A 230,686-nucleotide genomic window follows, 5' to 3' on the forward strand; every position below is an offset into this window, starting at 1 on the left:
AACATTTTACAGGAATCGAATTTACTAACGCACTATATTCTGTCGGTCTAGATTTTAAACCTGGTGAAAAAATGCAAGTTTCACCACTTAACTTTGTGGTGCTAGGAATTATTATTCGAACAGTAGACGGTTCCATTGATCGTGCTGTTCAAGATCGCATTTTATATCCACTAGCAATGACTAATACTGGTTTTAATTTAAACCGTCCTAAGGCTCGCTTTGTACCAACTAGAAAAGATGCTAAGCGAGGACAAATCCAAGGACAAGTTGAAGATCAATTGGGCTTGTTGTTGAATGGGGAAAGTGGTTACACTGGATTATTTTCAACCTTGAATGATTTAACAGTATTTGTTGAAATGATGTTAAACCGTGGTAATTATCAAGGAAAAGAAGTCCTTGATCCACAGCTATTTGATACGATGGAAAAATTCAACATTGATGGGCAATCACTTGGTTGGAGTCGTTTTAGCGCCAATGCTGACGTATTTTACGGCAGTAGTCCAACTGGGGTTATCGCATTTAATGTTAAGAAAAAACAAGGTATGGTTGTTCTTCATAACTTTGTGGAAAATAATCAAGTTCATGCCAAAATGTTAACAGGATTATTAAAGGTAATTCAGTAGAAAAGGTGGAAGAAAAAATGGATGATAATAAAATCTCATTGGCAACAACTCGTCGTTTACCATTATACTACCGTTGCTTGAGTGAACTAAATGAAAAAGGCGAAGATAAAGTCTCTTCAGCCGTTTTGGAACGGTTATTAAAAATCGACGCTGCAACCGTACGTCGTGATTTTTCTTATTTTGGTCAAATGGGGCGACGTGGATATGGATATGATGTGAAGATTTTATTGGAATTATTTAACGACGTTTTAAAACAAGATACAGCTGCTAATGTTGCCATTGTTGGTGTAGGTAATTTGGGGCATGCGTTAATTAACTTCAAGTTTCATAAGACGGGCAATGCTCGGATTAAAATGGCATTTGACGTTAATCCTGAGGTAGTAGGTACGATTCAAAGCGAAGTTCCGGTCTATGATATTAATGAAATCAAGCAACGTGTTAGAGATGAGAAGATTGAAGTAGCCATTTTAACAGTGCCTAATTCACAAGCACAACGGGTTACCGATTTACTTGTAGAAGCAGGCATCAAAGGAATTATGAATTTCACCACTGAAATTATTGATGTACCTTATAATGTAACTATCCATGATGTTGATTTATCTCTAGAATTACAAGCCTTGATTTACTCAATGGATCAAGATTAAAAAATACAAAAAGCTATGACTCAATTTCTAAACGACGGACAAGTCGCTTATTAAGTCATAGCTTTTTTATTTTAGTTTATAAAATATGAATTTGATTTTCTTCACATTGATCAATCATCGATTGAGGCCAGACACTAGCTTGAACTTCACCAACATGGGCTTTACCTAACAGCAACATGCAAAGACGTGATTGACCAATTCCACCGCCAATGGTGTAGGGCAGTTGATGATTCAACAACAGTTGATGATAAGGAAGATGGATTCGATCCTCTGCGTTAGCTATTTTTAGTTGTTTTAGCATCGACTCTTCACTAACTCTGATTCCCATGCTTGAAATTTCAAGGGCTTTTTGAAGAGGTTCATACCAAAATAAAATATCGCCGTTTAATTGCCAATCATCGTAATCTGGTGCGCGTCCATCATGACGCTCACCACTTTTTAGCGTCCCACCAATTTGCATTAAGAAAACGCAACCCAGTTCTTTACAGATGGCGTCCTCGCGTTCTTTAGGAGTTAATTTCGGAAAACGATCCTCTAATTCTTGGGTAGTGACAAAATGAATTTGATCAGGAAGATGATAGACGGCTTCAGGATATTTATACCAAACTTCGTGCTCCATGTGTTTGATTACTTTAAAAATTGTTTGAACTGTTGCTTTAAGGGTAGTTAGATTACGCTCACTTTGATCGATAACTTTTTCCCAGTCCCATTGATCAACATAGATGGAATGAATATTATCAAGATCTTCGTCTTTACGAATGGCATTCATATTAGTATAAAGTCCACTGTGCATCTCGAAACCAAAGCGTTTCAAAGCAACTCTTTTCCATTTAGCTAGAGAGTGGACGATTTCGATGCTGGTTTCAGGCATATCTTGCATAGAGAAGGAAACTGGGGTTTCAACTCCATTTAAATTATCGTTTAACCCAGTGGCACTAGGAACGAACATTGGTGCAGAGAGACGTGAGAGGTTGAGTTCTTTTCCAAATTCATCTTGAAAAGTTTCGCGGATGTAGCGAATGGCCTCTTGGGTTTGACGTACTGATAATTTTGGATCGTATGATGCAGGAATAATTAAATCCATAATTGATTCTCCTTTAATAAATTAGATTTTAAGGATAAAAGAAAAAGCCTTTCATCCATGACAAGGGACGAAAGACTTTCCGCGGTACCACCCAAGTTGCCTATATTTAATAAGCCACCTCAATAAGAGTACAAACATACTCCTCCGATTGGTAACGTACCGGTCACGTCTAAGCCTACTTTAGCCTATGCTATTTCAGTTAGAAACTAAGAAAGTGTTATTCAAAAGTATCAGGGTCTGATTGGGTTCCCACTTATCCCAACTCACTGACAGAATGATAAATTCTACTCGTCTCTCTTTTTGTCTTCATTGATTTTTAATTTGATTATCATATTATCATAAGAAACTGAAGTTGTAAAACATAAATTTGTTTTTTAAAACTATATTAATTTCCAAAAAGCTTTGATGTAGCTAAATACTGCATTAAGGCTTTTTTTATTAATTTCCGAGCTTTTAATTAACGTGTCGAACTGTTTATTTTTCAAAAACGAACTTTTTATTAAAAAATAAAATAAAAAGTTCGTAAAATATCTTGATAAAACTAATTTTACTTGTTACACTGAACTTGAAATTTGATACAGCATTTAAATATGGAAGGGAATTGTCATGAGAAAAGTCGCAGTAGTTATGGGTTCAATTTCTGATTGGTCAACCATGAAACTGGCCACAGACATACTTGATGAATTTGAAGTCGATTATGATCGTCATATTATTTCAGCACATCGGATGCCGAAAGTATTACAGAAGTTTGGTGAACAAGCACAAGAAAATGGATATGCCGTGCTGATTGCAGGAGCTGGCGGAGCAGCTCATTTACCGGGAATGTTAGCAGCCAACACAATTTCACCTGTAATTGGGGTTCCTATTGAAAGTCATGCATTACACGGAATGGATTCATTACTATCAATTGTCCAAATGCCTAGTGGAGTCCCCGTTGCGACTACGGCTATTGGGAGTGCAGGTGCTAAAAATGCCGCTTTATTAGCAGCTGAAATTTTAGCGTTAATCGATAAAAAAGTTGCTGAAAAATTAATTGAATTCCGTCAAAAACAGACTCAGGAGGCTATTGAGAGTGAAAAGCAATTCTGAAAAAGGGATTATTTTACCGCCGGCAACAATTGGGATTATTGGTGGTGGGCAGTTAGGTCAAATGATGGCGTTAGCGGCTAAAGCTATGGGATATAAGGTGGGGGTTCTAGATCCTACGCGAGATTGCCCAACCAGCCAAGTTTGTGATTTTCAGATTGTAGCCGAATATACTGACCATCACGCCTTAATGCAAATGGCGGGGCGGAGCGATGTTTTAACTTATGAATTTGAGAATGTTGATTTAGCTAGTTTGAAAGTAGCACAAGAATTGGTAACCATTCCGCAAGGAACCAACTTACTAGCTATTACTGGAGACCGAATCCGAGAAAAAAATTTTTTGAGCAGTCATGGAATTCCGGTTACCTCCTATCAAGTTGTTGAAAAGCCTACTGATTTAGAAGTAGCAATTGCTAAATTAGGTTATCCAAGCATTTTGAAAACTAGTGAAGGAGGTTACGACGGACATGGACAACAAGATATTAATTCCGAAGCGGATTTACTTGCTGGACAACGTTTAGTAGCCCAAGCTCCATGTATATTGGAACAACGTCAAAATTTTACTAAAGAATTATCTGTCATGGTAACGCGCAGCCGCGAAGGAATCGTCCAATGTTTTCCAGTAGCCGAGAATGAACATCAGCACCACATTCTACATCAAAGCATTGTACCAGCCCGGGTTTCTCAAAACGTACAAGACAATGCTCGAAAAATTGCTCAAAAAATTGCTCAGAAATTAGAACTAAGGGGCGTTTTAGGAATCGAATTTTTTATGCTAGAAAATGGCCAATTATTGGTTAATGAAATGGCACCAAGGCCACATAATTCGGGACATTATTCCATCGAAGCATGTAATATTTCACAGTTCGAAGCTCACATTCGGAGCATTTGTGGATTGGCTTTACCAAAAGTCACACAAACTACACCAGCGGTGATGGTAAATCTTCTCGGGCAGCACCTTGAAGCTGCTCGTCAGAAGTTAGTTCAAAGACCCGATTGGCATTTTCATGACTATGGGAAAGCCGAAAGTCGAGTGAATCGAAAAATGGGACACATCACAATATTAGGTGATATTCAAAAAAGCTTAGATTCAATTAAATCAGAAAATATTTGGGAGATAAAATAATGAAGAAGACCACGTTGATTAAAGAAGGCAAAGCAAAAAGACTTTACAATACAGATGAAAAGGATTTGGTGTGGGTTGAATATATGGATCAAGCAACTGCCCTAAATGGAAAACGTAAAGATCACATTGCTGGTAAAGGTGAATTGAATAACCAAATCGATTGTATTTTATTCGAGCAATTAGTTGCAAAAGGGATTCACACGGACTTTGTCCAAAAACTTTCAAACAACGAACAATTGAATCGTAAAGTAAAAATTATTCCACTAGAGGTAGTCGTGCGTAACGCGGCATCAGGCAGTTTCCAACGTAAGTTTGATGTTTCGTATCTACAAGCATTTGACCAGCCTGTTGTGGAATTTTTTTATAAATCTGATGAATTAGATGACCCATTTATTAATACTAATCAAGCAATTGCGTTGAAAATCATTGACTTAGAAGAGAGTCAACGATTGGAAAAGATGGCGTTAGAAATTAATCAAATTTTAAAAGAACGCTTTGCTAAAGCCCATTTGCAACTGGTTGATTTTAAGGTTGAATTTGGTAAAACCGCAGATGACGAAATTGTATTAGCAGATGAAATATCACCAGACTCATGTCGCTTGGTTGATTTAACAACTAAAGAATCACTTGATAAAGATGTTTTTCGTAAAAAAACTGGAGATTTAGTGACCGTCTATCAGGAAGTTTTAAATCGCTTGAATAATTCACAGGAGGAAGTTCATGTATAACGCCAAAATTTACGTTACTTACAAAGAATCGATCTTAGATCCCCAAGGAGAAGCAATTAAAACAGCGTTACATCGATTAAACTACGAAAATGTTAAAGCTGTAACTGTCGGAAAATATTTTGAAATAAAAATTGAAGATCATGGTCAAAATATTGAAGAGCAAGTTAGAAAAATGAGTGATGAGCTACTAGCAAACATTAACATGGAAACTTATCGATTTGAGATTAGCAGGATTGAGGAGGACTAGCAATGATTTACAGCATTATTCGTTTTCCAGGGTCTAATTGTGATTGGGATATGTACTATGTTTTGCGCGACGTTATGAACGTTGTGCCTCAATTTGTGGACTATCGCGAAAAATCCTTACCGCAAGATACAGTTGCAGTCTTAATTCCAGGCGGTTTTTCATATGGTGACTACTTACGAAGCGGCGCAATCGCACGTTTTTCTCCCATCATGGATGCTGTAAAAAAATTTGCCTATGCGGGAAACCCAGTAATTGGAATTTGTAACGGATTTCAAATTTTAACCGAAGCCGGGCTGCTTCCGGGGGCCTTGCGATCGAATGATAGTTTGAATTTTATTTGTAAACCACAAAAATTAGTGGTTGAAAATAATCAGACTATCTTTACCAAACGTTTTGATTTAAAACAGACCGTAATGTTTCCCATTGCCCATGGTGAAGGTAACTATTATTGTGATTCGGCTACTTTACAAGACTTAAAGGATCATCATCAAATTGTTTTACGTTATCAAAATAATCCCAACGGAAGTACAGACGATATTGCGGGAATTATCAATCAGAAAGGCAATGTGCTAGGGATGATGCCCCATCCTGAACGCGCTAGTGAAGCCGTCCTAGGTGGCGAAGATGGCAAAATGCTGTTCCAAAGTTTAATTGAAAGCATGACGCAAAATGTTTAATTAAAGGAGTTTTCGCAATGATGAAGAAATTAACACCTACCGAAATTCGAGATCAAAAATTGTATTTGCAATGGGGGATAAGCGAAGACGAATATCAGAAAATCAATGATGCTTTAGGGCGCCTACCTAATTTTACAGAAACGGGTTTGTTCGCTGCGATGTGGAGTGAGCATTGTGCATATAAAAATTCTAAACCCCTCTTAAAACAATTTCCAACAACGGGTTCACAGATTTTACAAGGGCCCGGGGAAGGAGCTGGAATTGTTGATATTGGTAACAATCAAGCGGTGGTCTTTAAAGCAGAAAGTCATAATCACCCTACGGCAGTGGAGCCTTATCAAGGAGCGGCTACTGGAGTTGGAGGAATTATTCGTGATATTTTTTCCATGGGAGCGCGTCCGATTGCATTAATGGACAGTTTACATTTCGGTGAATTGAATGATGCCCATACTAAGTATCTTGTTGACCAGACAATAGCTGGAATCGGCGATTACGGTAATTGTATGGGAATACCTACAGTAGGAGGGGAAACGACCTTCGATACAATTTATCAAAACAATCCAGTCATGAACGCAATGTGTGTGGGGTTATTGGATATCAACGACCAACAAAAAGGAGCGGCTGCTGGTGTAGGTAATGCCATTTACTACGTGGGGGCTAAAACGGGACGTGATGGAATTCAAGGAGCCATTTTTGCTTCAACCGAATTTAGTGACGAACAAGAAACGCAACGTTCAGCCGTCCAGGTTGGAGATCCTTTTGCTGAAAAACAACTAATGGAAGCGTGTCTAGAACTGATTCATAACCATTCCGAATATCTAGTGGGAATTCAAGATATGGGAGCAGCGGGGTTGATTTCATCATCTGCAGAAATGGCTGCTAAAGCTGGATATGGAATGCATTTGAATTTGGATTTAGTTCCACAACGTGAAGAAGAAATGATCCCTTATGAATTAATGCTATCTGAATCTCAGGAACGGATGCTGCTCTGTGTCAAACAAGGATTTGAACCCGCAGTTGAAGCACTATTTGCTAAATACGAGAGCGAAGCAGTAAAAATTGGTGAAGTTACTGCAGGTGACCGCTATCAATTAACCTTTAAGGGCGTTCAAGTTGCTGATGTACCAGTGCATGCTTTGGTGGATGAAGCCCCAGTTTACCATCAACCAAGTCAGAAACCTCAGCATATCAGTGAAACTAAAAAGCAACAGTATCAACCTAAAATTGAAAATTTAACTAAAACCTTCCAAGCGATGTTGCAACAACCCACAATTGCGCATAAAGGTGCTATTTTTGAACGGTATGACTCTCAAGTTCAAACTAATACAATTTCAACGACACAAAGTGATGCGGCAGTGGTTCGTATTCGAGGAACTCAGAAAACTTTGGCGATGACGACCGATGCTAATCCGCGTTATTTGTATTTAGATCCCTATTATGGTGGACAAATCGCGGTCAGTGAGGCCGCTCGAAACATAGTTGCTACAGGTGGAATACCATTGGCAATTACCGACTGTTTGAACTTTGGTAGCCCCGAAGACCCAGAAAGTTTCTATGAATTAGAACAGGCTACTAAAGGGATGACGGAGGCTTGTAAATTATTTGATACACCCGTCATTTCAGGTAATGTCTCACTTTATAATGAATCCAACCAACAACCCATTTATCCAACACCAATGGTTGGAATGGTTGGTTTAATTGAAAATCCAGCTTGGATAACAACCATAGATTTTAAAAAATCTGGTGATTTAATTTATATTTTGGGAGAAACAACAGCAGAACTTAATGGTAGTGAATTACAAAAAATGCAACTCGGACATGTTGAAGGTCCATTATTTAATTTCGATTTACGCTATGAACAGGAGCAACAAGAATTGTTGACTCAGTTAATTCACGCGGAACTTTTGAATAGTGCGCATGACTTAGCCGAAGGTGGCTTAGCCGTTGGTTTAGCTGAATGCGCGTTCGCTAGTGAGTTAGGATGTGACGTCAAGACTAATTTAACAGCTACAGAACTATTTGCCGAAAATCAGGCCCGCTTTATTGTGACGATTGCTCCAGATAAACAAAAGATTTTTGAAGCACAAGTGGCAAACAGAGCAACTTTAATCGGCCAAGTTGGCGGTAAGCGGATCAAAATTGCAACGATGGATGATGTAATTGATGTTGATTTGAAAAATACTAAGGAGAGTTGGAAGGGAGCCCTAGCATGGCAGCTGAATTAAAGGGTCTAAACGAAGAATGCGGTGTTTTTGGTATTTGGAATGATTCAGAAGCTGCCCAACGGACCTACTTCGGACTTCACAGCTTACAACATCGAGGCCAAGAAGGTGCTGGTATTGTCGTTCGTAATCAAGAAGGACAGTTGAAAATTCATAAAGGAAAGGGGCTTTTGGCAGATGTATTTAGATGTCCCGATGATTTGGCACAGCTGATTGGGCCGAGTGCGATTGGTCATGTGCGCTATGGAACAGCTGGAAACCGAGGAATTGAAAATATCCAACCGTTACTTTTCCACTACTTACAGGGAGATGTGGCGATGGCCCATAATGGTAATTTAACCAATGCAGTTAGTTTACGACGCGAATTAGAAAAAAGTGGTGCTACTTTTCAATCTAATTCTGATACGGAAGTACTAATGCATTTAATTCAGCATCAAAAAGGTCCAACTTTTATTGAAAAATTAAAAGCGAGTTTAAAACAAATTCAAGGTGGATTTGCTTACTTAATCCTTACCAAAGATGCACTGTACGCGGCCCTTGATCCGAATGGTTTTCGGCCCTTAGTAATTGGAAAATTAGCTAACGGTTCGTATGTTGTTGCTAGTGAAACCTGTGCTTTAGATGCGGTCGGAGCAACCTTGGTTCGAAATGTTGAACCGGGACAGTTAGTTCAAATTGATCACCATGGGCTTCAGATTAGTAATTTTACTACTAAAACCCAGTTATCAATTTGTTCGATGGAATACATTTATTTTGCGCGACCCGATTCAAATCTTTATGGCGTTAATGTTCATCTCGCTCGTCAACGGATGGGTCAACGATTGGCAAAAGAAAACCCCATTAAGGTCGATATGGTGGTGGGGGTGCCGAACTCTTCGTTATCAGCAGCATCTGGAGTGGCCGAACAACTAGGCGTTCCCAATGAAATGGGATTAATTAAAAATCAATATAGTAGTAGGACTTTTATTCAACCGACCCAAGCACTACGTGAACAGGGAGTGAAGATGAAATTATCTGCATTAAAAGCAGTAATTGCGGGGAAAGATGTGGCATTAGTTGACGATTCAATCGTGCGGGGTACCACCAGTCAGTATATTGTGAAAATGTTAAAAAATGCAGGAGCTAAGTCGGTGCATTTGATGATAAGTTCTCCACCACTTAAATATCCATGTTTTTATGGAATTGATATTGAACATACACGTGAATTGATGGCTGCTAATTATACGGTAAGTGAGATGTGTCAGAAAATTGGAGCAGATTCACTGCATTTTTTGAGCCTGCCAGGTTTAATTGAGGCGATTGGTTTACATCAAGATGCCCCTAATGATGGCTTATGTGTAGCGTATTTTGATGGTAAATATCCCACCCCCCTTTATGATTATGAAAAAGATTTTGAGATCCCTAAAACAGCTAACGACTTTACATTATCAGCAATGGCCCAAGTGGAGGAAAAATAATGGTAGAAAGTGCTTATGAAAAAGCAGGTGTGAATATTACAGCTGGTGAAGAACTTGTAGCTGATCTAAAGCAAAAATTAGGTGCTCCAGACCCTCATGTTCTAGGCGGACTTGGCAGTTTTGCTGGATGTTACCAGTTATCAAAAGATCAATTGGATCAGCCGGTTTTAGTAGCGGGAAGTGATGGAGTGGGAACCAAAGTGCTTTTAGCGGCCCAGTCAGGTCAAGTTGAAACGATTGGGCAAGATTTGGTTGCCATGTGTGTAAATGACTTATTGGCGCAAGGGGCGTTGCCATTATTCTTTTTAGATTATTTAGCACTATCACATTTAGAGAAAAATCAGGTTCAAAAGATTTTAAACGGAATTTTAAAAGCCTGCCAGGCTCAGTCAATCACCCTGTTAGGTGGAGAGACGGCTGAAATGCCTGGAATTTATCAGAAACACCATTTTGATTTAGCCGGTTTTGCTGTGGGACTAACTGCTAAACGTGATTTACTCCAAGCAAAAAATGTCCACAATGGAGATTATTTAATTGGTCTTCCCTCCAGTGGATTACATAGTAATGGTTATTCGTTAGTTCGTAAAATTTTATTTGAAGATCATGATTTCCAGTTCGATGATCAGTTGGCAGGATTAAATGATAGTTTGATTGAAGAATTGATGCAACCCACCCGTCTTTACGTCAACGTGATTCGGCCACTTTTAAAACAAAAATTGGTCAGCGGAATCGCCCATATTACCGGTGGAGGATTATTAGATAACGTTCCGCGAATGTTACAAGATCAGCAACAGGCTGAATTTAAGTTGGATAGTTGGGAAAAGCCGGCAATTTTTAAAATCCTAGCGGAACTTGGAAAGCTATCCCAGACAGATTGTTATGAAACTTTTAACATGGGGATTGGAATGGTACTAGCTGTTAGTCCCAACAATTATGCCAGAGTGGTAGCAGAACTTGAACAACAGAAAGAAACATATTTTAAGATTGGTAAAGTGAAAAAACGGGAGAAAGATGCACCAGTGGTTTATCTTTCGGGAGGGAGCAGATGATTAATATTGCGGTTTTTGCATCAGGAACAGGGACTAATTTTATGGCATTACACCAACATATTCGAGAAACAAAAGTTCCCATTAAAATTGCATGCTTAATTTGTGACCAACCCAATGCGCCGGTTGTTACTAAAGCTGATGAGTTAGGAATTCCAGTCTGGACCCATCATTTGAGAGAATTTGAAGATAAAGTGAGCTATGAAAAGGCGATTTTACGTGAGCTAAAAAAATATAATTTAGCATTAATCATTTTAGCTGGGTACATGAAGATTGTTACCAAAGTTTTGTTAGAGGCTTATCCACATGCCATTCTTAATATCCATCCAGCGCTGTTACCATCGTTTCCAGGGCGCCATGGAATTGAGGATGCGTTTGAATATGGAGTAAAAATTACGGGAGTAACGATTCACTGGATTGACGGAGGGATTGATACTGGCCCGATTATTGCTCAGCAACCTGTACCGATTTTACAAGGGGATGATGCGGAGCATTTAGCTCAACGTATTCATCAAGTTGAACATGATTTATATTTTAAAAGCATCTGCCAAGTATTAAAACAGAGAAAGTTGATTAACTAAGGAGAGATTAACCCATGAAAACTGCATTACTAAGTGTGTCAGATAAAACTGGAATCGTTGAATTTGCTAGAGGTTTAGTTAAGGCAGATTTTAGAATCGTATCAACGGGTGGAACTAAAAAAGTTTTGGAAGAGGCTGGATTATCTATTGTTAGTGTTGAAGCTATTACTAACTTTCCAGAAATGTTGGACGGACGAGTTAAGACGCTACATCCTGCCATTCACGGAGGATTGTTAGCGCGCCGTGACTTACCGGAACATTTGGCAGCCCTCAAAGAACATAATATTGATTTGATTGATCTAGTTTGTGTTAATCTTTATCCGTTTAAATCGACTATTATGCAAAATGGAGTGACGGAAGCAGAAGCAATTGAACAAATTGATATTGGCGGTCCTAGTATGTTACGCTCAGCGGCTAAAAATTTTGCATCAGTTTTACTCGTAGTTGATCCTAAAGATTATCAACCAGTTTTAGCTGCACTAGCCCATCAGACGGACGATGTTAAATTTCGGCGAGTGTTAGCTTTGAAGGTCTTTCAGCATACTGCTGCTTATGACACTTTGATTGCTCAATATCTTGGACAAAACGGTGAAATTTTCCCAGATGAACTTACCAAGACTTATACTAAAAAACAAGTAATGCGTTATGGCGAAAATAGTCATCAAAAAGCAGCCTTTTATGAAGATGCGCTACCTGTACCATTTTCGATTGCTCAAGCTCAACAATTGCACGGCAAAGCATTATCATACAATAACATCAAGGATGCTGATGCCGCTTTAAAAATGAGCGCCGAATTTAATCAACCAGCCGTGGTTGCGGTTAAGCATATGAATCCATGTGGAATTGGATTAGGTCAAAATATTGAAGAAGCTTGGGACCGCGCTTATGAAGCAGACTCGATGTCAATTTTTGGTGGGATTATCGTCTTAAATCGACCAGTAGATTTAGCGACAGCAGAAAAAATGCATAAACTTTTTCTTGAAATTATTATTGCACCTAGTTTTGAAAAAGAAGCTTTTACAGTTTTAGCTCAAAAAAAGAATTTACGGATTATGACGGTCGATTTTAATCAACATCAGGATGCTAAAGAACTTGAAACAGTTTCAGTAATGGGCGGGCTCTTGGTTCAAGAACAGGATGCGGTAGTTGAAACGGCGACTGACTTCAAAGTGGTTTCTAAACGTCAGCCAACGGAAAGTGAACTTAAGGCAATGGTATTTGGTCAAACCGTTGTTAAACACGTTAAAAGTAATGCAATTGTGATTACAACTGATCAACAAACCTTAGGGATTGGTGCAGGCCAAATGAATCGAATTGGTTCGGTTGAAATTGCGGTTAAACAGGCTGAAGGTTCAGCCAATTTTAAAAATGCGGTGATGGCTTCGGATGCATTTTTCCCTATGGAAGATTGTGTTGAATATGCTGCTAAACATGGAATTAAAGCTATCGTTGAACCTGGTGGAAGTATCAAAGATCAAGCTTCAATTGATAAGGCGGATGAGTTAGGAATTTCATTAATATTTAGTGGACGTCGTCACTTTAGACATTAAGCGGAGGTACCAGATGGCAAAAGTACTTGTGGTTGGAAATGGTGCAAGGGAGCACGTTCTTGGACGTCAGCTATTGAAAAGTAATCAAGTAGAAAAAGTTTACTGTGCACCCGGAAATCCAGGGATGTTGGAAAGTGGCATTGAAATTATTCCTATTGGCGTCACAGATTTTGGGAAATTAGTTGAGTTCGTCCAGAAACAGGGTATTGATTTGACGGTTGTCGGACCAGAACAACCTTTACAGCAAGGAATTGTAGATTATTTTAGTACTGCGGGGTTAACGATTTTTGGACCGACTCAAGCAGCCGCTAAACTAGAAAGTTCCAAAGAATTTGCTAAAAAGATTATGCAAGAAGCGGGGGTCCCCACGGCTAGTTATGTTAGTTATCAAAATGAAGTTGCCGCAATCAAAGGGCTAGCGAAAAATAGTTATCCACTGGTAATTAAATCGGATGGCTTAGCGGCTGGAAAAGGGGTCGTTATTGCTAAAAATCAGGAAGAAGCTACGACAACGATTCATAAAATGTTGGGTGAACATCAATTTGATAGTAAGTCCATTATTATCGAAGAATTTTTAACGGGACAGGAATTTTCCTTGATGGCTTTTATTCAAGATGAGCAAATTATTCCCATGCCTCTATCGCAAGACCACAAGGCAGCTTATGATGGTGACGAAGGTCCCAATACAGGGGGGATGGGAGCGTATAGTCCCTTGCAGCATTTTCCAAGTGATTTGGTTAATGAAGGTGTGGAAAAAATTATTCGTCCTATTATTCGAACACTTAAAAAGAAGAATATTGCTTTTTGTGGGATTCTATACGCTGGTCTAATAATGACAGACTCCGGTCCTAAAGTGATTGAATTTAATGTACGGTTGGGTGATCCTGAAACGGTGGTAGTATTACCGCAGCTACAAAGTGATTTATACGAAATGTTGCAGGGATTGCTCCACCACCAAGTGCCAGTGGTTAAATGGCAAAAAGACCAGGTTTACTTAGGAGTAGTAATTAGTTCGCAAACTTATCCGCAAGCTTCGGCAAGGGGAGTTGAACTAGCAGATTTTAATTACCTTCCATCCAATATTACAGTTAATTATGCGGGCGTTAGTTGCAATCGAGACGGTCAATTAATTAGTAATGGGGGACGAATCCTATGTTTGACCACTGGAGCGAGCAATATTACGAAAGCTCAAGCAATATTGTACGGATGGTTAAATCAGCATCCAATTCTGGGCTTACGTTATCGAAGTGATATTGGAGATAAAGCAAAATAAAAAATAACCATGGAAGAACGATGACGGCGACTTAAAATAATTCGATTCCATGGTTTTTTTAACTAAAAAATTAGTAACATTTAATACTATATAAAGTGTAAAACGTTTTAAGTAAGTGCTATAATTAATCGTAAGTGTGGTATAGATATAGTAAAGAAGTAACGAGATAATTTTTACTTGTCATTGAGTGATTTCCCAAACAAACTGAACAGGGTTTGAAGTCGTAAATATGGATATTATGCTAGTTGTACTTGATAAATTAAGAACGATCGGTATATCAGAAGATTGGATTCAGATGGTTTGGAAGATTAGGACGATGACAGAGTAAAGCAAGATTATTTGATGAACATTTTAAGTAATCGGTTTAGTCATGATTTTAATGAGCACTAACTTAAGAAATGTGGTTTGTATACTTCTTTTATGAAATTTAATCGATACATCATTTATTGGTTTAATGGAAATTTTGATAGTGAAATTACGACGGATGAGTTAATTAACTTGTCCGTTTTGTGAGTAGTATGTTATCTAAATATTTTTAATGTAAGATATCCAAAATAATGTATGAACTTAGAGTACCCAGTAATATTCAGCTTTTAAAAAAAGAAGAAATAAATTTAATGTTTTGGGAGAAGTTATAAAAATGGTTGTTCAACATGATGAAATCAAAAAATTATTAAAGGGTAATAACTTAGATAGCACTAACGAATGGATTGTCTATGGTACCAAAGGTGAAAGGGGATATTGGATTGCGTTGAGTGATCGGGGGGTTACCCTGTTGCCTGTTGCTCAGCAAGGAAATCTAACCGGGGAAATTATCCCCTTCGATAATCAAAAAATTAAAAGTATTGCCTTAAAAAAGAGCATTCTATCGAATAAGCTCATAATTGTGGATACTAAAAATAAAAAACATGTTCTAAAAGTAGCTACTCGCCATCTGGGAAATAAACATCATCATGAAGACTTTTTAAAAATTATTGAAAAATATAAAAAATAAAAAAAACGATTTTAAGTGTCGATGAGGACATTAACTGTTATCTTAGAATTTTTGTCTCAATTCGGAAGATATCATAGTTACTTAAAATCGTTTTTTTATTTTAATCATTTAAGTTATAGCGTAATTTCATGTGAGCTGATCCTAATGTTACCATGTCACCAAGTAATTTAGTTTGACGGGTAAAGGATTCTGTAGCTAGTTGTTCATTAGCTTGTTCAAGAAATTGAGTTGGGTTAGTTTGGTGCTTGATTGCCCGATCAGTTTCATTTTGAATTCGACGATAAATACCAGTGGTTTCAAGTTCGAAGGTGTTCCGAAGATCAACGTATAAGTCGTAATCTGTATCACCTAAAAGAGCGGTAGTACAGCTCAGCCAATACATGTTGTTCATATCAAATGTACCAGTTGCATTCTTATAGACAGCTGGTGTGTCGGTGACATGAGCGTAAAAAGGAACTACCGTGTTGAACGTGTTGGCTCCGTATGCAAGCCAGTGAATGCCGGCAATTTCTGCTGGAACATGGTTTCGGATTTGAAGGATGTGGACATTATGATTCCGATTGATACCGATTGGACGAAAGAGGGTCTTTTGGTCTTCAGTACCGTTACCATATGGATCAAATTCCGTATTTTCAAAGTGGGAGCTCAAAACAAACTTAACGTCTTCAATAGAGATCTTTTTGTTAGCATGACAGATAAAAGGTAAATCTTGCTCCATGGGATCATTTTCAATCTCAGGGTTGAAGTATTTCTGGCCATACCAAGTACGGGGATTATTGTAAACAGTATCTTTAATAGAAGCACTACCAAAGATATGACGGAAATTATAACCGTCAAAATCAGGATTTAAGTGATATTCATCAATTAAATCTTTTAAATCAGCTGAGCATAGCGTGTCATCAGATTCAAAATCAAATTGATCGATATTCATACGGTTAGGTGCCACAACGTAGGCGTCATCTGGTATACGAACGGCAGCCCAATGATGGCCACCAATCGTCTCCAACCACCAAACTTCTTCGTTATCAGAAAAAGCGATACCATTAGGTTCATATGTTCCAAACTTTTCTAAAAGAGCGCCTAAGCGTTTAACACCTTCACGTGCGCTGTGAATATATGGAAGGACGAGCGTAACAATGTCTTCTTCACCAATTCCATTCTCTACGAAGGGGTCCATACCTAAGACACGTGAATTAGTAGTGATTGTCTCGGTTGCAGACATGGCAATATTTTCACTATTAATCCCCGCTGCAGGCCAGATTCCGTTAGTTAAAATGGAATTTGGCATTGATGTGTAACTCAAAGGCTGATCAGGAAGCTTGATTTTAACACCACTGATAACGGCTTGGTAATCACGTGGTTGTTCCTCGGGGTTAACGACCACGAAACGTTGAGGATCAAGAGCTTCATGACCATCATCATTACGGGAAATAATCGTTGAACCATCAATAGAAGCATCTTTACCGACCAAAATGGTCGTGCAAGAACCTTTAATTTTCTTATTCATAGATTAAAAACCTCCTAAAAATTTGTTATTTTCTATTATAGCGCTTTTAAATTGTTTTTGGTAACGAACGATAAAACGTTTTAAAAATAATAACGTTCGTATTTTTGTTTTAATGAAAAGGTTAATGTGCTAAAATGTTCGTTGTAGCTATCTTAATAATTACGTGGAGTTGGAGGAAATATGGAAGATATACAAAAACAAGGTGCCAAAAATGTTGAACTATCAACACCAAAGACGATTTTATTAGCTTTTCAGCATTTACTGGCAATGTATGCCGGAGATATATTGGTTCCATTATTAATTGGGGCGGCGCTTAAGTTTAATGCGCAACAGATGACCTATTTAATCTCAGTAGATATTTTCATGTGTGGAGTTGCCACTTTTTTACAGGTTAAACGCACTCCACTAACTGGGATTGCTTTACCAGTTGTTTTAGGATCAGCAGTTGAATACTTGGCACCGATGGAGCACATTGGTAATACAATGGGCTGGGGGTATATGTATGGTGGAGTAATTGCAGCCGGAATTTTTGTGTTTTTAATTAGCGGATTATTTGCTAGTTTAAGAAAATTTTTTCCAATCGTTGTGACGGGCTCTTTGATTACTTTAATTGGGTTTACCTTAATCCCCGTTGCTTTCCAGAACATTGGTGGTGGAAACGTTGCTGATAAAAACTTTGGAAGTTCTTCTAACTTAATTTTAGGATTTTTAACAGCTTTAGTTATTATTTTAATTCAAGTTTTTGCGCACGGATTCATCAAACGCATTTCAGTTTTGATCGGAATTATCGTTGGCTCAGTGATAGCAGTGGTAATGGGACTAATCGATCCTACACCAATCAGCCAAGCTCACTGGATTCAAATTCCAATGCCTTTTTATTTTGCAACTCCCAAATTTGAATGGTCCTCAATTTTAACCATGCTCTTGGCAGCAGTAACTTGTATGATTGAATCAACGGGAGTTTACTTTGCTTTAGCAGATATTACCAAACGGAATCTGACAGCCGATGATTTAAAACGAGGATATCGTTCAGAAGGAATTGCAGCCATTTTAGGCGGGATATTCAATACCTTCCCATATTCAACTTTTTCACAGAATGTGGGAATTGTGCAATTATCTGGAATTAAGAAATTAAAACCAATTTATTTCTCTGCTGGAATGCTTTTGATTTTAGGATTGATTCCTAAGTTTAGCGCGATTGCTACATTAATCCCGACATCTGTATTAGGTGGAGCAATGTTAGTAATGTTTGGGATGGTGGGTGCCCAAGGAATTAAAATGCTAGCTAACGTTAAAATGACCGTTAATAATTTATTGGTAATTGCTGTATCGATTGGAATTGGTTTAGGTGTAACTACTCAACCAACGCTCTTCCACATTTTACCAACCTCAGTTCAAACAATTTTAGATAATGGGATGGTAGTAGGCTGTATCACAGCAATTATTATGAATATTCTATTGAACGGTAACCAAGCCGTTGATAGAGAATAGTTTAATTTAAAATATATAATTAAAAACAAGAGATGATACTATTTGGTATGGTCTCTTGTTTTATTTTCTGAGTATAATGGAAGAAAAACGATGGAGCGGGTCTCATGAAGTTAAATGTCGAGTTGAAGGAACATTGGACTAACATTATTTCAAAAGAAGATGCAATCGAAATTAAGATTTACGATGGAACTAAATCTCCAGTTGTTAACCATTCTGGTATTGGAATTTTACTATTTAAGGGAAAAGTTAAAAATATTTTTCAAGTAGAAAAAGAGTTAGAAGTGAAGGGGAATCGTTGGGACCGATTAATTTTAATTTCTATTCCTGCTAACTTGAAACTCCATCATGCGTTACAAGGGTTCATTCATGAGGCAATAAAAAATAAAGTGACTTTGCCAAAGCATTTAAAGAAAGAAAAACTTCCCCCAGCAGTTCAAGAGCTAGTAGATCGGTTTGTTCAACAACAGCTTTTTATCATTAATCGATTTGGCTCGGATCATGTTTTAATTCCAGAAAAGTCAAAACTAGGAAGGAAGCCTAGCCACCGTTGGAATAAAATGGTTAGTCAGATTCCATTTTATGTGGATACCAAAGAATGTCGGGCAGAAATTCAGTGGGTAAAGCGAAATGAAATGGTAATTAGGGCCGGAGCGGTAATGAAACGCGAGGTGCCGTTGAATAAAAATGGTTCAATTAGATTTGCTGCTAAAATGGGGCAGAAAATCCGAGAAGATCATCAACAATCTTTTAAGGATTTTAAAACCACAGAAGATATAATATTAAAAAGTGTCAACGAAGTGGGGTTGTTTCTGTATTTTGCGGGAACTAATAGCTGGTTAGTCCTGAAAGATGCTAAAGGGCAAACGATTGACGCATGGACACGGGTGAACTAAAAAAGAGCTGTAAACGAAGTATTCGTTTGCAGCTCTTTTTATAGTTTATTATTTAACTTTTGGTGTTTCAGCGATTGTTTCAGTCTTGCCTTTAGCAAATTGTTGGATAGCAACAACGCGTTCTTGACGGCGACGACGTTCGCGCTTACCAGAAACTTTACGTGCACGTGCAAATGAATTGTATGGTGACTTCATGGTGATCCTCCTCAGAAAAAAATAATCAATTACTATTCTATGATGAATGGTAGATAAAAGCAAATAAATTTATTAAATGGATTGGCGGTTCGCATTGAGTCGCTGGACCGTTCGCATTGCAATTTTACCAAAAATACGAATTAAAATTACTTGGATTGGCAATTGAATAATATTACTAATGATGCGAGCTGAGTTGTAATAAACGGCCGCTGCTGCACCAAAGTAAATGGATTGCCAAATGAAATTTAAGCCCATCGTGACAATTAGCATCACTAAGAGGCGTGCCACGATAATCCGCCACCAGTCGAATTTACCTGGGTATAGGAATATCGATTGGATTAAATTAGCAACCATAGCACTGATGGCCCAAATGGGTAAGTAAGGTCCCACCGGATTAGAAAAATACCCCACGGTATCACTAACTAATCCAAAGACAATTCCTGCCCAAGGTCCAAATAGCGCAGACACAACGGCTGCTGGTATATATTCGAAACTAACCAAAGTGAATTGAGGCGTCAAATGGATGGTGGTATAACGCGCTAACACAACATCCAATGCTGCCAACAAAGCCATAATGGTTAGGTTTCGCACAGAAAAAACATTTTTGATACTAAAAAAATTCTTCATGCAAATCCCTCCAGTCTTTAGTTGGCCGTTTTAACGAAAAGGAAATAGCATGAAAAACTTCCCAATTCAACGGCGAGATGCGGAATCGATATCGCTGACAAGCATTCGTCCAACAAGCAACTCTCCGTCTTGTTGGCACTTAACGCATCGATTCCTACTCCATTGATAGAGCTAAGTTCATTATAACCAACTTAAAATAAAAATAAAGAGAATGAATTCGTTAATTAATATGAAAAATCGTATATAATGGCTTTAATGATGTAATAATTATGCCAGATGAATGGGAGTACGTATGCGATACCAATTTAAAAATAACTTAGAAGAAATTATTAGTGCCAAAAAAGTATTACAAAGATCAGGGATGAGCCAGAGATTATTGCAAAGAATCCAAAATGAGGGTCGCCTGATTGATGAAAACGAAAACGATGTAGAATTTAGTGATAAATTAATGCCTTTTGAACCAATTTGGATTGAATTGCCTGATGAAGAACAAGATCAAAATGTTGCAATTAGTGATGGTCCATTAGACATTATTTTTGAAGATAAAAATTGGTTATTAGTTAATAAGCCTGCTGGACTAACCGCGGTCCCTGGTCCAAGTGATCGAGAAGATACATTGGTCAACCGGATTAAAGGTCATTGGCAGGCCATTGAATCTAAAAATATGATGCCTCATTTAGTTACCCGTTTAGATCGATTTACGAGTGGAATAACTTTAGTCGCCCGTCACCAAGTTTCTAACAGTTTATTAAGTGAACAAGTTGCGCATCATAAAATTAAAAAGATTTATTTAGCGATGGTTGATGGAGTAGTTCAAGCTGAAAAAGGAACATTTAATCAACCGTTAGGGTTAGCAGCCGATGGAATTCATCGAGAAGTACGGGACGATGGACAGCAAGCCACTACTAGTTTTAAAGTGCTCAAACGTTTTGAAAATCAAACGCTGGTTCAAGTTCACTTAAAAACAGGAAGAACCCATCAAATCCGAGTTCATTTTGCGAATGCAGGTCACCCTCTAGTTGGTGATCAGTTATACGATGGACCAATGGATAGAGGAATTAAACGGCAAGCTTTGCACGCTTCATCGATCCGATTTTTTGATCCATTTATTGATGAAAAGGTTAGTTTTACAGCAGAATTACCAGATGATTTAAAGCAAATCGGGATGGAAGAGTAGCATAATTGCAGTTTCAGATAGGAGAACAAAATGACACAAGAAAATGAATTTGAAGACGTAGAAATGACGTTAGGCGAACCAGAATTTAATGCGATGTTGATGCAAATGACGCATGAGGTAAACGCTAGCAATGCGTCAGAATATAACTTTATGGGTAATACAACCCAAGAAGTTGGGGAAAATGTATGGGCAGTTCCGGCTTATCTAAGTGACGAATATGCGCTATTCTTTCTATATACAGAAATTGATACCGGCGATTGGGTCCTAGCCTTTTCCGAAGCAGATTTAGGTGAAGGGCAGTTTAATCTAGGAACTCCAATGACAACGGGTGAAGGCTTAAACAAATTATTCGAACAAGATCCCGATCGTGCCAAAATGGTATTGAGTTTTGTTAATGATATGGAAAAAGCTGGCGAAGGTATGTGGCGCATGGTGGAACAATAAAATTTTACATTTAAAAAGAGTGGACTATGGGGAGCGAATTAACGTAAGTTTCTTCTAAGAAGCTCTTTTTTTGTACCAACTTTTTGAATATATTTTTATGATATAATTAACTTCGACTAAAAAGAAAGGGGCGACGCGATGGCAACGATTTTGATCGTCGTTTTGCTATTGGCTTCCATTGGAGTAGGGTATGGATTGCGAGCCAAAAAGCATAGTGAAACATTAGCGCAAGCCCGCAAAGCGGCAGAAAAAATTATTGAACATGAACGGCAAAAAACTAAAGCCGAAGTGGCTGAATATGAAAAAAATAGTGTTCAAGAAACTCAACAATATCAAGAGACCATTGACCAAGAACTCGCAGATGATCTACATGATAATCAACGTAAAGAGGCGTGGATTGAACAAAGAATGAACTTATTGAACCAAAAAAAGATTGTGTTAACTAATCGAGCAGATGCATTAGCTAAAAAAAGACAAAGTCTATTACAAGAACGTGACAACGTACGGACAACTTTAGGCGAAGCTAAACAACTAATTACTGATCGATGGAATAAACTTCAGGAAGTTGCTGATTTGGAAGAGCAAGCAGCTTCAAAGTTGGTTTTGAAAGAAACTAAACAAGATGCAATTCGTTCTAAAGATGAGTTTGTTAATAACGCTCAAACCGAATTAGAAAGCTCCTGCGAGCGTGAAGCTGAGGATTTGATAGCTTTAGCCATGGAACATAGTGATGTTCCAAGAGGTCAAGCCGAAAATCACCGCAGTTTTATTGCAGAAAATGCTGAATATCTTGGTAAACTGATTGGAAATTCAGGACAGAATGTACGAGCAATTGAAGCATTAACTGGTGTAGATATTGTGATTGACGACCAAGAAAAAGAGGTCATTCTTAACGGTTATGACCCAGTTCGTCGAGCAGTGGCCATGGAAACCATGGAAATGATTAAAACTGAGAAACGAGTTGTTCCAGATACAATCGAACGGTTGGTTAATAAGGCTAATAAAGTAATTGACCAACGTATTCGCCAGTATGGTGAAGACGCGGTTCGAGAATTGAAATTAAAATATGTTGCGCCGGATTTAATCAAATTTATTGGTCGAATGCATTACCGGACGAGTTATGGACAAAATATTTTAGAACATTCTATTGAAACTGCTAAGCTAGCAGGTATTTTTGCTGTTGAGTTAGGTGAAGACGCTACTTTAGCACGACGTGCAGGTTTACTACATGATATCGGTAAATCTATTGATCGCGATATTGAAGCGACTCATGTGGAATTGGGTGTGGAATTGACCACCCAATATCGAGAGAGTCCAGTGATAGTGAATACTATTGCTTCTCACCATGGGGATGTTGAAGCTCGATATGTAATTGCTAATTTGGTTGAGGCAGCGGATGCCATTTCTGGAGCTCGTCAAGGTGCTAGAAGTGAATCAGTGGCTGACTATATCCAAAGAATTAAGAGCTTAGAAGAGATTGCTAACAAACATCCAGAAGTCAAGGAAAGTTATGCTATCCAAGCTGGTCGTGAGCTTCGAGTAATTGTTCAACCTAAAGAGACAGATGATAAGACGATTCATAGTTTAGCTACTAACGTAAAGAATCAAATTGAAGAGGATGTTACTTATCCTGGTCAGGTGAAGGTAACGGTTGTTAGAAAGTTAGAGATTGTAGAATACGTGGAGAAAAAACAAGCATGAGTGAAGACAACACCGCACAGTTAGAAAAAATCGATAGTTTTGTTAAAGAGAAGCTTCAAGATGACTTAACCGGGCATGATTATGCTCATATTCAACGAGTGGTTAAGATGGCTAAACGCTTAATTGATGATCGCACTGAAAATGTAAATCAGTTTGTAGTTTTCGCTGCAGGGTATTTGCATGACGTGATTGATGAAAAATTAGTTGAGAATCAGGCCGTTGCTAAAAATGAAGTAGCTCGGTTTCTAAGAAGCCTTGGAGTTAGCGATTTTGATATTGCTCATATTTTCGATATTATCACGCATATGTCATTTTCTGATAATTTAGGACAGAAATATAAATTATCCTTGGAGGGACAGATTGTCCAAGATGCGGATCGTTTGGATGCCATCGGAGCAATTGGCATTGCCCGTACATTTTATTACGGGGGTGCACATGGACATATTTTATATGATCCCGAAATCCAACCTCGTGAAAAAATGACGCATGATGAATATCGTGACAATAAAACGGTAATCAATCATTTTTACGAAAAACTTTTTAAGCTTAAAGATGACATGAACACACCTTTAGCACAAAAAATTGCGGTAGAACGGACGGAGTATATGAAAAGCTTCGTAAATGAGTTTAAAAAAGAATGGTAACAGTGAATTTAGGGGGATTTAGGAATGTTAAAAGATACTGATAATATACCCAGAGGGTATGTGATTGTATCCGCAGTCGTTGTTGTTTTACTTGCACTAGGTGTTAAGCTACAAAACACATTTATGCAATTTTTTGACCAGTTATTTAGTAGTATCGTTCAAGGAACGGCTTTTTCTTTTCTTGAACCAATCATGCGCTTAATTACGATGATTGCAGATACCAAGCTTGGTTTAATTTATGCAATCATTATTGCAGTATATTTGTGGTTTAAAGAACAGCAACGAGTAGATGCTATCTGGGTCATTTGTACAATGTTTGGTGGCGCTGTAGTAGCGTTTATTCTAAAAGAATTGGTTAAGCGTCCGCGCCCAACTATTGATCAAATTATTCCAGAAACAGGTTTTAGTATGCCTAGTGGGCACACCTTTGAAGCATTTTTAGTGTTAGCTTTTATTTACCTTTATTTTGTCCGTCCAATTCAGTCTGATAGTAAGCGGCGTTGGGCTTTTCGAGGATTGATTCTATGGCAAGTCTTAGTAATGTGGTCACGAATTTATATGGGGGCTCATTACCTTACTGATACGGTTACGGCGGTAGCTTTAGGCATAGTGTGGCTATGGGTTGCTTTATGGCTTTACCAGATGCTATATGATTGGATTGCCAGCTTTGTTGCTCCTTCAGGGGGACGACATCAACGACAACATTAAAATATTTTACTTAAGGGCCTAATCTTTTAGGTTCTTTTTTTTGATTATTTCCTGATTGAACCGGTCCAAAACGACTTTTTTGGTAAAGCGGTTTCTAAAAAATAATTTGTTTTTTGGAAGAAAAACCTTTTAATTATTAATCTATCAATGTTTTAGCGACCTAAAACAAAATATTAAAGAAGGTATCTTTTTTTTTTTGAGCATGCTATAATGAGCTTGTGCTTTTGGTTAGGTGCTTTTGGTCAGATCGTTTCATTTTGAACTATCCCCATTACTACCGGCTCAAGCTACAAATTAAACAATGCCGTCTATTACTATATAGATTAGGTTTACAGGAGGATGTTCATAATGGAACAAGGTACAGTTAAATGGTTTAACGCTGATAAAGGTTTTGGTTTTATTACTCGCGAAGATGGTAGTGACGTATTCGTTCACTTCTCAGCTATCCAAGGTGACGGATTCAAGACTCTTGAAGAAGGCCAAGCAGTTTCTTTCGACGTTGAAGAAAGCGACCGTGGACCACAAGCAGTTAACGTAAACAAAAACTAATTTAAATTAAAATAGTTATGAGAGTAGGGAGCTTCGGCAACCTACTCTTTTTTTATGCAAAATATAAAGATTTAGTTAAATACTATTAATTAATTAGGTATAATGAATTAATTGAAGAGGAGGCCTTGAAGGATGATTGAAACTAACCAAATCGTTATTAATACTTGCTTACTTGCAGGTCGAATTATGATTGAAAATGGCTCTGAGATGTCACGAGCAGAAGATACAATGAAAAGAATTGCGATGAATTCAGGTGTTAATAATTTAAAAATTTTCGGGACGATTACTGGAATTATTGTTTCAATTCCAAATTCAATGGACTCTCAGGTGGAAGGGATTAATCGGCGAGCGATTGACCTAGAGAAAGTTTCTGCGGTTAATACTTTTTCAAGACGCTATGCGGCCAAAGATATTACGTTAGAAGAGTTTTACGAAAAACTAAATACTTTGGATGAGGCGACGCCATCCTTCCCATTTTGGCTTCAAGTGATTGGAGCAGCCCTAGTTAGTGGACCTTTAATGACAGCCTTTTCTGGAAATATGGTTGATTTAGGAATTACTACTTTGACTGGGGCGTTAGGCTACACGCTATTTTATTTTGTAAATCGGATTTTAAATATTAAATATATTAGCGAATTTTTTGCATCAATTATAATCGGAATTATAGCTGTATTCGCAGTGCGTTGGGGTTGGGGACATTCTATCGATGATATTATTATTGGATCAGTGATGCCGTTAGTACCGGGGGTGCCACTAACTAATGCTGTTCGCGATATTTTAAATGGTCACTTGGTTAGTGGTCCGGCTCGTGGAATTGAAGCTTTATTATCAGCATGTGCAATTGGTTTTGGGATTGCCTTCGTATTTCGTTTTTTGTAAACAAAGGAGTAAGAGATGCAATTACTACTAGAATTTTTTATGGCCGGCATTGCCACCATCGGCTTTGGAATTATTATTAATATACCTAAACGGGCTTTAATTGCTGCAGGTGCCATTGGTGGCGTGTCATGGACGATTTACTGGGCGATGCTCCAAGTGCGCTTAGGCTTAGCGTTAAGTGCTTTAACAGCGACCACTGTCATTGCTTTATTAAGCTTATACGCTGCTAGGCGAATGAAACTTCCGATGATTATTTTTAATATTCCTGGAATTGTACCGCTCGTTCCAGGAGGACAAGCATACCAGATGATTCGAAACTTTGCGCTTTCTAACAGTGATATGGCAACGCATTTTATGTTAGAAGTAGGAGAAATTGCAGGGTCAATTGGAATCGGTTTTTTAATGGCAGAATTTATCGATCGATTGCAACGTAAAATTATAATTACTTTGAAGGAACACAAACAACGTAGCAAAAGTAAAAGTGCTAATAATACTGAAAAAGAGTAGGATTAAAAAATGCCCAAATTAATTTTGGCATTTTTTTTATTTCTTTTTGAAAGCGAATACAAAAGTTGCTTGACTTTCATTTTATAGAGCGATTTACTAGTAGAAAGAGACATCTAAGTTAACGAAATTTTAGCCATGGTGACTTGAAAAATTTGAGTTATAGGAGTGAAAGTAAATGTTATTAGGTAGTATTGAAGCTGGTGGAACCAAGTTTGTGTGCGCAGTTGGGAACGAAGATTATCAGGTGAAAGATCAAATTCAAATTCCAACAACGACCCCGGAAGCGACATTGTCGGCCGTTGTAAAATATTTTAAACAATTTGATATAGCAGCTTTAAGTATTGCTTCATTTGGTCCGATTGAAATTCGAAAAACGTCGCCTAAGTATGGATTTATTACTACAACTCCTAAACCGGGATGGAAAGATACTGATTTTTTGGGTTACATGAAAAAAGAAATTAATGTTCCTATGGCTTGGACAACCGACGTTAATGGGTCGGCCTATGGGGAGTATACAATGTCAACGCTATTTAACGAAAAAATTAATTCATTAGTTTATTATACGATTGGAACAGGAGTTGGTGCAGGTGCGGTTATCGATGGACATTTGATTGGTGGGATTGGCCACCCAGAAATGGGACATGTCCCTTTGAAACGTCATCCCGAAGATCTTGATTTTAAGGGTGTTTGTCCTTATCATGGTGATTGCTTAGAGGGATTGGTTGCTGGACCAACTTTTGAAGCGCGATTAGGTAAAAAGGGTAAGGATGTGCCTTTGACGGATAAGACATGGGATATTTTAGCTTATTATATTGCTCAAGCAGCTGTACAAAGTACATTAATATTACGACCAAACAAGATTGTGTTTGGTGGTGGAGTTACTAATGCAACCCTCTTAGAGAAAGTGCGAAAAGAATTTGATAAATTACTTAATGGCTATGTGACTGTGCCAGATTTGGATCAATATATCACGATGCCTCAAGTTAAAAATAATGGGTCAGCGAATGTCGGTAATTTTGCATTGGCAGAGAAGCTATTAACGGAATAATTATAAAAAGGGCAATCCCGATTTAAAATCAGGATTGCCCTTTGTTCTTTAATTAAAGCTTTATTGTCCGTAGTAGTTGTAGTTACCAGTAGCATTTCCTTGCGGATCAGCTTGTGATGGAGTTGTAGGAGTGTTATCAGTTGTAGCTCCGTTGTTATCTGCACCGCCTGTTGTGTCACTAGCCGGTGTCTCCACCGAAGATGCGCTCGTGGTTCCGTAATCTTCAGTGGAGGAGCTAGTAGTGTCTGAACTGTTAGTATCTGAATTGGTAGTATCGGTATCATCTTCTTCGCCAGTATAGATACTGCTTAATCCAGTTGTCCCAGTTTCTTTAGCAGATAAATCAAGGGCTTTACGGATGAAATTAGTAACACGCTGACGTTCGCTCTTAGAAACTAATTCATAAGAACCACCATCGATGGTAGTACCATTACCTTGGAGGTGAGTAGACTTTAAATGATGGGTAGCAACTCGATAATTAGTCGAAAGTGCTAAAAGTTCGTTAAATGTTAAATCAGTTTTAGTTTGTTTTTGAAGAGAATTTAAGAAATTTTGGTTTAATAAAGCCGTAATTGAATCACTCTTACGTAAAATGGCCATTAAAACTTGGCGTTGACGAGTTTGACGACCATAGTCACCGTTTGGATCGGTATAACGCATCCGTGAATAATCCAGTGCTGCCTTACCATTTAGATGAATTTTTTTACCTTTAGTAACGTCGGCATGTCCATATTTGAAGGTTAATTTAGGAGTGATATCGATCCCACCAACCCCGTCAACAATCTTTTCTAAGCCACCCATGTTAATTAAGCCGTAATAATCAATGGGAATATTTAGTAGTTTTTCGACAGCTTTGATTGCTGTACCGGCTCCACCTAAATCATAAGCAGCGTTAATCTTGGAAGGAGAATAATTTGAGTAACCAGGAATCGACATAACCGTATCCCGAGGGATGCTAGTTAAAGTCATTTTTTTCTTTTTAGGATTCAAGGTTGCCACGATAATGGTATCTGTTCGGCCACGATAATTACGCCCGAGGGCCCCAGTATCAGTACCTAAAAGCAAAATTGAAATTGGTTTACTTTGCTTTAAGGTAGCTGAAACATCACGTGATTTCTGGATTTTAGCACTATCAAAAATCGAATCTACAGCATTTTTGGCATCGTACCATTTCTTAACCCCAAAGATAGCCAATATAACAGCAATAATGGAAACGACAATGATGGTTTTTTTTCTACGAGGTCGTTTCTTTCGTGGTTTTCGGCGCTGGTTTTGTTTATTTTGACCGTGGTCACCATTGTTATTATTGTCATCAGGTGTGTAATTGAACCGGTTTCTGCTGAATCGGCTTGAATTGGATCTGGGTGATTCAGAATTCATGCAACTTATCCTCCGAGTTATACTAAAAAATTCAATCATTAATATGATACCAAATTAATGGATTATCTATAACTTTGTTTAAGAAAGTTTAACAAATAGTACACAAAAAATTGGTATATCGACATTAATAACGAACTTATTTCAATTCATGCAACCAGGCTAGCGCCGTGGTTAACCAAGTAGCAATCCGATGATCGACGTGATGGTTATCATAGGCGGTAGTTTCATCGGCTAGAGCCATACCATGAGGGCCATGCTGGTAAAGATGCAGTTCTGTTGGAACCTGCAGAGTTTGAAGGGCTAAGAAGTAATCAACCGCATTTTGGGATGGAACTAACTGATCATCGGCCGTTGCCCAAATAAAGGTTGGGGCATTGTCTTTAGTGGCATTTTGATCAGCTGCTAATTGTTGAGGTTGAGTGGTCCATTTAGCTAAAGTTTTAGTGTCAGGAAAACCATCGTTAGGAGTAATTACAGGAAAACCTAAGATGGTTGCAAAAGGCTGCAATGTAGTTGACGCCAAATGGGTTTGTGAACTAAGCCAGTCCGCGTTCCAGTTATTATTAAAATTGCTGACGATATGACCGCCAACCGAGAAGCCCATTAAAATAATCTGATTGGCGTCAATCTGCCATTTTTCAGCGTTTTGATGCGTAATATTCATTGCTTCGGCTAATTCAATTAAGGGAGCTGGATAAAGCGGCTGGACTTCGTCAACCAAGGAGTACCTTAGAACAGAGACTTGATAACCAAATGATTCTAGACGTAAGGCAACTTTTTCAGCTTGAGCTAAATCGATGTGGGTGTAGGATCCACCGGGCACAAAGATTAAAGATGGACTTTTTTGATCAGTTAAATTGGGCGATATATATGAAATTAATTCGGCTTTTGATTTAGAATTAGTATGATTAAGTTTAGTTTTAACAATTTCCATAATGTTGACTCCTTTTTGAGAATTATATATTTGGTTACATTTTAATCTTTTTACTGTTATTCACCAAAGAAAAGGTAAGGAACTACGAAATGAAGTTTAAATTAAGATATTTTTTAGAAGATGATTTTAGTAATTATCAGGCGTTAGCTAATAATCGAAAGATTGCTAAATCAGCGGGGATGAAGATTCTGACAAACGCGTTTGAACAATGGATGGCATTTAAAGGGATGGTTGGACGTCAAGGCTTTTTAGCAATCGTCAACGAAACAGACCAAGTTGTGGGCGGAATTTTTATTTTTCAGCCAGCTGCAGAAGATATATATGAAATAGGATACTTATTGGGTGAAGAGTATTGGAACCAAGGTATTATGTCAAAAGCAGTACATTTTGCAATTAAAAACTTGAAAAATCGAAATAAACGAGATTTTAAAGTTTTTGCTAATGTTTGTATTGACAACTATGCCTCTCAGCAAGTACTAAAGCGCAATGGCTTTAAGCGTTTAGAAAAGATTACCACGGGAATCTCTGGTTATGATCAATCCTCACAAAAAGAGTATCGCTACGAATTAAATGTAAAATTACTTGAATAATTGAACAGATTTGTTATAATTTGAATCACATCGAAAGAAGAGGTTGCCTCAATTATTAGTAGATCCGGCTAGATGACTAAGCATCAATGACCCGAATTGAAAGGAAAAGAGGCCGAAATGACTACATGCTTATTCATGTACGATTTGGGCTCTGGTTGAATAAGCCAGAGACTGTCGCAATGAAAATTGCGGAGCGCTATCTACGATTTGACTAATGATTTTAAACAGTCTTTTTGTGCGTAGGAATGCTCACAAAAAGGCTTTTTATTTTGTTTTTTGAAAATCAACAGCGCCTCTTTTATTTTATAGGAGGTTTTCTTATGGCAGAACAAGGTGGTAGTCAGGTTAAGCGTGCCTTAAAGACGCGACATATTTCAATGATTTCACTGGGTGGAAGTATTGGTACAGGATTATTCGTAGCCAGTGGATCGGCAATCTCTACTGCAGGTCCCGGTGGTGCATTATTAGCTTACGTTGGGATGGGGGTCATGGTCTATTTCCTCATGACTAGTTTAGGAGAAATGGCGACTTATATGCCGGTTTCGGGTTCGTTTTCAACGTACGCAACTAAATACGTTGATCCAGCCTTTGGCTTTGCAATGGGATGGAATTACTGGTTTAACTGGGCTATTACGGTTGCAGTTGATATTAGTACCATTGCCTTGATTATGAAATTCTGGTTTCCGCACGCTCCGGGGTGGATCTGGAGCCTGTTGGCACTAGTGCTAGTTTTCTTGGTAAATGCTTTGACGGTTAAAGCTTTTGGTGAGACTGAATATTGGATTGCTTTAATTAAGTTAGTCACGGTTATTATATTTTTGGTCGTAGGAGTTTTAACCATTGTCGGAATTATGGGAGGTAAAGCCACATATTTAGAAAACTTTGTGTATCATAAAGCCCCATTTGTGGGTGGGATCCCTGCTATTCTTAGTGTTTTCGTTGTGGCTGGTTTCTCGTTTCAAGGTACAGAATTGATTGGAATTACAGCTGGCGAATCTGAAACACCTGAAACTAGTGTTCCGAAGGCCATTAGCCAAGTATTTTGGCGAATTTTACTATTTTACATCTTAGCAATTTTTGTAATTGCTTGTATCATCCCTTATACAAGCCCTAATTTATTAGGATCATCAGCCCGTGATGTTTCCATTAGTCCATTTACCCTTGTGTTCCGTCGGGCCGGACTAGCAGGAGCAGCTGGGGTAATGAATGCGGTTATTTTGACCTCAGTACTATCCTCAGCTAATTCGGGAATGTATGCCTCGACTAGGATGTTATATTCGCTTTCGAAACAAGGATTTGCTGCCAAAATTTTTGGTAAAACTTCGAAGCGAGGAATCCCATACCTGGCCTTACTTGGTACAACTATCGTAGGATTGCTAACCTTTATTTCCAGTATTATGGGACCTAAAATTTATATATGGTTAGTTGCTGCCAGTGGACTGACTGGCTTTGTGGCTTGGGTCGGTATTGCGATTGCTCATTGGCGGTTCCGTCGGGCTTTTATTAAACAAGGACATGACGTGTCAGAACTTAGATATCGTGCAAAATGGTTCCCATTTGGACCACTCTTTGCCTTTGTTCTCAGTATTATTGTGATTGCGGGACAAGATATTCATTCCATTGCTAATTTCGATTGGCAAGCAATTGGGATTACGTACATGGCAATTCCGCTATTCATTGTGTTGTATACCTATTATAAAATTAGATATAAAACGAAGTTAATACCGCTGGAAGAAATCGATTTATCGCGTCCAGATATCACGAAAGAATAATTTTTTCAAGATATTGTTTTGGGGTCGTTTGGTGGTACAATATGTAGTGCTAAAAAACGAAAAAAGAGGTATTTCTTATAATGATTGCTTTATCAGGCCCAATTGGCGCAGGAAAGACAACACTTACAGAATTATTAACAAGTCACTGGGAAAGTGATGCTTATTACGAATCAGTAGATGATAATAAAATTTTGCCACTTTTCTACAAAGATCCTAAACGCTATGCGTTCTTACTTCAAATTTACTTTTTGAATAAACGTATGGATAGTATCAAGCAAGCTAATAGCGATGCTCGTAGTGTTATGGACCGTTCGATTTATGAAGATTCACTTTTGTTCCATTTGAACGCTGATTTAGGACGAGCAACTAATACAGAAGTGGATATTTACGATTCGTTACTTAAAAATATGATGCAAGAGTTGCCACGTCTTTCATATAAGAAGAATCCCGATTTACTAGTTCATATTGATATTTCGTTTGATACAATGTTAAAACGGATCAAAAAGCGCGGTCGTTCATTCGAACAAATCGAAAATGATCCATCATTATACGAATACTATCACGAACTCAATAAGCGCTATGTTGCTTGGTTCGATAATTATGATCAAAGTGCTAAAATTAAAATTGACGGTGATAAATATGATTTTGTGGAAAATCCAGAAGCTCGTCAAAAAGTTATTCAACTAATTGATGAAAAGATTGCCACAATTTAATTGATATCTACCCGGCTTTTTTGTAGAATTAGTTTATAAATTAATAGAGAAATTAAAGGCGTTTAAAGTAGGTTTTCAGAGAGATCCGCATGGTGGAAAGGATTAGCCGAAACTCCGGCGCTAGTTAAAAGGTGGGTAATGCCACACGGTGATTCCGTTATCGTCGGATTGAGTGCACCGCTTATATAAGCAGGTGAACTTGGGTGGTACCGCGAAAAGAGTCTCTTCGTCCCAATGTGGATAGAGGCTCTTTTTCTATATTTAAGGAGGATGTAATTATGTTAGATTTGAAAATGATTCGTAATCATGTAGAAGACGTCAAAGCTAAATTAGCAACTCGGGGTGTAGAACCTGAAGCAATCGACGATTTATTGGCTAAGGATAATGAACGCCGTGAATTGATTGTAAAGAGTGAAAATTTGAAAAAGCTTCGTAATGAAGTGTCTGATCAAATTTCACAATTAAAACGTAATAAAGAAGACGCTAACGATAAAATTCAAGAAATGCGTAAAGTGAGCCAAGATATTAAAGGCTTAGACGAACAACTGGAAAATATTGCCGAAGAAGTTGAAAGCAAAGCTGCTCATCTGCCTAATCTACCACATGAAGATGTACCGGTTAGTTTAACTGAAGAGGGTAGTGTTGAACAACGTCGTAATGGAACACCACGGACTTTTGACTTTACGCCTAAGGCTCACTGGGAAATTGGAGAAGAATTAGGAATCTTAGACTTCGAACGAGCTGCTAAAGTTGCTGGTAGTCGTTTTGTATACTACGTTGGGGATGGAGCTCGTCTTGAACGAGCAGTTTACAATTTCTTTTTAGATCAAAATAATGCAGCTGGCTTTACAGAAGAAATCACACCTTACATGGTTAACGATGCATCAATGTTTGGAACTGGTCAATTTCCAAAGTTTAAAGAAACCCATGCCGGTTATGAAGTAAAAGATGAAGGACTAACTTTAATTCCTACAGCTGAAGTACCTTTGGTAAATTACTATCGTGATGAAATCATTGATGAAGAAAAGTTACCAATTAGCGTAACAGCATTATCACCAGCATTCCGTTCAGAAGCAGGAAGTGCCGGACGAGATACACGTGGTTTGATTCGTATGCATCAATTTAATAAGGTAGAAATGGTCAAGATTGCTAAGCCAGAACAATCATGGAATGAATTAGAAAAATTAACTACCCATGCTGAAACCCTTCTTCAAAAATTGGGATTGCCTTATCGAGTGATTACCCTAACCACTGGGGATATGAGTTTTACGGCAGCCAAGACTTACGATCTTGAAGTGTGGATTCCAGCTCAAGATAAATACCGCGAAATTTCAAGTTGTTCAAACTGTACTGATTTCCAAGCTCGTCGTGCACATATTCGTTTCCGCGATGAAAATGGTAAGTTGCAATACGTACACACCCTAAATGGATCTGGTTTGGCGGTCGGACGTACAGTAGCTGCAATTTTAGAAAACTATCAAAATGAAGATGGAACAGTCAACGTTCCGGAAGCTTTAGTACCTTATATGCAAGGGACAACTGTAATTGGTAAAAAGTAAATAGTTATCTAAAAATAAGAGACCCCACTGAGGCCTCTTATTTTTTTATGGAATCCATAAAGGATAAATCTCTGATTAGAAATATTTTTCAGTAAATATGGTAGAAAAAGGGTGATTTAAAGCTATTAAAAAAATTAATAAAGAAAAATTTAATTTTTTTTGCAAAAGTGATTGACATAACGGAGTTTTATCCGTATTATATATAAATGTGTTCACGAGAGATTTATGGAGGATTAGCTCAGTTGGGAGAGCATCTGCCTTACAAGCAGGAGGTCACAGGTTCGAGCCCTGTATCCTCCATTGAGAAGCGATTCTCAATGGTCTAATAAAATAGAATTATTTGCGGGCGTGGCGGAACTGGCAGACGCGCAAGATTTAGGTTCTTGTATCGCAAGGTGTGGGGGTTCGAATCCCTTCGCCCGCATATCGATTTTAAGCCGACTTAGCTCAGCTGGCAGAGCATCTGTCTTGTAAACAGGGGGTCGGAGGTTCGAATCCTCTAGTCGGCATTTTGCGGAAGTAGTTCAGTGGTAGAACATCACCTTGCCATGGTGGGGGTCGCGGGTTCGAATCCCGTCTTCCGCTTTGTACCAAATTTAATATTTTGCACCCATAGCGCAACTGGATAGAGTGTCTGACTACGAATCAGAAGGTTGCAGGTTCGACTCCTGCTGGGTGCATCGCTTAAAAAAGTATTAATCGGATATGATTAATGCTTTTTTTGTTTTCTAAATCACCGGTTTAAATTTGTGCTAGAATATAATGGTTGGCGGGAAGTAGCTCAGCTTGGTAGAGCACCACGTTCGGGGCGTGGGGGTCGCAAGTTCAAATCTTGTTTTCCCGATTGAGATAGGTCAAGAATAAACTTATTATTGATGTTTAATTGATGGTAAGTTTTTTTATTTTCTTAAGGTTTTGATAGCTTTAAGGCGGAATAATTAATATTTTTTGCAATTTTCTGTCAGTCTCGTATAATAATAGTCAACATTAGTCAGAGTATAGAAAGGTGGTCGTTATGCAAGGACAGAATATTTCAGATATAATTGAGCGGTATTTAAAGGAAATCTTGGCTAATTCAGAGGAGATTGAAATTCGCCGTTCTGAAATTGCCGATCAATTCGATGTCGTACCATCTCAGATTAATTATGTAATTAAGACTAGATTCACCATTCAAAATGGTTACGTGGTTGAAAGTAAGCGTGGTGGCGGTGGATACATTAGAATTGAAAAAGTTAAACTTCTTGACGATATTGATGTTTTGGATTCTTTAATACGGGTAATTGGAGATTCATTGAATGAACGTGATGCGATTTCAATTCTAGGCAGTTTATATGAAGACTCCGTACTAAGTAAACGAGAAGCGAGCTTATTAGCCTCGACCCTTTCCAAAAGTACTTTAAATATTGGCGATCGTAATTTAGAAGAACAAATTAGAGCAAAAGTGATGATTGGAATTTTGAATCATCTCAGATATGAATAGTAGAGATTAGAGAAAGACAGGTGGAAAATGGAAAATTTATTTACCCCTAGTGCAAGGAATGCCTTGGTTATTGCTCAAGAACAAGCAAAAAGATTTAAACACCCCGCGGTGGGTACTGAACACCTGTTGTTAGCATTGGCAATTGAGACTAATGGTGTAGCGCGAAGCATCTTAGGACAATTCAATGTTACAGAAGTGGACGTTGCTGAGGAAATTGAGCAATTTACCGGCTATGGTAACTTACGAACAGTAAAAGATGATTATTTACCATATTCACCAAAAGCTAGTGAAATTTTAGTCAACGCTCAAGAGCAGGCTAAGCAATTAAACGCTATTAAAATTGGAACCGAACATTTATTACTTGCTTTAGTGCAAAATGATAATATTTTGTCTTCAAGAATTTTATTGGCGTTGGATACAGATATTGCCGAGGTTCGCAAAGTTACTTTACGTAAATTAGGTGTAAATCCAGCTACTCAAAATCGACGTAGTAAGCAACGGGCTACAAGTGCTGAAGGAACCCCAACTTTAGATTCAGTTGCACGAGACTTGACGGCGATGGCTGCTGAAGGAAAAATTGATCCAGTGGTGGGGCGGACAAAAGAAGTTCGTCGCGTAATCCAAATTTTAAGCCGACGGACTAAGAACAATCCAGTATTGATTGGTGAACCAGGAGTTGGTAAGACGGCGATTGCCGAAGGATTAGCTCAAAAGATTATCGATCAAGATGTTCCAACTGATATGCAAAATAAACGATTAATGATGCTAGAGATGGGTTCTTTAGTGGCGGGAACTAAGTACCGTGGTGAATTTGAAGATCGTTTAAAAAAGGTGATTGAAGAAATTCGTAATGATGGTCAAGTGATTGTCTTTATTGATGAGTTACACACGTTAATTGGAGCTGGCGGGGCTGAGGGAGCCATTGACGCTTCTAATATCCTAAAACCAGCTTTAGCTCGTGGTGAGCTACAAACGATTGGTGCAACTACTTTAACAGAATACCAAAAGTATATCGAAGCTGATGCTGCTTTGGAACGACGTTTTGCTAAAGTGGAAGTTGATGAACCTACGGAAGCTGAAGCAGTTCAAATTTTAAGAGGAATTCGTCCTAAGTATGAAGAACATCACCAAGTTAAAATTTCAGATGATGCCATTCAACAAGCAGTTACTTTATCATCACGTTATATTGCAGACCGTTTTCTTCCCGATAAGGCCATCGATTTAATCGATGAAGCGGCTGCTAAAATTCGAATCGATGCCTCTGAGAAGCAAGTGAAAAAAGTTACGGATGAAGATCGATTAGAAAAATTACGAACAGCTAAAGAAGAAGCGATTGATAATCAAGATTTCGAAAAGGCTGCCGACATCCGTAAGAAAGAAATGAAGTTACACCGTAAGATTGAGCGTGCTGAAAATAACCCAGAAACCAATGAAGCTAAAAAAGATTATAAATTAATTGAAAATGGCGAAGATATTGCGCAAATCGTTTCAGATTGGACTGGTGTACCTTTAACGCAGATGAAACAATCTGAGTCAGATCGCTTGATTAATTTAGAGAAAACTTTGCACGAACGAGTAATTGGTCAAGAAGAAGCTGTTTCGTCAGTAGCTCGAGCTATTCGCCGTGCACGTTCAGGTTTGAAGAGCCCTAAGCGACCAATTGGTTCTTTTATGTTCCTTGGTCCTACAGGGGTTGGTAAAACAGAACTGGCTAAGTCTTTAGCAGATATTATGTTTGGTTCGGAAGATAATATGATCAGAATTGATATGTCTGAGTATATGGAACGTTACAGCACTAGTCGTCTAGTTGGATCAGCACCAGGTTATGTGGGTTACGACGAGGGTGGACAATTGACTGAACAGGTTCGTCGGAAACCATACTCAGTTGTTTTATTTGATGAAGTAGAAAAAGCTCATCCAGATGTCTTTAATTTGTTACTTCAAGTTTTTGATGATGGTTTTCTAACTGATTCTAAGGGCCGACGAGTTGATTTTAGAAATACTATTATCATTATGACGTCTAACTTGGGAGCTACAGCATTGAGGGATGAAAAATCAGTCGGCTTTGGTGCTCAAAATGCAGCTGAAGATTACCATGCTATGGCAGATAAAGTACGTGAAGTTTTGAAGCAGAGTTTCCGTCCCGAATTCCTCAATCGGATTGACGAAACCATTATTTTCCATTCATTAACGAAACCTGAACTCCATCAAATCGTTAAATTGATGGCTAAAGATGTCATTCAGCGGATGAGTGAGCAGGGAATTAATGCCAAGTTTACTCCTAGTGCAATTGATGTGGTGGCTGAAGCTGGATTTGATCCTGAATATGGGGCACGTCCATTGCGTCGAGCCTTACAAACTAAGGTTGAAGACCAATTAAGTGAATTAATGTTGTCCGGTGAAGCTAAGGTTGGTGACGATATTACGATCGGAGCGCGCAACGGAAAAATTAATTTAAAAGTTAAAAATAAAACATTAATAAAAAATAAATAATTTAACATTGCAAGTTGTTTGACAAAGCATATGGCAAGGAATAAAATGTAATATGTATGTTAAAGCAGGGTTAAATGAGACAGTGCGATCTATTGTCCGCAGTGTTCTAGATAAAAAAGCAAAAATAGTTTCTTATAGAGGACTATTTTTGGTTTTTTTTTGCTAAAAAACAGGTTTCAGTGCAAATTGTAATCAAACTGTAACATTTAACTCGTTTAGAAATTGGAGAGGTGAATAACTTGGCAGGACATTTAGTTAAGTATGGTAAACATCGTACGCGCCGGAGCTATGCACGAATTAAAGAAGTGCTTGATCTACCTAATTTGATCGAGATTCAATCTGATTCGTACCAATGGTTCTTAGACGAAGGTCTCCGTGAAATGTTCAATGACATTATGCCGATTGAAGATTTTGCAGGTAAATTATCACTTGAATTCGTCGATTATCAACTACTAGAACCAAAGTACACGGTTGACGAAGCTCGTGAACATGAAGCAAACTATTCTGCACCATTGCACGTAACTTTACGTTTAACAAACCACGAAACTGGCGAAATTAAATCACAAGACGTATTCTTTGGTGATTTCCCATTAATGACAGAACAAGGTACTTTCATTATTAATGGAGCAGAACGTGTTATTGTTTCACAATTAGTTCGTTCACCTGGTGTCTATTACAACTTAGATACAGATAAAAATAATCGTAAAATTTGGGGAACAACCGTTATTCCTAACCGTGGGGCTTGGTTAGAATATGAAACAGATGCTAAAGAAATTTCTTATGTACGGATTGATCGTACTCGTAAGATTCCAATGACCGAATTAGTTCGTGCCCTTGGATTTGGCTCTGATGAAGAAATCATCGATATTTTTGGTGGTTCTGATAGTTTAGATTTCACTCTTGATAAAGATGTTCATAAGAATCCCGAAGATTCACGGGTTGCTGAATCATTGAAGGATATTTACGAACGTTTGCGTCCTGGTGAACCTAAGACTGCAGATAGTTCAAGAAGTTTGCTAACTGCGCGCTTCTTTGATCCAAAACGTTACGACATGGCTCCAGTAGGTCGTTACAAAGTAAATAAAAAACTTAGCCTTAAGACTCGTCTTTTAGGTCAAACCCTAGCTGAAACATTAGCTGATCCTGATACAGGGGAAGTTATTGCTCAAAAGGGTGAAATGGTCAACAAAGACGTAATGAAGAAATTAGCAGTTTTCCTTGATCGTCCTGACTTCAAGATGGTTACATACCAACCATCTGAAGAAGCAGTCGTTACTGAACCAATGACTATCCAAGTTATCAAAGTTCAAGACCCTAACGACCCAGAACGTACATTGAATATGATTGGTAATGGTAATATCGATGCTAAATTGAAGCACATCACACCTGCTGATATTATCGCTTCAATGAATTACTTCTTCCTTCTTCAAGATGGAATTGGTAGTACAGATGATATTGATCATTTGGGTAACCGTCGAATCCGTTCAGTTGGTGAACTACTTCAAAACCAATTCCGCATTGGTTTATCACGTATGGAACGTGTAGTACGTGAACGTATGTCAATCCAAGATGCTGAAACAGTTACACCACAACAATTGATTAACATTCGTCCAGTAGTTGCTGCAACTAAAGAATTCTTTGGTTCTTCACAATTGTCACAATTCATGGATCAGACTAACCCGCTTGGTGAATTATCACATAAGCGTCGTCTATCAGCACTTGGACCTGGTGGTTTGACTCGTGATCGTGCCGGATATGAAGTTCGAGACGTTCACTATACGCATTATGGTCGTATGTGTCCGATTGAAACTCCCGAAGGTCCTAATATCGGTTTGATTAATAACTTGGCTTCATATGGTAAGATCAACCGTTATGGTTTTATCGAAACACCATATCGTCGTGTTTCATGGGAAGATCATAAAGTTACAGATCGTATTGATTACTTAACTGCTGACGAAGAAGATCAATTTGTTATTGCTCAGGCTAACTCTCCACTTAATGATGATGGTTCATTTGCTGACGACGTAGTTATGGCTCGTCATGAAAGTGATAACATCGAAACTAGCATTGAAAATGTCGATTACATGGACGTTTCTCCTAAGCAAGTAGTTGCTGTTGCTACAGCATGTATTCCTTTCTTGGAAAATGATGATTCTAACCGTGCCTTGATGGGTGCTAATATGCAACGTCAGGCTGTTCCATTGGTTGATCCACATTCTCCATTAATTGGTACTGGTATTGAATATAAAGCTGCGCATGATTCTGGGGTTGCTCTTTTATGTCAACACGCTGGTGTAGTTGAATATGTTGATGCACGTGAAGTACGTGTCCGTCGTGATGATGGCGCACTTGATACTTACAAGCTCATGAAGTTCCGCCGTTCAAATGGTGGTAAGAACTACAACCAACGCCCAATTGTTCGAGTTAATGATAAAGTTGACGCGGATGAAGTACTAGCTGATGGTCCATCAATGGAACAAGGTGAATTAGCCCTTGGACAAAACCCATTGATTGCCTTCATGACATGGCAAGGTTATAACTTCGAAGATGCGATTGCGATTAATGAACGTTTAGTTCGTGATGACGTATATACATCAATTCATATCGAAGAATATGAATCAGAAGCACGTGATACAAAACTTGGACCTGAAGAAATGACTCGTGAAATTCCTAATATTGGTGAAGATGCCCTTCGCAATCTTGATCAAGATGGTATTGTTCGAGTTGGTGCTGAAGTTGAAGATGGTGACATCTTGGTTGGTAAGGTTACTCCTAAGGGGGTTACAGAATTATCTGCTGAAGAGCGCTTGCTTCATGCTATTTTCGGTGAAAAAGCTCGTGAAGTTCGTGATACATCACTCCGTGTTCCACATGGTGGCGGCGGAATCGTTCAAGACGTTAAGATTTTCACCCGTGAAAATGGTGACGAATTATCACCTGGTGTAAACATGATGGTTCGTGTTTATATCGCTCAAAAGCGTAAACTCCAAGTTGGTGATAAGATGGCCGGACGTCATGGTAACAAAGGTACTGTTTCAGTGGTTATCCCACAAGAAGATATGCCTTACATGCCTGATGGAACTCCAATTGACATTATGCTTAGCCCAATGGGTGTGCCTTCTCGTATGAATATCGGACAAGTTCTTGAACTTCATTTGGGAATGGCTGCACGTAACTTAGGTATCCACATGACAACTCCTGTTTTTGATGGAGCCCAAGATAAAGATATTTGGGAAGCAGTTGCTGAAGCTGGTATGGATTCTGATGCTAAGTCTGTGCTTTATGATGGACGTACTGGTGAACCATTCGAACAACGTGTTGCTGTTGGTGTCATGCACTATATGAAACTTGCTCACATGGTTGATGATAAGATTCATGCTCGTTCAATTGGACCTTACTCACTTGTTACACAACAACCACTTGGTGGTAAAGCACAATTTGGTGGACAGCGTTTTGGTGAAATGGAAGTTTGGGCTCTTGAAGCTTACGGTGCTGCATATACTCTTCAAGAAATCCTTACTTACAAGTCTGATGACGTCGTTGGTCGAGTTAAGACATACGAAGCGATCGTTAAGGGTGAACCAATTCCACGCCCAGGTGTTCCAGAATCATTCCGAGTTCTTGTTAAAGAATTACAAGCTTTAGGACTTGATATGAAGGTTCTAGGTGGGGATGACCAAGAAGTTGAACTTCGTGATATGGACGAAGAAGATGACGATGTTGTGAATGTCGATGCTCTTAGCAAGTATGCTGAAAAGCAAAACGAAAAAACAAATGCTAGCGCTGAAGAAGCAAAGGCTCCATCAACGGAATCAGCTCCTGTTGAAACTAAAAACAATCAAAACTAATTACTTAAAAGAAAGAGGAGGTCAGTCCGTTGATCGATGTTAATAAATTCGAAAGTATGCAAATCGGTTTAGCTTCTCCTGATAAGATCCGTATGTGGTCATATGGTGAAGTTAAAAAACCTGAAACCATTAACTATCGAACTTTAAAACCAGAAAAAGATGGATTATTCGACGAACGAATCTTTGGACCAACCAAAGATTACGAATGTGCTTGTGGAAAGTACAAACGTATCCGTTATAAGGGAATCGTCTGTGATCGTTGTGGTGTTGAAGTTACAAAATCTAAGGTTCGTCGTGAACGTATGGGTCATATCGAACTTGCTGCACCAGTAACACACATCTGGTACTTCAAGGGAATCCCTAGTCGTATGGGACTAGTTCTTGATATGAGTCCTCGCTCATTGGAAGAAATCATCTACTTTGCTTCATACGTTGTTATCGATGCTGGTGAAACTCCACTAGAAAAGAAACAACTATTAACTGAACGCGAATATCGTAATAAGTTAAGTGAATATGGTGATAAATTTGTAGCTAAAATTGGTGGGGAAGCTATCCAAGCTTTACTTGAAACAGTAGATCTTGAAAAAGAAGCTAACCAATTGAAAGAAGAATTGAAGGAAGCTTCTGGTCAAAAGCGTACCCGTGCGGTTCGTCGTCTAGACATTATTGAAGCCTTCCTTAAATCTGGTAACCACCCAGAATGGATGGTACTCGATGCTATTCCAGTCATTCCACCTGATTTACGTCCGATGGTTCAATTGGATGGTGGTCGTTTTGCTACATCAGATTTGAATGATTTATATCGTCGTGTAATTAACCGTAACAACCGTTTGAAACGATTGTTAGATTTAAATGCACCTGGAATTATTGTTCAAAACGAAAAGCGGATGCTTCAAGAAGCGGTTGACGCTTTGATTGATAATGGTCGTCGTGGTCGTCCTGTTGCTGGACCTGGTAACCGTCCTTTGAAGTCATTGTCACACATGCTTAAAGGTAAGCAAGGACGTTTCCGTCAAAACTTGCTGGGTAAACGTGTTGATTATTCTGGACGTTCAGTTATTGATGTTGGTCCTTCATTGAAGATGAACCAAATGGGTCTTCCAGTTCCAATGGCAATGGAATTATTCAAGCCATTTATTATGAAGGAACTCGTTGGTCGTGGCTTAGCTTCTAACATCAAGAATGCTAAACGTAAAATTGATCGTAAAGATGATGATGTTTATGATGTTCTTGAAGATGTTATCAAAGAACATCCAGTTCTTTTGAACCGTGCCCCTACACTTCATAGACTTGGTATTCAAGCTTTTGAACCCGTTCTAGTAAGTGGTAAGGCCATGCGTTTACATCCATTAGCTTGTGAAGCTTACAATGCCGATTTTGATGGGGACCAAATGGCTATTCATTTACCTTTATCAAATGAAGCTCAAGCTGAAGCCCGCCTTTTGATGTTAGCTGCTCACCATATCCTTGCTCCTAAGGATGGTAAGCCAGTTGTTACTCCATCTCAAGATATGGTTATTGGTAACTATTGGTTAACAATGGAACGAGCTGAAAGTGTCGGTGAAGGCATGATCTTCAACGACCTTGATGAAGTTCGTTTAGCTCTTCAAAATGGTTATGTTTCAATTCATACAAGAATTGGTGTTCGTGCTAATTCAATGCCTGAAAAGCCATTTACTGATGCACAACGTAAACAAATCTTGATTACTACTGTTGGTAAAATGTTATTCAATGACATTCTTCCTAAGGGCTTTGTTTACTTGAATGCTCCAACTAATGAAAACTTGGTTAGTGGTACACCGGATGAATACTTCCTCGAAAGTGGCGAAGACATCCGTGAACAACTAAATCAACGACCATTAATTGCACCATTCAAATCTGGATTCTTGAGTGACGTTATCGCTGAAGTTTACAAGCAATATAAAGTTACTGAAACTTCATTATTACTTGATCGAATGAAAGACTTAGGATTCTATCGCTCAACCCTTTCAGGTTTAACTGTGGGTATTGCAGATATTACTAACTTGCCTGAAAAGCCAGAAATTATTGCTGCAGCTCATAAACAAGTTGCTACTGTTACAAAGCAATTCCGTCGTGGACTTATTACTGATGACGAACGTTATGAACGGGTAATTGGAATTTGGAACGATGCTAAAGATGACATCCAACAAAGACTGATGGAAACATTTGATCCACAAAACCCAATCTTCATGATGTCTGATTCCGGTGCGCGTGGTAATATTTCTAACTTTACTCAGCTTGCTGGTATGCGTGGTTTGATGGCCGCTCCTAATGGTAAAATCATGGAACTTCCAATTCTTTCTAACTTCCGTGAAGGACTTAGTGTTTTGGAAATGTTTATTTCTACTCATGGTGCTCGTAAAGGTATGACCGATACCGCCTTGAAGACCGCTAACTCTGGTTACTTGACTCGTCGTCTTGTTGATGTTGCTCAAGATGTTATCGTTCGTGAAAAAGATTGTGGAACTGATCGTGGATTATTGATTTCAGCAATTGCTGAAGGTAATGAAATGATTGAACCACTTTATGATCGAATCTTAGGTCGTTACACAATGAAATCTGTTTTCAATCCTGAAAATGGTGAAACCATCATTGGACCAAATGAGATGATTAACGAAGCTATAGCACAACAAATCATTGAAGCCGGCGTTCAAGAAGTAACTATTCGTTCAGCATTTACATGTAACACTGCGCATGGTGTTTGTGAGAAGTGTTATGGACGTAATATGGCTACTGGTGACCGTGTTGAAGTTGGTGAAGCAGTTGGTACTGTTGCTGCTCAATCAATTGGTGAACCTGGTACTCAGCTTACTATGCGTAACTTCCATACTGGTGGTGTGGCTGGTAATGCCGATATCACTCAAGGTCTTCCACGTATCCAAGAAATTGTTGAATCTCGTAATCCTAAAGGACCAGCCGAGATTTCAGAAGTTACTGGTACAGTCGAAGCTATTGAAGAAGATCCTGCTGAAGGTACAAAGGATATTACGATTAAGGGTGAAACCGATACTCGTACTTACACATTACCAATCACGGCTCGTATGAAGGTTGCAGAAGGTGACTACATCCACCGTGGTTCAGCATTGAACGAAGGTTCAATCGATCCTAAGGAATTAATCAAAGTTCGCGACGTTCTTTCTACTGAAAATTACTTGCTAAGTGAAATTCAAAAAGTTTACCGTATGCAAGGTATTGAAATCAGTGATAAGCACGTTGAAATCATGATTCGTCAAATGCTTCGTAAGGTTCGGGTAATGGATCCTGGTGATACTGACATTCTTCCAGGTACATTAATGGATATTAATGACTTTAAGAATGATAACTACAAGACCTTGATTGCTGGTGGTATTCCTGCCACATCACGTCCTGTAATTCTTGGTATTACTAAGGCTGCTCTTGAAACAAATAGTTTCTTGTCAGCTGCTTCATTCCAGGAAACAACTCGAGTTCTTACTGATGCTGCTATTCGTGGTAAGAATGATCCACTTGTTGGTTTGAAGGAAAATGTTATCATTGGTAAGATTATTCCTGCAGGTACTGGTATGACGGATTATCGTCAAATCAAGCCTGAAGTTGTGGGCGGAAACGTTGAACAACCCCAATCATTAAGTGACGTTGAAAAAGAAATGAATGAAACTGTTGAATAATAGTTTTTAGATAAAAAGCTCACCAAATTGTGGATAACACAGTTTGGTGAGCTTTTTTATTATGGTAATTTTAAGAAACGCGATGAATTAATAGTTGGTTTTAGCTGCTTGCGCTAGCTCATCGAATTTATCAAAGAAGAGAGCGGAATTTACTTGAGTAACGAAGGTTAAAGGACGTCCGTTATCAGTAACAAAAGTTTTTCCAGCCGAGGGACCATCGGTGATAACAGCAGCTTTAATTGGTTTACTATCAACTAATTCAGGATATTTACTTACAAGAGTAGTTAGAACATCCCATAAATAATAAGTTGAGTTAGCTTCAAAAGAGTGAACTAGAGAATAACCTTGACCAATTAAATCTAAAGCAGGGAATTGGCGCTGCTTAGCCCAACGAATACGTAAAGCTTTAGTCAAAGGAACTTGGTTAGTACTATCTAAACTAACAATGGTAATCTTTAGGTCCGTATCAAAGACGGTTTTGACAGCTTGAGGATCCCAGTATGCATTCCATTCAGCTGTACCATCATGTTCGGGTTCAGCAACATTACCAACCCCGTTCATTGATCCACCCATCCAGAATAGTTCATCGATATTGTCCACAATTGTAGGATCGATTTCGATGGCACGAGCCAGATCAGTTAATGGACCAGTCATAATCAAAGTCACCTTCTGCTGAGAAGCTTTAATCTTCTCTAACATATCTAAATGAGCCGGCTGAGATGCCAATTTAGTTTTAGGTTGATTATTGTTATCCAAGTGTTCGTTTAAAATGGGAAAATCATCAAATGAAAAAGCGCTGAGGCGCCATTCTTTTGGGAATTGATTTACTGGGCGTGAATTAGATTTAGCAACTTCTAGGGTAGTATCTTGACCAAAAAGATCAATGATTTTTCTAGATGCTGAAACGGCAGGTTCTACATAGGAATCTGCTCCAACTGCCCCCACTCCAATTAACTTTGTATCTGGAAATTCCAATAGTAGAAGTAAAGATACAAGATCGTCGACATTACCATCATGATTAAAATAAATATTTTGCAAAGTAGGACCTCCCAAATTTATTAAAGTAATGATAGCATAAAGTTCGTATGTTGTGTTTATAAAATGATTTTCGCGAAGTATATTAATGATTTTTACTGAAATACAAACATTAATAAATAATATGCAGTGAAAAGGTATGGAATAAAAGGAATTATGCTTTTTTTAGTAAAAAATAGTACGGTTGCTCCAAGGGTAGCAGCAATCAAAATAATGAGGGTAGTCAAATGGGCACCAACTAATAAAGTGAAAAATAATAAGATTTCTATATCGCCTTGTCCTATTTTTTGAAAGCAAGCTAGGTGTTCTAAATTATTGAATAATAAAAAGGTTAATATGAGTAAAATAGCGAAGTTTAACCAAGAAAAATTAAATTTGACCAATAAGTAGGCTGGAAAAATTAAAATATGCGTGCTAACTGATTGAACGGCTACATCCTCCACGGCTAGGTAACTGAGGATAAAAAAGCAAATAAAACTAAATGGTGTTGGCGAAGTGGTAGGCACGATCGTTAAAAAGAATAAGGCTGACAATATTTCAAGCATCACGGAGTAGGTAGGAATCGATACGTCGCAAAAAATGCATCGCCCTCGGCAACTCCAATAACTAACAATTGGAAATAAGCAATAATACGGCAGTGGAGTAGAACAGTTTGAACAGTGGGAGGGTGGAAAAATGATGGATTGACCGACTAAACGGCGTTCATAAAGCACTAGAAGAAATGATCCCCAACTGGCACCTAGAATTCCTATAAGTAAATAATAAAATAAGAGCATGTTATTTCTCCTTAACTTAATGATTGGTATTAGATAATATACGAAATAACGCTCCGTTTTTTTGCTTAATTTACTTGCATTCATAAAAATTGCGTGATATTCTATTTAAGGTGCTTTTTGTGGACAGGTTTTCTGCAAATGCAGACATGCTGACTGGAAACGTTAGCCCTGGTACAAGTCTCGGCCGTCTTTTTTTATATCAAAAAAAGAACCGCCTGGATATGTGTACTTAAAGAATACTTATTTATTTTCATATATTGGAAGGAGAAACATCGATGCCTACAATTAACCAATTGGTTCGTAAGGGTCGTCGTTCACAAAGCTCGAAGTCAAAAGCTCCAGCTTTGAACTACGGCTATAACAGCATGAAGAAGTCTCAAGTTAACAACCCAGCTCCTCAAAAACGTGGAGTTGCTACACGTGTTGGTACAATGACACCTAAGAAGCCTAACTCAGCTTTACGTAAGTACGCTCGTGTACGTTTGTCAAACTTGATTGAAGTTACAGCTTATATTCCTGGTATTGGTCACAACCTTCAAGAACATAGTGTTGTCTTGATCCGTGGTGGTCGTGTAAAGGATTTACCTGGTGTTCGTTACCATGTCATTCGTGGTGCGCTTGATACAGCAGGTGTTACTGATCGTAAACAAAGCCGTTCTAAATACGGTACAAAGAAACCTAAGAAGTAAGGAGGTTGTGTATAAATGCCAAGAAAAGGTCCAGCACCAAAACGCGAAGTATTACCAGATCCAATTTATAACTCAAAGCTTGTTACACGTTTAATCAACCGTTTAATGTTAGATGGTAAGCGTGGTAAAGCTTCAAAGATTTTATACAATGCTTTTGATATTATCGAAAAAGAAACTGGTTCAGAACCAACAGGAGTTTTCGAAGAAGCTATGAACAACATCATGCCTGTCCTTGAAGTTAAGGCTCGTCGTGTTGGTGGTTCTAACTACCAAGTTCCAATTGAAGTACGTCCAGATCGTCGTACAACACTTGGTTTACGTTGGTTAGTTAACTACGCTCGTCTCCGTGGTGAACACACAATGCCAGAACGTCTTGCTCGTGAAATTATGGATGCAGCTAACAATACTGGTGCATCTGTTAAGAAACGTGAAGACACACATAAGATGGCTGAAGCCAACCGTGCATTCGCACATTACCGTTGGTAAGATTCAGTCGTTGCAATTAATCATTGCAACCATGATGACTATTATATGGATGCATATAGTAGTCATTTTTTCTAAAAACAGCTATTACTTTGATTTCATTTGGAAGGAGAACCTTTTATATAATGGCTAACAAACGTGAGTTTCCTCTAGAAAGAACTCGTAATATCGGTATCATGGCTCATATTGATGCTGGTAAAACAACAACTACAGAACGTATCTTGTACTATACAGGTAAGATCCACAAGATTGGTGAAACACATGAAGGTGCTTCACAAATGGACTGGATGGCCCAAGAACAGGAACGTGGTATTACAATTACATCTGCTGCAACAACAGCAGCATGGAAGAACCACCGTATCAATATCATCGATACACCAGGACACGTTGATTTCACAATCGAAGTTGAACGTTCACTCCGTGTGCTTGATGGTGCCGTAGCGGTTCTTGATGCTCAAGCTGGTGTTGAACCTCAAACAGAAACTGTTTGGCGTCAAGCTTCAGATTATGATGTTCCACGGATCGTTTTTGCTAACAAGATGGATAAGCTTGGTGCTGATTTTGATTTCTCAGTTCAATCAATCCACGACCGTTTGCAAGCTAACGCTTTGCCAATTCAAATGCCAATCGGTGCTGAAGATGATTTCCAAGGAATTATTGACTTGGTTGAAATGAAGGCTGATTTGTATGACGTTGATGAATTAGGTACAGAATGGGAAACTGTTGATGTTCCTGATGAATACAAAGAAGAAGCTGAAAAGCGTCGTAACGAAATGATTGAACAATTGGCTGATATTGATGAAAACATCATGGAAAAATACCTTGGTGGAGAAGATATCTCAGTTGCTGAAATCAAAGCTGCTATTCGTAAAGGTACTTTAGCTCTTGAATTATTCCCAGTTCTTGCTGGTTCAGCATTTAAGAACAAGGGTGTTCAAATGATGCTTGATGCCGTTGTTGATTACTTACCATCACCATTGGATGTTAAGCCTTATAGTGCTACAGATCCTGAAACAGGCGACCAAGTTGAATTGATTGCTGGTGATGACAAGTCATTCGCTGCTTTAGCATTTAAAGTTGCTACTGACCCATTCGTTGGTCGTTTAACATTTATCCGTGTATACCAAGGTACATTGGAATCAGGATCATATGTTCTTAACGCCACAAAGGGCAAGCGTGAACGTGTTGGTCGTTTGCTACAAATGCATTCTAACCAACGTCAAGAAATCCCAGAAGTATTCTCTGGAGATATCGCTGCTGCTATCGGTCTTAAGAACACTACAACTGGTGATTCATTGACTGATCCAGCACATCCATTACAATTGGAATCAATGGTATTCCCAGATCCAGTTATCGAAGTTGCTGTTGAACCTAAGTCAAAAGCTGACCAAGATAAGATGGATATCGCTCTTCAAAAACTTGCTGAAGAAGATCCTTCATTCCGTGCAGAAACAAACCCTGAAACAGGTGAAACTGTTATTGCCGGAATGGGTGAACTTCACCTTGATATCATTGTTGACCGTATGAAACGTGAATTTAACGTTGAAGCTACAATTGGTGCTCCTCAAGTATCATACCGTGAAGCATTTACTAAGAAGACTTCCGCACAAGGTAAATTTGTACGTCAGTCTGGTGGTAAAGGTCAATATGGTGACGTTTGGGTTGAATTCGAACCAAACGAAGAAGGTAAAGGCTTTGAATTCGAAGATGCCATCGTTGGTGGTGTAGTTCCTCGTGAATACATTCCATCAGTTGAAGAAGGTTTGAGAGAAGCTATGAACAACGGTGTTCTTGCCGGATATCCATTGGTTGATGTTAAGGCTAAACTATATGATGGTAGTTATCATGATGTCGATTCTAGTGAAGCTGCATTTAAGGTGGCTGCATCACTTGCTTTACGTGCTGCTGCTAAGACTGCTGCTCCTGTTATCCTAGAACCAATTATGAAGGTAGAAATCCGTGTTCCTGAAGAATACATGGGTGATATCATGGGACAAGTTACTGCACGTCGTGGACGCGTTGATGGTATGGAAGCAATTGCTGGTGCTGAAGAAATCCATGCATTTGTTCCTCTATCAGAAATGTTCGGTTATGCTACAACACTTCGTTCAGCATCACAAGGTCGTGGTACATTTACTATGACATTTGATCATTACGAAGCTGTTCCAAAATCAATTCAAGAAGAAATTATCAAGAAAAATGGCGGACATGCTGAATAATCTTTAAAATTAAAGAAGTTTTCTTTTTTCAATTATTTAATTGAAGGAGAAAACTTCTTTTTATTTTAAATTTATTTCTCAAAACCCTTGTCATAACGCTGATTATCATGTATTATTATCAAGTACCGTTTTCAAACGAGGGAGCATTATGCTCTCTAAACGGTGGTGTATAAGCATAGCGTTGATGTGAAAGGTTGCGACACACCCGGCCGCTTTGCCACAGGGTGTGGCGGTAATTTTCACGGAGCAAGTCTTATTTTTAAAATAGACGAAGGAGGTAACACAATGGCAAAACAAAAAATTCGTATCCGCCTAAAGGCATACGAACACCGTATCTTAGATCAATCTGCTGACAAGATTGTTGAAACAGCAAAACGTACTGGTGCAACAATTTCGGGTCCAATCCCATTGCCAACAGAACGCACAGTATATACTGTTTTGAGTTCTCCACATAAGTTTAAGAAGGCTCGTGAACAGTTCGAAATGCGTACGCACAAACGATTGATCGATATCGTTAACCCAACACCAAAGACAGTGGATTCATTGATGAAGCTTGACTTGCCAAGTGGTGTAGATATCGAAATCAAACTATAATTTAAAGTATAAACGGAGGTGTACTAATGACCACAAAAGGAATCTTAGGTAAAAAGGTCGGAATGACACAGGTTTTTACTGAAGCTGGAGAATTAATTCCTGTTACAGTAATCGATACAACTCCTAACGTTGTATTACAACTCAAGACAGTTGAAAATGATGGTTATTCATCAGTTCAATTAGGTTTTGACGACAAACGTCAAGTTTTGAGCAACAAACCTGAACAAGGCCACGTAGCAAAAGCAAATACAAATCCTAAGCGCTTCATTCACGAAATCAGAAATGTTGAGCTTGGGGACGTCAAAGTTGGAGACACAATCGCAGCTGACATTTTTGAAGCAGGCGAAATCGTCGACGTAACTGGTACTACTAAGGGACATGGTTTCCAAGGTGTTATCAAAAAAGACGGTCAACGTCGTGGTCCGATGGCGCACGGTTCTCGTTATCACCGTCGTCCTGGTTCACTTGGGGCAGTTATTAACCGCGTATTCCCAGGAAAGAAATTACCAGGTCGCATGGGTAACAAAACAGTAACAATTCAACATCTTGAAATCGTTAAAGCAGATACAGAAAACAACGTATTACTAGTTAAGGGTAATGTACCTGGCGCTAAGAAGTCATACTTAGTTGTTAAAAGTACTGTAAAGAATACTAAATAAGAGAGGAGGACCATATAAATGGCTAACGTATCATTATTCAAACAAGACGGAACTAAAAATGGTGACGTTGAATTAAATGCCGATATTTTCGGTATCGAACCTAACAACGATGTAGTCTTTGAAGCAGTAGTTATGCAACGTGCATCTATGCGTCAAGGTACACACGCAGTAAAGAATCGTAGTGCTGTACGTGGTGGTGGTAGAAAACCATGGCGTCAAAAAGGTACTGGACGTGCTCGTCAAGGTTCAATTCGCTCACCACAATGGCGTGGTGGAGGAATTGTCTTTGGACCAACTCCTCGTTCATATGCATACAGCATTCCTAAGAAAATGCGTCGCTTGGCATTGAAGTCAGTACTTTCACAAAAGGTATTGGATGAAAGCCTTGTAGTCGTTGATGAATTCAAGTTCGAAACTCCAAAGACTAAGGACTTTGCTCAATCATTAGGTAACCTTAATGTTGATAAAAAAGCTCTATTAGTTCTTGAAGAAGATAACGAAAGTGCTGTATTGGCTGCTCGTAATTTATCTAATGTAAAAATCGTTGAACCTGAAGGTATCAATGTTTTAGATATTATGAATAGCGACAAACTTGTCATTACACAAAAGGCTCTTTCTCAAGTAGAGGAGGCTCTAGCATAATGGAATCACGTGATATTATTCTACGCCCTGTTGTTACAGAAGCATCAATGGCGTTAATCGATGACAAACGTTACACATTTGATGTAGATCCACGTGCTACAAAGACTCAAGTTAAAAAAGCTATCGAAGAGATCTTTGAAGTTACAGTTATTAAGATCAACATTATGAATGTTAAAGGTAAGTTGAAGCGCCAAGGCCGTTACGCTGGTTACACAAAGAAGCGTCGTAAGGCAATCGTGCAACTTTCTGCAGATTCAAAAGAAATCCAATTATTTGGTGAAGAATAAATAAATATAGGAGGAAAACAACGTGGGGATTAAGAAATTTAAACCAACTACAAATGCCCGTCGTGGCATGACACAATTGGACTACTCTGAAATCACAAAGAAGAGTCCAGAAAAGTCATTGTTGGAATCTCAAAGCCATACTGCTGGTCGTAATAACTACGGTCGTATGACTGTTCGCCATCGTGGTGGTGGTAACAAACGTCAATACCGTATCATCGACTTTAAGCGTATTAAAGATGATGTACCAGCTACAGTAAAAGCTATTGAATATGATCCAAACCGTACAGCTAACATTGCTTTGCTTGTTTATGCTGATGGTGTTAAGTCATATATCATTGCTCCTAAAGGTTTGAAGGTTGGCGACAAGGTTCAATCTGGATCAGAAGCTGATATCAAAGTAGGTAACGCATTACCACTTAAGGATATTCCTGTTGGTACTGTTATCCACAATATCGAATTAAAACCAGGTAAAGGTGGACAACTTGTTCGTTCAGCTGGTGCTTCAGCACAATTACTTGGTAAAGAAGGTAAGTATGTACTTATCCGTCTTGCTTCTTCTGAAGTTCGTATGGTTCTTGCAACAAACCGTGCAACAATCGGTGCTGTTGGTAATGAGGAACATGAACTAGTTAACGTTGGTAAAGCTGGTCGTACACGTTACGCTGGTCAACGTCCACATGTTCGTGGTTCTGTAATGAACCCTAACGATCATCCACATGGTGGTGGTGAAGGTAAGGCTCCTATCGGTCGTCCATCTCCTCTTTCTCCATGGGGTAAGAAAACAATCGGTAAGAAGACTCGTAACAAACATAACAAGTCAAACAAATTTATCGTTCGTGGTCGTAAGCGCGGTCGCTTAGGTAACATCTAGAACAGTTTTCGAAGGAGGTCAAATTAATGGGTCGTAGTTTAAAAAAGGGACCATTCGCTGATGAACATCTTCTAAAGAAGGTCGATGCACAAAAAGATCAAGACAAGAAGCCAGTAATCAAGACATGGTCACGTCGTTCAACAATTTTTCCAAGTTTCATCGGATGCACAATCGCTGTATACGATGGTAGAAAACATGTTCCAGTTTATATCCAAGATGATATGGTTGGTCATAAGCTTGGCGAATTTGTTCCAACTCGCACATTCCGTGGTCACGGTGGCGACGACAAAAAGACATCTGGAAAGTAAGGAGGATGAATCATGGCTGAACAAGTAACATCTGCACAGGCAACTGCAAAGACTGTTCGTATTGCCGCTCGTAAGATTCGTCTCGTAGTCGATCTTATCAGAGGTAAAAGTGTCGCTGAAGCTTTTGCAATTTTAAAATTTACACCACGTAGTGCTTCACCTGTTGTTGAAAAGGTTTTGAAGTCTGCAGTGGCGAATGCTGAAAACAACTTTGATTTGGATCGTGAAGATTTGGTAATTAGCAAAGTCTTTGTTAACGAAGGACCAACGTTAAAACGTTTCCGTCCACGTGCTAAGGGTTCTGCATCACCAATTAACAAACGTACAAGTCATATTACAGTTGTAGTATCAGAAAAACAGGAGGGATAACGCGTGGGTCAAAAAGTAAATCCTAATGGATTCCGTGTTGGTGTCATTCGTGATTGGCAAGCTAAATGGTATGCTGATAAAGACTTTTCAAAGTTCTTAGCCGAAGATATCAAGATTCGTGAATTTATCGCAAAGCAACTTACTGATGCTTCTGTATCTACTGTTGAAATTGAACGTGCAGCAAATCGTGTTAACATTTCAATTCACACTGCTAAACCAGGTATGGTTATCGGTAAAGGTGGATCAGAAGTTGAAAAGTTGCGTAATCAACTAAATCAATTAACTGGCAAACGTGTTCACATCAACATTGTCGAAATCAAGAAACCTGATCTCGAAGCAAAACTTGTTGGTGAAAACATCGCTGCTCAACTAGAAGGACGTGTTGCATTCCGTCGTGCTATGAAGCAAGCAATGCAACGCTCAATGCGCTCAGGTGCTAAAGGTATTAAAACACAAGTTGCAGGTCGTTTAAACGGTGCTGACATGTCTCGTGTAGAACGCTACTCAGAAGGAAAGGTTCCTCTTCACACACTTCGTGCTGACGTGGACTACGCTTGGGTTGAAGCTCGTACTACATACGGACAACTTGGTGTTAAGACATGGATCTACCGTGGCGAAATTTTACCTGAAGTAAAGGACGCTAAGAAAAACTCTAAAGAACAAGGAGGGAAATAAGCATGTTAGTACCTAAGAGAGTAAAGCATCGTCGCGAACATCGTGGTCGTATGCGTGGTGCTGCTAAAGGTGGCAAAACAGTTGCTTTTGGTGAATATGGTTTACAAGCATTAACTTCATCATGGATTACTAACCGCCAAATCGAAGCTGCTCGTGTGGCTATGACACGTTATATGAAACGTGGCGGTAAAGTTTGGATTAAGATTTTCCCTCATAAGTCATACACATCTAAAGGTGTGGGTGTTCGTATGGGTAATGGTAAAGGTACTCCAGAAGGCTGGGTTGCACCAGTAAAACGCGAAAAGGTTATGTTTGAAGTTGCAGGTGTTCCTGAAGAAGTTGCTCGCGAAGCTCTACGTTTGGCAGCAATGAAACTTCCTGTTAAGACAAAGATTATCGAACGCGAGGAAGTAGGTGGCGAATCAGATGAAGGCTAAAGAAATTAATGAATTAACCACTGACGAAATGATCAATAAGGAAAAAGAGTATAAGGACGAGTTATTCAACCTACGTTTCCAATTGGCTACAGGTCAACTTGAAAACACTGCTCGCCTTAAAGCTGTTCGTAAGAACATTGCTCGAATCAAAACTGCTCTACGTCAACAAGAATTAAACAAGTAAAAGAATACGAAGGGAGGACTTAATCAATGAGTGAAGAACGTAACGCACGAAAGGTTTACCAAGGACGCGTAGTTTCTGACAAGATGGATAAGACTATCACAGTCCAAATCGATACTTACAAGACACATCCTGTTTACGGTAAGCGTGTAAAGTACTCAAAGAAATATAAGGCACATGATGAAAACAACGCTGCTAAGATGGGCGATATCGTAACAATTATGGAAACAAGACCTTTGTCTGCTACAAAGAGATTCCGTTTGCTTGATATCGTTGAAAAAGCGGTTATTATCTAGCTCATGTTTCGTATTCTGATACAAAATTGAAGGGAGGACACTAACTGTGATCCAACAAGAGAGTCGTTTGAAAGTTGCTGACAATTCTGGAGCACGTGAACTGTTGGTTATTAAAGTATTGGGTGGTTCCCGTGTTAAATTTGGTTACATTGGTGACATTATCGTTGCTACTGTTAAACAAGCAACACCAGGTGGCGTTGTCAAAAAAGGTGACGTTGTAAAAGCTGTTGTTGTTCGTACAAAACAAGGTGCACACCGTGCTGATGGTTCATACATCAAATTTGACGAAAATGCTGCAGTATTAATTAAAGATGATAAGAGCCCTCAAGGAACTCGTATCTTTGGCCCAGTTGCACGTGAATTACGTGACAAGGACTACATGAAGATCGTTTCTTTGGCTCCTGAAGTATTGTAATCAACCATCATAACGAAGGAGGTGCGCCATTAATGTTCGTAAAAGTTGGCGACAAAGTTCGCGTAATTAGCGGAAAAGACAAAGGCAAGGAAGGTACTATTAAACAAACCCTTGCTAAAAAGAACCGTGTTGTTGTTGAAGGCCTTAACATGATTAAAAAACATCAAAAGCCTAACAATGCAAATCCTCAAGGTGGAATTCTTGATGTTGAAGCACCTATGGATGTTTCAAATGTAATGCTTATCGATCCATCTACAAATGAACCAACACGTGTTGGCTTCAAAACTGTTGATGGTAAGAAAGTACGAGTATCAAAAAAATCTGGCGAGAGTATCGACAAATAATCTAAGCGAAGGGAGGAAATAATATTCATGGCAAATCGTTTAAAAGAAAAATTCGTTAACGAAATCACACCTGATTTGGTTAAAAAGTTTGACTATACATCAGTTATGCAAGTACCAAAGATTGAAAAGATCGTTTTGAATATGGGTGTCGGTGATGCAGTTACTAACTCTAAGAACTTAGATGAAGCAGTTGCTGAATTGGAACTTATTTCAGGTCAAAAGCCACTTGTTACAAAGGCTAAAAAGTCAATCGCTGGATTCCGTCTTCGTGAAGGTATGTCAATTGGTGCTAAGGTTACATTACGTGGTGAAAGAATGTATGACTTCTTAGATAAGTTAGTTAACGTTTCATTACCTCGTGTTCGTGACTTCCGTGGTGTAAGTAGCAAGGCCTTTGATGGTCGTGGTAACTACACATTAGGTGTACGCGAACAATTGATTTTCCCAGAAATCGATTTTGATAATGTTAACCGTGTTCGTGGTTTAGATATTGTTATCGTTACAACTGCAAACACAGATGAAGAATCACGTGAACTATTGGCACAATTCGGAATGCCATTTGAAAAGTAAGCGAAGGGAGCAAACAAATTGGCTAAAAAATCATTAGTTGTAAAGAGTGAACGTCCTGCTAAGTTCTCGACACAAGCATACACACGTTGCGAACGTTGTGGCCGTCCACACTCTGTATACCGTAAATTCCATTTATGCCGTATTTGCCTTCGTGAATTAGCTCATGAAGGACAAATTCCTGGTATGAAGAAAGCTAGTTGGTAAAAAAAGAAATCAGAGTCAAAGGAGGGTAATACTGAATGTCTATGACAGATCCTATTGCAGACTTTCTTACTCGTATTCGTAACGCGAACATGGTTCGCCACGAATCTTTAGAAGTACCTGCATCAAAAATCAAAAAAGATATGGCCGAAATTCTTAAGAACGAAGGTTTTATCAAGGATGTTGAATATATTGAAGATGACAAGCAAGGCATCATTCGTGTATTCCTAAAATATGGAAAGAACAACGAACGAGTTATCTCTGGTTTGAAACGTATTTCAAAACCTGGATTGCGTTCATATGTTAAATCTGACGAAGTTCCTAAGGTGTTGAATGGTTTAGGTATCGCAATCATTTCAACTTCTGAAGGTGTCATCACAGATAAAGAAGCACGTGCTAAGAAAATCGGTGGAGAAGTATTAGCTTACATCTGGTAATTTTTAGATAAGGAGGTGCCGTTCAATGAGCCGTATCGGTAGAAAACCAGTTGAAATTCCAGCTGGTGTTGAAATTAAACAAGACGGAAACGTCGTAACTGTTAAAGGACCTAAGGGTGAATTAACACGTACAATGAGCTCAGATATTACAATGTCCGTTGACGGAAACGTTGTATCATTTGATCGTCCAAACGACAATAATAAAATGCGTGCATTACATGGTACTACACGCGCTAACTTCAACAACATGGTTGAAGGTGTTGTAAATGGTTTTGAAAAGAAACTTGAACTAATTGGTGTTGGTTACCGTGCACAACTTAAAGGTAAGACATTAATCTTAAACTTAGGTTATTCAAACCCAGTTGAAATGGAAACTCCTGAAGACCTTAAGGTTGAAGTTCCTGACAACACACACATTAATATCAGTGGTATCAGCAAACAACGTGTTGGTGATTTAGCTGCTGAAATCCGTGCCGTACGTTCACCAGAACCATATAAAGGTAAAGGTGTTCGTTACGTTGGTGAATATGTTCGCCGTAAAGAAGGTAAAACAGGTAAATAATCACGCAGCTTGATATAATTAGCTGAGATTCAAAAAATATGAGGTGAAAATTTTGATTTCTAAACCAGATAAGAACAAAAAACGTCAACGTCGTCATGCACGCGTTCGTTCAAAAATCTCTGGTACTGCAGAGTGCCCACGCTTAAATGTATACCGTTCTAACAAAAACATCTACGCTCAAGTAATTGATGACGTAGCGGGTGTAACGCTAGTTAGTGCCTCAACATTAGATAGCGAAATTTCAGGTGGCTCAAAGACTGAATTAGCATCACAAGTTGGTGCTTTAGTTGCTAAGAGAGCTGTTGAAAAGAAAATTGAAAATGTCGTTTTTGATCGTGGTGGATACATCTATCATGGTCGCGTTCAAGCTTTAGCTGAAGCTGCTCGCGAAAACGGACTTAAATTTTAAGGATAGGAGGGAAATACGTACATGTCTAAATTTATCGATCCAGAAAAATTGGAAATTGAAGATCGCGTAGTTGCCATCAACCGTGTTACAAAGGTTGTTAAAGGTGGACGTCGTCTTCGTTTTGCTGCTTTAGTCGTTGTTGGTGACAAGAACGGTCATGTAGGTTTTGGTACTGGTAAAGCTCAAGAAGTTCCAGAAGCTATCCGTAAAGCGGTTGAAACTGCACGTAAGAGTTTGATTGAAGTTCCTATTGTTGGAACAACTCTCCCTCACGAAGCCGTCGGTGTTTACGGTGGTGGACGAATTCTGATGAAGCCAGCTCTTGAAGGTTCTGGAGTAGCTGCTGGTGGTGCTGTTCGTGCCGTTATGGAATTAGCAGGTATCGATGATGTTACAAGTAAGCGTTTGGGTTCAAACACTGCTGTTAACGTTGTTCGTGCTACTTTCGAAGGTCTTAAGAGCATGCGTAATGCAGAAGAAGTTGCTGCCCTTCGTGGGGTTTCAGTCGATCATTTAGCTGAATAAGGAGGATATTCTGATGTCACAATTAAAAGTTACATTAATTAAAAGTGCTGCACATCGCCTCCCAAAACAAAGAACAATTGTTAAGGAATTAGGTCTTGGCCGAGTAAATAGCTCTGTAGTCCTACCTAACAATGAGGCAACTCGTGGAGCTATTTTCCACATTGCACATTTAATTGAAGTTGAAGAAGTAAAATAATTTTTGTAAGATTGGAGGTTTCCTTGCATGAAGTTGAATGAATTAATGCCTAGCGAAGGTTCACGCACTAACCGTAAACGTATTGGTCGTGGTACTTCTAGTGGTACAGGTAAGACTGCTGGTCGTGGTCAAAAGGGTCAAAAGGCACGTGGTAAAGTTCGTTTAGGTTTTGAAGGTGGACAAATGCCTCTTTACCGTCGAATTCCAAAACGTGGATTCACAAACATCAACCGTAAAGAATTTGCTATTGTAAACCTTGATGCTCTTAACGTTTTTGATGAAGGTGCTGAAGTAACACCAGAATCATTGCTTAAAGCTGGTATCATTAGTAAACAACTTAGCGGTGTTAAGGTTCTTGGTAATGGAGAAATTACTAAGAAGCTTACTGTTAAAGCTAACAAATTCTCTGAAAGTGCTGTAAAAGCAATCGAAGCTGCTGGTGGTAAAACCGAGGTGATTTAATGCTGACGACTGTCAAAAATGCTTTAAAAGTGAAGGATATTAGAAATAAGATTCTGTTCACACTCGGTATTTTGATTGTATTTCGTTTAGGATCATATATCACTGTTCCTGGTGTTAATGCGAAAGCATTGGAAAGCATGTCTTCATCAGGATTAGTTGGAATTTTGAATACGTTCAGTGGTGGTGGATTAACGAATTACTCCATTTTCGCAATGGGGGTTTCGCCATATATCACAGCACAAATTATTGTACAATTGCTACAAATGGATATCGTTCCTAAATTTGTGGAATGGAGTAAGCAAGGTGAGGTTGGTCGTCGAAAGCTTAATCAAGCTACGAGATGGTTAACAATCGTCCTTGCTTTTGCTCAATCAATCGGAATTACAGCTGGTTTTAATTATTTAAGTCAGATGAATTTGGTTGAATCACCAAGTGTCCAAACCTTTCTAACGATTGGTTTAATTCTTACGGCCGGAACTATGTTGACTACCTGGTTAGGTGACATGATTACGGAACGTGGGATTGGACAAGGAGTATCAATGATTATCTTTGCAGGTATCATTGCTCGTACACCAGTTGGGATTCAGCAAATTTACACTGAGCAGTTTGTTAATACTGCGAAAAGCGAATGGACGCAAAGTTTTATTATTGTTGGAGCAATTATCCTTGCAGTTTTAGCCATTGTAATTTTTGTTACATGGGTACAACAAGCAAGTCGTAAAATTCCAATTCAATATACAAGAAGAGCTTCTGGCGCTTCTGATAGTAGTTATTTACCTCTTAAGGTTAACGTAGCTGGTGTTATTCCAGTTATCTTTGCTAGTTCTTTTATTTCTACACCGCAAACCATTTTAATGGCTTTTGCATCATCACATTCTGATGATACTTGGTACACTGTTTTAAACGATGTATTCAATATGCAAACCACTAAAGGTGCCATCTTATATACTGTGTTAATTGTATTGTTTACGTTCTTCTATGCTTTTGTTCAGGTTAACCCTGAAAAACTAGCTGAAAATTTACAAAAACAAGGCAGTTATATTCCAGGGGTTTGGCCGGGAAAGAAAACCCAAGATTATATGTCAGGTCTTTTAATTAGACTTAGTGTAGTTGGGGCATTATTCCTTGGCTTGGTTGCCTTAATTCCATTGCTTGTTTCAAACATTTTTGGTTTGGACGAATCAATTGGTTTAGGTGGAACAAGTCTTTTGATTGTTGTTGGTGTAGCAATCGAGTTGGCAAATCAACTTGAAGGGTTAATGATGAAACGAGAATACGTTGGATTCATTCGAAAATAATTCGTTAGTTTAACAATGAAGGAGAATTTCAAATGAGTAAATTAAACCTCGTTTTGATGGGTCTTCCAGGTGCTGGTAAAGGTACACAGGCTCAGAGAATTATTGAGGATTTCAAAATTCCACATATTTCAACTGGTGACATTTTCCGTGAAGCTATGAAAAATGAAACCGAAATGGGTGTGGAAGCAAAGAAGTTCATTGATAAGGGTGAACTTGTTCCCGATAGTGTAACTAACGGGATCGTCGAAGATCGTCTTGCAATGGACGATGTCAACGATGGTTTTATGCTTGATGGTTTTCCTAGAAATATCGATCAAGCTAAGGCGCTAGATGAAATGACATCTCGTTTAAACAAACCACTTACAGCAGTGATTAACATTCATGTTGATCCTGAAGTTTTGGTTGAAAGACTATCTGGCAGATTTATTTGTAAAAATTGTGGAGCTACTTATCATAAGCTTTACAATCCACCAAAGGTTGAAGGAACTTGTGATGTTTGCGGACATCACGAATTCTTCCAACGTGAGGACGACAAGCCAGAAACTGTAAAAAATCGCATTGCTGTTAATACTAAACTTAACACTCCGTTGATTTCTTACTATGAAGAAAAGCATCTCCTTTACAACATTAATGGCGATCAGGATATCAACGATGTTTATTCTGAAGTCAAAAAAGTATTAGAGGCTCTCTAATTTCGTGCTTGTTGGTACTATAGATAACGTTCATTGTTTGCAAATAGTTTTTTCGTATGGTAAGCTAATTCAGGTTTAGCTTCGAAATACATATTTTGAGGCTTTTTGTTGGTTATTACTATTAGAAAAGTTAATGGGAGGCACAAATTTAGTGGCTAAAGATAATGTCATTGAAATTGAGGGCACAGTTAAAGAAACTATGCCTAATGCGATGTTCAAAGTAGAGCTTGAAAATGGTCATGAAATTCTTGCTCATGTTTCGGGAAAGATTCGCATGCACTATATCAAAATTCTACCTGGCGATAAGGTTACGGTTGAAATGTCACCGTACGACTTGTCCAAAGGTCGCATTACCTATCGTTTCAAATAAGTTTTATTCGTTTAGGAGGATTTATTCATGAAGGTACGTCCATCAGTTAAGACAATGTGTGAACATTGCAAAATCATTAGACGTAAAGGGCGCGTTATGGTAATTTGCTCAGCAAATCCTAAGCACAAACAGCGTCAAGGAAAATAATATTATACTTGGAGGTGAAATTTAATGGCCCGTATTGCAGGTGTTGATTTACCACGTGACAAGCGAATTGTCATTGGTTTGACATATATTTTCGGTATTGGTAACACTACCGCTCAAAAAATCTTAAAGGACGCAGAAGTATCAGAAGATATCCGCGTTCGTGATTTAACAGCCGATCAAGAAGACAAGATCCGTGCAGAAGTAGATAACTATCTAGTTGAAGGTGATCTTCGTCGTACAGTTAGTCTCAATATCAAGCGTCTCCAAGAAATCGGTTCATACCGTGGTATGCGTCATCGTCGTGGGTTGCCAGTTCGTGGACAACATACGAAGAATAACGCTCGGACACGTAAAGGTAAGAAAGTTTCTATCGCAGGTAGAAAAAAATAATTAAAGGAGGCTAACTTTTTATGGCAACGAAAAAGAATACTCGCAAACGTCGAGTAAAAAAGAATATTGAATCTGGAGTAGCACATATCCATTCAACATTCAACAATACTCTTGTTATGATTACAGATCCCCAAGGTAACGCAGTTGCTTGGTCATCTGCTGGTGCTCTTGGATTTAAGGGTAGTCGTAAGTCTACACCTTTTGCCGCACAAATGGCATCAGAAGCTGCTGCTAAAGCAGCTATGGAACATGGTATGAAGAATGTTGAAGTTGCTGTTAAGGGACCTGGTTCAGGTCGTGAAGCTGCTATTCGTGCACTACAAGCTACTGGGCTTGAAGTAAGTGCAATTCGTGATGTTACACCAGTTCCTCATAATGGATCTCGTCCTCCAAAGCGCCGTCGTGTATAGAGTTCGGTTCTGTTTGAGGGCAAACTTTATAATGCATTCAAAATCGAAATGCAGACTGCGTTTTGAAAGGGGTAAAAATTAGAATGATCGAATTTGAGAAGCCAAAAATTCATAAAATTGACGAAAATGACAATTATGGCCGATTTGTTATTGAACCCTTAGAACGGGGATATGGTACAACGCTTGGTAATTCACTTCGTCGTATCCTATTATCATCATTGCCAGGAGCAGCTATTACTAGCGTTCAAATTGATAGTGTCTTACATGAATTCTCAACCATTGAAGGTGTTGTAGAAGACGTAACACAAATTATTTTGAATCTTAAGAAGGTTTCGTTGAAGATTGAATCTGATGAAGATAAAACATTAGAAATCAATGTTGCGGGACCTGCTAATGTAACTGCTGGCGATATTATGGGAGACGGTGACGTAGTGATTCTTAATCCTGAGTTACCAATCTGTACTGTAGCTGAAGGTACTACATTCCATGCAGTACTCACTGCTGACACTGGCCGTGGATATACATCTGCGGACGAAAACAAGGCTCGAAAGGTTGATATGCCAATCGGTGTATTACCAATCGATTCTATTTATACCCCAATTGAACGTGTTAATTATCAAGTTGAAAATACTCGTGTTGGTCAACGAGACGACTATGATAAACTTACGCTCGATATTTGGACTGATGGTTCTATCACTCCTAGTGAGGCAACAAGTTTATCTGCTAAAATTTTAACAGAACACCTTGCAATCTTTGTTAACCTTAATGATCAGGCTAAAGAGACTGAAATTATGGTTGAAAAAGAAGAAACTCACAAGGAAAAAATGCTTGAAATGACAATTGAAGAATTAGATCTTTCGGTCCGTTCATACAATTGCTTAAAACGAGCAGGTATTAACAGTGTTCAAGAATTAACTGACCGCACTGATGCTCAAATGATGAAAGTTCGTAATCTTGGACGTAAGTCATTGGTTGAAATCCAAGAGAAACTTAGTTTATTGGGCTTAGGTTTCCGTTCAGAAGACTAATCATAAGGAGGGTTCCCATAGATGAGTTATCGTAAATTAGGTCGTACAAGCTCCCAACGTAAAGCGTTGCTTCGCGATCTCACAACAGAATTAATTGTTAACGAAAAGATCGTTACTACTGAAGCACGCGCTAAGGAAGTTCGTTCTACTACTGAAAAAATGATCACATTGGGTAAACGTGGCGACTTGCATGCACGTCGTCAAGCTGCAGCATTCGTTCGTAATGTTGTTGCTGATGTTACTGAAGATGGTGAGGACGTAAAAGTTTCTTCAGCACTTCAAAAATTGTTTGCTGATTTAGCTCCACGTTATGCTGATCGTAAAGGTGGATATACTCGTATCTACAAGACGATGCCACGCCGTGGAGACGGTGCCCCAATGGTTGTTTTAGAATTAGTTGATTAATTAATTTAAAACGATTTTAATAATAACAAAATCTATCACTTAAGATAATGGTAGGGTGTTACGATGTTGGAGAAATCCTAGTCTAGCCCACGGCGAGTTTTTAACTTGCTATCATTATCTTCAGTGATTTTTTTTGTATAGAATGATAGAATTAAGTCCATATTGTTTAGGGAGATAAGAGACTTTGAATAACATTATTGACGTAAAAAATCTTACATACAAATATGCAAATAGTGGTGACAAAAAAGCACTTGATAATGTTTCGCTCTCTATTGAAAAGGGCAGTTGGACTTCAATTGTTGGGCATAATGGGAGTGGGAAGAGTACCTTAGCACGTTCAATTGATGGATTGATGTCATATAACGAGGGTGTAATTAATGTAGATGGAATTATTTTATCCGATGATACAGTTTGGGACATTCGTAAGAAAATTGGTATGATTTTCCAAAATCCTGACAATCAATTTGTTGGAGCAACGGTCGAAGATGATGTCGCATTTGGCTTAGAAAATTTAGGCATTGAAACTGACAAGATGCATAAGATTGTCAATAATGTCTTAAAAAAAGTTCGAATGGAAGATTTTAAAGAGAGACAACCTGACCAATTATCTGGTGGACAAAAGCAACGAGTAGCTATCGCTGGGGTGTTAGCTTCAAAACCTGAAATCATTATCTTAGATGAAGCTACAAGCATGCTTGATCCTCAAGGACGCTATGAAATAATTAATTTAATTAATGAAATTCACCAGGAAAATGATATTACGGTCATTTCTATAACGCACGATGTAAGTGAGGCTATGCTATCAGATCATGTCATTGTCTTAAATGATGGTAAAATCGTCGAATCTGGTGCTCCTAAAAAAGTATTTAATGATGATGAAATGTTAAAGTTAACCGGTTTAGAAAAACCATTTAATGCACATTTATTTGATGCCTTAGTCGAACAAGGAATTCATCCTCCAGTAGAATTACGAATGGACGAAAATGATTTGGAGGAATGGCTATGTCAATTGCTTTTGAAAGCGTAGATTTTGTTTACCAAGCGCATACTCCGTTTGAAAATCTATCTTTAAGAAACATTAATTTAACGATTCCTGATGGATCATATACTGCTATTATTGGTCATACGGGAAGTGGCAAGTCGACGCTGATTCAACATGTTAATGGACTCTTACGACCAACCAAGGGCTTGGTCAATGTCGATGGACAAATAATTAATGCTAATACTAAAAATAAACAATTAGTTTCCTTACGCCAACATGTAGGGATTGTTTTTCAATTTCCTGAAAGCCAACTTTTTGCTGAAACGGTAGTTGATGATGTTAAGTTTGGGCCATTGAACTTTGGAGTATCAGATACAGAAGCTACGAATCGAGCCAAAGATGCATTACAAAAAGTTAAGCTACCAGAAGAATTTTGGCAGAAGTCACCGTTTGAACTTTCTGGTGGACAAATGCGAAGAGTAGCAATTGCAGGTGTGTTGGCAACTAATCCTAAAATCCTTATTTTAGATGAACCGACCGCTGGATTAGACCCTCAAGGAAGATTTGAAATGATGGAACTTTTTAATGAATTACATCATAAAGAGCAACTTACCATTCTATTAGTAACCCATCAAATGGATGATGTGGCAAATTATGCAGATAATGTCATTGTGATGGATGGAGGACAGATTGTTAAGAATGGTGCTCCGGTTGAAGTTTTTCGAGACACTAAGTGGCTAATAAAACATCAACTAGGATTACCTAAAGCAGCAAATTTTGCCATTAAGTTAGCTGATAGGGGAGTTAAATTTGATAAAATGCCACTTGATATTAGTGGTCTAGTACATCAGATTGTTAATGTCAAAGATAGGAGGCCAAGTCATGAATAAAATTCTATTTGGTCGTTATGTCCCCGGCACCTCATTTGTACATCGAATGGATCCGCGCGCTAAATTGATTTTGAGTTTGATCTATATTGTGGCTGTTTTTATGGCTAATTCATGGTCAGCATATGTGGTTAGTTTTATAATTGCTTTGACTATCATTGCTTCATCAGGAATAGCCCCTAAATTCTTCTGGGACGGCGTTAAACCATTAATTGGAGTAATTCTATTAACCGTTGTGATTCAGGTCTTCTTCGGCGTCGGAGGGCACGTCTATTGGCATTGGGGAATATTATCTATCACGAGTGATGGTCTGTTAAATGCTGTTTACATTGCAATCCGATTTGTCCTGATTATTCTGGTATCAACGGTATTAACTTTATCAACATCACCACTAGAGATATCAGGAGCAATCGAGTCACTTTTTATGCCACTTAAAAAGATTCATTTTCCTGTTTATGAAATGGCGTTAATGCTATCAATTGCATTAAGATTTGTTCCAACATTAATAGACGAGACAGAAAAAATCTTGAATGCTCAACGCTCAAGAGGAGCTAACTTTAGTTCGGGATCAATTATGGCCAGATTAAAAAAGTTAGTTTCAATATTGATTCCTCTTTTTGAAAGTGCGTTTAATCGGGCTGAAGAATTAGCTACAGCGATGGAATCTCGTGGCTACCAGGGTGGCGAAGGCCGCAGTAAGTATCGAGTTTTAAATTATACAAAAAATGACATAATAGGTACGATATTCATGATGGCTTCTGTAGCATTGATTATGGTACTCAGAAATTGGAGTTAGTAATGCGATATAAAATAATATTAGCCTATGACGGGACTAATTTTGCAGGTTTTCAAATGCAACCTAATCAGCGAACTGTGGAAGGGGTCTTAAAAAGAATAGTTAATAAAATAGCTAAAAACCCAACCCCGGAAATTTCAGTTTATGGATCAGGACGTACAGATGCTGGAGTACATGCTTTGGGACAAGTGGTTCATTTTGATTTATCCATTGAAATGACAGAACGAAGCATGCTACATGCATTAAATAGTCAATTACCATTAGATATGCAAGTAAAAAAGGTTGAAATAGTCGATGAAACATTTCATGCGCGTTTTACCACACATGGTAAAAAGTATCAGTATCGAATGGCTTTGGGACAATTCGTAGACCCGTTTAAAAGAAATTATACAGGTCACTGGAAGTTCCCCATTAATATTGGGTTAATCCAAAAAGCGATTAAAGATTTAGAAGGTACTCATGATTTTTCAAGTTTTGTTGCATCAGGGAGTACTGTAAAAGATCATGTTCGAACCATTTATAAAGCTAAAGTACGGGAAGATAAAAAACAAAATGAAATCGTGTTTGAATTTTACGGCAATGGCTTCTTGTACAACATGGTTCGAATTATGGTGGCAGTTTTAGTTGAAATAGGTAGTAAACGTCGTCCAGCAGATGATATACCACGTCTCTTTGAAGTTAAGGACCGAAATCAGGCCCGGGGAACAGCACCTGCTAGCGGGCTATATTTAAAAGAAGTAGATTATTAGATTTTTGATTGACTTTAATAGGGACTGTTAATATAATGGAAGTTGGTATTGTTTACCTCCACAAAATAAGCCCCGGAAACTTATTAAAGTTGAGTTAAACAAAACAGAAATTGGAGGAAATTCAAGTGCGTACAACATATTTGGCTAAACCAGGTGAAGTAGAACGTAAATGGTACATCGTTGATGCTACAGACATTCCTTTGGGACGTCTTTCAACAGTAGTTGCATCTATTTTGCGTGGTAAGAACAAACCAACATTCACTCCTAATGTGGATACAGGTGACTTCGTTATCGTTATCAATGCTGAAAAAATTAAATTAACTGGTCGTAAGGCTACTGGTAAGATTTACTATCACCATACATTACATCCAGGTGGTATTAAGTCTAAGACTGCTGGTGAAATGCGTGAAAAGACACCTGAACGTTTGATTGAAACATCAATTAAGGGTATGCTTCCACACAACACTCTTGGTCGTAAGCAAGCTTTGAAGTTGCATGTTTATGCAGGTTCAGAACATAACCAACAAGCTCAAAATCCAGAAAAGCTTGACATCACGAACTTAATTTAAGGAGGAATTGAATTTTGGCTGAAGCACAATATCGCGGCACTGGCCGTCGTAAAAACTCCGTTGCTCGTGTACGTCTTGTACCGGGAACCGGTAAAATCACAGTAAATGATCGTCCAATCGAAGAATACATTCCATTTGCAAACTTACGTCAAGTAGTTGTACAACCATTTGGTGTAACTGAAACAAACGGTAACTATGACGTTATTGCTAACGTTAATGGTGGTGGATTCTCAGGACAATCTGGAGCTATCCGTCATGGTATCGCTCGTGCACTTTTGGATGTTGATCCTGATTTCCGTGCACCTTTGAAGAAAGCTGGTCTTCTTACACGTGACCCTCGTATGAAGGAACGTAAGAAATACGGTCTTAAGAAAGCTCGTAAGGCAGCTCAATTCTCAAAACGTTAATATTTATATTTTCGTTCAAAACACTTTCCTTTGGGAGAGTGTTTTTTTGTGGTCTTAAAATGGTAGTACAAAAAAAGACCCCTTAAATTTAATTTAAGGGATCCTTTTATTATAGAAAGTATTAGACGTGTTTACGTCCAAATAGTTTGGCTAATCCTAGACTGGAAAGGGCTAAGCCAATAAGTCCGATAATAGACATTTTACCGTTTTGTTGGTTTTCACCTGTTTGAGGTAGTTGGCTTTGATTGAACGTACTTGCAGCAACTTGTGCCGGAGTTACAGTCTGATTATTAGTCTTGTAGACTACGTTTTGAGTAACAGGGGAACTCTTAGTATTATTGGCTACTGCTGTATTTTCAACATTATTATTTTGAGTATTTTCTGTGATATCGACTGTGTTATTTAAATCCTTTGTATCAGATTGACTAGGAACAACATCATCAGAGTGATTGTTGCTATCAGAATTATTGTTGGTGTCTGATGTATCTTCACTGTTGTTAGTATTTGTATCATCGTCACTAGTATTAGTATCGTCAGAATCATTGTTGTCGATATCAGCATCACCAGTATTAGTATCATCAGAATTATCATTGTTTTCTGCAGCCGCTTTAGCATCTGCTAAGTTCTTTTCATCTTTAGCTAATTTAGCTTGTAAGTCTTTTAATTGATCTTGCAATTGTGCAATTTTGGCTTCAGATGTAGCGATTGATGATTGGTTATCAGCAAGAGCCTTCTTAGCGTTAGCTAAATCTTGGTTTAATTGTTTAGCCTTAGCTTGGTCATTCTTCAAAGTAGCTTTGGCTTGGTTATAAGCAGCTAATTGATCAGCATATTGGGTTGTAACATCAGCTAAAGCCTGTTTTGCGTCTGCTAATTTAGTCTTGGCATCATTTAGATTAGATTTAGCTGTTTCAAGTTTTGTAGTTGCGTTAGCTAAGTTAGTCTTAGCATCGTTCAAATTGTTTGTTGCATTGTTGTAAGCATCATTAGCTTGGTTATAAGCTTTATTAGCACTAGTTAATTGGGCTAAAGCTTGGTTGTAATCATTGACAGCGTTTGTGTAAGCAGGGTTGGTTTCAATAGTATCAGTACCATTGTTCGTATAACCGGTTTTTTGATGCTTCATTAATTCAGAAGCAAATGAACTATGACCATCTGAGCCCGTGGAAACAGCAATACCACCATTCCATACATTAGAGTTGTTTTCTTTCCAAAAATCAAAGATACTTTCATTGCCGGAAGATTGATGTCCATATCCGAAGTAATAAGTTACATCTTCTTCGTCACTATATATATTATGACCATCAACACTATTCGGGTTCATTAAAATGGCTTGGCGATGATAGTTACCTGGTCCATCATCAAAAGCCATAGCCGTTAACATTTGTAAAACAGATACTTTAGCCGCTAACATAGTATCTTCAGCTCCGAAAAAGAATCCCAGGTTTTGAGCCGCAAATTTAGTTCCATCATGGTTTCCAGCAATTGAATCAAATGTGTACTTATTCCAATCGGCTTGAGAAATATTATTTCCAATCAGACTATGATCATCAGTAATACCGTTTTTATTACGGATTGCAATATCACCGGCTGCCATCTTTTGAGTATTATCACTCATAATCATTGGTGAAAGGCCATATTGTTTACGAAGACTATTAATTAATCCTAAGGCATATTGACCTAATTCATTGATTTGATTCTGAGTCAAATTATTTATATCGATTTTCTTAGATTTATCATTTTTTGAATCATATACATACCATGAAGAACCGTAGTAAGCAACATCGTCAGTATGACCATCTTTAGGATCTAATAAAGTATCAGGTAGACTTGCTTCGCTGTCTATAACATTACCCTTATCATATGTACCTGGTTTAACTGGTGTAGCGTCATGATGAACTTTAGTTGTCTTGTTCGTATTATCAACTTTATTCTTAGCTGCATCAGCTTGATCTTGAGCATCGGTCTTATTTTTAGCAGCGTCATCTTTAGCAGTTTTCGCTTGGTCAGCTTTGTTAGATGCATTATCGACATCCTTTTGAGCTTGATTCTTATCAGTAGTAGTTTGATTGACAGCATCTTGGGCTTTATCAGTGTTATTTTGAGCCTGTTGTTCAGCATCTTCTTTATCTTGATAGTCAGTAGGGACAGCGTCATCGACGGCACTCTTATCTTTATCAACTTGATCATTAGCTTTATCAGCATCAGCTTGAGCTTGGTCTACATCGGATTGTTTTCCAGCTGTTTGATCGGTTAATATATCGTGATTAGCTTGTTCATCAGTTGTATTCTTTTGATTTTGTGTGATGTCGGCGTTGTCTTGATCGACATCCTTCTGAGCATCATCAATAGCAGCTTGTTGAGCAGGAGTAGCGCTGGTTACTTTTTGTTCATCTTTTTGAGTAGATGATAGATTAGTATCATTGTTCAACTCGGCAGCATGGGCATTAGGAGTAGTCATAGCTACGGTAGAAGCAAGTGTAATTACTCCGATTCCTGCGAATAGCCAATTTTTACCAGCCTTATACATTTTGTAATGGTTCTTTTGATCGTGATAGTCTTTACGCAATTTTTATATCCTCCAAAAAGTTTAAGTAATAAAGTAAATATGTAATAATTCCTTTTAAAGATTCCTTATATAAGATTATATCACGCAAGAAATTATTACACTGTAAAAAGTTTGATATGCAATATAAATGTAAATATGTTTGATTTTTGACACAAAAAAGCCCTTAATTGCCACTGCACAACAGCAATTAAGGGTTATTGATTGCAGTAATAATAGAAGTAATTAAATTAATTTTGAAAAGTAAGTTGGGGGGCTTACTTTCTCACCTCGAACAGTATTACTGCAACATTAGAATTTATTTTAATTTTAAGCCATCGGAAGCTAAGTTATGTTCAATAGTCCTAGTGTTATCAACACTTGTAACTTCACCAGATTTAGAAAGGTCGATACTGTCGATGTTTAACTTGTTGTTTTTTAACTTAATATCATGAATGATTGCTTCGACTGTTTCATCATCAAGATCTGCATCATTACTCTTCATATTGTAAATAGCGGTGATCGTGAATGTGTTATCGTCTTTAACGTCATCTTCATCATCAATAGTAACATGCTCGCTAGAAGTGTCGTCCTCACCTCCGATGTAGTAATCTTCGTCATGTGTTAGATACAAACTGACAAAATTAGGAGTGTAATCGTCGTTGCCGTCATTGTAATCATCGATCATATCAGAAACGGCTGATTCAACGTCGCTCACATTAGAGATAGACTTATCTACTAAACCAGTGACTTTGTAGTTAAGAGTATGTGAACCAGCGTAAACTTTTTTACCATTAGGATCTTTAAATACAGAAGATGGTAATTTGATTTTTACGCTATCTCCGTTGCTTAAAGAGCCATTATTTTTAACTGCAATCTCTATACCGTCGAATACAGAACTCGTAGTTATGTTTTTACCTGTAATTGAAAGTGAACCTTTACCATCAGTACCGACAGCTTTGATTTTTAACTTATCAAATATTTTTTGAGTAGAAACTGTCTTAGCTTTCTTAAGTCCTTTAACGGTTACAATCTTTTTACCATCTCTAAATGGTAAATGTTCTGGGTCATTATTTTTAACATAAACGTCAATTTTATCTCCATTTTTTAGATGTTCAGATTTACTAAGTTTAACTTTTAATGAATTTAATTCAGAAAAGGATTGCGTAATCTTTTGTTGGTCAGAAGTTGAAAGACTACCATAATTAAAATTAGATGGACTGCTAATAATTTTTTTTGCGATATCGGTCCTGACACCGTTCAATTTGAAGATACGTAAAGCAGTATCATTTAAAAATTTATCTTTTTTCTTGATTTCGGCTGTACCTTCACCATTGTAACCAGAAAATTTAACGTCCATTTGTGAAATGATATTGTTTTGATGATACTCGTACGTAGTTTTGGCACCAAAACCAGCAACAATTAGAATTGCAATTGTAATGACCCATTTTTTATATTTTTTTAGAAATGCTGTAAGTTGTTCCATGTGTTCCTCCGTTTTGTTTTTTACCATTCAGACGCGTCGTAGTTGAGAACTGGTGCTCTACTATCGAAAATCGTAAAATCATCTGATGAGTTAAATTTTTCTCCAATTTTATCTTTTGAATAATAATGGAGATAAATGGTTTGAGACTCGTTGGTGATAGGAACTTTAGTTTCTACTGCGTAATCATTAGGTCCAAGTGATTTACAAGAAGAAACAGTGTATTTGTAGCAATCCGTGTAAGTTTCTCCAAGTAGGATGGAGTTAGACGTAGCATGAAATAATTTTGCGTATTCGTATTTTTTACCATCGGATTCAGTTTTAAAAGAATCAGTTTTCTTCCATTTCCCAATGAATTTAGCAGGGACGCTTTGGATCGTACTAGAAGAATCATTATCATTAGACGATGTTGATGCTGTAGCATTTGGACGAGTAACAGTCTGATATTCAGGTGCATCGACATCATGAAGATTAGTAAATTTACCGCCATCTAAAGTACCGAATTCAGCATGAATTTTAACTTGATTTGATCCGAATAGAGTTAGAGTAAAGTAATTGATACCTTTCGCATCAGCATAAGCTGAGATAACTAGTTTATGATTATCATTGCTAACAAGTTGCGGACTATCATTTATATAATCCTTATATACGCTCTGCTGCAAAATTTGCATACCCTCATCAAAAGTAAGGGGACTAGTGGTTGTACTTTGATCTTGAGAGGACTCTTCCTCGCTACTACTTGAAGATGATGAACTAGAAGGTGAGGTACTTTCAGAAGTATGTGACTTTGAAGTTTTAGCACTGCTAGATAAATCGTTCGCAGTGTTCCCATTAACAGTTGATTTACAAGATGCTAGAAGAAGAATACTCAGCCCAGTTACTAGTAAAAGTGAAATTTTTTTAAACATGAGATTAAGCTCCTTAGTTATTTTATCTGTTCAAGTTGAATTGTTGCATGAGCAGTTTTCGTAGTGATGTTGTTGTACTCATATGCGTTTTCGTCTACTGCGCTATCGTCCTCGTATTTATAAGTAATATCTCCAGTAATAATTTTTCCGCCTTTTGAGCTTTTAAGGTTTTTAAGATGAGCTATATCGCCATGACTTGGAGTATCATCAGAATATCCGGAACTCAATGTGATGCTATTTTTAGCAGCAGTGTATGATGAAGAATCATTTTCACGAGCACTATCAATTAAATCGGAGAGATCAGAGAAATCTTCATCTAGGTCACTCCCTTCTTTATAGGTGTTATCAGCAAAAATTAAGACGCCACACTGTTTGACTGTATCTCCAGATTTATCGGGCCCAGTAACCATTACTTTATATGTATGATTTTTAATAACCTGACTAACTTGATTATGTTGATGATATGTGTAAAAAATTATCCCGAGTAAAACAATAATGGCTCCAATTATTATTTTCTTGTATTTTTTAATAAATTCTGAGTTTAATTTTTCCATGTTTTTCTTCTCCTTGAAATAGGGTGAATTGGTACCTATAATGATGAAATTTATCAATTTATGATTTAGTTGCATTTGTTATATTTACTATCTGTTGTCAAATTAAATCCCTCTAAACTACCGGTCTAGAGGGATATTACATGATTAGATAATCATAGGTTTAAATTAGTTATGCTTACGCTTTGAAATTGAAATAAGGCCTAAGCTAGATAATGCTAAACCGATCATACCAAGTAATGATATTTCTTGATTTGAAGTTTGATCACCCGTTTGTGGCAGTTGTTTTTGATTAATCGTCTTTGCCGCTACTTGAGCAGGTGTTATTGTGCTACTATTTCGTGAATTTACGAAAGATAAGTTATTTGTAGTAGCATCATTATCTCGAATATCGGAATCATCAATACCATTTGTAGTTAACTCAGAATTGGTACTAAAACTATGATCTGAATCGTTGCTATTAGTATCTGAACCGCTATTGTTGACATTTGATCCACCATTATCGGAGCGAGAGTGGTTGGTATCTTGATTGGTGTTCGAATTATCACTATTGTTATCAGTATTAGAACCAGAATTATTATTATCCGATTCATTATTATCAGTATCAGAACCGTTATTATGGTTATCGTTTGATCCGGAATTATTGTTATCTGGATCGGTGTTTGAATTGCCACCGTTGTTATCAGAGCCAGAATTGTTATTGTCTGATCCATTATTGTCAGAACCAGAGTTGTTGTCAGTATCAGAACCGTTATTATGGTTGTCATCTGAGCCAGAGTTATTGTTGTCTGGGTCAGTATTTGAGTCATCACCATTATTGTCAGTGTCTGAACCATTATTTTCGGCAGCAGCCTTAGCGTCGGCTAAAGTCTTTTCGTCCTTAGCTAGCTTAGCTTGCAATTGAGCTAATTGGTCTTTCAAACTCTTGATCTTAGCATCAGAAGTAGCGATCGCAGATTGATTATCAGCAAGTGCTTGCTTAGCGTTAGCAAGGTCTTTAGCTAATTGGGCTGCTTTAGCCTGATCAGCTTCAAGCGTTGCTTTAGCAGCGTTATAAGCATTTAATTGGTCGCCGTATTGGGCAGTAGCATCAGCGAGGGCTTTTTCGGCATTAGCTAATTTGGTCTTAGCATTAGCTAAGTTAGCTTGGGCCGTTTTAAGTTGAGCCTTAGCATTAGCTAAAGTTTGTTGGGCAAGCTTGGAAGCACTAGCAGTGCTATTAGCATTGTAATTAGCTTGTGTGTAAGCCTTATTAGCACTAGCAACTTGAGCTAAAGCTTGGTTATAATCGTTAAGTTAACCGCTTGGGTATAAGCTGGGTTAGTTTCCACAGAATCGTAACCATGGTTGACGTATTCACTATAAGCACCATTGCTTAAAGCTTTTTCGGCTGTACCGTCAGTACCAGTCTTAGCAACCCAGAAGTCGAATAGGTAAGTTATGGTGTTTAAACCAGTGTCGCCACCGTCTAGGTAGTGTTGAAGATTAAAACTCATGTAGACTTGATCAGCTTCATCTTGACTTCCATAAGTGTGACTTAAGAAGTTATCACGATGTCCCCATCCCCAATGACCGTCCGCAAAGGACATACCAGTGAGGAATTGAAGAAGTTGAACTTTTAATTGGAGTAAGGTCGTATCACTATTTTCTAGGATGCTACCATATAGGTTTTCACCACCGTTGATTACATCGTATTGATTACCACCGGCCACTTTACTAATGGCATCATCTAATTCAGCTGAACCAGTGTCTGTATGCACACCAGCTTCAGTGCCATTTTTAACACGTAAGTTTACCACAGCATTACCAAGTTCTTGGACTGTATCAGACATCAGAATTGGCTTTAATCCATGTTGTTTACGTAGGCTGTTGATTAAAGTGAGGGCGTATTGAGCTAACTCTTTTTGTTGTTGAGCAGTCAATTGCGTACCGGCTTTAATCACGGCTGAAGTATCGTTGGCACCGGTATATTTATACCAAGGATCTGTAGAGGCATAGTATTCTTGGTTCTTTTCTTCATCAGTTAAGCCACTAGGTTCTACCAGTTCAGTAGGTAAATCGGCTTCACTATCAATGTTAGTTGGATCAAGCTGACTGCCCGGTTTAGCTGGGGTAGGGTCATGATGCACGTTAGATGTCTTTGGCGTATTATCAGCCTTGTTCTTAGCGGCATCAGCTTTAGCTTGTGCATCCGCTTTGGCCTTAGCAGCCGCATCTTTATCAGCTTGAGCTTTAGCTGCTTTGTCGGCCGCTTCTTTAGCAGCTTTATCAGCAGCAGCTTGTTGAGCTTGAGCTTTATCAGCGTCTGATTGGGCTTTGTTCTTATCAGTTTCTGCTTGATCTTTAGCATTTTGGACGTCATCGTAGCCATCTGGCGTAGCATCGTCTACAGCATCTTGATCTTTATTAACTTGATTATTAGCTTTATCAGATGCATCTTGAGCTTTGTTAACATCATCTCGTTTGTTAGCCGTCTGGTTGTTTAAATCATCGTTGTTGGCTTGTTCTTTAGCAGTATCATCTTGATTTTTAGCGATATCTCTATTGTCTTGATCAACGTCTTTTTGAGCGTCGTCGATGGCTTGTTGTTGAGCGGGTGTCGCTTCAGCAACTTTATTAGTTGAGACGTCAGTAGTTGGCGTTGTGTCTTTAGCAGCGGATACTGGTTGACCATTAATTTCATCGGCATGAACGCCAACACCTGAAATTGTAAAACTTCCTCCTAGTGCGGCTAATGTAATTCCAGATACGAGCCAAAATTTACCGGCTTTAAACGTTTTAAAATGAACTTTATTTGTTCTGCTTTCCACTAAAATTTCCTCCTAATTTTCTTTAAAAAATAACTCGATGGGAATATTAAATTGTTTATGCATCGCTTTTACTTCAGAAATTCTAAAATCGCTTTGACCATTCAATTTTCGATTTAATGTAGTCCGGCCAATGCCAAGGAATTTAGCGACCTGTTCTTGCTTAATTTGTTTAGTTTTTAAATAACCTAATACTTCGAGAGAAGATTGTTTATCAATATCCAAAAAATCACCTTCTTTTTCAACCTTATCCCGTGTAGAGATTCCCTGTAAGGAATTGTAACCCTGATTCGATTACTTATCAATAGAACATTTTCCTTTTAAAATACATTAGTGGTTTAATGGATACAAATGTATCTTTTAAAGTACGTTTGTATCAAAAAAGAAATGGAGAACTTATTTTGTTATTTAGTCTGATGTTAAAAAATGCACGCCAAGAGAAAAAGCTTACTCAAATCGATTTAATTCGTAAAATTCACGACGAGTTAGGTGTTGATATATCTACGAGTATGTTGTCACGGTATGAAGACGAAACAGCAGAGATGCCACGTAGAATTTCAATCAAGGCGATATTTGCCTTAGCAGTGTATTTGGATCTCGATTTGAACAAGATTGCAAAAGATGAAATTAAAGCTATTAAAAAGTAGGATGAATTAGCTTATTTAATATGAAAAAAATTTGAGTAGCTTTGTATCTGTCAAGTGGCGACGCTTGACTCCAATTTAATCTACTTTATTAGATACAAATAGCTCTTCATCCCCTTTCTAATTATCTAAATACCGAAGCAAAGGTATTTTTAACAGACACAGATTGCTTGAATAGCGTCAGGTGATTCTCAAAACGTTAATATTTATATTTTCGTTTAAAACACTTTCCTTTGGGAGAGTGTTTTTTGTTTAAGACGTGATTCTAAAAAATATCAAATCATTTGTTATTAGTTAATTCTAAAATCTAGTGGTTACTGATTTTAGATTGTAGTAAAAAGGATTGATCTCTGTTGTGATATAGAGGTCAATCTTAAGATATGTCGTATGAAAATAGTACAAATTCCATTGCCATTCTGAAACAGTTACTTGCTCATTAAGTGCAATTTTAAGTGAAACATAGCTAAGTTTAGCCTGCTGTTATCTAGTAAAATTACAATTAGAGTTCACAAGATATGACTGACATTATGGGTTTTGTAATTATAATGCAAATTTGTTTAATTTTTAGTACAATAAAACCCCCACGAACCGCTGCACATCGATCCGTGGGGGTTATTAATTGCAGTGATAAAAGAAGTATATACGTTAATTCGAGATGGGGAAGTAAGCTGGGGTACTTACTTTTCAATAACTTCGGACAGTATCACTGCAATTGTATTTTTATATTTTTTAAGGGGTATTGATATAGGATTATACTAGAGATTAATCTATGACAAACTTTTTTAAAGATCTACTATTCTTCGAAAAATAAACTCAAAGGAACATTGTATTGTTTATGAATTAATTTGATTTCAGAAATTTTAAACTCACTTGAACCATTTAATTTTCGATTTAAGGTCGTGCGACTGATACCGAGGTAATTTGCCGCGTCTTCTTGTTTTATTTGCTTAGCTTTTAGGTGTTTTAATACTCCTTGCGAAGCTTGAGCATCGTCATTCATATATTTCACCATCCTATTATACTTTTAAATACTCCTTATAGAGATTCCTAACATGGGATTATAATACTTGAGGGTATCCTTTTCAATATTTGTTATGCTTTAATTAAAATGTATGTACTGAAATTGAAACATTCGAATATAAAGGAGGATTCCGTCCTTGATTTTTAGCTCGGTTTTAAGAAAGGCTCGTGAAGAACGTAAAATGAGCCAAATTGAATTAATTCGCAAAATCCATGACGAATATGGAATTGATATATCAACTAGTATGTTATCTCGTTATGAGGATGAGTTGACTCCATTGCCAAGACGAATGTCAATAAAAGCAATGTTTGCACTATCGGTTTATTTAGATATTGATTTAAATGAACTTGCTCGGAAAGAAGTTGAAAAAATCATAAAGATAAAAAATAGTAATAAAAAATAAATTATCAGCATAGTGCTACAAGAGCACTATAGCATAGGTTTTAAATACATGCTATCGATTAACTGACTTTTATATAACTAAAAAACTCTTTTTGAGAATAATGGCGACTAATGGAATAATTTTACTAAGTCTAACTGAAAGAAATACAAAGAAGATTGCTAATGTTTAAAAGCTTTTAGAATAAAATTCATATTCTTTGAAATAGAAAACAGTTTCATTTACACTGTAGGCGTAGATGATAAGTTATAAGTTTGAAAGGGGTATGTAAAATGTCAGAACATAAAGCACAATTTCCTAAAACAATGGAACAACTCAATCAATTAATTGCAGATATTAGTCAATTAGAAACTAATATTCAGCAAACTCATTGGTATATGCGTGGATCAGAATTCTTTAGATTACATCCTCAAATGGATGAATATAACGAAGAATTAGGTGAACAACTTGATGAAATTGCTGAACGTTTAATTGCTCTGGGTGGTTCACCATATGCTACAACGCATGAATTTATTGATCATACCGGATTACCCGACGAAAAGATAACTTGGAATCAATATTCATTACCAGAGCTAATGCAACGCCTTAATGATCAATTTAAGTATCTTGCCAGTCAGTATCGGATTGGTATGGAAGTATCGGATGAAGAACGTGACTTCTCCACTCAAGATATGTTAAACGGATTTAGGGCAGAAGTTGATAAATGGATTTGGATGGTTAGTGCATATCTTAACCAAGGTCCTTTAGATAAATAGAATTTTTTATAAATAATTGAAAAGGCTTAGCCGTTGAAAAACAGCTAAGCCTTTTAGATTGAATTGATATTTTAATCATCTCCATGATGATCAGCGTAGTAATCATTTGATGCATATTCTTTAGCAAGCGCTGGAGATTTATAATAATGAGCAGTAGTGGCTATCATTGCACCACCGGCTTCCGTCAGTACTTCAATTTTTTTACCGTCCACAGTTTGAGTAGTGTTATAGTAATAAGTTCCATCTCCACTGCCTTGGTACCAGCCTCGGATGTTTACTATCCTAGAGGGATTTTCGTCTCCTTTAAAGATACCATCATTACTTTCCATAAACGTCGCAACAACCCAGTTATCCTTACTAGTATCATTAGCATCGTAAGTAATTTCTGAGGGATGTTTTGAAGCCTCGAAAGCTTTGTCAGTTTTCCCCATACTTTTCCAAAGGTTGCCATCGAAAGAAACGGTTTGAATTTTATCCTCATCAGTGTACGTATACCAAGTTCCTTGCATTCGTGAAGGAAATACAAATTTTTGATCATTTGTATCTGATGAACCTGATTTATTAGATGACTTAGTGGTTGCAGATTTTGGAGTAGCCGTTTTTTTGCTATTAACAATATTTTTAAATTCGTTACTTAAATCTGTATTTTGAGTAGGTTCAAAATGAACTAATCCATCGGGAGTTCCTTGATTTTGTTCAGTGTAATAGACAATAGGAGTATGATCCTGAATGGTAAATAGATAAATTCGCCCGCCAATGGTTGAACCACCATTAGTATCTTCATAAATTGCTACAACATTTACTTTATATTTATTTGAACCGTCTGGCGACCAGCCAGCAGACAGCTTATGGTTGCTAAAAGCAGTTTTATTGTCGGAAAAATCGTTGGGATAATGTAAACCAGTATATGTTGTATTTCTATCTGGAGTACATTGAGTATAGCTTTGTTTCATAGTTTGTCCCCAAGTAACCATGAAGGAAGCTAATTTATCATCCTTGGTATCATTCCAGACACTCGAACTTTGATTGCTAGAATTTTTTGAATAAAAACTTTTAGCAGTAGAGTGCTTTTTTGCGTTCGAAGAGTTGTCTGTTATTTTAGTATTACTACTAGTGGTATTGGTAGTATTTTGCCCACAAGCGCCCAGAAGTAAGGTACAAAGCCCTAAAAGTAACGTTAAAGTAATTTTATTATGTGCATTTTTCAAACTGATTTCCTCCAAAAAGATTTAATTAATGCTACTAACATTGTACTCCAAAACGTTAATTGATTAAATCTAAGTATAAATCATATTTGACTGCAGTTCGAAGCTTCAAATTAGCTTTAACAATGGGTTTTTCTTTACCTTTAACGGTGCGATATTGTTGTTCTACTGAATCTGAATCGAAATCAACTTGTCCTAAATAATAAAAATCAGAGCCTTCATCGTCACTTTTTTTAACAAAAAGTAGTAAATCAATCGTGTTATTTTGGTTACCTTCTAGTAGCCGAACTACTTCATTAGAGTCAAGACGACGAGGGCTTTTAGTATACCAACTTAGTAAAGAAGAATTATAGAAAATGTTGTTATGGTTTAACTCATCAGGGATGTCCGCTCGTTTCTGGTAAGTAACAAACATAGGACAAAATCCCATTTTTTCTTTATAACCGTAAATTGCGGAAGATTGGTCTGTAGGCCAGCCTAACAAGCTGTTGACTTGGCGACGTGTGTATTTTTGATAGAGTGTAAATTTGGTATTCAAATCATAGTTCTTACTATTAATTAATCCAGTTGTAATTACGTCGTCGACTAGTTTTTTAAAGTAGGAGTTATTTTGATATGAATTCCAAATCGATTCATTCAAATGGTAAGTATTTTCAACCAAAGTTATCATGGCAGTATTGCCATATTTTTTGCTGTCATTAGGCTGATAATAAGTTAAGTCTAGATGCTTTTCCAATGAGGTAATAGTTGCCACATCAGTATAAGTGCCCATTTGACTTAGTTCGGTGATTAAATCATTTTTGGAATATTTACCATTATTAGTAAATAAATCCTGTAATAAAATTAATTCATGAACACGCATGCCGTTTAAAAATTCTCGCGAAATTAAGCGCAGAAAGCTATCCTCGAGCGTAGTTAACGCCTGCTGGTCATGCATTTTAAACAAAAATTGATGATAATTCTCATATTTATCCACAAAAATTTGAGCATTGGTAGAGCCGTGCTTTTGAAAATCAACCAGTAAAGGAACTCGACCAAGTTTGTTTTTCAAGTCGATGTATGAAGCACGTAACTTCGTGAGGAGGGTCAAATTACTATTATTGATGGAATTATAGATTTGTTCTCGCGCAATTTCACTAAAATTAATAGAAGAAAGTCCGACCGTTTGATTAATAGATATTTTGTTACGAAGGCTATTTTTGTTTAACGTTTGATCACCAGTAAGGGCAATAGGAATCATATAATTATTCTGGTAATTTCCAATGAAGTCAATAATGGTGACAAAGTCCTTACCTTCACTTTTACGCAAGCCACGACCTAGTTGCTGAATAAAGATAATGCTAGATTCTGTATTCCTAAGCATAATAACTTGATTAATTTTAGGTATATCAATACCTTCATTAAAAATATCAACAGTAACAAGGTATTCTATTTCGCCGTTCTCAAACTTTTTGATAGTTGCTTCACGATTATCCACAGAGTCCTCACCAGTTAGTGCAACGGTTGGATGCCCTTTTTGCGTCATAATTTGGGCTACTTCGTGGGCTTCTTCAGTTCTACTACAAAAAATTAGACCATAAACCTGATCGCCATCATGTCCGTAGTAATCAATTTGTTGTTCTACATAATCCATGCGCTCCCTAGAAACTAAGTGTTTCAGAGGCGTATTATCTGTGATGACTTGTCCCTCATACTCATAGTCAGTAATTCCAATGTAATGAAATTCACTCAACATTTTTTCTTCAATGGCGTCCTGAAGCCGGATTTCATAAGCAATGTGATAATCAAAAAGTTCGTATATATTAAAATCATCTGTTCGCTCAGGTGTGGCAGTCATCCCTAACAGAAATTCAGGCTTGAAGTGATTGATTATTTTCTGGTAGGAAGCTGCACCAGCTTTGTGAGCTTCATCAATTAAAATATAGTCAAAAGTATTAGCCTTAAGTTCATTTAAAATGTCTGGTCTAGAAAGGGTTTGAATCGTAGCAAAAACGTATTTTCGGTCAATTTCTTTAGTTCCACCAGCGAGGATACCGTAGTTATCCGCTGGTCCGCCTAGGACATTTTTAAAACTAAGCAAGGCTTTGCGGAGAATTTGTTCCCGATGAACCACGAATAAAAATTTACGAGGCCGATAATTACGCACATCAAAGGCTGCTAAGTATGTTTTACCAGTACCGGTAGCAGAGATAATTAATCCGCGCTTCTGACCTTCTGAACGTAAATTAATCAAAGCTTTAAGTGCTGCTTGTTGCATTTGGTTAGGCGTTAAAGGTGATTTATTTTCCAATTGGAATGGAGTAGTGGGGCTGGATAGAGACACATTTTCTGAATAAAATTTGGCATACTGATCAATCCATTTTTGATTTAATGGTTGGGCTTTTTGCCATTGTTTCTCAACTTCTTGATTGATTTGTTCAGCTAAACGTCCTTCAGTTTTTGAAGATAATTTGAGATTCCATTCATAGTTTTGAATTAGGGCATTACTGGTCAAATTTGAGCTACCGATTAAAAATGTTTGATAGTCAGACTTATTAAAAATGTATCCTTTGGCATGAAAGTCACTATCAGCGTCGGCGATCCGTACTTCGACATTGGGAATTTTTAGGAGTTCCGCAAAAATTTTAGGTTGATTAAAATTTAAATAAGTTGAAGTTATAATTCTTCCAGAAACGTGATGACGGGCTAAATCAGCAAAGGTTACCTTTAAATCGGTTAATACTGCATTAGAAATAAATGCTACAGCAAAAGTAAAACTCGTACAGGTTCGCAATTCTTGCTCCAGGTGATGCTTTAATTTTTCGTGCGGAGCATTAGCAATTAGTTGTGGCGTGAATTCAGTTTTAGTAGCGATATTTTTATCTAATAATGCTGACAAAATTGAATTTGAAAAATTGGTATTTAAATTCATAGATAAACTCCTAATTGGAACATTTGTTCTGTTTTTTACAATTATAACAATAATTCTTTAAAAGCATATCAAAGTAGGGAAACTGTTAAAAAAAGATACTTAATCCTTTAACCCAATAAAAATTAGCCGGTTAAAACTTTTAATCCGTCTTTATAGTCTTTACAGTTACATAACAAAAATAAAGAATTTAGGACACGTTGTAGTTAAAGATGTAGAATAATCTAAGTGTCTTTATAAGAGATAAGTTAAATAGAATGGAAATGGTGGGTGGATCTTTTTGGCGTTAATCGGATTGATCATTTTTATAATTGCTCAGCTAGGTTATGCTGGGTCAATTAGAATGGTAGGGGTTAATAAATACATGGCATGGATTACTTCAATGATAATCCAAACCCTTCTTCTATACATAATGGCGATGTTAAACTGGTTAAGGTTTGGGCTTCGCGCGGTTGTTATTTTGGGCTGTATTTTATTCTTGGTACGTATGGTAATGGCGATCTTCAAGATTCAAAAAATACCATTTGAAGGTTTTCATTATTTTGATTTGTGGATGATTGTGATTGGACTTTCACTAGGAACGACTTTATATAGCAGTCCTTTGCTTCACTATGATAATTATTCCCACTGGGCTTTAATTGTTAAATATTTATTGTTACAAGGACACTTACCAATTGCTTCAGATGCAATTATTTCGTTTACTTCATATCCTCCGGCAACGGCTTTATTTATCACTCAATTTGTAACTTGGGTTGGATTCAGTAGTGGTGCGATGTTAGTAGGACAATTTTTACTAATTTGGGCGGGACTTTATGCTGTTTTTGCGGTATTAAGAGATTATACAAGGTCAACCAATGCTTTTATTTTATGTCTCACCATTTCACTCATTAATGTGTTCAACATTGCCATTCGGATGAACAATCTATTAGTTGATTTTATCCTTCCGGTAGTTGCAGCAGCTGGCATTGCCGGTGTCTATGTGTATCGACATCAACCACGGTTGCAATGTGTTACAGCCTTTTTGTTCGGTTCAGAGTTATTTTTAATTAAAAATTCTGGAACCATGTATGTGGTTATGATTGGTTTTTACTTATTATATTTGTTAATGAAGAACTCTAAAGAAATTAAGTGGTTTAAGCGCTTTGGAAAAAGTTTGGGTCTAACAGCCCTTACGATGGTGGGGAGTTACCTATCATTTTTCTGGTGGAATCAGCATGTCCATGCCACTTTTAGCACCGTTTCTAAGCATCAAATTAGTACATCTGCATATAAAAATCAATTAGCTAGTGAAAGTTCAAAAGTAATAATGAAGATTGGTAATAAGTTTTTACATCAAATTTTCAGTTTGGATTCACTATCAACTAGGGGTTTTTTACTGGTTAATTTAACGCTGATAATCGCGTGGGTTGTTATTCGCTTGTATCTCAAGAAACCTAATAATTTACTCAAAGTCCTACTAGCTTTAGATGCTAGTTTTGTTGCATACTATCTCAGTGTCTTTGCGATGTATATTGTATCAATGCCTTATTCAGAAGCAATTAATTTAGAGGGTTCTGAACGTTATTTATCTAGTATGGTAATTTTAAACATGTTGTTAGCCACGATGGCACTCGTCGTAGCGATGGACCGAGCGATGTATGAGCCTGATGTAAGTAAACGTGGAATACGAAGTTTCAAAAATATTATTACAAAAAATACTTACCAATTATCTGCCTTAGTTTTAGCTTTATTTTCAACCATTCTGATGTTCTCAGAAATTAACGGGATTAAGTATCGGAGCACAATTGGAAAAGAAGAGTTACCGGTAGAACTTAATCATATTGCCAAACAAGATATGAAATACAATCATACTAAAGTATTGGTAGTTGATCCGCACACAGCTGACGTTAATGACTACTATGCTGGATATGTTGGTAAATACTATTTCTTCTCTGATAAAGTAGATGGACGCGAAAACTTTATGTTGTCCAATTCAGACTTTAAAAAAGTTGTTCAAAGATACCAATATGTGGCATTACCGGAATGGCACCGAACTTTCACAACAATGTTGAGAAAAACATATCACGAAGATTATAAGGTAGGCTTATATAAAGTTACCCCAAAAGGTTTACAAAAAGTTAATCAAATTAAAAATTAAAAAAACTTGGTACGTAGCAATAATAACAACTCTAGGGAGTCTATTAAAATTACTATGTACCAAGTTTTTTTAGTAACCACGAGTTAAATCAACAATATTTGTATCAGGATGCCCATCTTTTAGAAAGGTTTGTAAGTTGTGGACAAACACATCCTGAACACCTGGCAGCATCTCAGAGCTTACCGCTGAATTATGTGGTGTAATTAAAACTTGTGGATAATCCCATAGTGGGCTATCTGAAGCAAGTGGTTCTTCTTCGAAAACATCTAATGCGGCATGTTTAACGCGACCATCATCAAGAGCTTGCATTAAGGCAGAAGTATCGACTGATGGTCCTCGACCGACATTAATAAATAGATATAAATGCTCTAATTGATTAAAGAATTGATGGTCAAACATATGAGTAGTTTCTGGAGTTAAGGGGAGAATGTTGACAATAATATCAGCATCTTGAATGATATTTGAATAAGCGTTATCTGCTACGGTATCATCAAAATTAGTAGCTGCATGACCAGAATGGTTAACACCGGTAGTATAACCACCTAAAGCTTTAGCTTCTCGAGCAATTTCTTGTCCAATGTGACCAGTATCGAAAATTAACCATTTTTTATTTGAGAGTAGGGTTAGTTCCTCATAATGGCGACTACCATCCCATTGCTTTTGGCGACGCATGTTAAGAGCTAAATTCATATCGCGCATGAAGTATAAGGCATATAAAAGAACCGTATTGGCAATGGCTTCGCTGTGGACACCGCTAGTATTGGTTAAAGTAATTTTTTGATCTGTAAGTTGTTGTTTAGGAAAATAATCAATTCCAGCACTAAAAGATTGAATCCATTTTAACTGATGGTGAGGAGTATCTAATAGAGATTGCACATGATGGTCATAGCCCCAAGCAACTTGGATTTCTTTTAAGTCTGCCTTAGTAATAGACGAACTATTAAGGTATGTCACATTGTCTTTGGGTAAATTAGTCCTAATTTGTTTAGGAATTTGGTCGGATATATAAATTTTCATCTTAATCCTCCTTTGATTAATCGCCTCAATGATATAATATATAGAATACTTTTTACAGTAAGGAGCTTTAACAATGACAAGAAAAACCAACGCTGGGAAGATTAGTATACTTGCGTTATTTGCAGCGATTATTATTATTCAAAATTATGTCCCACTATTAGGATATATCCCCGTAGGAATATTTGTAGTAACTACAATTCACATCACGGTTGTTATTGCGGCGATTGTTCTAGGACCGGTAGATGGTGCGATAGTTGGTGGAATTTGGGGGATCGTTGATTGGATAAAGGCACTTACTTTAACAGCGAGTCCTTTTAGTAACATCGTGATGGCTAACCCCATGGTATCAATTGTACCTCGCATTTTAATCGGTTTAGTAACAGGTTTGGTAGTCAACTGGATGATAAGAATTAATATTAAACAACAGATTACTTTGATTGTCGGGTCGATCATTGGCTCTTTGGTTAATACTAGTTTAGTTTTAAGTATGATTTACATCTTTTTTCACGATGGTTCTGGAATTTATGCAGCTCTCAATATTCAAGATTTGATGCCATATTTATTGTCTGTGGCGGGGGTTCATGGAATACCTGAGGCCATTGCAGCAGGTGTGATTGCACCGCTAATTTCAATTCCGCTGTTAAAATATACTAAAGTGGGACAAGAAAGATTCAGACAATATGAAAGAAAAAATTAATTTTTAACTTGATTAGTTGTCACAGGACTATGATTTTTTTGATGGTTCAGTTAAACTGAATACGTACACCAAAATGAAGGGTCTGGATTGCGAGTGGCGAAGAGAAAAAGAAGACGAAAATCTAGTTCTTTTTATAATCGAGGTCAGTTACACGTTTCTAACTTGATCGGTGTTTTGTTAGCATTATGCCTGATTGTAGCAGTTAGCATGAAGTTATATGTCACTCAGCATAATGTCGTGGACGATAGTGTGGCTACGGAAGCATCTAATGATGCTCAACATCAGCAATTTATTAAAACAATTGGACCGTATGCCCAACAAATGCAGCGGCAATATGGCATATTACCTAGCATTACAATGGCTCAAGCAATTTTAGAGTCGGATTGGGGACAGAGTACCCTATCTAAAAAGTTTAATAACTACTATGGAATTAAAGGTGATTCCGATTCTAATAGTAGGTATTTTAAGACGCAGGAATTCGTAAATGGTAGATGGGTAACTGTTTCAGCTCGATTTAGGGTTTATTCTTCATGGCAAGAGTCAATGCGAGATCATTCACTTCTTTTGGTTAACGGAACAAATTGGAATTCGCAACAGTACCAAGCGGTCATCAATGCGGCAGATTATAAACAAGCTGCGCAAGCACTGTATGATGCCCAATATGCAACTGATCCGGATTATCCTAGTAAATTAATTAATTTAATTCAAAAATATGGTTTAAATAACTATGATAAATAGGGGGATATTATGAAGTTACTTGAAGATAAGATTAAGTCCGAAGGAATCGTATTACCAAACAACGTTTTAAAGGTAGATGGTTTTTTAAATCACCAGGTGGATGCTCAATTGATGTTTGAAATTGGCAAAGAATTTGGACGTTTATTTAAAAAACAGAACGTAACAAAGATTTTAACGGTTGAATCTTCAGGAATTGCCCCTGCTGTAATGACTGGCTTAGCAATGGATGTGCCAGTTGTTTTCGCTAGAAAGCATAAGAGCTTGACCCTTACTGATGATTTATACACAGCGTCAGTTTACTCATATACAAAGCAAACTAGTAATCAAATTTCTATTTCAAAACGGTTTATTGATGAAGAAGATCGAGTTTTGATTATTGATGATTTTTTGGCTAATGGCCAAGCGATTTCTGGATTGCTTGATATTGCGGATGCAGCTAATATCGATGTAGTGGGAGTCGGAATTGTGATTGAAAAGACTTTCCAAAAGGGAAGCCAAATTATTAAAGACCGCGACATTCAGTTAGAATCTTTAGCAAGAATTAAGGCGCTAACGGATGATGGTCAAGTTGAATTTGAATAAATAAGTAAGAAGATTGATGAACAGGCGGGATGATTTAAGTGGAGAGTGAAGTAATTACCTCTAGAAAAATTATTTATCCAGGGGACATAATTGGTATTATTGGAGAAGGACGTTCAAGTGTACAACTCGTTGCTACTGCAAAGTCAATGGGTTTTAAGGTTGCTACATACGTTACTTCTGAGAAAAATGGCGTGAATCAATATGCGGACATTAGTTTTGTCGGTAGTATTCATGATGGGGAAAAATTACAACGCTTTGCAGAACGTTGTAAAATTGTTCTATACGAATCAGAACTAATTGATATTAAAACAATTCAATATTTACAACAATTTGTTTCAATTCCACAAGGAGTTAAATTACTTGAATTAAATCAAGATCGAATCCTAGAACGAGCAACTCTAGAACAAACAGGGATTAAGGGAACGCCCTATGTTACAGTTGTAGATTTAGACGATTTATATGAGTCAATTAATGAAATTGGATATCCGGCTATTCTTCGTCCAATCTTAAAGGATGCTATGACTGAAAAAGAGTTAATTCTTAAGAGTGAGATAGATATTCCAAAGGCCAGCGTACTATTAGAACGTGGAACTTATATGCTTCAACCAGTTATGACCGGTGGAAAAGAGATCGCAGTAAGTATTGTTAAAGATCAAAATAATCGGCAAAAAATGTTCCCAATGGTCGAGAATGTTTACGAAAACCATTTTCTAAAAGAAACTAAAGTTCCAGTTGATTTAGATTCAAAAGTTCAAAATTCAGTATTAGAAGCAGCAACTAAAATTGCTGGTTTAGTAGAGTACGTAGGTGTATTTTCAATCGTCTTCTATGTTGATGGTGAGGACATCTATTTTGAACAATTAATACCTGGAATTCGTGATGAACAAAACGTATTTAATCTAGCGTCAAACACCACGGTCTATGAAGAAATGCTCCGGGCCTTGAGTGGAATGATGATTAGTGACATCCGGCTCCAAGTACCAACCATCATGTTAAACATTACGGATGAACAAATGAAGAAAATCAAAACACAGTGGTTAATTAAATCAAATTGGCATTTCCACTTCTATCCGCAAGTAGATGACGCAGATGCTAAACAGCATATCGGATATATCTTGGCAGATGGTGATGATGTCAAACAAATTCAAGAACAAATTGATAACACTGATATTTGGTAAAACTCTGTTAAAGTCGGTAAATAAACCGGCTTTTTTTGATATAATGGTTTGTGGTTATTTTTTAGTTACGTAGATAGAGAGGATTGAACAAATTGCCAGAAATTAATTTAATAAAAGGCCTTAATGATATGCAAAAAGAAGCGGTTCAGACAACTGAAGGACCGTTATTGATTATGGCCGGCGCCGGTAGTGGTAAGACCCGAGTTTTGACGCACCGCGTTGCATATCTAATAGAAGAAAAAGGTGTTAATCCGTGGAATGTTTTGGCAATTACCTTCACTAATAAGGCTGCTAGAGAGATGCGTGAGCGAGTTACTAGTTTGCTGGGTGATGAAGCTGCTGAAATTTGGGTATCAACGTTCCATGCTCTTTGCGTAAGAATTTTAAGAAGAAATATTGATCAACTTGGATATAATCGAGCATTTTCGATTGCCGATCCTAGCGAACAAAGAACCCTAGTCAAACATATTTTAGCCGATTTAAATTATGATCCTAAAAAGTTTGATCCACGTTCAGTTTTAGGAACGATTTCCAATGCTAAAAATGATTTAAAAACGCCACTCACTTATCGTGAGAATGCAAGTACTCCATATGAACAGGTAGTCGCAGATATCTATGAAGAATATCAGCGTCGCTTAGAGAACAATCAGGCTTTAGATTTTGATGATTTGATTATGAAAACCATCGAACTTTTCCAAAAGAATCCTGAAACCTTATCATTTTATCAAAATAAATTTCATTATATTCATGTGGATGAATATCAGGATACTAATCAGGCTCAATATCAATTAGTAACGATGCTAGCTAAACATTTTAGAAATATCTGTGTAGTTGGTGATTCTGATCAAAGTATTTATGGTTGGCGGGGCGCCGATATGCAAAACATCATGAACTTTGAATCAGATTATCCAGATTCAAAGACTGTAATGTTGGAACAAAACTATCGTTCAACCCAAAATATTTTAAATGCTGCTAATGATGTGATTGAAAATAATGTAGAACGTAAACCTAAACAACTTTGGACTGATAATGATGAAGGTGAAAAAATTTCATATTATCGTGGCCAGACGGGGATTGATGAAGCCCATTTCATCGTTCAAAAAATTCGTGAGCAAATTAAAGAGCATAATTTAAATTACGGAGATTTTGCCATTCTTTACCGGACGAATGCACAGTCACGAGTAATTGAAGATACGTTTGTTAAATCCAACATCCCTTATTTAATGGTCGGGGGACATAAATTCTACGATCGTAAGGAAATTAGAGATGTACTGAGTTACCTTACTTTGATTGCTAACGAAGACGATTCGATGAGTTTTGAACGAGTGATCAATGAACCTAAACGTGGGATTGGTTCGACTTCTATTGCTAAATTACAAGCTTTCGCGGATGAAAATAATTGGTCCTTATTGAAAGCGGCTCGTAGTGTTCAGATTGCAAATGGAATTTCTAGTCGAGCTCGCAATGCAATTGAAGATTTCGCTAAGATGATTGACGCTCTACGTAAATCAGGTGAATTTTTAAATATCACAGAATTAACAGAAGCAGTCTTGGAACAAACTGGTTATCGAGCTGCTTTAGAAAAATCTAGAACGATGGAATCAGAAGCACGCCTTGAAAATATTGACGAATTTTTAACAGTTACTAAGCAATTTGACGATAAGAATGAAGCTGAGGGAAATGAAATTGCTGACGAAAATGGTGATAACATTCAATTAGTAGATTTCTTAGCGGATCTGGCCTTGGTTTCTGATCAAGATAATGTGGAAGAAGAGCCATCAGGAGTAACCCTCATGACCCTGCATGCGGCTAAGGGTCTTGAATTTCCAATCGTATTTTTAGTTGGGATGGAAGATGGAATTTTCCCACTTTCTAGAGCAATGATGGATCAAGAACAATTAGAAGAAGAACGACGATTAGCCTATGTTGGAATCACCCGAGCACGTCAAAAGTTGTATATTACGAATGCTTATTCTAGAATGCTTTATGGTAGGACACAAACTAATCCAGCTTCACGGTTCATTTCAGAAATTGGATCACAATATTTGAAGAGTGAAAATGAAGAAAAGAGTTTTTCAAGAAATACTAAAGAAAAATCATATCCGTTTGACAATAACCGAAATGCACGCGCAACAGCTAGTGTTTATGGTAATACCCATGCTACGGCGGTTAAATCTAATGGTAGCGGAGCTGGTAAAGTTAGCTGGAATGCTGGGGATAAAGTCGAACATAAAGCTTGGGGTATTGGTACCGTAGTGAAGGTGTCTGGCGCTGGAGAAGATGCCGAATTGGATATCGCCTTTAAAGATCAAGGAATTAAGCGGTTATTGGCCGCTTTTGCACCAATTAAACGGGTTGTTGAATAAAGAATTTTATACAGGGTTTAGGTTAGCGGTATAATTAGGGATAAATGAAAGATTGAGGAAACTTTTCTATGAATGTAACTAAAAAATTGAGTTTATTAGTTGCCACATTAGTTATGGGCGTGGGACTGACTGCCTGTGGAAGTTTAGATAATTCATCAATGCAATCTTCTACCAATAATGTGACCGGAAAAAAGAACAAAAAAAATAATTACCAAACAACAGGATCAGCTTCAGGCTCGTATGCTGGGGTGATTAAAAATGGAAAATACGTGACAAGCAAGTCACGGGGATTAACTGCCGATCAAAATGGTAATGTTAATAACACCAAGAGTTTCGAGAGTGGATTACAAGACATTTCCAAAAAGATTTTTCCAACCTCTCAATATGTTTTCCAAGAAGGTCAATATCTGAGTTCAGATACTGTTCAAAATTGGCTTGATCGGGAATCTAAGAGCAATCCGGAAGGGCTGAACCCTAAGGATAATGGTTCAAAAGACCCAGACAAACGAAACCCAATTTATCTCCAGGCTCTTGAAGAACAGGATTATATGGAAAAATCAGGAACTTCTTTGAAACTCAAAGGGGTTACAATTGGATTAGCGATGAATTCGGTTGATTATTATCAAAAAGAACAATACGGCGCTCAATATGAGACTAAAATCTCAGATGCCGAGATTAAGGCTAAGAGTCAAGAAATTGCTCAAAAAATGCTAGAACGACTTCGCAAGAAATCTGAATTTAAAAATGTTCCAATTGTGATTGCAGTCTATAAACAAGCTTCCAATGATAGCCTAGTTGGTGGAACGTTTATGCGTTATTCTAACAATTCCGGTGAAAAGCTTGCAAAATGGAAAGACTTAGACTACAAGAATGTTGTTTATCCAATTAGTGATACGGAAACCTCACCTAATAGCAATGATTCTAGTGCGTTTGATAACTTTAAGACGCAAGTAGAAAGCTTCTTCCCTAATTTAAGTGGGATTACTGCAAAAGCAAGATACGACGGTAAATCGATGGAAGGTATGAGTGTATCAATCACGACTCAATTCTATAGTGAGACTGAGATTAACAGTTTTACTCAATTTGTTTCAACTCAGGCTGAAAAGTATCTTCCTAGTGGAGTTAATATTGATATAACAATTAAATCTACTGATGAAGTCCAGAGTTTCCTATCGCGCTCAGCTAAAGAAAAGACGTTTAGTTCTCATGTCTTTTCAAGTTATTAAATCTTAGAAGGAGAAATCAATGACAACTGAAAATAACATTACTAAAAAAGATGTAGAACATGTTGCTACGTTAGCTAAACTAAAATTTAATGACGAACAACTTGAAAAATTTACGGATCAAATCGAAGATATTATCGATTTAGTGGATACTTTAAATGAGGTTGACACAACCAATGTCGAACCTACTTTTAATGTTACTGATCAATTAAATCGAATGCGTGAAGATGTAGCTGTTCGTTCGAATGATAAGGAAGCATTATTAGCTAATGCCCCTGAAACAGAAAACGGATTTATCCGTGTACCAGCAATTCTTGATGAAAGTGGGGAAGCATAATGAAGTTTTTTGATATAACAGTAACAGAGCTTCACCAAAAGTTAGTTGATAAAGAATTAACAGTAACTGAATTAGTTTCAGAAACATTGGATCAAATTGAAGCCGACCAAAAAGTTTTAAATGATTTTGTGACCATTAATCGCGAGGGAGCTTTAGCTCAAGCCCGTGCTATCGATGAAAAGGGAATTAACCCTGATAATATTTGGGCCGGAATCCCGATTGCTGTCAAAGACAATATTGTAACCAAAGGAATCAAAACTACTGCTGCATCTAAGATGCTCAGTAACTTTATACCCATCTACAATGCAACTGTTATTGAACGTTTACAAGCTAATGATGTAATTATTATTGGTAAGACAAATATGGATGAATTTGCCATGGGTGGATCAACTGAAACTTCATACTTTGGTGATACGCGTAATCCATGGGATCATACTAAGGTTCCTGGTGGGTCATCAGGTGGTTCTGCTACAACAGTTTCAGCTGGAAATTCAATTGCTGCTCTTGGTTCAGACACGGGTGGCTCAATTCGTCAACCAGCCTCATACACTGGAATTGTTGGGATAAAACCAACTTATGGACGTATCTCACGTTATGGTTTGATTGCTTTTGGATCAAGTTTAGATCAAATTGGACCCATGACGCGTACGGTTAAGGATAATGCAGCTTTATTGAATATTATTGCTGGAATGGATGAGCGCGATTTAACTAGTTCTGACAAAAAGGTACCAGACTTCACATCTAAGATTGGTAAAGATATTAAGGGGATGAAGATTGGTTTGCCTAAGGAATATCTAGGCGATGGAATCAATGAAGACGTTAAAAAAGTCGTACGTCAGGCAGTTGAAACATTAACTAATTTGGGAGCAACGATTGAAGAAATTTCGCTCCCACGGAGTAAGTACGGTGTAGCAGCTTATTATATTATCGGTTCTTCAGAAGCTTCATCTAACTTACAACGCTTCGATGGTATTAGATATGGTCATCGAGCTCAAAATGTCAAAAATCTTGAAGATGTATATGTTAAATCACGTTCCGAAGGTTTCGGAGATGAAGTAAAGCGTCGTATCATGTTAGGGACTTATTCGTTATCGGCTGGTACATATGATGCATACTTTAAGAAGGCAGCCCAAGTTCGTACTTTAATTATTAATGATTTCAATAAAATCTTTGAAGATTATGATTTGATTATTGGACCAACAGCTCCAACACCAGCCTACGCTATAGGCGCTGAAGTTGATGATCCAACTACAATGTATATGAATGATGTTCTAACAATCCCAGTTAACTTAGCAGGTTTACCAGCAATGTCAGTTCCTGCTGGATTTAGTGATAATATGCCAGTCGGATTACAAATTATTGCTAAACCGTTTGATGAAGAAACGATGTATCAAGCTGGGGCAGCTTTTGAAGCTGCGACCGAGGTACATTCAAAGCACCCTGAAATGGAGGACAAATAATGAATTTTAAAACAACTATTGGACTTGAAGTCCACATTGAATTAAAAACAAACTCGAAAATTTTTAGTCCTTCACCCGTTGAATTTGGTGACCAACCTAATGCTAATACGAACGTAATTGACTGGGGATACCCGGGAGTATTACCTCAAACTAACAAGGGTGTGGTTGAGGCAGGGATGATGGCTGCCAAAGCTTTACATGCTAATATTACTAGAACCCAACATTTCGATCGTAAAAATTATTTTTATCCTGATAATCCTAAGGCTTATCAAGTTACCCAAGCGGATACTCCAATTGGTACGGATGGTTGGATTGAAATCGAAGTAGAAGGTAAAAAGAAAAAAGTCGGTATTGCCGAGATGCATATTGAAGAAGATGCCGGTAAAAATAGTCATAATCCCAATGGATACTCTTATGTTGATTTGAATCGTCAGGGTACTCCGTTAATTGAAATTGTTTCTAAACCAGATATCGAATCACCAGATGAAGCTTATGCATATCTTGAAGCGTTGCGTCAACGAATTCAATTTACTGGTATTTCAGATGTTAAGATGGAAGAAGGATCCATGCGAGTCGACGTTAATATTTCTATTAGACCACTGGGTTCTGAAAAATTTGGTACAAAAGCTGAATTGAAGAATATTAATTCCTTTAACTTTGTCCGTAAGGGACTTGCTTTTGAAGAAAAACGTCAACAAAAAATTCTGTTAGCTGGTGGACAAGTTCGTCCTGAAACGCGTCGTTATGATGAAACTACGGGGCAAACTATTTTGATGCGTGTCAAAGAAGGGGCAGAAGATTATCGTTATTTCCCAGAACCGGATCTTCCAAGCATTACCATTGATGATGAATGGATCAAAGACGTTGAAGATAAGATGCCAGAAATGCCTGGTAAGCGACGCGCTCGTTACGTTGAAGAACTTGGTTTGACAGATTACGATGCGATGGTCTTAACTCAAACTAAGGAAATGTCAGATTTCTTTGAAGCTACTGTTGCTCAAGGAGCTGATCCTAAATTAACGGCCAACTATTTGATGGGGGATGTTAATGCCTACTTAAATGACCAAAAAGTCGATCTTCAAGAAACCAAATTAACTCCTGGACACTTGGCCAGCATGGTTAAAATGATTACTGATGAAACGATTTCTTCTAAGATGGCTAAGAAGGTCTTTAAAGCTATCACCCAAGGTGAAGAACCTACAAGTTGGGTTAAAGCTAAGGGACTGGTTCAACTATCAGACCCAGCTGTTTTGAAGCCAATGATTGTAGAAATCGTTGATAATAATGAACAATCTGTTGCTGACTTTAAGAATGGTAAAGATCGAGCAGTGGGCTTCTTAGTGGGACAAATTATGAAACAAACTAAAGGACAAGCTAACCCTAAAGTAGTTAACAAAATCCTAATGCAAGAACTTAATTCTCGTTAGAGGAATAGAATCGGAGGATGACGTACGATGCGGAAACGTGCGCGAATTATATATAACCCAACTTCAGGACGTGAAATGATTAAACAACACTTAGTTGAAATTCTTGCGGTAATTGAGAAAGCAGGATATGAGACAAGTGCTTTTGCTACTACACCTGAACCCGATTCTGCCAAAAACGAGGCTCGCCGAGCTGCAAAAGATGGATTTGATTTAGTGGTTGCAGCTGGCGGAGACGGAACGATTAATGAAGTAGTAAATGGAATTGCACCGTTACTTAGACGTCCTAAAATGGCGATTATCCCAACTGGAACGACCAATGATTATGCGCGGGCTTTACGAATTCCTCGCGAAGATCCAGTGGGTGCTGCCAAAGTTATTTTGCAAAATCAACGACTAAAGATGGATATTGGTAAAGCTGGCGAAAATTATTTCATTAATATTGCGGCCGGTGGTTTATTAACGGAATTAACTTATGATGTGCCTTCAAACCTCAAAAGTATTTTTGGCTATCTTGCATATATTGTTAAGGGGGCAGAATTACTACCACGGGTAAAACCGGTTGAAATGGACATCGAATATGATGGAGAACGATATCATGGTAAAGCTTCCATGTTTTTCCTCGCGTTAACGAATTCAATTGGTGGGTTTGAACAAATTGTACCGGATGCCTCTCTGGATGATGGGAAATTTACAATGATTATTGTAAAATCAGGTAATTTGCCTAACTTACTCCATTTAATGGTTAAAGCCTTAAATGGAAAACATGTCAATGATTCGCGGATCATCTATCGGAAAGCACGAAAAGTTACGGTCCGTCCAGTAAACGATCGTGTTATGGTTAATTTGGATGGGGAGTATGGTGGAGATGCTCCTATGGTATTTAAAAATTTAAAACGCCATATTGAAATGTTCACTAACTTAGATGATGTACCAGTTAATTTGATTAAAGAAGATGACGAATATCGACAAGTGGAACAACAATTTGTCGAAGAAGTTCAAAATCTTCCAGATGATAACAAAATAGATTAAAGAAAAGCTTGAGAAATACGCTGAAATGCGTTACAGTTCTTGAGTAGCACACGAGAATAAAGCAGGCTGGTATTAATGTGCCAGCCTGTTTTTATCAGTAAATAGATAGGGGAAATAAATGAAGAGTACAGCACCTGTTGAAAAAAATTTAGTATATACGGTAGAAATTGAAGATTTAACATATCAAGGCATGGGAGTTGCTAAGATTGAACATTTTCCAATTTTTATCGCTGATAGTATTCCTGGTGAAAAGATTGAAACTAAGATTATTAAGGTTCAAAAGAATTTTGCTTTTGGACGTGTAGAAAAGGTCCTAGAAGAAAGTCCAGATCGTGTAGAAAGTAATGATGCCGCTTATACCCAAACTGGAATTGCGCCATTACAACACATCACGTATGATGCACAACTAAAATTCAAACAAAATCAAATTAAAAACTTATTGAAAAAGTCACATTTAGAAGATTTAGAAGTGGCTGATACAGTTGGAATGGAAAATCCAACCGGTTATCGTAACAAGGCTCAAATTCCAGTACGTAAAATTAAAGGAAAACTTCAAACTGGCTTTTTCAAGCGAAACAGCCATGATTTAGTTCCTATCGAAGATTTTTATATTCAAGATCCAGTAATTGATAAGGTAATCGTTGAAGTACGCGATATTTTACGCGAATTTTATATTGATCCATATCGTGAAGCCGAAAATAAGGGGATTATTCGAAATATTATGGTCCGTCGTGGACGTCGTTCAGGACAGATCATGGTAGTTTTGATTACGCGTACTAAAGATGTTCCTCATCTAGCAGAAATTACAGAAGCAATTGCTGCTATTGATGGAGTTGTTAGTGTAATTCAAAATATTAATTACAAACAAACTAACGTCATTATGGGAGATGAAGACCGAGTTCTTGCAGGTGAATCAGTTATTCATGATGAACTTTTAGGATTGGATTTCATTATTTCAGCTCATTCTTTCTATCAAGTTAACCCTATCCAAACTGAAAAACTTTATCAACTTGCTATCGATAAAGCTGGATTAACTGGAGAAGAAACTGTGATTGATGTTTATAGCGGAATCGGTACAATTTCGCTTGCGATGGCAAAAGCTGCTAAAAAAGTTTACGGCGTAGAAATTGTTAAGGAAGCTGTTCAAGACGCTAAAATCAACGCCTTCCAAAATAACGCAAGTAATACTGAATTTGTTGTTGGTAAAGCCGAAGAACAAATGCAAAAATGGCAAGAAGATGGCTTGAAACCGGACGTTGTTGTTGTTGATCCTCCACGAAAAGGACTTGACCAAAGTGTTATTGATGCAACTGTTGGTATGAAGCCAAAACGGGTTGTTTATGTAAGCTGTAACCCTGCAACCCTTGTGCGTGATATTGATCGTTTTGGAGAACAAGGCTATGTAGTAAATCAACCAATCGTTCCCGTGGACCAATTTCCACAAACACCACACGTAGAAAGCGTTACGGTGTTAGAACGAGTTTAGATAAAAATAAATTTTAAATTTCATTGATTAAAAAGCGTACTACTTATTTTCGAATAAGTAGTACGCTTTTTTATTAAAATTATGATAAGAAACGGATTAAATATTATAATTGATTACAGAACGAAAGTATGGAGGGCAATGTGATGGCTAGTCAACAAATAAAAATCGAGAATATTACTATGAATGAGGTATTAAAGGCAATGCATCGATTAGGAGGTCAAGTTACAAGAAAGGATATTCGGCAAGATATACGAGATAATTCAGATGTAATTTCCGATAATGAAGTAGATAAAGTTAGAGTATCAAAAAAAACGGGCAACAAGTACAGACCCTTTAATTGGACATTGAATTTTGCCATTAAGTATCTTATCATGACAGATTATATCGAAACAGAAGATAATCGAGAATTAGAGTTATCAAAAAAAGGTCGTAATATTAATTTTCTAGAATTTGATGCAGCAAGGTACGTGAGGCCTATTGTTGAAAAACAGTTAGTTGAGGAAAAAGAGAATAAAATTTCGGTTATCGAAGAAGTTGAAAGTGAACAGGTTGAGCCTGATGCTAGAGAAGAATCTTGGCGAGAGCAATTACTAAATGCATTAATAAAGATGAATCCTAAGAAATTTGAACTTTTCTGCCGAGGATTATTAAAGAAAATGGACATTGATGTTGACGATGTAATTGGTGTAAAGTTTGTCGCTGATGGAGGCCTAGATGGTTTTGGATATGTCCGTTCGGATGATTATCGAACTACTCGTGTAGCTCTTCAAGTTAAACGTTGGCAAAGTAAGGTGTCCGCTCCTGAGATTGATAAATTTCGTGGTGCTATGGACAAATTCAATGCCGAATTTGGGATCTTTATTACTAATTCAGATTTTACTCGAGAAGCCGTTGAAACTGCTCGTCAAGGTACAAGAATTATTACATTAATTAATGGCGATCAAATTTGTGATCTAGTTGCTAAATATAATTATTACGTTGAGCCTGTAACTACATACCGACTTAAAGAATTTTATTTGGATAAGGATTAACAATGGTTATTTGTACAATTCAGCCTTGTAAGGTATATCGAGAAATTTTAGTAAAGATAGTTTTTAATGCAATCCAGCGTTTTCTATAAATTTAAAAGATGACGCTGATTTTTTGTGAGTGTATCGTTAAATAATCAATATTATAGGCTCTTTAAAAAAGAAAAATACCTATCTTATCTGGTCCTGACGACAAATCCGAAACTATAACATATTAACAACTAGATTTTTTAGATGCCAGCTAATATTTGGGGTTATCTCACATTGTAGTGAGTATGAGCAGAATGCAATTCTTTCCAGACTTGCTTCTGGTCAATAAAAAGGTATGCTTGTGTCGATTAGTAAAATTTAAACAACTCTATATGTGAATTCACGCTGAAGAATAATGTCTACTAACAAATTTGGGTTTTCTAATCTAGTAAAACAGATTCAGAACTAAACCTATTCAAAGTTTTCCCTGAAAAATAAACACACAGCTAAAAATTACTGAGTACAATTCAATTATTTACATTTTTCTTTAAAAATTCTTTCTACAAAAAATGGATAGTCACATTCCATTTCGAGGTTTAAGTTAAGAAATCAATGTCGATATTGCCATTAATGGGTAAAACCATGGCCTACACTAGCAGGTCTCCGCGATGGTCGCGGTCGCTATTGAGAATAGTGTTAAGCCATACTACAGCTACCATTGACAAAGTAGTAAAAAGCTCCAAGAAACTAGATGCAATCTGGTTCTCTTGGAGTTTTTTATATTTAGTACAAAATTTTTGTTCTAAACTTATTTTTTGCGCTGATCATAAGCTCGTTTTGATTTAAATCCGGCTTCAAAAACGGCTTTCATCTGTTCAATGTGACGGATTTTAGTCGCTTCAGATTTAACTCCAAAAATAAAACGAGCCCATTCGCGCTGATATCCCGGAGTAAGTTTAATAAAAAAAGTATGTAAACTATCGGTATCTTCTAATAGTTCAGCAACCTTTGGGATATCAATTGTGTATTCTGTTAATGGCTTTTGAGGCATAGTGATCACTCCAGTTTGTTTGATAAAAGCATTATAACAGTATTTTGAAATTTTTATTGTCTATTTCTAGTTTTATCAATTTCGTGTCGAATATTGGTAGCAATATTTCGTTTGGTCTTAATAGCAATCATCATAAATAAGGTATCCATTATACTAATTTGAGCAATGAGTGCGTGTAAGGCATCCGGACGGTAAAGTGATTCTTCAGCGACTGAAACAAGAGTAACATCAGCTTTTTTTGAAAGAGTTGAGTTAGCAGAACTAGTAATTAATATTAATGGAATATTACGTTCTTTAGCGACTTCAGCTAGGGCGAGGGCATCCCGATTTTCCCCCGAATGAGATACTAACAGCATCACGTCATTTTTTGAGAGGCGGGCTGCTTCCATTAATTGCATATGAAAATCACTTGCATAGATGGGTTCGATAGTGGTGCGTAAAAACTTATGAAATCCATTTAATGCAACAATATTGCTAGCACCTAAGCCAAATAAACCTAATTTTTTAGTGTTTAAAATTAGATTTACACACTGATCCAAATCTTTTCCATTTAGAGCATTTTCAGTAGCATTTAAAGTATCCACATTCAGTTTAAATATCTTCTTAGCCATGGTTTTAGGAGAATCGGCAGGGCTGATTTCTACATAGGGATTATTAGTTTCTATATTTTGAGCTATGCAGAGTTTTAAAGCTTGAAAATTATCAAAACCTAGATTTTTGGCAAAGCGTGAAATAGTTGCAGTAGAGATATTAGTTCTATGGCTAAGTTCAGATATCGTAAGTTGGGTAGTTTGGGCCTGATTTTTTAATAAAAATTGTGCTAATTCTTTTTCCTTATCGCTAAAATTGGCTTGATAAGCTTGAAGTCTTAAATTAAAATTTGCCATCGTGATTACCTCGAGTTTGTGATTTATTTAATTATAACATCAAAATTGTACAAGAAAATAATTTTCTTGTAAACGCTTTCAATATGTAACATATTTTCATACAATATAAATATAAATTAAGAGATATATGAAGAAATGAGGGAACGTCATGAAAATTGGATTGATTGGTTTAGGAAAAATGGGACTCAATTTAGCGGAAAATATGTTAGATAATAATATCGAAGTATTGGCTTTTGATGTCTTTGACAAAGCTAGAGAGAATGCTGAAAAGCATAACATAAATACGGTAGATAGTATTGAACAGCTAGTTAAACAACTTGATCAACCGCGAATAATTTGGATAATGGTACCAGCCGGAGCTCCCACTAACGACACTATCGGCCAATTAAGTAATTTATTAAGTAAAAATGATATTGTGATTGATGGAGGAAATACATATTATCAAGATTCACTTCATCATAATCAGGTACTTAGTAAGGCTGGAATTTATTTCTTCGATGTAGGAACATCTGGAGGGATGTCCGGAGCCCGCCATGGAGGTAATTTTATGATTGGCGGAGACAAAGACAAGTTTGAGGAGATTGAACCATTATTTAAAGCTATTGCTGAAAAAGATGGATATCTTTATACAGGCCAAGCTGGTTCAGGACATTATTTAAAAATGGTCCACAATGGAATCGAATATGGAATGATGCAAGCGATTGGTGAAGGATTTGAAGTACTTTCTAAAAGTGAATTTGATTATGATAATGAAGCCGTTGCCAAAGTATGGAACCATGGATCGGTTGTCCGAAGTTGGTTGATGGAACTCGCACAATCAGCCTTTAGTAACGATCCTAACTTGGATGAAATAAAAGGGGTTATGCATAGTTCTGGAGAGGGTGCTTGGACGGTCGAAGAGGCGATAAGGTTACATGTCCCAACCCCTGTAATCAGTAGTTCGTTGATGATGCGTTATCGTTCTGAAGAAGGTGATACGATGACAGGAAAAGTAGTATCTGCCTTAAGAAATGGTTTTGGCGGACATAAAGTTGATCATAAAGAATAGTTGAGGTACAGAATATGGATTATATGATTGGTGTTGATCTTGGCACTACTAGTACAAAGGTAGTTTTATTTGATATGAAGGGAAATTCAATTGCCTATGCAAACAATCCTTATCCTTTATATCAGGATAGTCCAGATATGGCCGAGGAAGATCCAGCCGAAATTTTTGAAGCAGTTATTAATGGATTAACTGAAGTGATGCGTAAGGGAAATGTTAAGAATGGTGAATTAAAGGGAGTATCATTCTCAAGTGCGATGCATAGTTTGATTTTGATGGATAAAGATAATCATCCATTAACTAGAGTTATAACTTGGGCAGATAACCGTTCGAGCAAGTATGCTGAAGAATTAAAGGACAATGGACTTGGCCAATAATTATACGCCTATACTGGTGTACCCACTCATCCAATGTCACCATTAGTTAAATTGATTTGGTTAAAGAATGAACAACCAGAAATTTTTAAAAAGGCGACTCATTTTATTGGTATTAAGGATTATGTTTTATTTCGATTATATGGAAAGTATGTTCAGGACTACTCTCTTGCTAACGCGACTGGACTATTTAACATTTTCACGATGGATTGGGATGAACAAGCCCTTGAAATTACGGGTGTAACGCGAGACCAGCTTCCAGAATTAGTTTCCCCTGAATATCAATTAACGGGGTTAGCTAAATCGTATGCGGAGGTGACTGGGATTCCGGAAGATACTCCGTTCATCATGGGAGCTAGTGATGGTACCCTTAGTAATCTAGGGGTTAATGCAATTGAACCAGGAGTTTTGGCGGTAACAATTGGAACTTCTGGAGCAGTACGCGTGGTTGTGGATAAGCCAGTTGTTGATCCACGGGGTCGATTATTCACATATTACTTAGATGATGGTAAGTGGGTAGTAGGCGGACCGGTCAATAATGGTGGAATTGTATTTCGCTGGGTTCGCGATCAATTATTCTCTCCTGAAAAAATTACGGCTGAACAAATGCAAGTCAATTCTTATGAAATTTTAACCGACATTGCTTCTAAGATTCCAGCTGGCGCAGATGGACTATTGTTTCACCCATATTTAGGCGGAGAAAGAGCGCCGATTTGGGATGCAAACGCACGTGGAAGTTTCTTCGGATTAACGCGTCAACATACTCGTGCACACATGGTTAGAGCAGCTTTGGAAGGCATTGTATATAACCTTTACATGGTAATGCTAATGATTGAAGGAGTAGCCGGTAAACCGAAATCAATTCAAGCCACCGGTGGATTTGCTAGGAGCGCACTTTGGCGTCAAATGTTAGCTGATATTTTTGAACAAGATGTTAATATTCCAGAAAGTTTTGAAAGCTCAGCGCTGGGGGCCGTGGTGATAGGGATGAAGAGTTTGGGAATTGTCGACGATTTGAGCGTTGTTAAGGATATGGTTGGGGTAACAAATACACATAAACCCAATCAAGAGAATTTTGCTTCCTATCGAGAATTGCTACCAATTTGGATTAGATTAACAGATGAATTATCTGGAGAATACGATAGTATTGCAAAATTTCAAAGAAATCATCCTAATGAACATGCAAAAATAGCTGAAGAAGATTAAAGAGACGATCAACGGTCTTTTTAATTTAATAGCAAAAAGAAAGCGGTTACTTAGATGGGGGCGTGTTATTTATGGAAATTATGGTCTTAGTTATTGGAATAATTTTATTGTTAACTTTAATTATAAAATTTAAGATGAATACTTATGTTTCATTGATTATTACTGCGGTGGTTGTTGGATTAGGTTTAGGGATGCCGGCTAGCCAGATTGCCACCACGATTCAAAATGGAATTGGGAGTCAATTGGGTGAACTAGCGTTGGTATTTGGCTTTGGAGCTATGTTGGGTCGCTTGGTTGCCGACGCAGGGGGAGCCTATCGGATTGCTAATACCTTAATCGATAAATTCGGACGCCGCTTCTTACAAATTGCTGTTGTAGTTGCTTCGTTTATTATTGGGATTGCACTTTTCTTTGAAGTAGGAATCGTGTTATTAGTACCAATTGTATTCGCAATTGCGATCGAAGCAGGGGTTCCAGTTCTTTCCTTAGGAATTCCAATGGCAGCAGCCTTATCAGTTACTCACGGATTTTTACCACCACATCCAGCTCCTACTGCAATTGCTGCAGTCCTGAATGCTAATGCTGGAAAGGTTTTACTTTACGGAGTGATTATTGCAATTCCAACTGTTTATATTGCAGGTGTATTATTTTCAAAAATTGCTAAAAAATATCTTCCAGAAGCGTTTAAAAGAAATGGTAATTTAAAAGCTTTAGGGCCTCAAAAACAATTTAAATTAGAGGAAACTCCGGGATTCGGTATTTCGGTTTTAACTGCTCTTTTCCCAGTCATCTTAATGGCTATCACAACGATATATGAATTGATTGTCCACGACGGTGTTACACCTAAAAATCCTAATGCGGTTGACAATTTTTTTGGATTTATCGGTTCTCCTAGTATAGCTATGTTAATTTCATTATTGTTTGCAATGTGGTCGATGGGTTATCACCGTAAGATTGCTAGTAAAGATATTATGGCTACTTTAGAAGATGCGGTGAAATCAATTGCAATGCTCCTTCTGGTAATTGGTGGTGGAGGTGCGTTTAAACAAGTTTTAATTGATGGTGGTGTTGGAGATGCGGTCAAAAATATCTTTGCATCATCTAGTATCTCTCCTCTAATTTTAGGATGGTTGATAGCGGTAGTCCTTCGAGTGGCTTTAGGATCCACAACGGTGGCTTCCCTAACTGCTGCCGGTTTAGTATTACCCTTAATGCAAGGGGCGGGAATTGATCCTTCATTAATGGTGTTATCAGTTGGAGCAGGAAGTTTAGCTGCGAGTCACGTTAATGATGCAGGCTTCTGGATGTTCAAAGAATACTTTGATTTATCCGTTAAAGAAACCTTACTAACATGGACAGTACTAGAAACAATCATTTCAATTGTTGGATTAATTGGCGTGTTATTATTAAGTTTGATTGTTTAACTTAAAGGCATTAAAATAGCTATCTCACCACGTTTCCCGTAAACTGTAAGTGGGAGGTGGATTAAATGAAAAGAGCTCTTTCAATTATTGCAATAGTATTTGTTTTTATAGCAATCTTTTTGGGTTTTAGGTATTACCAAGATACTTACCAAAGTACTGAAGCTTACACTATGATTCCAGAAAAAGTTCCGCCTAAGGTACAAACTAAAGATGATTCAGGCAAAGTAATCGTTGGTAGCTATTCATATAATTATAAATTTAAGTTTGTGACCAAATCTGGTAAAGAACAAACTATGAAGTATGAATTAAATGGGGAGAACGTCAAACCCTTTAAGCCAGGGGCTTATGCCAAGGCTGAGATTAGCAAAACGAGAATCAACAAGGGACCTAATTATGTGAATAAGAATGAAGTTCCATCAAAAGCGTTAGAAAAATTAAATTAAGACAATAAAAAAGAATTTTCCATCTAAAGGAAAATTCTTTTTTTGATTTAGATTGTGTAACGTAATTTAGCAATAACCTTATCATTAAGTTTATCTTCGGGAAGAATTCGAACGTTACCACTATTTTTAATAGTGAGATCGGCTAGGTCACTCAGCAAATTATTGTGAATAGCTCGCGAACTGGTTGTATCAACTATTTCATTATCTAAAATACGTCCGTCAATCCGAACCCCCTGGGCCAAATAGATAGTATCGACTTGACCATGAATTGCTGACGTAATAATTTGATTTAAGTCGGCAGAGATTAATGCTGCACCCCGGGCCTTATCAATCTCATCTAAATCTTGTTCAAGCAAGGCTTTATTACGTTCTTGTTTGAATCGTTCAATCCGATCTTCAATTTTTTGATCGTAGTCCAGTTCAGTGGGATTGAGATCTAATTCAAATTCACTGAAGTGATTAGGCGTTTTATTAACTTCTTTGAATAAAGTCATATTTTGAGGTAGGCCCATTAAAATTACTGGTTTCGCTGGATCATTACCAAAATTATCAATGATATACTTATCAACAATTTGATAGTAACGGCGATGGTCGATTTCTTTTTCAGCAGAAGTGTCATTGTGGCCATGAACACTGATTTTTCCATTACCAACAGAGACCGAATTAGTTTCTCCACCCCGAATGTCGTCACCTAAAGCCTTTTTTAAAGTCTTGGGTGCATCATCTGGTAACGGTAATTCTTTTAAGTAACGATCTGTAAAATCGTAAAGGCGAATTTTATCGTAGCTAATCCCTAATAGATAAAATTCAAAGCGATTTTGGTAATCAAGTAACATTGGCAAGATAAATGGTAAATCAGTAGCCATTGCAATATCATGGGTTTCAACCGTTAATTCTTGAACAAAAATGGTTTTTCCGTTGGTGATTAACCCAAATGAATTTATATTATTACCCATATTCCAAAGTGAAGAACTATCAACGGTTGAATCAATTAATTGTCGATAATCATCCCCATTATCAACATCCCAAGTGGCTTGTAAAACTTCTAAAGCATGTTTAACGAGATTCTTTAGTGTAATAGATGTCTTTTCAACGGGCTGATTCGGTTCAATATCCATATAAACAGAAATAAAAGGTCCCTTTTGGGTGGAGCGTAAGAATTCTGTTAGAGAAGTATACTTTTGAGTATCTTGCATGTTATTACCTCCTTCATATTATACCTTCAGTCTAACAACCGTTGAAAACGGATTCAAAAAATATGCCTATTTATTAAAATTGATAAGTCAGTACAGGTCGCTTTTTTATGCGATACTTGGATATATAAATTATTCTTCATAACTCAATTATAGAAAGAAGTGTTGGATTTGACGGTGGAATTTGAAATAGCTTTAAAAGAAGACTTACCAGAAATTGTAAAGATATATAATGAAACAATTGATTCAAGGATGGCGACTGCTGATACAAAATATGTCACAGTTGAAGAACGTCAGGAATGGTTTCAAGCGCATCAAGAACCTACTCGCCCGCTTTGGGTAATAAAAGTTAGGGGAGTAATCGCTGGATGGATAAGTTTCAGTAGCTTTTATGGAAGACCAGCTTATCTGCATACCGTGGAAATTAGTATTTATATTGATCAGAGTTTTAGGGGAATGCACTTAGGACGAAAAGCAATTAAGTTTGCGGAGGAGCAGGCACCTAAATTGGAAATCAATCGAATTATGGCCTTCATATTTGCACATAATCTACCTAGTATTGGTTTATTTAAATCTGAAAATTATGAAAAATGGGGAACTCTACCTCAGATTGCTGAAATGGATGGCCAATTGGACGATTTAACAATTATGGGGAAGCATTTAAAATAATAAAATTTAAAAAAGTCCTAGTTTTCACCGTTTGAATTTAAGTCAAAAAGAACTTTTTTGCACAAATTTGGCATAAAATGACTGATTTCATAAATAAATATTTCATTTAAAGAAACTTTGGGAATTGATAGAATCCTTTTAAACTAGTGAATAACGAGGCTTATATTACAGAATGTTACAAAGTCTTACAAAATATCCCATTATCCCTGAAATTACAAATATACCTGTAATATACTTCCTGTAAAGTTATTTCTTGTCGAAAAGAAGCAAGGATATGTTTTTTTAAAATAAAGGAGATATTTATCTATATGTCATTTAAGAGTAAATTTTCAAAACTTTCTATCGCATTACTATCAGGTGCCGCAATTGGTGCCGCAATGATTACAACAGGCGGTAGCGCAAATGCCGACGAAATTTACACAGTAAAATCTGGTGATACTCTCTCAGAAATTAGTTACGCATTCAACTTGAATGGTGACTACAATTCAATTGCTAAAGCAAATAACATTAAAAACGTTGATGTTATCAATGTAGGACAAAAGTTAGTTATTACTAATGGTGGGGACATCAAGAAAGCTACTAAATCAGAAGTTAAATCACTTCCAGAAGTAGCTAAGAATACTAACGCTGCCAATGCAGCTACTACAAGCACAACAAATAATACAACTACAACTAACAATGCTGCTTCAACTCAAACAACAGCTAAATCAAGCTATGTTGCTCCAGCTCAAAGTAGCACAACAACAAGCAGTTCAAATGGCGGATCAGTAGCTCAACAAATGGCTGCTAAGACCGGTGTTTCAGCTGCTACATGGCAACGGATTATCAACCGTGAATCTGGTGGTAATGCTAATGCTGTAAATGCTTCATCAGGGGCATACGGTTATTTCCAACTATTAGGTCATGGTGAACATGCTGGCATGTCAACTTCAGAACAAGTTAACATGGCTGCTAGTGTATATAAAGCTCAAGGTATGTCTGCTTGGGGTGAATAAGCAAAAGTAACGTCTTTATAGACACTTTTGTGACAGAGGAAAGTTTTCTTTCCCCTGTTTTTTTATTAAAAACGTCCTAAAATATAAGGTTTTTTAGAAGAAATATTTCATTTTGAATTATTTCATAAAAACATGAATGCCTTTATATCAACGTTTATGCAGCATAATATTACAGAATATTACTTCTTTTTACAAAAAAACGGGATATTTACAGATATCCAAAATATATTTGTAACAAACGTCCTGTAAAGTAATTACCTGTTAAGAAGAAAACATAAAAATTAAAAAAATGATTTAAAACACAAGGAGATATTTCTACATGTCAATTAAAGCTAAACTTTCAAAACTTTCTATCGCATTACTTTCTGGAGCAGCTCTTGGAGCAGCCATGATTACAACTACAAGTAGTAGTGCAAATGCTGATGAAATTTACACAGTAAAATCTGGTGATACTCTTTCAGAAATTAGTTATGCATTTGGCTTAAATGGTGACTACAACTCTCTTGCAAAAGCAAATAATATTAAAGATGCAAATATTATTGAAGTTGGTCAAAAGCTGGTTATCACAAATTCTGGTGATATCAAGAAAGCTACAAAATCAGAAGTTAACACTCTTCCAGAAGTAGCTAAGAACACAAATGCTGCAAATACAACAACAGCAAATACAACTGCAAGCACAACAACAAATAAGACAAACACAACAACTGTTGCTAAGACAAATACAGTTGCAACATCAACACCAGCTACAACGACTACAACATCAACTGTTTCTGGTGGTGAAGCTTCAGCTAAAGCATGGATTGCTAACAAGGAATCTGGTGGTTCATACTCAGCTACAAATGGACAATATGTTGGTAAATACCAATTGTCATCTTCATACCTAAATGGTGATTACTCAGCTGCTAACCAAGAACGTGTTGCTGATAACTACGTTAAGAGTCGTTACGGTAGCTGGTCAGCTGCTAAGTCAGCTTGGTTATCACAAGGTTGGTACTAAAATTAGGTAATTAAATTCTAAAATTTATAAAAGAGGGACAAACTAATTAAGTTTGTCTCTCTTTTTTGATATTATATTCACATTTTTTTCGATAAAAAAGGCTATACTTGATAAGGTAAAAGGAACTGGAGGAGTTTTGAAATGCGTATATTGATGATTGAAGATAATAAATCTGTTTCCGATATGATGGGAATGTTTTTTAAAAAAGAAAGATGGAACGTTACATTTGTGTATGATGGATTAAAAGCCATTGAAACTTTTAAAACCGATCCTGAACAATGGGACATCGTTTTACTTGATTTAAATTTACCTGGAAAAGATGGTATGGAGGTAGCAGCTGAACTTCGACGCACGTCGCAGTCCATCCCCTTAATTATGTTGACAGCACGTGATTCAGAAAGTGATCAAGTTTTAGGCTTAGAAATGGGAGCCGATGAATATATTACTAAACCATTTAGTCCTATTACGTTAATCGCTCGTATTAAGGCCTTGTACCGACGAGTGTCAATGAGTAGGGAAACGATGACGCAAGGTGCTCAGAATGCGAAATTCGATGTTAGAACGGCCCATCTTAAGATAAGTACATCTACTCGAGAGGTATATTTAGACGAAAAGCTTATTTCAGATTTAACCCCTAAAGAATTCGATTTACTTAAAACATTGGCGCAGAAGCCCATGCAGGTCTTCTCACGAGAACAACTTCTACAAATAGTGTGGGATTATGAATATTATGGTGATGAACGTACGGTAGATGCCCATATTAAAAAGCTTCGCCAAAAATTAGAAGCAGTTGGTCCACAAGTGGTCCAAACGGTATGGGGAGTTGGCTATAAGTTTGATGATAGTAAAATCGATGAGGATTAGTTAATATGAAATTGTTTTTTCAACAGATGATGGCCTTTTTATTAGTAACTCTGTCATCTTTATTGATCGTTGGATTGGTTTTTATTCAGTTTACTAAAGACTCAGTTTACCGCAACAAATGGCATTCCTTGCAAGAATATGCTGATAGTATTTTTCAGCAAGCAATTGTGTTAGATACAGAAACTGCTGATGTAAAGAGTGTACAAGTTGATCAGCTTCAAGGTGTGGAAAAACTGTTAGATAATCAACACATTCACTTTACAATCTACACTAATGATGGAAATACGATTAGTTATCCAAACCGTAATATAGCTTCTCGAATTACTAAAGCTCAGCGAAGAGAATTGAAAAATGGTGACACGGTCAAAACCAAATCACGCATGACTTTTGATAAGTCAAGTCGACAAGTTACCATGACAGAGATGGATAAGCCTTATTTTAATCGTAATGGTAATCTGGTTTGCGTGATTTCGATTGGATCACCATTAGCTAACGTACAGGCTGACATCGAGAAGGTTAAAAAGAATCTTTTCATGACGTTTGCCTTTGCGATTATTGTAGCAGTGATTGCTTCATATTTCTTATCACGTTACTTAGTAAGGCGAATCCAAGCAATTCGAGAAGCTGCGCACAAGGTTACGGAAGGAAACTTTAATGTTCAGTTAGTTTCTGGGCGTAAGGATGAAATTGGAGAATTGACCAACGATTTTAATATTATGACTGCTTCCTTGAAAGAGTCTAATGATGAAATAAAACGCCAAGAAGAACGGCGACGAGCCTTTATGGCTGATGCAGCTCATGAAATGAGAACACCATTGACAACCATCAACGGTATTTTAGAGGGGCTTGAGTATGATGCAATTCCTGAAGATAGTAAAGAGGAAAGCGTTCATTTAATGCAACGAGAGACGAAGCGGCTTATTCGGTTAGTTAATGATAATTTGGATTATGAACGGTTGCGCACGAATAAAATTAGTTTAAATCGTCATCAGATTAATCTAAAGCAAGCAACTCAAAGGATTAGTAAACAACTAGCTAAAAAGGCCAAACTTGAAAATGATGTGATTATTATTGATATGGCTGATGATGTGATGGTATACGCTGATACAGATCGCTTAATTCAAATCTTATTTAACATTATTCAAAATGGAATTCAATTCACTCAAAATGGAAAAATTACTATTCGGGCCCAAAATGCTAAAGATGGTACTGATATCCAAATTAGCGATAATGGAATTGGTATGACAGAAGAGCAGATCAAAAATATCTGGGAAAGATACTATAAGGCTGATGCATCAAGAATTCAAACCAAAGGTGAATCTGGATTGGGGATGGCAATTGTCCATGAATTAATGCAAGTTCATGGAGGACAAATTACTGTCGAGAGTACTCCAGAAAAAGGAACAACTTTTAAATTACATTTTCCAGAGCAACAAAAAAAGCTTGGCCATTAAGCCAAGCTTTTTTCATGGATCATCTTACCACATTGATGGTGTATTGAACCATTCGATACGTTCCTTAACAGTGTTCTTGATAGCTTCTGTACCTGAAGCAAGAACTTTACGAGGATCGAATCCTTTAGCTTTCTTGTCATTGTCTGCTTCGTAGTATTTACGAACAGCGTTTGACCAAGCAATTTGTTGTTCTGTGTTAACGTTAACCTTAGAAATACCCATTGAAATAGCCTTAACGATTTGTTCCTTAGGAATTCCTGAACCACCATGAAGTACAAGTGGTGTCTTAATAACATCAGCAAGTTCTTGTAGACGGTCAAAGTTTAAACCAGTCCAGTTAGCAGGGTATACACCATGGATGTTACCAATACCAACAGCAAGGAAGTCAACGCCTGTAGCAGCAAGTTGTTTAGCTTCTTCAACATCAGCTAATTCACCAGCACCAACGATACCGTCTTCTTCACCACCAATTGAGCCAACTTCAGCTTCAACTGATACGCCTTGAGCATGTGCCAAAGCAACGATTTCTTTTGTCTTTAGAAGGTTATCTTCAAAGTCAAGATCATGACCATCAAACATAACTGAACTGTATCCAGCAGCGATAGCTTCTTTAGCAGCTTCGTAGTTACCATGGTCTAAATGCATGATAACAGGAACTGTGATACCCATTGATTCTACTTGTTTTTCAACGAGGTTCTTAACAGCTTTGTAACCACCCATGTACTTAGCAGCACCCATTGATGATTGGATCAAGATAGGTGTGTGTGTTTCTTGGCCTGCAGCTAAGATAGCACGAGTCCATTCAAGGTTGTTTGTGTTAAAAGCACCTACAGCGTATCCACCCTTACGAGCTGCTGCAAATGTTGATGTACCATTAATAAATGACATAAAACTGGTTCCTCCCAATATTGTTTATACAAACAAAGAGCTTTTCTCTTCGCAACACATCTATTTTATCACAAAATTAAAAAATATTATACGAGTTTTTCAGAAACAAGTTAACATATGGACGTTTTTAATTAAAAAATTAGTGTGGTCCAATTTTTTATTGAAAAGTAATGAAAAGCCACATAATACGGCATTTTTAGAATTTATTTTACATGGAATAAAGTATATACCATTTTACATTTACAAAATAAAAGTTGGAATTCGCTTTCATAACTGGTAAAATGATATTTTGTCTTAGAGAGAGAGACATATATTTTTAGATATATATATAGGAGAGAATTGAATATGAGTATTTTAATCGCGTTAGTTCCCGCAATCATGTGGGGAAGTATTGGATTAGTTAGCGGTCGATTAGGTGGAAGCGCTTCTCAACAAACGCTTGGAATGACAATGGGTGCGGTTGTCTTTTCTTTAATCACTTTAGTTCTTTACCATCCTACTTTGAATGGTAAAATTTGGATTGCTGGTTTGATTTCAGGTTTATTTTGGGCTGTGGGTCAATTTAATCAATTTAGTTCGATGAAACATATTGGTGTTTCAAAGACGGTGCCAATTTCAACTGGATTACAATTGGCTGGTAACGCCTTAGCCGGGGTATTAATCTGGCATGAGTGGACTTCTGGTAATATGATTATGGTTGGTACAATTGCTGTCATTGCTTTGATTATTGGTGCAGCACTAACTTCACTTAAAGATAAAAGTGACACAACTGCAGATCGAAATGACGAAAATATGCCAGCTGGAATTCGTGCTTTGGTTGTTTCAACTATTGGTTATATCGGATATACAGTAATTGTTCGTTTTGCTAATGTTGACGCCAAAGCCATTATCTTCCCTCAAGCAATTGGGATGTTAATTGGTGCTTTAATTTTTGTTCTAATCGCTAAAGAACAAAAGGAAATTACTAAGAAACCAACTTTTATGAATATTATTACTGGTCTGATTTGGGGAACAGGTAACATCTTTATGTTCCTTGCAATTCCATCAGTTGGATTGGCAATTAGTTATTCACTTGCTCAAGCTGGGATTGTTATTTCAACCTTTGGTTCAATTTGGTTACTTGGTGAACACAAGACGCGTCGTGAAATGCAATTTATCATCATCGGTTCAATTTTAATCATTGTTGGTGAAACTTTACTAGCAACGCTAAAATAATTTTAAATAAAAGCAATACTATAGTAGGAAAAATCGTTTTCGAGGTTGTTAGGTGACCTGGGGAGCGATTTTTTTCGTATTTATTAGAACCGATGGAGTCGAAAGTGGGAATGGCAATCTAACTAAATGAAGATACTTAAAAAACATCTTAACTAAAAAGCGTAAATTGTTAATCTGCGATACCCTTAGTAGTTAAATTTTAGTAAATATTAGGTTAAATCGGATAGGCTTAACCAAATTAAGTAATTTTATTGTATAATGGTACAGATAAAGAATTTTATACAAAAGGGGTAGTTATTAATGGCACATATTTCATTTGACAGTTCTAATGTTGCAGATTTTGTACATGAAAACGAACTTGCAGAAATCCAACCACTTGTTACAGCTGCTGATCAGATTTTACGTGATGGCTCTGGCGCCGGTAGTGATTTCCGTGGATGGATCGATTTACCATCAAATTATGATAAGGACGAATTTGCCCGTATCAAGAAAGCCGCTGATAAGATCCGCAACGACTCAGAAGTATTCGTTGCTATCGGTATTGGTGGTTCGTATTTGGGTGCTCGTGCAGCCATTGATTTCTTGAACAACACTTTCTACAATCTTCTTACTAAAGAACAACGTAATGGTGCTCCTCAAGTAATCTTCGCTGGTAACTCAATTAGTTCAACATATCTTGCAGACGTATTGAACTTGATCGGTGACCGTGACTTCTCAATTAACGTAATTTCTAAGTCAGGTACAACTACAGAACCAGCTATTGCATTCCGTGTTCTTAAAGAAAAACTAATCAAGAAGTACGGTGAAGAAGAAGCTAAGAAACGTATTTATGCAACAACTGACCGTGCTAAAGGTGCCCTAAAGACAGAAGCTGATGCAGAAAACTATGAAGAATTCGTAGTTCCTGATGACATTGGTGGTCGTTTCTCTGTTCTTTCAGCTGTTGGTTTATTACCAATCGCAGTTGCTGGTGGTGATATTGACCAATTGATGAAGGGTGCTGAAGATGCAAGCAACGAATACAAGGATGCTGATGTTACAAAGAACGAAGCATACAAGTACGCTGCTTTACGTAACATCCTTTACCGTAAGGGCTACACAACAGAACTTCTTGAAAACTACGAACCAACACTTCAATACTTCGGCGAATGGTGGAAGCAATTGATGGGTGAATCAGAAGGTAAAGATCAAAAGGGTATCTACCCATCTTCTGCTAACTTCTCAACTGATTTACATTCACTAGGACAATACATCCAAGAAGGTCGTCGCAATTTGATGGAAACAGTTATCAATGTTGAAAAGCCTAACCATGACATCGACATTCCTAAGGCTGACCAAGACCTTGATGGATTACGTTATCTTGAAGGTCGCACAATGGACGAAGTTAACAAGAAAGCTTACCAAGGTGTAACCCTTGCTCATAACGACGGTGGTGTTCCAGTTATGACGGTTAACATTCCTGATCAAACAGCTTACACATTAGGCTACATGATTTACTTCTTCGAAGCAGCTGTTGCTGTATCTGGTTACTTGAACGGAATTAATCCATTCAACCAACCAGGTGTTGAAGCATACAAGTCAAATATGTTTGCATTACTTGGTAAACCAGGTTATGAAGATAAGACAGCTGAATTAAACGCTCGTCTATAAAAACTGAAGTACTACTTAGAAGCTATCACAATTGTGATAGCTTTTTTTATTGAAAATAATTTCCAAACTACAAAAGAAATCGTTTTCTAGGTAAGGTATAATATTAGATATAAATATATTGGGAAAAGGGGGCGGACAAATGGAGTTAGTTAATAAACAGCATCATGCTTTGGGAACAATAATTAATCTTTCAATAGCCTCCATCTATCAAGTCGATATCTTAGAAAAAACTATAAAAATGATTGATGATTTCGAAGAGCGTTTAACAGTTAATCGACCATCTTCGGAAGTGATGGAGATTAACCATCAAGCTGGAAAACAAGCTGTTCAAGTTTCGGAAACAACGTATAGTTTAATTGAAAAAGCGGTAGAAGTTAGTAGATGGCAATTAGGTTTTAACGTGGCCATTGGCCCGCTAGTCAAATTGTGGAAAATTGGATTTGATGGGGCGAATAAACCTAGTCATGCTCAAATTTTAGAACGGATAAAATTAATTGACCCACAAGCAATTATTTTGAACGCTCAAAATCGAAGTGTTTTCCTTAAAAAAGAGGGAATGGAATTAGATTTAGGGGGAATTGCGAAAGGATTTATTGCTGACGAAATTAAGGCATATTGGCAAAGCGAACACGTAGCGTCAGGAATTATTGATTTGGGCGGTAATGTGTTGTTAGTGGGGCGGAGTCAGCATCCCGATGCAAAATGGAAAGTTGGGATTCAAAATCCGATTAAATCAAGGCACGTCCCGTTGGGAGTTCTACATATTCCAGAAAAGTCTGTTGGCACATCAGGCATTTATGAACGGAAATTAATAGTTGAAGGGCAGACATATCATCACATGTTTGATTCAGCGACGGGATATCCAATTGCTAATAATTTAGCTAGCGTGTCCATAGTAAGCGATCGTTCGATTGATGGAGAAATTTGGTCAACCATTTGTTTTTATCAAGGAATTGAAAAGGGCAAAGCGCTACTGGCCAATCAACCCGGAATTGGAGCAGTGTTTATTACACGGGATTTGAAAGTTTATGTAACCGATGGACTACAGAATTGTTTCAATGAAATCGCGAATAATAGTTAATCCATATTTTTACATATAGAATGGGGAATATTTATGAAAAAATTTGTTGCAATCGTTGGAACGAATAGTAAAAAATCAACCAACCGTAAATTACTACAGTACATGCAAAAAAGATATAAAAATGACGCAGAAATTAAGCTCGTTGAGGTGGCGGGACTGCCAATTTTTAAAAAGACCGAGGAAATGGCGATTCCAAAACAAGCTCAAGGAATTGCTCACGAGCTTGAGAATGCTGACGGAGTGATTATTGGTACTCCGGAGTATGATCATTCCGTTCCGGCCATCTTGCTTAGTACATTAGCATGGCTGTCCTATGGAATCCATCCTCTGCTAGATAAGCCGGTGATGATTACGGGAGCTTCATATGGTGCTTTAGGTGCATCACGAGCTCAGGCTCAACTTAGACAAATACTAGATTCACCAGAAATTAAAGCGCGGATTATGCCTAGCTCTGAATTTTTACTGGCTAATTCGCTTAAAGCTTTTGATTCAGCGGGAAATTTAATCGATCAAGAACAAGTTGAAAGATTAGACGGTTTATTTGAAGACTTTATTTTATTCTCAGATATTTCCAAACAGTTAAACCACGCTAATTCTAATAACGCAAAGGAAATGCAAAACTTTTCATGGGACGAAGGTTCTGGTAGAAGGGATGAAGAAAAATGAAACTAGTAGCAATTGCGGGATCTATAGGTGAGCAATCTTATAATCGAATGTTATTACAATACATTGCCAAGCATTTTGAAAACTTAGTTGATATTGAACTTTTAAATATTGATGATGTTCCAGTTTTCAATGAAGATGAAGATTTAAGTGATAATATTGAAATTCAAAAAATATATCAAAAAGTTTATGGAGCCGACGGGGTTATCTTAGCTACCCCAGAACATAATCACACAGTAACAGCTGCAATTAAAAATGTCATCGAATGGTTATCCTTTAAATTACATCCCTTTGATGGCAAGCCGGTTTGGATTGTTGGAGCTTCTTATTTCAACCAGGGTTCCTCAAGAGCGCAACTCCATCTAAAACAGATCCTCGAAGCTCCAGGAGTTAATGCAATTGTAATGCCTGGTAATGAATTTCTACTTCGGAACGCTAAGGAAGCGTTCGATGCAGAAGGTCAATTAAAGGATGCTGGTACTGTTCAGTTTTTAGAAATGGTCATCCAGAAATTTATTAAATTTGTGAAGGTAATTGATATGTTAGATGCTCCTGATCCAAAGTCTTACCAAGACGAAGATCTTGAATCTAAAGGTAAAGTAAATACAACTATCGAAGGGGTCGATATGCACGACGAGCATTGGGTTGAAAAAGCAGCCCAAAAAGTTCACGCGGTGGATGGAAGTACTTATGTTAAATTGGATCGTGGAATTCTAACGGTTGACCAGCTTAATTATTTCTTGAAGACCATGCCAGTGGAACTTACGTATGCAGATGATAACAATCAGTTTATTTACTACAACAAAAATCAACCGGCTGACAAGATGCTAGCACCAAGAAATCCTGGGCAAGCTGGTGATCCGTTAGCAGACGTTCATCCAGGGCGAGCAGTTGACCGAGTTAAACAGGTGATTCATGCGCTTCGTACTGGAGAAACTGATCTAGTTTCGATGCCAGTTCCAGGTAATGGTCCGGATCGACATGTTATGCATTACTACAAAGCAATGCGTGATGAAAATGGTCGCTATCGAGGGGTTAATGAATGGGTAACTGATATCATGCCCATCATTAAATATTATTTAGCATCCACTGGCCAAAAACTAATAAAGGATCCAGCAGCCAAACCAATTTCACCAATTACAGGGATTGACGTAATGGCTGGTGCTTCAGCTAATCCAGAGCCTGATGTAACTTCAGGAGCTTCGGAAGAGGAGCCTGCAGGTCATGATGTCACAAGCGGAGCTTCAGAAACACCCGAGAGCAATCCAGAAGTAGATGCTACTTCGGGGGCTTCAGAAGTTTAAATGATTATATAAAATGATTCCTTGATAATAAGGGATCATTTTTTTTATTGACAGAAGTAATATCTAAGACTACACTTTAACCATAATATATTAATGATATTGTTTTGATATCACGAAAGGAGTTAAGATGGGCAACAAAGATCATGAAAAACGTTTTTTGCTTCGTTTAGATCAAAAACTTTATGAAAGACTTCAATCGGAAGCGGATGAACAAGGACGAAGTGTTAATGCACATATCGTTAATATCTTAAATAGAACTAACACGCCAGCGACCTTTGAGAAACGCCAAATTATTGGAAAAGTCATTGCAGGTAAAGATTTAAGTCAGAGTGGACTAGTATTAGTTTCAGGAATTTATTACAGATATTTACTTGATGATAATGGTAATGTGGTCGAAGACGCCCAATATGCCATCATTGAAGCAAATGGAAATATCTTAACTTTAAGAAGAATATAGGGGGAATATTTGATGTTAGGTATTAAAATCGTTCCGCAAAATAACCAGGGTTTAGTTGAGACGTTAGGAAAGTATAGTCATAGTGTAGAATCAGGGCTAAATTTTTATATTCCAATTTTCCAAAAAATTCGAAAGATTAGTTTGGCGATGCGACCTTTAGCGCTTCCTAATTATTCAATCATTACTAAGGATAATGCTGATGTTTCTGCTAGTTTAACTTTGAATTACCATGTAACGGATGCAGCTAAGTATCAATATGAAAATACAGACTCAGTTGAATCAATGGCTCAATTAGTTCGAGGTCACTTACGCGATATTATTGGGCGGATGGACTTGAACGAAGCACTTGGTTCAACGGCTAAAATTAATCAAGAATTAGCCTTGGCAATTGGCGACTTAACTAATACATATGGAATTAATGTCGACCGCATTAACATTGATGAATTAACACCATCGAGGGCGATTCAAGAAGCAATGGATAAACAATTAACTGCTGATCGTGAAAGAGTTGCGACAATTGCTAGGGCAGAGGGAGAAGCCCGTTCGATTGAATTAACTACCAAAGCTAAAAATGATGCTATCATGGCCACTGCTAAAGCTGAAGCGGACGCAACTAAAACACGCGCAGACGCTGAACGTTATCGGATTGATACAGTCCAAACTGGGTTAGCTAATGCGGATGGAAAGTACTTCAAAAATCAATCGATTGAAGCCTTCTCCACACTTGCTAAATCAGCTGCTAATCTGGTAGTAGTTCCATCGGATGGAATGACGGAAATAGGCAATCTTCCAGTGGTAGGAAAAATGTTAGAAAAAGGGATGGATAAAGCTTAAAATTTTGGTAGACGATTGGATGGTTTGATCAAGAGTAATTTCGACCGAAGGTTAATATTCGTGATTACTGAAACCTATAAAAAATGAGCCGTAAAATATGATAAAATGCTCCGATAGGTATTTTTATAGATATAGGAGAGTAAACTAATGATTAATTCGATTGAAAATGATGATTTTTACCAAAAGATGCAAAATGAAAAATTAACGGTTTTAGATGTACGTGAGAAAGTAGAATTTATCGATGGTCATGTACCGATGGCACAAAATTGGCCCTTGAGTGAATTAGCCGAAAAATATAGCAAATTAGATACTAGCACATCTTACTATCTGATTTGTCGTTCAGGGGCACGCTCAGCAAATGCATGTGCTTTCTTGCAAGATAAGGGATTGAACGTTACTAATGTAACTGGAGGGATGCTAGCTTGGAAGGGCGAAGTTATTTAGTAGTGGGGGATAAAATTAACAAAATGTTAAATGGAAAGCAAAAGAGTCATGTAGTGTGAAAACTACATGACTCTTTTTAGGTTGATTGGCCATACTGGGCTCGAACCAGTAAATTACGGATTCAGAGTCCGCTGCCTTACCAATTTGGCGAATGGCCATTAAAAAATCACCCGCACGGGGATCGAACCCGTAACTCCGGCTTGAGAGGCCGACGTCTTAACCAATTTGACCAGCGGGCAAATTACTCTATTAATTTACACTAAAAAATACGTTTCGTCAATAAAGACCTTAATTAATTTCAAGAATTTCAACCTGATATTGTTCATTAGGAGCAGTAACTAGGACAATATCATGGGTTTTATGGTGCATAAGTGCTGAACCTAAGGGAGATTGGAAAGAGATTTTGTTGTTAACCACGTCCGCCTCATGTTTTCCCACAATCTCGTAGGTGATTTCGTCATGGTCATCGACAAAACGCATCTTGACTATGCTACCCAAATCGATTTTGGAATGATTAGTGTTTTGAATGATTTTGGAATAACTAATTTGACGCTGCAAGTAGCGTAGTCGGCCTTCCATCCGACGAAGGTCACGTTTGGCGGCACTATATTCGGCATTTTCAGAAAGATCACCCAAGGCTCGGGCATCGGCAAGGGCCTTGATTAAGGCCGAACGTGTCTGCTTTAAATCATCAATTTCTTGATTAATTTTAGCGTAGCCACTAGGAGTCATAGGTACAAACTTTGGTTGCATAAAATCAATCCTTTCTACATGGATGATGATTCGAAAGTAAGTTCAATCATATACTCATGCTTTTCAAGGATATGTGAGGTGGTTACCCAGACAGAATCTAGCCCATGATTTTTATCTAATGTTTTTTGCTGGAAACGATCAAGAATGTCACTATTTTTAGCCACAAATTCGTTAGCAAATCGATCGACTAATAAAGAATTGTCTGGAAAATAAACATGTGGTTCAGAAACGGGAACGGTGTCCGGGAAAGTCATATTAATTACGTTTCTGTAGCCAATGTGATGAATCTTAACCATCTCGGGTTTATTATCAATTCGGTACAAAATGTTATATAAAGAATCTGAGTTAGTTGCCATAAATAAGTTCCTTTCTACATGTTGATATTGTAGCAAAAATTCCTAAGTAAATGTTGTTGCAAATCGAAAACCAAAGTGTATAATTGTGGTTTATGACAAGTTGTCATTTTTAGGAGGTCGAAATGCCAAAGCAAACATTTTTTAATTTAAAGGACGAAAAACGGCAACGTATTATAGATGCAGCTGAACGTGAATTTAGTCAATGTCCTCTATATGAATCTTCGATAAATAATATCATTAAGGATGCGAAAATTCCACGGGGAAGTTTCTACCAATACTTTGATGATTTATCAGATTTATACGGGTATTATTTTAGTTTGATTTTAGAAGATATTCAAGAGAATTTGATTGATAGTGTTCAAGAGGCGGATGGTGACATTTTTTCAGCAGTTAAAAAATATGCTGGGGAATATATGAAAGAAATTATTTCAGGCAATCATCGTGATTTTTATAGAAACTTCTTTTTAGGAGCCAATATTTCAAAGCGTTCTAAAGATGGTAAACATCCCGGGTTTGATGTATATCATTCAGATCGTATGAAAGAACTACGTGCCAATCTTAAAAAAGAAGTCAATTGGAAACTCCTAAAAGTGACTAACGAAAAGGATCAAAATATGATTCAGCAATTGATAATGATGATTTTCTTTCATTCTTTTGCAAATTATTTTGTACATTCAAACAACACTGATTCAGATCCGGCAGAAGTTCAAAAAGAAATTGAACGGAACCTCAACTGGTTGGAATTTGGTGCAAGAAGAACGGAGGATAAATAGTTATGTGGAAACTACTAAAGTCTCGATTTACGTGGTGGGCGGTATTAGTTGGGACAGTTTTCTTGATGGTTCAAATTGCGGGTGATTTGCTTTTACCTAATATTACTTCAGATATCATTAATAATGGTATCGCCAAAAATAACATTGGATACATTTGGAACTCGGGTTTAAAAATGTTATTAGTTTCACTAGTAGGATTAATTGGTGCGGGAGTTAACGTGTTTTTTGCTGCAACTCAAGCCCAAAAAATTGGTAATAAACTACGCAGTGATCTCTTCAGAAAAATATCGTTCATGTCCAATTATGAATTTGAAAAATTTGGAGAAGCTTCGTTAATTACTCGTACAACTAATGATGTTATTCAAATTCAAAACGTGATTGTTATGATTTTACGCATGATGTTAATGTCGCCGATTATGTTAGTCGGAGCAGGATTTATGGCTTATCAAAAACAATCCGAGTTAACCGTAGTTTTCTTAGTTGCATTACCATTACTGGCAGTTTTTGTGGGAATTATTATGTTTTTTGCGGTCCCTTTGTTTAAGGGCCTTCAGAAAAAGATTGACCGGATCAACTTGGTTTTCCGTGAGGGATTAACTGGGGTACGTGTCGTCCGAGCATTCAATCAAGATCAATTTGAACAAGATCGTTTTGCTGATGCAAACCATGATTATATGAAAACTGGTATTAAGGTATTTACAATCGTTTCCTTCATGATCCCGGTAATGACTCTTTTGATGAGTGGAACTAATATTGGAATCGTCTGGTATGGAGCTCATTTAATTGCCAACCAAACGATGCAAGTTGGTAATTTGGTAGCCTTTATGACGTATGCTACTCAAATTTTAATGAGTTTTATGATGCTTTCGATGGTCTTCGTAAGTATCCCGAGAGCTTCAGCTTCGGCAGCTCGTATTAATGAAGTATTGAATTCTGAAAATAGTGTTAAAGACCAAGTAAACGTGGAAAACATGGTTGAAGATTCGACTGCTACATTGGCTTATAACAATGTTAAATTCAGATATCCTGGTGCTGAACGTCTTTCAATTGATAACGCTAATTTTGAAGCTAAGGCGGGAGACACCGTTGCTGTAATTGGTGGAACTGGGTCTGGTAAAACTACTTTGATTAGTTTGTTACCACGTTTATTTGATCCCGAATCTGGTTCAATTGAATTGAATGGCGTTGATATTAAAAAGTTAAGCCAATTCAATCTACATGAACAAGTAGCCTTTGCGCAACAAAAAGCAGTTCTTTTTAAGGGTACGATTCGTGAAAATATGCGTTATGGGAATGAAAATGCTACTGATGAAGAAATTTGGCATGCTTTAGAAGTAGCACAGTCGACAGAATTTATTAAACGTGATGGCGATGGACTAGATACTTTTGTTGAACAGAATGGGGATAATTTCTCAGGTGGACAAAAGCAACGTTTGTCAATTGCTAGAACGTTAGTTAAAAAAGCTAAGGTATATGTTTTTGATGATTCGTTTTCAGCCCTTGATTTTAAGACAGATGCTAATTTAAGAAAAGCTCTTCGGGAAGATCCTGAAATTCAAAAGAGTATTGTTATTATCGTTGCTCAACGAATTGCCACGGTTGCTGATGCAGATTTAATTCTAGTATTAGAAAATGGAAAAGTGGTTGGGCAAGGAACGCATGCAGAATTAAAACAAACAAATAAAACTTATCGAGAAATTATCGAATCACAAATTAAGGAAGGAGATCAAACAAATGGCTAAAGCAAATAATGCAGCACGACCACAAAATGGGCCTCGGCCTGGCGGACATGGCGGTCCCCGTGGTGTAATCGAAAAGCCCAAGAATTTTTGGAAATCAGCTGGTCGATTGGTAAAATATCTTTCGCCTTGGATGTTTGGTTTCATCGTTGTCCTTATTTTTGCGGCAATTTCTACCATTCTTCAAATTCGAGCACCTAAAATTTTGGGTGAAGCTACGACTGAAATTTTTAAAGGGGTAATGAAGGGTGCAGCTCAGATGAAGATGGGAGTACCAGTGCATAAATTTCCTATTGATTTTACCAAGATTGTCGAAATCTTAACGTCAGTGGGACTATTGTATGTCCTTTCAGCTGCGTTTAGTTTTGTTCAACAAGTGGTAATGACGCGCGTTTCTCAAAAAGCCGTTGCACAACTTCGAGCAGATTTCAAAAATAAGATGCAAAAATTACCGATTTCTTACTATGATACCCATTCAAATGGGGATATCATGAGTCGGATGACCAATGATATGGATAATATTAGTTCAACTTTACAACAAAGTTTGACTCAATTAGTAACTAGTTTCTTCCAATTTGTCGGGGTATTGTACATGATGCTAACAATTAGTTGGAAACTAACCCTACTTGCTGTTGCAACGGTGCCACTGAGTTTGATTGTCGTTGCGGTTGTCGCACCTAAATCACAAAGATTTTTTAAATCTCAACAAAAACACCTTGGTTTAATGAATAATCAGGTTGAAGAAACGTATGCGGGACATACAGTAATCAAGACTTTTAATCATGAACAAGATGCAATTGAAGATTTTGAAAAAGAAAACGTTAAGTATTATAAGTCAGCTTGGAAAGCGCAATTTATCAGTGGATTGATTATGCCATTGATGAACTTCGTCAAAAATATTGGTTACTTAATGGTTGCTGTAATTGGTGGTGTACAAGTTGCCCACGGAAATCTTTCCTTAGGTAACGTCCAAGCGTTCCTCCAATACACCCAACAGTTCTCACAACCGATTACTCAAATTGCAAATATTGCTAATACACTTCAAATGACCATGGCTTCCGCAGAACGAGTTTTTGAAGTGCTAGATGAACCAGAGATGGAAGATCTTCACACAGATGTAGCGGATGTTAAGACAGATGCTAAGATGATTTTTGACGATGTGGACTTCCGTTATGTTCCTGATAAACCATTGATTCGAAACTTTAATTTGCGGGTTGAGCCCGGAGAAATGGTTGCGATCGTTGGTCCAACTGGAGCTGGTAAAACGACGATTATTAATTTAATTGAACGTTTCTACGATGTTAATTCAGGGACGGTTTACCTTGACGGGAAGGATACTCGTAATATGGAACGGACGGAATTACGTTCTAAAATTGCGATGGTTCTTCAGGATACTTGGCTTTTTACCGGAACTATTCGAGAAAACATCAAGTATGGTCGTGAAGGGGCAACGGATGAAGAATTATATAACGCGGCTAAGGCAGCCCATGCTGATTCATTTATTCGGCAGTTACCAGATGGGTATGACACCATTTTAAACGAAGCAGCTTCTAATATTTCACAAGGTCAACGTCAATTGCTAACAATTGCACGAGCTTTCTTAGCTGATCCTGAAATTTTAATTTTAGATGAAGCTACGAGTTCGGTTGATACGCGTACAGAAGTGTTGATTCAAAAAGCTATGAATAATTTATTGAGCAACCGTACAAGTTTCGTGGTTGCACATCGACTTTCTACTATTCGCAATGCTCAAAATATTGTGGTAGTTAATAACGGTCAAATCGTTGAAACTGGAAATCACGATAATTTAATGAGCCAAAATGGTTTCTACGCTGACTTGTATAATTCACAATTTGCAAGTGGTGAAGTAATTTAATTTTTAATGGGTTATTCTTCGTTTGAAACAAAACGGAGAATAACCCATTTTTTGTTATATAATGCTATTGGAATTTAGGAAACGGACGGTAGGAATAAAAATGGTATTTACTGATACAGAAAATTTAATTCAAGCGATGTTGGAGCAACAGATAATTCCTGGAGCAGACTATACTTTTATTCATCATGGAAGGTTAGTTCATGAGGTAACCACAGGCTATAGCAGCGTAGTACCGGTTAAACGGCGCTTAGCGCAAGGTGAGTATTTTGATGTAGCTTCTTTAACCAAAGTTATGGGGACGGTTCCTTTGACGCTCTGGTTAGAACAACAGGGAAGGATTAATTTAGAAGCCCCAGTGAGCCAATACCTTCCCCAAATTAAAGATGCAAGAGTTACGTTACGTCATTTGTTGACGCATACTTCGGGGGCTACGGCTTGGATTGATCAGCGGGATGAATTAAATGCGAGTGAATTACGGGAAGCTATCTACAATAATTTAACTTTTGGAGCTGATTTTAATCAAAAAGTTGTTTATAACGATTATAATTTCCTATTGCTGGGCTTTATAATTGAACGGGTATTACATATGCCGGTTCAAGTAGCAATTCAGAAATATGTGTTGCAGCCTTGGGGATTAGAAGCCAGTAGCTTCACCCCTGATCCTCATCAAGCTATTCCAACGCAAGTCCGCAATGGCATCTTAACTAAGGGACAGGTACATGATCCTAAGGCCGCTTCGTTAGGCTTGCATGCTGGTTCAGCAGGACTATTTTCTACCAAACATGATGTGGTTAAATTTACCCTGAAAATGTTAGCAAATGAAAATGAACTTTTGGATGAAACAACCATGCGTCAATTCGAAGATAATCAAACGACTAATTCTAAATTACTCCGTTCATGGGGCTGGGCGTTTGTTACTAGAAAACCACATCAAGTTCTACTCAGACATAGCGGTTTCACTGGAACATTTATTTTATTGGATCGTTTAACACAAAATGGATTGGTATTCTTATCTAATCGGGTTCACCCGCAACCTAATTTGGAATTTTTAGAATATCGACAAAAAATTTATCAAACTTTTGCCAAAGAAGATTTTTAAAAATGTAACTTAAAGAACAATTGATGATGTGGTATTCTTAGGTAATGAGTAGATGAAAGGGGTTTTATAGAGTATGAGTGAACCATTATTTTTAAATCCAGTATTCCATGAAAAAATTTGGGGAGGGGACCATTTAAGAACTGAATTTGGTTATGATATTCCAAGTGACCACACGGGAGAATGTTGGGCAATTTCAGCTCATCCACATGGCCCAGCCACCATTGCTAACGGAGAATTTAAAGGTATTACGTTAGACAAACTATGGGAAAGTCACCGAGAACAATTTGGAAATGCCAAGGGGGAAGTCTTTCCACTCTTAACTAAGATCTTAGATGCGAATGACGATTTATCTGTTCAAGTTCATCCAGATGATGCCTATGCAGCTGAGCATGAACATGAATTGGGTAAAACTGAATGTTGGTATATCATCTCGGCCGAACCAGGAGCTGAATTATACTACGGTCATAACGCTAAAACACATGAAGAATTGGCAGATTGGATTAATAATGGTCAATGGGACAAATTATTCCGCAAAGTGCCAGTTAAAGCCGGTGAATTTTATTATGTGCCTAGTGGTACAATTCATGCTTTAGGTAAGGGAATTATGGTTCTTGAAACTCAACAAAGCAGTGATACAACATACCGCTTGTATGATTTTGATCGGGTAGATAAAACCACTGGTGAAAAACGTGAACTTCATCTTCAACAATCAATTGATGTAACTAACGTACCTCATGAAGATCCTAAACTTAACATTACTACTGACAAAGTAGGCGACGCTGAGGTAACTACATTTGTTAAAGCTCCAATTTCAAAGTATTTCTCAGTGAGAAAAGTTTCTTTGAAAGATGGCGAAGTTAGCTTTAAGCGTGAAGGTTTGTACACCTTAGTTTCAGTATTAGATGGAGAAGGGAACATTACTGTTGATGGAAAAACATATACTCTTGTTAAAGGTCAACACTTTGTTCTTCCTAACCCAGTCAAAGAATGGAGCTATAGTGGAAAACTTGAATTAATTGTTAGTGAACCTGGTGAAGCATAAAAAAGAGTATCTAAGAAAAAATTTTTTCTTAGATACTCTTTTTAGTCTTAGAAAGTTGGTTCAATAGTAAGTTCTTTTTGAGGAGTTAAATCAGCATCAGGATATTTACGACTAAGAGCAGTTAAAATTATACGCTTAGCTAATTCACCATTACGAGTTAGGATTGGACCATGGAAATAAGAGCCATAAACGTTTTTATAAATGACTCCTTCTGATTGATCTTCACCGTTGTTACCATGGCCAGACTGAACTTCCCCTAAAGGACGTTCTCCCTTACCAAGGAAAGTTTTCCCGTTGTGATTTTCAAAACCATGGTAAATTTCTCCAGTTTCAGCATTTTTGATAACAATATCGCCAATGAAGCGATTATCGTCTTGACTTAATGTGTAGTGATCTAAAGCATCAATCCCTTTAATTTTCTCACCATTCGCACCAACGTAGTAATGACCTAGAAGTTGATAACCACCGCAGATGGCAAGTAGTGGACCGCCATCTTCAATATAATCAGTTAGATCTTCTTTTTTGTGTTGAATATCCTTGGAAACGATGGTTTGTTCATAGTCTTGACCACCGCCGAAAAAGACGATATCCCAGTCTTTAGGATTAAATTGATCATCGAGACTAACAATGTCAATATCTAAATCTGTATCCATTTTTTTAGCATAATATTTTAAAGCTAGTAAATTACCGTTGTCACCATAGGTATTCAATAGGTCACCATAAAGATGAGCCACGTTTAGATTATATTTCATATTAAATCCCCTCTTTGATGTAACCTTCTGTAGCTAATTGTTTACGTAATTGAAGCATGGCAGTGTAAGTTGCAAATACGTAAACACGCTTGGTAGGTAAATTTTTAATATTTGAAACAGCATCTTTTAAATTATCATAGGTCCAAAGTTGATTATCCTCAACTCCAGCTACCTTAAGACGGAAAGTGATGTCTTTGTAACGTTCGCCACCCGTCATGTATTGTTGAATTGGCATTTGCGTTAATTTTTCAAAATTTCCATCCCAAATCCAACTTGTATCAATCCCATCAGCATAGTTAGCATTTAGTAAACCAACAAAAGAAAAAGGTTCGCTTTCAGTTCCAACCATATCAATTACTTGGTTTAAACCAACAGGATTTTTAACTAGCACGATGGTAATTTCTTTACCATCTACATTGATTTGTTCTTGTCGTCCAAAAACCCGCTCATCGGGGTCATTTAAAGCCTTTTGAATACTAGAAGTAGGTACTCCCATAAATTTACCGACCGAATAGGCGGCCAGTGCATTATAGACATTGTAAAGTCCCCCGATGTGAAGGGTGAAGTTGGAAGCATCAATGAAAAATTTAGATAAATTGGGAGTAAGCTTGGTAATCTGGGTAAGTTGATAAGTTAATTCGGGACGTTCCCAGCCGCAATTAGGGCAATAATACTTACCTTGATTGCTATAACTAATAAATTTATAGTGAATAATATGTTCGCAGCGAGGACAAACCACGCCATCAGTATTCGGATCTGCCTTCATCTCACCGTCGGGTTGATTGTTAAAACCATAGTAGACAACAGGATTAGGAAGGTCAACCGAATTGAAAATCGGCATGTCGCCATTAGCGATAATGGTAGCTTCCGGAGCTAATTTAACCCCATCTAATATTTTTCGATAGGTTGTGTAAATTTCGCCATAGCGATCCATTTGATCTCTAAATATATTAGTAAAAACGAAGGCTAAGGGTTTGATATATTGTGTTACCTTAATGACGTTAGCTTCGTCTACTTCTAAAATAGCAATATTTTTGCCTTTTTTAGATTTATGGTCAGTTAAGAAAGTGGTGACAATCCCTTGTTCCATGTTCGAACCAGTTGGATTAGTAAGAACATGATCAAACTTTTGACGAAGAACTTTAACGGTTAAAGCAGTGGTAAGGGTCTTACCATTGGTACCAGTGATTACGATCACATCGTAGTCCTTACCAAGATCTTTTAGAATGGTTGGATCAATCTTAGTAGTTATTTTGCCTGGTAGTGAACTTCCTCCAGAACGAAATGTGTGTAAAAACCAATATGACGATTTACCGGCCATTTTGGCAATTGAACTTTTAAATGACATGTTAAGCCCTCCGAATATCTTTAAAACATCTAAAATAGTATTTTAAGCTGAAATTGATAAAAAAGAAAGTTTCTTATATTAATAAGAGATGAATTTTTATTTTATATCAGCTATACTTAAATTTCGGAGAATAAAATTAGGAGTGGGGCTAGAATGGCACAGTTATTTTTTCATTACGGAGCAATGAATAGTGGTAAGTCAATTGAAATTTTAAAAGTGGCTCATAACTATGAAGAACAAGATAAAAAAGTTATTTTAATGACGAGTGGTATTGATACTAGAACGGCTGTTGGTGAAATTTCCAGCCGGATTGGGTTGCGCCGAGATGCTCTTCCAATTTTTGATGATACGAATATTTTGGAATTGATTACGCAAGCTAGTGCCCAAGAAGATACTGCTTGTATCTTGATTGATGAAGCTCAATTTTTGAAAAAACATCACATTATAGAACTAGCTAAAGTAGTCGATGACTTAGGAATTCCAGTCATGACGTTTGGTTTAAAAAATGATTTCAGAAATGAATTGTTTGAAGGAACTAAATACTTACTTTTATATGCCGATAAAATTGTGGAAATGAAGACAATTTGTTGGTTCTGTAAGCACAAAGCGCTAATGAATTTACGCGTTCATGATGGTAAACCGGTCTATGATGGTGAGCAAGTTCAAATTGGTGGTAATGAGTCTTATTACCCGGTTTGTCGTCGCCATTATTTTCACCCACTGACTGAAGAAGAAATGAGGAATTAATTAAATGGATATTATTGAAAAAGTTCAGGCTGTTGCCGACCGCTATGAAGAATTAAGCGAACTATTAGCTGATCCTGAAGTTTTAGGAGATTCACAACGTTATCAAGAGCTTTCTAAAGAAGAAGGCGAAATCCGTGAAACTGTGGAAAAGTATCGTGAATACCGAAAAACAGTTGATGCTATTGCTGAAAACGAAGAATTACAACGTGAAAAATTAGATCCAGAAATGGATAGTTTAGTTAAAGCTGAATTAGCTGAACTTCGTGAAACTAAAGCTACTTTAGAAGAAGAAATTAAAATTTTAATGTTACCAACTGACCCCAATGATGATAAAAATATCATCATGGAAATTCATGGAGCAGCTGGTGGGGATGAAGCTAGTTTATTTGCTGCTGACCTATACAACATGTATACGCGTTATGCTGAAACCCAAGGATGGAAAGTAGAAGTTGTGGATGAAAATGCTACTGACGTTGGTGGTTTCAAGGAAATCGTATTAATGATTTCTGGTAATAAAGTTTATTCTAAATTGAAGTATGAAAATGGCGCACATCGAGTTCAACGAGTTCCAGTTACTGAATCGGCAGGACGAGTACATACATCTACATCAACCGTAGGAGTAATGCCTGAAGCGGAAGATGTTGATATTGAAATCGATCAAAAAGATATTCGTACGGATGTTTATCGCTCATCTGGTGCTGGTGGACAGCATATTAATAAGACTTCTTCAGCGGTTCGAATGACCCACTTACCAACCGGTATCGTAGTTGCGATGCAAGATGAACGTTCGCAACAACAAAATCGTGAAAAGGCAATGCGCATTTTAAAGGCTCGGGTTTATGACTATTACCAAACGCAAGAAGAAGATGCATATAATGCAGAACGTAAAAGCGCTGTTGGTACCGGAGATCGTTCCGAACGTATAAGAACTTACAACTTCCCTCAAAATCGGGTTACCGATCATCGGATTGGTCTTACTTTGAACAAGTTAGATCGAGTTATGAATGGTGAATTAGATGATATCATCGATGCTCTTATTCTCGATGATCAAGCCAAGAAAGTGGAACAACTTCGTAATGAATAATATTCCAACTTATTTTGAAGCCCTGAGATGGGCTTCTTTGTTTATCCGAAAAAACCAAGGAGACGAGAATGCTCCAGAATTGATCTTGATGGATACAATGGAGTGGTCAAGAACCGAATTAATCATGCATTACCGTGAAAAACTTTTTCCCGAACAGTGGGAGAAATTTCAAACCGCTGTGAAAAGAGTTGCCAAGGGAGAGCCTGTACAATACGTAACGAATAAGGCTACTTTTTTTGGACGTGAATTTTACGTTGACAAACGGGTGTTAATTCCACGGGTTGAAACGGAAGAGTTAGTCGAAACGATTCTAAGTAAAACTAAGCGCAGTCGACAGAGACTTCGAGTTTTAGATATTGGGACGGGGAGTGGTGATATAGCGATTACGCTTAAATTGGAGCGTCCAGAATGGTTAGTCACGGCGGTTGATATCTCTAAAGATGCTTTAACAGTGGCTCAACGGAATGCTGAAAGTCATGAAGCTATCGTTGATTTCAGGCTAGGGTCATTGTTTGAACCTGTCCAAGGGGAACGTTTTGATTTAATTATCAGCAATCCGCCCTATATTGCGGATAATGAAAAGCATGAAATGGATCAATCAGTGATTGACTTTGAGCCTCATCAAGCCTTATTTGCTGACGATCACGGATTATTTTGGTATAAAAGAATTGCAGATCAATTGGATCAATATTTAGTCGAACACGGAGAATTGGGTTGCGAAATTGGTTATCGTCAAGGTACGGACCTAAAAAAGTATTTCTTAGAAAAGAAGTATATTGACCAAGCGGAAGTTATAAAAGATATTAGTCAACACGATCGAATTCTTTGGGTTAAAAAGAAATAGGTGATAAAAATGAGTAAATTATTTAGTTCTGATGAAATACAAGTAGCGGCTCAAGCCATCAAAGCTGGTGAATTAGTATCTTTCCCAACCGAAACAGTTTATGGACTGGGTGCGGATGCAACTAATCCAGAGGCAGTAAAAAAAGTTTATGCTGCTAAAGGCCGTCCTTCGGATAATCCGCTAATTGTCCATGTTGCGGACCAAACAGAAGTTGCAAAGTTTGCTAATATTGACGACAAAAGCAAAAAATTAATGGATCAATTTTGGCCAGGACCACTAACCATTATCTTACCAATTAAAAAGGGAGCTTTAAATTCGATTGTTACAGGTGGATTAGATACAGCTGCTTTTCGTAATCCGGCTACTCAAGTAACAATTGATTTAATTCGTGCAGCTGGAGTTCCATTGGTGGGCCCATCCGCTAATACATCAGGGAAACCTAGCCCCACTAAACCGGAGCATGTGTTGCATGATTTGGACGGAAAAATTGCTGGAGTTCTAGATGATGGGGAAACTACCATCGGTGTTGAATCAACGGTTTTAGATATGTCAAGTACAACGCCAAGTATCTTGCGGCCAGGGGCCATTACAGAACAAGCATTGGCACCCTTAATAGGTGAGGTCCAGACCGACCATCATAAAGTCGGAAAAGATGAAGTTCCTAAGGCGCCTGGAATGAAATACAAACACTATGCTCCGAATGCCCAAGTATACATAGTGTCTGATCAGGATTGGGACGGTGTCGTAGCTTGGCTCCAAAAGCATACTGATCAAACTATTGGAATTATGGCCACAAATGAAATTTTCGAGACCAAAAAATTAGGAGAATTCGACCAAGTTCGATACATTTCCTTAGGGGTAGATTCTAAGACGGCTAGTCGAGAACTATTCGATGGATTACGAACCTTTGATGCTGATTCAGCAATAAAAACCATTTTTGCTCAAGGATTTGATAGAATAGGGATTGGCGAGGCATACATGAATCGTCTCCAAAAATCTGCAGGTAACACATACTTTAGTGACATCGATTAGGGGGAATTGGTCAATGAATTATACAAAACAAGATCCAGAATTATGGTCAGCAATTGAACGTGAAGAAAAGCGTCAGCAACATAATATTGAATTAATTGCTTCGGAAAATATTGTATCTGATAGCGTACGCAAGGCCCAAGGTAGTGTACTTACTAATAAGTATGCCGAAGGTTATCCTGGCAAACGTTACTATGGTGGGTGTGAATTTATTGACCAAGTTGAACAATTAGCAATTGATCGGGCAAAAGCCATCTTTAATGCGGAATATGTAAATGTTCAACCCCATTCTGGTTCCCAAGCGAATGCTGCGGCTTATGCCGCGTTTATTAAACCTGGGGATAAAATTTTAGGGATGGACCTTAATGCTGGTGGACATTTAACACACGGTGCTAAAGTAAGCTTTAGTGGAACTTTTTATCAATCAGTGAGTTATGGGGTTGATCCTCAAACTGAAAAATTAGATTACGATGAAATTCGTCGTATTGCTTTAAAGGAACAGCCACAAATTATTGTTGCGGGAGCTTCGGCCTATAGTCGATTTATTGATTGGAATAAATTCCGCGAAATTGCTGATGAAGTCGGGGCTTATCTGATGGTAGATATGGCCCATATTGCTGGTCTGGTAGCAGCTGGTCTGCATCCTTCACCAGTTGGCATTGCTGATGTGGTTACAACTACGACACATAAGACCCTCCGAGGTCCCCGTGGTGGCATGATTCTTTCGCAGGAAAAATATGCCAAGCAACTTAATTTTGCGGTATTTCCTCAAAATCAAGGTGGTCCATTAGAACATGTTATTGCTGCGAAGGCCGTTGCCTTTGGTGAAGCATTGCAACCAGAATTTAAGACTTATCAAGAACAAGTTTTAAAAAATGCGAAAGCAATGGCTGAAATCTTTGAAAATGATACGATTTTGCACGTAGTAACGGGGGGGACCGATAATCATCTGATGACAGTAGATTTAACTGGGACCCAATTAAATGGTAAGGAAGTACAGAATCTGTTAGATGGCGTCTTCATTACTACTAATAAAGAAGCTATTCCAGAAGAAAAATTAAGCCCATTTAAAACCTCAGGAATTCGAATTGGAACGCCAGCTATTACGACACGAGGATTTAAAGAAGACGACTGTCGTGAAGTTGCTAATTTGATAATTCGAGCAATCAAAAATGCGGATAATGAAACAGTTTTAGAAGAAATTAAGCGAGATGTGTTCAAACTAACTGAAAAGTACCCTATTGATTAAATTAGTCCTAGTTTTTTTATGTTTTTTTAGCTACAATTGATAAGGAATTTGAAAGGAGCGAGTTTAGTCATGGGTAAGTTTGAGGTTCTCGATCATCCGTTAATTCAACATAAGTTAACTTTGATTAGAGATAAACACTGTAGTACAAAAGAATTTAGAGAAATCGTCAATGAAATCTCAACATTAATGGCATATGAAGTATCACGAGATATGCCACTGATGGATGTTGAAATTGAAACACCAATTGGTAAATCAATTCAAAAACAGATTTCAGGTAAAAAAGTGGCGATTGTTCCAATTCTACGTGCTGGTTTAGGTATGGTTGATGGAATGGCCGAGTTATTACCAGTTGCTCGTATTGGTCACATCGGAATGTATCGTGACGAAGAAACATTAAAGCCAACTGAATACTTTGTAAAATTACCAAGTGATATCAGTGAACGTCAAGTATTCGTTGTTGATCCAATGCTTGCTACTGGTGGATCAGCCATTATGGCTGTGGATGCATTGAAAAAACGTGGTGCTAAAGACATCCGTTTCTGTAGCTTAGTAGCTGCTCCTGAAGGGGTTAAAGCATTACAAGAAGCTCATCCAGACATCGATATTTACACAGCTGCTCTAGATGAAAAGCTTAATGAAGATGGTTACATCGTCCCAGGATTAGGGGATGCTGGTGATCGCTTATTCGGTACAAAATAAATCTTTAAAAAGAAGGCCATTGGCCTTCTTTTTTTGTATGTTATTAGTATTAAAACGAACTAAGCTTTATTATTAGTAATATAGTAAAAATTCGGGGGAATCAGCATGGCTTATATCGAAGTAAAAAACGAGTCAAAAGTGTACCAAATGGGTGAAACAAAAATTTTTGCTAATCGAGATGTTAATTTTGAAGTTGAAGAAGGTAAAGTAACGGTGATTTTAGGGCCTAGTGGCGCAGGAAAATCAACCGTATTAAATATGTTAGGTGGTATGGATAGCCCTACTAGTGGTCAAATTATGATTGATAATATGGATATTGCGACATTTAACGATCGCCAATTAACTAATTATCGACGCCATGATGTAGGATTCGTATTTCAGTTTTATAATTTAATTCCAAATCTATCCACATTGGAAAATGTTGAATTAGCTACTTCCTTAGTTAAGGATGGACAAGCGCCCGAGGAAGTTTTAAAAGCAGTTGGATTACAAGAAAGAATGGATAATTTTCCTTCCCAGCTTTCTGGTGGTGAACAGCAGCGTCTAGCTATTGCTCGTGCGTTGGCTAAGAATCCTAAGTTACTTTTATGTGATGAACCGACGGGAGCTTTGGATTATCAAACAGGAAAACAAGTTTTGCAATTATTAAGTGATGCTAGTCGTAAATTTCATAAAACGGTAATCATTATTACTCACAACTCTGAAATTGCTCAAATGGCTGATCGGGTAATTCAGATTAACGACGCCCGAGTGCGAGCGGTAAAAGATAATGCTAATCCAGTTCCAGTTAAAGACATTGTTTGGTAGGGTGAGCTAATGAATAAACTATTAATGCGAGATATTAGGGGATCGTTAGGACGATTTACCGCAATTGTCCTAATTATTATGTTAGGTGTACTATTATTCGTTGGAGTGAAAGCAACTGGGCCTGCTTTGAACCATTCCATGCAATCAGAGGTCGTTAAACATCATTTGAGCGATGTGCAGGTATTTTCGGATAAGGGATTTACCCGAAAGGATATCAAAGCTGTAGAGCGCGTTCAAGGAGCTAAAGCGGAGAGTATTAAATTTAAATATGTGATTGGTGGAAAAACACGTGATGCGATTGCACTATACGGTTTGAAAGATCCAGCTAGACAAAATCAAGTTATTTTAAAAAGTGGACGTCTGCCCCAAAAAAATAATGAAATTTTATTAGATAAACAAGCGCAAATTAAGGATGGGTATCGAATTGGTGACCAGTTTACTTTTGCAAAATCAGCTAATCTTAAAGTCAATAGATATAAAATTGTGGGTTTTGCTGATTCACCCCTGTACATCGACGATTCTACTAGAGGATCAGCCAATGTTGGTAGTGGTCAAGTTCAGTATTTCGCTTATATTAAAGACCAAGCAATCAATTTGCCTGTCGCAACAGCGATAAATATTAGTTTTGCTAAGCTTCAACATCAAGATGTTTTCTCAGGAAAGTATCAAGGAACTATCAAAGCTAAAGTAAAACTTTTGCAGAAACAATTGGATAAACGAAAAAACGAGCGAAGGAATGAAATTGTTGCAAAACCTTTAAATCAGCTTAATAGAGCTCAGGAGAAATTAAATCAAGCTAAGCAAAAAATAGTTCAAGCTAAAGCACAATTGAAAAAGCAATCTGGAGGAAAGGTAACCACTACTTCAGAGCTTGATAAACAAGAGCAACAATTAGCGGAAACGCAAGTTAATTTGAAACGGCAGCGAAAAAAGGTTGAAAAGATAAAAGTTCCAAGTTACACATGGCAAACTCGTGAAGATTTACCTGGATTCACTGGCTATGGAGATAGTTCTGACCGGATCGCCGCAATTGCGAATGTCTTTCCAGTGTTCTTTTTTCTGTTAGCTGCGTTAATTACCTTCACTACTATTACTCGGATGGTAGAAGAGGCCCGTGGACAAATTGGAACATTGAAAGCTTTAGGATTTTCTAGGAGTGCGATTGCCTACGAATATACCATGTATGCTTTTTTGGCTGGAATTTTAGGAGTAATCGTGGGTTCATTTTTAGGTAACCAATTATTGCCACGTTTTGTCGTATCAATGTATACAAAGTATGTAATTGGTCAACCGGTCATTGAATATGATTGGGCTTCAATTGCAATTGCTGTGGTTTTGGCAATGATTGCCACAGTTGGAGCGGCCTTATTGGTAGTAATCAAGGAAACAAAAGCAGTTCCAGCCGAGTTACTACGGCCTAAATCTCCAAAGAAAGCTAAGAAAATTTTGCTAGAAAATATTAGTTTTATTTGGAAACGTCTAAATTTTAATCAGAAAATTAGTTATCGTAACCTATTTAGATTTAAGCTGAGAGGCTTAATGACGATTTTGGGGATCGCGGGTGGAACAGCTCTTATTTTGACAGGGTTCGGCATTGCCAACTCCATTTCAGCAACTGGAGATCTTCAATTTAATCAAATTATTAAATATGATGCTGTAGTTCAAGCTAAAAAAGCCAACCAATTAGAATCGGTTCGGCAGACAATTGCTAGGGGAAAGAATTATCAGCAAAGCCTTGCGACCCATACGGAAACTTTTAAAGCAACTAAGCACGGTAAAACCGTGGATGATATCAATATGGACATTCCTCAAAATAAGCACCAATTTGAAAAATTTGTAACTTTAAGGGACTATCAGAACCAACACCCATTGCATTTGCAAAAGCAGGGGGTAATTATTTCAGAAAAACTTGCCACTGCCTTAAAAGTTAGAAAAGGAAGTACAATTTCTATAGAAAATGAAAAGCAAACTAAAAAAGAAGTTAAGGTGATTGGTGTAACCCAGAATTATGTTGGAAACTTTATGTATGGATCTACTTCTTTTTATAGGAAAACTATGAAAAAAGAACCTACGATGCAAACTTTAATGGTTCAATTACATCAAACTTCTAAAAAGAATCAACAAAAATTAAGCAAGCAATGGATTAAAGCTAATGCTGATATTTTAGGTGTGAGTTTTGTGAGGGATCAAGCTGCAGCAGTTACAAGCATGTCTAAGCAATTAGGACCGGTTGTTTTGATTTTTATTCTCCTATCTGGAGTGTTATCTTTCATTGTTTTATATAACTTGAACAATATTAATATTTCAGAACGTTTGCGAGAATTGTCAACAATTAAAGTACTCGGGTTCTTTGATTCAGAAGTTACAATGTATATTGCTAGGGAAAGTATTATTTTAGCTTTGATTGGAATACTAGCTGGTTTTGGATTAGGAAATATTTTGACAAGTTATGTTATCAAACAAGCTGAGACTAGCATCGTCGTCTTTCCACTAACAATTAAACCAATGGGATACGTGGTAGCAACTGTATTAATGGTCATTTTTAATTTAATAGTTGTTTATATTACGCATCGTCGACTAAGGCAAGTTGATATGGTTGAAGCATTGAAATCAAACGAATAGTTAAGAATTTCAGAGATAAATAAATTTTATTTCTGAAATTCTTTTTGATTTTAAGTAGATAAATTGAACAAATTTCAATTTTTGAAGAACGAACAGGAAGAATATCATAGAAATAAAGCGATTATTCTTTTGTCTTTTGTCCAAAATGGTGGTATCATTTCAAATGTATTTTCAGACGGAAAATACTGTCTTTTGTTCAAGTTTATGACTTAGATTATTGTCAATTTTTGGCTTTGGTTTAGGTACACTTAGGTAGAAAAGAGGTGATATTCTGTGAGTGGTGAATCAATTTCAACTTTTCAGTTTCTTGGTTTGACATTTAATACGACTAACTTAATTTCAGGTTTAGTAAGTGCACTAATTGTTTTTTGTGTAGTGTTTGCTTTATCTCGTAATTTGAAGTTAAAGCCGACTGGTAAGCAAAATATTTTGGAGTGGATCGTTGATTTTACCAATGGTATCCTCCGCGATTCAGTGGATGAAGAGGAAGAAAAGAATTTTGGTCTATATGCTTTCACATTATTCCTATTTATTTTTGTTTCTAACCAAATCGGTCTATTCCTGCAAATCGCATGGAATGATGTTTCGTATCTAAGAAGCCCAACAGCTGATCCGATTGTCACTTTAACATTGTCGTTGATCACAATGATGTTAGCGCACTATTCAGGTGTTGCAAAATTTGGCTTTAAAAAATATTTTGAAAAAACATATTTATCGCCATTTAAAGTTTGGTTACCGATTGGTGTTTTTACAGAATTCATTGATTTCTTGACCCTTGGGCTACGTATCTACGGTGTTATTTTTGCCGGCGAAATGCTTCTTAAGATGATCGGAGGAATTGCATTCTCGGGTGGCATCGTCAATATGATTGTCGCCATCCCACTTGCCTTGATTTGGCAAGGATTTTCCGTATTTTTGGGAAGTATTCAGGCGTTCGTGTTTGTAACACTAACATCCGTTTACATTTCTCATAAGGTCGAAGACGAATAATAATATATTTTTAGGTAGGAGGAACAACTATTATGGGTGCTATTGCAGCTGGAATTGCTATGTTTGGAGCCGCTATTGGTGGTGGTATCGGTGACGGTATCGTTGTCGCAAAAATGCTTGAAGGAATGGCTCGTCAACCTGAATTATCAGGACAATTAAGAACAACAATGTTTATCGGTGTTGGTTTGGTTGAAGCTATGCCTATCCTTGCCTTCGTTATTTCACTTCTTGTAATGAATAAGTAGGCATGATAAATTAAACAATTTATCGGAGAAGGAGGTGTCAATAGATGTTTTCGCACATTACAGTAGGGGCGGCACATGGAAGTACTTTGTACGTTGGTGATATGTTGTTTTATGCCATCTTGTTTATTGTATTAATGGCTTTAATTGCAAAATTTGCGTGGGGTCCAGTTAATGCAATGTTGAAGGAACGTGCTGATCGTATCTCTAACGACATTGACTCAGCTGAACAGTCTCGAATCGAGGCTGAAAAGCTTGCTAAACAACGTAAAGAAGCATTAGATAATTCTCATGCTGAAGCTACTTCTATCATTAACAACGCTAAAGATAGTGGTGCAAAAGAACGAGAATTGATTATTGGAAATGCTCAAAATGAAGCTAAGTCTCTAAAGGACAAGGCTAAACAAGATATTGAACAAGAACGTGCTGACGCACTTAAAAGTGCACAAGACGATATTGCGTCATTATCTATTGAGATTGCTTCCAAAGTTATCAAAAAAGAACTTGATGAAAACAGTCAAAAGGATTTGATTGATTCATACATCGAAGGTTTGGGTGATAGCAAATGAGTTTAGATAAAACAACAATTGCTAAGCGTTATTCAAAAGCCCTCTTTGAAATTGTTTCTGAAAAAGGACAACGCGATGAAACACGTGCTGAACTAAATCAGATTCAACAAGTTTTTAATGATAATGAAGGATTAGGCAAAATTTTAACTGACAAAGGTTTGGAGCAAAATCAAAAGCTTGAAATTCTCAATATTTTGACTAAAGATGCTTCAAATTACGTTGGAAATCTCATCAAAATGACTTTTGATTATGGTCGTATGGACTATTTGATAGCGATTATTGATGAGTTTAACAACTTGTGTGACGCTGATGAAAAAATCGTTCGAGCAAAAGTTGTTTCTGCTATCCCATTAAGTGATCAACAACTTGATAAAATGGCAGAACAATTCGCTAAACGTTTAAAAGTTAGTGAAGTTGTCTTAGATAGTGAAGTTGATGATTCAATCATCGGTGGAGCTATCATCAAAACAGATAGTTTGATCTACGATGGTAGTATTCAGACTCAAATTAATCAAATTAGACAGCGCCTAATAGGTTAGCTCGATATTTGTAAAGAGGTGAAACTTTTATGAGCATTAAGGCTGAGGAAATCAGTGCTCTAATCAAACAGCAATTAGAAAACTACCAAGCTGAGCTTAATGTCGAAGAAACTGGTACCGTTACATATGTTGGTGATGGTATTGCTCGTGCTCATGGCTTAAATAATGCTCTTTCTGGTGAACTTCTAGAATTCTCTAACGGTGTTTTCGGTATGGTTCAAAACCTTGAATCAAACGATGTTGGTATTGTTATCATGGGTAACTATGATGGTATCCACGAAGGAGACGTAGTTAAGAGAACTGGTCGTATCATGGAAGTTCCAGTTGGAGATGCCTTAATTGGTCGAGTTGTTAACCCATTGGGTGAACCACTTGATGGCAAGGGAGCAATCCAAACCACCAAAACCCGTCCGGTAGAAAATAAGGCACCTGGTGTTATGCAACGTAAATCAGTTGAGCAACCACTTCAAACAGGTATTAAAGCCATCGATGCTTTAGTTCCAATTGGTCGTGGACAACGTGAATTGATTATCGGTGACCGTAAGACAGGTAAGACTACAATCGCTATCGATACAATCTTGAATCAAAAAGATCAAGATATGATTTGTATCTATGTTGCAATCGGACAAAAGGAATCAACTGTTCGTACACAAGTAGAAACATTGAGACGTTACGGTGCGATGGACTATACAATCGTTGTTAGTGCTGGTCCTTCTGAACCAGCTCCAATGTTATATCTTGCTCCTTATGCCGGAGCAGCAATGGGTGAAGAATTCATGTACAACGGCAAACATGTTTTGATCGTATACGATGATCTATCAAAACAAGCTGATGCTTACCGTGAACTCTCATTAATTCTTCGCCGTCCGCCTGGGCGTGAAGCTTACCCTGGTGATATCTTCTATACTCACTCACGTTTGCTTGAACGTGCAGCTAAGTTGAGTGATGATTTGGGTGGAGGTTCAATGACTGCTTTGCCTTTCGTTGAAACTAAAGCTGGCGATGTTTCAGCTTATATCCCAACTAACGTTATTTCAATCACTGATGGACAAGTGTTCCTTGATGGTGATTACTTTAACTCAGGAACTCGTCCAGCTATTGATGCTGGTACTTCTGTTTCTCGTGTTGGTGGGGATGCCCAGATTAAGGCGATGAAGAAGGTTGCCGGAACTCTTCGTTTGGATTTAGCTTCATATCGTGAATTGGAATCATTTGCTCAATTTGGTTCAGATTTGGATAAAGCTACTCAAGCTAAGTTGGCTCGTGGTCGTCGGACTGTTGAAGTTCTAAAACAACCACTTCATCAACCACTTTCCGTTGAAAACCAAGTTATGATTCTTTATGCATTAACTCATGGTTTCTTGGACAATGTTCCTGTCGATGATATTCAACGTTTCCAAGATGAACTCTTTGACTATATTGCAAGTAACAATAAGGAGCTCACAGACGAAATCCGTGAAACTAAGCAACTTCCTGATACGGATAAGATGGATGCAGCAATTAAATCATTTGCTGAACATTTTCAACCTACAAAGGAAGCTAAATAAGGATATCAGCTAACGAGAGGAAAAGTGGTGAGAATTAATGGCAATATCTGAACAAGATGTAAAGCGTCGAATTGATTCGACTAAGAAAACTAGTCAAATTACGACTGCTATGCAAATGGTTTCAACTGCTAAGTTAAGCCAAATTCAGAGACATACAGTTGGATATCAAGTGTATGCACAAAAAGTTGAGAGTATTGTTGCTCACCTTGCTAAATCACATTTAATGAGCGCTAGTGTAGCTGGTAAGGCTAAGTCTGACCAAGCTATCTCGGCTGCTGATTTACTAGCACAACGTCCTGTCAAGAAGACTGGATATTTAATTATCACTTCTGATCGTGGCTTAGTTGGTTCATACAACAGCAGTGTGATTAAGCAAACAAACGATTTTATGCAAAAGCATGGGCATACTGAAGGCGATGCCGTTATTCTCGCGGTAGGTGGCACTGGTTCTGATTTCTATCGAAATCGTAATCATGAAGTTGCTTACGAATACCGCGGTGTTAGCGACGTTCCAACTTTCAATGAAATTCGTGAAATTGTTAAAACTGTTACTAAAATGTACACAGAAGAAAAATTTGATGAATTATACGTATGCTACAACCACTTTGTAAATAGACTTTCAAATAGTTTCCGAGTAACTAAATTACTTCCAATTGGTGGAGATGATTTGGCTAATAACGAAGCTCATGAACAAGTTACTGCTGAGTATGACACTGAACCATCACCAGAAGCATTATTGCAGGAAATTCTTCCTCAATATGCTGAAAGTTTGGTTTATGGTGCTATCTTAGATGCAAAGACTGCAGAACATGCTGCTAGTTCATCAGCGATGCGCTCAGCATCTGATAATGCTAGTGATTTGATTGCAGATTTAGAGCTACAGTATAATCGTGCTAGACAAAGTGCTATTACGACTGAAATCACCGAAATTACTGGTGGTCAAGCTGCACTTGAATAATATTAACGAGAGGAATTAAACGATATGAGTACTGGTAAAGTTGTTCAAGTTATCGGACCAGTTATCGACGTTGAATTTCCCCTTGACGAAGAATTACCAACTATCAATAACGCTTTGAAGATTAAAAAGGCGGATGGTACTGTCCTAGTTTCTGAAGTAACGCTTGAATTAGGTGATGGTGTTGTAAGAACCATCGCTATGGATGGAACAGATGGACTACAACGTGGTCTTGATGTTGAAGATACTGGAGATTCTATTAAAGTACCCGTTGGTAAAGAAACACTTGGTCGTGTTTTCAACGTCTTGGGTGACACTATCGATGGCGGCAAAGAACTTGGCCCCGATATAAAACGCGATCCAATCCATCGTGATCCACCAGATTATGATGAATTGAATCCAAGTACAGAAGTTCTTGAAACAGGTATCAAGGTTATTGACTTACTTGCCCCATATATTCGTGGTGGTAAGATTGGTCTTTTCGGAGGTGCCGGGGTTGGTAAAACCGTTTTGATTCAAGAATTAATCCATAATATTGCACAAGAACATAATGGTATCTCAGTTTTTACTGGTGTTGGTGAAAGAACACGTGAAGGTAATGACTTATACTTCGAAATGAAGGGATCCGGAGTTCTTGAACGTACGGCCATGGTATATGGTCAAATGAACGAGCCGCCTGGGGCTCGTATGCGAGTTGCTCTTACTGGTTTGACAATTGCGGAACATTTCCGTGATGTTGAAGGGCAAGATGTGTTGTTATTTATTGATAACATTTTCCGTTTCACGCAAGCTGGTTCAGAAGTTTCGGCCTTACTTGGTCGTATTCCTTCAGCCGTTGGTTACCAACCAACACTTGCTACAGAAATGGGACAACTTCAAGAACGTATTACATCAACAAAGAAGGGTTCAGTAACATCAATCCAAGCAGTTTATGTTCCTGCTGATGATTATACTGATCCTGCTCCTGCTACAACATTTGCTCATTTGGATGCAACTACTAACTTGGAACGTGCATTGACTCAACAAGGTATTTACCCTGCTGTGGATCCTCTTGCATCTACTTCAACTGCGCTTGACCCACAAATTGTTGGTGAAGAACATTATGAAGTAGCTACAGAGGTACAACATGTTCTCCAACGTTATAAGGAATTGCAAGATATCATCTCTATCCTTGGTATGGATGAATTATCTGATGAAGAAAAGACCGTCGTTGCTCGTGCACGTCGTATCCAACTCTTCTTATCTCAAGACTTCAGTGTTGCTGCTCAATTTACTGGCCTTCCAGGTCACTATGTAAAGATTGAAGACACAATTTCTGGATTCAAGGGTATCCTTGATGGTAAGTATGATGATCTTCCTGAAGAAGCATTCCGTTTGGTTGGATCAATTGATGATGTAGTTGAAAAGGCTAAAAAAATAAGTGCTACAGAAGATTAGGAGGGATCTAATTGGCTGAAAATTCAGTATTAACAGTTAGTATTGTTACTCCTGATGGTCAAGTCTATGATGATGACCAAGTTACCATGTTGGTAGTTAATACCAAAGAAGGTGAATTAGGTATCTTGCCTAATCACGTTCCTGTAATTGCTGCTCTTGCGATTGATGAAGTGCGGGTAAAACACAGTCAAGAGGAAGACGTTATTGCAGTAAATGGTGGATTTGTTGAATTTTCTGAGAATACTGCAACTATTGTTGCAGATACCGCTGAAAATCAATCTGATATCGACGTAGCTCGTGCTGAAAGTGCTAAGAAACGTGCTGAAGCAACGATTCGTAAAGCGCAACAAGCACACGACAATAGTGAATTACGGCGCGCTCAAATTTCACTTCGTCGGGCTATTAACCGAATTAATGTATCAAAACATTAATTTAGTTATTGGTCATAAAAAACGCTCAATTTTGAGCGTTTTTTTTGTGTTTAAAAATGATAAATTTAGCTTAGTTTCTGGTACAATAATACATGTATGAAATTTTGGAGGAAAATTATGTTAGGAATTCAATCTGTAATAACTTTAATTTGTTATCTATTTTTCATCCTGATTTCCTTTTGGAGTATTCAGGCTATTCCATTTCATAAATTTATGGGAAGATATGAGAATCAAGCACGGGTTTTAATCGTATTGCTGTCTGTGGTTATTGGATATACGGTAAGTAGTTTTTTCTTAAATTTAATTACAACGATTGAAAATTTAACATTTTTAGTCAAATAGGGGATTAAACCTAAATGAAGCAAATTTTGTTACTGATTATTCGTGGGTATCAAAAATTTATCTCGCCAATGTTTCCGCCATCTTGTCGATATTATCCAACTTGTTCTAATTATAGCCTCCAAGCCATCAAACGATTTGGTGCCATAAAAGGTGGCTTGATGGGGGTTGCAAGAATTTTAAGGTGTCATCCATTTGTGCGAGGCGGATACGATCCAGTGCCAGATAATTTTTCTTTAAAACGCAATCAAAAAAATAGTAAACCAAGAAATTAGGAGTTAAAATGTCTAGAAGAGAGAAAAAGTTCGAAATCGAAATTAAAGAAGTTAAAGAAAATGATTCAGTTATCAATGAGGTTTATATCAACAGACAGTTAGTTGGTCAAATTTCTCAAGTAAATGATAAGAATTTTACAGCTTCTAACCAAAGTGGAGAAATGCGTGTAAAATCTATGGATGAAGGAATTCAATGGATTGTAGCTGAATTTAACCTACATTCTCTATAGAAAGGAGCTACCTCGATGGAAAGAATGAATTCTAGGGTTGCTCGAAAGGATGATAGTTCCCGGATTGACTATGGAATTATTTTTCCAGTGCTAATGCTAGCAATTATCGGGCTGGCGTCCATCTACGTAGCTGCGACACATGATACTAGTGCTACAAGCATCTTACGACAGGTTGTTTCTCAGTTAGTTTGGTACGTATTGGGTATCGTAATTGTCACTGTCATAATGCAATTTGATTCGAAACAATTGTGGAAACTAGCACCAATTGTGTATGGAATTGGACTACTTTTGTTAGTTCTAGTCTTATTTCTATACAGTCGAGCCTACGCGGCTAATACGGGAGCAAAGAGCTGGTTTGCTCTAGGACCCTTTACCTTCCAGCCCTCTGAAGTAATGAAACCAGCTTATATTTTGATGATGGCAAAAGTTATTACGGTTTACAACTCAAAAGTAAAAGAGCGCACAGTCCGCAGTGATTGGAAGCTTATCGGAACAATGATTTTATGGACTTTACCAGTGCCTATCTTGTTATTGTTGCAACATGACTTTGGTACGATGTTAGTGTTTATTGCTATTTTTGCTGGATTAGTCGTGGTTTCGGGAGTTACTTGGCGAATTTTGGTACCGTCTTTTGTCGGAATGGTGGTATTAGGAAGTTCAACCTTGATGCTGGTTGCTACAAGTTGGGGACAATCGTTTTTGAGTAAGTTAGGTTTTGAATCTTATCAATTTGCTCGAATCGATAATTGGTTGCATCCTGCTTCGGATACTACTAATTCAGGTTATCAATTATGGCAAAGTATGAAAGCTATCGGTTCTGGGCAATTATTTGGAAAAGGTTTCAACGTTTCGAACGTTAACGTTCCGGTTCGAGAATCTGATATGATTTTTTCGGTTATTGGAGAAAATTTTGGATTTGTCGGTAGTGTAGTATTAATTGGGTTATACTTTTTATTAATTTATAAAATTATCCAAGTCATTTTTGATACTAAAAATGAATTTTATGCGTATATAGCAGTGGGAGTTATCATGATGATTCTATTCCATGTATTTGAAAATATTGGAATGAACATCGGGCTTTTACCACTAACTGGAATTCCGCTACCGTTTGTTAGTGCAGGGGGTTCGGCATTGATCGGAAATATGATTGGCGTGGGGTTAATCATGTCGATGAGGTACCATTATTATTCTTATAGTAAAACAGGATTAGAACAAAAAGCTGATTTCTAAAAACTAGTGATACAAATTAGGTGTCCTAGTTTTTTTATTTTTAGTGTTGACAGCTAAACTGATGGCATGTATACTTTAGCCTATTAACAAAGTATTAGAGAAAGATGAGTAAACAGATTTATCTACGCTTAGAGAGTTTCCGGTTGGTGGAAGGAAATCGAGGTAATCGTTGAAGATGGTCTTTCAATTTATTCAGCGGATTTATGAGCATTTAGTTAGCAAATCATGGGAGCGCCCATTACAGCGCACGGGTTGATTGACCCGCAGAGTTCGTTGACCGTAAGGCAACGAAAAAACAAGGTGGTAACACGACAAACTTTCGTCCTTGAATATAGCTTTAGCTATATTCGGGCGAAAGTTTTTTTGTTTAAAAGGGGGATTAGAATTGATTGAATTTAAGGACGTTTCAAAAACTTTTGAAACCAAAGAAGGAACAGTCCACGCAATTAAGGATGTTAATTTAAAAATTGATAGTGGAAAAATATACGGCATTATCGGATATTCTGGTGCTGGTAAAACGACTTTAATTCGAATGTTAAATGGTCTTGAGAAGCCGACAACTGGGAGTGTTAATATCAATGGAGTAGCAATCAATCAATTATCAGCTAAAGATTTACGCGTCCAACGCCATAAAATTGGAATGATATTCCAACATTTTAATTTATTATGGTCAAGAACCGTAAAAGAAAATGTTATGTTTCCATTAGAAATTGCTGGAGTTGCTAAAGCTGAACGTGAAAAGAAGGCTTTAGAGTTAATCGATTTGGTTGGTTTAGAAGGAAAGGAAGATATGTATCCAGCTTCCCTATCCGGAGGGCAAAAGCAACGAGTGGGTGTTGCTCGAGCATTGGCAAATGATCCAGAAATTCTTCTCTCTGATGAAGCCACTAGTGCTTTAGATCCAGAAACAACCGATGAGGTACTAGATTTATTACTTGATATTAAGAAACGTCTGAATATCACCATTGTATTGATTACCCACGAAATGCATGTCATTCGTAAAATTTGTGATAATGTAGCCGTTTTAGACGGCGGTAAGATTATTGAAGAGGGAGAAGTACTGAATGTCTTCAAAAATCCTCAACAACCGTTAACACAACGTTTTGTTTCCGCAGAATCTGATCCAAGTCATCAAGAAACAGAAATTGTTTTAGATGAGTTATTAAATAAATATCCCAATAGTAGAATCGTTCGGCTAACTTTCCATGGGGATCAGGCTAAATTACCGATCGTTTCGGAAATGGTACATGAATTTCCCAAAGTTGATTTAAATATCGTTGCAGGTAATATTAAGCAAACTCAAGAGGGTTCTATTGGGACATTATATTTACAATTAACAGGACCTGAACCACAAGTAGCTGGGTCGGTTAATTTCTTAAAGAAATTACGGGTAGAAACGGAGGTTATCGCAGATGGGAAGTAGTTCTTATTTTGATTTTAGTTCAGTTGATTGGGCCGAAATGGGGAGTGCAACTTGGGAGACAATTTGGGTAACACTTGTGTCAGTTTTATTTACAGCAATTATTGGCTGTTTGATAGGTCTCTTACTCTTTGAAACCAAAGATAGCAAGAGTAACGGGATTCAGGTAATTAATTGGTTAGTTTCATTATTTGTTAATGTATTCCGATCAATTCCTTATATTATTTTAATCGTTGTTTTGATTCCTTTTACTAATACGTTAGTCCACACCATTGTAGGTCCAGTAGCAGCTTTACCTTCTCTAATTCTTTCTGCGGCTCCTTTTTTTGGACGAATTGTAGAAATGTCGTTTAGAGAAATTGATCAAGGCGTTCTAGAAGCAGCAGAAGCGATGGGTGCAAGCCATTGGACAATTATCTTTAAAGTTTTGTTACCTGAAAGTTTACCCGCGCTGGTATCAGGCTTGACTGTTACAGCAATTTCGTTAGTAGGATATACAGCAATGGCTGGAGCCATCGGTGCGGGAGGCTTAGGTGCCTTAGCGTATAACAATGGTTTCTTGCAATATAATGGAACAATCATTCTGGTGGCAACGATTCTAATTGTATTATTTGTTTTTGTTCTTCAATGGATTGGTGATTTATTAGTTAAAATTATTGATAAAAGGGTTGTTTAATCAAGGAGGAAATTTTTATGAAAAAGAGTAGAGTTTTAACCGCATTAACAATTGCAGCAACTGCAGTAGTTTTGGCAGCTTGTGGAAGTACCGCTAAAAAAACAACGACGGTTACCATTGGGGCTTCACCTACCCCTCATGCAGAAATCTTAAAGCATATTCAACCTGAACTAAAAAAGGAAGGGGTAAATCTTAAAATTAAACAATTCCAAGATTATGTTTTACCTAACAAGGCATTAGCTTCTAAAGATATCGATGCTAACTACTTCCAACACACTCCTTTCTTAAAGGAATGGAACGCCAAGAACAAAGGAAATTTGATTAGCGCAGGTTCAATTCACCTAGAACCGATTGCAGTTTATTCAAAGAAGTATAAAACACTAAAAGATCTACCTAAAAATGCGACGGTACTAGTAAGCAATAATGTAGCAGATTATGGACGGGTGCTTGAAATCTTTAAAGATGCTGGGTTAATTACTCTCAAGAAGGGTACGGATACCACGAATGCTAACTTTAAGGATATTGCCACTAATAAGAAGAATATTAAATTTAAGACGGGGTACGAACCTAAATTGATGCCTCAACTCTACAATAATAAACAAGGTGACGCGGAAGTAATTAATTCTAATTATGCAGTTCAGGCTAAATTAAGTCCCGCCAAAGATGCGATTGCAGTTGAAAAATCATCGTCTCCATATAGCAACATTGTAGCAATTAGACCAGATGAAAAGAACAATAAAGCCCTTAAGAAAGTGATTAAGGCACTTAAGTCAAAATCAACTCAAAGTTGGATTAAAAAACACTTTAAAGGTTCTGTAGAGCCGGTTGAATAACTTCTAAAATCTGTAATAACACTGAATGTTATTACAGATTTTTTGTTGGTCTGACGGGGTTAAACATGTCAATTTAATTGACTTTTTGCACGATAACCCATATAGTTAGTTACATGACTAATTAAGTTTATAATGAAGGAATTAATAAAATTTGAAGGTGGATGTTATGCAATTTAATTTTAATAGCAGCGAACCAATCTATCTCCAAGTCGCCCAACAGATTGAAGATGCAATCTTTACCGGCGGTTTTAAAGAGGGAGAACAGATCCCTTCCACTACTGAAATATCAAAAGAATTTCACATAAATCCTGCAACAGTTTTAAAAGGAATGAATCAACTGGTTTCACGAAAGCTTTTAGAAAAACATCGTGGAGTAGGGATGTTCGTGGCTGAGGGGGCAAGTAATCAAATTACTTTGAATCGCCAGCAAAATTTCTATAATAAGTATGTAATAGGGGTAGTTAAGGAAGCAGTTCGCCTTAATATTAATGAGGAAGATTTAAAAAAATTAATTGAACAGGGGTATAAATCTATATGAAGGGGATCGAAGTAAAGCAGGTAACCAAGTCATTCGATAAAAAAATGATTTTAAATGGAATTGGGATGACAATTGAGCCTAATAAAATTTATGGTTTGTTAGGTCGAAATGGGGCTGGAAAAAGTACTTTACTAAGCTTATTAGTAAACCGAATTGCTCCGGATACGGGAGAAATTCGGTTAGATAATAAAGTTATTCGTGATAATGATGAACAACTCTCTAAGATGTTTTTGATGAGTGAAGTGGATCTTTATCCTAAAAACCTTAAAGTTAAGGATGTTTTCAAGTGGACCAAGAGCTTTTACGGGGGCTTTGATGAAGAACTCGCACAAGATTTATGTGAGAAGTTTGGATTACAAACTAATATTATTTTTAATAAGTTATCAACCGGTTACCGTACTATTATGAAGTTAATCGTTGCATTGGCGGTTCCGGTGGAATATGTTTTCTTAGATGAACCTATTCTAGGTTTAGATGCCGGTCATCGAGAAATTTTCTATAATGCCTTAGTTGAGACATATGCGGAAAATCCTCGTACTTTTGTTATTTCAACCCATCTAATTGAAGAGATTGCTAATTTAATTGAGCATGTCTTAGTAATCGATCATGGTCGTTTAATTGTGGATGATGAAACCGAAAAAGTGCTAGGTGAAGCTTACGTAGTTAGCGGACCTGAGGACAAGGTGGATGAATATACCCAAGGATTGAACGTTATTGGGAGCGATAAATTGGCTCGAATCAAAGCTAGTTATGTTTTTGGTTCATTAGATAATAAACCAATTTCGGACTTAATTAACATTGATCAAATGGATTTACAAACCTTATTTGTCAATTTAACAAATGGAGGTAATGAGAATGAATAAAGTAGCTAGCGTAATCAAGTACGATTTAAGTTATTTTGTCCGCTTGATTTTAATTGTTTACCTGTGGCTAATTGGTTTGCTGGTAGGAATTCCAGTGCTATTACATTTAGTAGCTAGTGGTACCGAAGGGATGGTCATTGCCATCTTAAATGATTTATCTCTACTAACAACGGCAGCCTTGTTTGTTAACGTAGCCTTACTATTTTATTTTGGCTTTTTAACGTACGAGCGTTTTTCTTTCTTAATTCAAAATGGAATTTCGCGAAGAACGGGTTGGTATGCAAAGGTTATATCGATATTAATTGTAGCGTTAATCGGTAATATTTATAGTTTTATTACCGGATTGTTTGCATTAAACGGGGGAAGTGGGTATAAGTCAGTACCTTATTTAGAATTATATGGTCATTTCTTTAAATCATTGCCATTAGATTTAGTTTCAATGTTTATTGTTAACTATATTATGTTGGTTATGCTAGCCGTCTTTGGTATCATTGCGGGAGCCGTCTTTGCGCTATTAACACGGAAAAATCAAAAAATTGTGGCAATATCAATCCCTATTTTAGGAATCCTGTTATTAGCGATATTGGAAAGAATAGTTATACGACAATCGCATATATTAGACCCGTTGGTAGCATTCTTAAAATTTGCTATGGGTTATTCTAAAACTTTAGGTTACTTTAACCCAATCATTCCAGCGACAGGTATGGTAATATTGATTGTATTATCTTTGATAATCTCAAGATGGTTAAATACATTATTACGTACTAAACGAGGAGAATGACTTTTATATGGATCAGACAAGCAATAGAACATTAAAGAAAGAAGTCCTAGAACTCTATCGGGGAAACTGGATAACAGCAATTAAAATTAACATTATACCAATTGTTTGCTCCATTTTTAGTGGATTTATAATTGCTAGTTTGATTGGAATAATTTTATATTTTTTTAGTCAGATTGATAGCAGCGCACTAGGTACAATGGGAAATTACAGTCAAAATTCAGGGACCCCTTATTCAGGTAGGACGACTGCTCAACAATTTTTCTTTCAAGCAATCGTAGTATTTTTTACAGTGGGAATTCAATACGGAATTTTAGATTGGTTACGACACCGAAATCAGCGTCTTTCATGGGGGACAGCCTTCCAAACCTTTAGCAGAAAGTATTTTACATCAACTCTAGCTATTTTTATTTTTCAATTTATTTTCCGCTTCTTATGGTCCTTCTTGCTCATTATTCCGGGTTGGATCAAATATTATTCGTATTCACAAGCCTATTTTCTTTATAAAGAAGCCACTGATCGGAAGATAAGTGATCGTTTTGAATTTGTTAATTTCATTACTTTTAGTCGACGACTCATGGATGGCAATAAGGCAAGATTACTGGGATTACAAATTTCATTAATTGGATGGTACATTTTAAGCATCATTACGTTTGGAATAGGATTTATTTGGTACGTTCCCTATCGTAACGGGCTTTATGCCGCATTTTATAAAAATTTAGTTGAACAGCGTGGTCAACAAGTTCTTCCAGAAATATTTGGATGACAAAAACGCATCTAAACTTAGCTTTTAACTAAGTTTAGATGCGTTTTTTAATCTGTAGTATGTCTTGCTCCGTAGAAAGTGTAAACAATAATTCCAATGATAAACCAAACTAGTGAGTATAATTTAGCTTGGGCGTCTAGTCCCCAGAAAACTGCCAGAGAGCCTAAGAAAGCCAAGGCAGGAAGAACAGGGTAGAGCGGCATTTTGAAGCTTGGAATAGCAATATCTTTACCTTCACGAGGTCGCAGGACATAGATCCCTAACGATACAAACATAAAGGCGATTAAGGTCCCAGCTGAGATTAATTGCGCTAAGAAAGCAAAAGGAAACATGGAACCAATAATAATGCCGATAATTGTTAAAAGGCTTAATGCATGGTTAGGAAGACCTTTTGGATTTACTTGACCTAACCATTTAGGTAGCATACCATCACGTCCAAATGAGTATAGCAGACGAGAACCAGCCATCATCATGCCAATTAATGCTGTAAACATCCCAATTACGGCAATTGCTTGAATCACACCAGCAATTACTCCGTGACCAGCGTGTCGTAAAGCCCAACCGACAGGTTCAGCATTATTAGCGTAATTTGTGTAATGAAACATTCCAACTAGCACTAGCGAAACTGCAATAAAAAGGATAACAGCAATTATTAACGATCCTAAAATACCGCGAGGCATAGTTTTTTCAGGGTTTTTAGCTTCTCCGGCATTAGCAGCAATTGAATCAAAACCAATATAGGAAAGAAAAATCATTGAAATTCCCGAATAGATACCTTTCCATCCACCAAAGGAAGTTCCGTCCGGGTTGGTATGATATTTAGGGATAAATGGTAGGTAGTTTTGAATATGGATAGCTGAAAGTCCCACAATAATAAATACTAAAATAGCAACAACCTTTAAAACAACGAGTGCATTTTCGATGCGAGCGGCTCCTGTAGTTCCATGAGCTAAAAGTAACGCTACCGCAATAACGACGATCAACGCAGTAATATCAATGATTCCACCATTAGTACCTAGAGGATTTGCAAGCTGTTTGGGAATTTGGATTCCAATTGAGGAAAGCAGTCCCCTAAAGTTAGCTGAAAGTCCGGAGGCCACGAAGGCTACGGCGATGAAATATTCCGCTAACAAAGCCCAGCCGGCTACCCAACCAAACCCTTTACCTAAGATTACGTTAATCCAAGAGTATGCAGATCCAGCAAATGGCATAGCGGAAGCCATTTCGGCATAAGCAAAGGCTACTAAGCCGGCAACTACAGCTGCTGCTAAGAATGAAAGTACGACGGCTGGACCAGCATGTTGAGCTGCAACCACACCAGGAAGTGTGAAGATGGAGGTGGAAACGATCGTCCCAACCCCAAGAGCTAAAAAGTCTTTGACTACTAGGGTACGAGTCAAATGAGAATCTTTGTCTTCATAAATAGCAGGATTTTCTTTTTTAATAAAATTTTTGATGAAATTATGCAATAATTTAACCTCCTTAAATAGTAGTATAGACTATCATATCATATTCTATCATTTATTTTTAATGTTTAGCTAATCAAATTTAATTGTATTTTTAAGTGAAGAATGGGAAATATTTTTGCTAAGTTGATGAACGTGTTAGAATCAATATATTATTAGGAGGACATGCCTTTGGATTCAATTAATGAAACACAAACAAAAATAGCAGCTCTAAGGATGGATCTCCGAGTTGGAAAAATATTTTCTTCTTTAGGAAAATCAGTTGGACTAATCATTGATTCGGCTTCACAAGATTTACCAGTTACTGAGGTAAAAGTCCCCCAAGATGAAGATGATGTAGTTGAATTACTTAAAATTATTAATGAACAGTTGGGGAAGGGAGACATGGACGAAATTAGTGATGATAACATTAATCTACTAATGGATCACCTAGGCTCTTTTAAAGCTCAAATCCGTGATGGTGGAGTTTTCACTCTTTTTGGTGATTTACTCCAATATGATATTTTAACTAAAAATCAAAAAATAATGATATTTGATCGTTTGATTAGTGACCAGATGCTCTTGTCGCATATTAATGAAACACAGAATGATGCGGCATATTTAAGAGCATACACACTAATTTTGTTAGCAACTCTTATCTACATTGATCGAGCTGGGACCACTTTTATTGATCCTAAACGTCGATCAAGATTGGTAAACCAAATTGTACTCTATACTATGCTAGAAAACGATACACGTGGATATGAAGACGGGCGAGGATGGATTCATGCCTATACACATTTGGGTAACGTTTTAGATGAGCTAGCAAGTGATGAAAAGTTAGTCCGAGCGGATAAAATTTTATTAATGTGTACAGTGATTGAAAAGATAAAAAGATTAAAAACACCGTTAATTTATGGAGAATCTATTCGTTTAGCGGTATACATTGCCGACCAACTATATGAAGACGACGTATATCAGCAATTTTTATTGATTGAACTTCGCGAATGGCGTCGCTCTTTGGAAACAATTCAAATGAGAGAGTCCAGTGCTATGTGGAATGCTTTATTTAATCGTCAGCGTTTTTTGCAAGCCCTCGTTTTAAATCCGGATATGGCCAATTCAATTGTGGAATATTTGGAAGATTCCAATGATTTTACAGTATAATTTTTAACTTCTATTTCATCATTGAACTGATTTTATGATATACTGAAGGTTCAATAAACGTTTGATAATTGGCGGAGCAAACTCAAGGTTTGTAATTATCTTACATACGAGGTGGAAAAAATGAAAATTGCTGTACTTGCCGGTGGGAAAAGCACGGAAAGAAACGTGTCGCTTTCATCTGGTTCAAAGATCACCAATGCTTTGCGATCAAAAGGTTACGATGCAACGATGATTGATTTATTCTTGGGATATGAACTTGAGGATGGTCAAAGTTATGAAGACGTATTTAAGTCTAGTAATACCAGTACTGATTATGAAATCAGTGACGCAGTTTTAACAGAAGAAGATATTGAAGAACTTCGTACAGACGGTACGGTTGGATTGTTCGGGAAAAATGTTTTACCAATCCTCCAAGCTGCTGACTTTGTTTTTCTAGCGTTACATGGTGGTGATGGTGAGAACGGTAAAGTTCAAGCTGTTTTGGATCTTAATCATATTAAATATACAGGTAGTGGTTCACTAGCTTCAGGAATTGCCATGGATAAAGCAATTTCAAAAGAGATTATGTTGTATAACAACATTAAAACAGCCCAATTTGCTGTATTGCATGCAAAAGATGGTATTCATCCTCAATTAGCCTTTGACTATCCAATGGTTGTTAAGCCTAATAGTGGTGGTTCAAGTATTGGTACTAGAATTGTACATGATGAAGCCGAACTAGCTGAATCATTAAAGGATGCCTATCGTTTTGATGATGAAATTATTGTCGAAGAATTTATCACTGGACGTGAATTTTCACTAGGAGTGGTAAATGGTCAAGCAATGCCAGCAATTGAAATTGTGGTAAATGATGGTTGGTACGATTATGAACATAAATTTCAAACGGGTTCAACGACTAAATTCGTTACTCCTCCAGAAATCGAAGATGATGTTCATGATGAAATGAAAAGGGTAGCTGTCCAAACAATGGATGCCTTGGGCATGACTAACTATGGACGCGTTGATTTTCTAACTAACGACACGGGCGTATATGTAATCGAAGCCAATAACCTTCCAGGAATGACACCTCTATCGTTATTACCACAAGAAGCAGAAGCAGCTGGTATTAGTTATGAGGACCTTTGTGAAAGTATCGTATTAGGCAAGCAAAAGCTTTACGATGAATTAAAAAAATAAATTTAAAACCCCTCTTTAGAGTAATTAAACCCTAAGGAGGGGTTTTTTATGAAATTAAAATGTACGTGGTCAACTAAGAATGCAATTTTAGAAAACTATCATGATAAGATATGGGGAAAGCCATGTTTTAGTGACCAAGAACTCTTTAAATGTCTGGCAATTCAAATTTTCCAATCGGGGTTAGATTTACGAACGGTTTTGACGAAATTGGAAGCATTAAATGAAATGTTTGACGAGTTTAAAGTTCAAACTGTTGCTGACTATGATCAGTCTAAATTAGAAGCGTTGATGGCATGTCCATTAATCATTAGAAACCAACGAAAAATTAAAGCAGTTATCCATAACGCAGATGTGATCTTAAAAATGTCTCAAACGGGGATGTCTTTTAATGATTTTATCTGGTCAAAAGTAGATTTTGTCCCTATGGATTTAGAACCCAAAAATAATGCTAAAATGATGTTTGATTTACCAATTGCTAGAAGGGTGTGTAAGGACATGCAAGAGCTAGGATTTCAGTTTGTGGGACCAACTAACATTAGCTTCTTTTTACAAGCAAGTGGAATAATTAATACACACTGGGTAAATTGTAGTTATCGTTAAAATGGTGTAAATAAAAAGTACGGCGATTTAATTTTTTAAACTAAATTGCTGTACTTTATTTTATTATTTATTTTCTAAGTCTGTGCGAACAACCAAAACATCACAAATGGCGGTACGGGTTACGTATTCGGTAACGGAACCGATTAATAAACGTTCAACAGCGTTTAATCCAGTAGCACCAATCATGATTAAATCTGTATGAAGTTCTTTAGGGACATCTTGAGAGATTACTACCTTTGGTGAACCGTACTCAATGGAATAAGCAACATTTTCTAATCCATCATTGTGTGCCTCTTGGATATAGCGGTCTAAAGATTTTTTAGCTGTATCTGTGACTTGGTCGACCATGGCGGTATCGAAACTCGAAATATTTTGGAAAGCACGAGTATCTATAACGTGGAGTAAATGCAATTCTGCACCATCGTTACGCTTAGCGACGGCAACTGCTTTTCTAAAGGCTAGCTCTGCTTCTTTGGAACCATCAACTGGAACAAGAATATGTTTATACTGTTGTGTCATAACATAACCACTCCTATCTATTTACCCTCATTGTACGTTAAAAATGAGAAAATAAAAAGGAATTTGCTATAAAAATTTTAATAAAAATAGCAAAGTTCCAGTGGTAGAAAAAATTCCTAAAACTAAAGCAATTAAAATTAGAACAGTATTTCCAGTTATTCCTAACAGTAGAGTAATAATACTAATGCCTATTAATATTTTTCCAACTACATTTAAACTTTGGCTGAGTAATTTATTAGTAGAAGGTTTAAATAGCATAAAATCCGTGGAACGGTGGGTATAGAGGTAATAACCGATATAAAAGATAATAATTGCAAAAATGAACATAAAGAGCTGAATTAGCATAAATAAATCCTACTTTCTTAATATATAAAAAAACCCCACCGGAGTGGGGCAAAGAACTTTTAGTAGCGTTCATATCGGCCAGTATCTAACCCTAGTAACTAGGTGGGTGCACATACCCAAACAGCATGTTTCCTTGTACAAGGCATACAATTCACTTGAGATCCGTGCTCCCGATTAGATGTTTGTTGGAAGAATATGAAACCGATAATTCCGAATACCTAAGAACTTCATAATTATCTTACTATACTTTTTGTAGAAAATACAATGTTAATGATTAGAACGTTGTGATTTCTTTAGACTTTCGTACCGATTTTTAATTTTCTCTTCATAGGTACTATTACCCTTGGCATCAAAATATGCAGCATCAACCAATTTGTCTGGTAGATATTGCTGAGCTATCCAGTCGTTAGGATAATTGTGAGGGTATTTGTAATCTACCCCACGACCTAAAGCAGCTGCACCTTTGTAATGAGAATCGCGTAGATGGTCTGGGACTTCACCAATCTTTCCAGTACGTACATCGGTTAAGGCATTATCGATTGCGGTAATGCCTGAATTGGATTTAGGAGAGACACAAAGTTCAATCACGGCGTCAGCCAAAGGAATTCGAGCTTCAGGCAGTCCGACGTGTTCAGCGGCCGTGACGGCAGAAACTGTCCGTTGACAAGCTGGGGGGTTAGCCAAACCGATATCTTCATAAGCAATGATTAACAGCCGACGGATAACACTTTGCAAGTCGCCACTTTCCAAAAGTCGTGCCATATAATGGAGAGCCGCATCTGTATCACTACCGCGAATCGATTTTTGAAAGGCAGAAATTACATCGTAATGAGCATCCCCATCCTTATCTTGGGTGAGAGCTCTTTTTTGCAGACATTCTTCTAGAATAGCTAGTGTTAAGTGAATTTTTTGATTTTCGTCAGGACCAGTTGAACGCGCAGCCAGTTCAACTGCATTTAAGGCGCTACGCAAATCACCATTAGTGGACTCAGATACAAATTTTAAAGCATCTTCATCAATTACGATGGGTAATTCACCTAAGCCACGGGAGGAATCCTTAATCGCAGCAAGGACGGCTTTTTTAATTTCATCCGGTTGAAGTGGTTTAACTTCAAAAATTTGAGTTCTACTACGGATTGCCGGATTGATATTGATATAAGGATTTTCAGTTGTTGCACCGATTAAAATGATATTGCCATTTTCTAAATGGGGGAGGAGGAAATCCTGCTTAGTTTTATCTAAACGATGGATTTCATCTAGTAGCAGAATTACAGTTCCACTCATTTTGGCTTCTTCAGCCACAATTTGAAGATCTTTTTTAGAATCGGTGGCAGCGTTCAAAATTCGAAAAGCATATTTAGTTGAGCCTGAAATAGCACTGGCAATACTAGTTTTACCAGTTCCAGGAGGGCCGTATAAAATCATGGATGATAAAAGTTTGGCTTTAACCATGCGGTCGATAATTTTTCCAGGACCGACCAAATGCTGTTGACCAACAATTTCTTCGATAGTTCGTGGGCGCATACGAAACGCTAATGGTTGCATTTTTTCTCCTAAAATAAAAATTTAAAGTAAATAAAAAAACGGCCAAGGCCGTTTTTAATATGATTATAGCTTGTTGTAGTATTCAACGATAAGTGAATCGTCAATATCTGCTTCAAGTTCATCACGTTGTGGAAGACGAACAAGAGAACCTTCCAACTTGTCAGCATCAAACTGAACAAATTGTGGACGACCAACAACAGCTTCAACAGCTTCGCTGATAATCTTAAGATCTTTTGATTTTTCACGAACGCCAATAACTTGGCCGATTTCTACTTCGTATGAAGGAATATCAACACGCTTACCATCAACAGTGATGTGACCATGATTTACCAATTGACGAGCTTGACGACGAGTAGTTGCCAAACCTAAACGGTAAACCATGTTGTCCAAACGACGTTCAAGTAAAACCATAAAGTTTGTACCAGGAAGACCTTCGCGGATCTTACCAGCGCGAACAAATAGGTTTGAGAATTGACGTTCTGTTAAACCGTACATCATACGTAACTTTTGCTTTTCGCGAAGTTGCATACCGTATTCAGAAATCTTACGACGGTTATTTTGACCATGATCACCAGGAGCGTAAGGACGGCGAGCCAATTCCTTACCTGTACCTGTTAATGAAATACCAAGACGACGTGAAACTTTCCAGCTTGGGCCTGTATATCTAGACATAAAAATATCCTCCAATAAATTGTTTTTGTTGGAGTAAAATAAACAAATGTGGGTTTAGTATTCGTGCAGATTGCTTTGCAAGGTTCACCTTTGCAGCCGCTGAGGTTACTAGTTGACCTGAAAAACAGGCAACAATCTGTTGACGAGCTTACCGCCCACCGCTGCATTATTTTACACTCCTACTAGTTTAACGCACTCAAAACAGAACTGTCAATGTGTTTAACTAATGCGTCTCTGAATTTAATCAGAGTGGCTTCATCATCTTCACTAAAACGATTGAGAATCGGTGAGTCAATGTCTAAAACACCTAATAATTGGTTACCCACCATTAAAGGTAAGACAATTTCTGAGTTTGATGCACTATCACAAGCAATGTGTCCAGGAAATTCATGCACATTTTCCACACGGAGGACTTTATTTTCTTTAAAGGCAGTTCCACAAACTCCCGAACCGTTTTTGATGTGCATACAAGCCACATTTCCTTGGAAGGGTCCCAGGACCAATTCATCTTTTTTTGAATCAAAAAGATAAAAACCACACCAGTTTACATCTTTGGTTTCGCTATACAACAAAGCTGAAGCATTTGAAAGATTGGCAATTAAGTTGGTTTCATTAAACAAAAGTGCATCAATCTGTTCGACAATAATTGAGTTAATCGGTTCTGACATTGTAGTCACTTCCTATATAATGTTTAATTAATAAAAAATCCCTAGTTTAACAAACTAATGGGTATGATATAATTAATTAGGTAAATTCTAAATTGAAGAAAGTTAAAAGGCAAGTTTTTTATCAATTGAATTGAGTGAAGTTAAGAAGGATGGGATTTTAGTTATGATCATGGTATTGATTGCAATCATAGTGGTAGCAATTCTAGTTTATTTAGGAATTGTTTCATATCAACGTTATTTACTTAAACAAATCGATGAATTATTAGATCGAAAAGCAGACATCAGTGAATCACCGGTGCGTCAAAAACTAATGGAAGTTTCCTCCATGAATCTAACTGGATCATCGGCTATTGGGTTAGATAACATTCGAAATGACTACCAGGAAATTATTGATCATCGATTACCAGAAATTGAAGACATTGCTAACCATTCGAAACAAGATGTCAATGATATGAAGATTTTCGAAGCGCGTAAGGATGTTACGACGGTTAGTGAATCTTTAGATGCAATTGACGAAGAAACGCGACGTCTTAACGATCAGTTGGATAATATTAAACGTACGGATCAAGAACAACGAGATGCGGTTAAGGTCTTACGCATGAAGTATGAAGAAATTAGAAAAACACTTCTAGCTAAGAACCTAACGCTTGGTCCAAGCATTGATTTATTAGAAGAAAAATTAGCTCGTTTAGATGATGAATTTGAAATGTTCAGTGGAACCGTAGAAGCTGGAGATCATGAAAAGGCTGAAGGCCAACTCCAAAAACTTCGAACAAGTACAGAACAATTAGAAGCACAAATTCAAAACGTTCCACCTTTATATGAAGAACTAACTAATGTATTTCCAGAGCAAATTGCTGAAATCAAAGATGGCTACGATCAATTGATTAATCATAACTATGCCTTTGAAGATGATATCGTTGATGACGAGCTGGGTGCTATTAAAGCTAAGATTTCAGATAATCTTGAAACCCTTGGTAACTTACGTTTAGATGCTGTACGTGATAACAATAAGTCAATTGAAATTAGAATTGACGATTTATACAGTATCTTACAAACTGAGATTGATGCACGTAAGTCAGTTGAGCATAATTTTGATGTAATTACTCGCTTCTTAGATCACGCTGAAAAACAGAATAAAGTTTTGTTAGCAGAAGTGGAACGCATGGATCAAAGTTATGTTTTGAGTGATGATCAGTTGGTATTAGGTCAAAACTTAGATGCTGAATTAAATGAAATTCGTAATGAACATGATCGTGATACAGAACAAATTACTAACCAACCGGTTGTTTACTCAGAAATTGTGGAACGTTTAAAAGCTGAAAATGACCAACTTTCTGAGATTGAAGATCAACAAGCTAAATTAAATGATGAACTTCAAAGCCTTGTAGATAGTGAAAAAGATGCCCGTGCAAGAATGCAACAATATGACGGTGAACTCCATAACATCAAACGTCACGTTGAAAGTCTTAACCTTCCAGGTATTCCAGAAGGATACATGGATTACTTCTTTGTGGTTAGTGATGAGATTGAAAAAGTTGGGAGCGATATGAATCAAGTTCGAGTTAATATAGACAAAATTAACCGAGAACTTGATATGGTAAGTACGGATATTCAAACTCTTACTAAGAAGACCACTGATCTGACAGACGATGCCGCTATCAGTGAGTTAGCAATTCAATACGCTAATCGTTATCGTCATACCGATCAAGATATCGAAGATGCTATTTTACGAGCTCAAAAGCTTTTTGATACGGACCATCGTTACAATGAAAGTTTAACTGTAATTACAAAAGCACTAGAAGAAGTTGAACCAGGTGCAGTGGATAATATCACAGACAATTACTACCAACAAAAACGAACTGAATATTAGAAAATAAAATGCTATCGTACTTAGTGCGATGGCATTTTACTTTGAAGATCTAAATATTTAGATTACTTTAATTTTGTAAGTATATTTTTCTGTTATAATTATTAGGGTTTACGGAAATATATAATGGAGAAATGAGTAAATGATTTATTTTGATAATAGTGCAACAACTAAAGTTGATAAGAACGTTTTAGAGACCTACCAAAAGGTCAGTAATAAGATTTGGGGTAACCCTTCTAGTTTGCATGATATGGGCGAAATGTCGTTCAATTTATTGGAGCAGTCTAGAAAACAAATTGCTAGTTTGTTAAATGTTAAACCTCACGAAATATTTTTTACAAGTGGTGGAACGGAAGGCGACAACTGGGTAATTAAAGGGACAGCGATGGAAAAACGGATGTATGGAAAGCATCTAATTACGACGGCTGTCGAACATCCTGCCGTAAAAAATTCTATGGAACAGTTAGCACAATTAGGATTTGATATTACCTATCTTCCCGTTGATGATGAGGGTCGAATTAACATTCAAGATTTAAAAGATGCCATTCGCCCGGATACGATTCTGGTTTCGATTATGGCAATTAATAATGAAATTGGAACAATTCAACCACTTTTAAAAGCAGCAGAAGTTTTAAAGGACTATCCAAAAGTACATTTTCATATCGATGCTGTTCAAGGAATTGGTAAAGGGATTCAAGCTGCAATCATGAATGATCGTGTTGATTTTGTAACCTTCTCTGGCCATAAATTTCATGCTCCTCGAGGGGTGGGTTTTATTTATGCGCGCGAAGGTAGGCGAATTGCACCATTGTTAACTGGTGGTGGACAGGAAAAGAATTTACGGAGTGGAACGGAGAACTTACCTGCGATCGCCGGGATGGCTAAGGCACTGCGTTTACTACTTGATGGCGAAGATCAAAAGGTAGCTTTACAAGAATCAATTAAAGAGAAAATTTATAATCACGTAACTAAGTTTGAAAAAGTGGTTGCTTTTTCTAAAATTCAAGCTAACTTTGCTCCGCATATTTTGTGTTTTGCAATTAAAGGGGTGCGTGGAGAAACGATTGTTCATGCGTTTGAATCACATGGAATTTACATTTCGACCACTAGTGCTTGTTCTTCTAAAAAACAGCAAGCTTCAAGTACTTTAACGGCAATGAAGATTGACTCAACCATTTCAACGAGTGCCGTCCGAGTTAGCTTAGATAGTGCTAATTCTTTGGAAGAAGCTGATGAATTTAATCGAATTTTTGACCAATTATATCAAGACTTTTCAAAAATAAATAAAAATAGCTAGGAGTTTATATGAAATATACGGAAATAATGGTTCGCTACGGTGAACTATCAACTAAAGGTAAAAACCGCAAAGATTTTATTGCTCGTTTGGGAGGAAATATACGTAAAAGTCTTAAGGACTTTGAAGACGTTGAAATTCATCCTAATCGTGACCGTACACATGTAACCTTAAATGGTACAGACAGTGATGCAGTCATTAACAGACTTAAAAAAGTTTTTGGGATTCAAAATTTTTCGCCAATGTTAAAAGTTGAGAAAACAATGGAAGCTGTCCAAGCTGGTGCTCTAGAAATGATGAAGGAGCAATTAAAGCCGGGAATGACCTTTAAAATTAATACACGTCGTTCTGATAAAGAATTTGCTATTAATACAGATACCATGAATCGGGAACTTGGTGGATTTATACTAGATAACTTCCCAGATAATGATGTAAAAATGAAAAATCCAGACATTACCTTACGTGTTGAAATTCGATCTAATGGAATTTTCTTAACTAGTGAAGTAATTAATGGGGCAGGTGGCTTACCGGTTGGAACTGCTGGCAAGGGAATGATGATGCTTTCTGGTGGAATTGATTCTCCTGTAGCAGGTTATTTGGGGATGAAACGTGGCGTAGAGATGGAAATGGTGCATTTTTTCAGTCCGCCATATACTAGCGAACAAGCTCTAGCTAAGGCTAAGGAATTAAGTGGAAAATTAGCTGCATATTCTGGAAGTGTTCAATTTATCCAAGTTCCATTTACAGAAATTCAAGAAACTATTAAAGAAAAATGTCCAGAGGGTTATTTGATGACGATTCAACGTCGAATGATGTTGCGCCTAGTAGTTGCCCTAGCTAAACAACGTGGTGGACTAGCAATCTTTAATGGAGAATCTCTAGGACAAGTAGCTTCGCAAACAATGGAAAGCATGTTAGCTATTAATGACGTAACTACTATGCCGATTATTCGTCCGGTAGTTTCAATGGATAAAAATGAAATTATTGACATAGCTAAGGATATCGACACTTATGACTTATCAATTATGCCATTCGAAGATTGTTGTACGATTTTTGCTCCACCATCACCTAAAACACATCCAGATCTCGAAAAGACGCGTTACTTTGAGAAGAGAATTGACGTTGAAGGATTATTGGAACGTTCTTTAGCAGGCGTAAAAATTACTAACATTCGTGCTGAAGAAAACTTTATGAATCAAAATGAAGAAGTTTTTGCTGAATTATTGTAAAGGATTTGTATATTGATTGAAATCAGTGAGTGTTTGAGATAAGGTTAACGTAATTTAAATAAAGGAGCGTACAATTATGGAAGTATTACGCGGTGGAGAAAAAGTTGAACTCGTTGGAAATCCTCCAATGATTGGAGAACAATTACCCAAATTTAAAGTTTTTACTGGCGATGGTGAAAAAGTTAAGACACGCGATTTACTGGGTAAACCACTTTTAATTAGTGTTGTTCCAGATTTAAATACGCCGGTTTGCAGCATGCAAACTAAAAAATTTAACCAAGAAACTGACCAATACTCAGATATTCGATTTGTAACCATTTCTAACAACATGCCTAAAGACCAAGTAGCTTGGTGCGCAAATGAAGGTGTTAAGAACATGGAAGTATTGTCAGATCATGAGCTATCATTTGGTTATGAGATGAATCTATATATTCCGAATGCTGGTTATCTAGCTCGTAGTATCTTCATTGTTGATGCTGATGGCAAAATTATTTATCGTGAAATTGTACCAGAAATTCATGACGAACCTGACTATCAAGCTGCACTTGATTTTATCAATAAAATGTAAAAACATAATTGACGAACGGACAATTATTCTTTATTATTTATTCTGAAGGTTATGACTAAGAGGAGAGCTGCAAAACTTTTTTCAGAGAATAGACATTTTTGCTGAGAGTCTTAAAAAGTTGGAGTTCGGGTTGCTTATGAGCCAATTTTCTAGATTTAATTCTAGAAAATCGAACAAATTGTTCGTTATCAATGTTAAAGAGGGGCATAATACGCCCAATTTAGGTGGTACCGCGAAGCATCTTCGTCCTATGAGTTAGGACGGGGTGCTTTTTATTTGGAAAGGAAAGTGGGATTTTAATGACTAAAGACGTAGATATGTCGACAAAGTACGACCCCCAAAGCGTTGAACATGGACGCTACCAAAAATGGGTCGAACAAGGACAATTTAAACCTAATGGAGATCAAAAGGCTAAGCCTTATTCAATCGTTATTCCGCCTCCCAATGTAACTGGAAAATTACATTTGGGACATGCCTGGGATACGACACTACAAGATATGTTGATCCGCCAAAAACGAATGCTAGGATATGATACTGTTTGGATTCCAGGAATGGATCATGCTGGAATTGCTACTCAAGCTAAAGTAGAAGCCAAGCTACGAGAACAAGGTGTTTCCCGTTATGACTTAGGCCGTGAAAAGTTCATTGACCAAGTTTGGGAATGGAAAGATGAATATGCCGATACAATTCATCAACAGTGGGCTAAGATGGGTCTTTCTCTTGATTATGACCGTGAACGTTTTACCTTAGATGAAGGTCTTTCTAAAGCTGTCAAGAAAGTCTTTGTGACCCTTTATGAAAAAGGCTTAATTTATCGTGGTGAATACATTATCAACTGGGATCCACAAGCTCGTACTGCCTTATCCGATATTGAAGTGGAACATCAAGATGACCAAGGTGCTTTTTATCATGTTAAGTACTTCTTTGCAGATGAAGAGTTTGAATTTAACGGTAAAAACTATATTGAAATTGCAACTACTCGTCCGGAAACTATGTTTGGGGATGTTGCTATTGCTGTACACCCTAGTGATGAACGTTATAAAGATATCGTTGGTAAGGAAGTCATTCTTCCGCTCCAAGGACGTCATTTACCAATCATCGCTGACCAATATGTTGACCCAGAATTTGGGACAGGGATGGTAAAAATTACACCAGCTCATGACCCTAATGATTTCCAAGTCGGTAATCGTCATGATTTGAAGCGCATCAATACGATGAATGAAGATGCTTCAATGAATGAAAATGCTGGTAAGTACGAAGGTATGGATCGCTTTGAAGCTCGGAAAGTCATGGTTAAAGATCTTGAAGAACAAGATTACATGATTAAGATTGATCCAATTGTTCATAGTGTGGGCCATTCTGAACGGACGGGTGTGCAAGTCGAATCTCGATTATCTACCCAGTGGTTTGTTAAGATGGATAAGTTAGCCCAAATGGCGCTGGATAACCAAAAAACAGACGATAAGGTTAACTTTATTCCTGAACGTTTTGAACATACCTTTAACCAATGGATGGAGAATGCTCATGATTGGGTTATTTCACGTCAATTGTGGTGGGGACATCAAATCCCTGCTTGGTATAACAAGCAAACTGGAGAAGTTTACGTGGGCGAAGAAGCACCTCAAGATATTGAAAATTGGGAACAAGACCCCGATGTTTTGGATACTTGGTTCTCAAGTGCTTTATGGCCATTTACAACAATGGGTTGGCCTGATGAGAATTCAGCAGATTTTAAACGTTATTTCCCAACTAGTACATTAGTTACTGGATATGACATTATCTTCTTCTGGGTTGCTAGAATGATTTTCCAAAGTCTAGAATTCACTGGCAAACGTCCGTTTAAAGATGTGTTACTTCACGGTTTAATTCGTGACGAGCAAGGACGCAAGATGAGTAAATCCTTGGGTAATGGGATTGATCCAATGGACGTAATTGATAAGTATGGTGCCGATGCGCTTCGTTGGTTCTTATCCAATGGTTCAACTGCTGGACAAGATTTACGCTTTAGTTACGATAAGATGGATTCGGCATGGAACTTTATCAATAAGATTTGGAATGCTAGTCGTTATGTAATTATGAATTTGGATCAAGTTGAACAGCCAAAACTTCCAGAATTAAACCAATTAACATTAGCTGATAAATGGATTTTGAGTCGTTTGAATAAAACGGTTGAACAAGTTACGCACTTCTTTGACGTTTATGACTTTGGTGAAGCCGGTCGGGCAATGTACACCTTTATTTGGGATGATTTCTGTGACTGGTATATCGAAATGAGTAAAGAAATTTTGAACGGTGAAGATGAACAAGCTAAGGTTAATACTCAAAATGTATTGGCATACGTTCTTGATCAAACACTTCGTTTGTTGCACCCCGTGATGCCATTTGTTACTGAAAAAATTTGGCTCTCCATGCCACATGATGGTCAATCATTAGTGAATGCAGAATATCCGGTTGTACATGCTGAACTAGAAAATCAAGATGCTGAAGCGGGAATGGATCACTTAATTGGATTGATTAAGGCGGTTCGTAACATTCGTTCAGAAGCTGGGGCCCCAATGTCTAGTCCGGTTGATCTTTTGATTAAGACTGATAGTACAAAACTAATGCAACTCTTTAATGAAAATCGCGATTATATTGATCGTTTCTGTCATCCAGCTAATTTTGAATTAGGGGCAGATGTAGAGGCACCAAAACTTTCAATGTCAGCGGTAATTACGGACGGAGAAATTTACATTCCACTAGCTGAATTAGTAAACTTGGAAGATGAAATTGCGCGTCTGGAAAAAGAAGAAGCTAAGTACGAGCAAGAAGTAAACCGGGTGGTTAAAAAATTACAAAATGAACGTTTTGTAAGCAATGCTCCTGAAGAAGTTGTTGCAGCTGAACGTGCAAAACAAACGGATTACGAAGGTAAATTAGAAGCAACTAAACGTCGTCTTGCAGATATTAAATCTGAAAGCAAGTAGCTAACGTTTAAATTAACATTAAAGAACTGCAAACAAAAAGTGATTTTTGATGCGGTTCTTTTTTGCTAGAAGGGGGCTCAGTGATGGATTATAAAACGGCTTTGGAATTTATACACGGGCGGCCGCGGTTACGAAAAGAGCCGACCGTAAAAAGAATGACTGCCTTTCTAGATCAGTTAGGGAATCCACAAGATGCAATTCAAGGAATTCATGTTGCAGGGACCAATGGTAAAGGTTCGACCATTGCTTTTTTGGCCAAAATGATGGAGGCTACTGGACAACGAGTAGGGACATTTACTTCGCCTTATTTAGAACGCTTCAATGAGCGGATTGCAGTAAATGGAATCCCTATCCGTGACGATGAGATTCTAACGTTAGTGGAAGAAATCAAACCAATCGTAGACGAGTTAGATCAAACTCCCTTAGGTGGACCATTAGAATTCGAAATTGTCACAGCCATGATGTTTTTGTATTTTAAAAAACACCCCGTGGATATAGTTTTGATTGAAGTAGGTATTGGAGGAAGGTATGATTCTACAAATGTCTTCACCCCGATTGCTAGTGTAATAACGAATATTGGTTGGGATCATATGCAAATTCTGGGTGATACATTACCTAAAATTGCTTTTCAAAAAGCAGGCATTATTAAAACTAATGTTCCAGTAATCACTGGAACTGAAGATCAGGCTGCGCTACGAGTGATTGAAGAGGAAGCTAAAAAGTTACACGCACCGCTAAAAATTTTGAAACGTGATTTTAAAATTGATTCCAAGGAAAATTTTTTCAGCAATACGTTCGCTCGAATCGATCATATTCACAGTGGCTTACTGGGTTTATATCAAGTAAATAATTTGGCAGTTGCTCTAGAAACTATGTTAGTAGTTAGTCGTCAATTAAATTGGAAGATTAACTATGATCAATTACGACAAGCAGTCCAACATACTCAATGGGCTGGCCGAATGGAAATTATTCAAAAACGGCCTAAAATTATTTTAGATGGGGCCCATAATTTACCAGGAATCCAAGCATTAAAAAAATCGATTCAAGCGTATTGGCCAGAACAAAAAGTTTTTATTTTAGCAGCTATTTTAGATGACAAAAGATTTGAGGCAATGTTGACCGAGTTAGTTGATTTAAAACAAGTAGAGTTAACGTTAACTAGATTTAATGGGCCAATCAAGCGTGCTGCTGTAGACTGGTCAGAACTGCACGATCCGATTCGAAAAGATATTAATTATCAAGCGAATTGGCAGTTGGCTTTAAAAGAAATTCTGCGTCAGGCTAAACCTAGCGACGTAATTATTATTACCGGATCCTTGTATTTTATTTCTGAGGTACGCCCGCAGCTAATTAAATAAAGCCGGCTGAATTTCCGTATGTATTTATTAGAGGTGATGTATATGGAAATTCAAGATGAAGCGAAAGCAAAATTAAAAAAAGTCGGTGCTGAAAATTTAAGTAACGAAGAACTTGTTCGAGCTTTTTTGGATAGTTTTGGACAAAGTCAAAAAATTAACCAGCTAACTAATCATTTTTGGGATACAATTGGAGACATAGCTGGTTACGGCTTACTAAGTCAAAATGAAAAAAGAAAAATTTTTAAAAATCTTCCAGATGCTACTGTAGCTCTGGAGGCGGGTATTGAATTGGGACGTCGAATTCAAAAACAACCAATCCATTTACTGGGAAAAGTACTAGGAAGTGCTCAGTTGGGACAAATGATGGTTTCAAGATTTCAAAAGGAACCGCAAGAACACCTGTTGGTATTATGTTTGGATACTAAAAATCAAATTAAACGCGAAATTGTTGTTTTTAAGGGTGGCCTTAACTCGGCAGAAGTTCATCCTCGAGAAATTATGGTGGAAGTATTGCGGGTTAGTGCAAATAGTTTTGTTTTAATCCACAATCATCCAAGCGGTAATATAGAGCCTTCAACCAATGATTTAGCCTTCACCAAGAAAATGAAAAAAGTCGGCGATTTAATGGGCATTCGCCTAATTGATCACTTAATTGTAGGAGATCAAAGTTACTGGAGTGCAGCAGAAAAAAGATTTATTTAATGATTGATAAACATTTAGGTTATTGCCTAGTTTATAATCTTTATATGTTATAATTTATGAAGTCATTTTAATGAGATAAGTTAAGGGGTTCAGGGCTCATGCATAAGTTTTTTTCTAATCGAAAATTAGTTATAACAGTGATTTGTGCAATTATTGCGGTAGGTTTAATTGCAGGTTCACTTACATTGAAAAAGAAAGATAAGACGCCTGTTATTCAAAAAGTCGGTAACGACGTTTTTGGTACAGTTAGTCGTGTGATTGCATTGCCGATTCATGGTGTACAAACAATGACCACTGATATTAACAACTTTGTTTCGACCTACGAAGAAAACGCACGTTTGAGAAAAGGGATTGAAAAAAATGATTCAATCAACGCCGAAAATAAAAGCTTAAAGGCTGAGAACAAAGAATTAAAGAAATTAGTTGGCCTAAAAGAAACCATGTCGGACTATTCACTAACAGCAGCAACCGTTTTAACCCGTTCACCGAGCTCATGGCAAGATTTAATTACGGTAAACAAAGGAACGGCTAATGGGATAAAGAAAAATCAACCCGTCTTAGCCGGTAACGGATTAGTTGGTCGGGTAGTAGAAGCTGATTATACGGTAAGTAAAGTTGAATTGATTAGTGATAATAATGAATCCGCTAATCGTTTTGCTATTCAGGTTCAAGCAACTGACGGAGAATATATTAACGGTATTATTACTGGCTACGATAAGAAGACTAACCAGATTATTATGGGACAAATTACGGATAAAAAGACGGTTAAAGTTGGAACTCCGGTAACAACATCAGGTCTTGGAGGAGTTACTCCAAAAGGACTGTATGTCGGAAAAGTTGCTAAAATTTCAAAAGATGATTATGGGTTAGCTAGCGAAATTCGAATCGAACCAGCAGCTAAATTAAGCAATGTTAACAACGTTTATATTGCTAAGTTAGATTAGGGTGAAAGCATGTTACAATCTGCAAAATTAAAATATATTTTTCCTATCGTTTTATTGATTGCTTTTTTTCTAGATGGTTCATTAAATCAAATTTTTTCGTCAACTTTATTTCAATATCCATATTCGATGATTTGTAATCTAACGTTGATGTGGTTTGTAATGGCGATCTTTTTTGAAGGAGAATCTCAAATTAATTTCACATTGTGGTCATTTGTTATTGGGATTATATTTGATTGGTATTATACTGGAGTTTTTGGCGTGGATACTTTTATTATTCCAATCGTAGTAATGTTTATTCGTGGAATTCGACCTTTTGTTAAAACAACATTCTTGATAGTGTTGGGGATGGATATGTTTGCGATGGCGATGTATAACATCTTATTTTTCATCGTTTTTCAAATGATTAAGATGGCGAATGTGACTACCACATTTTTCATCGGATATTCGTTTTTACCAACCATTATTCTCAATTTATCAATTTTTGTAATTCTATATTACCCAATTAAAACCGTATTTAGAAGAACACGGGGAACCAATTCAAGAAGTTTTATGTAATAAGGACTTGAAAGTTTTAAATATAATTGATATTATTTGTATACTTTAGCAATGATCAGAAAAGTAGTTTATGTAATCTTCGTTAAGCGAGCCGTGGACAGTGGAAGCATGGTCAAGACCATAAATGAAACACATCTGTAAGTTGATAACTTGAACAATTAATTAGAGTTATCCGGTAATTCCGTTATCATTTAAGTTAATTAACTTTCTGAGGTTGGTTGCGTGAGCAATCAACAAACTTGAGGTGGAACCGCGATTGAACTCGTCCTCTTAGGCTTTTGGCCTAAGAGGATTTTTTTATGGGTTGGGTGGTGTGCTACTAAAGAAGGTTAACTAACTTTCTGAGGTTATTTATGTGAGTAAATAACGAATCAGGGGTGGAACCACGATTGAACTCGTCCTCTTAGGCTTTTTAACGCCTAAGAGGATTTTTTATTTATTGAAAAGGGGAATAGCGATGTTTAACATTAATTATATTTCAGAAATTATACCATCTTTGTTAAGTGGGGCATCAATGACATTACAGGTTTTCTGTTGGACAATTGTGGGGTCATTAATTCTTGGTGTTTTTCTAGCGTTGGGGTTAGTATCAAAATTTAAACCATTCCAAGCAATTATAAGTGCGTATGTGTGGTTAATGCGTGGTACTCCATTACTTTTGCAATTAATTTTTATTTTTTACGGATTACCAACTGTGGGAATTGTATTTCCACGCTACGAAGCTGCTTTACTAGCTTTTATCCTAAACTATGCAGCCTATTTTGCAGAAATTTTTCGGGGAGGATTACAATCCGTTGATAAAGGTCAATATGAGGCGGGACGGGTACTTCAGATGACCTATTGGCAAACAACTAAGAAAGTAATTTTGCCTCAGGTCGCTAAAATTGTTCTCCCATCAATCGGAAATGAAGTTATCAACCTTGTTAAAGATTCGTCATTAGTTTATGTGATTGGAATTGGTGACTTACTACGTGCAGGAAATGTAGCAGCGGCTCGTGATGTGACTTTGGTTCCATTTATCTTAGTCGGTATTATGTACCTAATATTGACAGGGATATGTACATTCCTGTTACGTAAAGTCGAAAAACACTATTCATATTTTAAATAGGGAGGGATTAGGTTATGTTAGAGCTTAAAAATGTTGTTAAAAGTTTCAACGGTAAAACTATTATCAATAATTTGAACTTAAAAATTCAAGATGGGAAAATATTAACTATTGTTGGTCCTTCAGGAGCGGGTAAAACAACCCTTTTACGTTGTATTAGCGGGTTAGAAAAAATTGATTCAGGTGAATTTCTTTTAGATGGGCAACCGTTTGATCCATATGAAAGTCGAGACAATGAAAGTGTAATCGGAGTTGTTTTTCAAGATTTTCAATTATTTCCTAACTTATCAGTAATCGATAACATCACGCTGGCTCCAATCAATGTTTTACATCAAAAAGAAACGGAAGCTAAAGAACGCGTGCAAAACATTATTGAACGCCTTGATTTAACTAAATTTGTAGAACAATATCCATATCAACTATCCGGTGGGCAAAAACAACGAGTAGCGATTGCAAGAGCGTTAGCGATGAACCCTAGTATTCTTTGCTACGATGAACCAACTTCAGCGTTAGATCCTGAACTTCGAAATGAAGTTAGTAAATTAATCTTAGACTTGAAGGAAAATGGTATTACACAAGTAATTATTACGCATGATATTGAATTTGCAGATAAAGTTGCTGATGATACTTTAACAGTGAAGCCGGTGGATTAAATGAAAAAAGAATTGAAATTATTTCTTGTGATGGCTTTGGGACTATTAATTATTCCAGTTCTAGGAGGTTGTGGCAATTCAAAGAAAACCACGAGGGCCGAACCTAGTAGTTGGGAAACTATTCAAAAAAATAAAAAAGTCGTAATTGGCTTAGATGATAGTTTTGTACCAATGGGATTTCGAGAAAAAAATGGGCAGCTTGCTGGATACGATATTGATTTAGCTAGAGCAGTTTTTAGACAATATGGAATTAAAGTTGATTTTCAAACAATTGATTGGTCAATGAACGTAACTGAATTGCGCAATCAAACGATTGATTTGATTTGGAATGGATTAACAATCACTGATGAACGTCAAAAAGCGTTGACGCTAAGTGAGCCTTATCTAACTAATCAACAAATTATAGTAGTAAAGAAAAGTAGCGGGATTACCAAGTTAGCAGATCTGAAAAATAAAAGTGTTGGTGCACAAAGTGGGTCATCGGGGGCACAAGATATTGATGACCATCCCCAAATTTTAAAGAATCGGATTAAAAACCACGACCCTATTTTGTATGATAGTTTCAATAACGCGTTTATTGATTTGAATGCTAACCGTATCCAAGGGTTACTAATTGATAGTGTGTATGCTAATTACTATATTAAGCATATGTCGAATTCAAGTGATTATCGGATTATAAAGAGTAATATGCCCAGTGAACAATTTGCAGTTGGAATTAAAAAAGGCAACACTGAAGTTAAACAAAAAATTGATCAGGGAATTAATCAATTAAGGGCCAATGGAGAATTAAAACGTATCAATCAAAAGTGGTTTGGAAAATAATCTGAACCTTAAGACCGAAAATTTAGTTATTTTCGGTCTTTTTGATACACTGGAGAAAAGAATGGCGGAGGAAGATCATTTTGGTTCTTATTGAGATTGTTTTTTACCTAATCAATATTATCATCGCGTTAACGATCGCATTAATGGAAAAGCGAGATATTTCTGCAGCATGGGCTTGGTTATTTGTAATGCTATTGCTTCCTGGAATTGGGTTTATAATTTATCTATTTTTTGGCTGGAAGTTAAATCAAAGGCAAATATTTGATTTGAAAGCTCAAAAAAGACTCGGAATTAGCGATATGGCTGAATATCAAAAGCGTAATCCTAAAAACAAACCGACCTTGGATACCAATCTTGAAAATGACTTGGTTCAGATGTTTTTAAACACGGATAATGCAATTTTAACGACTAAAAATGATTTAAAGATTTTTACAGATGGTCATGAAAAATTTAACAACTTGTTTGAAGATTTAAAAAAGGCTAAACACCATATCAATATCGAATATTTTACAATCTATGATGATCAGTTAGGCAAAAAATTACGTAAAATTTTGGTTCAAAAAGCGCGTGAAGGTGTCCAAGTAAGGGTGTTGTACGATTTATTTGGATCAAAAGGATCCAAGCAAAAATTTTTTAAAGAATTAATTCAGGCTGGTGGCGAAGTCACGCCATTTATGAAATCTAAACTAGGCTATTATAGTTTTAGAATTAATTTTCGAAATCATCGAAAAATTGTGGTGATTGATGGATCGGTTGGATACATTGGTGGTTTTAACATTGGTGACCAATATTTAGGACGTAATAAGCGCTTTGGAAACTGGCGTGATACGCACTTAAGGTTAGAGGGTTCCGTGGTATTGCAATTGCAAAGTCGTTTTTTCATGGATTGGAATGCATCCGCTAAGCGTCAAAAAGTTCAATTTAGCTTAGATTATTTTCCACAAAGTAACGTTCAAAATAATATTCCAATGCAGATTGTTAGTAGTGGACCTGAGAATGATGTTCAAAAAATCAAACAGGGTTATATTAAAATGATTATGGGGGCTAAACATTCCATTTGGATTGAAACGCCATACTTTATCCCTGATGATGCCCTAATGGAAGCTTTGTTAATCGCTATTCGTTCAGGCATCGAAGTGCGGATTGTAATTCCACAAATGCCTGATCATCCCTTCGTCTACCGGGCTACAGAGTATTATGTACAACAATTGTTAAAAGCTGGCGCGCGTATCTATTCATATCAAAATGGGTTCATGCATGCTAAGACGATTGTGGTCGATAATATGATTACAAGTGTAGGTTCAGCAAATTGGGATATTCGTTCTTTTAAATTAAATTTTGAAGCAAATGCATTTATGTATGATCCTAAAGTGGCTGAACAAATAATCGTTACAATTAAAAATGATTTAAAGGATGCGCGTGAATTGGATGAAGAATATTTCAAGCAACAATCTTCGTGGAAAAAATTCCGTCAATTGGCTAGTCGTTTGATTTCACCAATTCTTTAATTAACATTGAAAAGTGTGCGAAATTTCGCTAACATTAATCGCATGTGAAAAAGTAGGAGGCATCATATTGGATGTTCAAAATCAGTCTGGGATTCAGACTTTAGTTTTACCAAGTAAAAAATTTAAAACTGTGCGCATTGACGTACATTTTTTGAAATACGCAACGATTAAAGATTTAGCCCAACGCTCTTTAATTGCTAATATTTTAGATACAAGTACTAAAAAGTATCCAGATCAAGTTCGGTTTACGCATGCTCTATCGGAAATGTTTGGCGCTAGCTTTGGTGGAGGTGCTGCTAAAAAAGGTAATATGCATGATGTGGCTTTCTCAATGGTAGTTGCTAATGATAAATATATAAAGCACCAAAACTTAATTCAAGATGCGATTCGCTTTTTGAATGAAGTGATTGTTCATCCACTAGCAGATGGTAAGCAATTTGATGAAGAAACATTCCAACGTCAAAAGCAAAATATGTTAAATTATGTTAAATCGGCAACAGAAGATAAGCAGTATTGGTCCGCACAACAATTACGTAAACTAACTTTCGGTCAGACCGTGGTACAAGGTATTCCAAGCTATGGATTAGTAGAAGATTTAGAGAACCTAAAAAATGCAGAAACCTACCGAGCTTATTTGGATATGCTTAAAAATGATTTAGTGCATATTAGTGTTTCAGGGGACGTCAATCAAGAAGAGATTGAGGAAGATTTAAAGATTTTTGAATTAGATGAACGCCAATTTGATTTAAAACCTTTAATTACACATTTCGATGCACGGGAGAAAGCTATTGTTAAGGCTGAACATCAAGATGTACGCCAAGCACGCTTAAACTTATCTTTCAATATTCCGGCTGATATGACTGGAAAGAACTTTTTTACGGCAGTCGTATTTAATACTTTATTCGGCGGATCACCACAATCTAAGTTGTTTGTTAACGTGCGCGAAAAAGCCAGCTTGGCCTACTATGCTAGTTCGAGTTTAGATTTATATGACGGAATCTTAAATATCCAGACAGGTATTAATGGCGGGAACCATGATGCTGCAATGCAAATTATTCAACAACAACTCCAAGACATGCAAAATGGGCTCTTTACTGAAAGCGAACTTGCTAACATTAAAAAAGGACTACAATCAGATTATCTTTCGGGGATGGACTTGCAAAGAACCGCACATCGGCGTGGATTAAATAATTATCTGTTAAATCGGCATTGGTCGACGGAAGAATGGCTAACCCAGATTAATGCAGTGTCTAAAAAGGATATTGAACAATTAGCTCAGCAAATTAAAATTCGAGCTGAATATTTCTTGAGTGGAGAATAATTTGAATGAATAAAAAAGTATATCAAGCGTTCAATGAATGCTTATTTTCAACCGTTCTTTCCAACGGTTTAAAAGTTAATATTTTACCCAAAACTGGATTTAAAAAAACATACGCCGTTTTAACTACTGATTTTGGATCAATGGATCGAGCATTCACTTTAGATGGTGAAAAAATTCAGATTCCCGCCGGCACGGCACATTTTTTAGAACATAAACTTTTTGAAAAGGCGGAATACGATGCATTTGAATTGTTCACTAATAACGGAGCAGATTCCAATGCATTTACAAGCTATACCAAGACTAGTTATCTATTTTCTTCAACGACTGGATTACAAGAGAATTTAGATATTTTATTAGATTTTGTTCAACAGCCATATTTTTCGGAGAAATCAGTTGCTAAAGAACAAGGAATTATTGGACAAGAAATTCAGATGTATAATGACGATTTTGATTGGCAATTATACATGGGGATTTTAAAGAATCTCTTCCCCAATCAATCCATTAGTGACGACATTGCCGGAACCGTGGAATCAATTGCTAAAATTACTCCGGAGTTGTTGTACAAAGTACATAAAGTATTTTACCGTCCCGAAAATATGAATTTATTTGTTACTGGGAACCTAGATCCGGATCAGATCCTTCAATGGATTAAGGATAATCAGCAACGAAAAGAGTTTGCAAAAGTTAACTTTGAAATTCCTACTCCAGAATCCGATGATGATGAGATTATCGAAAATCGTGCATTATTGACTAAGGTTGAACGTCCTAAAGTTATGTTAGGAGTTAAAAATGCTAAAGCATTGCCTCAACCTGGTATTGAACGTCTAAGATTCATTATTACGCTTGATTTGGCGTTATATTTAATCTTAAGTTCATCTTCTAGATTATATTTAGAATTGTATGATGAAGGGCTTTTGGACGACACTTTTGGATACGATTTAAATAGTGAAAGAGAAGCCTTGTTCCTAACTTTGGGCGGTGACACCAACCATCCTACTGAATTGATACAAGCCTTAAAAGATATTTTGACAACTGGTTTAATGAAGTCGGATGCGCTCCTCAAAGATTTCGAGCTAGCTAAAAAAGAAATGTATGGAAGAAGTATTACTAGGATGAATTCTTTGGAAGCTATTGCTAATTCATTTGAAGGTGAAAACTATGGAAATACGACAATTTTTGATGAAGCAATGCTTTATCAAGATATCTCTTTAGACGAAGTAATTAATACTTTCGATACCTTTATGAAAAATGTTGTTATTAGTACGTTTAAAATGGATAGTGAGCAGGCGAAGAAATGAAATTTGCATTAATTTGTGGAGCAAGTGGCAATATCGGAACAGCGATTAGTAAAGATTTGGCTCAAAAGGGATGGTCACTTTACTTACATTATTATCAAAATGAGGCAACAACTAATCAATTAGCCAATGAGTTACGGGCAGAATATCCTCAGCAAGATTTTTTAACCATTCAAGCGAATTTCAGAAGCGAAGACGCTGCTCAAAAAATTAGCAAAAATATTTTTGGGTTGAATGCCGTGGTTTTTGCTCAAGGAACGACAATCTATCAATTGTTTGATTGTTTTAGTGCCCAACAGTTGGAAAATTTGTGGCAAGAACAGTTAAAAACACCCATGTTAGTTATTCAAAAGGTAATTAAAAAAATAAGCAACGCTGAAAATGGAAGAATTGTTTTTATTGGTTCAATCTATGGAGCAGTAGGCAGTTCAATGGAGGTACCTTATAGTGCTATTAAGGGGGGGATTAGTAGTTTTGTAAATGCCTACTCTAAAGAAGTTGCTTCACTAGGAGTTACTGTTAATGCTGTTGCACCAGGGGCAGTTGCCACTAAGATGAACGATGAATTTAATCAAACAGAAATTGAAGCAGTTAATGAAGAAATACCGGTGGGACGTTTCGGTGATCCATCAGAGATCAGTCATATAGTTCAATCAATTATGGATGAACGGGCCTCTTACCTAACTGGTCAAACGATTTATGTTGATGGTGGATGGAAAAAATAATGATATACTTATCTTTGATTTAGAAATAAGTTGGGCGGTATACTTATGAGCACTAGAAAATACAAGGAAATTGGTGAGCGTCTGCAAGATGCTCGTATAAAAAAAGGGTGGACGATTGAAGAAGTTCAATTTAAACTGCAAATTTCAAAACGATATTTAATGGCGTTAGAAGCTGGTGAAAATGATGATTTACCAGGTGATTATTATACACAATCACTGATCAAGCAATACGCCAATCTACTTGAAATTGACCTTGGCAGTCGCAACCTAAAAAGTGAACCGAATAGTATCAAAGAATGGCGTCGTGCGCATGCTGAGATATCAAGTCGTAGTCAAAAAGAAGCACAACAACGAAAATCAGTTTTGCAAGGATTAATCCGGCAACATCCATGGTTGATGGGAATTGTATTGGTGGTTGTTATTTGGCTTTTAGTTTGGGGAGCTTTCAATGACATGGCTGGACATACTAAATCTACGTTCAAGGTACCAAATCAGGTCAAGGTGGTTGATACAACTAAAGGGACATCTACCAAGAAACATGGTCAGTCGAAGGCAAGCTCTTCCAAGAAGGAAAGTGCTAGTTCAAAGAACTCGAAGGCTACACTTAAAAAAATTAACAATAGCTCCGATAATTTAGAGGTAACGTTGGCTGCAGGAAGCCAGCATGCTAACTTAAAGATGCAGATGGGTCAAAGATCTTGGAATGCATTGACGGTAACTCAGCCTAAAGCAGAAACTACTTGGCAAGGACTGCTAGAAGCAAACGCTAGCAAAACAATTGAATTGAAAAAAGGTTACACTTATGCGCTTAAAATTGGCGCCTCAACTGGGTTTACGGGAACGATTGCCGGAAAAGAAATACCTAAATCAACTACCAATTCGGTGGTTCGAAATATAACAATTGAAGTAAAATAAGAGGGAGTATCAATGAATTTACCTAATAAATTAACTATTTTTAGAATAATTTTAATTCCAATTTTTATCATACTTACAGTCATGCCAGAAGTTGGTGGAAGTGTAGTTTGGTTGGGAACAAGTATTGCAGTTACCAAGATTTGGGGGGCACTTGTTTTTGCAATTGCATCTATTACCGATTTTTTAGATGGACAGATTGCTAGACGTCAACATTTAGTTACCAATTTTGGTAAATTTGCTGATCCAATTGCAGATAAAATGTTAGTAATGACTGCTTTTATTGTCTTAGTAGAAATGAAGATGGTTCCAGCTTGGATTGCCGCTATCATCGTTTGTCGTGAGTTAGCTATTAGTGGATTGCGCTTAATCATTGTGGAAAATGATGGTGAGGTGCTAGCAGCTGAAATGCCTGGAAAAATCAAAACATTCTCGCAAATGTTCGCGATTATTTTCTTGCTTTTGAATAACATTTTCTCAAGTTTCTTACATTTCGGTCTAGGTACAGTATTATTATATGTCTGCTTATTCTTTACTGTTTATTCAGGAATCGATTATTTTTATAAGAATCGGGCCATTTTTTCTGATTCATTCTAGTAATATAAAGGACTATAGCGAAATTTATGATTTTGTTATGGACCTTTTTTTAATACAAAAAAATAAAAACGAGTAAAATTACATATATAAGCATTGAGGAGGAAAAAAATGAACGCTGAAATTATTTCAGTTGGTACAGAAATTTTGTTAGGAGAAATCGTCGATACTAACGCCGTTTATCTGAGCCAGCTTTTTGCTAAATTAGGGATTGATGTTTTCAACAAAATAACTGTTGGAGATAACGAAAAAAACATCATGGATGCCTTAGAAGTCGCTTCGAAGAGAAGTGATTTAGTGGTTACGATCGGCGGATTAGGTCCAACAGAGGACGATATCACTAAGCAATCCTTGGCTAAATTTGTCGGAAAAAACTTAAAACACGATCCCGAGGTGCTACAACAAATTACAGACTATTTTAAAAAACAAAATCGGCCATTAACTAAAAATAATGAACGTCAGGCTTTATTACTGGATGGGGCTAAACCAATTCATAATCCTAATGGATTAGCCCTGGGTATTTTTTATCACACAGAGCAAACCGATTATATTGTTTTGCCTGGACCGCCTTCGGAATTCGAACCTATGGTGGATGAAAAGGTACTTCCGCTACTAAGCCAGCAATATGGTTTGGAGAAAACAATTCAATCTAAAACTCTGCATTTTGTTGGAATCGGTGAGGCAGATTTAGCTGCTCGAGTAGATGAGATTGTTCGTAATCAAAGCAATCCTACTATCGCCCTTTACTTTAAACCAACCGATGTGACAATTCGATTGACTGCCAAAGCTAATTCTAAGCTAGCTGCTGAGGAAATTTTAAATCATACTAAAAAGCAACTACTAGATCGAGTTGGAGAATTCTTTTATGCAGAAGGTGACAGAGTTTCTTTCACCGATTTTGTCGTTAATCAATTGATTAAACGCAATATTTCATTAACAGCGGCAGAAAGTTTGACGGGGGGAGCTTTTGAAAGTACGGTTGTAGAAACTTCTGGAGCAGCAACCATTTTTCCGGGAGGATTTGTAACATATGCTGATGAGGTCAAAAGTAAGTTGATAGGGGTTCAACCAGCGACGATTGAAGAAAACACGGTTGTAAGTCGGCAAGTAGCGGAAGAGATGGCTAGAGGGGCTCAAAAGACGTTAGATACGGATATAGCGGTTAGTTTTACTGGAGTAGCTGGACCAGGGGCCTTAGAACATCACCAACCCGGAAACGTATGGATTGGTTTAGCTAAACGTGATGGGTCAATAGTCACTAAAGAATTTAATTTTGTTGGTAACCGTGAAAAGATTCGGCACCTAGCCGTGATGAACGGATTTAGAATGATATGGGAAAATGTTATTAAATAAAACATTCGAACTTTTGTTCGCTTTTTTGTTGATTTTTATAAAATAACTATGTATCATACTAGTATAGAGAAACCCTAGGAGGTTATTAATTGGCAGACGAAAGACAAGAAGCTTTAAATAAAGCACTTAAAAAAATTGAAAAAAACTTTGGTAAAGGATCTATTATGCGAATGGGGGATGCGGTTGATACGCAAATTTCAACGATTCCCAGTGGTTCTTTAGCATTAGACGATGCACTAGGAGTTGGCGGTTTTCCTAAGGGAAGAATCGTCGAAATTTATGGGCCTGAAAGTTCTGGTAAGACAACTGTAGCTTTACATGCAGTTGCTGAAGTGCAAAAACGTGGGGGAACTGCTGCATATATTGATGCTGAAAACGCGATGGATCCTGCATATGCAACTAATTTGGGCGTTGATATCGATTCACTCTTACTTTCACAACCAGACACTGGTGAAGAAGGATTAGCTATTGCCGATGCTTTGGTATCAAGTGGTGCTATTGACTTGGTCGTTATTGATTCCGTTGCAGCCTTAGTTCCACGTGCTGAAATTGATGGAGAGATGGGGGATGCTCATGTTGGCCTCCAAGCTCGGATGATGTCACAAGCACTTCGTAAATTATCTGGTTCGATTAACAAAACTAAGACGATTGCGTTATTCATTAACCAAATACGTGAAAAAGTCGGAATTATGTTTGGTAATCCAGAAACAACCCCTGGTGGACGGGCTTTAAAATTCTATGCAACAATCCGTTTAGAAGTACGCCGTGCAGAACAAATTAAAGATGGTGCCGACGTTATTGGTAACCGTGTTCGTATTAAAGTGGTAAAAAATAAGGTTGCTCCTCCATTCAAAAAGGCTGAAGTCGATATTATGTATGGTCATGGAATTTCGCAAACTGGTGAGATGATTGATATGGCTGTTGAAAAAGATTTGGTTGGTAAGAGTGGTTCATGGTATTCATACGGAGACGAACGCATTGGACAGGGTCGTGAGAATGCTAAGAAGTACATTGATGAACATCCAGACGTTCGTGCAGAAATTCTTGGTAAAGTTCGTGAAGCGTATGGTATGGTAGCTGATCCTACGAGTGAAGTTAAAAAAGAAAGTTCCAAAAAATCTTCAACTGATGATTCAGATTTAGCTTAAATACTACTAAAAGATTCAAGAAACTTTTCTTGAATCTTTTTTGATAGGTTTCAAACTAAATGATTCATTGACACTCTTATACCTAAATATTAAAATGATAATAAGTGTGAAAATCAAATAACATCATTCAAGAGATATAACTATGGTCTTGATGATTTGGAGGCAAAGATGATAATTTTATATATTATCCTCGCAATCATCGCTATAGTTGTTGGCTATTGTGCAGGATTCTTTATGCACAAACGGCTCATTGAAAAGCAAACTGCAAATGCCAGTAATTCGGCAGATGTAATTGTTGAAAATGCAAGAAAGCAAGCAGAAACGGAACGTCGTGAAAAGCTTCTAGAAGCCAAGGACGAGAGTCATCGCTATCGGGCGAAGGTGGAAAAAGAATTAAAAGAGCGACGGGCTGAGCTTCAAAAGCAAGAAGATCGTTTACTTCAGAGAGAAGATTCTCTTGATCGTAAGGATAATTCCTTCGAAAAGAGAGAGAATAGCCTAGAACGAAAAGAACAGAAACTTGCTCTAGACCAAAAGCATATCGATGAGCAACAACAAAAAGCATCATCACTCGTTGAAGAACGACAACAAGAACTTGAGCGAGTTTCTAATCTAACTCAAGAAGATGCAAAGAACTTAATTATTTCCGAAACAGAAGCTAAGTTGGAAAAGGAAAGAGCGTTAATAATCAAGGAAGGTCTTGAAGACGCTGAAGCAGAAGCAGATCAGACTGCCAGAAAACTTATCGCTGAAGCTATTCAACGCAGTGCGGCTGATATGGCATCTGAAACCACAATTACGGTGGTTTCGTTGCCTAATGACGATATGAAGGGTAGAATTATCGGACGTGAAGGCCGTAATATTCGAAACTTCCAAAATGTCACGGGAGTAGACTTGATCATTGATGACACTCCTGAAGCCGTGGTATTGAGTAGCTTTGACCCAATTCGTCGCGAAATTGCTCGAATTGCCTTAGACAAACTGATTCAAGATGGTCGGATTCATCCTGCTCGAATTGAGGAAATGGTTGAAAAAGCTAAAAAAGAAATGGATGACAATATTCGTAAGACTGGTGAACAAGCGGTCTTTGATTTGGGAATTCATTCTATGAACCCGGAACTAATTAAGTTAATTGGACAATTAAAATATCGGACGAGTTATGGTCAAAATGTTTTAAACCATTCAATTGAAGTTGCTAATTTAGCAGGTGTTTTAGCTGCTGAATTAGGTGAAGATGTTACTGTAGCAAAACGCGCAGGATTATTACACGATATTGGTAAAGCAGTACAACATGAAACTGATACTTCGCACGCTCAACTTGGAGTTGAGTTGGCTAAGAAGTATAAAGAAAGTGCAACGGTAATTAATGCAATTGCCGCTCATCACGATGGTGTTGAAGCACAGCATGTTATCTCCGTATTGGTTGCTGCAGCTAACTCGATTTCAGCAGCACGACCAGGAGCACGGAGTGATACACTACAAAGTTATATTCATCGTTTAGAAAAACTAGAACAGATTTCTAATAATTTTGATGGAGTAAAGAAAAGTTACGCAATTCAAGCTGGACGTGAAGTTCGCGTTATCGTTAAACCTAATAAGATTAACGATTTGAAGGCAGTTATGTTGACTCACAATATTCGTAAGGCGATTGAAAAAGAGCTCGAATATGCTGGAAAAGTTAAAGTAACGGTTGTACGTGAAGTTCGAGCAGTTGATTATGCTAAGTAAAGGAGAGTTGGACTAGCGGTCCGCTCTTTTTTTGTTATATGTTAGAATATCCATTGTTAATGTATTTTTTACGTATTTAAAAATATGAGAGAAAAAGCTGGAAGGAAAAAAGAATGCCACAAAAAACAAGTGATACGCCAATGATGCGTCAGTATATGGAAATTAAAAATCAATACCCCGATGCTTTCCTATTCTATCGAATTGGTGATTTTTATGAATTATTTTATGATGATGCGGTCAAAGGCTCCCAGCTATTGGAATTAACGCTAACAGCGCGTTCTAAAAACGCAGATGATCCGATTCCAATGTGTGGAGTTCCTCATCATGCAGCACAAAATTATATTGATATCCTTGTCGACCAAGGATACAAAGTGGCAATTTGTGAACAGATGGAAGATCCACGGACTGCTAAAGGAATGGTTAAACGTGAAGTTATCCAATTGGTTACTCCAGGTACAACAACTGATAAGAGTGCTGAGGATGCCAAAGAAAATAACTATTTGACCGCTGTTAATTTTGATTCTAAAACTAAAAAATATGGCTTTGCGTATACAGATCTTTCAACTGGTGAATTAAAAGTTGCGATTTTAGATGATTTTGATAGCGTGATTAATGAAGCAGTAGGATTACAGACCAAAGAAATAGTAACTGACGAAAGCCTTGCAGAAAGTTTTGAAGAACGTTTTAAAGAGTTAAATATTTTAGTATCTAAGCAAAGTGAAGTGGAAATCTCCGCCGAATTAAGCTATTTAATTCAAGATCTAACAAGTTCAACGGAAATAGAAGTTGTTAAGCAACTACTTACGTATGTGCAAACTACGCAGAAACGTAATTTAGCTCATATTCAAAAAGCAGTGGCATACGAACCATCTTTCTTTTTGAGAATGGACCATGCTTCCAAGTATAATTTGGAACTAACTCGTTTAATTCGTACAGGAAAAAAACAAGGAACATTACTATGGTTGTTGGACGAGACTAAAACGGCGATGGGGGGACGTTTACTGAAACAATGGTTAGATCGTCCCTTAATCCGCAAAAAAGAAATTATTAGTCGCCAAGATCGAGTTCAGGTTTTAGTAGATCATTTTTTTGAGCGTAGTAATTTACAAGAAGAGTTAACAAAAGTTTATGATTTGGAACGGCTAGCTGGTCGCGTTGCATTCGGTAGCGTGAATGGACGAGATTTAATCCAACTCAAAACATCATTACTTCAAATTCCTAAGGTACGTCATATTTTAGAGGAACTTAGTGAGCCGGTCTTTGATGATGCTTTAGAACATTTGGATCCGGTTAGTGATATTGCCGAGCTAATCCAAAATGCTATTGATGAAGATGCACCAATTTCTGTTACAGATGGAGATATTATTAAAGATGGTTACCATGCTAAGTTAGATGAGTACCGAGATGCAATGCGTAATGGTAAAAAATGGATTGCGGATTTACAGGCACAAGAAAGAGCGACAACGGGAATTAAGACATTGAAGATTGGTTATAACAAAGTTTTTGGTTACTATATCGAGGTAACCAGAGCCAATTTAGCTAATATTCCTGAAGGACGTTATGAAAGAAAACAGACTTTAACAAATGCAGAGCGATTCATTACGCCAGAATTAAAGGAAAAAGAACGGATTATTCTGGAAGCTGAACAAAAATCTACGGATTTGGAATACCAATTATTTAAAGAAATTCGGGAATTAATCAAAAAGCAAATTGAAAGATTACAAGATTTAGCTAAACAAGTGGCCGAATTAGATGTCCTACAGAGCTTTGCGGTGGTTAGTGAAAAATATCAGTTTGTTAAACCAACTATGACCAAAAATCATGCAATCGAAATTAAAGATGGCCGGCATCCCGTTGTCGAAAAAGTGATGGGACATCAGAGTTACGTTCCAAATGATATTGATATGGATGATAATACAGACATTCTCTTAATTACGGGACCCAATATGTCGGGTAAAAGTACCTATATGCGGCAACTTGCCTTAACTGTAATTATGGCTCAGATGGGATGTTTTGTAGCTGCTAGCGAAGCAACTTTGCCAATTTTTGATCAAATATTTACTCGAATTGGTGCTGCAGATGACCTAATTTCCGGACAGAGTACTTTTATGGTTGAAATGCAAGAAGCAAACCGAGCTTTGAAGGATGGAACCAGTAATAGTTTAGTTCTTTTTGATGAAATTGGTCGTGGTACAGCCACTTATGATGGAATGGCTTTAGCTCAATCTATCATTGAATTTATTCATCAAAATGTCCATGCTAAAACGCTTTTTTCGACTCACTATCACGAGTTAACTGAGCTCGATCAATCACTAGAACATCTCAAGAATGTCCATGTTGGAGCAGTGGAACAAAATGGTAATCTTGTCTTTCTTCATAAAATGGAAGACGGCCCTGCTGATAAATCATACGGAATCCATGTTGCTAAGCTAGCAGGGATGCCTGATAAACTTTTAAAACGTGCATCCGTCATTTTAGAAAAACTTGAGGCTAAAGATCAAGCTCATTCTGATGGGGTTGAGACACCAGTCTCCAAAGCAACTCCGGTTGAATCAGAGCAAACGCCAACCATGATTGAAGAACAAATGGCTTTGTTTGAAACACCTACTAAGCCGGTTAAATCAAGTCCTAAAGAAGAAGTTGCTAACCAACTGGAACAGTTAAATTTAATGGATATGACTCCCATGGAAGTTATGAATCAGTTATATAAATGGCAAAAGAAACTTCGTAAGTGAGGCGATTATTTTTGGCAGAAATACATGAGTTAAGTGAAATTTTAGCGGATCAGATTGCAGCGGGTGAAGTTGTTGAACGTCCAGCTTCAGTGGTTAAAGAATTAGTTGAAAATGCTATCGATGCTGGTAGTTCTCGAATTGATATTTTGCTTGAAGAGTCTGGGTTAAAGATGATTCGAATTATTGATAATGGTAGTGGAATTGATGCAGATCAAGTTGAGATTGCTTTTAAACGACATGCTACGAGTAAGATTTCGTCGCGTTCAGACTTATTTAAGGTGGGGACTTTGGGTTTTCGAGGGGAAGCCCTACCTAGTATTGCTTCAATTGCAGATGTTGAAATGTTGACAGCTACAACTGATGGACCGGGTAAAAAGATTCATTACCGGGGTGGCAAATTAGAAGATAGCGGTGATGCTCAAAGTCGCCAAGGTACGGATATTACTGTACGGGATCTATTTTTCAATACTCCAGCACGTTTAAAGTACTTAAAATCGCTCCAAACGGAATTATCTAAAATTACGGATATTGTCAATCGAATTGCACTAAGTTACCCAGAAGTAGCTATCTCACTACAAAATAATGAGCGTGAGCTAATGCGAACCTCAGGAAACGGAAATATTCAACAAGTTTTAGCTAACATTTATGGTGCCAAAAATGCTCAAAAAATGGTACATGTTAAAGAACAAAATATTGACTTTACGATTGATGGTTATATTAGTTTACCAGAATTCACTAGGGCAAATCGCAGCTATATCACGGTTCTAGTTAATGGACGGTATATCAAAAATTTCCAAATCAGTAAGGCTATTATTGATGGTTATGGTTCAAAATTAATGGTTGGTCGTTATCCAGTAGCAGTTTTGAATATTAAAACTGATCCAATTTTAGTAGATGTAAATGTGCATCCAACTAAACAAGAAGTGCGCATCAGTGAAGAACAGACACTGTTAGATTTAATTTCCAAAGCCGTTTTTAATGAACTTGCAGATAAAAATTTGATTCCGGATGCAGTAGACAATTTAAAAAAGTCACGTGTAAAAGTAAGTTCAAGTGAACAACTTGACTTAGCTCGGATGGCCATATCGGGTTCTTTTGGGATGGAACAGGATCATGTAACGATTCCAGATACAGATAACGACGAAGTTGAAAAAGAAGTAAATATCTCGGATCGATATGTGGAACCTGAACCAATTGTTATTAATAGTCGCCAAGATTTAAAATCTGATACCATTGCCGAATTTAAAACCAAATACGCTAACGATGCAGTAGTTAACAATGCGGTTGAAGACGGGGATCAGCCTGAATTAAAAGAGAAAGATGCCGTACAACGTTTTCCAACTTTGACTTACATTGGACAAATGCACGGAACATATTTGTTTGCCGAAGCTGAGGATGGTCTCTACATTATTGATCAACATGCAGCGCAGGAACGTATTAATTATGAATATTATCGAGTTCAAATTGGAGAGGTCAGTGATGATCAGCAGGACTTACTAGTGCCAATTTACTTAGATTATTCAACTACGGATGCTATCCGAATTAAAGAAAAGCAAACAGTCTTAGAGTCGTGTGGATTGTTTTTAGAAGAATTCGGGAAAAATACGTTTATCGTTATACATCATCCAACGTGGTTCAAAAAAGGGCAAGAGGAAGACACCGTTAAAGAAATGGTTGATTATGTTTTAAATGATAGCTCAATGACGGTAGCTAAATTTAGGGAAGCAACCGCCATCATGATGAGTTGTAAACGAGCTATTAAAGCCAATCATCATTTAGATGAACCACAAGCTAAACAATTATTAAAAGACATCGCTAAGGCTGAAAATCCATTTAATTGTCCTCATGGTCGTCCAGTACTAGTACATTTTTCAACGACAGACATGGAGAAAATGTTTAAAAGAATTCAAGATCCACACCATTCTGACTTGGTGGAAGATGAGATGTGATACAATTAACTGAATGCGAACAAACGTTTTGAAATGAGGATTTATAAATGTATGAATATTTAGATGGAGTCGTCGTTAACGTTAATCCAGCTTATATTGTTGTTGATGTCAACGGAGTTGGATTTTTAGTTAACGTGGCTAATCCATATAGTTTTGAACTAGATGCTAAACAGAAAGTTTTTGTTCATCAAGCTGTTTCAGAAAATGATCAAACTTTATATGGATTTAAAAAAGCTGAAGATAAAGAACTTTTTCTTAATTTATTAAAAGTTAAGGGGATTGGCCCGAAAAGTGCGTTGGCTATTTTAGCGAACGATGATCATACAGGGTTGATTAATGCGATTAATAATGATGATGTAAGTTATCTCAAAAAGTTCCCTAAGATTGGTCCTAAGGCTGCTCAACAAATCATTCTAGATTTGAAGGGCAAAGTGGCGGTTGAAAATGAAGTAGGAACCCTTTTTGATTTATCAACTACTTCAAACCAAGCTCTAGATGAAGCTCTAGAAGCTTTGATTGCATTAGGTTATTCTGAAAAAGAGGTTAAGAAATTAACTAAGAAATTGAGTGAACAAACTGATCGGACAACTGATCAGTATATTAGTTCGGGATTAAAATTATTGATGAAAGGATAAGACAAGTTGATGGAAGATGAACGGATTACTTCTGCGGAAGTTCAAAGTCCAGACGAAGAAAATGAAGAGTTGTCGTTAAGGCCTCAAACATTGCATCAATATATTGGTCAGGATCAGATTAAACATGAGCTTGAAGTATATATTGCCGCAGCCAAAAATCGCGAAGAAGCACTAGATCATGTTCTTTTATATGGCCCCCCTGGACTAGGGAAAACGACTTTAGCGATAGTTATTGCTAATGAAATGAACGTTCAGATTCGAACGACTAGTGGACCAGCCATTGAAAAACCGGGTGATTTAGTAGCTCTTTTGAATGAGCTACAACCTGGTGACGTTTTATTTATTGATGAAATTCATCGATTACCTAAAGTGGTGGAGGAAATGCTCTATTCAGCCATGGAAGATTTCTTTGTTGATATTGTTGTCGGACAAGGACCAACTGCACATCCAATTCATTTTCCTTTACCACCTTTCACTTTGATTGGAGCGACTACTAGAGCGGGCTTACTCTCAGCTCCATTACGAGACCGCTTTGGAATTGTTGAACATATGAATTACTATAATGAAGCGGATTTAGCTAACATTGTTCGACGCTCTGCGGGTATTTTTAACTCGCATATTGACGATCAAGGGGCGTACGAAATTGCTAGTCGCTCACGAGGAACACCGCGAATTTCGAATCGTCTGTTAAAACGAATCCGAGATTTTGCTGAAGTAGAAAATGATGGACAAATTGATCGCCAATTGGTTAGTCAGTCCTTGAAATTACTTCAAGTAGATAATCGTGGACTAGATCGGACTGATAAAAAAGTTCTAACTACTATGATCGAGCTCTATGGAGGTGGTCCGGTAGGAATTTCCACCATTGCAGCTAATATCGGTGAAGAACCAGATACTATTTCAGAAATGTATGAACCATACTTGCTTCAAATTGGATTCCTGAAAAGGACGCCTCGAGGCCGGATGGTTACAGAACGTGCCTACGAACATCTAGGCTTAATTGATCAATATATGAATAAATGAGGAATTGAAAATGACACTAACTACTGAAGATTTTAATTATGACTTACCACATGAATTAATTGCCCAAACTCCAATTAAAGAACGCGATGAATCTCGTTTACTTGTGTTAGACCACGAAACAGGAGCAATGGAAGATAAACATTTTTACGATATTATCGACCAATTAAATCCTGGTGATGCAGTCGTTATGAATAATTCACGAGTAATGCCGGCTCGTATTTACGGAATTAAGGATAAAACGGGTGGTCACTTTGAAGTTCTACTATTACACGATATTGAAGGCGACCGCTGGGAAACGCTCGTTAAACCTGCTAAACGAGCAAAAACTGGAACCAAAATTATATTTGGGGATGGTGCTTTGACAGCGACAGTCACCAAAGAATTAGAACATGGTGGACGTGAGATTGTCTTTGATTATGATGGAATTTTCATGGAAGTTTTGGAAAAGCTAGGAGAAATGCCGTTACCTCCATACATCAAAGAAAAATTAGATGATCCAGAACGTTATCAGACCGTTTATTCTAAAGAACCAGGTTCAGCAGCAGCTCCAACGGCTGGATTACACTGGACTAAAGAACTACTAGAAAAGGTTGAACAAAAGGGCATTAAATTAGTTTATTTGACATTGCATGTTGGACTAGGAACTTTCCGACCTGTGGATGAAGATAATATTGAAGATCACAAGATGCACAGTGAGTTTTATCAACTTTCTGAAGAATCAGCGGCAGCCTTGAATGAAGTGAAGAAGCAGGGTGGAAGAATTGTGGCTACGGGAACAACTTCAATTCGGACGCTTGAAACAATTGGCTCTAAGTTTAATGGAGAAATTAAAGCTGATAGTGGTTGGACGGATATTTTTATTAAACCAGGTTATGAATGGAAAGTGGTTGACGCTTTTATAACTAATTTCCATTTACCAAAATCAACTTTGGTAATGCTAGTAGCGGCCTTTACGGGAAGAGAAAATATTTTAAATGCTTACCAACATGCGATTGAAGAAAAATATCGTTTCTTTAGCTTTGGTGACGCAATGTTTATTAAATAAAGAACTATGAATGGAGAAATACATTGGAACCTGCAATTAAATACCGATTAATTAAAACCGATAAGCATACAGGAGCACGTCTAGGTGAAATAATCACCCCGCATGGTACTTTTCCAACACCGATTTTTATGCCCGTTGGAACTCAAGCAACCGTCAAAGCCATGTCACCTGAAGAACTAGAAGACTTAGGAGCAGACATTATTTTGTCGAATACCTATCATTTATGGGTGCGACCAGGTGAAGATATTGTTAAAGAAGGTGGTGGTCTTCACCAATTTATGAACTGGAAAAAGGGAATCTTAACTGATTCAGGTGGATTTCAGGTATTTTCTTTAGCGAAATTACGGGATATCACTGAAGAAGGGGTGCACTTTAAAAACGAGCTTAACGGAGCAAACATGTTCCTTTCACCGGAAAAGGCTATTCAAATTGAAAATGATCTGGGTCCAGATATCATGATGAGTTTCGATGAATGCCCGCCTTATTTTGAGAGTTATGACTATGTTAAACATTCGGTCGAAAGAACTAGCCGTTGGGCCGAACGTGGTTTGAAAGCTCATCGTAACCCAGAAACCCAAGGCCTTTTTGGGATTATTCAAGGTGCCGGTTTCGAAGATTTAAGAAGACAAAGTGCTAAAGATTTAGTTAGTATGGATTTCCCTGGATATTCAATCGGAGGACTTTCAGTAGGAGAGTCTAAAGAAGAAATGAATCGGGTGTTGGATTTCACAACGCAATTGATTCCCGAAAATAAGCCCCGTTATTTAATGGGAGTAGGTTCGCCAGATGCTTTGATTGATGGTGTTCTTCGTGGGGTAGATATGTTTGATTGTGTATTACCAACCCGCATTGCCCGAAATGGTACCTGTATGACGAGTCATGGTCGTTTAGTAGTTAAAAATGCTAAATACGCGCGTGATTTCACACCAATTGATGATAATTGTCAATGCTATACTTGTCGCAACTACACTCGGGCTTATATTCGCCATCTAATTAAGACCGACGAAACTTTTGGTCTTCGACTAACCAGTATTCATAATGTCTATTTCTTAGTTCATTTGATGAAAGATGTGCGTCAAGCTATTATGGATGATAATTTACTTGAGTTTAGACAAACCTTCTTTGAAGAATACGGATATAATAAGGAAAATAGTAAGAATTTCTAAGAGTACTGGTTTAGAAAACGTATTTTTGGTACAGTATACTTAGACGACTTTAGTGAGGTGAAAAAATGTTATTAGCAGCTGCAAATGGTGGTTTCGGAATGAGTTCAATCATTTTCTTTGTTTTAATCATTGGATTGATGTACTTCATGATGATCAGACCACAACGTAAACAACAACAAAAGCGCCAAGAAATGATGAATCAATTGAACGTTGGAGACAATGTTGTAACAATTGGTCGTCTTCATGGGGTGGTTGATTCAATTAATGAAGAGGAAAAAACTGTTACTTTAGATTGTGATGGTATTTACCTAGTTTTTGATCGTATGGCAATCATGCGGGTCGAAAAGGAGGCTCTTACGACAACTGAAACAACTGAAACTAAAGAAGAAGCTCCCGTAAAGGAAGCCGAACCTGAAGAAACAACTGAAAAAGAAGAATAATTTTTCAAACTTAGACCGCGAATTTTAATTCGTGGGTCTTTTTTTTCTTGTTTGAAGTTTTAAAATGGTAGATAATTAATCTATTGAAAAGCGAAAGCGGGGTTATAAAAATGAATCAAAAGGCTTTATTTATTATTTTTGGCGGAACAGGCGACTTAGCTTATCGAAAATTATATCCGGCGTTATTTAATTTATACGAAAAAGGATATTTAAAAGAGGGTTTTGCTGTAATTGGTACAGCACGCCGTCCGTGGTCTAACGATCACTACCATGAAGTAGTTATGAGTGCAATTGAAGACGCAGGCCGTGATTCTGGTCGGACTAACGATGACCTACCTCGCAAATTTGCAAGTCATTTCTACTATCAATCACATAATGTTGATGATGTCGATCATTATGTAGCTTTACGTAAATTAGCAGATGAATTGGATGAAAAGTATGATCTTCAAGGAAATCGTATTTTTTATTTAGCAATGGCACCAAGATTCTTTGGAACAATTGCTGGCCATCTGAAAGATCAAGCTTTACTTACAAAGGGAAATGGTTTTAACCGATTAATTATCGAAAAACCCTTCGGACGTGATTATCCCAGCGCTAAAGAATTGAACGATTCAATTTCGGGTTCCTTTAAAGAAGAACAGATTTTTAGAATTGATCATTATTTAGGTAAGGAACCGATCCAGTCAATTGCTGGATTACGGTTTGGGAATGCATTGTTCAACTCGCTTTGGAATAAAGAACATATTGATAACATTCAGATTACCCTATCTGAATCACTTGGTGTCGAAGAACGGGCTGGATACTATGAAACAGCTGGGGCAATGCGGGATATGGTCCAAAATCATATTATGCAAATTGTTTCGTTACTTACAATGGAACGGCCAGATGTTTTTGATTCAGAACATTTACGTGACAAGAAAATTGAAGCTTTGGAAAATATCCAAATGTATACCAAAGAAGAAGCTAAAAAATATTTCATTCGTGGCCAATATGGTGCAGATGAGGCTAATACACAACTTGGATACCGAGATGAAGAAGGTACGGATAATCAATCAACTGTTGAAACTTTCGTTGCCGGTAAATTAATTACACATAATCCGTCATTAGATGGTGTACCAGTTTATATTCGTACTGGGAAACGATTAACTAAAAAATCAACTCAGATTAACATTGTATTTAAAAATGATGATCAAAACATTTTTGCTAAAGACGCGTCAGAAAAATTAAAGACCAATGTTTTGACTATGCATATTGAACCTGATCAAGGGTTTACGCTAGAATTTAATACAAAGACTGGAAACCAAGGTTACAATCTTTCCCCAGTTCATTTACGTTATCGTAAGACAGCCACTGAAAAGGCTCAAATTCCAGATGCTTACGAAGGCTTGATTCGCGATGCTTTAATGGGAAATAAGACTAATTTTGCACATTGGCATGAAGTTAGCCAAGCATGGAAGATTATGGATGTAGTCCGCGAGGCTTGGGATGAAGAAGAACCCGCATTTCCAAACTATGTAAGTGGTAGTATGGGACCTGAAGCAGCTATGCAACTTCTAGCTGATGATGGACGTAAATGGGTTTTTAATCCACGCAGCTAATAATGGAAACAGAAGTTTTAACTCCGATCAACATTGATGATTCTCGTAAGATAATTCATGTTGATATGGACGCCTTTTATGCTTCAATTGAGATGCGAGATAACCCCAAGTTTAAAACCCAGCCTTTGGTGGTAGCTCATGATCCGCGCCTTACTGGAGGACATGGGGTTGTCACAACGGCAAACTATATTGCACGGCAATTTGGTGTCCATTCTGCGATGCCGGCTATGAAAGCTTTAGAACTTTGTCCAGAGGCGATTTTTAAAGATCCGGACTTCACTAAATATCGTGCAGTTTCGGAACAAATTCATCAAATTTTTCACGAGTATACCGATAAGATTGAACCCGTTGCCTTTGATGAGGCCTATTTAGATGTTTCAGAAGATAAAAAGGGGCTTGGTGACGCTGTGTTGATTGCTCATGAAATTCAGAAAGTTATCTTTAATGAAACCCAATTAACCTGCTCTACGGGAATTTCATACAATAAATTTCTGGCTAAAATGGCTTCCGAATATTCCAAGCCAGTAGGTGTGGCAATCATCGAAAAGGATGACGTTGCTGAGTTTCTAAAGAATATTCCAATCGAACGGTTTAGAGGGGTTGGCAAAAAAACAGTGCCTAAAATGCACGAGCTAGGTGTTTTTCAAGGTGCGGATTTAATCAAGATGTCTGAAAATGATTTAATTCATTACTTTGGAAAATTTGGGTACACCTTGTTTCGTTGGGTTCGCGGGCAAGATGATCGCCCAGTCGAATACTTGCGTGAGAGAAAATCAATTGGCAAAGAAGAAACGTATGGAAAATTGCTCACCACTGAGATGGAGGTTGAAGAGCGACTTCGGGTAATTGCTAAGAATCTACTTCGCGCAGTTTTGAAAAGACAGAAACACGGCAAAACCATTGTATTGAAACTAAGATATGGTGATTTTGAAACGTTAACTAAACGAATCACATTGGACGAATTTTTCCAAAATGATGTTGAAACCTATTATTTTTATGCTAAACAGATTTTGGATGAAATTGCTGATATTTCGCGGGGGATTCGCTTATTAGGGATTACACTAACCAACTTAACGGATCAAAATTTTCAAGAAGTTTCTTTACCACTGTTTAAGCACTCAGAGTGATTTTGTGATATGCTTAAGAGCGCTAATAATAAAGTATTAAACTTATATTGATAAAAATTTAATGAGTAGGATAAATGAGGCTGTAATGGACACACTTGAAAAAATTTTAGAACAAATCAAAAAATATAACCGAATTATTATTCATCGTCATCAACGTCCCGATCCCGATGCCATTGGATCACAAGTTGGACTCGCCAAAATTTTACAAGCATCTTTTCCCCATAAACAAATCAAAGTGGTTGGAAAACAAATCGATGGTTTGAGTTGGTTGGGTAACATGGATGAAATTGAAGGTGATTTCTTCGATGATGCATTGGTAATTGTGATTGATACGGCCAATTCACCAAGAATTGACGATCGTCGCTTTGAGAACGGGGCGTTCCTAATTAAAATCGATCATCATCCGAATGATGACCCATTTGGCGATTTGATGTGGGTAAAAGAAGAAGCATCAAGTAGTTCAGAATTAGTTTTTGATTTCTATAATCGCTTCAAGGACCAATTAACGCTGACAGCAGACGCGGCTAGAGATCTCTATGCGGGAATCGTGGGAGATACTGGACGCTTTATGTATGCAGCTACTAGTGCACATACGCATAGTGTAGTAGCTGGTTTAATGGAAACTGGCTTTGACATGGTAGCTGTTAATCAGACGTTAGACGAAATACCAGAATCAGTAGCTCATTTATCATCATACGTATATGACAACCTTCAAATTAAGGCTAATGGGGCTGCCCATATTGTTTTAAGTAAAGAAGCTTTGGATAAGTTTGATTTGAAGGACGCTGGAACAGCTGGAATTGTTTCACTACCAGGTCATATTACAACGGTTAAATGCTGGGCAATTTTTGTTGAACAAGATGATCACTCTTACCGTGTTCGACTTCGTTCAAAGGGTCCAGTGATCAACGAACTTGCAAAGAAACACGACGGCGGTGGTCATCCATTAGCTAGTGGTGCGAAGGCAGCTAACATTGAAGAAGTTAACCAAATTGTAAGTGAATTAGATCAATTGGTTTAGACAAGGAGTATTTAATGAACGAATTTCAGAAGTTTAATCTAAAACCATTTTTAATGACGGCTTTAGATGAGATTAATTTTAAGACACCTACCCCTGTACAGGATAAAGTGATTCCACTTATTGCTGATGGAAAGAGTGTTGTCGGACAATCTCAAACGGGGAGTGGTAAAACCCATGCTTTTCTTTTACCAATTTTTAACAATATCGATCCAGAATTAAATGCAATTCAAGCAGTAATTACGACACCTAGTCGTGAATTGGCTTATCAAATTTATGAAGATGCTAAGCAATTAGCCTCAGCTTCAGAAGTTAAGATTGAAATTGGCAATTACGTTGGTGGAACTGATAAGAAACGTCAAGTTGAAAAATTAGGACATCATCAACCAGCTATCATCATTGGTACACCAGGACGAGTTTTGGACTTGTTAAAGGAACGGGCCTTGAACTTCCGTCAAGTGAAGTATATGGTTATTGACGAAGCTGATATGACCTTAGATATGGGATTTTTAAACGCGGTAGATCAAATTGCTGCTGCAATGCCATCTAAGCTGCAAATTTTGGTTTTCTCAGCTACCATTCCACAACGGCTAAATGTATTTTTGAAGAAGTATATGGATCATCCGGTAATTGAAGAGATTCCTACCGAAACAACTATTAGCCCTACCATCAAGAATATCTTGATTTCAACTAAGAGTTCTGGCAAAAATAATTTAATTTATAAATTATTGACTATGGGAGAGCCCTATCTAGCTTTAGTTTTCACCAACACTAAGGAACGTGCTGATGAGTTGACCGATTATCTTAAAGCTCAGGGACTCGATGTTGCTAAAATTCATGGTGGTATCCAACCACGTGAACGTAAACGAATTATGAAGGATATTCATCGTCTTCGTTATCAATACGTTGTAGCAACTGATTTGGCTGCTCGTGGAATCGATATTGATGGAGTTTCACTAGTAATTAATGATGATATTCCGACAGACCTTGAATTCTTTATCCATCGAGTGGGTCGTACTGGTCGAAATGGTATGTCAGGAACCGCAATCACCTTATATATGCCAAACGAAGAAGACAAAGTAGCTGATGTCGAAAAGATGGGAATTACATTCTTACCTCAACAGATTCGAAACAACGAATTAGTTGATACGTACGATCGTGATCGTCGTCAGACGCGTCGTCTGAGTCAAAAGAAGCTTGACCCAACCATGATTGGGATGGTTAAGAAAAAGAAGAAAAAGGTTAAACCAGGTTACAAGCGTCGAATTCGCAAAGCAATTTCAGAAAAAGAAATTCGTGATCGTCGTATGGAACAACATCAAGCAGCTCGTGAAGCCAAAAAGGCTAAGATAAAACAATCACGAAATAAGCGAAGATAAATTGACATTTTAAAGTTGATTTTCTATAATTAGCTGTAATATTTTTAAAATCATTTGAGATATGTAGGAGCTAACCCCTTAGTGCAAGAGACATTCTGGCTGGTGTGAAGGGTGAAGGGAAGCTTCTATGCTACTCAAGTTAATGAATCGTTTTCTCAGCGTTAATGAGACTTAAGAGGTATACGATTAAACATCGTTGCAAGTAAAGTGGTACCGCGCAGTCGCGTCTTTATTATTTTACATGCAATGGTGTTTTTTATTTTAGGAGGAAATAATGGAAAGAAAGTCAAGTAGTGAAATTCGTCGAATGTATTTAGATTTTTTCAAGAGTAAAGGTCACATCATTGAACCCAGTGCCTCATTAGTACCGCAAGATGATCCAACTTTGTTATGGATTAATTCTGGGGTTGCTACCATGAAAAAGTACTTTGATGGAAGTGTGGTTCCTGAAGTACCTCGTCTAACAAGTTCACAAAAAAGTATTCGAACAAATGATATTGAAAATGTGGGTCATACGGCTCGTCACCATACTTTGTTTGAAATGTTGGGTAACTTTTCAGTAGGAGATTATTTTAAAGAAGAAGCTATTCATTGGGCTTGGGAATTGCTAACGTCCAAAGAATGGTATGGCATGGACCCAGAAAAATTGTATGTTACCGTCTATCCTAAGGATGAAGAAGCTAAAAAAATATGGTTAGAAACACCAATTGATCCTAGCCATATTGTGGAAGTGGAAGACAATTTCTGGGATATCGGTGAGGGTCCTAGTGGTCCTGATTCAGAAATTTTCTATGATCGCGGTGAAGCATTTAATAATCTTGAAGATGACGATCCAGAGAATTATCCTGGTGGAGAAAATGAACGCTGGCTTGAAATTTGGAATATTGTATTTTCACAATTTAACCATAAGCCAGATGGAACTTATGAACCACTTCCACATAAAAATATTGATACGGGGATGGGATTAGAACGAGTTGTTTCTGTTTTCCAAGATGCTCCCACTAACTTTGAAACAGATTTATTCTTACCAATTATCCATGAAGTTGAAAAACTTAGTGGTAAAAAGTATGGAGAAAATAAAGAAAGTGATATCTCATTTAAGGTAATTGCTGACCATGCACGGGCTATTACGTTTGCTATTGGTGATGGAGCTATTCCTTCTAATGAGGGACGTGGATACGTTATTCGTCGCTTATTACGTCGTGCGGTTATGCATGGTAAACAACTGGGGGTAAATGAAACCTTCCTTTACAAGATGGTTCCAGTTGTAGGCGAAATTATGAAGGATTACTATCCAGAAGTGTTGGCTGATCAGGATTATATTGCCAAAGTTATTAAATCTGAAGAAGATCGTTTTAGCGAAACACTTACAGACGGACTAGAACTTTTAAATACAATTATTGATGAAACTAAGACTAAGGGCTCCGACACAATTTCTGGATTTGATGCCTTTCGTTTGTTCGATACTTATGGTTTCCCACTAGAACTAGCTAAAGAATATGCTAGTGATAAGGGGCTCAAAGTTGACGAAGCAGGCTTTGAAGATGAAATGCAGAAGCAAAAAGAACGTGCCCGTTCGGCTCGATCAACAGAAAAATCAATGGGAGTTCAATCTGATTTATTAACGGATTTAAAGACTGAAAGTAAATATGTTGGTTATGATACTCTTCGAGTTGATAATGCAATCCTTGAAAATGTAATTCAGGATGGGAAATTAACAGATATTGTAGAACCGGGTGAAGCCCGCGTCTTATTTAATATCACACCTTTCTATGCTGAAATGGGTGGACAAGTTGCGGATCAAGGTGAAATTAGGGATGCCAATGGCGAAATTGTGGCGGAAGTGATTGATGTTCAACATGCACCTAATGGTCAAAACTTGCATACTATTAAAGCTTTAAAGAAGATGCACAGCGGAGCAGCTTATACATTAGAAGTTAACCGAGCTTTCCATTTGAAAGTTGAAAAGAACCATACAGCCACTCATTTATTAGACCAAGCGCTACGTGATATTTTGGGCGATCATACACAACAAGCAGGTTCGTTAGTTGAACCAGGTTATTTACGTTTTGATTTTACGCATTTTGGACAAGTAACTAACGAAGACTTGGATCGGGTCGAAAAAATTATTAACGAAAAAATTTATGATGAAATTCCAGTAACAACGGTTGAAACGGACCTTGAAACTGGTAAGAAGATGGGCGCCATCGCCTTGTTTAATGATAAATATGGTAAAAAGGTACGCGTTGTTGGTATTGGCGATTATTCAAAAGAATTTTGTGGGGGGACCCATGTCAAGAATACTAATGAAATTGGACTCTTTAAGATCGTTTCAGAATCCGGTGTGGGAGCTGGCGTTCGCCGAATTGAAGCTGTAACTTCACAGGCCGCACTTGAATTCTTAAATACTGAAGAAAACCTTTTGAAGCAAACAGCTGGTCTTTTGAAGAGTGCTCAATTAAAAGATGTTCCTACTAAGACTGAACAACTTCAATCAAATGTTAAAGCATTGACACAAAAAATTAGCCAATTAGAAGCTAAGATTGCTAAATCCCAAGCTGCTAATATCGGCGATGAAATGGTGGAAATTAACGGAGTGCGTTTAATTGCTGCTGATGTTCAAGTTTCAGGAATGGATCAATTACGTCAAATGGCTGATGATTGGAAAAATAAAGATCAATCCGATGTCCTAGTCTTAGCTGCTAAGATTGGTGAAAAGGCTAATTTAATTGCTGCTGTCAAAGATGATTTTGTTAAAAAAGGTCTTAAAGCAGGAGATTTAATCAAAGCAATCGCGCCTAAAGTAAACGGTGGCGGTGGTGGACGTCCGAACATGGCTCAGGCCGGTGGTTCTAATCCGGATAATATCAAGGCTGCTTTGCAAGCCGCTCGAGAATGGCTAGAAAGTCAAAATGGATAATATTACGAGTTAGTTACGAGAAGCTCCATTCATTGTGATTTAGGTGCTAATAAAGTAAAATTAGGACTAGTATGTGAAGAGGGGTGCTAACAGTGGGAAAACTTGATGAAACAATGTTCTTTGACTTTGGCGATAATAAGCAAAACGATGTCAGAGAAACTTTAAAAACAGTCTACGATGCTCTTGAAGAGAAGGGATATAACCCTATTGATCAGATCGTTGGTTATTTAATTTCAGGTGATCCGGCATACATTCCACGGTTGAATGATGCTCGTAATTTGATTCGGAAACATCAGCGCGATGAGATTATCGAAGAACTCGTTCGATACTATCTATCTGAACAAATCGCTGATAGCAAAAAGGAAGAAAATTAATGAGATTAATGGGAATGGATGTCGGTTCAAGAACAGTCGGAATTTCAGTTAGTGATCAGTTAGGATGGACTGCTCAAGGTGTCGAGATTGTTCCAATCAATGAAGATGAAGAAATCTTCGGGATTGAACGCGTTAAAGAATTAGTAAAAGAATATGATGTTGTAGGTTTCGTATTAGGCTTGCCTAAAAATATGAATAACACTGAGGGACCAAGAGTTGAAGCAGCACGTAACTATGGTAAGTTATTGGAAGAAACTTTTGGATTACCCATCGATTTTCAAGATGAACGGCTAACGACTGTGGAAGCTGAGCGCATGTTGATTGAGAAAGCAGATACTTCTCGTTCAAAGCGAAAAAAAGTGATTGATAAATTAGCAGCTAGCCTGATTTTAGAAAACTACTTAAACGGACATGGAAAATTAATCGATAGATTAAAGTGAGGACAAGCATATGGATAACGAAGAACAAAAAATTACACTTGTTGACGAACACGGAAATGAAGAATTGTATAACGTACTATTTACGTTTGATTCAGAGGACTATGGTCGTTCATACGTCTTACTTTACCCATCAGAAGCAGAAGCAGATGAAGAGGTTGATATTCAAGCTTATGCCTTTATGCCTGATGAAAATCACGACTTAGGTGAAGGGGAATTGATTCCAATTGAATCTGATGAAGAATGGGATATGATCGAAGAAGTCTTGAATACATTCCTTGGTGATCAAGACCAAGATTAATTTCCTAGAAACGGTCCTTGTTTGACGATGAGATATTATCTATCGGCGAGCGGGCCGTTTTTGATTTGAAATGAAATGAGATTGATATGAATAAGAAAATTTTAGATGTTTTAGAGTATGACAAGATTAAACAATCTATTCGGCAGTTTATAGCTACTGAAAATGGAACAAAAGAGTTACGTGAGCTAGTACCAAGTAGCGATGAAACTGAAGTACGAAACGCCTTAAAACAAACACTAGATGCGGTTAATATTTATCGTTTAAAGAATGGTATTCCAGTTCCGCGGCTTGAAGATGTGACAGAGGCACTTCAACGTTTGAAGATTGATGCTGCTTTAAACGGTCAAGAATTAGCTCAAATTGGTAGAATTCTAAGAGCTACACGAACGGTAATTAACTTTTTCGATGATTTAGAAAATGAAGAAATTGAAATCATTGCACTAGATCAAGTGATTGAGCAACTAGTAACTATTCCTGAAGTTGAAGAACGTTTAAGTAATTCAATTGAAGGAAACGGTCATTTGTTGAATTCCGCTTCAAGCGAACTAAGACGGATTCGTGCTTCCATTACCCGTATCGAGAGTGATGTGCGTTCACGAATGGAAAAATTCACACGTGGAAATAATGTTAAGTATTTAAGTGAACCAATCGTGACTATCCGAAACGAACGCTATGTTATTCCAGTTCGTGTTGAATATCGTTCTAAATTTGGTGGAGTAGTCCATGATCAAAGTTCATCAGGACAAACATTATACGTTGAACCTGAATCAGTAGTGGATTTGAATAATGAATTACGACAAAACCAAGTAGCAGAAGTCCATGAAGAGCAACGCATCTTACAAGAACTTAGTGCATTAGTAGCTCCTTACACAGATACATTAAAAGATAATAGTCGCATTTTGGGCCATTTAGATTTACTAAATGCTAAGGCCCAGTATGCTCATCAACTAAAAGCAACTGAACCGCAAATTTCAGCGTCCAATGAAATTAACCTACGAGAAGCAAGGCATCCTTTGATTGACCAAAAAAAGGTAGTTTCCAACGATATTAGACTAGGTGGAGAGTATGAGACACTCGTGATTACTGGACCTAATACCGGTGGTAAGACCATCACCTTAAAAACGGTGGGACTCCTTCAATTAATGGCACAGTCGGGAATGTTTATTCCAGCTAATGAGAATAGTACGGTTCGGATTTTTGAGGAAATATTTGCTGATATTGGGGATGAGCAATCCATCGAACAAAATTTGAGTACGTTCTCTTCCCATATGGATAATACAATTCGAATTTTAGGCAATTTAAATGAACGTTCCTTGGCATTATTTGATGAATTGGGTGCCGGAACAGATCCTAAAGAAGGGGCTGCACTTGCGATTGCTATTTTAGATAAAGTTCGCAGCACGGGGGCTGTTTCAATGACTACCACCCATTATCCAGAATTAAAGACTTATGGATATGAAAGAATGGGTACCATTAATGCTAGTATGGAATTCGATGTTGATACCTTGCAGCCTACCTATAAGTTATTATTAGGAATTCCTGGTCAGAGTAACGCTTTTGAAATTTCAAAACGTTTAGGTTTAGATAGTGATATCATCAGTCAAGCTCGGGGGCTAGTTGACCAAGATAGCCAAGATTTGAACAATATGATTAAAGATTTAACGACTCGTCAAAAACGAGCTCAAAAAATTAATCAACAAGCTGTGGAATTACTTAAACAAGCCGAGGAGTACCACCAAACCTTGGTCAAGGGAGTCGATAGCCTAAATTCGCAACGGAGCAATTTAATAGAGAGTGCTAAAGAAGATGCAAACCGAATTGTGAATGATAGTCAGGCCGAAGCAGACCGCATTATTAAACGTCTACGTAAGTTAGAACATTCCACAGGAAGTTTTAAGGAAAATGATTTAATCGACGCTAAAAGTAAAATTAACGCCCTTCATCAGGATACTAACCTTAAACGTAATAAAGTTTTACGACGCGCTAAAGAAGCTCAAAAATTCCATGAAAATGATGAAGTAGTGGTCTTAACTTATGGACAACGTGGGGAACTTCTTCGGCAAGTTGATAAAAAACATTGGGAAGTCCAAATGGGAATTATGAAAATGAAGGTTGCCGTTGATGAACTGGAAAAAGTTAAACCGGATAAGACGGTCAAGCGACGAGTTCATAACTCAGTTCAAAGAACGGCTTCTGCGGGAGTTAAAACAACCTTAGATTTACGTGGAAAACGTTATGAAGAAGCACTGACTGAAACCGATCGCTACATTGATGCTGCTTTGTTAGCAGGTTATGACGAGGTAACGATTGTTCATGGAAAAGGAACTGGGGCACTTAGAAGTGGGATTACCAAGTATCTTAAGAATAATCGTCGAATTAAAGCTTTTGAATACGCACCTGCGAATGCTGGTGGAAATGGTGCCACGATTGTTCATTTTAAATAATCCTTATAAAATGTAAGCTAATTATTTCATTTGCTACGCAAAGACTGGTATAGTTAACGTAACAAATTGTGAAAGAGGGTAATTAGAATGGTTGAAGCTATTACAGATGCAAATTTTGAAGAAAAAACAAATACTGGCGTAACACTAACTGATTTTTGGGCTACATGGTGTGGACCTTGTCGGATGCAATCACCTGTAGTTGAACAACTTGCTGATGAAATGGGCGATAAAGTTTCATTTTCTAAGATGGATGTTGATCAAAACCCTGAAACAGCAAGAAACTTTGGAATTATGAGTATCCCAACACTCTTGGTAAAAAAAGACGGAGCAGTGGTTGATTCAATCGTGGGATACCATTCTAAAGAACAATTAGCTAAGATTTTAGACCAATACATTTAATTAAATTGAGGTTAAGTAGAAACCAATTTATCAATAATTGGTTTCTTTTTTTATAGAGTTAGGTGGGTAACATGCTCCCTTTTTTTACTGAAATTTAGTATTATGGATGTATGTATAATTTTATTTAGTGGGGGAATTAAAATGGATAATAGTCCAATTGGTTTTATGGATTCAGGCGTCGGTGGTCTGACAGTTGTCAAAACAGCTCAAAAACTGTTACCTAATGAAGAAATTATCTTTATTGGAGATGAAGCAAGAATGCCGTATGGTCCTCGTCCCACAGCAGAAGTCGTTGAATTTTCACGACAGATGGCGTCATTTTTAATAACTAAAAATATTAAGGCGCTAGTGATTGCATGTAATACTGCGACCAACGCGGCGTTAGCGGTTTTACAAGCTGAATTACCCATCCCAGTAATTGGGGTGATTTTACCTGGCGCAATTGCAGCTAATAGGCAAACTAAAAATCAAAAAATTGGAGTTATTGCTACACTAGGCACAATTAAATCTGAGGCTTACCCAAAGGCTTTAGCTGAAATTAATACCAAATTACGCGCTTATCCGGTAGCATGCCAAGAATTTGTAGAAATTGCTGAAAAAAATGAACTTCATACAACGGCAGCTCAAAAAGTTATGAATGAAAAACTAGCTGAGTTTAGGCAAGATCAAATTGATACTTTGATTTTAGGCTGCACTCATTTTCCGCTTTTAGAAGAAGGTATCCAAGCAGCCGTTGGGCCTGATGTTACTTTAGTAGATCCAGGAGTGGAGACCGTTCACCAATTAATTGAAATTTTAACAAAACAAGCGCTTCAACATGCAGAAGGTCCTAAAGCGCAGGATCAATATTATTCAACGGGTAATATTAAGAATTTTGAAGAAATAGCGCGGACATTCTTAAATCAAGATCTAAGAGTTGAAGAAGTTAAAATTGACTAGGAGAAATTAGAATGAATAATGAAATTTTGATTGCCACGAAAAATGATGGAAAATTAAAAGAATTTAAACAAATTTTTGAACAAAAGGGCATTGTTGTAAAATCGCTGAAAGATATTAATGATGACGTTGAAATAGTTGAAAATGGCTTGTCGTTTGAAGAAAATGCCCGTTTAAAAGCAGACGGATACGCTAAATCAATTGGTATTCCAGTCCTTGCCGATGATTCAGGTTTGGAAATCGATGCTTTGAATGGACGCCCAGGAATTTTTTCGGCGCGTTACGCCGGTGATCACAATGATGCAGCTAACAATGCCAAAGTTCTTAGCGAATTGGGTGGCATTCCAGATGAAAAACGTACAGCAACGTTTCATTCAACCGTAGTTGTGCGCAAACCAGACGGAAGTGAGTTAGTGGCAAATGGAAATCTACGAGGACGAATTCTTGCTGTTCCGCGCGGTGACAACGGCTTTGGTTATGATCCTTTATTTTTTGTGGAAGCAAAGAATAAAACTTTAGCTGAAATGACGCGTGAAGAGAAAAATAAAATTAGCCATCGTGCATTAGCAATTGAAGATTTATTAGTAAACTTTGATAAATTCTGGGAATAAATAAAAAAGTATGCCATCAACATTGAACCCGTAGTAGAGTGAATTGGATCTAACTTTGGGTGATTATAAGATGGCATACTTTTTTACTAATTTTGAATTTTAATTTGTTCTTGGGCTAAAGTTCGTAGACAACGATCCAAAATCATAGTTTTCATCGGAGTTTGATAGCCGGCCTTAACCTTGGCAGAGATTTGAACTCCCAGATATCCGTAAGTCTTTTCGACTACAGGAGCGAGAACAATGGGAGTAGCTTTAATTTTATCGGTGTCTTGTTTAATCGAAGCTAGTTGGTCACGCAACAAGTCTTTAGCACGGTCAATTTCAAACGGATCACTGATTCGTAGAAAGATCGAAATAGTTTGACTTCCGCGAGAATGATTTGAAATTGTTGAAATGGAGCGATTCGGCAGGTAATGTAAAGTACCATCAAGTGCTTGAAGTTCAATGGTTCGTAAACCGATTGAAACGACGGTTCCATCGATGGATTGAATCGTAACACTATCATCAACACGTAGTTGGCCTTCAATTAAAATGGTTAGGCCGTTAATAACATCGGACACAATCCCTTGAGTTCCGAGTCCAATTGCAACACTTAAGATTCCAGCACCGGCCAATAAAGTGCCCACTGGTACTCCTAAATTTGATAAAATAGTATAGACGTAAAAGAATAGGACGGAATACTTGAAAATATTTTTAACCACTGCGTAAACGGTTTGTGAACGAGCGGATTGTTTTTCAATTGGATCGTGATGTTGAAAACTATTACGGATGATATGTTTACCAATCCGATTAATAATCCAGAAAATAATGGTGATTAGAACGAGTTGGAAAAAATGTTCCATAAAAGCTACACCAATTTTTTCCCAATCAATATGAGTAAAGCTGGATTTTAATGATGGGAAGCCTGCTGCAATAGTAAGCATGTTTTTCATAAATAAAAATCGTCCTTTCAGTAATAATACTATTCTAACAGAATTTTGTAGCGAATATGTAGGGGTTTTAATTGCACTTAATTATTTGTAATGCTATTCTGTAGTCATAAACGAACAGGAGGGGATCATTTGACAGGAGGCGGAATTGCTGCAATTATTGCTGCAGTAGCATTGCTTATTTTAGTTCTATTCATTGGATTAGTATTAGTGAATGCTTCTAAAACATTATCAGAGATTAATCGTAGTATGGCAGTGATCACACGGGATGTTGATCTTATATCACATGAAGCTGAAGGTATTATGGCAAATGCGAACGAACTTTTAGAAGATGTTAACGGAAAAGTCGCTACCATCGATCCATTGTTCCAAGCGGTTGCTGACTTGAGTGAAAGTACATCGGATTTAAACCAAGCAACTCGTCGTTTAGCTGGTCGGGTAAACCATACTGGAAAAAGCAAGAATATCGGTAAAGTAGCCACAGCCATGAATGTTGGTAAAGGTGCTATGAATATGTATAAGAACCATAAAGTTAAGAATAAATAGGGGGCTATCAGTATGTCAAAGAGTAGTTTTTTACTAGGTGTAATCTTGGGTGGAGCAGCTGCTACTGCAGCAGCAATTAAGTTAACAGATACAACACCTCAACAACTTAAGGAAGCTGCTATTGAGAAATTTGATGATTTCATGGAATCCAATGATTTTGATACAGCTACGCTTAAAGATCGAGCAGTTTCATCTGTAGATGATTTAAAACAACGAGGAATGGAATTAGCTAATCGTGCTAACAATAAATTTAATCCTGATTTAGAAGAGATGGATGAAGATTTAGTTATTGATAACATGGCAGAAGCGACTCCATATGAAAAACCCACTGAGGTATTTATGCCTCACAAAATCCAAGAATAAATAAAAAAAGATGGAAACTAGTAGCTATTGCTAGTTTTCATCTTTTTTATTTTGAAATGGTGATGATTTTACTCGGTAAGCATATTTATTGATTTTTACTTATAAAAGATAAATAATCAGATATGAAAAACGAAAACGTTTTCAAAAAGCTGAGGAGGAAATTATTCATGGCAGAAAAAATTCAAGCAGGAATAGCAATGTTAAAAGTAATTGAATCATGGGGTGTAGACCATATTTACGGTTACCCTGGGGGATCAATTAATTCAACTATGGATTCTTTGCAAAAAGAACAAGACAATATTAAATACATCCAGGTTCGACATGAACAAGTCGGGGCACTTGCAGCAGCAGCTGACGCCAAATTGACTGGTAAAATTGGGGTAGCTTTTGGGTCAGCAGGACCCGGCGCAGTCAACCTACTTAATGGATTGTATGATGCAAAGGAAGACCATGTTCCTGTTTTGGCAATTGTAGGACAAGTCCCACATACCCGAATGAATTATGATTACTTCCAAGAATTCAATGAATCTCCTATGTTCGATGACGTTGCGGTTTACAATCGAATTGTGATGACCCCAGAAAGTTTGCCATATGTAATTGATAAAGCGATTCGTATGGCATATAAAGAAAAGGGAGTAGCGGTAGTTATTATTCCGAATGACTTTGGCTACGTAGAAATCCCAACTGGCAATTATTCTACTGAAAAAACACGTAATCAACCTGAGATTAAACCTCAACCTGATTCTGAATTAGTGCAAGATGCTTGGGATATGATTAAAAATGCTAAATATCCAGTTATTCATTTAGGACAAGGTGCTCGCGGAGCCACCAAAGAAGTTGAGGCATTATCTGAAAAACTTCAAATTCCAATCGTAATTACTGGGTTAGCTAAGGGCGTAATCCCTGATGAATATGAGGGGAATATGGGGCCATTTAACCGAGCGGCTTCTAAGGTTTCTAATGAATTAATTAAGAAAACGGACCTTTTAATTTCAATTGGTGCTAACTTCCCATTTGCAGCAATTGTATATGGAGATCGACCATTTAAGTATATTCAAGTTGATAATGATCAAGCTATTTTTGGGCGCCATCATTCACTTGATTTAGGAATTTGGGCAGATGCTAAATTATTCGTTGAAAAATTGGATGAAATTAGCGAAACCGTTCAACCGCGTCCATTCTACAAAGCAGCTGTGGCTGCCCAAAAAGACTGGCGTAAATACCTAAAGGGCTTGATGAGTCGGACAGATGGACCTCTAGAATACGAACAAGTTTATCAACAAATTAACCGAATTGCAGATGACGACGCCGTATTTTCAATGGATGTTGGGGATAATATTATTAATAGTTTCCGTTTTCTTGATATGAATCCTAAACAAAAAATCTTAACTTCAGCTTTGTTTGCAACTATGGGTTGTGGAATTCCTGGAGCAATGGCTAGCAAGTTAAGCTATCCAGATCGTCAAGTATTCAATATTGCTGGAGATGGGGCGTTCTCAATGGTAATGCAGGATATGATTACCGAAAAACGTTATAACTTACCAATCATTAATATCGTTACATCTAACCGCCATCTAAGTTTTATTAAGTCTGAACAAGATGACGTTCCTCAAGATGAATTCGGGGTAGATTTAACTGATGCTGACTATGCTAAAATTGCTGAAGGAATGGGTGTTAAAGGAATTCGAGTCGATGAAATTAGTCAGCTCGAAAAAGCCTTTGATGATGCTATTGCAGAAGTAAAAGCTGGACATCCGGTGTTAATTGATGCCAATATCACGGATAAACGAGGAATTCCAGTTGAACTTGATTTGGAACAGGACGATACATTGTATACACCTGAATTTCTTAAAGAATGGGATGCAGAAGAATTGAAGCCATTTGATGAATATTTAGCTCAATATTCTGCCGAATAATTAGGCTATATAAAAAGCGCTTCGGCTTAGAACCGAAGTGCTTTTTGATAGAAATATTATAGATATCTAAGTTCTTTTGAAGTATGGGTAAATGGTAGGCAACCATCCTTAGTGATGTGAACACAGTCTTCAATGCGAACACCAGCAACGCCGGGGATATAGATACCAGGTTCGATTGAGAAACACATACCTTCTTGGAGGATTAAATCGTTTCCTTCCATGATGGATGGGAATTCGTGTTCTCCCATACCCATTCCATGTCCTAGGCGATGAATGAAGTATTCACCATAACCGGCCTTATCGATGATGTCACGTGCGACTTTATCTAAACTAGCAGCAGTAATTCCAGGTTTGGCGTAAGCTTGGGCAGTTAATTGAGCTTCTAGACAAACTTTGTAAATATCTTTTTGTTTGTCATTTAAAGTTCCTAAAGCGACCGTTCTAGAAGCATCACTAATATAACCATCATGGATGGTACCTAAGTCGAAAAGTACTAATTCATTATTTTGAATTTGGTTCATGCCAGTTGCACCATGGGGTTCAGCAGCATGAGCGCCCGCTTGAATAAGAGTATCAAAACTCATTTCCATTACACCACGCTTTTTTAAAGCATATTCAAGTTCAGCAGCAACATCAGCTTCAGTTTTACCAGCGGCAACTGCATTGAAACCAACTTCAAAGGCGTAATCAGCCTCTGCACCAGCAGCATTTAATTTTTCGATTTCGTCGGCAGTTTTAATCATACGAAGTTTTTCAAAAACTGGAGTTAAGTTTTGTTCAAATTTAGCATTTGGAAATTCAGAACGAAGTACTTCATAACGATCAAATGTAAGATTATTATTTTCAATTCCCCAGTGAATAGGGTTAGCATTGCGTTCACGAATATATTTAGCAATTAATTGAAAGGGCTTCTCGTGATCTAAATAACCATAAACGGGGTGATTCCATCCAGTATCTTTAATTGCTTCAACTTCTAGTGCAGGAGCAAATAAGAATGGTTCATGATCAGGAAAAACAAATAAAGCTAAAACGCGTTCGATAGGGTCGCTACCAAAACCAGTTAAGTATTTAATACTTTCAAAATTACTAATATATGCAACGTCTAACTTATGATCTGAAACCCATGCTTGGACTTTATCTAATTGTGACATTTAATCTCTTCTTTCTTATATTCGGATAGTTAGATTATAGCACATAGGGAAATAGGTAATAAAATAAAAAAAGGTTGCAAGTATGCTGAAAATTTGATAACGTATTCATGGCAATGAAAACAGAATGAAAACAAATAATATCAATGGAAGAGGTAATATAATATGGCAAAACAAACCATCACAATTTACGATGTTGCTCGAGAAGCGGGCGTTTCAATGGCCACAGTATCACGCGTTGTTAATGGAAATCCTAATGTTAAACCTGTTACAAGAAAAAAGGTTAACGAAGTAATCGAACGTTTGGATTACCATCCCAATGCAGTAGCTCGTGGTCTTGCTAGCAAGAGATCAACTACTATTGGAGTAATTCTACCAGATATTACTCAAATGTTTTTTGCATCGTTAGCACGAGGAATTGATGATATTGCTTCAATGTACAAATACAATATCATTTTAGAAAATTCTGACGAAGATGTTGATAAAAAGGTTGAAGTGCTTGAAAACTTACAAGCTAAGCAAGTAGACGGTATCATTTATATGGGGAATGCCGTTGACGATCGTTTACGAGAAGCGTTTAAAGCAGCTCGTACACCAGTCGTTTTTGCTGGTTCCGTAGATGATAAGAACACTTTGCCTTCTGTAAGTATCGATAATAAGGCTGCAGTATACGAAGCAGTCAATAAACTAATTGATAATAAAAATAAGAAGATTGCTTTTATCTCAGGTCCGCTTTCTGAACCCGTTAATGGTAAATTTAGATTAGAAGGTTATCGTCTTGCTTTAAGTGAAGCTAAAGTTGATTATGACGAAAATCTAGTTTTTGAAACAAGTAATACTTACGAAGATGGAGTTAAGTTAGCATCCGAAATTGCTTCTACAACGGGCGTTACGGCCGCTTTTGTTGCTAATGATAGTTTAGCGGTGGGCTTACTTAACGGCCTTCAAGATCTCGGCGTTAAAGTTCCGGAAGATTTCGAAATTATTTCAAGTAATAATACTAGCTTGACTAAGATGGTTCGTCCACAAATTAGTTCAATTGGTCACCCAATGTACGATACTGGGGCGGTTGCAATGCGTCTTTTAACTAAATTAATGAATAAAGAAGAAGTCGAAGAACGTAATATTACTCTTCCATTTGATATGGTCTTCAGACAATCTACTAAATAAAAGAAAAAATCCACTTCTACATTAGGTAGAAGCGGATTTTTTGTTTAATTATATGTTATAGGAAAAGTCCTTTATACAAAGCAACGGCACAAATACCAGCTAAGATTGGGGCAACAACGGGAACTGATGCGTAACCCCATTGAGATGATCCTTTATGTTTGATTGGGAGCATTGCGTGAACTAAACGGGGACCTAAGTCACGAGCAGGATTCAAAGCTGGACCAGTAGCACCACCAAGTGAAGCAACCAAAGTACCAACTAGAAAACCAAGTGCAATAAATACTGATCCTTTATTAGCCTCGAAATAAGGAGCATGAGTAAAGGCTGTAGCTCCAAAGAAGAGGACGAATGAACCAATAAATTCGTTAGCAAAACCATTCCAAGAGCTATGACTAGCATCAATTGTACTAAACGTACCTAAAATTGATTCAGTATTAGTAGTTAAATCATAATGAGGCTTGTAAGCAAAATAAACTACTAATTGTCCAAAAATAGCACCTAACATTTGGGCAATAATGAAAGGAAGGACCTGAGACCATGAGAACATTCCTGAAACTGCTAAACCAATGGTGAAAGCAGGATTAATTTGAGCTCCAGAAATAGTTCCAAACATTAATGCAGGGACCATTACACCACATCCGTACCCAACTGCGATGACTAACCAATCACTACCGTTACCTTTTGTACCTTTAAGCTCAACGTTAGCAACCGAACCATTACCTAAAAGAACTAAAATTGCTGTACCAAGAAATTCAGCTGCTAACTTGGCAAAAAAACTATATTCCATATTATGTAAAACTCCTTAAAAATAAAATTTACGTAAAACACACTGTTTATGAGTATATCTTATTTGAAAGGCAATATGCAAGGGCGATATGTAAAGCTTTCTTAACATTTCTCAAAAAATAAGAAAATTGGATGAAAACAAGTATAGCAAGTCTTAAGATATCTTGAAGAGTAATGAGAGATTACGGAATAGTGGTAAAATGAAGATATATTATGAGCTTAATGGAGGAGTGGTCCCAATCGAAGAAACAAGGATGACAAGAGAAACGCTTCAGGAAAAAAATCCGACAATTGACAGAAAACCAAGGCTGTTTTGGATAAGAGTCTTGATGATTATTTGTGGGTTATTACTATTTTTAACTTTCTCAGCTAAACAAACCGTCTTTAATGTAAACTATGTTCAAAGTCAGGTGGTTAAATCGAATGCGGCTAGTACAATTAATCAGCAAGTTAATACACAATTGCAACAAGCAGGGATTCAACAGACTAATTTGATCCCTGATAATGTAATTAATGATGAATTGAAGTCAATGATTGGTGAATTTTATGCTGGTGAGGAAGTCAAGTTAGATCAATCAATCATTACGGAAGAAGTTAATGCAAATATTGGCACGTCCGGAATGATACAACAAGGGATAGTTTCGATTATTGTTAATCAAGTTGCTAATATTTTTAATAGCCAGTTGGATACGCAAAAACTAACGCATTATGCGGGACAGGTAGCTAAATTACAAAAGTTGAATCAAATCATGATGGCGATTAGTGCAGTAGGACTGCTGATACTAACATTCTTTGCTTTCATTAAACGACGCGGTCTCAATTTATTAGGTTCCATGATGGTGACGGTTGGGGCATTTGCTACTGTGATTAGTGCCATCGCCTATGTATCAAATGTTCTTAATGATTTGCCAATCCAATATGCTGTAATTAAAGGGATTGTTGAGCAAGCAGGACAAGATATTTTATTACGTGAGTTAACTATGGCACTTGGTATTTTAATATTAGGAATCATTTTATTGGTGTTGTCTTTTGGGGCTAATCAGGTCAATAAAGAAAGAAGTAAAAATCGTTAATGATTTTTACTTCTTTCTTTATTTTAGTCTGACCACATATCATTTAAGACGATGGTTTGTTCACGATCAGGGCCGATTGAAAAGGCGCTAACTGGAACTCCAGTAATTTCTTCAATCTTTTTAAGATAATTTTTAGCATTAGCTGGTAATTCTTCGTAAGTAGTCATTTGAGTAAGATCTTCATCCCAACCTGGAAGAGTTTCATAAATTGGAGTTGAATTTTTAAGTTCTTTTTCTGAAGCAGGATAATACTTAATTACGCCGTGATCAGTTTGATAACCAGTACAGATTTTAAGTTCTTTAAATCCTGAAAGGACATCCAAACAGTTAACAACTAAATCAGTTAGCCCATTAACTTCTGAAACGTATTTCATTAATACGCCATCAAACCATCCAATTCGACGAGGTCGTTTAGTAACGGTACCATATTCATGAGCAATTTCACGGATTCGATCACCGACTTCGTTGATTTGTTCAGTTGGGAATGGGCCTTCACCAACGCGAGAAACGTAAGATTTACATACGCCAATGACGTGTTTAATCTTAGTTACACCAATTCCTGCACCCGTAGCAGCTCCACCGGCAGTTGGATTAGAGGAAGTAACAAAAGGATAAGTACCATGGTCAATATCAAGCATAGTACCTTGAGCTCCTTCAAATAAGACGCGTTTATTATCATTTAAGTTAGTGTGAATTAGGTAGCTTGTATCAGTAATATAGTCCTTAAGGATTTCTCCATATTCAATGTACTGAGCGGTCAATTCCTTTAAGCTTGGAAGTTGATTCCAAAGATCTTCGTCCAGAATGCGTTTCTTTTGTTCAAGGTTAAAAGCAATTTTTTCTTCAAGAGTTTCGTTGTCTAATAGATCAATAGCTCGGATACCAATACGTTGCATCTTGTCCATGTATGCTGGGCCGATACCTTTATTAGTTGTTCCAATTTTTTCGCCATTTTTAGAACGATCACGTTCTTGTTGTTGATCTTGTAAGATGTGATATGGGAAAACGATATGAGCACGATCAGAAATTTTTAAATGATCAGTGTTAACACCTACTCCATTTAATTCTTTAATTTCATCAAGTAGGGTAGCAGGATTAATCACTGTTCCATTACCAATGATACAAATTGAATTAGGAGCAAGAATTCCGGAAGGGATTAAACGAAGAGCTAATTTTTGGTCGTTAACCACAAGTGAGTGACCAGCATTATCTCCACCTGAATAACGCACTGTAACATCAGCACTTTGTCCAAGAAAATCAATAATCTTTCCTTTTCCTTCATCGCCCCATTGGCTTCCTATTACTACTGTAGCTGTCATATTTATTCCTCCATTTTTATCAATACACAACTCTAAAGATGATAACACAGTTTACCAAAAAAATAAAAGGGATAAACCGAATTATACAAAAGGTAATTCTTTTAATGGTTCGTGTTTATTAATACTGAAGATTTTGGTAAAATGGAGAGGTAAATATTTTTAATTCAAAGGAGTAATCAAATGATTGATCGTTATGCAAGACCCGAAATGCAAAAAATTTGGAACCGCCAGTCCCAATTTCAAAGTTGGCTTGACGTTGAAATAGCCGTTGTTAAAGCTTGGAATAAAGATGGAAAGGTTCCTGACCAAGATCTCGAACTAATCGAAAAGAAAGCTAAGTTTGATTTAGATCGAATTGATGAGCTTGAAAGTCAAACGCATCACGATGTAATTGCCTTTACTAGGTCCGTTTCCGAATCTTTAGGCGAAGAGCGAAAATGGATTCATTACGGATTAACCAGTACAGACGTTGTCGATACAGCGCAGTCGCTTCGACTCAAAGCTGCTAACGAAATCATTTCGGCAGATTTAGAAACACTAAAAACAACCTTGAAAGAACTATCAATCAAATATAAAGATTTAATTGCCGTTGGACGGACTCATGGAATTCATGCCGAACCAACTACAATTGGATTAAAATTTTTACGCTGGTATTCAGAAATTAATCGTAATATTGAACGTTTTAATCATGCCCGTAAAAACATCGAAGTTGGCAAGATTAGTGGGGCAGTGGGGACTTTTGCTAACATTACTCCTCAAATTGAAGAATGGGTTTGCCAAATGCTTGGAATTGGGCATCAAGAAATTTCGACTCAAATCCTCCCACGTGATTTACACGCAGAATATTTGAGTGTTTTGGCCTTAATCGCCTCCCAAATTGAAGAAATTGCAACTGAAATTAGACATTTACAGCGTACAGAAGTCAATGAAATGCGAGAAGGATTTGCTAAAGGACAAAAAGGTTCATCAGCGATGCCTCATAAACGTAATCCTATTGGTTCTGAAAATGTTTCAGGACTAAGTCGAGTTGTTCGTGGAGAAATGATGACAGCGTTTGAAAATATGAATTTATGGCATGAACGAGACATTTCTCATTCGTCTGCTGAACGTGTAATTTTACCAGATTCAACAGCTTTAGTTGACTACATTCTTACACGAATGAATCGGATTTTAAATAACTTGGTAGTTAATGAAGATGAAGTTCAAAAAGACCTTGAAATGACTCATGGATTGATTTTTTCTCAACAAGTTATGTTGAAATTGATTGATAAAGGTTGGACCCGCGAGGAAGCCTACGATACAGTTCAGCCAATCGCTATGATGGTATGGAATACTGGGCAACATTTTATGGATTTACTACTTGAAAATGATAAAATTAAGTCAATTCTTGATGATGAAGAAATTCGAGCTATTTTTAACTATCAATACCATCTTAAAAACGTTGATGCAATCTACCAACGGTGTGGTATCGAAGCATAATTTAGATTAAAAGGGATGAGGAATTTTGATGAAAAAATCAAATGAAGCGTTACTTGTAATTGATTATACGAATGATTTTGTGGCATCGAATGGTGCGTTAACTACAGGAGTAGTTGGACAAAAGATTGAATCAGAGATTATCAAGTTGGCGAACCAAGAGCTACGTGAAGACGGTTGGGTGTTTTTGCCAACTGATGTACATGTAGAAGGCGATCCATATCATCCAGAAACTAAGTTATTTCCTGCACACAATCTCAAAGGAACATGGGGACGTGATTTTTACGGGCAGTTGCAGGATTGGTACGATTTAAATAAAGCTAATCAACGAGTGAAAATCCTTGATAAAACTCGTTATAGTGCTTTTGCCGGAACGGACCTAGATATGCAACTAAGAGCTCGTAAAATTGATACAGTACGGCTAGTGGGGGTATGTACGGATATTTGTATCCTTCATACTGCCGTTGATGCATATAATTTAGGCTATCGAATTATTATTAATGAAAAAGGTGTGGCAACCTTTACAGAACATGGTCAAGAATGGGCACTAGAACATTTTAAGAATGCACTAGGTGCTCAGGTCGAATAGGATTAATATAAATGGGAACCGCTGAGAAAATTATTTTTTCAGGGGTTCCTTTTTATGTGGTAGTCAAAAATCAGCCTAATTTATGATAGAATGAAGTATTAAGTCGAATTAAAGCGGAGTTAATAATGAACTTTACGTTAAAAATAATTAGTAGTATTTTTTCAATCCCACCTAACTAGTCTGGGAATTGAAAAATCAAAAATTATAGAAATTATTAAATAAAAGGGGATTTTAAATATGGTAGAAGCAATTAATTTAAAAGCAGGCATGACGTTCATTAAGGATGGTAAATTGATTAAGGTTGTAGAAACTAACCATCATAAACCTGGTAAAGGTAACACAGTGATGCAAATGAAGTTATATGATGTACGAGCAGGTTCAACTGTTCAAACAACTATGCGTCCAACTGAAAAAGTTGAACAAGCTATTCTTGATACTAAAGAAGCTCAATATCTTTATCGTCAAGATGATATGGCTGTTTTCATGGATACTGAAACATACGAACAATATGAATTACCAGTATCAAGTATTGAAAGTGAATTAAAATATCTTTTGGAAAATACAATGGTTAAAATTAGTTTTTATGGTAATGAAGTAATTGGGGTTGATTTACCAACAACGGTTGAATTAAAAGTTGTTGAAACCGCACCATCAATTAAAGGAGCTACAGTTACTGGTTCAGGTAAACCAGCTACAATGGAAACTGGATTAGTAGTTAATGTTCCAGACTTTATCCAAGAAGGCGAAGTTCTAGTAATTAATACTGAAAAAGGAACTTACACAAAACGCGCATAATTGTCTAAAAGGATTGATAGTAGGAATACTATTAATCCTTTTTTTGTCGGCTTTTTTGATAGATGAATGATTCTCTTGGAGCCCAACTGTAAAAAGGAATAATAGATATTTTACCCGATTTAGAAATAAGCATCGCATATCAACAGCGGGTATGTTAGGATAAATTTGTAGTTAGCAAAAACTACGTTTAAGGGCAGTTATAAAATGATTTTACAATCAAGAAAACGAGCACTAAGTGGCGAAGCTAGAATATAAAATACTTATTGACCCCCCAAATCAATGAGTCTAACTCAAAAGCTAGCAATAGCTCAATAATATTACATTGTCCCAAAACTTAATATATTCTACTATCTTTTAATCGGGATAGTCGCCCCCTCGTTAATAAGAAACGTTTCTATTTTTAAGAAGCGTTTTTTATTTTTTTCTTGTCAAAAAGAACATACGTTCGTATAATTGAGAGCGGAGGCAGATTTAATGAATTATGATAAAGAACCCAAGGGTGTTTTTTTAATGATTGATAATAAATCTTTTTATGCCAGCGTTGAAGCAGTTATGCGCGGGCTAAATCCATTAAAAGTTGTTATGGTAGTAATTTCTGAGCAGGAAAATACCAATGGTGGACTAATTTTAGCCACATCACCGATGGCCAAAAAACTTTTTGGATTGAAAGCTAACGTCTCGCGACAAAGGGATTTACCGTGTGATCCAAGAATTATAATGGTCCCACCACGAATGAATCTATATATTAAGCGTAATCTTCAAATTAACGAAATATTTAAACAGTATGTGGCAGAAGAAGATTTATATCCATATTCCATTGATGAATCAATTTTAGATATTACTAAAACCTGGAAACTTTTTGGAGAAACTCCTGAAGAAGTTGCTAAAAAAATTCAACATAAAGTACGTAGGCAGTTAGGCTTGTACACAACAATCGGTGTCGGTGAAAATCCATTGCAAGCTAAACTAGCATTGGATAATTTCGCTAAAAAATCCAATGATTTGATTGGCACAATTACATACAATACAGTAGCCCAAAAAGTATGGATGATTCCTAAGTTGACAGATGTGTGGGGAATTGGAAGACGGACGACCGAGCGTTTGCAAAAACTGGGTATTAACAATATGAATGAGTTAGCACATAGTAATCCATATTTTTTAAAACAAGAGTTTGGAATAATTGGAACTCAATTGTTTGCAACAGCGTGGGGCATTGATCGAACAATTCTAAGTGAAAGGGTAAAACCTAAAGAAAATAGTGTGGGTAATTCTCAAGTGTTACCTAGAAATTATCAGCAGCAATGTGAAATTGAAACTGTAATTAAAGAGATTAGTGAGCAGGTAGCTGCACGGTTACGACATCGGTGTCAACAATGTGGTGAGCTAACGTTAAGTATTGGATTTAGTTACCAGTCTACGATAAATAGTGGGTTTAGCCAGTCATTGAAGGTTATTCCGACTAATAGTAATGTAGAAATTTTTAAATATGCTAAGGAGATTTTCCAAAAGTACTGGAAAGGGCAACCTGTTCGTAATATAGCTATCTTTACTGCTAAATTGAGCTATCAGATTGGTGAACAATTGAATCTATTCGAACCGTTTCCGAGGATTTACAAACATCAAACTGATCAACTGGTTGACCAGATTAGAGCGGAATATGGCTTTACCGCTTTAGTTTACGCACGTAGCTTAACTAAAGGTGGTACTGCAATCCAGCGGGCCAGCCTAGTAGGTGGACATAATGGGGGGAATGCTTATGAATAAGCAACAAGAATTAACTTTAATTAATCAGCGAATTGAAACACTGTTTAATGTTTCAAAATTTAACACTCAATTTTGGATTGTAATTGTTAATGATATCTATGATCATTCTTATAATATTTTTTTTAGTGAACAACGACGAGGGCAAAGGGAACGTTCTATTCCAATTCATACGCTTGAAAAATATACATTAATAGATCTAGAAGAGATTGTACGCGGGCTTCAGCAACGCTGGAAGTTTACTATAAAATTTATTCAATTTGAAAATCAACTTTGGCCTACTAGTCAAAAAGTTATTCAAAAAAAGAGGCGTAGAGATGAATAATAAAAATAATCAATATGATCCTCAAGTAGTTCAAAACTTTTTTGATAATGTGTATATTGATCGAGGAATGATAAAGTGGCAAGGCTTTTTTCTTTCAGATCATACTGTAGCAATTAAACGTAAGAGAAATGATAACAAAATATTTTATGAGCAAAAAATTCCACCCAGAATGAAACAAGGTGAAATCAGATTAAAAGTTGCTCGGGCATATGAAGAGCAACTATTAGTTGAAATTCAATTAAATGAATGTAACCGTGATTTACTCTTTGAAAATGCAATAAAATCGCGTATTAAAGGATTTAATGAAGATTCTGTATATTTAGGTGATGGAAAGTTTGTTAGCATTTCGATGATGCGTTCGATTAGGTTAGCGAACAATGGAAAAGGGTAAGGTGAGGATTGAATGTAAGCATTGACAAACCCCACTATAATACGTAATATATTAAACGTCTATGAACAGATAAAAAATTGAAATGAAAGAAGGAGTTCGGGTATGTCAGGACATTCAAAGTGGCATAATATTCAAGGTCGTAAAAACGCCCAAGATGCAAAGCGTGGTAAAATTTTCCAACGAATCTCTCGTGAGATTTATGTTGCAGTTAAAGCTGGGGGTCCGGACCCTTCTTCTAACCCTCAATTACGTTTAATGATGGATAAGGCACGCGCAGCAAATATGCCAAAAGACAACATCAAACGTGCCGTTGATAAGGGTAGTGGCGCAGGTGGCGCTAACTACGAAGAAATTACTTATGAAGGATATGGACCAGCTGGTACAGCTATTATCGTGTCAGCTCTTACAGATAACAAGAATCGTACTGCAGCTGCTGTTCGTTCAGCATTCACTCACCATGGTGGTTCACTAGGGGCTTCAGGTTCAGTTTCTTACATGTTTGATCGTAAGGGTTACATTGTTATTAGTCGTGAAGACCTTGATAAAAATGAAGATGATATGATGGAAGATGCAATTGATGCAGGTGCAGACGATGTACAAACATCAGAAGAGGTATTTGAAATCTATACTGATCCTAAGGAATTTGCTGCTGTTCGTGATGCTCTTGAAGCAAAGGGATATACATTGGCTAATGCTGAATTAACCATGATTCCTGAAAACGAAACAATGGTTCCAGAAGATAAAGTTAAACAATATACAGGTTTAATTGATGAGCTTGAAGATAACGATGATGTTTCAGAAGTTTATGAAGCAGCTACATTACCTGAAGACGCTGAATAATAATTATTAAAGGCAAGGACAATTAAGTTCTTGCTTTTTTTATTTAATCAAGAATTTGAAAATTTAGTATGATAAAATTTACTTATATAACATATAACTGAGGTGGCGTAATGAGTAATAAAGTGGTCGTTCTTGGCAGTCTAAATGTGGATACAATTTTACAAGTTGGACGGTTTCCAGAACCAGGGGAAACATTGGCTTTAAAAGATAAGCAAATGGCCGGTGGTGGAAAAGGAGCCAATCAAGCAATTGCAGCGGCTCGTTCAGGTGCAGAAACTAGTTTTATTGGTAAAGTCGGAACCGATGCGAATGGGCAATTTATGCTTAAACAATTACTTGATAGCGGGGTTTCAACGGAATATGTGGCAACCTCCAAAGTAGCGGATACAGGTCAAGCTTTTGTAATGCTCGAAAATACCGGTGAAAATCGAATTTTAATCTATGGAGGCTCTAATGCTGAGTTAAATGAGGATGATGTCAATAAGGCAGCTGAAAAAATTCAACAAGCTGATTTTATCGTTGCTCAATTGGAAACTCCACTTGAAACAACTAAATATGCCTTCGAAATTGCTAAACAAGCTGGAATCAAAACAATTTTAAATCCTGCTCCTGCAGTTAAAAATTTACCTAAGGAATTAATTCAATTGACGGATGTTATCACGCCCAATGAAACTGAAGCTGAAATTTTAACAGGCGTTACGGTTGTGGACGATGCTTCAATGAAAGAAGCAGCTCAAAGATTACATAAAATGGGAGTCCAGACGGTCATTATTACCCTAGGTAGTAAAGGGGTTTATTATGATGATGGCGACGTGAGCGGCATTGTTCCGGCGTTTAAAGTGCATGCGATTGATACAACAGCAGCTGGAGATACGTTCCTAGGATCTTTTAGTTCGGAATTGAAGCCAGATTTAAGTAACTTAAAAGAAGCCATTATGTATGGCAATAAAGCTTCCTCGCTGGCTGTTCAAAAGATGGGTGCCCAACCATCAATTCCAACACGCAAAGAAGTTCTAAAATAAATAGTCATAACAAAAAAACATGAACCTGAATGGTTCATGTTTTTTTGTTGTCTAAATTTAGCTAATTAAAAAATAAATGTTCTGTTTTTGAGTATATATACGGTGAGGAGGACGTGAGATGAATATAACCAGTAAGCTAAATCAAATCATCCAAGAGTGTCTTGTCAATCGGGATAGTGATTTATTCATTATGCCGCGATTTGATAAATATCAATTATTATATCGAGATGCGGGAGGGTACCGAAAGTCTGCCCAGATTGATAGAGATGAAGCAGAACAAATTATGATGTATATCAAATATCGGGCTGATATGGGGATCAGTGAGCGACGAAGGCCACAAAGTGGGGCGATGACTTGGTTAAACCGCCAGGGAGAATTAGTTAATTTACGAATATCTACGGTGGGCGATTTTTTGGATCGACCTTCGATGGTAATTCGTTTTATATATGTACTAAAGCAAGATGAACATATTTTGGATAGCGAAAGTATGGAAAAAATCCAACTAGCAACTAAGCTTCGAGGATTAATGGTTTTTTCAGGTCCAATGGGCTCCGGAAAAACAACGTTGATTTACGAAGTAGCCCGTAAATTAAGTGAAACCAAGATGGTAATGTCAATTGAAGATCCGGTAGAAATTCGCGAACATAATTTTTTGCAACTGCAAGTTAATGAAAAATCGGGGATGTCTTATCAAGAATTACTGAAAAATGGTTTAAGGAATCGACCAGATGTTTTTATTATTGGCGAAATCCGAGATGGTAAAACTGCAGAAATTGCGATTCAAGCTGCGTTAAGTGGTCATTTAGTTTTAACCACCGTTCACTCTAAAAGTACCCAAGGGGTATGGAATCGAATTGTTGAATTAGGTGTACGAGAAGAGCACTTAAAAGAAGCCTTAACGGCAGTTATCTATCAAAGAATGATTCCTGCTAAGGTTGGTGATTTAAAAATTATGGCAGAAATTAAATCATTCCATCCGGCCCTGAAAGGAACAAAGAAGAAGTGGACAGAACGACTAGAGGAGTGGAAGGAAAGTGGCCAAATTACTAAAGAAGTATTTGAAGATTTCCAATACGGATAGAATCCAATTAAATGATCAAGCGTTTATTTTTTCAACTATGGTTGATTTAATGAAAATGGGCGTTTCGATTCGCAAGAGTGTGGAATTTGTTCGAATTATGCGTCCAGCGATTGCTAAACCCATGGAAAAGGTGATTAATCAGTTGCAGCGTGGTAAATCATTTTCAACAGCTTTTGGTCCGTATGTAAGTACTAATATCTATTATCAATTAGAAATTGCCGATCAACACGGCGGATTAGAGCAAACCTTGGAAACCATCGCTAAAATTTTTACTAGTCAAAGTCAGCAATGTAAGAAGTTAAAGTCATTAATTCAATATCCCGTTTTTTTAATGGCATTCTTGGGAATAACGATGCTAGGGATGCGAATTTATATTATGCATGAACTGGCTAATTGGAATACGGGGACAGCAAGTGTTCAAAGTCAAGTGATTAAATTGGTAATAATTGGTATGTTATTTGGAATTATAGTAGGAATATTATATTTATGGCTAAAATTTAAAAAGAAAAGTATGGCTAATCAAGTCGCTTTACTATGTAGAATACCAATCTTTGGCCAGTTGTATCAAACATATTGTCATTACTACATAACAGCAAATTTATCATTTTTTATTAGTAGCGGTATGTCGATGGGAAGTGTTTGTAAGTATTTAAACCTTTTAGATTCCCAGTCTTTACTTCATCAAATTGGCCGACGGGTCGAAAAAAGCATGGCTAGTGGTCAAGATATTAGTTCGGTAATAAAGAAATCGGTTTATTTACCAATTGAGCTAGACTTATTGCTGCGTAAAGGGAGTAAAAAAGAAACATTATCAAAAGAAGTGCATGCATTATCAATGATTAAATACAAAACTTTGATTTAAAAAATTGAACGAATGATTTTAATTGTCCAGCCAATCTTGTTTGGCATAATCGGAATTGTCATTGTTTTGATGTACATGAATCTTTTAATGCCAATGTATAACTCAATGAAGGAAGTGTCAAAATGAAAGCGAAAATAAAAAAAGGTTTTACTTTGATTGAAATGACCATCGTCTTATTTATTATCTCATTATTAATTTTAATTATTCTACCCAATGTCACTAGTCAAAAGAAAAATGCTAGACATATCCAAGGGGATGCGATGACGCAAGTGGTTCAAACTCAAGTAGATTTGTACGAAAATGAATACAACGAGTTGCCTAAGTCCTTAGATGAATTACAGGACAAAGGTTACTTATCTGATAAACAAGTTCAACAGGCTAATCGAAATGGCATTAAGATTAATGATGGACATGCAGTCGGAAGCTAAAGTTAGCTGTTATTTGAAAAAAGCATTTTCACTATTAGAGACGATGATCGTTCTCTTAATAACAAGTGGAACGATCTTAATGGGTTATGGTGGTTTTAAAGGAGCTCA

231 protein-coding genes, 8 tRNA genes, 1 pseudogene, 2 riboswitches and 4 other annotated features (2 of these 246 only partly in view) are annotated in these 230,686 nt (G+C 37.2%); of the genes and pseudogenes, 202 read left to right on the forward strand and 38 right to left on the reverse strand.

Features of this window, described 5'->3' with window-relative positions; translation table 11 throughout:
- Both IV86_RS03720 and IV86_RS03725 read left to right on the forward strand, forming a co-directional pair.
- Positions 1 to 623, forward strand: the 3' portion of a protein-coding gene (locus IV86_RS03720) for a serine hydrolase domain-containing protein (protein WP_056979364.1). Its footprint begins 355 nt before the window's first position; 623 of the gene's 978 nt are visible here — the last part of the coding sequence; its start codon lies off the left edge, out of view; its stop codon occupies positions 621 to 623.
- A gap of 17 nt (positions 624 to 640) precedes the next feature.
- The gene (locus tag IV86_RS03725) at positions 641 to 1,267 is read left to right on the forward strand and encodes a redox-sensing transcriptional repressor Rex (protein WP_002833282.1); all 627 of its coding nucleotides are present in this window, start codon (positions 641 to 643) and stop codon (positions 1,265 to 1,267) included.
- A gap of 76 nt (positions 1,268 to 1,343) precedes the next feature.
- Here the strand turns inward: IV86_RS03725 and asnA are convergent, their stop codons facing one another.
- Complete coding sequence (gene asnA / locus IV86_RS03730; protein ID WP_002833283.1) at positions 1,344 to 2,351, reverse strand: aspartate--ammonia ligase; 1,008 nt, start codon at positions 2,349 to 2,351, stop codon at positions 1,344 to 1,346.
- A gap of 60 nt (positions 2,352 to 2,411) precedes the next feature.
- Positions 2,412 to 2,661: a binding site (T-box leader), on the reverse strand.
- Between the two features lie 296 nt (positions 2,662 to 2,957).
- Here asnA and purE point away from each other — a divergent pair.
- From purE to IV86_RS03790, 12 genes are all read left to right on the forward strand, one after another.
- A complete protein-coding gene (purE, locus tag IV86_RS03735; protein WP_002833284.1) occupies positions 2,958 to 3,440 on the forward strand; it encodes a 5-(carboxyamino)imidazole ribonucleotide mutase in 483 nt (160 codons plus the stop codon).
- On the forward strand, positions 3,424 to 4,563 hold the full coding sequence (gene purK / locus IV86_RS03740) for a 5-(carboxyamino)imidazole ribonucleotide synthase (RefSeq protein WP_002833285.1): 1,140 nt from the start codon (positions 3,424 to 3,426) through the stop codon (positions 4,561 to 4,563). Before purE ends, purK begins: the two co-directional genes overlap by 17 nt.
- Positions 4,563 to 5,291 carry a phosphoribosylaminoimidazolesuccinocarboxamide synthase gene (gene purC / locus IV86_RS03745; RefSeq protein WP_002833286.1) on the forward strand — a complete coding sequence of 243 codons (729 nt, stop codon included), beginning with the start codon at positions 4,563 to 4,565 and terminating at the stop codon, positions 5,289 to 5,291. The genes purK and purC overlap by 1 nt, the downstream gene beginning before the upstream one ends.
- On the forward strand, positions 5,284 to 5,538 hold the full coding sequence (purS, locus tag IV86_RS03750) for a phosphoribosylformylglycinamidine synthase subunit PurS (protein WP_002833288.1): 255 nt from the start codon (positions 5,284 to 5,286) through the stop codon (positions 5,536 to 5,538). Before purC ends, purS begins: the two co-directional genes overlap by 8 nt.
- A 2-nt stretch (positions 5,539 to 5,540) precedes the next feature.
- The gene (gene purQ / locus IV86_RS03755; protein WP_002833290.1) at positions 5,541 to 6,215 is read left to right on the forward strand and encodes a phosphoribosylformylglycinamidine synthase subunit PurQ; all 675 of its coding nucleotides are present in this window, start codon (positions 5,541 to 5,543) and stop codon (positions 6,213 to 6,215) included.
- A gap of 17 nt (positions 6,216 to 6,232) precedes the next feature.
- Positions 6,233 to 8,440, forward strand: coding sequence for a phosphoribosylformylglycinamidine synthase subunit PurL (purL, locus tag IV86_RS03760; RefSeq protein WP_002833292.1), 2,208 nt, complete (start codon positions 6,233 to 6,235; stop codon positions 8,438 to 8,440).
- Positions 8,425 to 9,894 (forward strand): amidophosphoribosyltransferase, encoded by a 1,470-nt coding sequence (gene purF / locus IV86_RS03765; RefSeq protein ID WP_011673678.1) that lies wholly within the window; start codon positions 8,425 to 8,427, stop codon positions 9,892 to 9,894. Before purL ends, purF begins: the two co-directional genes overlap by 16 nt.
- Positions 9,894 to 10,943, forward strand: a complete 1,050-nt coding sequence (gene purM / locus IV86_RS03770) for a phosphoribosylformylglycinamidine cyclo-ligase (RefSeq protein WP_002833294.1) — start codon at positions 9,894 to 9,896, stop codon at positions 10,941 to 10,943. Before purF ends, purM begins: the two co-directional genes overlap by 1 nt.
- A complete protein-coding gene (purN, locus tag IV86_RS03775) occupies positions 10,940 to 11,521 on the forward strand; it encodes a phosphoribosylglycinamide formyltransferase (RefSeq protein WP_002833295.1) in 582 nt (193 codons plus the stop codon). Before purM ends, purN begins: the two co-directional genes overlap by 4 nt.
- A gap of 14 nt (positions 11,522 to 11,535) precedes the next feature.
- Complete coding sequence (gene purH / locus IV86_RS03780) at positions 11,536 to 13,071, forward strand: bifunctional phosphoribosylaminoimidazolecarboxamide formyltransferase/IMP cyclohydrolase (RefSeq protein WP_056979365.1); 1,536 nt, start codon at positions 11,536 to 11,538, stop codon at positions 13,069 to 13,071.
- Positions 13,072 to 13,084: 13 nt separating this feature from the next.
- A complete protein-coding gene (purD, locus tag IV86_RS03785; protein ID WP_002833298.1) occupies positions 13,085 to 14,344 on the forward strand; it encodes a phosphoribosylamine--glycine ligase in 1,260 nt (419 codons plus the stop codon).
- A gap of 640 nt (positions 14,345 to 14,984) precedes the next feature.
- Positions 14,985 to 15,338, forward strand: coding sequence for a hypothetical protein (locus IV86_RS03790; RefSeq protein WP_055126382.1), 354 nt, complete (start codon positions 14,985 to 14,987; stop codon positions 15,336 to 15,338).
- A 100-nt stretch (positions 15,339 to 15,438) separates the two neighbouring features.
- Here the strand turns inward: IV86_RS03790 and IV86_RS03795 are convergent, their stop codons facing one another.
- Positions 15,439 to 16,845, reverse strand: coding sequence for a C69 family dipeptidase (locus IV86_RS03795; RefSeq protein WP_002833300.1), 1,407 nt, complete (start codon positions 16,843 to 16,845; stop codon positions 15,439 to 15,441).
- Positions 16,846 to 17,025: 180 nt separating this feature from the next.
- Here IV86_RS03795 and IV86_RS03800 point away from each other — a divergent pair, with 180 nt between their 5' ends.
- Positions 17,026 to 18,336 carry a nucleobase:cation symporter-2 family protein gene (locus tag IV86_RS03800; protein WP_002833301.1) on the forward strand — a complete coding sequence of 437 codons (1,311 nt, stop codon included), beginning with the start codon at positions 17,026 to 17,028 and terminating at the stop codon, positions 18,334 to 18,336.
- Between the two features lie 104 nt (positions 18,337 to 18,440).
- The gene (locus IV86_RS03805) at positions 18,441 to 19,229 is read left to right on the forward strand and encodes a hypothetical protein (RefSeq protein ID WP_002833302.1); all 789 of its coding nucleotides are present in this window, start codon (positions 18,441 to 18,443) and stop codon (positions 19,227 to 19,229) included.
- A 48-nt stretch (positions 19,230 to 19,277) separates the two neighbouring features.
- Here IV86_RS03805 and IV86_RS08785 read toward each other — a convergent pair whose 3' ends face one another.
- Positions 19,278 to 19,424 (reverse strand): hypothetical protein, encoded by a 147-nt coding sequence (locus tag IV86_RS08785; RefSeq protein WP_011673669.1) that lies wholly within the window; start codon positions 19,422 to 19,424, stop codon positions 19,278 to 19,280.
- A gap of 72 nt (positions 19,425 to 19,496) precedes the next feature.
- Positions 19,497 to 20,051, reverse strand: a complete 555-nt coding sequence (locus IV86_RS03810) for a folate family ECF transporter S component (protein WP_002833304.1) — start codon at positions 20,049 to 20,051, stop codon at positions 19,497 to 19,499.
- 68 nt (positions 20,052 to 20,119) lie between these two features.
- A riboswitch (THF riboswitch) is annotated at positions 20,120 to 20,215 on the reverse strand.
- Between the two features lie 128 nt (positions 20,216 to 20,343).
- Between IV86_RS03810 and IV86_RS03815 the strand changes: the two genes are divergently transcribed.
- From IV86_RS03815 to scrK, 9 genes are all read left to right on the forward strand, one after another.
- A complete protein-coding gene (locus IV86_RS03815; RefSeq protein WP_029258112.1) occupies positions 20,344 to 21,228 on the forward strand; it encodes an RluA family pseudouridine synthase in 885 nt (294 codons plus the stop codon).
- Between the two features lie 30 nt (positions 21,229 to 21,258).
- Positions 21,259 to 21,672, forward strand: a complete 414-nt coding sequence (locus tag IV86_RS03820; protein WP_002833306.1) for a hypothetical protein — start codon at positions 21,259 to 21,261, stop codon at positions 21,670 to 21,672.
- A gap of 138 nt (positions 21,673 to 21,810) precedes the next feature.
- Positions 21,811 to 23,373: a ribonuclease Y gene (gene rny / locus IV86_RS03825; protein WP_002833307.1), complete on the forward strand. Its 1,563-nt coding sequence runs from the start codon at positions 21,811 to 21,813 to the stop codon at positions 23,371 to 23,373.
- Entirely contained in the window at positions 23,370 to 24,017 is a 648-nt protein-coding gene (locus IV86_RS03830) for an HD domain-containing protein (protein ID WP_002833308.1), read from the forward strand. Before rny (IV86_RS03825) ends, IV86_RS03830 begins: the two co-directional genes overlap by 4 nt.
- 24 nt (positions 24,018 to 24,041) lie before the next feature.
- Positions 24,042 to 24,725, forward strand: coding sequence for a phosphatase PAP2 family protein (locus tag IV86_RS03835; RefSeq protein ID WP_002833309.1), 684 nt, complete (start codon positions 24,042 to 24,044; stop codon positions 24,723 to 24,725).
- A gap of 348 nt (positions 24,726 to 25,073) precedes the next feature.
- Positions 25,074 to 25,274: a cold-shock protein gene (locus IV86_RS03840; RefSeq protein WP_002833310.1), complete on the forward strand. Its 201-nt coding sequence runs from the start codon at positions 25,074 to 25,076 to the stop codon at positions 25,272 to 25,274.
- Positions 25,275 to 25,406: 132 nt separating this feature from the next.
- Positions 25,407 to 26,153 carry a threonine/serine exporter family protein gene (locus IV86_RS03845; protein WP_002833311.1) on the forward strand — a complete coding sequence of 249 codons (747 nt, stop codon included), beginning with the start codon at positions 25,407 to 25,409 and terminating at the stop codon, positions 26,151 to 26,153.
- Between the two features lie 15 nt (positions 26,154 to 26,168).
- Complete coding sequence (locus IV86_RS03850; protein ID WP_002833312.1) at positions 26,169 to 26,660, forward strand: threonine/serine exporter family protein; 492 nt, start codon at positions 26,169 to 26,171, stop codon at positions 26,658 to 26,660.
- A gap of 175 nt (positions 26,661 to 26,835) precedes the next feature.
- Positions 26,836 to 27,708 (forward strand): fructokinase ScrK, encoded by an 873-nt coding sequence (gene scrK / locus IV86_RS03855; RefSeq protein WP_002833313.1) that lies wholly within the window; start codon positions 26,836 to 26,838, stop codon positions 27,706 to 27,708.
- A gap of 60 nt (positions 27,709 to 27,768) precedes the next feature.
- Here the strand turns inward: scrK and IV86_RS03860 are convergent, their stop codons facing one another.
- Both IV86_RS03860 and IV86_RS03865 read right to left on the reverse strand, forming a co-directional pair.
- Positions 27,769 to 29,088: an LCP family protein gene (locus IV86_RS03860; RefSeq protein WP_056979366.1), complete on the reverse strand. Its 1,320-nt coding sequence runs from the start codon at positions 29,086 to 29,088 to the stop codon at positions 27,769 to 27,771.
- A gap of 136 nt (positions 29,089 to 29,224) precedes the next feature.
- Complete coding sequence (locus IV86_RS03865) at positions 29,225 to 30,022, reverse strand: lp_1002 family arylesterase (RefSeq protein WP_056979367.1); 798 nt, start codon at positions 30,020 to 30,022, stop codon at positions 29,225 to 29,227.
- An 89-nt stretch (positions 30,023 to 30,111) separates the two neighbouring features.
- Between IV86_RS03865 and IV86_RS03870 the strand changes: the two genes are divergently transcribed.
- The 14 genes from IV86_RS03870 to rpoC all read left to right on the forward strand — a co-directional run bounded on the left by IV86_RS03870 (position 30,112) and on the right by rpoC (position 46,145).
- Entirely contained in the window at positions 30,112 to 30,612 is a 501-nt protein-coding gene (locus IV86_RS03870; RefSeq protein WP_056979368.1) for a GNAT family N-acetyltransferase, read from the forward strand.
- A 29-nt stretch (positions 30,613 to 30,641) separates the two neighbouring features.
- A riboswitch (Lysine riboswitch) is annotated at positions 30,642 to 30,819 on the forward strand.
- Between the two features lie 113 nt (positions 30,820 to 30,932).
- Positions 30,933 to 32,384, forward strand: coding sequence for an amino acid permease (locus IV86_RS03875; RefSeq protein WP_002833317.1), 1,452 nt, complete (start codon positions 30,933 to 30,935; stop codon positions 32,382 to 32,384).
- Positions 32,385 to 32,464: 80 nt separating this feature from the next.
- Positions 32,465 to 33,097, forward strand: a complete 633-nt coding sequence (locus IV86_RS03880) for a deoxynucleoside kinase (RefSeq protein ID WP_002833318.1) — start codon at positions 32,465 to 32,467, stop codon at positions 33,095 to 33,097.
- Positions 33,098 to 33,375: 278 nt separating this feature from the next.
- The gene (gene serS, locus IV86_RS03885; protein ID WP_002833319.1) at positions 33,376 to 34,656 is read left to right on the forward strand and encodes a serine--tRNA ligase; all 1,281 of its coding nucleotides are present in this window, start codon (positions 33,376 to 33,378) and stop codon (positions 34,654 to 34,656) included.
- A gap of 227 nt (positions 34,657 to 34,883) precedes the next feature.
- Positions 34,884 to 34,956: transfer RNA gene (locus IV86_RS03890), tRNA-Val, on the forward strand.
- Positions 34,957 to 34,998: 42 nt separating this feature from the next.
- Positions 34,999 to 35,080: transfer RNA gene (locus IV86_RS03895), tRNA-Leu, on the forward strand.
- 12 nt (positions 35,081 to 35,092) lie between these two features.
- Positions 35,093 to 35,165: transfer RNA gene (locus tag IV86_RS03900), tRNA-Thr, on the forward strand.
- Between the two features lie 4 nt (positions 35,166 to 35,169).
- Positions 35,170 to 35,241, forward strand: a tRNA-Gly gene (locus IV86_RS03905).
- A 21-nt stretch (positions 35,242 to 35,262) separates the two neighbouring features.
- Positions 35,263 to 35,336, forward strand: a tRNA-Arg gene (locus IV86_RS03910).
- Between the two features lie 90 nt (positions 35,337 to 35,426).
- Positions 35,427 to 35,500 (forward strand) — tRNA-Pro (locus IV86_RS03915).
- Positions 35,501 to 35,671: 171 nt separating this feature from the next.
- Complete coding sequence (locus IV86_RS03920; RefSeq protein WP_002833320.1) at positions 35,672 to 36,136, forward strand: CtsR family transcriptional regulator; 465 nt, start codon at positions 35,672 to 35,674, stop codon at positions 36,134 to 36,136.
- A 27-nt stretch (positions 36,137 to 36,163) separates the two neighbouring features.
- Positions 36,164 to 38,629: an ATP-dependent Clp protease ATP-binding subunit gene (locus IV86_RS03925; RefSeq protein ID WP_056979369.1), complete on the forward strand. Its 2,466-nt coding sequence runs from the start codon at positions 36,164 to 36,166 to the stop codon at positions 38,627 to 38,629.
- A gap of 239 nt (positions 38,630 to 38,868) precedes the next feature.
- Entirely contained in the window at positions 38,869 to 42,477 is a 3,609-nt protein-coding gene (rpoB, locus tag IV86_RS03930; RefSeq protein ID WP_002833322.1) for a DNA-directed RNA polymerase subunit beta, read from the forward strand.
- 29 nt (positions 42,478 to 42,506) lie between these two features.
- Entirely contained in the window at positions 42,507 to 46,145 is a 3,639-nt protein-coding gene (gene rpoC, locus IV86_RS03935) for a DNA-directed RNA polymerase subunit beta' (RefSeq protein ID WP_011673658.1), read from the forward strand.
- A gap of 87 nt (positions 46,146 to 46,232) precedes the next feature.
- Here the strand turns inward: rpoC and IV86_RS03940 are convergent, their stop codons facing one another.
- On the reverse strand, positions 46,233 to 47,183 hold the full coding sequence (locus IV86_RS03940; protein WP_002833324.1) for a nucleoside hydrolase: 951 nt from the start codon (positions 47,181 to 47,183) through the stop codon (positions 46,233 to 46,235).
- A 92-nt stretch (positions 47,184 to 47,275) separates the two neighbouring features.
- Positions 47,276 to 47,956, reverse strand: coding sequence for a prepilin peptidase (locus IV86_RS08595; protein WP_029258106.1), 681 nt, complete (start codon positions 47,954 to 47,956; stop codon positions 47,276 to 47,278).
- A 275-nt stretch (positions 47,957 to 48,231) separates the two neighbouring features.
- Here IV86_RS08595 and rpsL point away from each other — a divergent pair, with 275 nt between their 5' ends.
- The 38 genes from rpsL to rpsI all read left to right on the forward strand — a co-directional run bounded on the left by rpsL (position 48,232) and on the right by rpsI (position 69,917).
- Positions 48,232 to 48,645, forward strand: coding sequence for a 30S ribosomal protein S12 (gene rpsL / locus IV86_RS03950; protein WP_002832281.1), 414 nt, complete (start codon positions 48,232 to 48,234; stop codon positions 48,643 to 48,645).
- A gap of 15 nt (positions 48,646 to 48,660) precedes the next feature.
- Positions 48,661 to 49,131, forward strand: a complete 471-nt coding sequence (rpsG, locus tag IV86_RS03955; RefSeq protein WP_002833326.1) for a 30S ribosomal protein S7 — start codon at positions 48,661 to 48,663, stop codon at positions 49,129 to 49,131.
- Between the two features lie 122 nt (positions 49,132 to 49,253).
- Positions 49,254 to 51,347 (forward strand): elongation factor G, encoded by a 2,094-nt coding sequence (fusA, locus tag IV86_RS03960; RefSeq protein WP_002833327.1) that lies wholly within the window; start codon positions 49,254 to 49,256, stop codon positions 51,345 to 51,347.
- A gap of 285 nt (positions 51,348 to 51,632) precedes the next feature.
- A complete protein-coding gene (gene rpsJ / locus IV86_RS03965) occupies positions 51,633 to 51,941 on the forward strand; it encodes a 30S ribosomal protein S10 (protein ID WP_002832277.1) in 309 nt (102 codons plus the stop codon).
- 26 nt (positions 51,942 to 51,967) lie between these two features.
- On the forward strand, positions 51,968 to 52,600 hold the full coding sequence (gene rplC, locus IV86_RS03970) for a 50S ribosomal protein L3 (RefSeq protein WP_002833328.1): 633 nt from the start codon (positions 51,968 to 51,970) through the stop codon (positions 52,598 to 52,600).
- Positions 52,601 to 52,618: 18 nt separating this feature from the next.
- On the forward strand, positions 52,619 to 53,242 hold the full coding sequence (gene rplD, locus IV86_RS03975; RefSeq protein WP_002833329.1) for a 50S ribosomal protein L4: 624 nt from the start codon (positions 52,619 to 52,621) through the stop codon (positions 53,240 to 53,242).
- Positions 53,242 to 53,529, forward strand: a complete 288-nt coding sequence (rplW, locus tag IV86_RS03980) for a 50S ribosomal protein L23 (RefSeq protein ID WP_002833330.1) — start codon at positions 53,242 to 53,244, stop codon at positions 53,527 to 53,529. The genes rplD and rplW overlap by 1 nt, the downstream gene beginning before the upstream one ends.
- A 22-nt stretch (positions 53,530 to 53,551) precedes the next feature.
- Entirely contained in the window at positions 53,552 to 54,400 is an 849-nt protein-coding gene (gene rplB / locus IV86_RS03985) for a 50S ribosomal protein L2 (RefSeq protein ID WP_002833331.1), read from the forward strand.
- 26 nt (positions 54,401 to 54,426) lie between these two features.
- A complete protein-coding gene (gene rpsS, locus IV86_RS03990; RefSeq protein ID WP_002833332.1) occupies positions 54,427 to 54,708 on the forward strand; it encodes a 30S ribosomal protein S19 in 282 nt (93 codons plus the stop codon).
- Positions 54,709 to 54,720: 12 nt separating this feature from the next.
- Positions 54,721 to 55,077, forward strand: a complete 357-nt coding sequence (gene rplV / locus IV86_RS03995; RefSeq protein WP_002833333.1) for a 50S ribosomal protein L22 — start codon at positions 54,721 to 54,723, stop codon at positions 55,075 to 55,077.
- A gap of 3 nt (positions 55,078 to 55,080) precedes the next feature.
- The gene (gene rpsC, locus IV86_RS04000; protein ID WP_002833334.1) at positions 55,081 to 55,752 is read left to right on the forward strand and encodes a 30S ribosomal protein S3; all 672 of its coding nucleotides are present in this window, start codon (positions 55,081 to 55,083) and stop codon (positions 55,750 to 55,752) included.
- Between the two features lie 2 nt (positions 55,753 to 55,754).
- Positions 55,755 to 56,189, forward strand: coding sequence for a 50S ribosomal protein L16 (gene rplP / locus IV86_RS04005; protein ID WP_002833335.1), 435 nt, complete (start codon positions 55,755 to 55,757; stop codon positions 56,187 to 56,189).
- Positions 56,179 to 56,373 (forward strand): 50S ribosomal protein L29, encoded by a 195-nt coding sequence (gene rpmC, locus IV86_RS04010; protein ID WP_002832266.1) that lies wholly within the window; start codon positions 56,179 to 56,181, stop codon positions 56,371 to 56,373. The genes rplP and rpmC overlap by 11 nt, the downstream gene beginning before the upstream one ends.
- A 26-nt stretch (positions 56,374 to 56,399) precedes the next feature.
- A complete protein-coding gene (gene rpsQ / locus IV86_RS04015; protein ID WP_002833336.1) occupies positions 56,400 to 56,666 on the forward strand; it encodes a 30S ribosomal protein S17 in 267 nt (88 codons plus the stop codon).
- Between the two features lie 46 nt (positions 56,667 to 56,712).
- Positions 56,713 to 57,081 (forward strand): 50S ribosomal protein L14, encoded by a 369-nt coding sequence (rplN, locus tag IV86_RS04020; RefSeq protein WP_002833337.1) that lies wholly within the window; start codon positions 56,713 to 56,715, stop codon positions 57,079 to 57,081.
- A gap of 32 nt (positions 57,082 to 57,113) precedes the next feature.
- Positions 57,114 to 57,425: a 50S ribosomal protein L24 gene (rplX, locus tag IV86_RS04025; RefSeq protein WP_002833338.1), complete on the forward strand. Its 312-nt coding sequence runs from the start codon at positions 57,114 to 57,116 to the stop codon at positions 57,423 to 57,425.
- Positions 57,426 to 57,452: 27 nt separating this feature from the next.
- The gene (rplE, locus tag IV86_RS04030) at positions 57,453 to 57,995 is read left to right on the forward strand and encodes a 50S ribosomal protein L5 (RefSeq protein ID WP_002833339.1); all 543 of its coding nucleotides are present in this window, start codon (positions 57,453 to 57,455) and stop codon (positions 57,993 to 57,995) included.
- A gap of 18 nt (positions 57,996 to 58,013) precedes the next feature.
- The gene (locus IV86_RS04035) at positions 58,014 to 58,199 is read left to right on the forward strand and encodes a type Z 30S ribosomal protein S14 (RefSeq protein WP_002832260.1); all 186 of its coding nucleotides are present in this window, start codon (positions 58,014 to 58,016) and stop codon (positions 58,197 to 58,199) included.
- Between the two features lie 35 nt (positions 58,200 to 58,234).
- On the forward strand, positions 58,235 to 58,633 hold the full coding sequence (rpsH, locus tag IV86_RS04040) for a 30S ribosomal protein S8 (protein WP_011673654.1): 399 nt from the start codon (positions 58,235 to 58,237) through the stop codon (positions 58,631 to 58,633).
- Between the two features lie 25 nt (positions 58,634 to 58,658).
- The gene (gene rplF / locus IV86_RS04045; RefSeq protein WP_002833341.1) at positions 58,659 to 59,195 is read left to right on the forward strand and encodes a 50S ribosomal protein L6; all 537 of its coding nucleotides are present in this window, start codon (positions 58,659 to 58,661) and stop codon (positions 59,193 to 59,195) included.
- A 43-nt stretch (positions 59,196 to 59,238) separates the two neighbouring features.
- Positions 59,239 to 59,604, forward strand: a complete 366-nt coding sequence (gene rplR / locus IV86_RS04050; protein WP_029258104.1) for a 50S ribosomal protein L18 — start codon at positions 59,239 to 59,241, stop codon at positions 59,602 to 59,604.
- Between the two features lie 21 nt (positions 59,605 to 59,625).
- Positions 59,626 to 60,129, forward strand: a complete 504-nt coding sequence (gene rpsE / locus IV86_RS04055) for a 30S ribosomal protein S5 (RefSeq protein WP_002833344.1) — start codon at positions 59,626 to 59,628, stop codon at positions 60,127 to 60,129.
- Between the two features lie 13 nt (positions 60,130 to 60,142).
- Complete coding sequence (rpmD, locus tag IV86_RS04060) at positions 60,143 to 60,325, forward strand: 50S ribosomal protein L30 (protein ID WP_002833345.1); 183 nt, start codon at positions 60,143 to 60,145, stop codon at positions 60,323 to 60,325.
- A gap of 27 nt (positions 60,326 to 60,352) precedes the next feature.
- Positions 60,353 to 60,787, forward strand: a complete 435-nt coding sequence (gene rplO, locus IV86_RS04065; protein ID WP_002833346.1) for a 50S ribosomal protein L15 — start codon at positions 60,353 to 60,355, stop codon at positions 60,785 to 60,787.
- Complete coding sequence (gene secY / locus IV86_RS04070) at positions 60,787 to 62,085, forward strand: preprotein translocase subunit SecY (RefSeq protein ID WP_056979370.1); 1,299 nt, start codon at positions 60,787 to 60,789, stop codon at positions 62,083 to 62,085. The genes rplO and secY overlap by 1 nt, the downstream gene beginning before the upstream one ends.
- A 32-nt stretch (positions 62,086 to 62,117) precedes the next feature.
- Positions 62,118 to 62,777, forward strand: coding sequence for an adenylate kinase (locus tag IV86_RS04075; protein WP_011673653.1), 660 nt, complete (start codon positions 62,118 to 62,120; stop codon positions 62,775 to 62,777).
- Positions 62,778 to 62,928: 151 nt separating this feature from the next.
- Positions 62,929 to 63,147 (forward strand): translation initiation factor IF-1, encoded by a 219-nt coding sequence (gene infA / locus IV86_RS04080; RefSeq protein ID WP_002833349.1) that lies wholly within the window; start codon positions 62,929 to 62,931, stop codon positions 63,145 to 63,147.
- 27 nt (positions 63,148 to 63,174) lie between these two features.
- On the forward strand, positions 63,175 to 63,294 hold the full coding sequence (rpmJ, locus tag IV86_RS04085) for a 50S ribosomal protein L36 (RefSeq protein ID WP_011673652.1): 120 nt from the start codon (positions 63,175 to 63,177) through the stop codon (positions 63,292 to 63,294).
- 24 nt (positions 63,295 to 63,318) lie between these two features.
- Positions 63,319 to 63,684 (forward strand): 30S ribosomal protein S13, encoded by a 366-nt coding sequence (gene rpsM / locus IV86_RS04090; RefSeq protein ID WP_002833350.1) that lies wholly within the window; start codon positions 63,319 to 63,321, stop codon positions 63,682 to 63,684.
- A 20-nt stretch (positions 63,685 to 63,704) separates the two neighbouring features.
- On the forward strand, positions 63,705 to 64,094 hold the full coding sequence (rpsK, locus tag IV86_RS04095; RefSeq protein WP_002833351.1) for a 30S ribosomal protein S11: 390 nt from the start codon (positions 63,705 to 63,707) through the stop codon (positions 64,092 to 64,094).
- A gap of 83 nt (positions 64,095 to 64,177) precedes the next feature.
- The gene (locus tag IV86_RS04100; RefSeq protein ID WP_002833352.1) at positions 64,178 to 65,122 is read left to right on the forward strand and encodes a DNA-directed RNA polymerase subunit alpha; all 945 of its coding nucleotides are present in this window, start codon (positions 64,178 to 64,180) and stop codon (positions 65,120 to 65,122) included.
- Between the two features lie 21 nt (positions 65,123 to 65,143).
- Complete coding sequence (gene rplQ / locus IV86_RS04105; protein ID WP_002833353.1) at positions 65,144 to 65,527, forward strand: 50S ribosomal protein L17; 384 nt, start codon at positions 65,144 to 65,146, stop codon at positions 65,525 to 65,527.
- Positions 65,528 to 65,711: 184 nt separating this feature from the next.
- The gene (locus tag IV86_RS04110; RefSeq protein WP_002833354.1) at positions 65,712 to 66,554 is read left to right on the forward strand and encodes an energy-coupling factor transporter ATPase; all 843 of its coding nucleotides are present in this window, start codon (positions 65,712 to 65,714) and stop codon (positions 66,552 to 66,554) included.
- Complete coding sequence (locus IV86_RS04115) at positions 66,530 to 67,399, forward strand: energy-coupling factor ABC transporter ATP-binding protein (RefSeq protein ID WP_002833355.1); 870 nt, start codon at positions 66,530 to 66,532, stop codon at positions 67,397 to 67,399. Before IV86_RS04110 ends, IV86_RS04115 begins: the two co-directional genes overlap by 25 nt.
- The gene (locus tag IV86_RS04120) at positions 67,392 to 68,192 is read left to right on the forward strand and encodes an energy-coupling factor transporter transmembrane component T family protein (RefSeq protein WP_056979371.1); all 801 of its coding nucleotides are present in this window, start codon (positions 67,392 to 67,394) and stop codon (positions 68,190 to 68,192) included. The genes IV86_RS04115 and IV86_RS04120 overlap by 8 nt, the downstream gene beginning before the upstream one ends.
- A 2-nt stretch (positions 68,193 to 68,194) precedes the next feature.
- Entirely contained in the window at positions 68,195 to 68,941 is a 747-nt protein-coding gene (gene truA / locus IV86_RS04125; RefSeq protein ID WP_029258101.1) for a tRNA pseudouridine(38-40) synthase TruA, read from the forward strand.
- 125 nt (positions 68,942 to 69,066) lie between these two features.
- Positions 69,067 to 69,510, forward strand: a complete 444-nt coding sequence (gene rplM / locus IV86_RS04130; protein ID WP_002833358.1) for a 50S ribosomal protein L13 — start codon at positions 69,067 to 69,069, stop codon at positions 69,508 to 69,510.
- Between the two features lie 14 nt (positions 69,511 to 69,524).
- A complete protein-coding gene (rpsI, locus tag IV86_RS04135) occupies positions 69,525 to 69,917 on the forward strand; it encodes a 30S ribosomal protein S9 (protein ID WP_002833359.1) in 393 nt (130 codons plus the stop codon).
- 121 nt (positions 69,918 to 70,038) lie between these two features.
- Here the strand turns inward: rpsI and IV86_RS04140 are convergent, their stop codons facing one another.
- The 7 genes from IV86_RS04140 to IV86_RS04170 form a co-directional block, all read right to left on the reverse strand.
- Positions 70,039 to 72,486 (reverse strand): SEC10/PgrA surface exclusion domain-containing protein, encoded by a 2,448-nt coding sequence (locus IV86_RS04140; protein WP_056979372.1) that lies wholly within the window; start codon positions 72,484 to 72,486, stop codon positions 70,039 to 70,041.
- 295 nt (positions 72,487 to 72,781) lie between these two features.
- The gene (locus IV86_RS04145; protein WP_036673011.1) at positions 72,782 to 73,948 is read right to left on the reverse strand and encodes a hypothetical protein; all 1,167 of its coding nucleotides are present in this window, start codon (positions 73,946 to 73,948) and stop codon (positions 72,782 to 72,784) included.
- 20 nt (positions 73,949 to 73,968) lie between these two features.
- Positions 73,969 to 74,853, reverse strand: a complete 885-nt coding sequence (locus tag IV86_RS04150) for a hypothetical protein (RefSeq protein ID WP_056979373.1) — start codon at positions 74,851 to 74,853, stop codon at positions 73,969 to 73,971.
- A 17-nt stretch (positions 74,854 to 74,870) separates the two neighbouring features.
- Positions 74,871 to 75,407 carry a hypothetical protein gene (locus tag IV86_RS04155; protein WP_002833363.1) on the reverse strand — a complete coding sequence of 179 codons (537 nt, stop codon included), beginning with the start codon at positions 75,405 to 75,407 and terminating at the stop codon, positions 74,871 to 74,873.
- Positions 75,408 to 75,572: 165 nt separating this feature from the next.
- Positions 75,573 to 76,325, reverse strand: a complete 753-nt coding sequence (locus tag IV86_RS08830; RefSeq protein WP_056979374.1) for an LPXTG cell wall anchor domain-containing protein — start codon at positions 76,323 to 76,325, stop codon at positions 75,573 to 75,575.
- Positions 76,326 to 76,675: 350 nt separating this feature from the next.
- Complete coding sequence (locus IV86_RS08835) at positions 76,676 to 78,214, reverse strand: SEC10/PgrA surface exclusion domain-containing protein (protein ID WP_056979375.1); 1,539 nt, start codon at positions 78,212 to 78,214, stop codon at positions 76,676 to 76,678.
- Between the two features lie 12 nt (positions 78,215 to 78,226).
- The gene (locus tag IV86_RS04170) at positions 78,227 to 78,436 is read right to left on the reverse strand and encodes a helix-turn-helix domain-containing protein (RefSeq protein ID WP_002833365.1); all 210 of its coding nucleotides are present in this window, start codon (positions 78,434 to 78,436) and stop codon (positions 78,227 to 78,229) included.
- A 176-nt stretch (positions 78,437 to 78,612) separates the two neighbouring features.
- On the opposite strand from IV86_RS04170, the gene IV86_RS04175 reads away from it, so the two are divergent.
- Positions 78,613 to 78,858, forward strand: a complete 246-nt coding sequence (locus tag IV86_RS04175; RefSeq protein WP_029258097.1) for a helix-turn-helix domain-containing protein — start codon at positions 78,613 to 78,615, stop codon at positions 78,856 to 78,858.
- A gap of 790 nt (positions 78,859 to 79,648) precedes the next feature.
- Here the strand turns inward: IV86_RS04175 and IV86_RS04180 are convergent.
- On the reverse strand, positions 79,649 to 79,855 hold the full coding sequence (locus IV86_RS04180) for a helix-turn-helix domain-containing protein (protein WP_002833367.1): 207 nt from the start codon (positions 79,853 to 79,855) through the stop codon (positions 79,649 to 79,651).
- A gap of 157 nt (positions 79,856 to 80,012) precedes the next feature.
- Here IV86_RS04180 and IV86_RS04185 point away from each other — a divergent pair, with 157 nt between their 5' ends.
- Together IV86_RS04185 and IV86_RS04190 are read left to right on the forward strand one after the other, a co-directional pair.
- Positions 80,013 to 80,279 (forward strand): helix-turn-helix domain-containing protein, encoded by a 267-nt coding sequence (locus IV86_RS04185; RefSeq protein ID WP_002833368.1) that lies wholly within the window; start codon positions 80,013 to 80,015, stop codon positions 80,277 to 80,279.
- 269 nt (positions 80,280 to 80,548) lie between these two features.
- Positions 80,549 to 81,031, forward strand: coding sequence for a Dps family protein (locus IV86_RS04190; protein WP_002833369.1), 483 nt, complete (start codon positions 80,549 to 80,551; stop codon positions 81,029 to 81,031).
- 71 nt (positions 81,032 to 81,102) lie between these two features.
- Here IV86_RS04190 and IV86_RS04195 read toward each other — a convergent pair whose 3' ends face one another.
- Positions 81,103 to 82,239 (reverse strand): DUF4767 domain-containing protein, encoded by a 1,137-nt coding sequence (locus IV86_RS04195; protein ID WP_051662256.1) that lies wholly within the window; start codon positions 82,237 to 82,239, stop codon positions 81,103 to 81,105.
- 55 nt (positions 82,240 to 82,294) lie between these two features.
- Positions 82,295 to 85,147 carry a DEAD/DEAH box helicase gene (locus tag IV86_RS04200; RefSeq protein ID WP_002833371.1) on the reverse strand — a complete coding sequence of 951 codons (2,853 nt, stop codon included), beginning with the start codon at positions 85,145 to 85,147 and terminating at the stop codon, positions 82,295 to 82,297.
- Between the two features lie 277 nt (positions 85,148 to 85,424).
- Between IV86_RS04200 and IV86_RS04205 the strand changes: the two genes are divergently transcribed.
- Positions 85,425 to 87,281 carry a hypothetical protein gene (locus IV86_RS04205; protein ID WP_056979376.1) on the forward strand — a complete coding sequence of 619 codons (1,857 nt, stop codon included), beginning with the start codon at positions 85,425 to 85,427 and terminating at the stop codon, positions 87,279 to 87,281.
- Positions 87,282 to 87,350: 69 nt separating this feature from the next.
- Here the strand turns inward: IV86_RS04205 and IV86_RS04210 are convergent, their stop codons facing one another.
- Positions 87,351 to 88,298: a phosphoglycerate dehydrogenase gene (locus IV86_RS04210; protein WP_056979377.1), complete on the reverse strand. Its 948-nt coding sequence runs from the start codon at positions 88,296 to 88,298 to the stop codon at positions 87,351 to 87,353.
- A gap of 73 nt (positions 88,299 to 88,371) precedes the next feature.
- Between IV86_RS04210 and IV86_RS04215 the strand changes: the two genes are divergently transcribed.
- From IV86_RS04215 to IV86_RS04270, 12 genes are all read left to right on the forward strand, one after another.
- A complete protein-coding gene (locus IV86_RS04215) occupies positions 88,372 to 88,995 on the forward strand; it encodes an ECF transporter S component (RefSeq protein ID WP_002833374.1) in 624 nt (207 codons plus the stop codon).
- Between the two features lie 93 nt (positions 88,996 to 89,088).
- Complete coding sequence (locus IV86_RS04220) at positions 89,089 to 89,733, forward strand: glycoside hydrolase family 73 protein (RefSeq protein WP_036673025.1); 645 nt, start codon at positions 89,089 to 89,091, stop codon at positions 89,731 to 89,733.
- 9 nt (positions 89,734 to 89,742) lie between these two features.
- Positions 89,743 to 90,315 carry a xanthine phosphoribosyltransferase gene (locus tag IV86_RS04225; protein ID WP_056979378.1) on the forward strand — a complete coding sequence of 191 codons (573 nt, stop codon included), beginning with the start codon at positions 89,743 to 89,745 and terminating at the stop codon, positions 90,313 to 90,315.
- 38 nt (positions 90,316 to 90,353) lie between these two features.
- The gene (locus IV86_RS04230; RefSeq protein WP_056979379.1) at positions 90,354 to 91,493 is read left to right on the forward strand and encodes an ATP-grasp domain-containing protein; all 1,140 of its coding nucleotides are present in this window, start codon (positions 90,354 to 90,356) and stop codon (positions 91,491 to 91,493) included.
- 92 nt (positions 91,494 to 91,585) lie between these two features.
- A complete protein-coding gene (pcrA, locus tag IV86_RS04235; protein WP_011673639.1) occupies positions 91,586 to 93,859 on the forward strand; it encodes a DNA helicase PcrA in 2,274 nt (757 codons plus the stop codon).
- Between the two features lie 68 nt (positions 93,860 to 93,927).
- Positions 93,928 to 95,085 (forward strand): CamS family sex pheromone protein, encoded by a 1,158-nt coding sequence (locus IV86_RS04240; RefSeq protein WP_056979380.1) that lies wholly within the window; start codon positions 93,928 to 93,930, stop codon positions 95,083 to 95,085.
- 19 nt (positions 95,086 to 95,104) lie between these two features.
- On the forward strand, positions 95,105 to 95,419 hold the full coding sequence (gene gatC / locus IV86_RS04245) for an Asp-tRNA(Asn)/Glu-tRNA(Gln) amidotransferase subunit GatC (RefSeq protein WP_002833381.1): 315 nt from the start codon (positions 95,105 to 95,107) through the stop codon (positions 95,417 to 95,419).
- The gene (gene gatA / locus IV86_RS04250; protein ID WP_056979381.1) at positions 95,419 to 96,879 is read left to right on the forward strand and encodes an Asp-tRNA(Asn)/Glu-tRNA(Gln) amidotransferase subunit GatA; all 1,461 of its coding nucleotides are present in this window, start codon (positions 95,419 to 95,421) and stop codon (positions 96,877 to 96,879) included. The genes gatC and gatA overlap by 1 nt, the downstream gene beginning before the upstream one ends.
- Positions 96,879 to 98,306: an Asp-tRNA(Asn)/Glu-tRNA(Gln) amidotransferase subunit GatB gene (gene gatB / locus IV86_RS04255; protein WP_002833384.1), complete on the forward strand. Its 1,428-nt coding sequence runs from the start codon at positions 96,879 to 96,881 to the stop codon at positions 98,304 to 98,306. The genes gatA and gatB overlap by 1 nt, the downstream gene beginning before the upstream one ends.
- Before the next feature lie 27 nt (positions 98,307 to 98,333).
- Entirely contained in the window at positions 98,334 to 99,335 is a 1,002-nt protein-coding gene (locus tag IV86_RS04260) for a diacylglycerol kinase (RefSeq protein WP_002833385.1), read from the forward strand.
- Between the two features lie 118 nt (positions 99,336 to 99,453).
- Positions 99,454 to 100,821 (forward strand): 23S rRNA (uracil(1939)-C(5))-methyltransferase RlmD, encoded by a 1,368-nt coding sequence (gene rlmD, locus IV86_RS04265; protein ID WP_029258089.1) that lies wholly within the window; start codon positions 99,454 to 99,456, stop codon positions 100,819 to 100,821.
- Positions 100,822 to 100,964: 143 nt separating this feature from the next.
- Positions 100,965 to 101,852 (forward strand): restriction endonuclease, encoded by an 888-nt coding sequence (locus IV86_RS04270; protein WP_011673635.1) that lies wholly within the window; start codon positions 100,965 to 100,967, stop codon positions 101,850 to 101,852.
- A 775-nt stretch (positions 101,853 to 102,627) separates the two neighbouring features.
- On the opposite strand, the gene IV86_RS04275 is transcribed toward IV86_RS04270, so the two are convergent.
- Positions 102,628 to 102,870, reverse strand: coding sequence for a YdeI/OmpD-associated family protein (locus IV86_RS04275; protein WP_002833389.1), 243 nt, complete (start codon positions 102,868 to 102,870; stop codon positions 102,628 to 102,630).
- Between the two features lie 53 nt (positions 102,871 to 102,923).
- Positions 102,924 to 103,757, reverse strand: coding sequence for a MurR/RpiR family transcriptional regulator (locus IV86_RS04280; RefSeq protein WP_002833390.1), 834 nt, complete (start codon positions 103,755 to 103,757; stop codon positions 102,924 to 102,926).
- Positions 103,758 to 103,905: 148 nt separating this feature from the next.
- On the opposite strand from IV86_RS04280, the gene gnd reads away from it, so the two are divergent.
- The 4 genes and pseudogenes from gnd to IV86_RS04300 all read left to right on the forward strand — a co-directional run bounded on the left by gnd (position 103,906) and on the right by IV86_RS04300 (position 108,249).
- Complete coding sequence (gene gnd, locus IV86_RS04285) at positions 103,906 to 104,805, forward strand: phosphogluconate dehydrogenase (NAD(+)-dependent, decarboxylating) (RefSeq protein WP_002833391.1); 900 nt, start codon at positions 103,906 to 103,908, stop codon at positions 104,803 to 104,805.
- Positions 104,806 to 104,819: 14 nt separating this feature from the next.
- A pseudogene (gene gntK / locus IV86_RS04290) lies at positions 104,820 to 106,382 on the forward strand (gluconokinase).
- Positions 106,383 to 106,453: 71 nt separating this feature from the next.
- Positions 106,454 to 107,806, forward strand: coding sequence for a gluconate:H+ symporter (locus IV86_RS04295; RefSeq protein ID WP_056979382.1), 1,353 nt, complete (start codon positions 106,454 to 106,456; stop codon positions 107,804 to 107,806).
- Between the two features lie 65 nt (positions 107,807 to 107,871).
- Positions 107,872 to 108,249, forward strand: coding sequence for a YxeA family protein (locus IV86_RS04300; protein WP_002833396.1), 378 nt, complete (start codon positions 107,872 to 107,874; stop codon positions 108,247 to 108,249).
- A 47-nt stretch (positions 108,250 to 108,296) separates the two neighbouring features.
- Here IV86_RS04300 and IV86_RS04305 read toward each other — a convergent pair whose 3' ends face one another.
- Positions 108,297 to 109,445, reverse strand: coding sequence for a baeRF6 domain-containing protein (locus IV86_RS04305; RefSeq protein ID WP_002833646.1), 1,149 nt, complete (start codon positions 109,443 to 109,445; stop codon positions 108,297 to 108,299).
- A gap of 168 nt (positions 109,446 to 109,613) precedes the next feature.
- On the opposite strand from IV86_RS04305, the gene IV86_RS04310 reads away from it, so the two are divergent.
- The 5 genes from IV86_RS04310 (at position 109,614) to IV86_RS04330 (ending at position 114,421) form a co-directional block, all read left to right on the forward strand.
- Positions 109,614 to 110,111, forward strand: coding sequence for a GNAT family N-acetyltransferase (locus IV86_RS04310; protein WP_056979383.1), 498 nt, complete (start codon positions 109,614 to 109,616; stop codon positions 110,109 to 110,111).
- Positions 110,112 to 110,419: 308 nt separating this feature from the next.
- Positions 110,420 to 111,106, forward strand: coding sequence for a LysM peptidoglycan-binding domain-containing protein (locus IV86_RS04315; protein WP_011673630.1), 687 nt, complete (start codon positions 110,420 to 110,422; stop codon positions 111,104 to 111,106).
- 319 nt (positions 111,107 to 111,425) lie between these two features.
- The gene (gene apf / locus IV86_RS04320) at positions 111,426 to 112,103 is read left to right on the forward strand and encodes an aggregation-promoting factor (RefSeq protein ID WP_002833649.1); all 678 of its coding nucleotides are present in this window, start codon (positions 111,426 to 111,428) and stop codon (positions 112,101 to 112,103) included.
- 141 nt (positions 112,104 to 112,244) lie between these two features.
- Positions 112,245 to 112,967: a response regulator transcription factor gene (locus IV86_RS04325; protein WP_011673628.1), complete on the forward strand. Its 723-nt coding sequence runs from the start codon at positions 112,245 to 112,247 to the stop codon at positions 112,965 to 112,967.
- Positions 112,968 to 112,972: 5 nt separating this feature from the next.
- On the forward strand, positions 112,973 to 114,421 hold the full coding sequence (locus IV86_RS04330) for a sensor histidine kinase (RefSeq protein ID WP_002833651.1): 1,449 nt from the start codon (positions 112,973 to 112,975) through the stop codon (positions 114,419 to 114,421).
- A gap of 24 nt (positions 114,422 to 114,445) precedes the next feature.
- Here the strand turns inward: IV86_RS04330 and fba are convergent, their stop codons facing one another.
- On the reverse strand, positions 114,446 to 115,309 hold the full coding sequence (gene fba / locus IV86_RS04335; protein WP_011673627.1) for a class II fructose-1,6-bisphosphate aldolase: 864 nt from the start codon (positions 115,307 to 115,309) through the stop codon (positions 114,446 to 114,448).
- Between the two features lie 345 nt (positions 115,310 to 115,654).
- Between fba and IV86_RS04340 the strand changes: the two genes are divergently transcribed.
- The 8 genes from IV86_RS04340 (at position 115,655) to IV86_RS04375 (ending at position 122,957) form a co-directional block, all read left to right on the forward strand.
- Entirely contained in the window at positions 115,655 to 116,524 is an 870-nt protein-coding gene (locus IV86_RS04340) for a GRP family sugar transporter (RefSeq protein WP_002833653.1), read from the forward strand.
- A 300-nt stretch (positions 116,525 to 116,824) separates the two neighbouring features.
- The gene (locus IV86_RS04345; RefSeq protein ID WP_002833654.1) at positions 116,825 to 118,174 is read left to right on the forward strand and encodes a glucose-6-phosphate isomerase; all 1,350 of its coding nucleotides are present in this window, start codon (positions 116,825 to 116,827) and stop codon (positions 118,172 to 118,174) included.
- A gap of 139 nt (positions 118,175 to 118,313) precedes the next feature.
- The gene (locus IV86_RS04350) at positions 118,314 to 119,255 is read left to right on the forward strand and encodes an FAD:protein FMN transferase (protein WP_036673071.1); all 942 of its coding nucleotides are present in this window, start codon (positions 118,314 to 118,316) and stop codon (positions 119,253 to 119,255) included.
- A gap of 33 nt (positions 119,256 to 119,288) precedes the next feature.
- Complete coding sequence (locus IV86_RS04355; RefSeq protein ID WP_002833656.1) at positions 119,289 to 119,921, forward strand: NADPH-dependent FMN reductase; 633 nt, start codon at positions 119,289 to 119,291, stop codon at positions 119,919 to 119,921.
- Positions 119,918 to 121,222: an NADPH-dependent oxidoreductase gene (locus IV86_RS04360; RefSeq protein ID WP_002833658.1), complete on the forward strand. Its 1,305-nt coding sequence runs from the start codon at positions 119,918 to 119,920 to the stop codon at positions 121,220 to 121,222. The genes IV86_RS04355 and IV86_RS04360 overlap by 4 nt, the downstream gene beginning before the upstream one ends.
- A gap of 127 nt (positions 121,223 to 121,349) precedes the next feature.
- On the forward strand, positions 121,350 to 121,679 hold the full coding sequence (locus tag IV86_RS04365) for a toxin-antitoxin system HicB family antitoxin (protein WP_002833660.1): 330 nt from the start codon (positions 121,350 to 121,352) through the stop codon (positions 121,677 to 121,679).
- A 12-nt stretch (positions 121,680 to 121,691) separates the two neighbouring features.
- Positions 121,692 to 122,513, forward strand: coding sequence for an SPFH domain-containing protein (locus tag IV86_RS04370; RefSeq protein WP_002833662.1), 822 nt, complete (start codon positions 121,692 to 121,694; stop codon positions 122,511 to 122,513).
- A gap of 147 nt (positions 122,514 to 122,660) precedes the next feature.
- Positions 122,661 to 122,957 carry a rhodanese-like domain-containing protein gene (locus IV86_RS04375; protein ID WP_002833663.1) on the forward strand — a complete coding sequence of 99 codons (297 nt, stop codon included), beginning with the start codon at positions 122,661 to 122,663 and terminating at the stop codon, positions 122,955 to 122,957.
- Between the two features lie 85 nt (positions 122,958 to 123,042).
- Here the strand turns inward: IV86_RS04375 and IV86_RS04380 are convergent.
- The 4 genes from IV86_RS04380 to IV86_RS04395 all read right to left on the reverse strand — a co-directional run bounded on the left by IV86_RS04380 (position 123,043) and on the right by IV86_RS04395 (position 124,066).
- Positions 123,043 to 123,115, reverse strand: a tRNA-Gln gene (locus IV86_RS04380).
- Positions 123,116 to 123,123: 8 nt separating this feature from the next.
- Positions 123,124 to 123,196, reverse strand: a tRNA-Glu gene (locus IV86_RS04385).
- 49 nt (positions 123,197 to 123,245) lie between these two features.
- Positions 123,246 to 123,710, reverse strand: a complete 465-nt coding sequence (greA, locus tag IV86_RS04390) for a transcription elongation factor GreA (RefSeq protein ID WP_056979384.1) — start codon at positions 123,708 to 123,710, stop codon at positions 123,246 to 123,248.
- Between the two features lie 14 nt (positions 123,711 to 123,724).
- Positions 123,725 to 124,066 carry a hypothetical protein gene (locus tag IV86_RS04395; protein WP_056979385.1) on the reverse strand — a complete coding sequence of 114 codons (342 nt, stop codon included), beginning with the start codon at positions 124,064 to 124,066 and terminating at the stop codon, positions 123,725 to 123,727.
- A 122-nt stretch (positions 124,067 to 124,188) separates the two neighbouring features.
- Here IV86_RS04395 and IV86_RS04400 point away from each other — a divergent pair, with 122 nt between their 5' ends.
- The 5 genes from IV86_RS04400 to manA all read left to right on the forward strand — a co-directional run bounded on the left by IV86_RS04400 (position 124,189) and on the right by manA (position 130,595).
- The gene (locus IV86_RS04400; RefSeq protein WP_002833666.1) at positions 124,189 to 124,839 is read left to right on the forward strand and encodes a TetR/AcrR family transcriptional regulator; all 651 of its coding nucleotides are present in this window, start codon (positions 124,189 to 124,191) and stop codon (positions 124,837 to 124,839) included.
- A gap of 2 nt (positions 124,840 to 124,841) precedes the next feature.
- Positions 124,842 to 126,581: an ABC transporter ATP-binding protein gene (locus IV86_RS04405; RefSeq protein ID WP_002833667.1), complete on the forward strand. Its 1,740-nt coding sequence runs from the start codon at positions 124,842 to 124,844 to the stop codon at positions 126,579 to 126,581.
- Positions 126,574 to 128,454, forward strand: coding sequence for an ABC transporter ATP-binding protein (locus IV86_RS04410; RefSeq protein ID WP_002833668.1), 1,881 nt, complete (start codon positions 126,574 to 126,576; stop codon positions 128,452 to 128,454). The genes IV86_RS04405 and IV86_RS04410 overlap by 8 nt, the downstream gene beginning before the upstream one ends.
- Before the next feature lie 100 nt (positions 128,455 to 128,554).
- The gene (locus IV86_RS04415; protein WP_029258086.1) at positions 128,555 to 129,553 is read left to right on the forward strand and encodes a serine hydrolase domain-containing protein; all 999 of its coding nucleotides are present in this window, start codon (positions 128,555 to 128,557) and stop codon (positions 129,551 to 129,553) included.
- A 73-nt stretch (positions 129,554 to 129,626) separates the two neighbouring features.
- Complete coding sequence (manA, locus tag IV86_RS04420; RefSeq protein WP_002833670.1) at positions 129,627 to 130,595, forward strand: mannose-6-phosphate isomerase, class I; 969 nt, start codon at positions 129,627 to 129,629, stop codon at positions 130,593 to 130,595.
- A 47-nt stretch (positions 130,596 to 130,642) separates the two neighbouring features.
- On the opposite strand, the gene IV86_RS04425 is transcribed toward manA, so the two are convergent.
- Positions 130,643 to 131,347, reverse strand: coding sequence for a type 1 glutamine amidotransferase (locus IV86_RS04425; protein WP_002833671.1), 705 nt, complete (start codon positions 131,345 to 131,347; stop codon positions 130,643 to 130,645).
- A gap of 1 nt (position 131,348) precedes the next feature.
- On the reverse strand, positions 131,349 to 132,695 hold the full coding sequence (locus IV86_RS04430) for a Mur ligase family protein (protein ID WP_002833672.1): 1,347 nt from the start codon (positions 132,693 to 132,695) through the stop codon (positions 131,349 to 131,351).
- A 153-nt stretch (positions 132,696 to 132,848) separates the two neighbouring features.
- Here IV86_RS04430 and IV86_RS04435 point away from each other — a divergent pair, with 153 nt between their 5' ends.
- From IV86_RS04435 to IV86_RS04565, 27 genes are all read left to right on the forward strand, one after another.
- Positions 132,849 to 133,442, forward strand: coding sequence for a thymidine kinase (locus IV86_RS04435; protein WP_002833673.1), 594 nt, complete (start codon positions 132,849 to 132,851; stop codon positions 133,440 to 133,442).
- Between the two features lie 4 nt (positions 133,443 to 133,446).
- Positions 133,447 to 134,526 (forward strand): peptide chain release factor 1, encoded by a 1,080-nt coding sequence (prfA, locus tag IV86_RS04440; RefSeq protein WP_002833674.1) that lies wholly within the window; start codon positions 133,447 to 133,449, stop codon positions 134,524 to 134,526.
- Entirely contained in the window at positions 134,519 to 135,370 is an 852-nt protein-coding gene (gene prmC, locus IV86_RS04445; RefSeq protein ID WP_002833675.1) for a peptide chain release factor N(5)-glutamine methyltransferase, read from the forward strand. Before prfA ends, prmC begins: the two co-directional genes overlap by 8 nt.
- Positions 135,371 to 135,379: 9 nt before the next feature.
- On the forward strand, positions 135,380 to 136,402 hold the full coding sequence (locus IV86_RS04450) for an L-threonylcarbamoyladenylate synthase (RefSeq protein ID WP_002833676.1): 1,023 nt from the start codon (positions 135,380 to 135,382) through the stop codon (positions 136,400 to 136,402).
- Between the two features lie 13 nt (positions 136,403 to 136,415).
- Positions 136,416 to 137,648, forward strand: a complete 1,233-nt coding sequence (gene glyA, locus IV86_RS04455) for a serine hydroxymethyltransferase (protein WP_002833677.1) — start codon at positions 136,416 to 136,418, stop codon at positions 137,646 to 137,648.
- A 69-nt stretch (positions 137,649 to 137,717) separates the two neighbouring features.
- Positions 137,718 to 138,347 carry a uracil phosphoribosyltransferase gene (gene upp, locus IV86_RS04460; RefSeq protein WP_002833678.1) on the forward strand — a complete coding sequence of 210 codons (630 nt, stop codon included), beginning with the start codon at positions 137,718 to 137,720 and terminating at the stop codon, positions 138,345 to 138,347.
- A 105-nt stretch (positions 138,348 to 138,452) separates the two neighbouring features.
- Entirely contained in the window at positions 138,453 to 139,154 is a 702-nt protein-coding gene (locus IV86_RS04465) for an ABC transporter ATP-binding protein (protein WP_002833679.1), read from the forward strand.
- 9 nt (positions 139,155 to 139,163) lie between these two features.
- A complete protein-coding gene (locus tag IV86_RS04470) occupies positions 139,164 to 141,776 on the forward strand; it encodes an ABC transporter permease (RefSeq protein WP_056979386.1) in 2,613 nt (870 codons plus the stop codon).
- A 273-nt stretch (positions 141,777 to 142,049) separates the two neighbouring features.
- Positions 142,050 to 142,766: a F0F1 ATP synthase subunit A gene (gene atpB, locus IV86_RS04475; protein ID WP_002833681.1), complete on the forward strand. Its 717-nt coding sequence runs from the start codon at positions 142,050 to 142,052 to the stop codon at positions 142,764 to 142,766.
- Positions 142,767 to 142,798: 32 nt separating this feature from the next.
- The gene (gene atpE, locus IV86_RS04480; protein WP_002833682.1) at positions 142,799 to 143,011 is read left to right on the forward strand and encodes a F0F1 ATP synthase subunit C; all 213 of its coding nucleotides are present in this window, start codon (positions 142,799 to 142,801) and stop codon (positions 143,009 to 143,011) included.
- 44 nt (positions 143,012 to 143,055) lie between these two features.
- On the forward strand, positions 143,056 to 143,577 hold the full coding sequence (gene atpF / locus IV86_RS04485) for a F0F1 ATP synthase subunit B (protein ID WP_056979387.1): 522 nt from the start codon (positions 143,056 to 143,058) through the stop codon (positions 143,575 to 143,577).
- Positions 143,574 to 144,116 carry an ATP synthase F1 subunit delta gene (gene atpH, locus IV86_RS04490; protein ID WP_002833684.1) on the forward strand — a complete coding sequence of 181 codons (543 nt, stop codon included), beginning with the start codon at positions 143,574 to 143,576 and terminating at the stop codon, positions 144,114 to 144,116. The genes atpF and atpH overlap by 4 nt, the downstream gene beginning before the upstream one ends.
- Before the next feature lie 29 nt (positions 144,117 to 144,145).
- Positions 144,146 to 145,663, forward strand: a complete 1,518-nt coding sequence (gene atpA / locus IV86_RS04495) for a F0F1 ATP synthase subunit alpha (RefSeq protein WP_002833685.1) — start codon at positions 144,146 to 144,148, stop codon at positions 145,661 to 145,663.
- A 37-nt stretch (positions 145,664 to 145,700) separates the two neighbouring features.
- Positions 145,701 to 146,621 (forward strand): F0F1 ATP synthase subunit gamma, encoded by a 921-nt coding sequence (locus IV86_RS04500; RefSeq protein WP_011673610.1) that lies wholly within the window; start codon positions 145,701 to 145,703, stop codon positions 146,619 to 146,621.
- A 24-nt stretch (positions 146,622 to 146,645) separates the two neighbouring features.
- A complete protein-coding gene (gene atpD / locus IV86_RS04505) occupies positions 146,646 to 148,055 on the forward strand; it encodes a F0F1 ATP synthase subunit beta (protein ID WP_002833687.1) in 1,410 nt (469 codons plus the stop codon).
- Positions 148,056 to 148,066: 11 nt separating this feature from the next.
- Entirely contained in the window at positions 148,067 to 148,486 is a 420-nt protein-coding gene (locus IV86_RS04510; RefSeq protein ID WP_011673609.1) for a F0F1 ATP synthase subunit epsilon, read from the forward strand.
- Between the two features lie 117 nt (positions 148,487 to 148,603).
- Positions 148,604 to 148,828 (forward strand): DUF1146 family protein, encoded by a 225-nt coding sequence (locus IV86_RS04515; RefSeq protein WP_011673608.1) that lies wholly within the window; start codon positions 148,604 to 148,606, stop codon positions 148,826 to 148,828.
- 14 nt (positions 148,829 to 148,842) lie between these two features.
- Positions 148,843 to 149,100 carry a membrane protein insertion efficiency factor YidD gene (yidD, locus tag IV86_RS04520; protein WP_011673607.1) on the forward strand — a complete coding sequence of 86 codons (258 nt, stop codon included), beginning with the start codon at positions 148,843 to 148,845 and terminating at the stop codon, positions 149,098 to 149,100.
- Positions 149,101 to 149,108: 8 nt separating this feature from the next.
- Positions 149,109 to 149,330 carry a DUF2969 domain-containing protein gene (locus tag IV86_RS04525; protein ID WP_002833689.1) on the forward strand — a complete coding sequence of 74 codons (222 nt, stop codon included), beginning with the start codon at positions 149,109 to 149,111 and terminating at the stop codon, positions 149,328 to 149,330.
- A gap of 15 nt (positions 149,331 to 149,345) precedes the next feature.
- Positions 149,346 to 150,560, forward strand: a complete 1,215-nt coding sequence (locus IV86_RS04530) for an FtsW/RodA/SpoVE family cell cycle protein (RefSeq protein ID WP_011673606.1) — start codon at positions 149,346 to 149,348, stop codon at positions 150,558 to 150,560.
- A gap of 86 nt (positions 150,561 to 150,646) precedes the next feature.
- Positions 150,647 to 150,890: a binding site (T-box leader), on the forward strand.
- A gap of 55 nt (positions 150,891 to 150,945) precedes the next feature.
- Entirely contained in the window at positions 150,946 to 151,983 is a 1,038-nt protein-coding gene (locus IV86_RS04535) for a methionine ABC transporter ATP-binding protein (RefSeq protein ID WP_002833691.1), read from the forward strand.
- A complete protein-coding gene (locus IV86_RS04540) occupies positions 151,973 to 152,656 on the forward strand; it encodes a methionine ABC transporter permease (protein ID WP_002833692.1) in 684 nt (227 codons plus the stop codon). Before IV86_RS04535 ends, IV86_RS04540 begins: the two co-directional genes overlap by 11 nt.
- A 17-nt stretch (positions 152,657 to 152,673) precedes the next feature.
- Complete coding sequence (locus IV86_RS04545) at positions 152,674 to 153,489, forward strand: MetQ/NlpA family ABC transporter substrate-binding protein (RefSeq protein WP_002833693.1); 816 nt, start codon at positions 152,674 to 152,676, stop codon at positions 153,487 to 153,489.
- 166 nt (positions 153,490 to 153,655) lie between these two features.
- Positions 153,656 to 154,027 (forward strand): GntR family transcriptional regulator, encoded by a 372-nt coding sequence (locus tag IV86_RS04550; protein WP_002833694.1) that lies wholly within the window; start codon positions 153,656 to 153,658, stop codon positions 154,025 to 154,027.
- Positions 154,024 to 154,890: an ATP-binding cassette domain-containing protein gene (locus IV86_RS04555; protein WP_002833695.1), complete on the forward strand. Its 867-nt coding sequence runs from the start codon at positions 154,024 to 154,026 to the stop codon at positions 154,888 to 154,890. The genes IV86_RS04550 and IV86_RS04555 overlap by 4 nt, the downstream gene beginning before the upstream one ends.
- Positions 154,883 to 155,671, forward strand: a complete 789-nt coding sequence (locus IV86_RS04560) for a hypothetical protein (protein WP_011673602.1) — start codon at positions 154,883 to 154,885, stop codon at positions 155,669 to 155,671. The genes IV86_RS04555 and IV86_RS04560 overlap by 8 nt, the downstream gene beginning before the upstream one ends.
- A 7-nt stretch (positions 155,672 to 155,678) precedes the next feature.
- Complete coding sequence (locus tag IV86_RS04565) at positions 155,679 to 156,434, forward strand: DUF975 family protein (RefSeq protein WP_002833697.1); 756 nt, start codon at positions 155,679 to 155,681, stop codon at positions 156,432 to 156,434.
- Positions 156,435 to 156,481: 47 nt separating this feature from the next.
- Here IV86_RS04565 and IV86_RS04570 read toward each other — a convergent pair whose 3' ends face one another.
- On the reverse strand, positions 156,482 to 157,903 hold the full coding sequence (locus tag IV86_RS04570; RefSeq protein WP_002833698.1) for an APC family permease: 1,422 nt from the start codon (positions 157,901 to 157,903) through the stop codon (positions 156,482 to 156,484).
- A gap of 162 nt (positions 157,904 to 158,065) precedes the next feature.
- On the opposite strand from IV86_RS04570, the gene IV86_RS04575 reads away from it, so the two are divergent.
- The 3 genes from IV86_RS04575 to IV86_RS04585 all read left to right on the forward strand — a co-directional run bounded on the left by IV86_RS04575 (position 158,066) and on the right by IV86_RS04585 (position 160,822).
- The gene (locus IV86_RS04575; RefSeq protein WP_229564397.1) at positions 158,066 to 159,046 is read left to right on the forward strand and encodes a DUF2785 domain-containing protein; all 981 of its coding nucleotides are present in this window, start codon (positions 158,066 to 158,068) and stop codon (positions 159,044 to 159,046) included.
- A 120-nt stretch (positions 159,047 to 159,166) separates the two neighbouring features.
- Positions 159,167 to 160,222 (forward strand): D-alanine--D-alanine ligase family protein, encoded by a 1,056-nt coding sequence (locus IV86_RS04580; RefSeq protein ID WP_002833700.1) that lies wholly within the window; start codon positions 159,167 to 159,169, stop codon positions 160,220 to 160,222.
- A 48-nt stretch (positions 160,223 to 160,270) separates the two neighbouring features.
- Positions 160,271 to 160,822, forward strand: a complete 552-nt coding sequence (locus IV86_RS04585) for a DNA-3-methyladenine glycosylase I (RefSeq protein ID WP_002833701.1) — start codon at positions 160,271 to 160,273, stop codon at positions 160,820 to 160,822.
- A 63-nt stretch (positions 160,823 to 160,885) separates the two neighbouring features.
- Here the strand turns inward: IV86_RS04585 and IV86_RS04590 are convergent, their stop codons facing one another.
- From IV86_RS04590 to IV86_RS04610, 4 genes are all read right to left on the reverse strand, one after another.
- Positions 160,886 to 161,341 carry a universal stress protein gene (locus IV86_RS04590; RefSeq protein ID WP_002833702.1) on the reverse strand — a complete coding sequence of 152 codons (456 nt, stop codon included), beginning with the start codon at positions 161,339 to 161,341 and terminating at the stop codon, positions 160,886 to 160,888.
- 612 nt (positions 161,342 to 161,953) lie between these two features.
- Positions 161,954 to 163,231 (reverse strand): replication-associated recombination protein A, encoded by a 1,278-nt coding sequence (locus IV86_RS04600; protein WP_029258078.1) that lies wholly within the window; start codon positions 163,229 to 163,231, stop codon positions 161,954 to 161,956.
- Between the two features lie 63 nt (positions 163,232 to 163,294).
- A complete protein-coding gene (gene rpsD / locus IV86_RS04605; RefSeq protein WP_011673597.1) occupies positions 163,295 to 163,903 on the reverse strand; it encodes a 30S ribosomal protein S4 in 609 nt (202 codons plus the stop codon).
- A gap of 182 nt (positions 163,904 to 164,085) precedes the next feature.
- A complete protein-coding gene (locus IV86_RS04610; RefSeq protein WP_002833706.1) occupies positions 164,086 to 164,571 on the reverse strand; it encodes a GAF domain-containing protein in 486 nt (161 codons plus the stop codon).
- 163 nt (positions 164,572 to 164,734) lie between these two features.
- Here IV86_RS04610 and ezrA point away from each other — a divergent pair, with 163 nt between their 5' ends.
- From ezrA to IV86_RS04810, 40 genes are all read left to right on the forward strand, one after another.
- Positions 164,735 to 166,444, forward strand: coding sequence for a septation ring formation regulator EzrA (gene ezrA, locus IV86_RS04615; protein ID WP_002833707.1), 1,710 nt, complete (start codon positions 164,735 to 164,737; stop codon positions 166,442 to 166,444).
- A gap of 139 nt (positions 166,445 to 166,583) precedes the next feature.
- Positions 166,584 to 167,738: a cysteine desulfurase family protein gene (locus IV86_RS04620; protein ID WP_002833708.1), complete on the forward strand. Its 1,155-nt coding sequence runs from the start codon at positions 166,584 to 166,586 to the stop codon at positions 167,736 to 167,738.
- Positions 167,739 to 167,746: 8 nt separating this feature from the next.
- Positions 167,747 to 168,964: a tRNA uracil 4-sulfurtransferase ThiI gene (thiI, locus tag IV86_RS04625; protein WP_011673596.1), complete on the forward strand. Its 1,218-nt coding sequence runs from the start codon at positions 167,747 to 167,749 to the stop codon at positions 168,962 to 168,964.
- A 76-nt stretch (positions 168,965 to 169,040) separates the two neighbouring features.
- Positions 169,041 to 169,532 carry a thiol peroxidase gene (tpx, locus tag IV86_RS04630; RefSeq protein WP_002833710.1) on the forward strand — a complete coding sequence of 164 codons (492 nt, stop codon included), beginning with the start codon at positions 169,041 to 169,043 and terminating at the stop codon, positions 169,530 to 169,532.
- 42 nt (positions 169,533 to 169,574) lie between these two features.
- Positions 169,575 to 169,786 (forward strand) — a binding site (T-box leader).
- Positions 169,787 to 169,831: 45 nt separating this feature from the next.
- Positions 169,832 to 172,498 (forward strand): valine--tRNA ligase, encoded by a 2,667-nt coding sequence (locus tag IV86_RS04635; RefSeq protein ID WP_056979388.1) that lies wholly within the window; start codon positions 169,832 to 169,834, stop codon positions 172,496 to 172,498.
- Between the two features lie 83 nt (positions 172,499 to 172,581).
- Positions 172,582 to 173,856, forward strand: a complete 1,275-nt coding sequence (locus IV86_RS04640) for a bifunctional folylpolyglutamate synthase/dihydrofolate synthase (RefSeq protein ID WP_029258076.1) — start codon at positions 172,582 to 172,584, stop codon at positions 173,854 to 173,856.
- 42 nt (positions 173,857 to 173,898) lie between these two features.
- Complete coding sequence (locus tag IV86_RS04645) at positions 173,899 to 174,558, forward strand: JAB domain-containing protein (protein WP_056979389.1); 660 nt, start codon at positions 173,899 to 173,901, stop codon at positions 174,556 to 174,558.
- Between the two features lie 98 nt (positions 174,559 to 174,656).
- Positions 174,657 to 175,502, forward strand: a complete 846-nt coding sequence (gene mreC / locus IV86_RS04650) for a rod shape-determining protein MreC (protein ID WP_002833715.1) — start codon at positions 174,657 to 174,659, stop codon at positions 175,500 to 175,502.
- A 9-nt stretch (positions 175,503 to 175,511) separates the two neighbouring features.
- The gene (gene mreD, locus IV86_RS04655; RefSeq protein WP_002833716.1) at positions 175,512 to 176,057 is read left to right on the forward strand and encodes a rod shape-determining protein MreD; all 546 of its coding nucleotides are present in this window, start codon (positions 175,512 to 175,514) and stop codon (positions 176,055 to 176,057) included.
- Between the two features lie 42 nt (positions 176,058 to 176,099).
- Positions 176,100 to 176,330 (forward strand) — a binding site (T-box leader).
- Between the two features lie 184 nt (positions 176,331 to 176,514).
- Positions 176,515 to 177,165, forward strand: a complete 651-nt coding sequence (locus IV86_RS04660; RefSeq protein WP_002833717.1) for an amino acid ABC transporter permease — start codon at positions 176,515 to 176,517, stop codon at positions 177,163 to 177,165.
- Between the two features lie 14 nt (positions 177,166 to 177,179).
- Positions 177,180 to 177,815: an amino acid ABC transporter ATP-binding protein gene (locus tag IV86_RS04665; RefSeq protein WP_002833718.1), complete on the forward strand. Its 636-nt coding sequence runs from the start codon at positions 177,180 to 177,182 to the stop codon at positions 177,813 to 177,815.
- Positions 177,816 to 178,637 carry an amino acid ABC transporter substrate-binding protein gene (locus IV86_RS04670; RefSeq protein ID WP_023440581.1) on the forward strand — a complete coding sequence of 274 codons (822 nt, stop codon included), beginning with the start codon at positions 177,816 to 177,818 and terminating at the stop codon, positions 178,635 to 178,637.
- An 80-nt stretch (positions 178,638 to 178,717) separates the two neighbouring features.
- Positions 178,718 to 180,145 carry a cardiolipin synthase gene (gene cls, locus IV86_RS04675; RefSeq protein ID WP_056979390.1) on the forward strand — a complete coding sequence of 476 codons (1,428 nt, stop codon included), beginning with the start codon at positions 178,718 to 178,720 and terminating at the stop codon, positions 180,143 to 180,145.
- Positions 180,146 to 180,212: 67 nt separating this feature from the next.
- A complete protein-coding gene (gene yfmF / locus IV86_RS04680) occupies positions 180,213 to 181,466 on the forward strand; it encodes an EF-P 5-aminopentanol modification-associated protein YfmF (RefSeq protein ID WP_056979391.1) in 1,254 nt (417 codons plus the stop codon).
- A gap of 5 nt (positions 181,467 to 181,471) precedes the next feature.
- Complete coding sequence (gene yfmH / locus IV86_RS04685; protein WP_002833722.1) at positions 181,472 to 182,764, forward strand: EF-P 5-aminopentanol modification-associated protein YfmH; 1,293 nt, start codon at positions 181,472 to 181,474, stop codon at positions 182,762 to 182,764.
- Positions 182,761 to 183,486 carry an elongation factor P 5-aminopentanone reductase gene (gene ymfI / locus IV86_RS04690; protein ID WP_002833724.1) on the forward strand — a complete coding sequence of 242 codons (726 nt, stop codon included), beginning with the start codon at positions 182,761 to 182,763 and terminating at the stop codon, positions 183,484 to 183,486. Before yfmH ends, ymfI begins: the two co-directional genes overlap by 4 nt.
- Before the next feature lie 45 nt (positions 183,487 to 183,531).
- Complete coding sequence (locus IV86_RS04695) at positions 183,532 to 184,401, forward strand: helix-turn-helix domain-containing protein (protein ID WP_002833725.1); 870 nt, start codon at positions 183,532 to 183,534, stop codon at positions 184,399 to 184,401.
- 12 nt (positions 184,402 to 184,413) lie between these two features.
- Positions 184,414 to 184,995 (forward strand): CDP-diacylglycerol--glycerol-3-phosphate 3-phosphatidyltransferase, encoded by a 582-nt coding sequence (pgsA, locus tag IV86_RS04700; RefSeq protein WP_002833726.1) that lies wholly within the window; start codon positions 184,414 to 184,416, stop codon positions 184,993 to 184,995.
- A gap of 108 nt (positions 184,996 to 185,103) precedes the next feature.
- Positions 185,104 to 186,345, forward strand: a complete 1,242-nt coding sequence (locus IV86_RS04705) for a competence/damage-inducible protein A (protein WP_002833727.1) — start codon at positions 185,104 to 185,106, stop codon at positions 186,343 to 186,345.
- Positions 186,346 to 186,434: 89 nt separating this feature from the next.
- The gene (gene recA, locus IV86_RS04710) at positions 186,435 to 187,493 is read left to right on the forward strand and encodes a recombinase RecA (protein WP_002833728.1); all 1,059 of its coding nucleotides are present in this window, start codon (positions 186,435 to 186,437) and stop codon (positions 187,491 to 187,493) included.
- 168 nt (positions 187,494 to 187,661) lie between these two features.
- A complete protein-coding gene (gene rny, locus IV86_RS04715; RefSeq protein ID WP_011673585.1) occupies positions 187,662 to 189,221 on the forward strand; it encodes a ribonuclease Y in 1,560 nt (519 codons plus the stop codon).
- Positions 189,222 to 189,334: 113 nt separating this feature from the next.
- Positions 189,335 to 191,956 (forward strand): DNA mismatch repair protein MutS, encoded by a 2,622-nt coding sequence (mutS, locus tag IV86_RS04720; protein ID WP_002833730.1) that lies wholly within the window; start codon positions 189,335 to 189,337, stop codon positions 191,954 to 191,956.
- A gap of 11 nt (positions 191,957 to 191,967) precedes the next feature.
- Positions 191,968 to 193,905, forward strand: a complete 1,938-nt coding sequence (gene mutL, locus IV86_RS04725) for a DNA mismatch repair endonuclease MutL (RefSeq protein ID WP_056979392.1) — start codon at positions 191,968 to 191,970, stop codon at positions 193,903 to 193,905.
- A 47-nt stretch (positions 193,906 to 193,952) separates the two neighbouring features.
- Complete coding sequence (gene ruvA, locus IV86_RS04730; RefSeq protein WP_002833732.1) at positions 193,953 to 194,540, forward strand: Holliday junction branch migration protein RuvA; 588 nt, start codon at positions 193,953 to 193,955, stop codon at positions 194,538 to 194,540.
- A gap of 9 nt (positions 194,541 to 194,549) precedes the next feature.
- Positions 194,550 to 195,563, forward strand: coding sequence for a Holliday junction branch migration DNA helicase RuvB (gene ruvB / locus IV86_RS04735; RefSeq protein ID WP_002833733.1), 1,014 nt, complete (start codon positions 194,550 to 194,552; stop codon positions 195,561 to 195,563).
- A gap of 10 nt (positions 195,564 to 195,573) precedes the next feature.
- Positions 195,574 to 196,608: a tRNA preQ1(34) S-adenosylmethionine ribosyltransferase-isomerase QueA gene (queA, locus tag IV86_RS04740; protein ID WP_056979393.1), complete on the forward strand. Its 1,035-nt coding sequence runs from the start codon at positions 195,574 to 195,576 to the stop codon at positions 196,606 to 196,608.
- Positions 196,609 to 196,631: 23 nt separating this feature from the next.
- Complete coding sequence (tgt, locus tag IV86_RS04745) at positions 196,632 to 197,774, forward strand: tRNA guanosine(34) transglycosylase Tgt (protein ID WP_002833735.1); 1,143 nt, start codon at positions 196,632 to 196,634, stop codon at positions 197,772 to 197,774.
- Between the two features lie 65 nt (positions 197,775 to 197,839).
- Entirely contained in the window at positions 197,840 to 198,214 is a 375-nt protein-coding gene (gene yajC / locus IV86_RS04750; protein WP_056979394.1) for a preprotein translocase subunit YajC, read from the forward strand.
- 110 nt (positions 198,215 to 198,324) lie between these two features.
- On the forward strand, positions 198,325 to 199,812 hold the full coding sequence (zwf, locus tag IV86_RS04755; RefSeq protein ID WP_002833737.1) for a glucose-6-phosphate dehydrogenase: 1,488 nt from the start codon (positions 198,325 to 198,327) through the stop codon (positions 199,810 to 199,812).
- A 2-nt stretch (positions 199,813 to 199,814) separates the two neighbouring features.
- Complete coding sequence (gene dinB / locus IV86_RS04760; RefSeq protein ID WP_002833738.1) at positions 199,815 to 200,939, forward strand: DNA polymerase IV; 1,125 nt, start codon at positions 199,815 to 199,817, stop codon at positions 200,937 to 200,939.
- An 85-nt stretch (positions 200,940 to 201,024) separates the two neighbouring features.
- Complete coding sequence (locus tag IV86_RS04765; RefSeq protein WP_011673578.1) at positions 201,025 to 201,960, forward strand: DHH family phosphoesterase; 936 nt, start codon at positions 201,025 to 201,027, stop codon at positions 201,958 to 201,960.
- A 14-nt stretch (positions 201,961 to 201,974) separates the two neighbouring features.
- A complete protein-coding gene (locus IV86_RS04770; protein WP_056979395.1) occupies positions 201,975 to 203,336 on the forward strand; it encodes a DEAD/DEAH box helicase in 1,362 nt (453 codons plus the stop codon).
- 274 nt (positions 203,337 to 203,610) lie between these two features.
- Positions 203,611 to 206,256, forward strand: a complete 2,646-nt coding sequence (alaS, locus tag IV86_RS04775) for an alanine--tRNA ligase (RefSeq protein ID WP_002834386.1) — start codon at positions 203,611 to 203,613, stop codon at positions 206,254 to 206,256.
- Between the two features lie 92 nt (positions 206,257 to 206,348).
- Complete coding sequence (locus IV86_RS04780) at positions 206,349 to 206,630, forward strand: IreB family regulatory phosphoprotein (RefSeq protein WP_002834384.1); 282 nt, start codon at positions 206,349 to 206,351, stop codon at positions 206,628 to 206,630.
- Positions 206,630 to 207,070 (forward strand): Holliday junction resolvase RuvX, encoded by a 441-nt coding sequence (ruvX, locus tag IV86_RS04785; RefSeq protein WP_056979396.1) that lies wholly within the window; start codon positions 206,630 to 206,632, stop codon positions 207,068 to 207,070. Before IV86_RS04780 ends, ruvX begins: the two co-directional genes overlap by 1 nt.
- A gap of 10 nt (positions 207,071 to 207,080) precedes the next feature.
- Positions 207,081 to 207,368: a DUF1292 domain-containing protein gene (locus IV86_RS04790; protein ID WP_056979397.1), complete on the forward strand. Its 288-nt coding sequence runs from the start codon at positions 207,081 to 207,083 to the stop codon at positions 207,366 to 207,368.
- Positions 207,369 to 207,454: 86 nt separating this feature from the next.
- The gene (locus IV86_RS04795; protein ID WP_029258068.1) at positions 207,455 to 209,812 is read left to right on the forward strand and encodes an endonuclease MutS2; all 2,358 of its coding nucleotides are present in this window, start codon (positions 207,455 to 207,457) and stop codon (positions 209,810 to 209,812) included.
- A gap of 87 nt (positions 209,813 to 209,899) precedes the next feature.
- Entirely contained in the window at positions 209,900 to 210,211 is a 312-nt protein-coding gene (gene trxA / locus IV86_RS04800; RefSeq protein WP_002834378.1) for a thioredoxin, read from the forward strand.
- A 141-nt stretch (positions 210,212 to 210,352) separates the two neighbouring features.
- Positions 210,353 to 211,150, forward strand: a complete 798-nt coding sequence (gene murI, locus IV86_RS04805) for a glutamate racemase (protein WP_056979398.1) — start codon at positions 210,353 to 210,355, stop codon at positions 211,148 to 211,150.
- A gap of 11 nt (positions 211,151 to 211,161) precedes the next feature.
- Entirely contained in the window at positions 211,162 to 211,758 is a 597-nt protein-coding gene (locus IV86_RS04810; protein WP_002834375.1) for an XTP/dITP diphosphatase, read from the forward strand.
- 86 nt (positions 211,759 to 211,844) lie between these two features.
- Here the strand turns inward: IV86_RS04810 and IV86_RS04815 are convergent, their stop codons facing one another.
- Entirely contained in the window at positions 211,845 to 212,690 is an 846-nt protein-coding gene (locus IV86_RS04815; RefSeq protein WP_056979399.1) for a mechanosensitive ion channel family protein, read from the reverse strand.
- A 129-nt stretch (positions 212,691 to 212,819) separates the two neighbouring features.
- Between IV86_RS04815 and IV86_RS04820 the strand changes: the two genes are divergently transcribed.
- The 3 genes from IV86_RS04820 (at position 212,820) to spxB (ending at position 215,512) form a co-directional block, all read left to right on the forward strand.
- Complete coding sequence (locus IV86_RS04820) at positions 212,820 to 213,233, forward strand: DUF948 domain-containing protein (RefSeq protein WP_002834373.1); 414 nt, start codon at positions 212,820 to 212,822, stop codon at positions 213,231 to 213,233.
- 12 nt (positions 213,234 to 213,245) lie between these two features.
- Positions 213,246 to 213,596, forward strand: coding sequence for a hypothetical protein (locus IV86_RS04825; RefSeq protein WP_002834372.1), 351 nt, complete (start codon positions 213,246 to 213,248; stop codon positions 213,594 to 213,596).
- A 167-nt stretch (positions 213,597 to 213,763) separates the two neighbouring features.
- Entirely contained in the window at positions 213,764 to 215,512 is a 1,749-nt protein-coding gene (spxB, locus tag IV86_RS04830) for a pyruvate oxidase (RefSeq protein ID WP_002834371.1), read from the forward strand.
- 56 nt (positions 215,513 to 215,568) lie between these two features.
- Here spxB and IV86_RS04835 read toward each other — a convergent pair whose 3' ends face one another.
- On the reverse strand, positions 215,569 to 216,663 hold the full coding sequence (locus tag IV86_RS04835) for a M24 family metallopeptidase (protein WP_002834370.1): 1,095 nt from the start codon (positions 216,661 to 216,663) through the stop codon (positions 215,569 to 215,571).
- A gap of 162 nt (positions 216,664 to 216,825) precedes the next feature.
- Between IV86_RS04835 and ccpA the strand changes: the two genes are divergently transcribed.
- Positions 216,826 to 217,830 carry a catabolite control protein A gene (gene ccpA, locus IV86_RS04840; protein WP_002834368.1) on the forward strand — a complete coding sequence of 335 codons (1,005 nt, stop codon included), beginning with the start codon at positions 216,826 to 216,828 and terminating at the stop codon, positions 217,828 to 217,830.
- A 55-nt stretch (positions 217,831 to 217,885) separates the two neighbouring features.
- Here ccpA and IV86_RS04845 read toward each other — a convergent pair whose 3' ends face one another.
- Complete coding sequence (locus tag IV86_RS04845) at positions 217,886 to 218,617, reverse strand: MIP/aquaporin family protein (protein ID WP_002834367.1); 732 nt, start codon at positions 218,615 to 218,617, stop codon at positions 217,886 to 217,888.
- A gap of 199 nt (positions 218,618 to 218,816) precedes the next feature.
- On the opposite strand from IV86_RS04845, the gene IV86_RS04850 reads away from it, so the two are divergent.
- Positions 218,817 to 219,689 carry a hypothetical protein gene (locus tag IV86_RS04850; RefSeq protein ID WP_232625429.1) on the forward strand — a complete coding sequence of 291 codons (873 nt, stop codon included), beginning with the start codon at positions 218,817 to 218,819 and terminating at the stop codon, positions 219,687 to 219,689.
- A 23-nt stretch (positions 219,690 to 219,712) separates the two neighbouring features.
- Here the strand turns inward: IV86_RS04850 and IV86_RS04855 are convergent, their stop codons facing one another.
- The gene (locus IV86_RS04855; RefSeq protein WP_002834365.1) at positions 219,713 to 221,008 is read right to left on the reverse strand and encodes an adenylosuccinate synthase; all 1,296 of its coding nucleotides are present in this window, start codon (positions 221,006 to 221,008) and stop codon (positions 219,713 to 219,715) included.
- A gap of 180 nt (positions 221,009 to 221,188) precedes the next feature.
- Here IV86_RS04855 and purB point away from each other — a divergent pair, with 180 nt between their 5' ends.
- The 12 genes from purB to IV86_RS04915 form a co-directional block, all read left to right on the forward strand.
- Positions 221,189 to 222,487: an adenylosuccinate lyase gene (purB, locus tag IV86_RS04860; protein WP_002834364.1), complete on the forward strand. Its 1,299-nt coding sequence runs from the start codon at positions 221,189 to 221,191 to the stop codon at positions 222,485 to 222,487.
- Between the two features lie 28 nt (positions 222,488 to 222,515).
- Complete coding sequence (locus IV86_RS04865) at positions 222,516 to 223,073, forward strand: cysteine hydrolase family protein (protein WP_002834363.1); 558 nt, start codon at positions 222,516 to 222,518, stop codon at positions 223,071 to 223,073.
- A 237-nt stretch (positions 223,074 to 223,310) separates the two neighbouring features.
- The gene (efp, locus tag IV86_RS04870) at positions 223,311 to 223,868 is read left to right on the forward strand and encodes an elongation factor P (protein ID WP_002834362.1); all 558 of its coding nucleotides are present in this window, start codon (positions 223,311 to 223,313) and stop codon (positions 223,866 to 223,868) included.
- Between the two features lie 474 nt (positions 223,869 to 224,342).
- Positions 224,343 to 225,632, forward strand: coding sequence for a Y-family DNA polymerase (locus IV86_RS04875; protein WP_056979400.1), 1,290 nt, complete (start codon positions 224,343 to 224,345; stop codon positions 225,630 to 225,632).
- The gene (locus IV86_RS04880; RefSeq protein ID WP_002834360.1) at positions 225,625 to 225,954 is read left to right on the forward strand and encodes a hypothetical protein; all 330 of its coding nucleotides are present in this window, start codon (positions 225,625 to 225,627) and stop codon (positions 225,952 to 225,954) included. Before IV86_RS04875 ends, IV86_RS04880 begins: the two co-directional genes overlap by 8 nt.
- Positions 225,947 to 226,345, forward strand: coding sequence for a hypothetical protein (locus IV86_RS04885; protein WP_002834359.1), 399 nt, complete (start codon positions 225,947 to 225,949; stop codon positions 226,343 to 226,345). The genes IV86_RS04880 and IV86_RS04885 overlap by 8 nt, the downstream gene beginning before the upstream one ends.
- Before the next feature lie 102 nt (positions 226,346 to 226,447).
- On the forward strand, positions 226,448 to 227,185 hold the full coding sequence (locus IV86_RS04890; protein ID WP_002834358.1) for a YebC/PmpR family DNA-binding transcriptional regulator: 738 nt from the start codon (positions 226,448 to 226,450) through the stop codon (positions 227,183 to 227,185).
- Positions 227,186 to 227,295: 110 nt separating this feature from the next.
- The gene (gene rbsK / locus IV86_RS04895; protein WP_002834357.1) at positions 227,296 to 228,207 is read left to right on the forward strand and encodes a ribokinase; all 912 of its coding nucleotides are present in this window, start codon (positions 227,296 to 227,298) and stop codon (positions 228,205 to 228,207) included.
- A 118-nt stretch (positions 228,208 to 228,325) separates the two neighbouring features.
- Positions 228,326 to 229,288 carry a competence type IV pilus ATPase ComGA gene (gene comGA, locus IV86_RS04900; RefSeq protein ID WP_029258065.1) on the forward strand — a complete coding sequence of 321 codons (963 nt, stop codon included), beginning with the start codon at positions 228,326 to 228,328 and terminating at the stop codon, positions 229,286 to 229,288.
- A complete protein-coding gene (locus IV86_RS04905; protein ID WP_232625430.1) occupies positions 229,242 to 230,150 on the forward strand; it encodes a type II secretion system F family protein in 909 nt (302 codons plus the stop codon). Before comGA ends, IV86_RS04905 begins: the two co-directional genes overlap by 47 nt.
- Positions 230,151 to 230,272: 122 nt before the next feature.
- A complete protein-coding gene (gene comGC / locus IV86_RS04910; protein WP_002834551.1) occupies positions 230,273 to 230,578 on the forward strand; it encodes a competence type IV pilus major pilin ComGC in 306 nt (101 codons plus the stop codon).
- Positions 230,538 to 230,686, forward strand: the 5' portion of a protein-coding gene (locus tag IV86_RS04915) for a type II secretion system protein (RefSeq protein ID WP_229564061.1). The gene runs 331 nt beyond the window's last position; 149 of the gene's 480 nt are visible here — the first part of the coding sequence; it begins with the start codon at positions 230,538 to 230,540; the stop codon falls past the right edge of the window. The genes comGC and IV86_RS04915 overlap by 41 nt, the downstream gene beginning before the upstream one ends.

Origin of the sequence: Pediococcus pentosaceus (genome assembly GCF_001437285.1) — a bacterium.
Taxonomy (GTDB): domain Bacteria; phylum Bacillota; class Bacilli; order Lactobacillales; family Lactobacillaceae; genus Pediococcus; species Pediococcus pentosaceus.

Bases quoted from the DNA above. Each gene is read 5' to 3' on its own strand.
- IV86_RS03880 (WP_002833318.1), top strand. From the start codon at position 32,465: ATGATTGCTTTATCAGGCCCAATTGGCGCAGGAAAGACAACACTTACA.
- purL (WP_002833292.1), top strand. From the start codon at position 6,233: ATGATGAAGAAATTAACACCTACCGAAATTCGAGATCAAAAATTGTAT.
- rny (WP_011673585.1), top strand. From the start codon at position 187,662: ATGATAATTTTATATATTATCCTCGCAATCATCGCTATAGTTGTTGGC.
- spxB (WP_002834371.1), top strand. From the start codon at position 213,764: ATGGCAGAAAAAATTCAAGCAGGAATAGCAATGTTAAAAGTAATTGAA.
- IV86_RS04560 (WP_011673602.1), top strand. From the start codon at position 154,883: ATGAATAAAGTAGCTAGCGTAATCAAGTACGATTTAAGTTATTTTGTC.
- yfmH (WP_002833722.1), top strand. From the start codon at position 181,472: ATGAATAAAAAAGTATATCAAGCGTTCAATGAATGCTTATTTTCAACC.
- IV86_RS03805 (WP_002833302.1), top strand. From the start codon at position 18,441: ATGAAGTTAAATGTCGAGTTGAAGGAACATTGGACTAACATTATTTCA.
- IV86_RS04670 (WP_023440581.1), top strand. From the start codon at position 177,816: ATGAAAAAAGAATTGAAATTATTTCTTGTGATGGCTTTGGGACTATTA.
- IV86_RS04190 (WP_002833369.1), top strand. From the start codon at position 80,549: ATGTCAGAACATAAAGCACAATTTCCTAAAACAATGGAACAACTCAAT.
- rplQ (WP_002833353.1), top strand. From the start codon at position 65,144: ATGAGTTATCGTAAATTAGGTCGTACAAGCTCCCAACGTAAAGCGTTG.
- IV86_RS04500 (WP_011673610.1), top strand. From the start codon at position 145,701: ATGGCAATATCTGAACAAGATGTAAAGCGTCGAATTGATTCGACTAAG.
- truA (WP_029258101.1), top strand. From the start codon at position 68,195: ATGCGATATAAAATAATATTAGCCTATGACGGGACTAATTTTGCAGGT.
- IV86_RS04305 (WP_002833646.1), bottom strand. From the start codon at position 109,445: ATGCAAGATACTCAAAAGTATACTTCTCTAACAGAATTCTTACGCTCC.
- IV86_RS04525 (WP_002833689.1), top strand. From the start codon at position 149,109: ATGTCTAGAAGAGAGAAAAAGTTCGAAATCGAAATTAAAGAAGTTAAA.
- rplO (WP_002833346.1), top strand. From the start codon at position 60,353: ATGAAGTTGAATGAATTAATGCCTAGCGAAGGTTCACGCACTAACCGT.
- atpH (WP_002833684.1), top strand. From the start codon at position 143,574: ATGAGTTTAGATAAAACAACAATTGCTAAGCGTTATTCAAAAGCCCTC.
- ymfI (WP_002833724.1), top strand. From the start codon at position 182,761: ATGAAATTTGCATTAATTTGTGGAGCAAGTGGCAATATCGGAACAGCG.
- gnd (WP_002833391.1), top strand. From the start codon at position 103,906: ATGAAAATTGGATTGATTGGTTTAGGAAAAATGGGACTCAATTTAGCG.
- rpsQ (WP_002833336.1), top strand. From the start codon at position 56,400: ATGAGTGAAGAACGTAACGCACGAAAGGTTTACCAAGGACGCGTAGTT.
- IV86_RS04260 (WP_002833385.1), top strand. From the start codon at position 98,334: ATGCGGAAACGTGCGCGAATTATATATAACCCAACTTCAGGACGTGAA.
- IV86_RS04575 (WP_229564397.1), top strand. From the start codon at position 158,066: ATGCCTTTGGATTCAATTAATGAAACACAAACAAAAATAGCAGCTCTA.
- IV86_RS04875 (WP_056979400.1), top strand. From the start codon at position 224,343: ATGAATTATGATAAAGAACCCAAGGGTGTTTTTTTAATGATTGATAAT.
- rplP (WP_002833335.1), top strand. From the start codon at position 55,755: ATGTTAGTACCTAAGAGAGTAAAGCATCGTCGCGAACATCGTGGTCGT.
- mreD (WP_002833716.1), top strand. From the start codon at position 175,512: ATGTTACAATCTGCAAAATTAAAATATATTTTTCCTATCGTTTTATTG.
- IV86_RS04120 (WP_056979371.1), top strand. From the start codon at position 67,392: ATGAATAAAATTCTATTTGGTCGTTATGTCCCCGGCACCTCATTTGTA.
- IV86_RS04425 (WP_002833671.1), bottom strand. From the start codon at position 131,347: ATGAAATATAATCTAAACGTGGCTCATCTTTATGGTGACCTATTGAAT.
- purS (WP_002833288.1), top strand. From the start codon at position 5,284: ATGTATAACGCCAAAATTTACGTTACTTACAAAGAATCGATCTTAGAT.
- purD (WP_002833298.1), top strand. From the start codon at position 13,085: ATGGCAAAAGTACTTGTGGTTGGAAATGGTGCAAGGGAGCACGTTCTT.
- rpsS (WP_002833332.1), top strand. From the start codon at position 54,427: ATGGGTCGTAGTTTAAAAAAGGGACCATTCGCTGATGAACATCTTCTA.
- thiI (WP_011673596.1), top strand. From the start codon at position 167,747: ATGAAATATACGGAAATAATGGTTCGCTACGGTGAACTATCAACTAAA.
- zwf (WP_002833737.1), top strand. From the start codon at position 198,325: ATGAATCAAAAGGCTTTATTTATTATTTTTGGCGGAACAGGCGACTTA.
- prfA (WP_002833674.1), top strand. From the start codon at position 133,447: ATGGATATTATTGAAAAAGTTCAGGCTGTTGCCGACCGCTATGAAGAA.
- serS (WP_002833319.1), top strand. From the start codon at position 33,376: ATGTTAGATTTGAAAATGATTCGTAATCATGTAGAAGACGTCAAAGCT.
- scrK (WP_002833313.1), top strand. From the start codon at position 26,836: ATGTTATTAGGTAGTATTGAAGCTGGTGGAACCAAGTTTGTGTGCGCA.
- ruvX (WP_056979396.1), top strand. From the start codon at position 206,630: ATGAGATTAATGGGAATGGATGTCGGTTCAAGAACAGTCGGAATTTCA.
- fusA (WP_002833327.1), top strand. From the start codon at position 49,254: ATGGCTAACAAACGTGAGTTTCCTCTAGAAAGAACTCGTAATATCGGT.
- IV86_RS04430 (WP_002833672.1), bottom strand. From the start codon at position 132,695: ATGTCATTTAAAAGTTCAATTGCCAAAATGGCCGGTAAATCGTCATAT.
- atpF (WP_056979387.1), top strand. From the start codon at position 143,056: ATGTTTTCGCACATTACAGTAGGGGCGGCACATGGAAGTACTTTGTAC.
- IV86_RS04215 (WP_002833374.1), top strand. From the start codon at position 88,372: ATGACAAGAAAAACCAACGCTGGGAAGATTAGTATACTTGCGTTATTT.
- IV86_RS04345 (WP_002833654.1), top strand. From the start codon at position 116,825: ATGGCACATATTTCATTTGACAGTTCTAATGTTGCAGATTTTGTACAT.
- rpsG (WP_002833326.1), top strand. From the start codon at position 48,661: ATGCCAAGAAAAGGTCCAGCACCAAAACGCGAAGTATTACCAGATCCA.
- rplX (WP_002833338.1), top strand. From the start codon at position 57,114: ATGTTCGTAAAAGTTGGCGACAAAGTTCGCGTAATTAGCGGAAAAGAC.
- IV86_RS04350 (WP_036673071.1), top strand. From the start codon at position 118,314: ATGGAGTTAGTTAATAAACAGCATCATGCTTTGGGAACAATAATTAAT.
- IV86_RS04465 (WP_002833679.1), top strand. From the start codon at position 138,453: ATGGCTTATATCGAAGTAAAAAACGAGTCAAAAGTGTACCAAATGGGT.
- efp (WP_002834362.1), top strand. From the start codon at position 223,311: ATGGTAGAAGCAATTAATTTAAAAGCAGGCATGACGTTCATTAAGGAT.
- IV86_RS08595 (WP_029258106.1), bottom strand. From the start codon at position 47,956: ATGCTCTTATTTTATTATTTACTTATAGGAATTCTAGGTGCCAGTTGG.
- atpA (WP_002833685.1), top strand. From the start codon at position 144,146: ATGAGCATTAAGGCTGAGGAAATCAGTGCTCTAATCAAACAGCAATTA.
- IV86_RS04410 (WP_002833668.1), top strand. From the start codon at position 126,574: ATGGCTAAAGCAAATAATGCAGCACGACCACAAAATGGGCCTCGGCCT.
- IV86_RS03790 (WP_055126382.1), top strand. From the start codon at position 14,985: ATGGTTGTTCAACATGATGAAATCAAAAAATTATTAAAGGGTAATAAC.
- ezrA (WP_002833707.1), top strand. From the start codon at position 164,735: ATGATCATGGTATTGATTGCAATCATAGTGGTAGCAATTCTAGTTTAT.
- rplV (WP_002833333.1), top strand. From the start codon at position 54,721: ATGGCTGAACAAGTAACATCTGCACAGGCAACTGCAAAGACTGTTCGT.
- ccpA (WP_002834368.1), top strand. From the start codon at position 216,826: ATGGCAAAACAAACCATCACAATTTACGATGTTGCTCGAGAAGCGGGC.
- IV86_RS04150 (WP_056979373.1), bottom strand. From the start codon at position 74,853: ATGTTTAAAAAAATTTCACTTTTACTAGTAACTGGGCTGAGTATTCTT.
- prmC (WP_002833675.1), top strand. From the start codon at position 134,519: ATGAATAATATTCCAACTTATTTTGAAGCCCTGAGATGGGCTTCTTTG.
- IV86_RS04180 (WP_002833367.1), bottom strand. From the start codon at position 79,855: ATGAATGACGATGCTCAAGCTTCGCAAGGAGTATTAAAACACCTAAAA.
- IV86_RS04865 (WP_002834363.1), top strand. From the start codon at position 222,516: ATGAAAAAATCAAATGAAGCGTTACTTGTAATTGATTATACGAATGAT.
- IV86_RS04855 (WP_002834365.1), bottom strand. From the start codon at position 221,008: ATGACAGCTACAGTAGTAATAGGAAGCCAATGGGGCGATGAAGGAAAA.
- IV86_RS03820 (WP_002833306.1), top strand. From the start codon at position 21,259: ATGACACAAGAAAATGAATTTGAAGACGTAGAAATGACGTTAGGCGAA.
- gatC (WP_002833381.1), top strand. From the start codon at position 95,105: ATGACAACTGAAAATAACATTACTAAAAAAGATGTAGAACATGTTGCT.
- IV86_RS04270 (WP_011673635.1), top strand. From the start codon at position 100,965: ATGGCTAGTCAACAAATAAAAATCGAGAATATTACTATGAATGAGGTA.
- asnA (WP_002833283.1), bottom strand. From the start codon at position 2,351: ATGGATTTAATTATTCCTGCATCATACGATCCAAAATTATCAGTACGT.
- IV86_RS04275 (WP_002833389.1), bottom strand. From the start codon at position 102,870: ATGCCTCAAAAGCCATTAACAGAATACACAATTGATATCCCAAAGGTT.
- comGA (WP_029258065.1), top strand. From the start codon at position 228,326: ATGAATATAACCAGTAAGCTAAATCAAATCATCCAAGAGTGTCTTGTC.
- rbsK (WP_002834357.1), top strand. From the start codon at position 227,296: ATGAGTAATAAAGTGGTCGTTCTTGGCAGTCTAAATGTGGATACAATT.
- purC (WP_002833286.1), top strand. From the start codon at position 4,563: ATGAAGAAGACCACGTTGATTAAAGAAGGCAAAGCAAAAAGACTTTAC.
- IV86_RS03850 (WP_002833312.1), top strand. From the start codon at position 26,169: ATGCAATTACTACTAGAATTTTTTATGGCCGGCATTGCCACCATCGGC.
- IV86_RS04645 (WP_056979389.1), top strand. From the start codon at position 173,899: ATGGAAATTCAAGATGAAGCGAAAGCAAAATTAAAAAAAGTCGGTGCT.
- IV86_RS04115 (WP_002833355.1), top strand. From the start codon at position 66,530: ATGTCAATTGCTTTTGAAAGCGTAGATTTTGTTTACCAAGCGCATACT.
- IV86_RS04415 (WP_029258086.1), top strand. From the start codon at position 128,555: ATGGTATTTACTGATACAGAAAATTTAATTCAAGCGATGTTGGAGCAA.
- IV86_RS04315 (WP_011673630.1), top strand. From the start codon at position 110,420: ATGTCATTTAAGAGTAAATTTTCAAAACTTTCTATCGCATTACTATCA.
- IV86_RS04890 (WP_002834358.1), top strand. From the start codon at position 226,448: ATGTCAGGACATTCAAAGTGGCATAATATTCAAGGTCGTAAAAACGCC.
- rpmJ (WP_011673652.1), top strand. From the start codon at position 63,175: ATGAAGGTACGTCCATCAGTTAAGACAATGTGTGAACATTGCAAAATC.
- IV86_RS04530 (WP_011673606.1), top strand. From the start codon at position 149,346: ATGGAAAGAATGAATTCTAGGGTTGCTCGAAAGGATGATAGTTCCCGG.
- IV86_RS03815 (WP_029258112.1), top strand. From the start codon at position 20,344: ATGCGATACCAATTTAAAAATAACTTAGAAGAAATTATTAGTGCCAAA.
- IV86_RS04470 (WP_056979386.1), top strand. From the start codon at position 139,164: ATGAATAAACTATTAATGCGAGATATTAGGGGATCGTTAGGACGATTT.
- murI (WP_056979398.1), top strand. From the start codon at position 210,353: ATGGATAATAGTCCAATTGGTTTTATGGATTCAGGCGTCGGTGGTCTG.
- IV86_RS04075 (WP_011673653.1), top strand. From the start codon at position 62,118: ATGAGTAAATTAAACCTCGTTTTGATGGGTCTTCCAGGTGCTGGTAAA.
- IV86_RS04360 (WP_002833658.1), top strand. From the start codon at position 119,918: ATGAAACTAGTAGCAATTGCGGGATCTATAGGTGAGCAATCTTATAAT.
- upp (WP_002833678.1), top strand. From the start codon at position 137,718: ATGGGTAAGTTTGAGGTTCTCGATCATCCGTTAATTCAACATAAGTTA.
- IV86_RS04640 (WP_029258076.1), top strand. From the start codon at position 172,582: ATGGATTATAAAACGGCTTTGGAATTTATACACGGGCGGCCGCGGTTA.
- alaS (WP_002834386.1), top strand. From the start codon at position 203,611: ATGGAAAGAAAGTCAAGTAGTGAAATTCGTCGAATGTATTTAGATTTT.
- IV86_RS03925 (WP_056979369.1), top strand. From the start codon at position 36,164: ATGGAAAATTTATTTACCCCTAGTGCAAGGAATGCCTTGGTTATTGCT.
- IV86_RS04665 (WP_002833718.1), top strand. From the start codon at position 177,180: ATGTTAGAGCTTAAAAATGTTGTTAAAAGTTTCAACGGTAAAACTATT.
- rpsH (WP_011673654.1), top strand. From the start codon at position 58,235: ATGTCTATGACAGATCCTATTGCAGACTTTCTTACTCGTATTCGTAAC.
- IV86_RS04620 (WP_002833708.1), top strand. From the start codon at position 166,584: ATGATTTATTTTGATAATAGTGCAACAACTAAAGTTGATAAGAACGTT.
- IV86_RS04600 (WP_029258078.1), bottom strand. From the start codon at position 163,231: ATGCAACCATTAGCGTTTCGTATGCGCCCACGAACTATCGAAGAAATT.
- IV86_RS04515 (WP_011673608.1), top strand. From the start codon at position 148,604: ATGTTAGGAATTCAATCTGTAATAACTTTAATTTGTTATCTATTTTTC.
- IV86_RS04880 (WP_002834360.1), top strand. From the start codon at position 225,625: ATGAATAAGCAACAAGAATTAACTTTAATTAATCAGCGAATTGAAACA.
- IV86_RS03795 (WP_002833300.1), bottom strand. From the start codon at position 16,845: ATGAATAAGAAAATTAAAGGTTCTTGCACGACCATTTTGGTCGGTAAA.
- greA (WP_056979384.1), bottom strand. From the start codon at position 123,710: ATGCAACCAAAGTTTGTACCTATGACTCCTAGTGGCTACGCTAAAATT.
- IV86_RS04555 (WP_002833695.1), top strand. From the start codon at position 154,024: ATGAAGGGGATCGAAGTAAAGCAGGTAACCAAGTCATTCGATAAAAAA.
- IV86_RS04240 (WP_056979380.1), top strand. From the start codon at position 93,928: ATGAATGTAACTAAAAAATTGAGTTTATTAGTTGCCACATTAGTTATG.
- IV86_RS03810 (WP_002833304.1), bottom strand. From the start codon at position 20,051: ATGAAGAATTTTTTTAGTATCAAAAATGTTTTTTCTGTGCGAAACCTA.
- secY (WP_056979370.1), top strand. From the start codon at position 60,787: ATGCTGACGACTGTCAAAAATGCTTTAAAAGTGAAGGATATTAGAAAT.
- IV86_RS04295 (WP_056979382.1), top strand. From the start codon at position 106,454: ATGGAAATTATGGTCTTAGTTATTGGAATAATTTTATTGTTAACTTTA.
- IV86_RS03725 (WP_002833282.1), top strand. From the start codon at position 641: ATGGATGATAATAAAATCTCATTGGCAACAACTCGTCGTTTACCATTA.
- IV86_RS04370 (WP_002833662.1), top strand. From the start codon at position 121,692: ATGTTAGGTATTAAAATCGTTCCGCAAAATAACCAGGGTTTAGTTGAG.
- IV86_RS04825 (WP_002834372.1), top strand. From the start codon at position 213,246: ATGTCAAAGAGTAGTTTTTTACTAGGTGTAATCTTGGGTGGAGCAGCT.
- IV86_RS04450 (WP_002833676.1), top strand. From the start codon at position 135,380: ATGAGTAAATTATTTAGTTCTGATGAAATACAAGTAGCGGCTCAAGCC.
- IV86_RS04400 (WP_002833666.1), top strand. From the start codon at position 124,189: ATGCCAAAGCAAACATTTTTTAATTTAAAGGACGAAAAACGGCAACGT.
- IV86_RS03845 (WP_002833311.1), top strand. From the start codon at position 25,407: ATGATTGAAACTAACCAAATCGTTATTAATACTTGCTTACTTGCAGGT.
- ruvA (WP_002833732.1), top strand. From the start codon at position 193,953: ATGTATGAATATTTAGATGGAGTCGTCGTTAACGTTAATCCAGCTTAT.
- IV86_RS04225 (WP_056979378.1), top strand. From the start codon at position 89,743: ATGAAGTTACTTGAAGATAAGATTAAGTCCGAAGGAATCGTATTACCA.
- IV86_RS04695 (WP_002833725.1), top strand. From the start codon at position 183,532: ATGAGCACTAGAAAATACAAGGAAATTGGTGAGCGTCTGCAAGATGCT.
- IV86_RS04885 (WP_002834359.1), top strand. From the start codon at position 225,947: ATGAATAATAAAAATAATCAATATGATCCTCAAGTAGTTCAAAACTTT.
- IV86_RS04550 (WP_002833694.1), top strand. From the start codon at position 153,656: ATGCAATTTAATTTTAATAGCAGCGAACCAATCTATCTCCAAGTCGCC.
- IV86_RS04365 (WP_002833660.1), top strand. From the start codon at position 121,350: ATGGGCAACAAAGATCATGAAAAACGTTTTTTGCTTCGTTTAGATCAA.
- IV86_RS03840 (WP_002833310.1), top strand. From the start codon at position 25,074: ATGGAACAAGGTACAGTTAAATGGTTTAACGCTGATAAAGGTTTTGGT.
- IV86_RS04300 (WP_002833396.1), top strand. From the start codon at position 107,872: ATGAAAAGAGCTCTTTCAATTATTGCAATAGTATTTGTTTTTATAGCA.
- IV86_RS04280 (WP_002833390.1), bottom strand. From the start codon at position 103,757: ATGGCAAATTTTAATTTAAGACTTCAAGCTTATCAAGCCAATTTTAGC.
- gatA (WP_056979381.1), top strand. From the start codon at position 95,419: ATGAAGTTTTTTGATATAACAGTAACAGAGCTTCACCAAAAGTTAGTT.
- fba (WP_011673627.1), bottom strand. From the start codon at position 115,309: ATGTCATTTATTAATGGTACATCAACATTTGCAGCAGCTCGTAAGGGT.
- queA (WP_056979393.1), top strand. From the start codon at position 195,574: ATGACACTAACTACTGAAGATTTTAATTATGACTTACCACATGAATTA.
- IV86_RS03920 (WP_002833320.1), top strand. From the start codon at position 35,672: ATGCAAGGACAGAATATTTCAGATATAATTGAGCGGTATTTAAAGGAA.
- IV86_RS04705 (WP_002833727.1), top strand. From the start codon at position 185,104: ATGAACGCTGAAATTATTTCAGTTGGTACAGAAATTTTGTTAGGAGAA.
- yajC (WP_056979394.1), top strand. From the start codon at position 197,840: ATGTTATTAGCAGCTGCAAATGGTGGTTTCGGAATGAGTTCAATCATT.
- IV86_RS03830 (WP_002833308.1), top strand. From the start codon at position 23,370: ATGAGTGAAGACAACACCGCACAGTTAGAAAAAATCGATAGTTTTGTT.
- manA (WP_002833670.1), top strand. From the start codon at position 129,627: ATGAGTGAACCATTATTTTTAAATCCAGTATTCCATGAAAAAATTTGG.
- IV86_RS04765 (WP_011673578.1), top strand. From the start codon at position 201,025: ATGGACACACTTGAAAAAATTTTAGAACAAATCAAAAAATATAACCGA.
- glyA (WP_002833677.1), top strand. From the start codon at position 136,416: ATGAATTATACAAAACAAGATCCAGAATTATGGTCAGCAATTGAACGT.
- IV86_RS04845 (WP_002834367.1), bottom strand. From the start codon at position 218,617: ATGGAATATAGTTTTTTTGCCAAGTTAGCAGCTGAATTTCTTGGTACA.
- IV86_RS03875 (WP_002833317.1), top strand. From the start codon at position 30,933: ATGGCAGAACAAGGTGGTAGTCAGGTTAAGCGTGCCTTAAAGACGCGA.
- IV86_RS04540 (WP_002833692.1), top strand. From the start codon at position 151,973: ATGGGAAGTAGTTCTTATTTTGATTTTAGTTCAGTTGATTGGGCCGAA.
- IV86_RS04210 (WP_056979377.1), bottom strand. From the start codon at position 88,298: ATGAAAATTTATATATCCGACCAAATTCCTAAACAAATTAGGACTAAT.
- dinB (WP_002833738.1), top strand. From the start codon at position 199,815: ATGGAAACAGAAGTTTTAACTCCGATCAACATTGATGATTCTCGTAAG.
- rplD (WP_002833329.1), top strand. From the start codon at position 52,619: ATGGCTAACGTATCATTATTCAAACAAGACGGAACTAAAAATGGTGAC.
- IV86_RS04375 (WP_002833663.1), top strand. From the start codon at position 122,661: ATGATTAATTCGATTGAAAATGATGATTTTTACCAAAAGATGCAAAAT.
- purM (WP_002833294.1), top strand. From the start codon at position 9,894: ATGGTAGAAAGTGCTTATGAAAAAGCAGGTGTGAATATTACAGCTGGT.
- rpsD (WP_011673597.1), bottom strand. From the start codon at position 163,903: ATGTCTAGATATACAGGCCCAAGCTGGAAAGTTTCACGTCGTCTTGGT.
- IV86_RS04405 (WP_002833667.1), top strand. From the start codon at position 124,842: ATGTGGAAACTACTAAAGTCTCGATTTACGTGGTGGGCGGTATTAGTT.
- apf (WP_002833649.1), top strand. From the start codon at position 111,426: ATGTCAATTAAAGCTAAACTTTCAAAACTTTCTATCGCATTACTTTCT.
- IV86_RS04200 (WP_002833371.1), bottom strand. From the start codon at position 85,147: ATGAATTTAAATACCAATTTTTCAAATTCAATTTTGTCAGCATTATTA.
- rpmC (WP_002832266.1), top strand. From the start codon at position 56,179: ATGAAGGCTAAAGAAATTAATGAATTAACCACTGACGAAATGATCAAT.
- IV86_RS04340 (WP_002833653.1), top strand. From the start codon at position 115,655: ATGAGTATTTTAATCGCGTTAGTTCCCGCAATCATGTGGGGAAGTATT.
- IV86_RS04100 (WP_002833352.1), top strand. From the start codon at position 64,178: ATGATCGAATTTGAGAAGCCAAAAATTCATAAAATTGACGAAAATGAC.
- IV86_RS04585 (WP_002833701.1), top strand. From the start codon at position 160,271: ATGAAATTAAAATGTACGTGGTCAACTAAGAATGCAATTTTAGAAAAC.
- IV86_RS03835 (WP_002833309.1), top strand. From the start codon at position 24,042: ATGTTAAAAGATACTGATAATATACCCAGAGGGTATGTGATTGTATCC.
- gatB (WP_002833384.1), top strand. From the start codon at position 96,879: ATGAATTTTAAAACAACTATTGGACTTGAAGTCCACATTGAATTAAAA.
- comGC (WP_002834551.1), top strand. From the start codon at position 230,273: ATGAAAGCGAAAATAAAAAAAGGTTTTACTTTGATTGAAATGACCATC.
- IV86_RS03870 (WP_056979368.1), top strand. From the start codon at position 30,112: ATGAAGTTTAAATTAAGATATTTTTTAGAAGATGATTTTAGTAATTAT.
- IV86_RS04835 (WP_002834370.1), bottom strand. From the start codon at position 216,663: ATGTCACAATTAGATAAAGTCCAAGCATGGGTTTCAGATCATAAGTTA.
- rny (WP_002833307.1), top strand. From the start codon at position 21,811: ATGGCAACGATTTTGATCGTCGTTTTGCTATTGGCTTCCATTGGAGTA.
- ruvB (WP_002833733.1), top strand. From the start codon at position 194,550: ATGGAAGATGAACGGATTACTTCTGCGGAAGTTCAAAGTCCAGACGAA.
- IV86_RS04815 (WP_056979399.1), bottom strand. From the start codon at position 212,690: ATGAAAAACATGCTTACTATTGCAGCAGGCTTCCCATCATTAAAATCC.
- IV86_RS04795 (WP_029258068.1), top strand. From the start codon at position 207,455: ATGAATAAGAAAATTTTAGATGTTTTAGAGTATGACAAGATTAAACAA.
- rpsE (WP_002833344.1), top strand. From the start codon at position 59,626: ATGTCTAAATTTATCGATCCAGAAAAATTGGAAATTGAAGATCGCGTA.
- trxA (WP_002834378.1), top strand. From the start codon at position 209,900: ATGGTTGAAGCTATTACAGATGCAAATTTTGAAGAAAAAACAAATACT.
- purQ (WP_002833290.1), top strand. From the start codon at position 5,541: ATGATTTACAGCATTATTCGTTTTCCAGGGTCTAATTGTGATTGGGAT.
- atpD (WP_002833687.1), top strand. From the start codon at position 146,646: ATGAGTACTGGTAAAGTTGTTCAAGTTATCGGACCAGTTATCGACGTT.
- purH (WP_056979365.1), top strand. From the start codon at position 11,536: ATGAAAACTGCATTACTAAGTGTGTCAGATAAAACTGGAATCGTTGAA.
- purN (WP_002833295.1), top strand. From the start codon at position 10,940: ATGATTAATATTGCGGTTTTTGCATCAGGAACAGGGACTAATTTTATG.
- IV86_RS04790 (WP_056979397.1), top strand. From the start codon at position 207,081: ATGGATAACGAAGAACAAAAAATTACACTTGTTGACGAACACGGAAAT.
- rplC (WP_002833328.1), top strand. From the start codon at position 51,968: ATGACCACAAAAGGAATCTTAGGTAAAAAGGTCGGAATGACACAGGTT.
- IV86_RS04435 (WP_002833673.1), top strand. From the start codon at position 132,849: ATGGCACAGTTATTTTTTCATTACGGAGCAATGAATAGTGGTAAGTCA.
- IV86_RS04580 (WP_002833700.1), top strand. From the start codon at position 159,167: ATGAAAATTGCTGTACTTGCCGGTGGGAAAAGCACGGAAAGAAACGTG.
- rplE (WP_002833339.1), top strand. From the start codon at position 57,453: ATGGCAAATCGTTTAAAAGAAAAATTCGTTAACGAAATCACACCTGAT.
- rpmD (WP_002833345.1), top strand. From the start codon at position 60,143: ATGTCACAATTAAAAGTTACATTAATTAAAAGTGCTGCACATCGCCTC.
- IV86_RS04155 (WP_002833363.1), bottom strand. From the start codon at position 75,407: ATGGAAAAATTAAACTCAGAATTTATTAAAAAATACAAGAAAATAATA.
- rplF (WP_002833341.1), top strand. From the start codon at position 58,659: ATGAGCCGTATCGGTAGAAAACCAGTTGAAATTCCAGCTGGTGTTGAA.
- purE (WP_002833284.1), top strand. From the start codon at position 2,958: ATGAGAAAAGTCGCAGTAGTTATGGGTTCAATTTCTGATTGGTCAACC.
- IV86_RS04565 (WP_002833697.1), top strand. From the start codon at position 155,679: ATGGATCAGACAAGCAATAGAACATTAAAGAAAGAAGTCCTAGAACTC.
- IV86_RS03865 (WP_056979367.1), bottom strand. From the start codon at position 30,022: ATGGAAATTGTTAAAACTAAACTTAATCATACTAATTCTAAATCAAAA.
- rpsK (WP_002833351.1), top strand. From the start codon at position 63,705: ATGGCAACGAAAAAGAATACTCGCAAACGTCGAGTAAAAAAGAATATT.
- IV86_RS04590 (WP_002833702.1), bottom strand. From the start codon at position 161,341: ATGACACAACAGTATAAACATATTCTTGTTCCAGTTGATGGTTCCAAA.
- IV86_RS04635 (WP_056979388.1), top strand. From the start codon at position 169,832: ATGACTAAAGACGTAGATATGTCGACAAAGTACGACCCCCAAAGCGTT.
- rpsJ (WP_002832277.1), top strand. From the start codon at position 51,633: ATGGCAAAACAAAAAATTCGTATCCGCCTAAAGGCATACGAACACCGT.
- IV86_RS04810 (WP_002834375.1), top strand. From the start codon at position 211,162: ATGAATAATGAAATTTTGATTGCCACGAAAAATGATGGAAAATTAAAA.
- IV86_RS04660 (WP_002833717.1), top strand. From the start codon at position 176,515: ATGTTTAACATTAATTATATTTCAGAAATTATACCATCTTTGTTAAGT.
- purB (WP_002834364.1), top strand. From the start codon at position 221,189: ATGATTGATCGTTATGCAAGACCCGAAATGCAAAAAATTTGGAACCGC.
- atpE (WP_002833682.1), top strand. From the start codon at position 142,799: ATGGGTGCTATTGCAGCTGGAATTGCTATGTTTGGAGCCGCTATTGGT.
- mreC (WP_002833715.1), top strand. From the start codon at position 174,657: ATGCATAAGTTTTTTTCTAATCGAAAATTAGTTATAACAGTGATTTGT.
- rplW (WP_002833330.1), top strand. From the start codon at position 53,242: ATGGAATCACGTGATATTATTCTACGCCCTGTTGTTACAGAAGCATCA.
- IV86_RS04850 (WP_232625429.1), top strand. From the start codon at position 218,817: ATGAAGATATATTATGAGCTTAATGGAGGAGTGGTCCCAATCGAAGAA.
- IV86_RS08785 (WP_011673669.1), bottom strand. From the start codon at position 19,424: ATGAAGTCACCATACAATTCATTTGCACGTGCACGTAAAGTTTCTGGT.
- IV86_RS04325 (WP_011673628.1), top strand. From the start codon at position 112,245: ATGCGTATATTGATGATTGAAGATAATAAATCTGTTTCCGATATGATG.
- IV86_RS04610 (WP_002833706.1), bottom strand. From the start codon at position 164,571: ATGTCAGAACCGATTAACTCAATTATTGTCGAACAGATTGATGCACTT.
- IV86_RS04770 (WP_056979395.1), top strand. From the start codon at position 201,975: ATGAACGAATTTCAGAAGTTTAATCTAAAACCATTTTTAATGACGGCT.
- yidD (WP_011673607.1), top strand. From the start codon at position 148,843: ATGAAGCAAATTTTGTTACTGATTATTCGTGGGTATCAAAAATTTATC.
- IV86_RS04355 (WP_002833656.1), top strand. From the start codon at position 119,289: ATGAAAAAATTTGTTGCAATCGTTGGAACGAATAGTAAAAAATCAACC.
- IV86_RS04330 (WP_002833651.1), top strand. From the start codon at position 112,973: ATGAAATTGTTTTTTCAACAGATGATGGCCTTTTTATTAGTAACTCTG.
- IV86_RS03860 (WP_056979366.1), bottom strand. From the start codon at position 29,088: ATGAATTCTGAATCACCCAGATCCAATTCAAGCCGATTCAGCAGAAAC.
- purF (WP_011673678.1), top strand. From the start codon at position 8,425: ATGGCAGCTGAATTAAAGGGTCTAAACGAAGAATGCGGTGTTTTTGGT.
- IV86_RS04545 (WP_002833693.1), top strand. From the start codon at position 152,674: ATGAAAAAGAGTAGAGTTTTAACCGCATTAACAATTGCAGCAACTGCA.
- IV86_RS04145 (WP_036673011.1), bottom strand. From the start codon at position 73,948: ATGGAACAACTTACAGCATTTCTAAAAAAATATAAAAAATGGGTCATT.
- IV86_RS04395 (WP_056979385.1), bottom strand. From the start codon at position 124,066: ATGGCAACTAACTCAGATTCTTTATATAACATTTTGTACCGAATTGAT.
- pgsA (WP_002833726.1), top strand. From the start codon at position 184,414: ATGAATTTACCTAATAAATTAACTATTTTTAGAATAATTTTAATTCCA.
- IV86_RS03800 (WP_002833301.1), top strand. From the start codon at position 17,026: ATGGAAGATATACAAAAACAAGGTGCCAAAAATGTTGAACTATCAACA.
- rlmD (WP_029258089.1), top strand. From the start codon at position 99,454: ATGAAGAGTACAGCACCTGTTGAAAAAAATTTAGTATATACGGTAGAA.
- mutS (WP_002833730.1), top strand. From the start codon at position 189,335: ATGCCACAAAAAACAAGTGATACGCCAATGATGCGTCAGTATATGGAA.
- rpsM (WP_002833350.1), top strand. From the start codon at position 63,319: ATGGCCCGTATTGCAGGTGTTGATTTACCACGTGACAAGCGAATTGTC.
- tpx (WP_002833710.1), top strand. From the start codon at position 169,041: ATGGAAGTATTACGCGGTGGAGAAAAAGTTGAACTCGTTGGAAATCCT.
- rpsL (WP_002832281.1), top strand. From the start codon at position 48,232: ATGCCTACAATTAACCAATTGGTTCGTAAGGGTCGTCGTTCACAAAGC.